This is a genomic window from Streptomyces sp. NRRL F-5122, from assembly GCF_001507435.1.
Taxonomy (GTDB): domain Bacteria; phylum Actinomycetota; class Actinomycetes; order Streptomycetales; family Streptomycetaceae; genus Streptomyces; species Streptomyces lannensis.
Map to the genome: position 1 here is coordinate 1 of NZ_LMWH01000037.1, position 224153 is coordinate 224153.

Here is a 224153-nt window from a genome sequence, read left to right on the forward strand (position 1 = left end):
CCTTTCAGCGCCGATGGTACTGCAGGGGGGACCCTGTGGGAGAGTAGGACACCGCCGAACAAATTGTGAGGGAAACCCCGTACCGTTGGTACGGGGTTTCCCGCATTTCCGGGCCCTTTTGGCGTCGGGTTCTGGGTTCACCGCGGTTTCCTCGGTTTCGCACCCCCTCCGCACCGCCCCGCGAACCCTGCGGGTAAGGTCGGGGGGCATCGTTGGCTCGTTTCCCGCAGGAGGCCCCCGGGTGGAGGTCCAGGAGACCCGTGTTCAGACGGACCGGGTCCTCACCATCCCGAACATCCTCAGCATGGCGCGCCTCGTCGGCGTGCCCATCTTCCTGTGGCTGATCCTGAGGCCGGAGTTCGGCGGGCCGAAGAGCGACGGCTGGGCGCTGCTCGTTCTCGTGCTGAGCGGCGTCAGCGACTATCTCGACGGCAAACTGGCCCGCCGCTGGAACCAGATCAGCAGCCTCGGCCGGCTGCTCGATCCAGCGGCCGACCGGCTCTACATCGCGTCCACTCTTGTAGGCCTCACCTGGCGGGAGATTCTGCCCCTGTGGTTGACCGCCGTCCTTGTCGCCCGTGAGCTGGTCCTGCTTGTGATGGTCGGTGTCCTCAGACGCCACGGCTATCCGCCGCCGCAGGTGAACTTCCTCGGGAAGGCAGCCACGTTCAACCTCATGTATGCGTTCCCGCTTCTGCTTCTCAGTGACGGAAGCGGATGGATCGCGTCACTCGCTGCCATTTTCGGATGGGCGTTCGCAGGGTGGGGTACAACCCTGTACTGGTGGGCAGGAGTCCTCTACGTGGTCCAGGTCCGCCGCCTTGTCAGGGCGGACGCCATGGTCGATTGAGCCCGCCGTTTGGCAGCCGTAGCGGCTCGATGGCCCGCGCGCGGAAACTGCGGGACAATCTAGACGGGTGAAGTCGGCTGGACCGTCGTCTCTTAGAGGAGGACGCTTCCGACATGAAGGCCGTCGTGATGGCCGGAGGCGAAGGCACGCGCCTTCGCCCGATGACCTCGAGCATGCCCAAGCCGCTCCTGCCGGTGGTGAACCGGCCGATTATGGAGCATGTGCTGCGGCTGCTCAAAAGGCATGGGCTCAACGAGACCGTTGTCACCGTGCAGTTCTTGGCCTCTCTGGTCAAGAACTACTTCGGAGACGGCGAAGAGCTCGGCATGGAGCTCACCTATGCCAACGAGGAGAAGCCACTCGGTACCGCCGGGAGCGTCAAGAACGCAGAGGAAGCACTGAAGGACGACGCGTTCCTTGTCATCTCCGGTGATGCCCTGACCGACTTCGACCTCACGGATCTGATCAGTTTCCACAAGGAAAAGGGTGCGCTGGTCACGGTCTGTCTGACCCGGGTCCCCAATCCGCTGGAATTCGGCATCACCATCGTCGACGACGAGGGAAAGGTCGAGCGCTTCCTGGAGAAGCCGACCTGGGGTCAGGTCTTCTCGGACACCGTGAACACCGGGATCTATGTGATGGAACCCGAGGTCTTCGACTACGTCGAACCTGATGTTCCGGTCGACTGGTCCGGAGATGTCTTCCCCCAGTTGATGAAGGAAGGCAAGCCGATCTACGGCTATGTCGCCGAGGGGTACTGGGAGGACGTCGGCACCCACGAGAGCTATGTGAAGGCTCAGGCCGATGTCCTGGAGGGCAAGGTCGACGTCGAGATCGACGGATTCGAACTCTCCCCTGGCGTATGGGTCGCCGAAGGCGCGGAGGTGCATCCGGATGCGGTCCTGCGCGGACCGCTCTACATCGGTGACTACGCCAAGGTCGAGGCCGGCTCGGAGATCCGCGAGCACACCGTCGTCGGTTCCAACGTCGTCGTGAAGAGCGGAGCCTTTCTGCACAAGGCCGTTGTCCACGACAACGTGTACATCGGCCAGCACAGCAATCTCCGGGGCTGTGTGGTCGGGAAGAACACCGACATCATGCGCGCGGCCCGGATCGAGGACGGCGCCGTCATCGGCGACGAATGTCTCATCGGCGAGGAATCGATCGTCCAGGGCAATGTGCGGGTCTACCCGTTCAAGACCATCGAGGCGGGCGCCTTCGTCAACACCTCGGTCATCTGGGAGTCCCGAGGGCAGGCGCATCTCTTCGGCGCCCGCGGTGTGTCCGGGATCCTGAACGTCGAGATCACCCCGGAGCTGGCCGTGCGACTCGCCGGCGCGTACGCCACCACGCTCAAGAAGGGGTCCACCGTCACCACCGCCCGGGACCACTCCCGGGGTGCGCGGGCCCTGAAGCGTGCGGTGATCTCGGCGCTCCAGGCGAGCGCCATCGACGTAAGGGACCTGGAGAACGTCCCGCTGCCCGTGGCGCGGCAGCAGACCGCGCGAGGCAGCGCCGGCGGCATCATGATCCGGACTTCCCCCGGTGTGCCGGACTCCGTCGACATCATGTTCTTCGACGGACAGGGCGCGGATCTGTCGCAGGGCGGTCAGCGGAAGCTGGACCGTGTGTTCGCGCGGCAGGAGTACCGGCGTGCCTTCCCCGGGGAGATCGGCGACCTGTACTTCCCGTCGAGCGTCTTCGACTCGTACACCGGATCGCTGCTGCGCAGCGTGGACACGTCGGGGATAGCCGAGTCGGGACTCAAGGTCGTCGTGGACGCCTCGAACGGCAGCGCGGGACTGGTTCTGCCGAGCCTGCTCGGCAAGCTCGGTGTGGACTCGCTGACGATCAACCCGGGTCTCGACGAGTCCCGCCCCACGGAGAGCGCCGACACGCGTCGTGCCGGGCTCGTGCGGCTGGGTGAGATCGTCGCATCGTCGCGAGCCGCTTTCGGTGTGCGGTTCGACCCGGTCGGCGAACGGTTGTCGCTCGTCGACGAGAAGGGGCGGATCGTCGAGGACGACCGTGCGCTGCTGGTGATGCTCGACCTGGTGGCCGCGGAGCGGCGCAGCGGGAAGGTGGCGCTGCCGGTGACGACGACCCGGATCGCCGAGCAGGTGGCGGCGTATCACGGGACGCAGGTCGAATGGACCACCACGTCGCCCGACGATCTCACGCGCGTCGGTGGCGAGGAGTCGACCATCTTCGGCGGCGACGGACGCGGTGGCTTCATCGTGCCGGAGTTCAGCAGCGTCTTCGACGGCACGGCGGCGTTCGTGCGGCTGATCGGGCTGGTGGCGAGGACACAGCTCACCCTCAGCCAGATCGACGCGCGGATTCCGCGGGCACACGTCCTCAAGCGTGATCTCGCGACGCCCTGGGCCGTCAAGGGCCTGGTCATGCGTCGTGTCGTGGAGGAGGCCGGGGAGCGGTTCGTGGACACGACCGACGGTGTGCGGGTCGTGGAGACCGACGGGCGGTGGGTGCTGGTGCTGCCCGACCCGGCCGAGGCCGTCACCCATCTGTGGGCCGAGGGCCCCGACGACGCCTCCGCGCAGGCCCTGCTCGACGAGTGGGCGGCGGTCGTGGACAGCGCCGGCCGATAAAGGAGCACGCGACACGCCCGCGTGCCGGACATGTACCCCCGAGGGGGTATGTCCGGCACGCGGGCGGGGCCATTCGGAGTATGCGCTCACGACATGCGACTATGTGCCCCATGCCGCAGCCGCCCCCCGTTCGGAGCACACCAGGGCGCTCCCCGCGTCCGGACGCTTCCATGTCGTTGCTCACCAACGTCATGGATCACAGCCTCGACGACGGATACGCCGAGGCTGCCGCCCGGAAGCACACCGAGGGTGAGGGCGGTCTGCCGAGGACGGTGCGTGCCAAGCTCGGCCTCGCGGCCGGTCTGGTGCTCGCCGGCCTTGTGGTGACCGTGGGCGCCGCACAGGCGCGGGTGGCCGCCCCGACGGTCGCGAAGGAGCGCCAGGAGCTCATCGACCGCATTCAGAGCGAGACCGCGGCCGCGGACAAGCTCGAGGGCACGGTGGACACGTTGCGCGACGACGTCAGCGCGCGGCAGAGGTCCGCCCTGGAGAGGGACGGCGGTTCGGACGCGGCCGATCTCGTCGGGGTCCTGTCGGGCGCGGTCGCCGTGCACGGTCCCGGCGTGAAGCTCGTGGTGAACGACGCCAAGGAGGCCACCTCGGGTGGCAACGGCGATCCCCGCGAGACCTCCGACTTCTCCGACACCGGCCGGGTCCGGGACCGCGACATGCAGCGGGTCGTCAACGGCCTGTGGGAGTCGGGCGCCGAAGCCATCTCCATCAACGGGCAGCGGCTGACGGCGCTGTCGGCGGTCCGGGCCGCGGGCGACGCGATACTGGTCGACAACAGGCCGCTGGTGCCGCCGTACACGGTGCTCGCGGTGGGGGACGGCGACCGGCTCAGCACCAGGTTCCAGAACAGCGCCGACGGGTTGTATCTGCACGCGCTGCAGGAGAACTACAGCATCAGGACCGGCATTTCAGCCGAGGGCGACGTCCGGCTGCCTGCCGCTCCGAGCGTGATCGTACGTACAGCACAGCCGACCACAGAGAAGGGCACATCGTGATCGCCGTACTGGGCCTCGTCGTCGGAGTCGTGGTCGGGTTGTTGGTCCGGCCGGAGATTCCGGCGGTCGTCGAGCCGTACCTGCCGATCGCCGTCGTGGCGGCACTCGACGCCGTGTTCGGTGGTCTGCGGGCCATGCTCGACGGGATCTTCGACGACAAGGTCTTCGTGGTGTCGTTCCTGTCGAACGTGGTGGTGGCGGCGCTGATCGTGTTCCTGGGCGACAAGTTGGGCGTAGGGGCCCAGCTGTCCACGGGTGTGGTGGTCGTCCTGGGCATCCGTATCTTCTCCAACGCCGCGGCGATCCGCCGGCATGTGTTCCGGGCGTGAGGAACGATGAACAACGAGGAAGAGACTCCCGAGACGCCGCGGGGCCCCGAGCACCGGTTGCGCAAGGAACTGCCCCAGGAGAGGCCGGCGGCCGCCGACGCGCCCGGGGCGGTGGAGGAGGCGGCGGAGCCGAAGGAACCCGAGGCGGGGCTCACCGGCCGTCAGCGCCTTGCCCAGGGACTGTGGCCGCCGCGCGTGTCGCGGGCCCAACTCATCGTCGCACTCCTGCTGTTCGGCCTGGGCTTCGGTCTGGCCGTCCAGGTCGCCTCCAACAGCGACAGCGGCAGCGCGCTGCGTGGCGCGCGCCAGGAGGATCTCGTACGCATCCTGGATGAACTCGACGACCGTACTCAGCGTCTTCAGGACGAGAAGCAGGGACTCGAGGACCAGCGGTCCGAGCTGGAGAACAGCTCGGACCGGGCCGAGGAGGCTCGCAAGCAGACCGCCGAGAAGGAGAAACAACTCGGCATCCTCGCGGGCACGGTGGCGGCACAGGGCCCCGGCATCACGATGACCATCCAGGACACGAAGGGAACGGTCCAGGCGGACATGCTGCTCGACGCGATCCAGGAACTGCGCGCGGCCGGCGCGGAGGCGATCCAGGTGAACGGGGTGAGGGTCGTCGCAAGCACCTACCTGTCGGACTCCGGGAAGAGTGTGAGCGTCGACGGGAACAAGATCACCCAGCCCTATCGTTTCCAGGTCATCGGCAAGCCCCAGGACCTCGAGCCCGCGCTCAACATCCCCGGAGGCGTGGTGCAGACACTGGAGAAGGAGCAGGCCACAGTCGCCGTGGAGCGTTCTACGAAGATCGTCGTGGATGCCTTGCGGGCGGCCGAGCAGCCTGACTACGCTCGATCGTCCTCCCAGTGAACCGGGGGTGCATGGAGGCCGTCGGGCAAGGGCATGAGGTTGCGGGGGGTCGGCGCACCGAATGGGGGGTGCGTGGTGGAAACTGTCTGGTGGATACGGACGTTGTGAGGATGTCCGGGTCGGTCGGTGTATGTAATCAGGGTTCGTCCTGCCCCACGGGCGGGTCTGTTTCGGTCAAGGGGAATCGCCCGTGAAGTTGTTTGCGAAGTTGTTCGGCAAGAGCACGCGAGAGGGCGGCGAGAACGCGACTGCCCGCCATCGTGCCCAGCCGGGAGAAGCAGAGGGGCACCGCCCCCTGTTCCGGGACCAGGTCGCTGGTCCGGGTGGTGGCATTTCGGGAGGTCAGGGCGCGGCGTCTGTTGACCCCGGTGCGTCCGGACCCATAGGTTTCGGGGACATGTCGGCCCTCGTGTGTACAAGGTGCGGTCACCGCAACGCGGACAACAGCCGCTTCTGCTCCAACTGCGGTGCGCCGCTGCGACCGGGTGCGGTCCCGGAGCGTGCGTCGGAGACGACCTCCACGATCTCGATCTCGGGTCTGGAGGCCTACGACGCGGAGGCCACCGGTCAGACGTCGGTGCCGACGCTGTCCCCCGAGGCGCAGGCGGCCGTCGACGCGCTGCCGGCCGGTTCGGCGCTGCTGGTAGTGCGCCGCGGTCCCAACTCGGGCAGCCGCTTCCTGCTGGACAGTGATCTGACCACGGCGGGGCGTCACCCCCAGAGCGACATCTTCCTGGATGATGTGACTGTCTCGCGCCGGCACGTGGAGTTCCGGCGCAGCCCGGACGGGTCGTTCACGGTGGCCGACGTCGGCAGCCTGAACGGTACGTACGTCAACCGTGAGCGCATCGACCAGGTCGCGCTCACCAACGGCGACGAGGTGCAGATCGGCAAGTACAGGCTGGTCTTCTACGCGAGTCCGCGGGGCATCTGACCCGCCAGGGAAGGGTCCATGCTTCACACACCGAGCGGCGGTGCCGACAACGGCACCGCCGCCACGGGCAACGGGCCGATGAGCATCGGCGCCGTGCTGAACGTGCTGCGCGAGGAATTCCCGGAAGTCACCATCTCCAAGATCCGCTTCCTGGAGTCCGAGGGGCTCATCGAGCCGCAGCGCACCCCTTCGGGATACCGCAAGTTCAGCAGGCGCGACGTCGAGCGGCTCGGTCATGTGCTGAGGATGCAACGGGACCACTATCTGCCGCTCAAGGTCATTCGCGAGCATCTGGACGCCCTGGAACGGGGCGAGGAGGTCCGTCTCCCGTCCCTGGGCCGTCCGCATGACCTGGGTGAGGGGGAGCCGCTCGGGGACCTCCTGGGCGAGACCGACACCGCCTCGGTCGCCAGGATCGCCCGTGACGAGCTGCTGACCGCCACCGGGATCAGCGTGGAGCAACTCGAGGAGTGGGAGTCGTACGGCCTGGTCGTACCGCTTCCGGAAGGTGTGTACGACGCGGAGAGCATCACGGTGGCCACTCTCGTGGCGGAACTGGGCCGCCATGGGATCGAGCCCCGTCACCTGCGGGTGATGAAGGCGGCGGCGGACCGTGAGGCGGGGCTCGTGGACCAGGTGGTGGCCCCGCTGCGACTCCACCGCAACCCCCAGACCAGGGCACATGCCGAGGCGCGCACCAAGGAGCTGGCCGGGCTGGCGGTGAAGCTGCACGCCGCTCTGATCCAGTCCGCGCTGGGTGTGCGGCTGCCCTGAGCCGGGCTGTTCGCCGTGGGCGGATCAATGGGCCGATCTGTGCCCGACTACCCAAACATCCCGGGCACGGCCTAGGGTTGCTGTGTGAACGAGCTCGATGTCGTAGGTGTCCGGGTCGAGATGCCCTCCAACCAGCCGATCGTGCTCCTGCGCGAAGTGGGAGGCGACCGCTACCTCCCCATCTGGATCGGCCCCGGGGAGGCGACGGCGATCGCGTTCGCCCAGCAGGGCATGGCCCCGGCGCGGCCGCTGACCCACGACCTGTTCAAGGACGTGCTGGAGGCCGTCGGCCAGGAGCTCACGGAGGTGCGCATCACGGATCTGCGTGAGGGCGTCTTCTATGCGGAGCTGGTCTTCGCCAGCGGTGTCGAGGTGAGTGCGCGCCCGTCCGACGCCATAGCGCTGGCGCTGCGCACCGGCACGCCGATCTACGGCAGTGACGGAGTGCTCGACGACGCGGGCATCGCGATCCCGGACGAGCAGGAGGACGAGGTCGAGAAGTTCCGCGAGTTCCTCGACCAGATCTCCCCCGAGGACTTCGGCACCAGCAGCCAGTGACGGTCTCCCCTCGTGAACGGGCCGGAGGGCGTGTGCCGGTCGGGGATCGTGTGATGTGAGTGCCTGGTGTGGCTAAGGCGATTCGTGCGTCCCATGTGGTGCCGGAGGTATGCCGTGGCCGTCGTGCTCAGTCGGGAGCCCTGATCCGGAAACGCCTGCCCAGAGCCGGCAGGACCGTGCAGGTGCCGTCGAGTCGCCGGAGTGCCGCGGAGAGGCGCCGGTCGGGAGGGCCGACGAGGATCGGCCGCCCCAAGATCGTCGAACGGGCGTGGCGGGGAGGCGCACGTGGGCGGGCATTGGAGCACATGCCGGGGGCTCGTGCCACATCTCGGAGGCCGCCGCCGAAGCATTCGGCTAGCCTTTCCCCGCGGAAGGGCGCGGGAAACCACTCCTGGGGTGATTATCACTCGGCGTGCCGAGTGTGGCGATCGTTGACGTGCCCTTGGTGACTGCCTACCGTCGAGAAGGCAGGTCAAGGACGGAGGTCGGCGTGAGAATCAGCGGCGGCGGTACGGCTGGGGGTGCCCCCGGACGGAGTCTGGGGGAGAGTGGCCCGCACCCGCTTCACGGCAGCGCGACCGGCTCCGCCCCTCAGCGGCCGACGGCCGTGCCGGGCGACGAGGGGGCGGCTTCCGAGCAGATGGGCTATCGAGGTCCGACGGCGTGCGCCGCCGCGGGCATCACCTACCGTCAACTGGACTACTGGGCCAGGACGGGGCTCGTCGAACCGAGCGTGCGACCCGCTTACGGATCGGGGACGCAGCGGCTCTACAGCTTCCGGGACGTGGTCGTCCTGAAGATCGTCAAGCGCTTCCTGGACACCGGTGTCTCCCTGCAGAACATCCGCACCACCGTGCAGCACCTCAGGGAGCGCGGTTTCCGCGACCTGGAGCGGATGACGCTGATGAGCGACGGCGCGACGGTGTACGAGTGCACGTCGCCGGACGAGGTCCACGCCCTGCTCCAGGGCGGTCAGGGCATCTTCGGAATCGCCGTCGGTGTGGTGTGGCGGGACGTGGAGAGCGCGCTCTCCCAGTTGCACGGCGAGCGCATCGACACGGGCGAGACCATCGTCGGCCACCACCCCGGGGACGAACTGGCACGGCGGCGCAACCGGGCCGTCTGAGCGGTGCCGGGACCCGGGCGAATTGTCAGTGGCGTAGGGCAGCATCGGAGATGTGAGAACCGCGCCCACGATCCTGCATCTCGACATGGATGCCTTCTACGCCTCGGCGGAGCAGGCATCCAAGCCGAGTCTGCGCGGCAAGGCGGTGATCGTGGGCGGGCTCGGTCCGCGCGGAGTGGTGGCCACGGCCTCGTACGAGGCGCGGGTCTTCGGAGTGCACTCGGCGATGCCGATGGCCCAGGCACGCCGCCTCGCGCCGCACGCCGCGTATCTGGTGCCGCGATTCGGCTTCTACCGGGAGATCAGCGAGCAGGTGATGGCGCTGCTGAGGGCGCTGTCGCCGCTGGTGGAGCCGTTGAGCCTGGACGAGGCGTTCGTGGATCTGGAGGCCGGGGGAGCGGCCTGGGACGAGGAGTCGGCTCGTCGCACGGGGATGAAGCTGCGCGCGGACATCCGTGACAGCACGGGCCTGACGGGCTCGGTGGGGCTCGCCGCCTCCAAGATGCTCGCGAAGATCGGCTCCGAGGAGGCCAAGCCGGACGGCCTGGTGCTGATCCGTCCGGGTACCGAGCGCGCGATGCTCGGCCCGATGCCGGTGCGCACGCTGCCGGGCGTCGGTCCCGCCACCGGGGACCATCTGCGCCGCGCCGGGATCACCACGGTCGAGGAGATCGCCGAGGCGGGCGAGGACGAACTCGTGCGGCTGCTGGGCAAGGCCCACGGGCACGCCCTGTACGCCATGGCTCTGGCTCAGGACGAACGGCCGGTGGTGGCCGAGCGGGAGACCAAATCGGTGTCGGTCGAGGACACCTACGACGTGGACATCCACGACCGGGTGCGCGTCGGGCTGGAGGTGCAGCGGCTCGCGGACCGGTGCGTCCGCAGGCTGCGGGAGGCGGGCCTGTCGGGTCGCACCATCGTGCTCAAGGTCCGCAGGTACGACTTCTCGACGCTGACCCGGTCCGAGACGCTGCGCGGACCCACGGACGATCCCGCGGTGGTGCGGGAGGCCGCCGGGCGGCTGCTGGAGTCCGTGGACACGACCGGCGGGGTGCGGCTGCTCGGCGTCGGGGTCAGCGGCCTCGCCGACTACACCCAGGAGGACCTGTTCGCCCAGGCCCACCTGGCCGCTGGGGACGCACGCAAGGAGCAGCACCCGGAAGTAGGGGAGGCGGCCGAGACGGCCGAGGAGGCGCCCGCTCAGGTCCCGGAGCACATCTGGCGCGCGGGTCAGGACGTCCGGCACGCCGAGTACGGTCACGGGTGGGTGCAGGGCAGTGGTCTCGGCCGGGTCACAGTGCGGTTCGAGACACCGCAGTCCGATCCGGGCCGCGTGCGTACGTTCCGCACCGACGACCCCCGTCTCGAGTCTGCGGATCCGCTGCCGCTGGTGCCCCGAAGACCCGAGCCCACGGAGCCGCGGACGGTGGCATCGGGGACCGTGGACTGACGACCACGGGACGGGCCGAAGCCGGCACAACCGCGATCGGAGCGGCCACGATTCGGGGCGGGCCGGTTGTCAGGGGCGCCGGGTGCGCATGACCTTCAGGTCTCGTCCGACCCCGCCAGATGCCCGAAATCGCGGTCCGGCGGTGGGGGAGAGGTCACATCGAGCCCGTAGTGGTGGTAGAGCTGCAGTTCCTGCTCGGGGGAGAGATGGCGTCCGACGCCGAAGTCGGGAGCGTCCTTGATCAGGGCCCGTTCGAAGGGGATCCACAGCGCGCCCTCCACGAGTTCGCTGGGTTCCAGGGGGACGAAGGCGTCCCTGCTGAACAGGCCCGTTCGTATGGCCGCCCACTCGGGCGCACCGGTCGCGTCGTCGAGATAGACCTCGTCGATCGTGCCGATCTTGTTTCCGTTGCGATCGAACGCCTTGCGGCCGATCAGACTCCGCGGATCGATTTCGGTCTTCACGGTCCCTCCAGCAGGTCGCAACGCATCCGTAAGCACTACGAAAGAGCACATTGGGGAAGGCGGCCACTCGAAGGTGCCTGTGTTGTCCCCGCTGGTAGTCTGGCTAGCGGCTGCTGACCCCGTGCGGGAGAGTCCTCCGGAGTGAACCGGAGGCGCCGAAGGAGCAAACCCTCCCCGGAATCTCTCAGGCACACGTACCGCACGGACGAGGTCACTCTGGAAAGCAGGGCGGGTGTCGACAGCTTCCGCTCTCACCGACGGTGAAAGCCGGTACGCCTTCGGGCGGACCGGTGAAGCTCTCAGGTTGAGATGACAGAGGGGGAGGCCGTCGGGGTACCCGTGCCGTGGTGCCCCTCGAAGGTCGCGTCAGACCAGGAGGCCTCCGCAATGACCGCCCACCGCATTCCCCTCGCCGAACTCGAACGAGGGACGCCCTTCGAGCAGCGCCACATCGGTCCCGACCTCGAGGCCCGCGCGAAGATGCTCGCGCAGGTCGGCTACGGCTCGCTCGACGAGCTCACGTCCGCAGCGGTCCCGGATGTGATCAAGAACACGGACGCCCTGGATCTGCCGTGTGCGCGCACCGAGCGCGAGGTGCTGGCCGAGCTGCGCTCGCTCGCCGATCGCAACCAGGTCCTCGACTCCATGATCGGCCTCGGCTACTACGGGACCTTCACGCCGCCGGTGATCCTGCGGAACGTGATGGAGAACCCGGCCTGGTACACCGCGTACACGCCCTACCAGCCGGAGATCTCCCAGGGCCGCCTCGAGGCCCTGCTGAACTTCCAGACCATGGTGGCCGACCTCACCGGACTGCCGACCTCCGGCGCCTCCCTCCTCGACGAGGGCACGGCCGCCGCCGAGGCGATGGCGCTGTCCCGCCGCATGGGCCGGAACAAGAAGGGCCTCTTCCTGATCGACGCGGACGCCCTTCCGCAGACGATCGCCGTGATCCAGACCCGTGCCGAGCCGACCGGCGTGGAGGTCGTCGTCGCCGACCTCGGCGAGGGCATCCCGGCCGAGATCGCGGAGCGCGAGATCAACGGCGTACTGATCCAGTACCCGGGCGCCTCCGGTGCCGTGCGCGACATAAGGCCGGTCGTCGAGCAGGCACACGAGCTGGGCGCGGTCGTCACCGTCGCGGCCGATCTGCTGGCGCTGACCCTGCTCACCTCGCCCGGTGAGCTGGGTGCGGACATCGCCGTGGGCACCACCCAGCGCTTCGGTGTGCCGATGGGCTTCGGCGGACCGCACGCCGGATACATGGCGGTGCGCGAGAAGTTCGCCCGCAGCCTGCCCGGCCGGCTCGTGGGCGTCTCCGTGGACGCCGACGGCCACAAGGCCTACCGGCTCGCCCTGCAGACCCGTGAGCAGCACATCCGTCGCGAGAAGGCGACGAGCAACATCTGCACCGCGCAGGTGCTGCTCGCCGTGATGGCCGGTATGTACGCCGTTTACCACGGGCCCGAGGGTCTGCGGACCATCGCGCGGCGCACCCACCGGTATGCGGCGATACTCGCCGCGGGTCTCACCGCCGGCGGGGTGGAGGTCGTCCACGGCGCCTACTTCGACACCTTGACCGTGCGGGTGCCCGGCCGCGCCGACGCGGTCGTCGCCACCGCACGCGAGCGCGGGGTGAACCTGCGCCTCGTCGACGCCGACCATGTGTCGGTCGCCTGCGACGAGACGACCGGACGGGCCCAGCTGGCCGCGGTGTGGACCGCGTGCGGGGTCGAGGGCGACATCGAGGCGCTGGACGCGAACACCGAGGACGCGCTTTCCGAGGGCCTGCTGCGCAGCGACGACTACCTCACCCACCCGGTCTTCCACCAGCACCGCTCCGAGACGGCGATGCTGCGCTATCTGCGCCGGCTGGCGGACCGGGACTACGCGCTCGACCGGGGCATGATCCCGCTGGGCTCCTGCACCATGAAGCTCAACGCGACCACGGAGATGGAGCCGGTCACCTGGCCCGAGTTCGGTCAGCTCCACCCGTTCGCGCCCGCCGAGCAGGCGCAGGGCTACCTCACGCTCATCCGTGAGCTGGAGGAGCGGCTCGCCGAGGTCACGGGCTACGACAAGGTCTCCCTGCAGCCCAACGCCGGTTCGCAGGGCGAGCTGGCCGGTCTGCTCGCCGTACGCGGCTACCACCGCGCCAACGGCGACCACCAGCGCACCGTCTGCCTCATCCCGTCCTCCGCGCACGGCACCAACGCCGCCAGCGCGGTGATGGCCGGCATGAAGGTGGTCGTGGTGAAGACGGCCGACGACGGCGAGGTCGACATCGAGGACCTGCGGGCCAAGATCGAGCAGTACCGCGACGAACTGTCCGTACTGATGATCACGTACCCGTCCACCCACGGTGTGTTCGAGGAGCACGTCGCCGACATCTGCGCGGCCGTGCACGAGGCCGGTGGCCAGGTGTACGTCGACGGCGCCAACCTCAACGCCCTGGTGGGCCTGGCCAAGCCCGGCCACTTCGGCGGCGACGTCTCGCACCTGAACCTGCACAAGACGTTCTGCATCCCGCACGGCGGCGGCGGTCCGGGTGTCGGCCCGGTCGGTGTGCGCGCGCACCTGGCGCCGCACCTGCCGAACCACCCGCTGCAGCCGGCGGCCGGTCCGGAGACGGGTGTCGGCCCGATCTCGGCCGCTCCGTGGGGATCCGCGGGCATCCTGCCGATCTCGTGGGCGTACGTCCGCCTCATGGGCGGCGAGGGTCTCAAGAGCGCCACACAGGTGGCCGTGCTGTCCGCCAACTACATCGCCAAGCGCCTCGAGCCGCACTACCCCGTGCTCTACACCGGTCCCGGCGGCCTGGTGGCGCACGAGTGCATCATCGACCTGCGCCCGCTGACCAAGGCGACCGGGGTGAGCGTCGACGACGTCGCCAAGCGGCTGATCGACTACGGCTTCCACGCGCCGACGATGTCGTTCCCGGTGGCCGGCACGCTGATGATCGAGCCGACCGAGTCCGAGGACCTCACCGAGATCGACCGGTTCTGCGACGCGATGATCGCCATTCGTGCCGAGATCGAGAAGGTCGGCTCGGGCGAGTGGCCCGCCGAGGACAACCCGCTGCGGAACGCCCCGCACACCGCCGCCGCACTCGGCGGCACGTGGGAGCACCCGTACACACTCGAGGAGGCCGTGTTCCCGGCCGGAGTCTCGGCTGCGGACAAGTACTGGCCGCCGGTGCGCCGCATCGACCAGGCCTTCGGTGACCGGAACCTGGTCTGCTCCTGCCCGCCGCTGGACGCCTACGAGGAGTAATCAGCCTTCGGCATGCGTCGGGGCCGGTTCGGAGCGTATGTCTCCGGGCTGGCCCCCTTGTATGTCAGGGCAGCGACTGCCCCTTGTGCGCCGCTCAGGCGGCGGTCATCACCTCGGTGCCCATGGGGCGGTGCGGGGCGATGATCTGACCGTCGGGCAGAAGCTCACCGGTGTCCTCGAAGAGCAGAACGCCGTTGCAGAGCAGGCTCCATCCCTGCTCCGGGTGGTGCGCCACGAGACGGGCGGATTCCCGGTCGGCGGATTCGGCTGTCGGGCACGGTGGCTGGTGCTGGCACATGGTGGATGGGATCTTTCGCTCTGTCGTGATGTCCGAGATGGCTGTCGTGTCTGTCCTGCGGCTCTTCCGGTCGTTCATGGCCGCCCCCCCGTCGCTGATGCTTCGGTCTGGAACCCAGTGTTGCCCCACGGGCGTCGATCCGCAGGGATTTCGCAGCACCGCTCCTCACAGGTTCATGACGCATCACCCTGGCGGACGGTTCATCCCGATTCGGCGGTCACTTCGGGTGGTTCGCGATGGCCGCAAGGGGCTAGTCCCTCTGGTCCGATCAGCGCTCTGTCCCTCGTACGAGCGTGAGGTGGCACGAACGAGCGACTCCGCCCGTCCTCGGCGCGGGACGCACCGTGCCCCGCGGCCGTTTCCGGCGGCGGGGCACGGTGGGGAGCGGTGGCTATGCGGGAGTCGGCGAGCCGAGCAGCGGAGCGCGGGTGATGCGGTGCGTGAGTACCGGCAGCAGGTCGGCGACGGTGTGCGGGAGGTGGGAAGCGATCCCGGGCGGCGCGGGCGCGAGCGGCACAAGAAGGTCGGTCGCTGCCGGCGAACCGGTCGCCCCGTCGGCGGTGCAGTCCCCGTGCAGCCAGAGCGTGAGCATGTACAGCTCCGGCACGGACAGCAGCCGTGCCTGGTAGGGCTGTGCCAGGGCCTCCGCCTGCCGCAGGGCACGCTCGGTGGAGGTGACGTACGGGCCCTCGAAGAAGTGCGAGAACGCCCAGCCGTCCGGAGTCAGCATGGTCTCGGCTGCGGCCACGGCGCGATCGCCACTGCGGATGAGGAAGCGCCATCCGGCCAGACGGGTGACGGGGGCACCCGCCGGGGTGATCCGGTCCAGCACATGGACCGGCAGCGGGAGTTCGGGTGTCGCGGGGCCCTGGGCGCTGCGCAGGGAGGGGGTGGGGGCCTCGCGGACCGCGGTGGGGGAACCGAGTGCCGTGAGGACGGAGCGGAGGGCGGGCGCGGGAGCCAGGGGGACATGCAGCAGCATCGTGGGTCGCCTCTCATTCGGCAGGCACGGTGACGCGAAGGCGTGGGTGGGGCGGGCGGACAGCGCTGTCAGCTCTCGGGGTCGCAGGGGCGGGGGAATTGTGCCCGGACGAATGGCGGCGCTTTGACGCCAGGGTTCAGGGGCCGCCAGTGCCAACTCTCTACCCCGTGCGGAAAGTTTATACGACTCGTGTTCATGCAGTGTTTCGTCTAGTCGTTCCGCAAACGACCGGCAAGGAGATATCCGGTCAATGAAAGGCGGGAATCGTCCCGATGTCCGACGGGTGCCGAGGCTCCGACCTCGGAATACTCGTCCGTAGCGGACGGCCGGTTCTCGTCGGCGTTTTTCACCACATGCCTTCGCAGTGAAACTGCGTCTTGCCCCATGCCTCGTGAATGTGCCGCAAGCCGCCGACTCCCAGCCTAGCGTGCGACAGTGCCGCTCGGGGACGTTATCGATCGCGTTGCCGGGGCATCATCCACCGAGACCCGATGGACAGCAGCGGCCGAATCGTCGGCCTACCCGTCTCAGGAGGGACGCTTCGATGGGAGAGAAGGTCGTGGCGGGGCCGTTCGACCTGTCCGATCGGCAGCGCCACCGCGGCAAGCTCAAGCAGTGTCTCGCGGGGCTGGCGCGACTGCTGGAGGAGAAGCGGTTCGATCGACCCAAGAACCTGATGGGCCTGGAGATCGAACTGAATCTCATCGGATCCGACGGCATGCCGAGAATGTTGAATGCCCAGGTCCTCGAAAGGATTGCGAGCCGCGATTTCCAAACAGAACTCGCCATGTTCAACCTGGAAGTCAACATAGCTCCACACCGACTGGGCGGCAGTGTATTCGATCGGCTCGTCGAGGAGCTGCGCACTTCTCTCGCATATGCCGACCGCAAGGCGCACGAGGTCGATGCGGGAATCGTGATGATCGGTATTCTGCCCACGCTCGACCGTGACGACCTGGTCTCGTCCAACCTTTCCGCGGTCGACCGCTACACCCTGCTCAACGACCAGATCGTGGCCGCGCGCGGCGAGGACTTCAGGCTCGACATCGAAGGGGTCGAGCGGCTGGAGTGCACCTCGGGCTCGATCGCGCCCGAAGCCGCCTGCACATCGGTCCAGCTGCATCTGCAGGTCACCCCGGGGCGGTTCGCGGACGTCTGGAACGCCGCCCAGGCCGTCGCGGCGGTCCAGGTGGCGCTGGGCGCCAACTCGCCGTTCCTGTTCGGGCGTGAGCTGTGGCGCGAGTCCCGGCCGCCGTTGTTCCAGCAGTCCACCGACACCCGGCCGCCCGAACTGCAGGCGCAGGGAGTGCGACCGCGTACGTGGTTCGGGGAGCGCTGGATCACCTCGGCGTACGAGTTGTTCGAGGAGAACCTGCGCTATTTCCCGGCGCTCCTGCCGATCTGCGACGACGAGGACCCACTGCGCGTCCTCGACGACGGCGGTACGCCCACGCTCGCCGAACTCGTCCTGCACAACGGCACCGTGTACCGCTGGAACCGGCCCGTGTACGGCATCGCCGACGGAGTTCCGCATCTGCGGGTCGAGAACCGGGTGCTGCCCGCCGGGCCCACCGTCATCGACGTCATCGCGAACACGGCCTTCTACTACGGTGTCGTCCGCGCCCTGGCCGAGGAGCCGCGACCGGTGTGGACACGGCTGCCGTTCGAGGCCGCCGCCGCCAACTTCGACACGGCGTGCCGGTACGGCATCGAGGCGCGCCTTCAGTGGCCCCGGCGTGGGCGCCACGGCGGGATCACAGAGGTGGACGCCGTGGACCTCGTACGCGACGAGTTGCTGCCGCTCGCCCATGCGGGGCTGGACGCGTGGGGCGTCGAGCCCGCGGACCGGGACCTCTACCTCGGGGTGATCGAGCAACGGTGCCGGCTGCGGGCCAACGGCGCGAGCTGGCAGGCCGCGACCTTCCATCGGGCCCTCGAACAGGGGCTCGACCGGCAGGCCGCACTGGCCGCGACGACGAGGCGGTATCGCGCGCTGATGCATGTCGGTGAGCCGGTGCACACCTGGCCCGTAGGGTTGCCGGAACCGGTGCCGCTGGGGTGAGCGAACCGTCGGCCGATGCGGGCGGGCCCGCCTCGCCGGCGTTCCGACGGCAGCCGTGCGGATCGGTGGTGGGACATCGCCGCGGTGTTCCCGGGCCGCCGCTCAAGGGACCGTCCGCGGCGCGAACCTTGCCCGCCGCTCCGGGCACCGCAGTGCCGCCGGGGCACCGTGTTCGCGTGCGCGGACGACGCGGAGCGACCCACGGACAGGCGGTATCCCGGGACGCGGGCCCGTGCTGAGTCCGGGCACCGCCGCGCCCGTATGGCAGAGCGAAGGATGGCGGACGCCGCGTTCGGCGTCCGTTCGCGCTCGACGCCCCCTCGCGCATGATCTTCACAGCTACCCGAGAGACCCTTGCCGGGTGAAGATGGGGCGAGGCGGGATCGCTCGACGGGAGGCGGGAGTGCAGGTGGAGGCAGGGGCAGTGGCCGATACTTCAAAGGTGGAGCGGCCGACGCGACGGATTCTCCGCGACGAGACGCTGCTGGTTCTCGCGCTCTCGCTGGGCGCGAGCGGGGTCTCCGCGCTGATCAGCTTTGTGGGATCGGTCACCAAACCGGGAGGGCTCAAGGAGCAGGCGGCCACTCTCAACGCCTCGGCGGCGCCGGGACGCCCATGGCTCGACCTGGCCTGGCAGCTGTTCGGGATCGCGACCGCGCTGGTGCCGGTCGTGCTCGTCGCCCACTTCCTGATGCGTGAGGGCGCCTCGCTGCGCACACTCGGCTTCGACCGGGCCCGTCCCTGGCCCGACCTGGGGAGAGGAGCGGCGATCGCGGCCGTGATCGGCTCCGCGGGTATCGCCTTCTATCTGGCGGCCCGCGGTTTCGGAGCCAATCTCACGGTGGTGCCGGAGGCGCTGCCGGACGTCTGGTGGAAGTACCCCGTGCTGGTGCTGTCGGCGGTGCAGAACGCGGTCCTCGAGGAGGTCATCGTCGTCGGCTACCTGCTGCGCCGGCTCGGGCAGTTGGGCTGGACGCCCGGCACGGCGCTCGTGGCCGGCTCGGTGCTGCGCGGCTCCTACCACCTCTACCAGGGGATCGGCGGGTTCTTCGGCAACCTGGTGATGGGTGTGGTCTTCGTCTTCCTGTACCGCCGCTGGGGCAGGGTCGGCCCTCTGGTCGTGGCCCACTCGCTGCTCGACATCGGGGCGTTCGTGGGATACGCGCTGCTCGCCGGCAAGGCGGGGTGGTTGCCGACGGCCTAGTGCCCGCAAGGGCGAGGGCAGGGGTGCGCAGGGCCGCCGTGACCGCCCCGCACCCCTGTCCCGCCGTCACACGAGCAGTTCGCCCTCGATGACGGTGACCGCGTGGCCGGTGAGCAGGGTCCGGTCGCCGCGCAGTCCGGTGCGGACGCGGCCGGAGCGCGGTGACGCCTGCAGTCCGGTGAGGTCCGGCCGGCCGAGGCGTTCGGACCAGAAGGGCGCCAGGGCGGTGTGTGCGCTGCCCGTCACCGGGTCCTCGTCGATGCCGACGTCGGGGAAGAAGCAGCGCGATACGAAGTCGTACCCACGGCCGGGATCCTCGGCGGCGGCGGTGGCGATGATTCCGCGCGCCGAGCGTCCGCGCAGCGCCCTGTGGTCGGGGGCGAGGTCCAGGACCGTCTTCTCGTCGGCGAGTTCGACGAGCAGGTCGCCGACGTTCTGACCGGTGTCGAAGGCTGTGAGGGGTTGCGCGCCGAGGGCCTCGGCGATGCCCTCCGGGACGTCGGCCCGGGTCAGCGGCGCGGTGGGGAAGTCCAGGGTGAGGGAGCCGTCCTCGTGCGGCGTGGCGATCAGCACGCCGCTGCGGGTGGCGAAGCGTACGGGGCCCTCGTGGGTGCCCGTGGTGCGCAGCACGTGGGCGGTGGCCAGGGTGGCGTGGCCGCACAGGGCGACCTCGGTGGCGGGCGTGAACCAGCGCAGGGCCCAGTCGGCCTCGCCGCCTTCCGGCAGGCGGTGGGCGAACGCGGTCTCCGCGTGGTTGACCTCGCGGGCCACGTTCTGGAGCCATGCGTCGTCCGGGAAGGAGTCGAGGAGCAGGACCCCCGCCGGGTTTCCGGCGAACGGGCGGTCGGTGAAGGCGTCGACGATTCGAATCCGCATGATCCGACGCTAGGTGCCCTGCGGTGGCGCGTGCCAAGGCCAATCCGGGGTGTCTGGCCCGTCTTCGCGTCGTCGACCGTGTGTCCGGGTGCGGATGCCGGTTGCCGCGGGCCGGCCGCCCGGAATTTTCGCGGACGCCCACCGGATGTCGTGTGCCGCGCCCGGTGGGGGTGAGGTCACTCGGCGTCGGGGTGGCGCGGCGGCTGGGGGCCTTCGATGGTGATCCACTGGAGTTCGGTGAACTCCTGAAGGCCGACGCGTCCGCCGGGTCTGCCGTAGCCGCTGTTCCTGGCGCCGCCGAAGGGCATCGGGGGCTCGGCGCCGAGGGTGGTGCCGTAGATGTGGCACCTGCCGGCGTTGATGCGCTGGGCGAGATCGATGGCGAGAGGGATGTTCCGGGTGAAGACGGCCGAGGCGAGCCAGTAGTCGTTGTCGTTGGCCACGCGCAGGGCTTCCTCGGGTCCGTCGACGGTGATGACGGTGACCAGGGGGCCGAAGGATTCCTCGCGGTAGATGCGCATGTCCTGGGTGACGCCGGTCAACACGGTGGGCGCGAAGCACGGGCCGTCGGGTGTTCCGCCGGCCAGGAGCCGTGCGCCTGCCGCGACGGCCTCCCGCACGAGATCCGACAGCCGCGAGATGGTGTCCGATCCGACGACGGGACCGAGCACGGCGTGCGGGTCGAGGGGGTCACCGAAAGGGACCGTGGTGGCGAGGAGGGCCAGGCGCCGGTTGAATTCGTCGGCGACGGCCCGGTCGACGATGATGCGTTCGGTCGAAAGGCAGCCCTGGCCGGAGTGGGTGAACGCGCCGAAGGCCGACGCGCTGACGGCCTGGTCCAGGTCGGCGTCGGCGAGAACCAGCACGGGTGCCTTGCCGCCGAGTTCGAGGATCGCCTTCTTCAGGTGCGCGGCGGTTCTCTCGGCGATGATCCGGCCCACCAGGGTGGAACCGGTGAAGTGCACCCGCCGTACGGCGGGATGGGCGATCAGCGCGTCCACCACTTCGGGGGCGTTCTCGGGTGCGTTGGTGACGAGGTTGTAGACCCCGGCGGGCAGTCCGGCCTCTGTGAGGCATTCGGCGATCAGGCCGTGGGTCCGGGGGGTCTGCTCCGAGGCCTTCATCACCACGGTGTTGCCGACGGCCAGTGCGTTGGGCACGGAGTTGCCGACGAGCAGCGCGGGGGCGTTCCACGGGATGACGCAGGCGACCACGCCGACCGGCTTTCGGATTGCGACGGAGGTGCGGCCCGGGGTTTCGGAGGGGATGACCTCCCCGGTGAGGGCCTCGTGGACCGCGCTCGCCGCATGGCGGAACCTCTCGGCGAGAACCGAGGCGTTGTGCCGGCCCCAGCCGGCGGGGCCGCCCGTCTCGGTGGTGATCGCCGCGGCCATCTCGTCGGCTCGTGCCTCGAGTCTCTCGCCCACCGTCCACAGGACACGCCGGCGCTCGTTGGCCGCCAGCGCAGCCCAGGTGGGGAAGGCGCGTTCGGCCGCTTCGACGGCGCGGACGACGTCCGCGGGGACGGCTGCGGCGGCGCGGGAGGCGACCTCGCCCGTGAACGGGTCGTGTGCCGCGTAGGTGTGTGCGTCGGCGGCCTGTTGCCAGGTGCCGTCGATCAGCAGTCGCTGGACAGTGTTTTCGCTGCTCAGGGTCACGGTCATTCTCCTGCCGTGAGGACGTCGTGCCTCGCGCGGACCCGGACGCCTGACGCGGTGGTGCGGAGTCGGGTCGAGGGGCGACGACGGCCGGGCGAGCATCCTGGATGCGGAGCCGCGTGGTGACGCGGCGAGCCGTGATGACGCGCGGCGTCCAGGTCGGCGCCGTACGCGTCGGCGATGTGTCGACGTTCCGGGGGGCTCGCGCCGCGATGGCGACGGGGCCGGTTGTCGTCCTCGGGGCTGAACGGTGGTCCGCCTCCACAAGCCCCCGGCCGGCATCACTGAATGCCCTTTTGTCCACTCTTGTTCTGGAACATCGGCAAAATCAGCGATACGCCGCGATCGTATCGCCGTTTCTCGGCTGTGGACAGGTTCCCCGTCCCCGCGCGGAGCTCCGCGTGTGGTGCTGCGGCACTGGTGGGGGTGGGTGGCGGCGGGGGGACGCCCGTCCGCGCCCCTTCGGACGGAGCGGAAGGGGTTGTCAGTCAACCCTTCTCCGATATATCGTTGACGCATCGCGACAGATCAACGAAAGAGTGGAGTGATTGCTATGCGATCCCGTGGACAGGACTTCGGATTCGAGCGGCACGGGCACCACGGCGGCCCCGGTCATCGCGCTCAGGGCGGCTTCGACGGCCGACGTGGGGCTTTCGGTCCCTTCGGACCGGGTGGGCCCGGCGGCCCGGGTTTCGGTGGCCCTGGATTCTTCGGTCCGGGTGGACCCTGGGGTGGGCGTGGCAGGGGCGGACCGAGGGGGAGGGCGCGGCGTGGCGACGTACGTGCGTCGATCCTGGCCCTGCTGAAGGACCGGCCCATGCACGGCTACGAGATGATCCAGGAGATCGGCGAGCGCAGTGGCGGGGCATGGAAGCCCAGCCCGGGGTCGGTCTACCCGACCCTGCAGCTCCTGGAGGACGAGGGGTTGATCGCCAGTGAGACGGAGGGCGGCAAGAAGCTGTTCTCGCTGACCGAGTCCGGCCGCGCCGCGGCCGACGAGGGGCCCGAGGCTCCCTGGGAAGAGGCCTCGCGCGGCATCGACTGGGATGCGCTGCAGGAGATCCGCCAGGCCGGCTTCGGTCTGATGGAGGCGTTCAGCCAGGTCTGGAAGACCGGCAACAAGGACCAGCGCGACAAGGCCCTGTCGGTCATCAACGACGCCCGCAAAAAGCTGTACCTGATCCTCGCCGACGAGGACTGACGACGGTCCCTGTTCCGATACGGCGCCCCGCGGCGGCACGGCCGCGGTGCGTCCGCTCGTCCGGACGCACCAAGGTCAGGACACCAGTGCCCCCAGCCTGCGGAGCGACTCGTCGAGTGCGGCTGTCGCCGAGTCCTTCAGCTTGCCCGCCATGAGGGAGACGGCCGCGCCGGTGAACTCGCCGTCGATGCGGACGGAGGTCGTCTCCCCGTCCGGTGTCAGGGTGTAGCGGGTGGCGACGTTCACGGCCATCGGGCCCTTGCCGCGGATGGCCAGAACGCGCCCGGGCTGCAATTCGTCGATGGTCCAGGTGACCTCGGCGGGGAAGCCTATGAGTTTCATGTTCTCCTCGAAGGTTCCGCCCACCTCCAGAACCTCGGGGCCGCCCTTCGGGAAGCTCGTGTGGGTCGCGTTCCACTCTCCGTACGCGGGCCAGTCGGTGAGCCGGGCCCACACCTTGTCGGCCGGTGCGTCGATGCGTGCCTCCGCGCTGACTTCGGCCATGCCACCACCCCTTCGTGTCGGGTGCTGCGCCGGGCGCAGCTACGGTGTCGCGGAACGTAGCGGCAGGGCCCGGAACATTCAATACTGATGAACCGTCAGAAGTGCCGGAGGGGCGTGGTCGAGGCGAGCGGTGCGGCGGTGGCGACCCTGGGAGGCGAACGGCGTGACGTCATCCGCAAGGAGGAGAACCCGCCCACTCGTGCCCACCCTGTGTCGGACGCGTAAATGCTGCCCACCGGGGATGTCCGGAGTCGACGGTGCTGATGAGGTGGTAGGCGTGTCACTGCCTCAGTCCCAGCACCCGGCCCCGGAGCGCGGCGCACACCACCCGGATCACGATCCACGGCTCGACGCCGAACTGGCCGCGGTGGTGACGGGCGCGCGCAGAAGGGCGCAGCGGGACGGCGACCGGCAGGTGGACACCGCCCATCTGCTGCACACGCTGCTGGAGTCCGATCCCGAGGTGCGCGCCGTCTTCGACGGTCCGCACGTGGCGCGGCTGCTCGGCTATCTCGTCCAGCGTGCCATCGGCTACGGCCTGCGCTGGCAGGCCTCCGTCGAGGACTCGGGGGCCGTACCGCTCCTGACCGAATCGGACGGCTGGTCACCCGCGGCGGCGGGTGCCCTGGACGCGGCGCACGGTCGCGCGATCCGGCTCGGCCGGCCGCTCGTGCGGGGCGTCGACCTGCTCGCGGCCGTCGTCGCCGAGCCCACGTCCAGGGCCGTGGAAGTCCTCGGCCGCGCGGGCGTCGACGCGGGGGCGGTGGCGGTGCGGCTGGAGGAGGCCGCGGTGCGCGAGCGTGCGGCCCGATGGGCGGAGGTAGGCGACGCCGGTCACCGGGCCGCAACCGGGTTCGACGGTCCCGGATGAGCGTGCGCGGGCGGACCGGGTCCAGTTTCTGAGACAGGTGCGTTCAGGGGTGACGCTCATGTCGCCGCCTGTCATCATGTGCCGGTGCATACGTCTCAGGGGACTCAGGGCAGCCGCGGCAGGGGAGTCGGGCTCGGACTCGCCGTCGTGTCGGCGATCGCCTTCGGTGGATCGGGTGTCGCGGCCAAACCGCTGATCGAGGCGGGGCTCGACCCGCTCCACGTGGTGTGGCTACGGGTCACGGGCGCCGCGCTCGTGATGCTGCCCCTCGCCCTGCGCCATCGCGCACTGGTGCGAACGCGGCCCGCGCTGCTCGCCGGGTTCGGTCTGCTCGCCGTGGCCGGTGTCCAGGCCTGCTACTTCGCCGCGCTCTCCCGCATACCCGTCGGTGTCGCCCTGCTCATCGAGTACCTCGCGCCCGCCCTCGTCCTCGGCTGGGTGCGCTTCGTGCAGCGGCGTCCGGTGACGCGTGCCGCGGCCGTCGGCGTGGTGCTCGCGGTCGGCGGACTCGCCTGCGTCGTGGAGGTGTGGTCGGGTCTCGGCTTCGACCTTCTCGGGCTGCTCCTCGCCCTGGGCGCCGCCTGCTGCCAGGTCGGCTACTTCGTCCTGTCCGACCCGGGCGCCGAGGGCGGTGAGGAGGCTCCCGACCCGCTCGGCGTGATCGCATACGGCCTGGTCGTCGGGGCCGCCCTGCTCACCGTCGTCGCCCGTCCCTGGAGCATGCGCTGGTCCGTCCTGACGGGCACGGCGGACATGAACGGCACCTCGGTGCCGGCCGCGCTGCTGCTGGTGTGGATCGTCCTGATCGCCACGGTCCTCGCGTATGTCACCGGGGTGGTGTCCGTGCGCCGGCTCTCGCCCCAGGTGGCCGGTGTGGTCGCCTGCCTCGAAGCGGTCATCGCGACCGTGCTGGCCTGGGTGCTGCTCGGCGAGCACCTCTCGGCACCGCAGATCATCGGCGGTGTGGTCGTCCTGGTCGGAGCGTTCACGGCCCAGTCGTCCGCGCCCGTGAAGGCATCGGCCGAGCACGTGACGGGCGCAGGCGGCGCCGAAAGGGAGTTGTCGGTGCGCGGAACGGCCGCATAGGGTGCCGGTCATGCATTCCGACGCACTCGTTCTTCCGCCTCCGGCCGCCTGAGGCGGGCTCTCCGGAATCGTGCCCGGCGGATCGCCCGGGCGGAACGGTGCTGCCCGCAGAAGAAGTCCACGGACCCCGACGCTCCGGGGTTCCTTCCCGAACTTCTGCACCTCTGCGGAGAGAACTCGTGTCGCATCCTGCCTCCGGCCTGCCCGTCGGGCGAGGCCTTGTGTATCTGATCGTCGCCGGTGCCGCCTGGGGCACCGCGGGCGCCGCCGCCTCGCTGGTCTACCGGACCAGTGACATGGGGCCGGTCGCCCTCTCCTTCTGGCGCTGCGCCACCGGGCTCGTCCTGCTGGCCGCCGTTCGCCTCGTACGTCCGCGCACCCGTGCGGCCGGGTTCGAACCGCTGCGCCGCAAGGCGCTGCGGGCCGTTGCCACCGGGGCCGGGCTCGCCGTCTTCCAGACCGCCTACTTCGGGGCCGTCTCGGCGACCGGTCTCGCCGTCGCGACCGTCGTCACCCTCGGCGCCGGTCCCGTGCTCATCGCCCTTGGCGCCCGGCTCACCATGGGGGAGCGGCTCGGCCGCGGCGGGACGACCGCCGTCGCCGGGGCGCTCGCCGGGCTCGGGGTGCTGGTGCTGGGCGGCGGGGGTACGACCGTACGTCCGTGGGGCGTGCTGCTCGCGCTCGTGTCGGCGGCCGGCTACTCCGCCATGACGCTGCTGACCCGCTGGTGGGGCCGGGACGGCGGAGCCGACGCCTTTGGCACGACCGTCTCGGCGTTCGCGGTCACCAGCCTGTGCCTGCTGCCGTTCGCCCTGATCGAGGGTCTGGTACCGCACACCGCGCAACCGGGCTCTCTCGTCTGCCTGGTGGGGTACATCGCGGCGGTGCCCACGGCACTCGCCTACGCCCTGTACTTCGCGGGCGCGTCCGTCGTACGGTCCGCGACCGTGTCCGTGATCATGCTCCTCGAGCCGGTCAGTGCGGCGGTCCTCGCCGTCGCCCTGCTGGGTGAGCGGCTCACTGCGGCCACCCTCGTCGGCACCGCGCTGATGCTCGGCTCGGTGGCGGGGCTCGCGACGGCGGAGGCCCGTCGGGCACGGGCGCCGGGTGAGGAACCCGCCTTCGTATGACGGGAGGGTGCGGGGTCCGGCGCGGACCCCGCACCCGGCTCACACCTCGCGCCTGCGCAGCAGATGCTCGCGCGCGACCCGGTCGCGTGGACCGTTGCGCGTCGCCAGCCCGTCCGCGATGCGGTCCTGGATCTCTTCGGGCTTCCGCCCGGCGTACTTGAACTTGGCCCGGACACCCGTCACTTCGAGCCGCAGGCCGCGGATGCCGGGCAGCATGCGGCCGTAGGGGGCCTCACCCACCGTCGCACGGGCGGACCCGCCTTCCGGCTGGAAGTGTTGCGTCTGGCGGTTCAGCAGTTCCGCCTTCTCTGCGGGATCGTCCACGACATGTGCGGTGCACCGCAGTTGGACCGCGGCGTAGAAGCTCGTGGGCACACCGTTCTCGGACGGGCCGTCCGGCGGGGCCTGCCAGGGGCCGGGCACGAACACATAGTCGTCGACCACGCTCAGCAGCACCTCCGGGTTCGCCTCGAGCGCGGCCCACAGCGGGTTGGGACGGGCGAGATGGCCCACCACCTCACCGCGGTCCGTGTCGTAGGCGAAATGCAGCGGCTGGACGTACGGCGGTTCGCCGGACGGGCCGTTCACGGCGAGCTGCCCGAAGTCGCGGCCGACGAGCCAGCGCTGCCACTCGCTGTCGTCCTGCGGCGCGTCCCAGGGATGGATCAGCATCACAGCACCGCCAGATAGTCCGGAAGTCCGGTGCCGGGTGCCAGACCCGGGTCGGGAACCGGTGCGCCGTACTCGGTGCGGACCGGGACGACGCCGGCCCAGTGGGGGAGCGCGAGGTCCTCGGGCTCGTCGTTGATGCCGCCGGTGCGCACCTTGGCGGAGACCTCGTCCAGGTCCAGGCGGATCACTGCGGTGGCGGCCAGTTCCTTCTTGTTGGCGGGCCGTGAGTCGTGCGAGCGGCCGGGCACGACGTGGTCCACGATCGCGTCCAGGGCGACCCGCTTCTCCTCGGGGTCGTCGACCTGGTGGGCGATGCCGTGCACCACCACGGACCGGTAGTTGATCGAGTGGTGGAACGCCGAGCGGGCCAGGACCAGCCCGTCGACATGCGTCACCGTCAGGCACACGGCGAGCCCCGGGTCGGCCTCGCCCGTCATCCGCAGGGGCCGCGAGCCGGTCGAGCCGTGGACGTAGAGGCGTTCGCCGAGGCGGCCGTACAGCGTGGGCAGGACCACCGGTGCATCCCCGCGTACGAAGCCGAGGTGGCACACATAGCCCTCGTCGAGTATCGCGTGCACCAGCTCCGTGTCGTACGACGCCCGGTCCGCGGAGCGCGTGGGGACGGTGCGATCTGTGGGTGCATAGGCGGTGGCGCGTGACGACGCCGGATCGTGGGTCCCGTGCATTTGCGTCCCCTCTTGCACTAGTGCAAAATATACTTTGTGCTAGGAGGATATCCGATCCAGGGGCGGCGTGCAGCCGAGATCGCGGCCAGCGTCGAGCATGCGGTGGGCACGGGGGAGTTGGAGCCGGGCAGGCTCCTGCCACCGCTGCGAGAGGTGGCCGTCGAACTCGGCGTGAACCCGAACACCGTCGCGGCCGCGTACCGCATCCTGCGCGAGCGGGGGGTCATCGAGACCGCCGGGCGCCGGGGCAGCCGGGTGCGGTCCGCCCCCGCCACGACGGGACGGGACCACATTCGTGTGGATGTGCCTGCGGGCGTGCGCGACGTGTCCAGCGGCAATCCGGATCCGGTGCTGCTGCCGCCGCTGGCGCCGGCGTTCGCGGCGGCCGCGGCTCGGGGGGACCGGGAGCCGGTCCTCTACGGTGACGTCGCCGTGGATCCGGAGCTGGCGCGCATCGCCCGGGCGGACCTGGACGCGGACGGGGTGCCGGACGGCCCGCCGGTCGTCGTCTCGGGATCGCTCGACGCCGTCGAGCGCGTGCTCACGGCCCATCTCAAGCCCGGGGACACCGTCGCCGTCGAGGACCCCGGTTGGGGCAGGACCCTCGACCTCGTCCCGGCACTGGGGCTGCGCACGGTTCCGGTCGGCGTCGACGACGAGGGGCCGCTCCCCGACGACGTGCGCGGTGTCCTGGAGGCCGGCGCGCGTGCCGTCATCGTCACGGACCGGGCGCAGAACCCGACGGGCGCCGCGGTGAGCGCGAGGCGGGCCCGTGCCCTGAAGTCCGTGCTGCGGGAGCATCCGCGGACCCTGCTCATCGAGGACGACCACGGTCATGGGATCGTCGACGTCCCCCTTCACCCCCTCGCCGGAGCCACCCGGCACTGGGCGTTCGTGCGCTCGGTCGCCAAGGCGTACGGGCCCGATCTCCGACTGGCCGTGCTCACCGGGGACGGCGTCACCGTCGACCGGGTCCGGGGAAGGCAGCGGCTGGGGCCGGGCTGGGTCAGCCTGCTGCTGCAACGGGCGGTCGCGCGGCTGTGGACCGACGGCTCGGTGGACCCGAGGGCCGTGGCGGCGGCGTACGGCGGACGGCGGGACGCACTGATCGACGCACTGGCGCGGCGCGGTGTCGCGGCCCACGGGCGCAGCGGGATGAATGTGTGGGTTCCCGTCCCTGACGAGACGGGTGCGGTCGCGCGGCTGCTGCACGCGGGCTGGGCCGTCGCCCCGGGTGCGCGCTTCCGGATGAATGCGGCGCCCGGTGTCAGGATCACCGTCTCGACGCTCACCGCGGAGGAGACCGGGCGCCTCGCGGACGCCGTCGCCGCCGCCCTCGGGCCCGCCCCCGTCCGGAGCTACGTGTAGTCGGCGGCGGCGCCGGAGTCCTTCCGGCGGCCGGGTGCCTTACGGAGTCGTCCGCTTCCTCGCAGCCGGCGGCCGGGCACGGTCCCGCGCGGCGGACTTCGGCCGGGCCTGGGTCAGCGCCGCGCCTGCCAGCACGACGATCGCCCCGACCGGGGTCGACCAGGTCAGCGACTCGTGGAGGATCGCGACACCTGCCGCGGCCGCGATGACGGGGATGAAGTACGTGACCATCTGCGCCGTCGTCGGGCCGACCTCGGCGACCAGGCCGTACTGGATGAGCACCGCGAGCCCTGTGCCGAGCGCGCCGAGCGCCGCGACCGCAAGCAGCGGCACGAACGGGAGGTGGCTCGGAAGTGTGGTGAACAGCGGGGTGACCACGGCGAGTTGGACGGTGGCCAGCAACAACTGCGCCCCGGTCAAGGACAGGTGGGAGTGGCCGGTGCCCGCCAGGGTCCGGCGGACGTAGATCCAGCCGACCGGGTAGCTGAGCGAGGCCAGCAGAGCCATCACCGTGCCGGTCACGTCCAGCCCCTGGAAGCCCTGCCAGGCGCCGAGCACCGTCAGCACGCCGAGGAAGCCGAGGCCGAGGCCGGCGACCCGGCGCCGCGTGGGCCGGTCCTCGGAGAGCGCGACCAGCGAAAGGACCATGCCCCACAGGGGCGAGGTCGCATTGCAGATGCCCGCGAGCGTCGACGGGATCGTCAGCTCCGCGTAGGCGAAGAGCGAGAACGGCAGCGCGTTCAGGAGGAACGCCGCCACGGTGAGGTGGCCCCAGGTCCGGGCGCCGCGTGGCAGTCGCTCGCGTTTGACGGCCATCGCCGCCGCGAGCACCGCCGTGCCGAACAGCAGTCGGCCGAACGTCACTTGGAAGGGGGCGTACCCCTGAGTGCCGACCTTGATGAACAGGAAGCTGAAGCCCCAGATCAGGGAGAGGACGGCGAAACGGATGCGCCAGTCGAGGGCCGCCCGGCGACCCGGGGGGACGGTGGTCGCGCTGTCGGCGGGTCGGGTCGCGGCGATGCTCATGACGTCACCTTGACGCACGGTACCTCGTAGCACAATCGAGAATTCGCTGTAGGCATCTCGTAGCATCACTTACATGTTGAACCTCGAGCGCCTGCGTACCCTCGACGCCCTCGCCCGGCACGGCTCGGTCAGCGGCGCGGCCGAAGGGCTGCACGTGACGACCTCGGCCGTCTCCCAGCAGCTCGCCAAGCTCGAGCGGGAGGTGGGACAGCAGCTCCTGGCGAAGAACGGGCGTGGGGTGCGGCTCACGGACGCGGGCCGACTGCTCGCCGATCACGCGGCGCGCATCCTCTCCCAGGTCGAACTCGCCCAGGCCGACCTGGAGGCACAGCGCGGTCAGGTGGCCGGCGAACTGCGCGTGTCGGCTTTTCCCACCGCCGCGCGCGGGCTGTTCCCGGCGGCGCTGGCCGCGCTGCGCGCCGGCCATCCGGCACTGCGACTGCGCTCGTGCGAGCTCGAGCCGGAGGCCGGGGTGGCCGGCGTGGTCCGGGGTGATCTCGACCTCGCGGTCGTCCTCGACTGGTACAACAAGCCGATGCCGGTCCCCGACGGACTGGTGAAGGCGGCGATCCTCGACGATCCGGCCGACGTGGCGATGCCCGTGGGCCATCGGCTCGCTGACCGGACCGAGGTGGACCTCGAGGATTTCGCCGACGACGAATGGATCACCTGGGGCGAGGGGGAGTTCTGTCACGAGTGGCTGATGTTCACCCTGCGCTCCAAGGGCGTCGAGCCGTGCATCGGACACCGTGCCGCCGAGACGCACACACAGCTCGGGCTGGTCGCCGCCGGTCTCGGTGTGTGCATCGCGCCGCTGCTCGGGCGCGATCCGATGCCGGCCGGGGTCGTCACCGTGCCGGTGCGGCAGCGGGTGCGGCGGCACGTCTACGTGGTGTGGCGGGCCGACGCCGACCGCCGCCCCTCGATTCGCGCGGCGGTGCAGGCGCTGCGGACCGCGGCGCAGGCCGTGTCGGCGGGCTGAGCGGCGCGGGAAGGCCCGGCGGGGCCGGCCGCCGAGGACCGCACCGGTCCGGCTACACGGGGCCAAGCTTGCGGAAGTCCCAGGAGACGATCTTCTGCGGCGTCAGCCGGATCCACGCGTGGCGGCCGTCGTACGGCATGTCCTCGATGCCGAAGTTCTTGCGCGCGAACAGGGTCTCCGGCACATCGAGCTCGGCACACAGCTCCCCGGTACGCGGGATCTCGCCCACGAACTCCGCGACGCCGGACAGCTCCGCGCCCCTGAGCTGCTCGTACTCCTCACCGGTGTCGATCACGACGGCGATCCGGGGGTCGCGGCGCAGTTCGGCCCAGCGCTTGCTGCGCACCACGGAGTACAGCCACAGCGAGGTGCCGTCCCAGGCGAACCACAGGGCGCTCACGTGCGGGGCGCCGTCGGCCGACACGGTCGCCACCCGGCAGGTGCGCTGGGCGCTGAGGAAGTCGTCCAGCTCACCGGGCGTCATCATGATCTTCCGGCCCCGGCGCTGAGTGTCGGCCATGCCGTCCCCCTCTTCTTCTCCCACGTCGTGCCAGAGACATCATCTGACATCACGTCAGAAAAGAATGGGGCGTACTCCACCCACCCGCAATGGTGCTTCTTCCCTCCGCACGCGGCGATCGCTACTCTCGCCGCTTCCGAGCGCCGACGACAAGGGGAGCCATGGCGTCCCGACAGCTCAGCCAGGTCCTCGACCCCCCGACCACCGTGCTGCTCACCGTGGAGTGCCAGCAGGGTGTCGTGGGCCCGGACAGCGCACTGCCCGAACTCGCCCAGCAGGCGTGCTCCTCCGGCGCGCTGGTCAACGTGGCCCGGCTGGTCGCCGCCGCGCACGAAGGCGGGGTGCAGGTGATCCACGCGATCGCCGAGCGGCGGCCCGACGGCCGGGGAGCGAATCACAACGCACGCCTCTTCCGCGCGGCGGAACGGCTTCCGGTCCAGCAGCTCTCCGGCAGCACTGCCGTGCGGGTGGCGGCGCCCATCGAGGTGCGGGAGGAGGACTTCGTCGTCCGCCGGCTGCACGCCTGTCGCCCATCGAGGGCACCGAGGTCGACTCGCTGCTGCGCAACCTGGGCTGCCGCACCCTGGTCGTCACCGGCGTGTCGGCCAACGTGGCGATCCCGAACGCCGTCTTCGACGCCGTCAACCGCGGCTACACGGCCGTCGTGCCCGCGGACGCCATCGCGGGGGTGCCCTCCGACTACACCTCCGCGATGGTCCGCAACACCCTCGCGTTGGTCGCCACGGTCGCGACCACCGACGAGGTCCTGGCCTGTCTCGGGCCGCGGCGGCGTGCGTCGCGGGCCGGAGAGGACGGCGGTGTCACGTGAGCTTGATCTCGTCCCCGGAAACGGAGATGTTCGCGGCGGCCAGCGGCTGGGTCGCCGGCCCCTTCTGCACACTTCCGTCGGTCGCCGAGAAGTGGCTGCCGTGACACGGGCAGACGATCACGCCGTTCGAGATGCCGCTCACCGCGCAGCCCTGGTGGGTGCACTTGGAGGAGAACGCCTTGAACGTGCCTGCCGCCGGCTGTGTCACCACCACTCCCTGGTCGGCGAACACCTTGCCGCCGCCCTCGGGGATGTCGGCGGTCTTCGCGAGGACGGTGCCGTCGGTGCCGGCCGCGGCGTTCTCGCCCCCGCCCGAGGTGCCGCTGCTCGCGGTGCTGTCACTCTGCGACGTGCTCGGGGCCGAGCTGTTGCCTGAGTCACCGCACGCGGTCAGCGCCGCGGCGAGCCCCGTCACACCGACCGCCGCCATGACGGTCCGGCGGGCGGGTGCCGAGCCGGGCTGAAGCGCTTCGCTGGTCATGCTGACGTTCCCTTCCACGGATGTTTCGTACCTCTGGACGGAGGTACGGCCTTTGAACAATGACCGTTCAGCCACCGTCCAGATCTTGACCGCTTCGAGATCAGGCGGGCGTGAGACACGGCTGGGGTACCGCTGTCAGAGGGACGGCGAGACCACGACCGGGGGCGGTTCACGGCTGTGCCCGGCGCGGCCGCGAGCGGTCGGGGTCATCCCGGGTCGTGAGGCCACCGCCCGGGCCGGGCCCGGACCGAGGTGAGTGCGGGCACCGGGCCGGTCGCGACGGACGGGTGCGCCCCGGCGCCTTCTCCGCACAGAAACGTCCACCCAGCTCGTCGGCGGGGTGGACGTTTCTGTGCGGGTGTCCTTCCTTCTTCGTCTGGCGGTGGCGCGACCGCCTCAGCCCGCGGGCCGCGTCACATAGCCGATCAGCTTGGCCATGTTGGCGACGTAGGCCGCCGAGCTGATGCCCAGCGGGGCCTCGCGCGGCCGGTACGGGGGCTCCGCGGGCGGATCCTGCGGGTTGTACGGCGAGGTGTCGCGGAGATCGCCGACGTTCTTGCTCATGTACGCCTTTCCGTCGTACGGCCTGCGGGTGCCCGGCCCTTCGTAGGGGTTGGTCACCGCGTCCAGCGGAGTCAGCCAGTGGTCGCGGTCGCCGAGTCCGGCGACCAGGGCGGCCGCCTCGGCGTCCGACACCACCGGCATCGGAAGAGGTGCGTCACGCAGCAGGTCCGAGAGCTGGATGTCCCGCAGGGAGAAGTACCGGGGCAGGGGGATCGGTGCACCGCCGGAGAGCGGGGACCGGGCGCGCATCGCGGCCACCTCGGCCGGTGACATGGACGCCAGCTGCTCGTATCCGGCACGCAGTCCCGCGAGGTCGATGGAGCGGCCCGCGGAGTAGTGGCTCAGGGTGTCGTGGTGGTCGTGGTCGTGGTAGTAGGCGCCGTTGCGGATGTTGGATCCGAAGCGATGCACGAAGCGTGCGCGGTTGGTGCCCAGTTCGACGAAGGTCGGGTGGGTGCGCCCGGTCAGCAGCGGGTTCTCGTCGATCTGGCGCTGCGTCAGCCGGCAGCTCTCCAGCCAGTCGAGCGCTTCCGGGACCCGGCCGAGGTATCTGTGGTCTCCGGTCAGCCGGAAGTAGTGGAACAACTGCTGGACGTTGGTCTGGGTGGTGTGCGTCGTGAGCGCGCGGGGTTCGTAGGAGCGTGCGCCCGCGGGTGCTCCTGCGGGCCTGTCGTGCTTGGACCGGGACAGATGCTGCAGTCCCCAGCCGGCCTGCGGACCGGGCTGCTGCATCCGGCGCAGGCACTCCATCGCCCTGTGGACGGGACCGATCAGATCGTGCCGGCCCAGCGCGGAGACGCACATCAGCAGGAACTTGATGTTCTCGCCGAGCACATCGTCGTTGAAGGTGACGTGCTGGGTGTACTCGCCGTCCTCCATCCCGTGCGTCACGTCGCCGGGGAGCCACGGGGGCCGCCGCTCGGGCCACGGCGTCCTGCTGACCGAGCCGTGGTGAGCGGGATAGCGCTGCGGCCAGCCGCCGTCGGCCGCACCCCCGCCGAACTGGGCGGCCAGCACGAAGCCGATCGCGCGGTCCAGGGCGCGCTCGAACCGCCGATCGCCGCGCTCCACGTAGAGCCGCAGGATCAGCTGGGCGGCGGCGGACGTGCCCGCGTCGTCGAAGGTGGCGTTGCCGTAGTAGTGCTGGAACTCCTCCAGGCGCCAGCCGTTCGCGCCGATGGTCGCGTACCAGTCCCTGAGGGACTTCTCGCCGGCGAAGTCATGGATGTAGTTCCAGCCGCCGACCGGCAGTTGGGCGTCCACGAGGGCGAGACCGGTGCGCTCCGCGGCCCGGTAGAACACCTCCTCGCCGGTGGCGTGGTAGGCGTCGAGCATGCTGTGCCCGACGGACGGGGTACCGGGCGGCTGGACCCAGCACATGGTGCGCTTGGCCTCCATCTCGCCCCAGGTCACCGACAGATCCGGCAGATAGTTCCAGACGTAACCGCCCCGGTAGGAGACGGTGCCGTCCATGTACGTGGCCGCTCTGCTCATCGCGCGGATCGTCCCGGTCCGCTGATCGGTACCGGTCGGGGCCGCGGCGGTCGACGCCGAGGCCGCTCCCGGGTGGGTCACGGCGGGCAGGGCGATCAGCGGGGTGACGGCGAGTCGGCTGAACGTGCGGCGGCTCAGGTTCTCCACGAAGTGCCTTCCTCACGTATGCGTAGTCCGGAAGGTGCGTGCGGCTTCGGAGGCACAGCGGCTGCACCCGCTGTCCTGCCGGCGTCGCGGGATCGCCCGGTCCACCGACATGAACTCGGGCGCTGTATTGCCTCGGTGGACGGTAATGAGTGTGTCAACGCCGGACAAGTATGTGGACGACATTTTGATAGAAGAACTCTTTGGCCGAGGTCGGTCCGTCCTGTGGAGAGCCCGGGGATCGGCGCTTCGGTGCTGCGGCAGGCAACCCGCCCGTGACGCACGGGGATTGACAGGGTGCGAGTTCCGGAAGGAAAGTTTCAGACCGCAGTGGTCGGAGTGAAAACTTCTTTCGGAGGTCCGATGGAGCAGGTGGAACGGCCCGGAGAGTCCGGCGGTCCCGGTCGGGGCCCACTCAGCCGGCGCCGGTTCGGGGCGGGGGTGCTGTCCTTCGGCGGTGCGCTGGTGGTCGCCCCGCTGGGAACCGGGTCCGCCGCGGCGGACGACAGCGGCCGTGCGGCGAACGCGCCGCTTCGGCCGGCCGGACACGGGACGACTCTGCGACACGGTTCCGCCGCACGGGCCGGACTGCTTGCGGAGCACGTCGACGAGGTCACCGCCGTGGCCGAGCGGTACCTCGGGCCGTCGCCCAGGCATCCGTACTGGGCCGGCGCCGTGGTGCTCGCCGGACGTGGGGGAACGGTCGCCCTGGAGAAGGCCGTCGGCAAGGCCGTGCGGTACCAGGACTACGACTCCGCGACCGACACCGCCGTCGAGTTCCCGCCCGACCAGCAGATCGACGCGACGCCCGACACGGTGTACGACCTGGCCTCGCTGTCGAAACTGTTCACCTCGCTCGTCGCCGTGCAGCTCATCGAGTGCGGCCGCATCGAGCTGGAGGCGCCCGTCGCGCGCTATGTGCCGGAGTACGCGGGGGGCGGCAAGCAGGACATCACCGTCCGGCAGTTGCTCACCCACACCTCGGGGCTCCAGGCCGACATCGCCTTCTACAAGTTCGGCAGCCGGCAGGAGATGCTTCAGGCGCTGTGGGACGAGAAGCCGGTCAACCCGCCCGGGACCGTCTATCTGTACTCCGACCTCAGCATGATCTCCCTCCAGCAGGTCCTCGAGCGGGTCACCGGCAAGCCGCTCGACAGACTGGTCGCCGAGGGGATCACCGGGCCGCTGGGCATGACCGCGACCCGGTACAACCCGCCCGCCTCCTGGAAGCCGCGCATCGCGGCCACCGAGGTGGCACGGCTGCCCTGGTCGGGTCTCGACCGGGGACTGGTGTGGGGCGAGGTGCACGACGAGAACGCCTACGCGTTCGACGGCGTCGCCGGTCACGCGGGCGTCTTCTCCCGGGCCTGGGACATGGCCGTGCTCGCGCGGACCCTGCTCAACGGCGGTGTGTACGGCGGTGTGCGCATCCTGAGCGAGAAGTCGGTGGACCTGATGTTCTCCGACTTCAACACCGCCTTCCCCGGTGACGACCACGGCCTGGGCTTCGAGCTCTATCAGCACTGGTACATGGGCGCGATGGCCACCCCGAGTACCGGGGGGCACACGGGCTTCACCGGGACCAGCATCGTCCTCGACCCCACGACGGACTCCTTCCTCGTCATCATGGGCAACTCCGTTCACCCGGTGCGCACCTGGCGGTCCGGCTCGGCGCCTCGCGTGGCCGCGGGCGACCGGTTCGCGAGGGCCGTTCCGGTGCGACCCGCCCACGGCGGCACGGCGTGGTTCGGCGGCATGGCGAGCGCGACCACCGCCACGCTGGCCCTGCCCGCGCTGGACACCTCGGCCGGGGCACGGCTCGCCTGCGATCTGTGGTGGGACACCGAGCCCGGCTCCGACGCGTTGCGCGCCGAGACGTCCACCGACGGCGGCGCGACCTGGCAGCCGCTGACCTTCACCACCCGGGCGCCCGGCGGCGCCGGGCCGGTGACCCACGACGACGGAGCCGTGACCGGCTACAACGGCCGGGTGTGGCACGCACTCGACGCCGTGCTCCCCGCCGATGCATCCCTGCTCGTGCGCTGGCGCTACACGACCGACTCGCTCTATGTGGGGCGCGGGGTGTACGTCGGGGCGCTGAAGGTCCGGTCCGCACGCGCGCTGCTGTACTCCGACGCCCGTCCCGGCGACAACTCCCGGGTGCAGTCGGTCGGCTGGACACGCGAGCAGGACTGAGCCGGGAACCGGTCCGCTTGCCGCGCCCGCGTCGGCGCGTCGGATCCCGGGGCCCGGCCCCGGGATCCGGGTCGCCGCTGCTCGGAACCGCGGCCCGGGCGACCGGATAGCCTGGGGAAATGCTCAAGGAAGTGACGGCGACCCGCTACATCACCCCTCTGCGTGAGGGCGGTTCGCTGCCGGGACTCGTCGAGGCCGACGACCTCGGGACGTACGTCATGAAGTTCAGCGGCGCCGGACAGGGCCGCAAGACCCTCGTCGCCGAGGTCGTCTGCGGTGAACTCGCCCGTCGGCTCGGCCTGCGGGTGCCCGGCCTCGTGACCATCGGCCTCGACCCGGTGCTGGGCCTCGGCGAGCCCGACCAGGAGGTGCAGGAACTGCTCAAGGCGAGCGGCGGACGCAACCTCGGCATGGACTTCCTCAGCCGCGCCATCGGCTTCGACCCGCTCGCCTTCGCCGTCGGCTCCGAGGAGGCCGGCCGCATCGTCTGGTTCGACGCGCTGGTCAACAACGTGGACCGCTCCTGGCGCAACCCCAATCTGCTGATGTGGCACGGCGAACTGTGGCTCATCGACCATGGCGCCACGATGATCTGGCAGCACAACTGGCGCGGCGCCGAGACCTCAGCGGCGCGGCCCTACGACGCCTCCGACCATGCGCTCGCTTCCTTCGCGCCGGACGTGGCGAGCGCCGCCGCCGCACTGGCGCCGCTGGTCACCGAGGATCTGCTCGCCGAGGTGACCGCCGGGATCCCGGACGAGTGGCTGTCCGGTGAACCCGGCTTCGACACCCCGGATGCACTGCGCCGGGCCTACGCACGGCCGCTGCTCGCCCGCGCCGCCGACGTCCATGAACGCATCCAGGGCATCGAGACCCACCGGGGGGCCGGCAAGTGAACGGGCGGGACGTCTTCGAGTACGCGCTGCTGCGGGTCGTGCCGCGGGTGGAGCGGGGCGAGTGCATCAACGCGGGGGTACTGGTCTACTGCCGCGCCAAGTCCTTCGTCGCCGCCCGAATGTACCTCGACGAGCGGAGGCTGCTGGCGCTGGATCCCGGCGCGGACGTGCCCGGCGTGCATGCCGCGCTGCGTGCGGTCGAGGGCGTGTGCGCGGGCGGGGCGGCGGCCGGGCAGGCGGCGCACGACGACCCGGGGCGGCGTTTTCGCTGGCTGATCGCGCCCCGGTCGACGGTTGTGCAGCCCGGGCCCGTGCATACGGGGCTGACCGCCGATCCGGCGGCCGAGGCGGAACGATTGCTGGACCTCCTGGTGAGGTAATGGATCACATGCGCCGGGTGGGCCGTTGACACCGGGTGCCAGGGCTTCTAGCGTCACGTCTGCTGAAGGTACTAAGCGGTCGCTCACCTGATGGGCGTGCCGCGGGAGCCGCAGAGTTTCCAAGGCGTTCCAGGCTTTCCAAGGGCGAGGAGAAGCAGCAATGTCCACCACTGAGCAGCGGGTCGCGGTCGTCACCGGCGCCGCGCGCGGCATCGGCGCCGCCACCGCAGTACGACTGGCGGCCGAGGGCCATGCCGTCGCGGTGATCGACCTCGACGAAGCGGCATGCAAGGACACCGTGGAGAAGATCACCTCCGCCGGTGGCAGGGCCATCGCCGTCGGCTGCGACGTCTCGGACGAGGCGCAGGTCGAGGCGGCCGTCGCGCGTATCGCCGAGGAGCTGGGCGGGCCGACGATCCTCGTCAACAACGCGGGTGTGCTCCGCGACAACCTGCTGTTCAAGATGAGCGTCGCGGACTGGGACACCGTCATGAACGTCCACCTGCGGGGCGCCTTCCTGATGTCGCGCACGGTGCAGAAGCACATGGTCGACGCGGGCTTCGGACGTATCGTCAACCTCTCCTCGTCCTCGGCGCTCGGCAACCGCGGTCAGGTGAACTACTCCGCGGCCAAGGCCGGTCTCCAGGGCTTCACCAAGACCCTGGCCAAGGAGCTCGGCAAGTTCGGCATCACCGCCAACGCCGTGGCCCCCGGCTTCATCGCCACCGAGATGACCAAGGCGACCGCCGACCGGGTCGGCATGGGCTTCGAGGACTTCAAGGCCGCGGCCGCCACCCAGATCCCCGTGCAGCGCGTCGGCGAGCCCGACGACATCGCCAACGCGATCGCCTTCTTCACGGGCGAGGCGGCCGGCTTCGTCTCCGGCCAGGTGCTGTACGTCGCCGGCGGACCGCTCGACTGAGGCCACAGGAGTACGGACACATGACTGAACTTCCCCCCCTCTCCGGCAAGGTCGCCCTGGTCACGGGCGCCAGCCGGGGCATCGGCCACGGCGTCGCCGAGGCCCTCGTCGCCCGCGGCGACCGGGTCTGCATCACGGGACGCAACGAGGACGCCCTCAAGGAGGCCGTCGAGAAGCTCGGCGCCGACCGCGTCATCGGCGTCGCAGGCAAGGCGCACGACGAGAACCACCAGGCCCTGGCCGTGGAACGCACCATGGAGGTCTTCGGCCGGGTCGACTTCCTGGTCAACAACGCCGGTACCAATCCGGTGTTCGGCCCGATCGCCGACCTCGACCTGAACGTGGCGCGCAAGGTGTTCGAGACGAACGTCGTCTCGGCGCTCGGCTTCGCCCAGCGGACCTGGCACGCCTGGCAGCGTGAGAACGGCGGCGCGATCGTCAACATCGCGTCGGTGGCGGGGCTCTCCGCCTCGCCGTTCATCGGCGCGTACGGCATCAGCAAGGCCGCCATGATCAACCTGACCGTGCAGCTGGCACACGAGTACGCGCCCCTGGTGAGGGTCAACGCGATCGCGCCTGCCGTGGTGAAGACCAAGTTCGCCCAGGCGCTGTACGAGGGCCGCGAGGCGGAGGCCGCCGCGGCCTATCCGCTCGGCCGGCTCGGGGTGCCCTCCGACATCGGCGGCGCCGCGGCGTTCCTCACCTCGGAGCAGTCCGACTGGATCACCGGCCAGACGCTTGTCGTGGACGGCGGCATCTTCCTGAACGCCGGGGTCGGATGAGTTGAGACGGGTCCCGCGCCCATGACGGGCGCGGGGCACCGGGCCGGCAGCCGAGGGGCCGGTCCGCGGCTCTCCGCGCGGAGGGCACGGGTGCCGCTTGGACGGAAGTGGCGCCCGTGCCGGCGATCACAAGACACACAGACGGATGACAACGTCGTCATGGACGCCCCGATTCAAGCGCCCCGTCGAAGCGGGTCCGGCCGCGCCGAGGCTGCGGTAGGGTCTGCCGCCCACCCTTGGTACGGCAGATCGAGGAGCGTGCGCGTGTTCAACCGCAACCGTTGTCGGCGTCGACTGGCGGCGATCGCGTCCCTGTCCCTGGTGGCCGGTTGCAGTGCGCTCTCGTCGGGGTCCTCCGACGACAGGAGACCGATCGTCGTGGGCACCACCAGCTCCCCGACCACCCTTGACCCGGCCGCATCCTGGGACAACTCCTGGGAGCTGTTCCGCAACGTCTACCAGACCCTCCTGAACTACCCGAACGGCGCGACCGAGCCGGGTCCCGACGCCGCTGAGCAGTGCCGCTTCACGGATGCGACGACTTTGGCGTACCGCTGTGTGGTGCGTGAGGGGCTGACGTTCTCCAACGGGCACAAGCTCGACGCCCGGGCCGTGAAGTACTCGTTCGACCGGATCAAGCGCATGAACGTGCCCGGCGGCCCGGCGGGTCTGCTGGGCAGCCTCGACCGGGTGGAGGTCAAGGGCGACCGCGAGGTGGTCTTCCACCTCGACAAGCCCGACGCCACCTTCCCGTTCGTCCTCGCCACGCCCGCCATGTCGATCGTCGACCCGGCCGACTACCCGGCCGCACAGGTGCGCCGGGACGGCGAGGTCACCGGTTCCGGTCCGTACAGGCTGGAGTCCTACCGGGACGGCAAGGAGGCGAGGCTCACCGGGAACACGCGCTACAAGGGCTACGCCCAGCGCCGGAACGACGCGGTCACCATCCGCTACTTTCAGGACTCGGCCGCCATGGTCCAGGCGCTCAGGGGCAGGAAGATCGACGTCACCTACCGCGGTCTCGGTGCCTCCGACATCGTCGCCCTGCAGGCACACTCGTCCGACGAGGACATCCAGCTCGTGGAGAACTCGGGGATCGAGATCAGCTATCTGGTGTTCAACCCGAAGGACCCCTGGGCCGGCAAGGCGGCCGTGCGCAAGGCGGTGGCCCAGGTCGTGGACCGGGCCGCGATCGCCCACAACGTCTACAAGGACACCGTCGACCCGCTCTACTCCATGATCCCGGCGGGGCTGACCGGCCACACCACGGCGTTCTTCGACGACTTCGGAGAGCCCAGCACCGCCAAGGCGCGCAAGATCCTCTCCCGGGCGGGCATCACCCGGCCCGTGCCGCTCACCCTCTGGTACACCACCGACCGCTACGGTTCGGAGACCGCTCCCGAGTTCAGGGAGCTCAAGCGGCAGCTTGAGGACTCGGGCCTCTTCCGGGTCACCCTCGAGTCCCGCCCCTGGAAGTCGTACGTGGAGGGCTACCAGAAGGGCGAGTACCCGGTCTTCGGGCGCGGCTGGTTCCCCGACTTCCCGGACCCCGACAACTACATAGCCCCCTTCGTCGGCGAGCAGAACGCCCTCGGCACGCCCTATCCCCAACCGCGGATCACCGGAGTCCTTCTGCCGTCGTCGCGGCGCGAGAGCGATCGTGCCAAGGTGGTGGACGCGTTCGAGAAGGCCCAGCAGATCCTCGTGGACGACACCAGGCTGCTGCCCCTGTGGCAGGGCAAGCAGTTCGTCGCGGCGAGCGAGGACATCTCCGGCGGGGAGCGGGCGCTGGACCCGTCGACGATCATGATGATGTGGGAGCTGCACCGCAAGACCAGCTGGTAGCCCCCGTCGGGCACCCGTGCCCTTTGTCAGTGGTCGCCTGTAGGTTCTGGGGCCTGGAAGTGACCGCACATCGGAGGAAGTTGACGTGACCGACATCGCCATGCTGCCGGAGTCCTGGCGGGGCGTACTGGGCGACGAACTGCAGCAGCCCTACTTCAAGGAGCTCGTGGAGTTCGTCGAGGAGGAGCGCGCCAAGGGTCCCGTCTACCCTCCGCGTGAGGAGGTCTTCGCCGCTCTCGACGCCACGCCGTACGACAAGGTGAAGGTCCTCGTCCTCGGCCAGGACCCGTACCACGGCGAGGGCCAGGGGCACGGTCTGTGCTTCTCCGTGCGGCCGGGTGTGAAGATCCCGCCGTCCCTGCGGAACATCTACAAGGAGATGCACGAGGAGCTGGGCACCCCGATCCCCGACAACGGCTATCTCATGCCGTGGGCCGAGCAGGGCGTCCTGCTGCTGAACGCGGTGCTCACGGTGCGCGCGGGCGAGGCGAACTCGCACAAGGGCAAGGGCTGGGAGCAGTTCACCGACGCGGTGATCCGCGCCGTCGCCGGCCGGCCCGACCCGGCGGTGTTCGTGCTGTGGGGCAATTACGCGCAGAAGAAGCTGCCGCTGATCGACGAGTCGCGGCATGTCGTCGTCAAGGGTGCGCACCCCTCGCCGCTGTCCGCGAAGAAGTTCTTCGGCTCGCGCCCGTTCACGCAGATCAACGAGGCGGTGGCCCGGCAGGGACACGAGCCGATCGAGTGGACCGTGCCGAATCGGGGATGAGGCCCGGGGCGGGGCCGTGCCCGGTCCGGCCCCGCCCGCCGGCCCACGGGCCCCGCATCGTCACCGTCCTGGCCCAGCGCCCGTACGGAGCTGCCTGACCGCGATTGCCGGCGGAGGCGGTTAGCGTCGTGGTGAGGGAGGGTGACGAGCGCGGAGGAAGCCGTGGTGAAGCGACAGGAGCAGGCGGCGGCGGACGCCGTCATGACCCGGATCGGGCAGGGCGTCATGCTGCACCACGGTGGCGACCGCGAAGAGGCCCGGGACCGTTTTCTGCGTCTGTGGGCGGAGATCGGTGAGGACGGCGATCCGCTCCACCGCTGCACGCTGGCGCACTACATGGCGGACACTCAGGACGATCCCGCGGACGAGCTCGCCTGGGACCTGCGGGCGCTGTCCGCCGCCGAGGAATTCACCGACGAGCGCCTCGCCGGCCACGACGGGGTGCTCGCGGTGCGCGTGTTCTACCCCTCGCTCCATCTGAACCTCGCGGCCGACTACATCAAGCTCGGCCGCTGCGAGGCCGCCCGGGTCCATCTGGGCCGGGCGCGCGGCGCGGTCGGCGCCCTGGACGACGACTCGTACGGCGAAGGGGTCAGGGCGGCGCTCGTACGTCTGGAGCTGGGGCTCGCCGAGCGGTGGCCGAGGGGTGGCACACCGGAGCCCGGCCCGCCGGACGGCCCGGGCGGGGACACCCTGGGACCGCAGAGACGGCGCCCTTGAAGCGACCGGCGCGACCGGTACGAAGGGGACGACGATCGGCCCACGCATCTCGGGTCGGCGAGCGCCCGCGGGACGACAGAACCTCGACATGGGGCCCGCCCGATCGGACGCTCTGCGTGGCTCAACGCCCGTAGGTGCCCCGGCAGATCCTCGCCTCGGGGCTGTCGGGCCGCCACCCTCCGTATCTGCGGCCGAGCGCGCACACGTCCGCGTTCCTCGGGAGCCCCCCGGAGACGGTCGGCGGCAACTGCACCGGACCCCTTTGACCGGTCCGCCGCGGTTGCGGGTCGGCGGGCGGGTGGGGCCGGGCGGCGGGCGGAGCGATGCCCGGTGCGGGCGGGGCAGCGCGGTTCGGGCCGGTCTTGAACGGTGAGGGAGGCTCGGAGGGCCGGACCATCTCCAGCGCCTCCCGGGCCGGGGCTTGGACGACGCGGGGGTCCGTGCTGCCGTCGGGGCGCGGTGCCGAGGGGAGCGTGGGGGAGGGGGGCGGTCCGGAAGCCGGCGGTCGCTGGACGGTCACACAGCCGGTGAGGGCCGAGACGGCCACGGTGACCAGGAGCGCGGCGGTCGTCGTCGTTCGATGCACCCGCGCAACTCTGCAAGGTCATGGCCGGTTTGGGGAGCTGACAGGCGCAGGATGCCCCGCATGGGTGATCTCCGGCCCCCTACGGAGGGTCCGCGTCCATCGCGGCTGACGCCGGTCCCTCGGTTGCCGCCGTCCGGTCCACTCAGTCGCCACCGGCCGGACCCGGGCGCCATCAGCCCTTCCCGCGGCGGCCGTCAGTCGCGGAGCATGCCGTCGAGCAGTTCGCGCAGGCCGGCGCGCACCTCGCCCGGGCCGGGCACATCGGCGGTGAAGGATCCCGCGACGCACGAGAACATCAGCCCGTCCAGCCAGGCCACGAGCGACAGTGCGTGGCGGTCCGGGTCGGCCGAACCCATGGCCGTGACCAGGGCGTTGAGCTGGTCGCGGAAGCGGGCGCCGGCCGCGTCGAAGTGTCTGCGCAGCTCCGGCCGGCGTGTGGCCTCAAGGGCGAGTTCGTACCGGGCGAGAGTCAGCGCGCGGTGGTGGGTCAGGGCACGGTGGGCGGCCAGGGCCAGCGCGTCCACCACTTGGTCCGGCCCGCTCGTGGGGGCGGGCATCTCGTGCGGCGCGAGTACCCGGGCCTCCCGGTCGGCGAGGCGCCGCACCGCCAGCTCCAGCAGCGCCAGCCGGGTCCGCGCCAGATTGGAGGTCGAGCCCTGGGGCAGCCCCGCCCCCTCGTCGACCGCCCGGTGCGTCAGCCCGCGCATGCCGCGCTCGGCGAGCAGGGAGAGCGCGGTGTCGGCGATGAGGTCGGCGCGGGAGGTGCCGTCGGTAAGTGCGGACATGAACGCCAACCTATCCGTAGCACTACGCCTGTAGTAGTGTCGCCACATCTGCTCACTACAGGTGTAGTCGCATCTGTGCGGCACGAGGAGGGGCCATGGCACCGGCGTCGCGGGTCGTCGTCATCGGAGGCGGTGTCGGAGGGCTGACCGCGGCGGCGGCTCTGCACCGATCCGGCCGTCAGGTCACCGTTCTGGAGCGGGCCGGCTCGCTGGATCCGGTGGGCTCCGGGATCTCGCTGGCCCCGAACGCCCTGCGCGCCCTCGACGTCATCGGGCTAGGGGACGAGCTCCGCGACCTCGCCGCCTGGCAGGGGAACGGCGGGCTGCGCACACCGTCCGGGCGCTGGGTCTCGCGCCTCACCGCCGCCGATGCGGCCGAGCGTCTCGGTGGCCCGATCGTGCTGCTGCACCGGGCCACCCTCGTGAACACCCTGGCGGCACAGCTCCCGCCGGGGACGATCCGTACGGCGTCCGCCGCGAGCCTCGTCGACCCGGGAGACGCCACCCGCCCGGCCCGCGTCGCGGTCTCCGACGGCGAGTTGGAGGCGGACCTGGTCGTGGCCGCCGACGGCATCCACTCGGCCGTACGCCGTGCGCTGTTCCCGGAGCACCCGGGGCCCCTCTACACCGGATTCACCACCTGGCGGCTCGTCTCGGCGCCCCCCGGCGTGGAGTTCGCACCCCACGAGACATGGGGCCCGGGCCGCTTCTGGGGCACACAGCCACTCAAGGACGGCAGGGTGTACGCCTACGCCGCGGCCGTCTCTCCCGCCGGCCTGCACGCACCGGACGACGAGCGGGCCGAACTCGTGCGCCGGTTCGGGGACTGGCACGAACCGATCCCCGTCCTCCTCGCCACGGTCCGCCCCGAGCAGATCCTGCGGCACGACGTGCACCACCTCGCCGAGCCGCTGCCCGCGTTCCACTCGGGCCGGGTCGCGCTGCTCGGGGACGCGGCCCACGCCATGCCGCCCCAGCTCGGCCAGGGCGGGAACCAGGCCGTCGAGGACGCCATCGTGCTCGCCCACCACGGCGAGGACCTCGCCGCCTACACCGCCGCCCGGCTGCCCCGCGCGACGGCGGTCGCCCGCAAGGCGGTGAGGGCCGCCGACGTGGGTCTGACCCGCAGCCGTTCGGGCATCGCCGTCCGCAACGCCGCGATCGCCGCGCTGTCCCGGGTCGCCCCCGGGCTCCTCCTGCGCGGCTTCGAGGACATCGCCGACTGGCGGCCGCCGCAGCAGCCGTATGCTTCCGGCAAGGCACCGGTCCGCAACCCCTAGGAGACACCCCGTGAAGGTCGGCTGCATCGGACTCGGTGACATCGCGCAGAAGGCGTATCTGCCGGTGCTCGGGATGCAGCCGGGGCTCGAACTGCATCTGCAGACCCGCACTCCGGCGACGCTCCGGCGAGTCGCCGACGGACTGCACCTACCGGCCGCCCAGCGGCATGCTGACCTCGACGGACTGCTCGCCCAGGGTCTCGACGCAGCGTTCGTGCACGCGCCCACCGGTGCACACGCCGAGATCGTCACGCGGCTGCTGGAGGCGGGCGTGCCGACGTACGTGGACAAGCCGCTCGCCTACGAACTCGCCGACTCCGAGCGGCTGGTGCGGCTCGCGGAGGAGCGCGACGTCGGCCTAGCGGTCGGCTTCAACCGACGCCACGCTCCCGGATATGTACAGTGCGCCGAACATCCGCGCGTGCTGATCCTGATGCAGAAGAACCGGGTCGGACTCCCCGAGGAACCGCGCACCATGATCCTCGACGACTTCATCCACGTCGTCGACACCCTTCGGTTCCTGGTCCCGGGCCCGGTCGACGATGTGACGGTGCGCGCCCGGGTCGAGGGCGGACTGCTGCACCATGTGGTGCTGCAGCTGGCGGGCGACGGCTTCACCGCGCTCGGTGTGATGAACCGGCTGAGCGGTTCGGCCGAGGAGGTACTGGAGGTCTCGGGCCAGGACTCCAAGCGGCAGGTCCTCAACCTCGCCGAGGTCGTGGACCACAAGGGTCAGCCGACCGTGCGCCGGCGCGGGGACTGGGTGCCGGTGGCCCGGCAGCGCGGCATCGAGCAGGCCACGCTCACCTTCCTCGACGCCGTCCGGGCGGGCAAGGTGCTCAGTGCCCGTGACGCACTGGCGACTCACGAACTGTGCGAGCGGGTGGTGGCTGCGGTGCAGGAGCGCCCCGTCGCACTCTGAGCGCACGCAGGCCCTCGGCCGCGCACATCCCGGCGAGGATCAGCAGGGCCCCGTGGACGGGCCAGTCGCCGAACCTGACGTACGGGGTGACGCCCCGGGCGAGTGGAACGTCGTAGACCTCAGAAGCGCTGCGGTCGGTCCCGAGCCAGGAGCCGACGCGTGCGCCGCTCGGACCGTAGACGGCGGAGACGCCGGTGAGTGTGGCGTGCACCATCGGCCGGCCGGTCTCGGCGGCCCGCAGCGCGGCCAGCGAGGCGTGCTGCTCCGGCGCCCAGCTGTGCTGGAACGTCGAGGTGGAGGACTGGGCGAGCAACACCTGCGCGCCGTCCTCGGCGAGATGGCGGCTCATGTCGGGGAACGCGGACTCGAAGCAGACCATCGGGCCGATGCGCAGCCCGTGCCCGACGTCCATCACCACCTGCTCGGTGCCGCGCCTGCGGTCCTCGCCGGCCGCCCTGCCCACCGAGGTGGCCCAGCCCAGGACGGAACGTGCCGGTATGTACTCGCCGAACGGGACGAGCCGCATCTTGTCGTAGCGCTGCCCGGTCGGGCCGTCCGGGCCGACCGGCACCGAACTCTTGTATATGCCCGGCTGATCGGAGCGCCGCGCGTCCACGTTGACCAGGATCTCGGCGTTCACCAGCCGGGAGAGCGCCGCGATCCGCTTCGCCAGATCGGGGCGCTGTGCGAGGTCGAACCCGACGCTGCTCTCGCCCCACACGACCAGGTCCAGCTGCTGTCCGGCAAGCGCGCGGGTCAGCTGCTCCTCCCGGTCGAAGCGTCGCATCCCGCTGTCCGCGCCGCTGACGATCCCCGGCTGCACGACCGCGATCCGCATACGCCCGTCGGGGTGCGGGTGCGGCGACCAGGCCCAGGCGGCCGTGGTCGCAACGGCCGTGGCCACCAGACCTGCCGCTGCGGGGACCCGTGACGCGCGTACCGACACCAGCACGGCGACGGCCACATTGACAAGCACCACCAGGAAGCTCAGCAGCCACACCCCGCCGATCGAGGCGAGCCGCAGCGCGGGCTGCACCTGCCACTGGCTCGAACCGAGCAGGCCCCAGGGGCCGCCGAGCCCCTGCCAGGAGCGGACGAGCTCCACCAGGAGCCAGCCGGACGGCAGTACGACGAGGGCGGCGCCGACCCGCCCGGCCGTCGGCACCCCGGCCAGGAAACGCCGTACCAGCCAGCCCCAGGGCGCCCAGAGCGCGCCGAGCAGCGCGGCTATGACGAACATGAACACGTTCAGGCTCGGGAACAGCCAGTGGTGCACGGCCACCATGAAGCCGAAGCCGCCGAGCCAGCCGTCGTACAGGGCGCGCCGTCCGGTCGGGGCCGTCCGGATCAGCAGGATCCAGGGGACCAGGCAGACGTGGGCGAACCACCACCAGGAGGGTGCAGGGAAGGCGAACATGGGCAGGGCGCCCGCGAGCGCGGCGGCGGCACCGCGCCCGAAGCGGGAGGAGAGCCAGTCGTCGGGCATCCTCATACGGCGCATCCCTCCCCGGTGCATGTCTCCAGTGTGCGCGCCGCGGAAGATCTACGACAGAGGGCATGGAGGGGCAAGGGACGGGCTCGGTCAGGTGCCGGACTCCTGGCCGCGTGGAAGCGGCATGCGACGCCACTTCTCCTCGACGACCACTTCGCGCAGCCGCCAGCCCTCGTCCGTGCGCAGGAACGCGAAGGCGTACCGGCCGCCGCAGACGAAGTCCGGCTCGGCCGGCTCGCCGTCCTTCGTCGCGAACCGCATGGGATTGACGTAGTCGGCCCGGATCCCGGCCGTGTCGCCGACGTCGTGCGCCAGGGCGCCGAACCGGACCCGCCGGTTCACGATCAGGTGCTGGCGCATCGGGAACAGGCGCAACGTCCCCTCCAGCCAGTCGGCGACCCGCCCCGCTTCCCCCTCGATGCCGCCGGCCGACCGGTAGTCGGCCCGCCCGTCCGCCGTGAACAGCCCTCGGTACGCCGTCCAGTCTCCGTCGTCCACGGCCACCGCGTACTCGGTGACGAGTCCGTCGAGGGCCAGCCGATCCATCACGGTCGCGAGTTCCACGCGCTGGGTCATCGGTTCAGTGTTGGGGACGGAGGACGCGCCGCCAAGAGGTGTGCTGAGGGTTCAGGACATGGCGGACCGCCTGACCCCGGACAGCGGGGCAGGCGGTCCGGCCGGCCCGGGGCGCCGTGATCGCCGGGCCCGATTCCGGCGGGCCGGTGATCCCTGCGCTCCCGGGGGCATGATCACCACTCGTAGTGGTGGCGGTCGATGACGCGAAAGCTCCCCGCGACGGCGCTGTCGAGGAGGGCGCCTGCGAAGCCGCTCCCGAAGCGGCTTCCGAAGCCTCCGTCGCCGGAGTAGTCGTTGTTGCCGGTCACGACGCCGTAGGTGCTGCCGTAGGGGCCCACGGTGGCGACCGGCGAGCCGTTGTCGCAGCTGAAGCCGCGGTAGACCTCGACGATCTTGTCGCTGTCGTTGTCGACGCTGAAGCTGGTGGAGCCCAGTCCGCTGGCCGCGGGGACACAGCCGTCGACGGCGGCGGAGAACGACCGCTCGTTGAAGTAGATCCTTCCGATCCTCTTCTGGTGGTTTCCACGGTCCCCACCGCCCCCACGGTCGCCGTTGTTGCCGCCGTTGCCGCCGTTGCCGCCGTTGCCGCCGTTGCCGCCGTTGCCGCCGTGGTTGTAGTTGTTCCCGCTGTTGTTCCCGCCGTTGTTCTCGCCGTTCCCGCCGTTCCCGCTGTTGTTCCCGTTGTTCCCGCCGCCCGAGGTGTCGCCACCTTGCGGTGCTGCGGCCGGGACGGCCTCCAGCGGAGCCATGGCCGTCCGGAGGGAGGGCGCCGCCTTGTGGGGCGCAGGGGCGGCCAGCTTTGCGGACGGGCCGGCCTTGGTGGATTCGGTGGTGGAGGCGTAGGTGATCCCGGCGGTGACAAGGACCGCAGCGCCCACTGCGGCGGTGGTCACGGCGATGGTACGCGTCGGCATGTCAGTTCCTTCTCTCGTTAGAGACGCCGGCCGGGCAGCCGATCTCTGACGAAAGTACTGATAGTAACTTTTAGCTGCCATATCGGATATGCCCTCGGAGTGATCCCGTGCGGCCGGTCGGGTGCAAACGCGGCGCTGACGGCGTGTCGCGACTGCGCCGTCCGCGCCTGGCGCTTTGTCAGGGGCGCCGTCCCGGGGTCGAACTCCGTGGTCGTGGGGTGCTGTTGCCGACGGGTTGTTCCTCGCTCGCCGACCGGGACGGACCCGCGGTTTGCGACCGTGGGATGATCCGTCCACGTGCGTTCGGCAGGAGGAGACATCCATGACGCGTCCCGTCACCGTGGTCACGGGCGGAAGCCGGGGGATCGGTGCCGCGACGTGTGTGCGACTCGCGTCCGACGGACACGACGTGGCGCTCTCGTACGTGCGGGACGATGCCGCGGCCGAGCGGACCGCGACCGCCGTGCGGGCCGCCGGCGGACGGTGTGTCACCGTGCGGGCCGACACCTCCGACGAGTCAGACGTGGACCGTCTCTTCGACACGGCAGCCCGGGAACTCGGAGCGGTGACGGGCCTTGTGAACAACGCGGGCGTGACGAGCCCGCACGGTCGGCTGGTGGACGCCGACACCGCCGATCTCCGCCGAGTCGTGGAGGTCAACCTCCTCGGCGTACTGCTGTGTTCACGTCGCGCGGCCCGGATGATGACCCGGCGCAAGAGCGGAGTCATCGTCAATGTGTCCTCGGCCGCGGCGACGCTGGGCAGCCCCGGCGAGTACGTGCACTACGCCGCGTCCAAGGCCGCGGTCGACGCCCTGACCGTGGGTCTCGCCAAGGAACTGGGTCCGGACGGCATCCGCGTCAACGCTGTGTCGCCGGGGATCGTCGAGACCGAGATCCATGCGGCGATGGGCGATCCCGGGCGTCCCAGCCGTCTGGCCCCCACCGTTCCGCTGGGCCGGCCCGGACGGGCCGAGGAGATCGCCGCGGCGATCTCCTGGCTGATGTCGCCGGAGTCCTCGTACGCCACAGGTGCCGTGCTGAGGGTGTCCGGAGGACGGTGACGGCCGGAGCGACGGCACGTCGGGCTACGGCATGCCGAGCCCTGGGGAAGAACTGATCAGGATCGCCTTCGAACGCCTGTCGGGCCGGAGCGGTTGACGCGTGCTCAGGCCGCCTCGATGATCTCGCCGCGCATCGCTTCCGCCCACTCCACGACCAACAGCTCGTACTCCGCGCGTTCCTGAGCCGACAGCGTGCCGCCGGCCCGCAGCCACAGCGCACGGATCCGCTCGTTCACGTCGTCGGCGGACCGTGCGGAACCAGGGCTCATGGAATCGGGGGACATGCGGACAAGCGTAGGGGCAAGGGCTGACAGCGCGCTACCGCGCGGCTACGCGTGCAGTATGTGGTTGGTCACGATCGCTTCTGTGGACGGGAGTTGGGGGATTCTGCGTCGTCGGGGGAACGAACCGTGACGTGATGACCGGATCGTCCCGGGCCCGGTGCGCGCGCCCGGGCCCGGCTGCTCACCTCGACCTCATGTCCCGTGTCCGGCCGGGGCGCGTCTTCCGTGCGCCCGGTGGGAGGGTTCGTTCGTAGATGGTTCCGCCGGGCACGAACCAGCCCGCCTTCTTCCGCACCGCGGGGTCCGGGTCACCGGTGCGGGACTCATGAAGTGCGGCGACAGCGCGTGCGTCGAAGTGGGCGAACTTGCCGACGAGCTCGGCGGCCCTCGCCCTGACGTGCGGGTCGGGGTCCGAGGCCAGGTGGCGCAGTGCCGGGTCGAGGACCCGGTCCGCGCCCGGAGCGCAGGTGTCGCCCTTGCACCGGTCGCACGCCAGGGCGTGGAACGCGGCGATCCTGACCCGCGAGTCGGGGTCGTCGACCATGGTGACGAGTGCGTCCATGGACTCCGTGTCGACCAGATGATCGAGAAGTCGGCAGCAGCCCTCACGGACGGCCGGATTCTCGTCGTACAGGCCGGCCCGAACGGCACTCACCGCGTTCGTCCCGCGCCGGAGCAGTTCGCGGTACGCCGCGACCGTGCGTTGGGGGTCACCCAGGCACGCGACGAGGGCGTTGTTGTCGGTTCTGACGAAGCCGAGCATGAGTTCAGTGTCGAACGCTCCACCGGCTACCGGCAAAGGGATTTCGGCCGCGTGGCAGGCGGCCGTGCCCTCGACGGACACATCCGCGAGGACGGGATGCCGAACGAGGCCGTGTCACAGCCGTCACAACCGAGCCGTCCTCACCCGTTCGGGATGGTGACAGGCGCGTCGGGTGGGGCGTAGCGTCCCTCGTGCGGCAGTCGAACGGCCCGGCCGTGAGGCCGGGCGGGGGCGCAGAACGCGACCCTGCCTCCCCCCGTACGGCTGCCGCTTCGTCATGCGGTGTGTCGCACGCGGCCGGCCGGCCGCAAGGGTCGCGAGGGGCCGAGGCGAAGGCCACCGGCCCACGTCACGCCGCTCACTCGGTGTTCCCCTCGTCCGGGTCCACCGGTTTGTCGCCGTAGAAGCCGTCCAGTTGCACGTTCAGTTCGGCGAGGTCCGGGTGTTCGGCCAGATCACGGATCTCCGCCTGTGTCAGCACGTCCACAAGGCGACGCATCGAGCGTGAGGCCAACATGGCCGCGGCGGTCCTGTCCAGTTCGGCGGCGCGCTTGCGGTGCAGCTTGGCCAGGATGCGGAGCTGGCGGGCCCTCAGCTCGTACGGGTCGACACTCTCGCTCATGCGGGCCGCTCCTCGGTGTGTTCGTGACCGTCGCGCCATGCTCCCACCCGAACGCCGAGGCCGCAGAGCCGAACTCGTCGTGGCGGCCTCGTCGCATGTATCGCACAGGGCCCCGCGCGCCCCGGCCGCCGCCCCCTCGCTAGCCCGCGGACTCCGCCGCGTGCGGGCTGAGGACGCCCGCGGTGACCAGGGCGATGATGGCCAGGCCCAGAGCGATCCGGTACCACACGAAGGGCATGAAGGACTTCGACGAGATGAACTTCATGAACCAGGCGATGACCGCGTAGCCCGAGGCGAACGCGATCACCGTCGCGAACAGGGTCGGTCCCCAGCTCACATGCCCCGACTCGGCGGCGTCCTTGAGCTCGAACGCACCGGAGGCGAGGACGGCCGGAACGGCCAGCAGGAAGGAGTATCGGGCCGCCGCCTCGCGCTGGTAGCCGAGGAACAGGCCGCCACTGATCGTGGCCCCGGAGCGGGAGACGCCGGGAATCAGCGCCATCGCCTGGCAGAGCCCGTAGACGAGACCGTCCTTGGTGTTGAGGTTCTCGAGCGTCTTGCGCTGCTTCGCCGCCCGGTGTCTGCCGCCGGTCTCGTCGCGCGCCGCGAGCCGGTCCGCGACACCGATGACCACGCCGATGACGATCAGCATGGTCGCCGTGATCCGCAGATCGCGGAAGGGACCCTCGATCTGGTCCTTCAGCGTCACGCCGAGAACCCCGATCGGTATCGAGCCGACGATCACCAGCCAGCCCATCTTCGCGTTGTGGTCCCGCCGCGTCTCCTTGTCGAACAACGAGCGGAACCAGGCGGAGACGATGCTCGCGATGTCCTTGCGGAAGTAGATCAGCACCGCGGCCTCCGTGCCGATCTGGGTGATCGCGGTGAAGGCCGCCCCGGGGTCCTCCCAGCCCGCGAAGGCCGCGGTCAGCCGCAGATGGGCGCTGGAGGAGACGGGGAGGAACTCGGTCAGCCCCTGGACGAGCCCGAGGATGAGGGATTCAAGCCAAGACATGAAGTGAAGGGGTCCAAGCGCTGATCGTGGATACGGCGGCGGGCGCACCGAACGCCGGCTGCCGTGCCGAAACCGTCGATCAAGTGCGCAGAGCCGCAGCGTAGCGCCCCGGGACGGCGGCGCCCGCACCGGGGCTTTACCAACGCTTGGGGCGCTCGGGCCGAACCGCGCGCGCCGGAGCCCTCCGCCCGGCCCGGGGCAGGGGCGGTACGCGGTGTTGACCGCCCCTTCGGACGGGTGCTTTCGTAACACCGGGGAGAAAGCGCTTGCCGCCCCGCAGTCCTCGGAACTCGACACGCGTTGGCCGACGTCTGACGTCATGTCCGATGGAGCGCTGATCACGTCCATGCCCACTGCTCGCCATGCGTCCCCAGCCGTCGAATCCACCGGTCCCGACACCACCCAGGACCCGAATCCCGACGAAGTTCCCGGCCCGGACCCGCGTCCGGGCCGGCCGACGTCCCCGTTCGCCGGCAGGCGCATCAGGGCCGCCGTCGTGGGCGCCGGTGGTATCGCGCGGAGTTCCCATCTGCCCGCGCTCGCCCGGCTCGGCGCCGAGGGCGAACTCGAGATCGTCGCCGCGGTCGACGTCGACGCGGACGCGCTCGGGCGGCTCTGCGCGCAGGGCGGGATCCCGCACGCGTACCGCGACCTCGGCCGCATGCTCGCGGAACGGCGGCCCGATCTGGTCGCCGTCTGCACGCCGCCCGTCCTGCACCGCGAGCAGACCGTCGCGGCGCTGCGGGCCGGTGCCTGGGTGTGGTGCGAGAAGCCGCCGGTACCCGCACTGGCCGACTTCGACGCCGTCGAGGCGGAGGAAGGCGCGAACGGCGGCCCGTACGCGGCGATCGTCTTCCAGCACCGCTTCGGCTCCGGCGCCCGGCACGTCAGGCGACTGCTCGCCGGGCGGGCGATGGGACGGCCGCTGGTGGCGCACTGCCAGACCACCTGGTACCGCGACGCGGCCTATTACGCCGTTCCCTGGCGCGGCCGGTGGCGGAGCGAGGGCGGGGGACCCGCCATGGGGCACGGGATCCACCAGATGGACCTCCTGCTGGACCTGCTCGGACCCTGGAGCGAGGTGCGGGCCATGGCCGGGCGGCTGGTGCACGAGGTGGAGACGGAGGACGTCTCCACGGCGCTGGTCCGCTTCCGGAGCGGCGCCCTCGCCACGATCGTGAACAGTGTGCTCAGCCCCGACGAGACCAGCCGTATCCGCATCGACTGCGAGCGGGCCACCGTCGAGCTGACCCATCTGTACGGGCACCGCAACGACGACTGGCGCATCACGGCCGCGCCCGGGGTGCCCGAGGAAGAGGCCGCCGGCTGGCGGGACTTCGGCGCCGACGTGCCGAGTTCCCACCTGGCGCAGCTGCGTGAGCTGGTCGCGAGCATGCGCGCCGGTGAACGGCCCCGCAGCAGCGGCGCGGACGGCCGGTCCAGCCTGGAGCTGATCACCGCCCTGTACAAGTCCGCGTTCACCGACACGACCGTGCGCGCCGGGGACATCGGTCCAGGTGACCCCTTCTACACGGCCCTGCACGGAGGCGCGCCCGGCTGGGCACCCGAAGGCACCGGCGCGTCCGCGGCGGCACCGGGTCGGGAGGTCTCCGCATGACCGTGAAACTGCGCATCGTGCACACGCACGGCGATCGCATCACGCTCACGGCACCCACGACCGGCGTCGAACTGTTCGCCTACGTCTACGCCCCCGAGGCGGCCTGGGAGGCGCCGAAGCCGTATCTGCACCCGATGCGGACGCTCGCCGGAGACATCGTCACCGACTACCGGCCCAACGATCACCGCTGGCACAAGGGGTTGCAGCTCACCGCCTCCCACCTGTCCGGGCAGAACCTGTGGGGCGGCAACACCTACGTCCACGGCGAGGGGTATCTCGCCCTGCCGGAGCTGGTCGGCTCGATGGCGCACGCCGGCTTCGACGAGATCACCGCGCACGACGGCGGTGCGGTCATCGCCGAACGGCTCACCTGGCACCCGCACGGCGGTGCACTGTGGGCCGAGGAGGAGCGCCGCATCGAGGTCCACGACGTCGACGCGACCTCCCGGTCCTGGGCGTTGACCTGGGCCTCCTCGATCACCAATCGCCGCGACGAGGCCCTGTGCTTCGGCAGCCCGACCACGGCGGGGCGGGAGCTGGCCGGCTACACCGGGCTGTTCTGGCGCGGGCCACGGGCCTTTCGCGGCGGCCGGGTCATCGGGCCCGATCCCGGCGGGCCCTGGCCGATGGGGCGGCAGGCGCCCTGGCTCGCGTACACGGGGGAACACGACGGTGCCGACGGGCAGGCCACACTCGTCTTCGTGCACGCCCCGGAGAACGATCACCTGGGGGAGCGGGGCACTCATCCCGCCCACTGGTTCGTCCGCAACGAGCCCTTCGCGGCCGTCGCCCCCTCCTGGGCCTTCCACGAGGAGCTGGAGCTGGCCCCGGGCGACACGCTGCGCCGACGGTACCGCGTGGTGGTGGCGGACGGCGCCTGGGAGCGCGAGCAGATCGCCGACTACCTCGAGGAGCACCCATGGTGAGCCCCGGCGGATTCACGGGACTGCCGGGCGCCGTGGCCGTCTCGCATCTGTCCGTGTACGACTGGCCCGCCGCCGACGGCCTGTGCGGTGGAACCCCCCATCTGCATCTGACCTGTTCGGAGGCGTACGTCGTGGTCGGGGGCCGTGGTGCGGTGCAGACGCTGACGACGTCCGGCTTCGAGGTCACGCCGCTGGAAGCGGGCACCGTGGCCTGGTTCACACCCGGCACCGTCCACCGGCTGGTCGACGACGACGAGCTGCGTATCACCGTGCTCATGCAGAACGGCGGGCTGCCGGAGGCGGGCGACGCGGTTCTCACCCTGCCCCCGGGGTACCTGGCCGATCCGCAGGCCTACGCGGCGGCGACGGTGATCCCGGTGGGCGCTCCCGAGGCGGAGCGTGAGCGGATCGCGCGTGCCCGCCGGGATCTGGCCCTGGAGGGCTTCCGGGCGTTGCGCGAGGCGAAGGGCCCGGAGCCGCTGGCCGCCTTCCACCGGGCCGCCGCCGCGCTGGTGCGCCCGCGGCTGGCCGAGTGGCGAGCGCGGTGGTCCACGGGCGCACGGGCCGCCGCGGCGGCGACGGGCGAACAACTCGACCGTCTGGAGCGCGGTGACGTCTCCCACCTCGCCGAGGCGGTCGTGCGGGCCCGCAGGCCGTCCGCCGTCGGGAAGTTCGGGATGTGCGGTCGGCTCGACGTGTACGAGGAGACGTCGTAGTCGGTCCTATGCCGCGGTCGGACCGGACACCGTCCAGCCCGGTGCCTGGGGGTGCGCCGTCTTGTCGCCGTGGCGGACCTCCTCGCCGCAGGCGGAGCAGGTGACGACCGGAAGCAGTTCGCTGCCGCACTTGTGCTCGATCACCATGGGGCGGTCGCCGTCCTCGCGCAGATGGCGGTCGCCCCACGCCATGAGCGTCATGAGGACCGGCTCCAGTTCGAGGCCCGCCGCCGTGGGCAGGTACTCGAAGCGCTGTGGGCGCTCGCTGTACATCCTCTTGGTCAGGATCCCCGCCTCCACCAGGCGCTTCAGCCGTGTGGCCAGGATGTCCCGGGGTGCGCCGATGTTGCGTACGAACTGGTCGAAGCGTCCGTTGCCGAGGCAGACCTCGCGCATGACGAGCAGCGAGTACTTCTCCCCGACGAGAGCCAGCGTGTCGGCGATCGAGCAGGGGCGTGGGTGTTTGGAGGCGGCCATGAGTCCAGTCTAGGCAAGGGTTTGTTTTTCCAACTCTCGGCGTTATGGTGGATCCAGATTTCCTACTCACCGGTAACCGTCACATCGGCACACGCCGGGCAAGGAGGCCCGCACCATGCGCGACGCCGTGATCGTCGAAGCCGTACGCACCCCGGTGGGCAAGGGCAAGCCGAACGGCGCCCTCGCCCATGTCCACCCCGTGGAACTCCTCGCGCACACGCTGCGCACCCTCGTCGAGCGGTCCGGGGTCGATCCGGCCCTCATCGACGACGTCATCGGGGGCACCGTCGACCAGGTCGGCGAGCAGGCCATGAACACCACCCGGTACGCCGTCCTGTCCGCGGGCTTCCCGGACACGGTGCCCGCGACCACCGTGGACCGCCAGTGCGGTTCGTCGCAGCAGGCGGTGCACTTCGCCGCGCAGGGCGTGATCTCGGGGGCCTACGACATCGTCGTGGCCTGCGGTGTGGAGTCCATGAGCCGGGTGCCGATGTGGTCCAACGTGCCTGCCGGCAAGGACCCCTTCGGACCGGGCGTCGCCGAGCGCTACCCGGACGGTCTGGTCCCGCAGGGCATCAGCGCCGAGCTGATCGCCGCCAAGTGGTCGATCGCCCGTGAGCAGATGGACGCCTTCGCCGTCTCCTCGCACCAGAGGGCGGCGGCCGCCTGGGAAGCGGGCCTGTTCGACGCCGAGACCGCACCCCTGGAGGGACTGGCCCGCGACGAGTGCATCCGGCCCTCCAGCAGCGCCGAGATCCTCGCCGGGCTCAAGCCCGCGTACTACGACCCCGGATTCGCCGAGCGGTTCCCGCAGATCGAGTGGAACGTCACCGCCGGCAACGCGAGCCCCGTCAACGACGGCGCGTCGGCCGTGCTCATCATGTCCGGCGAGACCGCGGCCCGTCTCGGCCTGCGCCCGCTGGCCCGCCTGCACAGCTTCGCCGTGACCGGATCCGACCCCCTGCTGATGCTCACCGGTGTCATCCCTGCCACCGAAAAGGTGCTGCGCAAGGCGGGGTTGACCCTCGACGACATCGACCTGTTCGAGGTGAACGAGGCCTTCTCCAGCGTCGTGCTGGCCTGGCAGCAGGAGACCGGGGCCGACCTCGCGAAGGTCAACGTGCACGGCGGGGCCATCGCCATCGGCCACCCGCTGGGCGCGAGCGGAACCCGTCTGACCACGACCCTGGTGCACGCACTGCGGGCACGGGGCGCCCGCTACGGGCTGCAGACGATGTGCGAGGCGGGCGGCCTCGCCAACGCCATGGTCCTCGAGGCGGTCTGAGCCCTCAGTGCCCGCGCAGGTGGTGGCGCTTGCGCCAGGCCACCACCACGCCGGCCAGCGCGGGCACCGCGATGAAGGCCATCGCGATCAGGAATACGGGCGAGGTCGGCGTGCTGGCACGGGCGCCGGCGACGACGTACGCGGCGGTGTTCGGGATCGAGCCGAGCGCCGTCGCGAGCAGGTAGGGCGTCCACCGCATCTGCGAGACGGCCGCGCAGTAGTTCACCCCCCAGAACGGAAGGCCGGGGAAGAGCCGTGCCGCCATCATCGAGCGGAAGGCGTGCCGGCTGAGCTGCCCGTCCGCCGCCTTGAGCCAGCGGCCCCGCAGCAACGGGCGCAGCGCGTCCTGTCCGAGCGCCCGCCCGAGCCCGAACGCGATCGCGGCCCCGAGCACCGTGCCGACGAGCGCCGTGCCCGTGCCCAGTTCCGAGCCGAACAGCGCACCTGCCGCGAGGTTGAGCAGTGGACGCGGCACGAACGCGACCGTGATCAGGCCGTAGGCCAGCGCGAAGACGGCGGCCGCCGCGGCGCCCCCGAACTGCGGCGGCCAGCCGTGCGTCACCAGGCGCTGCGGCTCGAACAGCAGCATGCAGGTCGCGGCGGAGGCGAGCAGCACCAGCAGCAGGGACAGCCGTGACCAGGGGGAGAGCAGCACCCGGGTGCACCGGGCGGCGAGTCCGGCCGGTGGGACGACCGCGGGCGCGGCGACAGGTGGCGCAGTGGCGGCCTGGGGAGAGGCCGTGGCGGTGCCCCCAGAGCGGGTGGTGGCATCGAGCATTCGTCGACCCTAACCGACCGATGTGTGTGATCGCCGTATGGTTCGTCTCCCCGGCACCACTGTTCGGGAAGCCTTCATCCGGCCGTCGACCCGTCGAACTCGACTGCCTGCGAAAACCATTCGACGCGGTTGCGGCTTTCGGCGATGATCTGCGACATGTTCCGGTTCGCCTTCGTCCTCACGGCATCCGCCGCCGCGGATGCTCCGAAGGCTGCCGTCCTGATCCTCGTGGCCGCCGTCGACGGCGCCCGAAGCTGACCCTCCCCGGATCGTCCGGCGGACCCCGGAGGGGGAGGGTCGGCAGGTTCTCGGGGTCCCCGTCCCGGCCGGTTCTCCCGCCGCCGGGGCCGTCACTCGGCACCACTCTGAGAAGGCTTCGAGGTACAGCCATGCCCAAGACGGCATACGTGCGCACCAAACCGCATCTGAACATCGGCACCATGGGCCATGTGGACCATGGCAAGACCACGTTGACCGCCGCCATCACGAAAGTGCTGGCCGACCGCGGCACCGGCACGTTCGTGCCGTTCGACCGCATCGACCGCGCCCCGGAGGAGGCGGCGCGGGGCATCACCATCAACATCGCCCATGTCGAGTACGAGACCGACACCCGGCACTACGCGCACGTGGACATGCCGGGCCACGCCGACTACGTGAAGAACATGGTCACCGGGGCCGCTCAGCTGGACGGAGCGATCCTCGTCGTCTCCGCGCTGGACGGGATCATGCCGCAGACCGCCGAACATGTGCTGCTCGCCCGCCAGGTGGGCGTCGACCACATCGTCGTGGCCCTCAACAAGGCCGACGCCGGCGACGAGGAGCTCACCGACCTCGTCGAGCTCGAGGTCCGCGAGCTGCTCTCCGCACAGGGATATCCCGGCGACTCCGTACCGGTGGTACGCGTCTCCGGGCTCAAGGCCCTGGAAGGGGACCCGCGTTGGACCAGTGCGATCGAGGCGCTGCTCGACGCCGTGGACACCTATGTGCCCATGCCCGAGCGGTACCTGGACGCGCCTTTCCTGCTGCCGGTGGAGAACGTGCTCACCATCACCGGCCGCGGCACGGTCGTCACGGGCGCCGTCGAGCGCGGCACGGTCCGCGTCGGCGACCGGGTCGACGTGCTCGGCGCCGGTCTGGAGACCGTCGTCACCGGCCTGGAAACCTTCGGCAAGCCGATGGACGAGGCGCAGGCCGGTGACAATGTGGCCCTGCTGCTGCGGGGAGTGCCGCGCGACGCGGTCCGACGCGGGCACATCGTCGCGGCGCCCGGCAGCGTCACGCCGAGCCGGCGGTTCACGGCGCGCGTGTACGTGCTGTCCGGGAGGGAGGGCGGCCGGACGACCCCGGTGTCGACCGGATACCGGCCGCAGTTCTACATCCGCACCGCGGACGTGGTCGGCGACATCGACCTCGGTGAGTCGGCCGTCGCCCGGCCCGGCGACACGGTGACCATGGCGGTGGAGCTCGGCCGGGACGTCCCGCTGGAGCCCGGCCTCGGCTTCGCGATCCGCGAGGGCGGCCGGACGGTCGGCGCGGGCACGGTGACAGCCGTGGAATGAGGGACTGCTCCCGCCGGGTGGGGAGCCGCGTGCCGTCGTGGGACGGTGGCGCGGTTCCCCGCTTCCCCCGAGGCCGTCGCGGTGCCCGACGGCCACGGGTCCCGGCACAATGGAGGGGTGAGCGAGACCGTACCCGTCACCCGCACCGTCGATCACGGCGTCGCCAAGCTGATGCCCGACGTCGACCGGGAGCAGGCCTGGCTGCTCACGGTGGACGGGGCGCCGCAGTCGTACGTCGACCTCGACGAGCCGACGCATCTGGAGTTCGAGTACGCACAACGGCTCGGGCATGTGCTCGACACGGTCACGCCGCCGGGGCGGCCCCTCGACGTGCTGCACCTGGGCGGGGGAGCGCTCACCCTGCCGAGGTATGTGGCGGCGACCCGGCCCGGCTCCCGGCAGGACGTCGTCGAGGCCGACCGGGCCCTGCTGGAACTCGTCGTGGAGCATCTGCCCCTGCTCGCGGGCTCCGGCATCACGCTGCACCCGGCCGATGCCCGAGCCTGGCTGGAAGCCGCTCCACCGGACTGCGCCGACATGGTGATCGCGGACGTCTTCGGCGGCTCCCGCGTGCCCGCCCATCTGACGACGGTGGCGTACGCGCGCGCCGCGGAACGGGTGCTGCGTCCGGACGGCGTCTATCTGGCGAACCTGGCCGACGCTGCGCCCTTCGGCTTCCTGCGCTCCCAACTCGCCACGTTCGCCGAGGTCTTCGAGGAACTCGCACTGATCGCCGAGCCGAGCGTGCTGCGGGGACGGCGCTTCGGCAACGCCGTGCTCATCGCCGCCCACCGGGCGCTCGACGTCGCGCCCCTGTCCCGCCGCACCGCTGCGGACGCCTTCCCGGCCCGTGTCGAACACGGCGACGCGCTGCGGGACTTCATGGGTGACGCCGGGCCCGTGCACGACGAGAACGCGGTCCCGTCGCCGGAACCGCCCGACGGGGCCTTCACCATCGGCTGACGGCGGCTCGACCACCACCGGGTGCCACGGCCGAGCGGCACCCGGTGCGCGGGCTCAGGACGCCGTCGGGTCGCCGTGCAGGCGTACCGTGCTCAGGATCTTCAAGATCGTCGCGTCCGGGACCTCGTCCTTCACGCCCGTGGCGCCGTACAGGCTCCATGCGACGAAGTCGCCGGCGGAGTTCTTGAACCCGAACGTGACGGCCTTGCCGTCGGAGGCGCACTTGCCCTTCTGGGGCGTGTTCTTGGACCGGGCCCAGGCGATGCTGCCCTGTATGCCCGCCGCGGTGGTGTAGGGCTTGGCCTTCTTGTCGAAGGTGATGCTCTTCTTGTCCGGCTGCGTGTAACCGCCGTACACCCACCAGGCCACCTGGTTCACCGCCACCTCATCGGTGGACTTGGCCCCGCTCGCGCCCTTGGTCCCGGTCCCGGCAAGCGCCTTGTCGTCGGTCTGCCCGTCCTTGTTGTCGTCGGACGTGCACCACTTCTCCTTGAGGAACGCCGGCGCGGACATGGTGATCAGCGGCTTTCCCTCGGCCTTGGGATTGTCGTCCTCGAACCCGATCAACAGCCCGGGCGACTTCACGTCCCACTCCGGCGGGACGTCGAAGGCCGTGCCCCACTTGGGGTTGACGACGACTTTCCAGCCCGGGACGGTCGGCTTCTCGCTCTCGCCGCCGCGCGGGTTGTCGGACGCGGACGTCGAAGGCGTCGCGCTCTGGGGGGCACTTGCCGACGGCTTGTCGTCGCCCCCGGCCTTGTCGTCCTTGTCGCCTCCGAGGACCAGGAAAGCCGTGACGCCCGCGGTGACGACGACGGCCGCCGCCGCCACGATCGCGACGACCTTGGTCCGGTTGCCGCCGCCCCCGCCGCCCGGCGGCTGCGGTGCGCCCACGGGCGTGGGCGGCCCCCATTGCGGCCCGCCGGGCTGCTGGTACGGGTTGGGCTGCTGATAACCCGGCTGCTGATACGGGTTCGGCTGCTGGTACCCCGGCTGCTGGTAGGGGTTCTGGTTCTGCGGGTTCTGCTCGCCCCCGGGCGGCTGCTGTCCTGGCCACATGGGCCATAACCCTAGTGCCGCCTGTGACACGTTTCGGTCACTGCCCATCGTCAGACCCGTACCGGAAAAGGGGAGTTGAGCGCATCGACGCACACCGGGAGCCGCGGGGCCCGGGCGGCGGTCCGCACGGTCGCGCCGGGCGTCCGCCCGCCGCGCCCCGACGGCCGCACGCCGATCCACTTCGAGGCCCGGTACGTGATCGGTCCGGCCCCTGGCCAGAGGTCGCTACCCATGGGTAACATCCAGCCATGAGCGCAGACCAGACGTCGATCGGCGACATGCTCGCCGCCACGGTGCCGATGGCCAGGACCCTCAACCTGGAGTTCCTGGAGACCACGCCGGAGAAGGCCGTGGTGGCCCTGCCGGACCAGGGCGAGTTCCACAACCACGTCGGTGGACCGCACGCCGGTGCGATGTTCACGCTGGGCGAGTCGGCGAGCGGCGCGATCGTGCTGGCCGCTTTCGGTGAGCAGCTGTCGCGTGCCGTGCCGCTGGCCGTGAGTGCCGAGATCGCCTACAAGAAGCTTGCGATGGGCCCCGTCACCGCGACCGCGACGCTCGGCCGCCCCGCCGCCGAGATCGTCGCCGAACTCGACGCCGGCCGGCGCCCCGAGTTCCCCGTCACCATCACGATCCGACGCGGGGACGGCGCCGTGACCGGCGAGATGACGGTCGTCTGGACCCTGCGCCCCAACAGCTGACACGACCGCACAGGACACCGAAGGGCCCCGACCGGGGGAGACGACTCCCGGACGGGGCCCTTCTGTGTGACGGCGCAGGACTCCATGACGGGCACCGGCCCGCGCATCCGCCGTCGTACGACCGCCCGTTTCTCTTGCGGGCCGGGGCATCCGACCCCGCCCCACCACCCGTTACAGCTTGGTCATGGGTTGAGCCAACCGCCATGACCTGTGGGCGCCATGGTGATCTCCGATGCGCCGGATTCCGTGCGTTGTCGACCGATCTCCTCGCGCTTGCGAAAGGCACGACATTGTTCGCTCTCGTCTTCGGAGGGCACCTCGTGTACGTCCTCCTCGTCGCCCTTGTCTCGGCGTCGGTGCTCGGGGTCGTCACGCTCCTTCTCCGTGACCGGACCGACCGGCCCTGGGCCTATGGGGCCTGGGCGGCCATGACGACGGCCACCCTGTTCCTGACGCTCTGGCTCAGGCCCGTGGGTACGGGAGCGGTGCGATGCACGATCAGCAAGGATCTGTGGGAGCCCTTCGGGACGGTCCAGGGCTGGATGAACGTCGCGCTCTTCGTGCCCATCGGCTTCTTCGGGGTGCGTGCGGCCCGGCGGCCGATGCCCCCGCTGCTGCTGTCCGTCCTGCTGGCCTGCGGGATCGAGACCGCCCAGGCCTGTCTTCCCGTGATCGGCCGCTACTGCGACACGAGCGACCTGGTCACCAATGTCGCGGGCGGCGCCGTGGGCGTGGGCCTCGGGGTCCTGTCCCTGCGCCTCGCCGGTTCGCCGCTGTCGCCCTGGCCCACTCGCAGCCGATGGTTGCCGGTCGCGACCGGGGCGGGATTCGCGGCCGTCGCCTGTGTGATGGCGACCGTCGTCGATGTACGGGTCGTTGATCACGCCGAGCCGAGCAGGGAGGCGTCCGCGGAACAGCGGACGGTGATCGGGGAGGCGGTCCGCACGGCACTCGGCGACGATTTCAGGGTCGTCAGTGTCTCGGACAACACGCCGTGCGGCGTGGACGGCGTGAACGAAGAGGTGTGGGCCGAGCTGAAACCCAGCGGTATCGCCTCGCTGAGCTGGCCCGACCGTGACCGGTTCCAGATCGATGTGTCGGTGGGTCCCGAGGCCTCGGACGCGACAACCGGGTATCCCATTCCGGGCTCCGCCGGATCCGTGCACGACGAGGCGGCCGCCGAGCAGGCCGCAGGCCGGTACGTGGCCGCGCACTACCCCACCGCCGACCGGAAGCGGCCGGTGGTGGAGCGCGCCGACGACGGCGGGGACGGGACCTGGACCGTCACCTACCCCTACCACGACGACCGGATGCCGTCCGTGACGTCGCTGCGGGCGACCGTCGACTCCGCCGGACGACTCCGCGGCGTCCGTCTGGCCGCTGCCGCCGACAGTGGCCCCGGTGACTGCCGCTGACGGCATCGCCGAACAGGCTCCACGGCGGGCGGCCCCGGTCCTCGGCATCGGCTGGGCCGACGACCGGGGGTGGTGCGGGGCGACGTCCGTCGCCGCGCCGCGGCGGTGGCCGGTCCCGGGAAGCGCGGTGATCAGGACACGGCGCCCGGCGGGGCCGCGCCGGGCGCGCCCGGGCTCACTGACCGGGGAAGGTGAGCCGCAGCACGATCTCGTCGTCGTCGAGCTCACCCGTGGGTACGAACCCGAACTTCTGATAGAAGGGCCATGGCTCGCCGTCGCCGGGCTCGTAGCTGGTCAGCAACTCGGTGGCGCCGTCCTCGCGCACCAGGGTGATGACCTGGGCGAGCGCTTCCCGGCCGATTCCCTGTCCCTGGTACCGCTTGTCGATGAGCAGACGCCACAGGAAGTGCCGCCCCGCGTACGGACCGGTCGGCGGCTTCCACGACAGCATCACGAAGCCGACCGGCTCGTCGCCGCGGTACACGGCGCGGTACCAGGGCCTGGCCTCCGGGTCCTTGGCCGCCTGTTTGAGCGACTTGGACACGGAGGCGACGAACTGCTTCTGGTCGTGCCGCACGTGAAGGTCGCGAACGGCTTCCCGGTTGTCGTCGGTGATCTCCCGTAGGTGCACGCCTGGGGAACTCATGCCACTCCTCTTCCGCAGCCGGCAGCTGCGCCGTCCGGGCCTGTGGGAGGAGCCGCCACCGGGCGGCAGTCCCGTCCGTCCGGGCTGCCGAGTACCCGATTCAGGAAGTTTTCGCAGCGTATGCGACCCAGGCGATCCGGAGCGTGACTGGCGCGCCGGGGCGTGATCGGGCGCCGGGCGCCGGCACCGACCGTGCGCCCCGGATCCCCGTGAGCGAGGGCGTGCGCAAAGGGGGCGAGCAGGTAGGCTTCCCGGGGTACGTCCGAGGGGGAAGCGCGCCGCCGTCACACACGACACGGATCGCGCAGAGTGGAACGGGAGGAGCCGGCGTTGCACGTCCAGGAATGGCTCGACACGGTGCCCGCGGTCGCGGTCTACGCCGTGGTGGCCCTGGTCATCGGCGTGGAGAGCCTCGGTATTCCGCTGCCCGGCGAGATCGTCCTGGTGTCGGCCGCGCTGCTGTCCTCCCAGCACTCCGGCATCAACCCCGTTGTTCTGGGCGCCTGCGCCAGCCTGGGCGCCGTGGTGGGCGACTCCATCGGCTACGCCATCGGGCGCAAGGGGGGCCGGCCGCTGCTCGCCTGGCTCGCCAAGCGGTTCCCCAAGCACTTCAGCGAGGGTCACGTCGCCACCGCCGAGCGCTCCTTCGAGAAGTGGGGCATGTGGGCGGTGTTCTTCGGCCGCTTCATCGCCCTGCTGCGGATCTTCGCCGGACCGCTCGCCGGTGTGCTGCGGATGCCGTACTGGAAGTTCCTGACCGCGAACCTGCTGGGCGGAGTGGTCTGGGCCGGCGGCACCACCGCGGTCATCTACTACGTCGGCGTCGTCGCCGAGTCCTGGCTGAAGAAGTTCTCCTGGCTGGGTCTTGTGGCGGCGGTGGTCATCGGGGTCGCCTCGATGCTCGTCGTGAGGCGCAAGGCGAAGAAGGCGACGCAGGAGAAGGAGGCGGCCGAGCGGGAGACCGTCCCGGCCGCCGAGTGAGTCAGGGCTTCTCGTGCACCTCTCGGTGTGCCCTCGCCAGGTCCGCGTACATCGTTCCGTTCAGGGTGATCACCTCGCGCTCCTCGGCGGTCAGCTCACGCTTGACCTTCGCGGGCACGCCCGCCACGAGTGAACCCGGGGGCACACGCATGCCCTGTGGCACCAGCGCCTGAGCGGCGACCAGGGATCCCGCGCCGATCACCGCGCCGTTGAGGACCGTCGCGCCCATGCCGATCAGGCAGTCGTCCTCGACGGTGGCGCCGTGCACCACGGCGTTGTGCCCGACGGAGACACGCTCGCCGACGGAGACCGGGAAACCGGGGTCGGCGTGGAGCGTGCAGTTGTCCTGCACATTGCTGTTCGCACCGACGGTGATCCCTTCGACGTCGCCGCGCAGGACCGCGCCGTACCAGACGCTCGCGCCCGCGCGCAGCGTCACGTCCCCGATCACCGAGGACGTGGGCGACACGAACGCCTCCCGGTCCACCTGGGGATCCCTGCCGCCGATGCCCGCTATCAGCGCCCTGTGCGTCATTGCCTCTCCTCCTGGTCGGTCCACCGGCACCGTACGCCATCGGTAGGGCGAAGATCACAGCCGTCCTGACGCATCGGCGTACCCGGCGCTGAGTACCGTGTGCGGGTGCCCAGGAGCAAGAACACGTTCTCGTCATGGCGTCACGGTCTCGTGCAGCGGGCCGTGCACGCGGGCTGGGCCTGGGTGCAGCGCACGGGCTCCGTGACCGCCGAGCGCCCGGGCCGCTTTCGCTTCGGCGCGATGGGAACGAGTACCAGGCTGGCCTTCCCGCTCGGTACCGTCTTCGGCGAACCCTGGATCCATCTCGGTTCCCACTGCATCATCGGCGAGCAGGTCACGCTGACCGCCGGGCTGATGCCGGACCTCGACCTCGGCCCCGAGCCGATCCTGCGCATCGGTGACGGCGTCGTCCTCGGCCGGGGCAGCCACGTCATCGCCGACACCTCGGTCACCATCGGCAGCGACTGCTACTTCGGGCCGTACGTCTACGTGACCTCCACGAACCACTCCTACGACGACCCGCATCAGCCCATCGGCAAGCAGTGGCCGCGCATGGAGCCGGTGGAGATCGGCCCGGGGTGCTGGATCGGCACGGGCGCCGTGATTCTTCCCGGCGCACGGATCGGGCGGAACGTGGTGGTGGCGGCCGGGGCGGTCGTACGTGGTGATGTGCCGGACCATGTCGTGGTGGCCGGGGCTCCGGCGCGGGTCGTGCGGCGCTGGACCCCGGACACCGGATGGCAGCCGCCGCTCAGGACACCCGCTCCGGTGCCGATCCCGGACGGTGTCACGCCGGAGCAGCTGCTGGCGCTCTCGGAGCTCGACGAGGGCGATGTCGCCCGGCTCGCGGAGCTGGACGCCGAGGCCTGACTCAGCCGGTGGCCAGCAGCACCGAGCCCACCAGGGCGAGGCCCGCGCCCGCCGCCTGTACCGGGCGCAATCGTTCGCTGAGGAAGCCCCGCGCGGCGAGCGCCGTGACGACGGGGTAGAGCGAGGCGAGCACGGCGGCCACCGTGACCGGACCGTGCTGGGCGGCGAGGGCGTACGTGCCGTTGGCGGCGACGTCGGCGAGTCCGACGAAGGCGAGGGCGGGGACGGAACGCCAGGGGAGGCCTTCGTCCGGGAGGGCCGCGGCGCCCCTGCGCATGCCGATGTACAGGGCGGCACCGCCTGTGACGACGTTCGCGAGGCGCTGCACGAACAGGGCCAGGAACAACCCGGTCACCGTGGTCGACGCCTCGGCGATCAGCGCGAACACCGTACCGAAGCCGAGCGCCGCGACCAGGGTGAGCAGGATGGCCTGCCGTTGCACCGGCGCGCCTCTGAGCTGCGGTCCGCCCGCGAGGACCACGCCGAGCACGGCGACGGCGATCCCGGCGGCCTGGAGCAGCCCGGGGCGTTCGCCGAGGACGAGCCCGACCCCGATGGGCACGGCCACGCTCAAGGTGGCGAGCGGTGAGACGACACCCATCGGGCCGAGGGCGAGCGCCTGGTAGAAGGAGAGCAGAGCGACGGGCCCGACCAGGCCGGCCGCGAGCGCGAACCACAGCCGCGGTCCCGCCTCGCTCCACCCGCCCGTGGCCACCACGAGCGCGCCGAGGACCGCCGCCGCGATGGTCTGCGACACCACCACCACCGTCAACGCGGGCATCCGCCGGGTCAGCAGCCCGCCGCCGAAGTCGGCCAGCCCCCACAGGAGGCTGGTGGCCAGGGCGAACAGTGCTGTCATGGGCCGCCTCGCAGTACAGTGCAGTGAACGATCAGGTGCACCACACCATAGTTCATTCTGATGGACTCTGTCATACACAATATTGGACGGAATGTGTCGGATCTCGACCTGCTGACCCAGTCCCTGGCGCGCAACGTCAAGCGCTGGCGGACCGAGCGGGGCTTCACCCTGGAGACGCTCGCCGCCCGCGCCGGAGTCAGCCGCGGCATGCTCATCCAGATCGAGCAGGCCCGCACCAACCCGAGCATCGGCACGGTGGTCAAGATCGCCGACGCGCTCGGCGTGAGCATCACCACCCTGCTCGACTACGAGCAGGGCCCCAAGGTCCGTATCGTGCCCGCCGACCAGGCCGTGCGGCTGTGGCGCACCGACGCGGGCAGCTACAACCGACTCCTCGCCGGGACAGAGGCCCCCGGACCGCTGGAGATGTGGGACTGGCGGCTGATGCCGGGCGACAGCAGCGCCTCCGATCCGCACCCCTCGGGGACGGTGGAACTCGTCCACGTCACCACCGGCGAACTGACCCTCACCGTGGACGGCGTCGCGCACCTCGTCCCGACCGGTGCGAGCGCCTCCTTCGAGGCGGACACCCCGCACACCTACGGCAACGACGGCGACGTGCCGATGGAGATGGTCATGTCGATCTCGGTGCCGCCCGTGCGCTGAGACGCCCCGCCGGTGGCCCGCCCGCGGCTGTTAGCGTGCGGTCATGCGCGCACCCATCGGAGACTTCGACCAGGCCACGCCAGCCCCCGACTGCCTCGACGAGCTGACCGCTCCGGTGGCGGACGCCGTACGGGCCTGGCGCGGCGCCGTGCCGGCCGACCGGATCGTCTACGTCGACACCGAGCCGGACTGGGCCGACACCGCGGTCTTCCTGGAGCACTACGGCAAGGACCTCCTCGACCGGTCCGCCAACTGCGTGGTCGTCGCGGCCAAGCGCGGTGGCGAGACGACGCTGGCCGCCTGTGTGGTCCTCTCCGCCACCCGGGTCGACGTGAACGGCGTGGTCCGCCGTCAACTGGGCGCCCGCAAGGCGTCCTTCGCGGCGATGGACGTGGCGACCGGGGAGACGGGGATGGAGTACGGCGGCATCACTCCGATCGGACTGCCCGCCGACTGGCCGGTGCTGGTGGACTCGGCGGTCGTCGACCTGCCGTATGTGCTGGTCGGCAGCGGCCGGCGCCGGGGCAAGCTGCTGGTGCCGGGGAAGGCGTTCGCGGAACTGCCGAACGCGGTGGTGCTTGAGGGCCTGGGGGCCTGACCGCCGCGCGGATCGGGGCGTGCGCAGGGACGGCCGAGCGGCCGGGCGCGGTCGGCGCCGGGAGCCGGCCCGTCAGGCGCCCGGATGACCGTGGTGGGCCAAGGCCAGATGGGGATCCGTCTCGCCCGGTGCCGGGGCCGGATCCGGGTGGATCAATGCCGCGGTGAGTTTCGGGACGGCGTGCAGCAGGGCGTGCTCGGCCGCGACCGCGATCTCGTGCGCCCGGCGTACGCTCACCTCGCCGTCCACCACCACCGCCACCTCGGCGCGCAGCCGGTGCCCGATCCAGCGCAGCCGCAGTTCGCCGACCTCGCGCACACCCGGCACCGCGCGCAGCGCCTGCTCGGCCCGGTCCACCAGCGACGGTTCCACGGCGTCCAGCACTCTGCGGAAGACCTCGCGCGCCGCGTCCCGCAGCACCAGGACGATCGCGGCCGTGATCGCCAACCCGACGAGCGGGTCGGCGAGTTGCCAGCCGAGCGCCGCTCCGCCCGCGCCCATCAGCACCGCGAGCGAGGTGAATCCGTCCGTGCGGGCGTGCAGCCCGTCGGCCACCAGTGCCGCCGAGCCGATCGCCCGGCCCACCCGGATGCGGTGCCGGGCGACCCACTCGTTGCCTGCGAAGCCGATGACGGCCGCGACGGCGACGGCGGGGATGTGCTGCACGGGACGTGGGTCGAGCAGCCGCTCGACCGCCGCCCAGGCGGCGAACGCGGCGGACGCGGTGATGGTCAGCACGATCACGATGCCCGCGAGATCCTCGGCGCGGCCGAATCCGTAGGTGAAACGGCGGGTGGCCGCCCTGCGGCCCAGGACGAAGGCGACGCCGAGCGGCACCGCGGTCAGGGCGTCGGCGGCGTTGTGCACGGTGTCGCCGAGCAGCGCGACCGACCCGGAGATCACGACCACGACCGCCTGCGCCAGGGCCGTCCCGCCGAGCACGGCCAGCGAGAGCCACAGTGCGCGCATGCCACGGGCGGAGGACTCCAGTGCGGAGTCGAGCTTGTCCGCGGTCTCGTGGGAGTGGGGAGTGAGGAGATGACGGAGACGGGGCAGGAGGCCGAGGCCGCGCGGACGAGGGTGCGGGTGCTCGTGTGCGGGGTGGCGGGAGTGGACGTGCGCGTGTCCGTGCCCCTCGTGCTCGTGACTCACCTGAGGACCCCTTTCGCCGCGATGTGGACGCGTTCCCCCTACGGAGCCATTATGTGCGTATGAGCGCACGCATGCACCTGTCACCTGCGAAACCGGCGCAGTCGCGCACGGACGGCACGGCCGCGGAGCACCCCCGGACCCCCGGCGAGGAACAGTTCGCGCTGGCCGCCGAGCTGCTCGCCCTGCTCGGTGACCGCACCCGCCTCGCCCTGCTGCACGCCCTGACCGGGGGTGAGGCCGACGTCTCCACGCTCACCGAGGCGTGCGGCGCTGCGCGCCCCGCCGTCAGCCAGCATCTGGCGCGGCTCCGGCTCGCGGGCCTGGTCGACACGCGCAAGGAGGGACGCCGGGTGGTCTACTCGCTGCGCGACGGCCATCTGCGCCGGGTCGTGGACGAGGCGCTCAGCCTGGCCGACCACCGGCTCAGCAACCGCCCCGCCCACGACTGACCCTCCGGTCCGCGCTCCGGCCGGTCCACCCTCGCGCGGCGGGTGAACGCCGTCATCGGGACGGCGAGGTCAGCGGCCCGCGCCGGGTCCGCACGGCCCGCGGGGACCGGCGGTCGACGGGAGGCACGACGAAGCGCCGGGTCCCGCGGGCGCGCGGGGCCGGGGCCGCCGCGCGCCGCCGGTCCCGGCGCTCGGGCAGAGCGGTCAGTGGGCGCTGTCGTCCTCGCCCGCCTCCAGCAGGTTCGCCGCGGCACCCACGATGCTGGGGTCGGGGCTGCCGACGATCTCCTCGTCCTTGTCGGCGTAGCCGAAGCGGGCGAGGACACTGCGCATCGCCTCCACGCGTGCCCGCTTCTTGTCGTTGCTCTTCACGACGGTCCACGGCGCGTACTCCGTGTCCGTCTCGCGGAACATCGAGACCTTGGCGGCGGTGTAGTCGTCCCAGCGGTCGAGGGAGGCCAGGTCCATCGGGCTCAGCTTCCACTGCCGCACGGGGTCGACCTGGCGGATCGTGAACCGGGTGCGCTGCTCGCTCTGCGAGACCGAGAACCAGAACTTCACCAGGTCCACGCCGTCGTCCACGAGCATCCGCTCGAACAGCGGGGCCTGCCGCATGAAGCGGCGGTACTCGTCGTCGGTGCAGAAGCCCATGACGCGCTCCACGCCGGCCCGGTTGTACCAGGACCGGTCGAACAGCACGATCTCGCCCTCGGTCGGCAGATGTTCGACGTACCGCTGGAAGTACCACTGCCCGCGCTCACGCTCGGTCGGCTTCTCCAACGCGACCACCCGGGCGCCGCGCGGGTTGAGGTGCTCGGTGAAGCGCTTGATCGTGCCGCCCTTGCCGGCCGCGTCCCGCCCTTCGAAGACGATCACGAGCCGCCGGCCGGTCGCCTTGATCCAGCTCTGCAGCTTCAGCAGTTCGATCTGCTGGAGCCGCTTGTGCCACTCGTACTCCTTGCGCTCCATCCGCTCGTCGTACGGGTAGTTCTCGCGCCAGGTGTCCACGGGGCTGCCGTCGGGGCGCAGCAACACCGGGTCGTCGTGGTCGGTGTAGTCGACGCGCAGGCCGTCGGTCACCAGAGGTGTCATCCGTCCTCCTCCCGCTCTCTCAGTGGAACTGCGGCACGATCAGATAGATTCCGTAACCCACGACCGCGGCGCAGGCCAGGAAGCAGAGCCCGGCCTGGGCCAGGCCGAGGGCGTGGGTACCGCCGTCCCGCTCACGGGCGCTCTCGACCTGGGCGATGCCGAGCACGCCGAGCGCGAAGACGACGACGGCGGCGACGGTGACTCCGATGCTGACCGCGGTGACCTCGCCGAGGGCGGTCCAGTCAAGGTGCATGGCTAGAACTCTCCCTGCCTCAGGCGGCGGTGCCGACGCTCGTGGGGGTGGTGCCACGGAGCGTGACCTCGTGGCTCTCGTTCACATTGTGGGCGTGAATCGGGTTGCGGCGCGAGACGACCACGATGAACGCGGCGACGGCGGCGGCGACCAGGGCGATCACCGCGGTGCCGATGTTTCCGCCGTGCTTGACGACGCTCGCGGAGACGCCGCCCACCAGGGCGGCCGCCGGAAGCGTCACCAGCCAGGCGATCACCATGCGGCCGGCGGTGCCCCAGCGGACCTCGGCGAGCCGTCGCCCGAGACCCGCTCCGAGGATGCCGCCGGAACAGACCTGGGTGGTGGACAGGGCGAAGCCGAGGTGGGCCGAGGTCAGGATGACGGTCGTGGACGCGGCCTCGGCGGCGAAGCCCTGTGGCGACTGGATGTCGGTCAGGCCCTTGCCCATCGTGCGGATGATGCGCCACCCGCCGAGATAGGTGCCGAGGCCGATGGCCAGACCGGCCGACGCGATCACCCATACGGGCGGCCCCGCGTCGTGACCGAGCGCGCCGGCCGAGATCAGGGTGAGGGTGATGACGCCCATCGTCTTCTGTGCGTCGTTGGTGCCGTGGGCCAGGGAGACCAGTGAGGCGGAGGCGATCTGGCCGAGGCGGAAGCCCCGGGTCACCGACTCTTTGCGGGCACGGGCGGTGATCCGGTAGGCGAGGTACGTGGCCAGCAGAGCGGCGATCCCTGCCACCACGGGGGAGGCGACCGCCGGGATGAGGACCTTCTCGACAACCTTGTCGAAGTGCACGCCGTCGCTGCCCGCACCCACCCAGACGGCGCCGACGAGGCCGCCGAAGAGCGCGTGCGACGAACTGGACGGCAGCCCGAGGAGCCAGGTGAGCAGATTCCACAGGATCGCGCCCACCAGCCCCGCGAAGATCATCCCCGGGGTCACCAGTGTGTCGTCCACGATGCCGCCCGAGATGGTCTTCGCGACCTCGGTCGACAGGAACGCACCGACGATGTTCAGCACCCCGCTGATCAGGACCGCGGTTCTCGGCTTGAGCGCGCCGGTGGCGATGGAGGTGGCCATCGCGTTCGCGGTGTCATGGAATCCGTTCGTGAAGTCGAAGGCCAGCGCCGTGACGATGACGACGGCCACTAGGAACGTGATGTGGTCCATGCCACGATGCAAGCAATCGAAGGCGACCTGCCGGAGAAGCACAGGCAAAGCCCGGGCATGCGTCTGATGGGCGATCAGACACCGAAACCGCAGCTGATCAGGGGTGTCGAAGCGGCCGCGAAGGGTATGTGAAGAGATTTCGCGGACCACGCGGACGAGGGAACAGGTGCGCGCGTACGGCGGTGTGCCGGGACCGGCGGCAGGGGTGAACGCCAGTGGGCCAGGACGCTGTGTCCTGGCCCACTGGCGATGTGGTGGATCGGTGCCGGGCCCGATGCCGGCCCCGGGGATCAGGCAGCGGCGGGCGTGGCCTGAGTGAGCTGCTGGATGACCTTGGTCAGCCCCTCGACGACCTCGGTGTCGTCGGCCGGGTGGGTCTCGGCGAAGCGGACCACGGAGCCGGGGATGGAGAGCTTGGCCTCCTCGACGACCGTGCCGCCGGCGATCGTCACGGCCTTGCGTGCCTCGTCCTGCGCCCACACGCCGCCGTACTGGCCGTAGGCGGTGCCGACGACTGCGACCGGCTTGCCGGACAGGGCGCCGGCGCCGTGCGGGCGGGACAGCCAGTCGATCGCGTTCTTCAGGACGGCCGGGATGGTGCCGTTGTACTCGGGCGAGAAGAGCAGCAGGGCATCGGCCTGGCCGGCGGCCGCACGCAGCGTGGCGGCGGCAGCGGGCACGTTGCCCTCGACGTCGATGTCCTCGTTGTAGAAGGGGACGTCGGCCAGCCCCTCCTGGAGCACCACCTCCACACCCTCGGGGGCGTGCTTCACCGCGGCCTCGGCGAGCTGACGATTGTGCGAACCGGCACGAAGGCTGCCGACGAGGGCGAGGATGCGAACGGACATGGCGACACTCCCAGAATCTGCAACAAATACCACCGGACCAGGACGGACCGGGAGGAACCGGTAGGCCCTTCGTTGAAGTTTGTAGCACTCCAACCGGACCGCGGTCCACTTCCCGTGGAGTCTAAACGGACCCAGGTCCGAATCTCTTCCCGCCGCTAGGCTGAGGTTCATGACCGAGCAGCCTCCGCCCGCTCCCGTGCCGCCGCAGGCGGACAGCGAGGACCTCGCGGACCGCACCCTCACGCCACTCAAACCCACCCAGCTGCGCGCCGACGCCGCCCGCAACCGCACGCGGCTGCTGGAAGTGGCCGAGCGTCTGGCCGCCGAACGCGGTATAGCGAACGTCACCATGGAGGACATCGCCTGCGGCGCCGGCGTCGGCAAGGGCACGGTCTTCCGGCGGTTCGGGGACCGCGCGGGCCTGCTGGTGGAGCTGCTGAGCCATCAGGAGGAGAAGCTGCAGGCCGCCCTGATCTCCGGCCCGCCGCCGCTCGGCCCCGGGACGCCTCCCGTGGAGCGGCTGCGCGCCTTCGGCATGGGCGTCATCCGTCACGAACACGCCCACCGGGACCTGTACATGGCCGCCCACGCGGACCCGCGGCGCCACCGGACGAACGCGCCTTACCAGTTCCGCTTGACCCATGTGGCCATGCTGCTGCGCGAGTCCCGGGTCGAGGGCGACCTCGAACTCGTCGCGCACACCCTGCTGGGCTATCTGGAGACGGTCTTCGTCGACCATCTGCTCACCCGTCGCGGGATGTCCGAGGAGCGGGTGGAGGCCGGCTGGTGCGATCTGGTCGACCGGTTCACACACCGATGCGGCGACTGACGCCGCCGCACGGCCCATGATGGTGCGCGTGACGTCCTTGACCAGAAGAGCCGAGATGTTCGTCCCCGCCGAGCGCGATCCCCGCACCCTCGGCCCCGCCACTGGCGGCGAACGCGCCCTTCTCGTCGACTTCCTGGCCGCTCAGCGCGCCACGCTGGAACTCAAGTGCGCCGGCCTCGAGGCCCGGCTGTCGCAGCGGTCGGTGGCACCGTCCACGCTCTCGCTGCTGGGTCTGGTACGCCATCTCGCCGACGTCGAGCGTCGCTGGTTCCGGCAGGTCCTGGCGGGGCGGGACGCACCGCCCCGGTTCTCCTCGTCCTCGGACCCCGACGGCGACTTCACCGGTGCCGTGCCCGATCCGGACGTCGTCTCCCGGGCCTGGGAGGCCTGGCGCGAGGAGATCGACTTCGCCGAGGCGTTCGTCGCCGACGCACCGCATCTCGACGTCGAGGGCCACGACTCCTGGCGCGGAACCGTCTCGCTCCGCTGGGTGCTCATCCACATGATCGAGGAGTACGCCCGGCACAACGGCCATGCCGACCTGCTGCGGGAGCGTATCGACGGGGCCATCGGCGTATAAGCGGCGCCGTACCCCGTGGTGCGGTGTTTACGCAGGTCAGCGGCGTACTATCGGACATGACAACGGTCACCGGTGCAGCCTTTGCCGCAGGGTGCCGTTATGCGTTTCACTGCCGTCCAGGGACCCGATACGAGGGGGAAGGCGGACCACATGAGCGGCCACGGTCACCAGCACGGCCCCGGAGGGCACTCCGGGCACTCCCACGGTGTGTCGGCGGACGCCGACCGCCGTTGGCTCGGCCTGGCACTCGCCCTGATCACCGTGTTCATGGCGGCCGAGGTGGTCGTCGGTGTCCTCGCGTCGTCCCTGGCCCTGCTCTCCGACGCGGCCCACATGCTCACCGACGCGGCGTCCATCGTGCTCGCTCTCGTCGCGATGCGGCTCGCCGCCCGCCCGGCCCGCGGCGGCTTCACCTACGGACTCAAGCGCGCGGAGATCCTCTCGGCCCAGGCCAACGGGCTCACCCTGCTCCTGCTGGGCGCCTGGCTCGCGTACGAGGCCGTGCGGCGGCTGATCGCCCCGCCTGCCGTGGCGGGCATCGCGATGCTGGTCACCGCGCTCGTGGGCATCGCCGTCAATGTGGCCGCCACCTGGTGCATCTCTCGTGCCAACCGCTCCTCGCTCAATGTCGAGGGCGCCTACCAGCACATCCTGAACGACCTGTTCGCCTTCGTCGGTACCGCGGTCGCCGCGCTCGTGGTCGTGACGACGGGCTTCGAGCGCGCCGACGCCATCGCCACGCTCGTGGTCGTCGCTCTGATGGTGAAGGCCGCGTACGGACTGCTGCGTGACTCGGGCCGCATCTTCCTGGAGGCGGCGCCCGCCGATGTCGACCCCGACGCGCTCGGCGACCGGCTCGTCGCCCGTGCGGACGTAGTCGAGGTGCACGACCTGCACGTCTGGCAGATCACCTCGGGCCAGTCGGCGCTGTCCGCCCATGTGCTGGTCGAACCGGGCGGCGACTGCCACGCCGTGCGCCGCGACCTCGAGGACGTGCTGCGCAGCGGCTACGGCATCACCCACACCACCCTTCAGGTCGACCACGCCGCCGAGGCGGTTCTTCAGCTGGCCCGGCCGGGGGAGCGGGATACGGCCGGCGATCCCGGGCACTGCGAGGCCCCGCACGGCCCCGTCCACCGGGACGAACCGCACCACCACTGACGAGGGCGATGGCGGTTCCTGCACTGTCTTGACCCTCTCTTTCCCCGAATATCTCTGACACAGAGCTAATGTCTGGGTGTGGAATCGGAAAGCCTTCCCGACGACCTGGCCGACGCACTTCTCGGGGTGCAGCGGCTCATCCGGCGGCATCTGCGCCGTGGGATGACCTCGCCACCGCTGCGCGGGGCGGAGGTCGAGCTGCTGCGTCTGGTGGCGGCACGGCCGGGGATGGGCGTGTCGGAGGCCGCCAGGGAGCTGCATCTGGCGGGCAACTCGGTCTCGACGCTCGTCAACCACCTGGTCCGGGACGGCTATCTGATCCGCGAGACCGACCCGGCCGACCGGAGGGCCGCGCGACTGCTGCCCACGGAGGCGGCGGAGGCACGGCTGCGTGACTGGCGTGAGCGGCGCACGGCCCTGGTGCGCCGCCAGGTGGGCCACCTGGACGAGATGGACCGCAAGGCGCTCGAGGCGGCCCTTCCGGCGCTGCGCAAGCTGGCGGAGAACCTGCACGAGGAGGCCGAGGAGACATGACGCGGAACGCGAAGGACGACGGGGGGCCGGCGGTCGACGCCGTCACCTGTGACGGACTGCGCTACTCCTTCGGGGAGACGCAGGCGGTGGACGGCCTCGACCTGTCCGTCCGCGACGGCGAGGTGTTCGGACTGCTCGGCCCCAACGGAGCCGGCAAGACCACGGCCATCCGCTGCATCACCACGCTGCTCCCGGTGCCGGCCGGCAGGATCCGTGTCTTCGGCCACGACGCGACCCGCGAACGCATGGCTGTACGGCGCCTGCTGGGCTATGTGCCGCAGCAGCTCTCGGCCGACGCCGGGCTCACCGGGCGGGAGAACGTCGCCCTGTTCGCCCGTGTCTTCGACGTCTCCCGGCGCGAGCGCGCCCGGCGGGTCGAGCAGGCGCTGGAAGCCGTCGATCTCACCGCCGCGGCCGACCGGCTGGCCAGGACGTACTCCGGCGGCATGGTCCGCAGGCTGGAACTCGCCCAGGCCCTGGTGAGCGCGCCCCGGCTGCTGATGCTCGACGAGCCGACCATCGGCCTCGACCCGATCGCCCGGACCAACGTGTGGGAACACATCAACGCCGTGCGTGCCGCCACCGGCATGACCGTCCTCGTCACGACCCACTACATGGACGAGGCCGACCAGTACTGCGACCGGCTCGCCCTGATGCACCGCGGCCGCGTCCGCGCCCTCGGCACCCCCGACGAGCTGAGGACCGGTCTCAGGGAACGGCTCGGCACCGAAGGCCCGCTGCCGACGCTGGAAGACGTCTTCCGTGACGTCGCCGGCAGCGGACTCGACGATCAGTCAGGAGACTTCCGCGATGTCCGAAGCACCCGCCGCACCGCGTCCCGTGTCGGCTGACCCCGTCCACCTGGCCGACCTCGACCTGCTGGTGGTCCCGCCGCGGGCCCGTACCGGCTGGAAGGTGCTGCCCGCGCGGGTCGCGGCGCTGTGCGCGGTCGAGCTGCAGAAGCTGCGCCACGACCGCACCGAGCTCTACACCCGTGCGATCCAGCCGGCGCTCTGGCTGCTCATCTTCGGTGAGACGTTCACCCGGATCAGGGCGATCCCGACGGGTGGCATCCCGTACCTCGACTACCTGGCCCCCGGCATCATCGCCCAGTCCGCGATGTTCATCGCCATCTTCTACGGCATCATGATCATCTGGGAGCGGGACGCCGGAATCCTGACCAAGCTGCTGGTCACACCGACCCCGCGTTCGGCGCTCATCACGGGCAAGGCCTTCGCGGCCGGGGTCAAGGCGCTGATCCAGGCGATCGTGGTCGTGCTGATCGCCGCGGTGCTCGGGGTCGCGATGACCTGGAACCCGCTGCGGCTGCTCGGCGTGGCGGGGGCCGTGGTGCTCGGCTCGGCCTTCTTCTCCTGCCTGTCGATGACGATCGCGGGCATCGTCCTGACCCGTGACCGGTTGATGGGCATCGGGCAGGCGATCACGATGCCGCTCTTCTTCGGCTCCAACGCCCTGTACCCGGTGTCCGTCATGCCCGGCTGGCTCCAGGCCATCAGCAAGGTCAACCCGCTGAGCTACCAGGTCGACGCCCTGCGCGGACTGCTGCTCGGGACGCCCTCGCATCTGCTGTCCGACTTCGCCGTCCTCCTGGTGGCCGCGGCTCTGGGCATCACCTCCGCCTCGTCGCTGCTGGCGCGGCTGGCCCGCTGACACGGCGGTCACCGCCTCTTCCAGAAGGAGGCCATCAGGTCCGCGAGGGCCCTGATGATCTCGGGACGATCCGCCGCCTCCGCCCGGCGCAGGCTGATGAGGAGCGACAGCAGGATCATGACGACAAAGAGGCCCACGACGTAGAGGAAGAGCTGCGGCGCGGTAGCGGCCACTTGCTCCAGCACGGTCCACACAGTGCCTCCCGGACGTTACCGGCCGCTGCTCCCGGGAGGCTTCGCCACGGTGCGAAGGCCTCGACGGAGGCAGGCGGACACCTGTCATCTCGCAGCGCCCGCCGGCTGCGGACCTGGCGGCACGGTCCCGGGAGGGAGGGCGGACCCCAGCGAGTAGGCCTTCCTCCACCCGGTCGGCATGGTGTGGCGCTCGTGGTCGAGCGGTTCGGCGCCACTGCCGTGTGTCCTGTCCCGCGAGTCCGGCGGGGACGGCGTCTTCGAGTCCGGCGAGTTCGGCGACCTGTACGGCCCCGTCTCGTCGACGCTGGCGGTGCCGGGGCAGACTCCTCGTCGCCGCCTGACCAGTAGCTTCGCGATATCGACCATAACCGCGCGAGCAACCCGAACACGCGTGACCCGCACATTCGTTCACCCGTTAGGTCGTGGGACGGCCTTCCACCCGTGCATGCCGCGCGGGTGCCGAACGGGCCGCACCGGCCGGTGGGGGCGGACCCGGCAGCCGAAGGGACCGGTTCTTAGACTGGGAACGGAGGCCCGGCTTCCGAAGCTCTGTCCGGTACGGGAAGGCGGTGGCGCCGATGCCCTACGTGAGTGTGAGCGCGCTGAGTCATCCGGGGCTGCTGCGCGAGCGGAACGAGGACAGTCTTGTCGTCGGACCGTGGACCCTGTGCGCCACGGTGACCGAGAATCCGCAGACCCTGCTCTTTCCGCCGGGGACGCCGCTCGTCGTCGCCGTCGCGGACGGGCTCGGCGGGCACCCCGGCGGCGATGTGGCCAGTGCCCTGGTGGCGCGCCGGCTCGCATCGGTCGGCGCCGGCCTTACGGACGAGGACGCCGTCCGCGACGCCCTGGACGCCTGCAACCGCGCCGTGTTCGAGGCGTCCGGCGGCGACGAGGCGACCGTGCTCGCCGCCATGGGGACGACCGTCGCCGGCATCGTCGTACAGCCCGACTCGCTCCTGGTCTTCAACGTGGGCGACAGCCGCGTCTTCCTCGCCTCCCACGAAGGGCTGCACCAGGTCAGCGTGGACGACAGCCCACCGGTCGAGCCCGGGCAGCGCACCACGTCCCTGGTCACCCAGTGCCTGGGCGGCAGCCTCACCCACCGCGCCGTCCGGCCTCATGTGGCCACCGCGACCCTGTCGCCCGGCGACCGCTACCTCATCTGCACCGACGGTGTGACCGACCCGCTGACCACGGAGGTCATCGAGGACGTGATGAGCGAGCAGGACGACTGCCGGGCGGCCTTCGAGCTGTGGAAGGCCGCCATCGCGGCGGGCGGCCCCGACAACATCACACTGGCGGTCGTACGCATGACGGAGGACTAGGGGGCTGCCGTTCGGATCAGGTCGGCCGGGAGAGACCGCGCCTCTCGGTCGGCACGGTCCAAACGGTCCTAGGCGAGATTGCCGATCTCGATCGCCGGGCAGTGGTCCATGACCATCTCCAGGCCGGCCGCCCGGGTGCGGTCGTACGCCTTCTCGTCGACGACGCCCAGCTGGTACCAGACGGCCTTGGCGCCGATCGCGACGGCCTCGTCGGCGACCGGCCCCGCCAGATCGCTGTTGACGAAGACGTCGACCACGTCGACCGGGAACGGGATGGCGTCCAGTGAGGGGTAGCCCTGCTCGCCGTGTACCGTCTCGGCCTTCGGGTGGACCGGCACGATGCGCTTGCCGAAGCGCTGGAGGACGGCGGCGACCCGGTAGGCGGGACGGTCCTGGTTCGTGGACAGGCCCACGACGGCCCAGGTGTCGCCCAGCTCGGTGAGGATCTTGCGGATCGTTGCTGAGTCGCCGTACACGGCCGGTCTCCTTCGACGTCCCCGGTGCGGCAGTTCCGCCCCGGCTGCTGTGGGGGCAACAGCGAGCCGGACACCGGGATTCCCCCGGAACCGCGGGACATCGGCTCGTGATCCGAGGGCTGTGTGTGTCCGGAAAGCCGCCCGCTTCCCCGCGCCGGGACGCTCGCGCGCCTACGCTCGCTGCGTGCTCCGAATCTTCGACGCCCGCAGCGGCGAGCCCATCGACGTCCGTCCGGGTCTCGTGCGCGTCCACGCGCATGTCACCGCCGCCGACACCTCGGCCCTGCGGGTCCTGCTGACGGCCGACGTGCTGGCCCGGGCCCTGGAGATGGGCGGAACACCCGTCGTCACGGTCGCCGCCCCGACGCCCGCGCTCCGGGCACGCGCCGACGAACTCGGTATCCGGCCCGCGGAGCCGGACGCCCCGGGGGTCGGACGGGTGCTGCACGTCGTCGGGGAGCAGGACACCGCACCCGACGGGGTGCGTGTCGAGGTCGCCCCGGTGACCGGCCCCGCCGGTACCGCCGCCCCCGCGTCGGCCGTACGCCTCGCCCTGCTCGCTCAGGGGCGCCGGCAGCCCGTCGACCTCGGCGCGGCGGCGCTGTCCGAGGCACGGGACACACTCGACCGCTGGCGCGCGGCCGTCGCCAGCTGGGCGACGCGCCCCTCAAGGCCCGTCCCTGAAGAGGTGCGGGAGGGGCTGCGCACCGCCTGGGAGGACGATCTCGACGTGCCGGCCGTGCTGGCGACGCTGCGCCGTGTGGAGGCCGCCGACGACATGCCGGACGGGGCACGCTTCGAGGCCTACGCCTACGCCGACCGATTGCTCGGTCTGGAACTGACCCGGGAGATCGGGGCCTCGGCATGATCACCCGGTCCCCGGCCGGCCCGCTGCACCGACTCGTGGTGCTCCGGCACGCCAAGTCCGCCTGGCCCGCCGGGGTACCCGACCACGAGCGGCCGCTCGCCCCGCGCGGCCGCCGCGACGCGCCGGCGGCCGGACGCGCGCTCGCCGAGTCCGACTGGCTGCCCGATCTCGTCCTGTGCTCGACGGCCGTCCGCGCCCGCCAGACCTGGGAGCTGGCCTCGGCCCAGTGGGGCACCCCGCCACCCGTGCGGCTCGGCCCGCAGCTGTACGCCGCCGACGTGCCCGAGTTGCTGGAAAGCGTGCACCACGCGCCCACCGGGGTGCGGACACTGCTGCTGATCGGCCACAACCCGGGTCTCACGGACCTGATCCTCGAACTGGCCGGGGACGGCCTCGGTGACACCGTGGACCGGGTCAGGGCCAAGTTCCCCACCTCGGGGATCGCGGTCCTCGCCTGGCACGGAGACACCTGGGACTCCCTGGCCGCCGGCACGGCACTCCTGACGGACGTGATCGTGCCGCGAGGCAGGAAGGAGTAGGGGCACTGCGAGCGGCACGGGTGACGCCACTCCTCCGGGCTACCTCTGAAGGCCGTCAGCCACTCGAATCACATATCGTCACGAAAGAGTGACATTCCGAGCATGCAGGCCTGGAGGTGGAGTATGCGACGCGATCCGTCCCGCGAACCCCCCGCCCAGCGAATAGGCCCCGGCGTACGAATCGCCCTGGCGGCCGCCACCGGCATGGCAGTGGCGGCAGGCGCCATGACCCTGATGCCGAGCTCCTCGACCGTCGCCAACAGCCCGGCACCCCTGGCGTCATCGGCCGTGGAGCCCCCCGGTCATCCGGACTCGCCGTCGCAGGGGTACGCCGACGCGCCGCCGGGGGACAACGACCGGTCACAGGAGAAGTCGTCGATGCCCACGGCCTATGCGCAGCCGCCCGGCTATCCGGTCGTCCCGCCACCCGCGTATGCGCTGCCGCCGGGGTATCCGAGCGCCCCCGCAACGGCCTACGCCCTGCCGCCGGGGTACGCGGCCGTCCCGCCGCCGGTCTATGTGGTGCCGCCCGGGTATCCGGTCGTCGTGGCACCGGGTTACGCGCTGCCGCCCGGATATCCGAACGTCTCCGCACCGACCGGTGCGGCGCCCCAGGAACACCCGCCCACCCGCGACGGCACCGGGTCGGCTCCTTCGTTGGCCCAGGAGTCGATGGCGTCCGCGCCGCTCACGGCGAGCGGTCCGGTGGCCCCGACGGCGTCGGGGGCGCCCGCGGTGCCCTCGCCGGGCCCGCAGGACGGCAGCGCACCGCCGTCGCCGCATCCCGCCACGAGCGCGCCGAGCGCGTTCCCCAGCGGTCCGCCGGCCTCGTCGCCCTCCTCGGTTCCTCCCTCGCAGTCCCCTTCGCTTCCCGCTCCGTCCACCATGGCGCAGACCGGGCGGCCCACGACCACGCACAGGGTCGCGAGCGGAGAGACGCTGTGGAGCCTCGCCGCCCGGTACCTCGGCGATCCGGGGAAATGGGAGGAGATCCATGAGGCGAACCGATCGGTGCTCGAGAACTCCGTGAAGGCCCGTCCCGGTACCTCCGTGTCCGGGGCGTACCTCCTCCCGGACACCGGCCTCACCCTCCCCGCGACCTCCTGATCGCGCCGCATACGCTGGTCCGATGCAGGACGAGTACCACACGGTCGCCCGCGTGGGCGTACACGAGACCGAGATCAACCGCTCCCGGTTCCTGTGTGCCCTGGCCCCGGCCGCCAGTGAGCAGGAGGCCCAGGACTTCATCGCCGCCGTCCGCAGGGAACACGCCGACGCCAGCCACAACTGCTACGCGTACGTCATCGGCGCCGACGCCGCGGTGCAGAAGTCGAGCGACGATGGTGAACCCGGCGGCACCGCAGGCGTGCCCATGCTCCAGATGCTGCTGCGCCGCGACATGCGCTACGTCGTCGCCGTCGTCACCCGGTACTACGGCGGCGTGAAACTGGGCGCCGGTGGACTCATCAGGGCGTACGGGGGTGCCGTGGGGGAGGCCCTGGACACGGTCGGGACGATCACCCGCCGCCGCTTCCGGCTCGCCACGGTGACGGTCGACCACCAGCGGGCGGGCAAGGTGGAGAACGACCTGCGGTCGACCGGACGTGCGGTGCGGGACGTGCGGTACGGGGAGGCCGTCACGATCGAGATCGGTCTGCCGGACTCCGAGGTGGAGGGCTTCCGCGCGTGGCTGGCCGACGTCACCGCGGGCACGGCCGGGTTCGAAACGGGCGGAGAGGCCTACGGGGACGCATGACGGACGGACGGGGACGTCCGAGGGCAGTCGGCCCCGAGGGGCTGAAACGGGAGTAACCGCCCGTGGTGTCGGACCCGCCCGTTAGTCTCGGGGATCATGAGACTGCTGCACACTTCCGACTGGCATCTGGGCCGGGCGTTCCATCGGGTGAACATGCTCGACGCTCAGGCCGAGTTCGTCCGCCACGTCGTCACCACCGTGCGCGAACGCGGTGTGGACGCGGTGGTCGTGTCGGGAGACGTGTACGACCGTGCGGTGCCGCCGCTCGCCGCCGTCGAGCTGTTCGACGACGCCCTGCACCGGCTCGCCGACCTCGGCGTGCCCACGATGATGATCTCCGGCAACCACGACTCGGCGCGCCGACTCGGCGTCGGCGCGGGACTCATCGGGCGTGCGGGCATCCATCTGCGGACGGATCCCGCGGCCTGCGGGACGCCGGTCGTGCTGTCCGACGCCCACGGGGACGTGGCCTTCTACGGCCTTCCCTACCTCGAACCGGCCCTGGTCAAGGACGAGTTCATGGTGGAGCAGGCGGGCCACGAAGCGGTGCTGACGGCCGCGATGGACCGGGTGCGGGCCGATCTCGCCACGCGCGCGCCGGGCACTCGCTCCGTCGTCCTCGCCCATGTGTTCGTCACCGGCGGAGAGCCCAGCGACAGCGAGCGGGACATCACGGTCGGCGGTGTCGCGGCGGTCCCCGCCGGTGTCTTCGACGGCGTGGACTACGTGGCGCTCGGACATCTCCACGGCAGCCAGACCATCGCTGAGCGGATCCGCTACTCCGGCTCCCCCTTGGCGTACTCCTTCTCGGAGGTCGGTCACCGCAAGAGCATGTGGCTCGTCGACCTCGGAGCCGACGGCTCGGTCACGGCGGAGCGCCTCGACTGCCCGGTGCCGCGCCCCCTCGCGCGGATCCGGGGCCGTCTGGAGGGCCTGCTCGAGGATCCGGAGCTGGCGCGCCACGAACAGGCGTGGGTGGAGGCCACCCTCACCGATCCGGTCCGGCCAGCCGAGCCCATGGCCCGGCTGGCCGAGCGCTTCCCGCACACGCTCAGCCTCGTCTTCGAACCGGAGCGCGCCCCCGAGGAGCTTGGGGTGTCCTACGCCCGCCGGCTCGAGGGCCGCTCCGACCAGGAGATCGCGGAGGACTTCGTCGCGCATGTACGCGGCTCGGCGCCCGACGAGCGGGAACGGCTCGTGCTCCAGGACGCGTTCGACGCGGCGCGCGCCGACGCAGCGGTCCGGGAGGTCGCCCGGTGACCGTGCGCCCGCCCGACACGAAGGGAGCCCAGTGAGGCTGCACCGGCTCGACATCACCGCCTTCGGACCCTTCGCCGGGACCCAGCGAGTCGACTTCGACGAGCTCTCCGCCGCCGGTCTGTTCCTGCTCCACGGACCGACGGGCGCCGGCAAGACGTCCGTCCTGGACGCCGTGTGCTACGCCCTGTACGGGGCCGTGCCCGGCGCCCGGCAGAGCGGCCAGGGCGTGACCCTGCGCAGCGACCATGCGGCCCCGGAGACGCGCACCGGGATCAGGCTCGAACTCACTGTCGCCGGACGCCGGTTGGAGGTCACCCGGCAACCGCCGTGGGAGCGCCCCAAGAAGCGCGGCACCGGTACGACGACCGACAAGGCCCAGACCTGGCTGCGCGAGTACGACACGGCGGCCGGTGCCTGGAAGGACCTCAGCCGCTCCCACCAGGAGATCGGTGAGGAGATCACCCAGCTGCTCGGCATGAGCCGGGAGCAGTTCTGCCAGGTCGTACTGTTGCCGCAGGGCGACTTCGCCCGTTTTCTGCGCGCCGACGCCGAGGCCCGCGGCAAACTGCTCGGGCGTCTCTTCGACACCCACCGCTTCGCCGAGGTCGAAAAGCGCCTCGCCGAGCGGCGCAGGGCGACCGAGTCCGAGGTGCGGGACGGTGACGCCGTACTGCTGGCGGACGCCCACCGGATGCAGCAGGCGGCCGGTGACGCCCTGCCCCTGCCGGAGCTCGCCCCGGGCGAGCCCGGGCTCGCCGACGCCGTTCTCGGCTGGGCCGCGGTCGCCCGCAGCACCGCCCGCGAGCGGCTCACCCATGCACACTGCGCCCGCACCGCCGCAGAGTCGCTGCGGGCCGAGGCCGAGGGACTGCTCGGCGGCACACGCGAACGGGCCCGGCTCCAGCGCATGTTCGCCGAGGCCCGGGAGCGGGCCGCACTGCTCGAGGAGCGGTCCGGCCTGCGCAGCGAGGCACAGGCGCGCCTCGAGCGCTCCCGCAAGGCCGAGAGGGTGGCGCCCGCCCTCGACCTGCGCGAGACCGCGGAGGCGGAGCACCGGCAGGCCGCCATCGACGAGGCACGCGCGCGTACGCGGCTGCCCGGGACGTTCGCCCAGGACGGGGCGGCGGGTCTCGCCGCCGCGGCCCGCCGGGTCGCCGAGGAGCTCGGCGGACTCGAGTCGGCCCGCCGTGCCGAACAGCGTCTGGCCGGACTCGCCGCGGAGCGTGCGGATCTGGAGCGTGAGGAGCGTGCCGACGAGACGGTCCTGCAGGATGCCGAGGAGTGGCTGGCGGGGTGGGAGGAGACCCGGGCGGATCTGCAGGCCCGGATCGACGCGGCACAGCAGGACGCCGCCCGGGCCGAGCAGTTCGCGGTGCAGCGCGAGCCCGCGCAGCGCCGGCTGAGGGCGGCACGTCAGCGCGACGAGTTGGCCCGGGACACCGACGCGGCCCAGGCCCGTACCCTCGCCTCCCGCGAACGTGCGCTGAAGAGCCGCGAACACTGGCTCGACCTGAAGGAACAGCGGCTCAAGGGCATCGCCGCCGAACTCGCGGCGGGGCTCGTCGACGGCGAGCCCTGCACGGTGTGCGGGGCCGTCGAACACCCCGCGCCCGCGCAGAGGGTGGCCAGACACGTCGACCGTGATGCGGAGGAGCGGGCCCTCGCCGCTCACCGTGACGCCGACGAACAGCGCGCCGAGGACGAGCGGCGGCTCGGCCTCGTCCGGGAGGCGCTCGCCGCGGCGACGGCCGAGGCCGGGGATGCCCCCACGTCCCTGCTGGCCGAGGAGTGGGAGGAACTGGAGCGGCTCTACGGCACCGCGCGCGCCGGCGCCGCACGACTCCACTCCGCGCGGGAGGAGTCGAGGCGGAACGAGCACGAGTGGGAGCGGCGCACGGCGGACCGGCAGCAGGCCGCGCTGCGCGGGGCGGCCCGTATCTCCCGCAGGGACGCCCTGGACCGCGAACAGGCTTCGCTGGAGGAGGAGTTGCTGCGCGCCCGGGGTGACGCGGCCAGTGTCTCGGCGCGCTCTGCGCAACTGGAGCGCAGGGCCGCGCTTCTTGCCGACGCCGCCGACGCCGCCCGCGCCGCGGAGGACGCCGCTCAGCGGCTGAAGGACGCCGACGCGCGCCTCGCCGACGCGGCGTTCCGCGCCGGGTTCGACACCCCCCGGGCGGCGGCCGAGGCGCTCCTCGGCGACGAGGCGCATCGCGAGCTGCAGCGGCGGCTCGACGCCTGGCAGCAGGAAGAGGCCGCCGTGCGCGCGGTGCTCACCGACGCCGACACCGTGGCGGCCGCGCAGCAGCCGCCCGCGGACCTCGAAGCCGTCGAACGGGCCGCCGAAGCGGCTGTCCGGCGGCTCCAGGAGGCGGTCTCCGCCCAGGACGCCGCGGCCCGCCGCTGCACCGAACTCGACCGGCTGTCCGTGCGTGCGGGCGTGGCCGTCCGCCGGCTGGCGCCCCTGCGCGAGGAGTACGACCGGGTGGCCGGGCTGGCCTCGCTGGCGTCGGGCACCTCCGCCGACAACGAACGGAAGATGCGCCTGGAGTCGTATGTGCTCGCCGCCCGTCTCGAACAGGTGGCGGCCGCCGCGACCGTGCGACTGCAGCGCATGTCCTCGGGCCGCTACACGCTGGTGCACTCGGACGACCGCTCGGGCCGCGGCCGCAGTGGCCTCGGCCTGCACGTCGTCGACGCATGGACCGGGCGGGAGCGGGACACGGCGACCCTCTCCGGCGGGGAGACGTTCTTCGCGTCCCTGGCGCTCGCCCTCGGGCTCGCGGACGTCGTCACCGACGAGGCCGGTGGTGTCCGCCTCGACACACTGTTCATCGACGAGGGATTCGGCAGCCTCGACGACCAGACCCTGGACGAGGTCCTCGACGTCCTCGACTCGCTTCGGGAACGGGACCGCAGCGTGGGCATCGTCAGCCATGTCGCGGACCTGCGGCGCCGTGTCCACGCCCAGTTGGAGGTCGTCAAGGGCAGGACGGGTTCGGTCCTGCGGCAGCGGGGCGCCGGCTGAGACGGCTCAGCGGCCGAGGGGACGACGGGGGAGGGGCGACGAGTAGACGACGCTCGTCGTCACGGATCCCAGTGTGCCGATCCTGCCGGACACCTCCTCCAGATGCCTCATCGAGCGCGCCGCGACCTTGATGACGAAGCAGTCGTCGCCCGTGACGTGGTGTGCCTCCAGGATCTCGGGCGTCGCGCCGACCAGGTCGTGGAACGGCTTGTAGTTGCCGTTCGGGTACCGCAGCCGTACGAAGGCCATGATCGGCAGTCCGAGCCGCTCGGGGTCGACGACCGCCGCGTACCCCTGGATGACTCCGGCCTCCTCCAGCCTGCGGACCCGCTCGGTCACCGCGCTCGGGGACATGGCCACGGCGCGGGCCAACTCGGCGTAGCTGACGCGCCCTTCGCGCTGAAGGACGTCGAGAATCCGCCAGTCGGTGGCGTCCGGTGAATACGCGGTCATTTTCGAGAGATAACAGAGAGATCCCCGGCCGATCAAGAGGTGTGCCGTGGATCGCACCTTCAGGACGCCGAAGGGCGACCGTAGATTTCGGGTCATCGAGACACCTCTCTGAAAGGGCCCGACGTGAGCGACACCTCGACCCTCGCCGACCCCGTCCTGCGCATCCCGCCCGCCGCCCCTGCGGTGGCCGCCGCCCACTTCCGGGCGAGCCTCGCCTTCCACACCGACGTGTCCGACGTCGCCTCCGCGCTGGCGACCGGGGACCCGGGATTCGTCCTCCTCGACTCGCGGTCCACCGCGGCCTGGGACCAGGGCCACATCCCGGGTGCGCTCCACCTGCCCACGGCCCTTGTTCCGGAGCAGGCCGAGCGGCTGCTCGACAAGTCCGTCCCGGTCGTCACCTATTGCTGGGGTCCCGGCTGCAACGGTGCGGCCCGTGCGGCCCTTGCGCTCGCCGAGCTCGGGTTCTCGGTCAAGGAGATGCTCGGCGGCTTCGAGTACTGGGCGCGCGAGGGCCTGGAGTTCGAGACCCGGGAGGGCCGAGGGCGTCGCTCCGCCGACTCTCTCTCGGGCTTGACCGGTGCTCGTGCGGCAGACCAACCTCCCACGCCTGCACAGCAGTTGGACTGCGGCTGCTGACGTTCCGCGGCCGATATTCCCACCCTGCGGAAGCGGTGCCTCCGCTGCGCCGGGTGCGTGTAGCTTCTGAGCATGGTCAGTCATACGGATCAAGGTGCGGTCGCGTGGGTCGAGTCGGGCGGCGGGCCGCTCATCGCGATACCGGAGGTGGTGCTGCCGTTCTGGGCGGGCGCCGACGGCGACGAGACGTCCTCCGACTACGACCGGGCCTGTGAGATCGAGGGATACATCGGGCTGGTGCCGGTCGGGGACACCCGCGCCCTGGTCCTGGGCGACGAGCCCGCCTCCACCGCCTTTCTGGCGGAGTTCGGCACATTCGTACGCTGGTGCGCCGCGGACTCCGAGGCCGCGCTGCTCGACCGCGTCCCCGAGGCGCTGCGTACCGCGCAGTGGGAGCCGGAGGTGCAGTGGGACGTCCCGGGCGACGTGGTGCTGTTCGACGCGGCCTGGCCGGGTCACGAGTCCACACGCACGGAACATCTTCGGGTGGCGCTCGAACCGGGGCGGTACACGGTGCGGGCGGCGTACGTGGAGCCGGGCCCCGAGATCTGGATGGGTCTCGTCCAGGTCCGCCGGACGGGCGGCTGACGTGCCACGGCTCCCGTCCCCCACAGTCGAGGAACTCCGCCGCGACCCCCTGCCCCTGCGCGGCAGGACCGCCCTCGTGACCGGCGCCGGCCGGCGCGGAGGCATCGGTTACGCGGTGGCCCGGCGGCTGGCCGCCTACGGCGCCGGCGTCTATCTGCACCACCATGTGCCGCACGACGCGGCGATGCCCTGGGGCGCCGACCGTCCCGAGGAGGTGGTCGCCGCAGTGCGCGCGGCCCTCGGTGACCCGGACGCCCCGGTCGTCGACGGACCGGCCGACCTGTCCGACCCCTCCGCCCCCGCCGAACTGATCGCGACGGCCGCCGGGGCGCTGGGCGGACGACTGGACATCCTCGTCGCCAACCACGCGCTCAGCGGCAGCGACGGGACACTCGACACCGTCGACGCCGCCATGCTGGACGCCCACTGGGCGGTGGACACCCGCTCCGTCCTGTTCCTGGTCCAGGCGTACGCCCGACTGCGCGCGGCGACCCCCGCGGGGGGAGCGGGCGGTCGGGTGGTGATGATGACCTCCGGGCAGGACATCGCGGGCGGTATGCCCGAGGAGATCGCCTATGCCCTGCAGAAGGGTGCCCTCGCCTCGATCACGCGCTCGCTCGCGACCGCCCTCGCAGAGCGGGGCGTCACCGTCAACACGGTCAACCCCGGCCCCGTGGACACGGACTATCTGACCGGCGATGCGTACGAGACCGTCGCCGCCCGGTTCCCGGCCGGACACTGGGGCATGCCGGACGACCCCGCCCGCCTCATCGCCTGGCTCGCCACGGACGAGGCCGCCTGGATCACCGGGCAGGTCATCGACTCGGAGGGCGGTTTCCGCCGGTGACGGCCGGACCCGGAGGCGACGCCCCGGGACCGGCCGCCCGTCCGGCTCAGAGCCGCGACAGTTCGTCCACCAGGTCGTCCAGGCCCAGCGAACCCTGCGAGAGCGCCGCCATGTGCCAGGCCTTCGCGTCGAACGCGTCGCCGTGGCGCTTCCGGGCGTTCTCCCGGCCCAGCAGCCAGGCCCGCTCGCCCAGCTTGTAGCCGATCGCCTGGCCTGGCATCGACAGATAGCGGACCAGCTCGCTCTCCACGAAGTCCGCGGGACGGCTGGAGTGGGAGCCGAAGAACTCCTGCGCCAGCGCGGCCGTCCAGCGCTCACCCGGGTGGAACGGCGAGTCGCCCGGGATCTCCAGCTCCAGATGCATGCCGATGTCGATGATGACGCGGACCGCACGCATCATCTGGGCGTCGAGATAGCCGAGCCGCTGCTCCGGGTCGGTGAGGAAGCCGAGCTCGTCCATGAGGCGCTCCGCGTACAGGGCCCAGCCCTCGGCGTTGGCGCTGACACCGCCCACGGTCGCCTGGTAGCGGGAGAGGTCCTGCGACACGTGTGCCCACTGGGCCAGTTGCAGATGGTGGCCGGGGACGCCCTCGTGGTACCAGGTCGAGACCAGGTCGTACACCGGGAACCGGGTCTGGCCCATCGTCGGCAGCCAGGTCCGCCCGGGGCGGGAGAAGTCGGCGGAGGGCGCCGTGTAGTACGGCGCCGCCGCGCTGCCGGGGGGCGCGATGCAGGACTCCACCCTCCGGACCCGCTCGGCGAGTTCGAAGTGCGTTCCGTCGAGGGCCTCGATCGCCTCGTCCATCAGGCCCTGCAGCCAGTCGCGGACCTCGTCGACGCCCTCGATGTGGGTGCCGTGCTCGTCGAGGTGCGCCAGCGCGACCCAGGGTGTCGCGGCACCGGGGAGGACCTTCTCGGCCTCCTTCTTCATCTCGCCCAGGAGCCGGTGGTACTCGGACCAGCCGTATGCGTACGCCTCGTCGAGGTCAAGGTCCGTGCCGTTGAAGTAGCGCGCCCAGCGGGCGTAGCGCTCGCGGCCGACCGTGTTCGGCGCGCCCTCGACCGTCGGTGCGTAGACGTCGCGCATCCAGTCCCGCAGCTCCACGACGGCCGCGGTCGCCGCACGGGCCGCGTCGTCGAGCTGCGAGCGCAGCGGCTCGGGCCCCTCGGAGGCGAAATCCTCGAACCAGCCGCGGCCCCGGCCGTCCGTGTCGGACCACTCGGTGAGCTGCTCGACGAAGGTCGCGGTCGGGCGCGGTCCGGCGTGCAGCTTGCGCTCGAGCCCCAGGGCGAGGGACTCGCGGTAGCCCGCCAGTGCGGTGGGAACGGCGCGCAGCCGCTCCACGATCGCCGCCCAGTCCTCGTCCGTCGCGGTGGGGGTGATCGTGAAGACGTCACGCACGGAGTGCACGGGACTGTGCAGGTTGCTCACCGTCCTGAGACCCTCGTCGGCCTCGTGCACGGCGAGTTCCGCGGTGAGCCGCTCGCGCAGCAGTCGCGCGCACCGTCGTTCGATGTCGCTGTCCGCGCCCGGGCGGCGCTCCGCCTCGTCGAGCCGGGCGAGGGTCGCCCGTGCCAGCTCGGCGAGCGCCTCCTGGCCCGCGGGCGAGGTGTCGGGCAGCTTGCTCGAACTCTCCTTCACACCGAGGTAGGTACCGGTGACGGGGTCGAGGGCGACGAGGGCGTCGACGTAGGCGTCGGCGACCTCCCGGGGCAGAGGGCTCCTGGTGGTGTCTGACATGCGGACCATCCTGATACGACACCGTGGGGCGCGTCACGGGGATTCCGCGCTCGGCTTAGGGCCTGAAGTTCGGATCAGGTCGGCCGGGAGGGACCGAAGCGTTCGCGTGATGCCGACGTGATCCATGCAGCTAGGGCTGTTCAGTGGGTTTCGGCGGGCTCTGGCCCGGTGGCAGCAGGGGACCGCAGTCCCATTGCTGGAAGATCAGCCGCGTCTCCACCCGGGCCACCTCCCGCCGGGCCGTGAACTCGTCCAGGACCAGCCGCTGGAGATCCGCCATGTCCGCGACCGCGACATGCACGAGGTAGTCGTCGGGGCCGGTGAGGTGGAAGACGGTCCGCGACTCGGGCAACGCCCGGATGCGTTCCACGAAGGGGCCGACAAGCTCCCGCCGATGCGGTCTGACCTGCACCGATAGCAGCGCTTCCAGTCCGCGCCCCAGCTTCGCCGGGTCGAGCCGCAGTTGATGGCCGAGAATGACGCCCGAGCGGCGCAGCCTCGTCACGCGGTCCAGGCAGGTCGAGGGCGCGACGCCGACCTGCGCCGCGAGGTCGCGGTACGTCGTCCGGGCGTCGTTCTGCAACAGCCGCAGAAGATGGAGATCCACCGGGTCCAGTACGACGGATTCGGCCATGTGGCGAACGTAGCACGGGTTTCGGCGCCGTGACCCCGGCCGGTGTTCAGTCTGCCATCCATGGACTCCCGTACTCATGGCACCCACGACGCGCAGGACGGATTCGCGGTGGATTTCCCCGCCCGCCGGGCACTGGCCACCGAGGCCGTGCACGCCGGGCGTGAGGACCTCGCCGAGTTGGGGCTGCACGCCCCGCCCCTCGACTTCTCCACGACCTATCCCTCGCACGACAGCCGTGACGAGGCAGCCCGCATCGACGCGTTCGCGGCCGACGGCGCGGAACCCGACGGGCCGCCCGTGTACGGGCGGCTCGGCAACCCCACCGTCGCCCGCTTCGAGACCGCGGTCGCGCGGCTCGAGGGCACCGGGGGCGCGGTCGCCTTCGCGAGCGGCATGGCCGCGCTCAGTGCCGTCCTGCTCGCCAGGAACACACTGGGGCTGCGCCATGTCGTCGCCGTACGACCGTTGTACGGCTGCAGCGACCATCTGCTGACCGCCGGGCTGCTGGGCAACGAGGTGACCTGGACCGACCCGGCGGGCATCGCCGACTCCCTGCGCCCGGACACCGGCCTCGTCATGGTCGAGTCGCCGGCCAATCCGACGCTCGCGGAGGTCGATCTGCGCGCGATCGCCCACGCCTGCGGCTCGGTTCCGTTGCTGGCGGACAACACCTTCGCGACGCCCGTTCTGCAACGGCCCGCCGCGCTGGGAGCGCGGCTGGTGCTGCACAGCGCCACGAAGTACCTCGGCGGGCACGGTGATGTGATGGGCGGGGTGGTGGCCTGCGACGAGGAGATGGCGAGCCGGCTCCGCCAGATGCGCTTCGCGACGGGTGCGGTGCTCCACCCGCTCGCCGGTTACCTGCTGCTGCGCGGTCTGTCGACGTTGCCGGTGCGGGTCAGGGCCGCGTCGGCGACCGCCGAGGAACTCACCCGCCGGCTCGCCGCCGACCCGCGGGTGGCCCGGGTCCACTACCCGCGCATCGGCGGCGCGATGATCGCCTTCGAGGTGCACGGCGATCCGCACGCGGTGATCGGACGGGTCCGCCTGATCACGCCCGCCGTCAGCCTGGGTAGCGTCGACACCCTCATCCAGCACCCGGCGTCCATCAGCCACCGCATCGTCGACGCGACGGACCGCCGGGACGCCGGGGTGAGCGACCGGCTGCTGCGGTTGTCGGTGGGCCTGGAGGACGTCGAGGACCTGTGGGCCGATCTGGACACGGCGTTGGGGGCGGAGCGGGGTCCGGCCCCGGCGCGGTGGCAGGAGGCCGTGGGCCGGTAGCCGGCTGCGGCGTACGGGTGCCGTCCGCGGCCGCCCGGACCCCGCACGGCGAACGGCCCGGCGGATCGCGCCGGGCCGTTCGGTGGGTCGTGTGCGCCGGGGGCGCGGGACGGTCAGTCGCGTGCGCCCCGCGCACCGTGCGACCCGCCCGCCTCTCCGTACGGCAGACGCGAGGCCACGGGGGTCGCGTCCAGCCGGGCGGTGATGACGAGGGTGCCCTCATCGATCTGGTAGTCGAGGGGCAGTCCGAGACCGCGCATCGCGGCGACCATGCCGGTGTTGGACGCCTGGGTGACCGCGTAGACGTTCTCGCAGCCCGCCTCGACCGCCATCGTCACCAGCCGGCCGAGGAGTTCGGTGCCGATGCCGCGCCGCTGCCAGGCGTCCTCGACGAGCAGCGCGACCTCCGTCTCGTCGCCGTCCCACAGCAGGTGTCCGAGGCCCACGATGCGGCCCGACGTCGTCTGCACCGCGAGGGTCCGGCCGAACCGCGGGCTGAGCAGGTGCCTGAGGTAGCGGTCCGCGTCCCCGACCGGCCCGTGGTAGCGCATGCCGAGCGTGCGCGCCGAGCACCGCTCGTGCATCTCCTTCGCCGCCTGGAGGTCCGAGGCGTCGGCCCGCCGTACGGTGATGGACTTGCCCTCGGGCAGCGTGAGCACGTCCTGGCTGCGGGGGATGCGCGGTCCGAGCCGGGCGTCCAGCTCGACCAGCGCCCGCGCCCGCGCGAACTCCGTGGGCGTGAACGGCAGATACGGCCGCTCCACCGTGATCACCCCTCCCTCCGGCGCGCGCAGCCGCATCACCGTGTCCTCGAGGATTCCCTCGACGGGGACGTCGTCCTCCGCGCGGCCGGAGGCGGGGGAAACGGCAGGCAGCGAGCGGATGGTGCAGCGTCCGAGCAACTGCCGCAACGCCAGTGGGAGTTCGGCCGCGTCCAGCGCGGTGCGTGTGGCCAGTCCCAGTACCCGGGTCGGGGCGTCGACCAGGTCGTGCGCGTCGGCCCGCTCGATCCAGGTGCCGGTACCGCCCGCCGACGCGACGACCCGCGTGATGCCGGTCGCTTCCAGCTCCGCCGGGGCCCGCAGCAGGAACTCGTCGACCGTGCCCTGTGCCAGCGGGTGCGTCTGCAGACTGAGGATGTCGATCCGGAGGGAGGCCAGCGCCGTGCACAGGCTGGCCAGCGAGCCCGGTTCGTCGCGCACCGTCGTCCGCATCCGCCACAGCGCGGTGGAGGTTGCGGCCGTGTCGGTCCCGGACGGCCCGGCCTGCCGCTCCATGGCGGGGGGCCGGGCGCCGGTATCGCTCACGGGCGGTGCATGACCGTGGCGGCGTGCCCACCATGTGTGGAATCCGGCCGTCGCGACCAGGGCCGCCGCGGACAGGCCGAGGAGAGCGGGTCCGTCGGGTCCGTGCCCGACGAGGTTGGCTACCGCGTCGGCGACCGCGACCGCGGTGAACAGGGCGGCGAGCTCGATGACGTCCCGTCGCCAGTGGTGCACGGGGCGGCCGTGCCTGGCTCGCCTCACATCAGACATGTCTGGAGTCATGCAATCACTGTGAAGGAAGGGTGTTGCGTGATCACGAACGTTGTGTGTCTGATGGGTAAAGTATGCTTCTGTCCTTTTTGTTGTTCTCTTGGTCATGGCATGGAACACAGGTCCCCGCGGCAGTGTGTCCGCCCGCAAGCCGCGCACCGGGGGATGACTCCGGTGCGCGGCGCGGTGACCGAGGGTACGCGAGCCGGCGGCCGAACGTGGAACCGGCAGCCGCGGTGCGGCGTCTCCGCCGCTCCGCGGCTCGCTCCCTCAAGTCGCCTTCGACAGGGGAGAGTTACTGACCCACGCGGCCCGGCTGCAACACCTGGGTGAACAGCACGGTGCCGTCCTGCTCACGCAGCCGGACGGTCAGTTCCCCGCTGCCCCCGTCGATGTCGACCTCGCCGAAGAACTGGAAGCCGCCTGCCGGGGAGACGTTCGAGTCCGTGGGTGCCTTCACGAACACCCGCTCGGGGCCGAATGTGCCGTCGAGTGCGCTCGCCGGGAAGGCACCGGCGTTGAGCGGCCCGGACACGAACTCCCAGAAGGGCTCGAAGTCGGTGAACGCGGCACGCGAGGGGTGGTAGTGCTGCGCCGAGGTGTGGTGGACGTCCGCGGTCAGCCACACCGTGCCGGTGATCCGCCGGTGCTTGATGAAGCGAAGCAGTTCGGCGATCTGCAGTTCGCGGCCGAGCGGCGCGCCCGGGTCGCCCTGCGCCACCGCCTCGATGTTCGGCAGGCCCTCCGTGGTGTCCGGCACGACGAGCCCGATGGGCATGTCCGCGGCGATCACCTTCCACACCGCGCGGGACCGGGACAGCTCCCGCTTGAGCCACTCCAACTGCTCGGTCCCGAGGATGCCCTGCGGGTCGACGGCCTGGTCGTCGGGCGAGTTGGCGTTGCGGTAGGTGCGCATGTCCAGGACGAAGACATCGAGCAGCGGACCGTGCCGCATGACCCGGTACACGCGGCCGTGGCGGTCCTGCGGCTGGAGCGTCGAGAGGGGGAAGTACTCGCTGAACGCGCGCCGGGCGCGGGCCGCGAGCACGTCGATGCTCTTCTCGGTGTAGCGGGGGTCCGCGGAGGTGATGACCTCGCCCGGGTACCAGTTGTTTCGGACCTCGTGGTCGTCCCACTGGATGATCGACGGCACCTGGGCGTTGAACCGCCTGAGGTTCTCGTCCAGCAGGTTGTAGCGGAAGTTGCCGCGGTACTCGGCCAGGGTCTCGGCCACCTTGGACTTCTCCTCGGTGGTGATGTTCCGCCAGGCGCTGCCGTCGGGCAGGGCCTGGGTGGCGGAGAGAGGGCCGTCGGCGTAGATGTTGTCGCCGCTGCACAGGAAGAAGTCGGGTTCGAGCTTCGCCATCGCCTTGTAGATGGTGTAGCCGCCGAGGTCGGGGTTGATGCCCCAGCCCTGGCCCGCCAGGTCGCCCGACCACAGGAAGCGCACTCCTTGGCGGCGCCCGAGCGGCGTCGTGCGGAAGGTGCCCCTGACGGGTTCGCCGGTGCGGCGCGGGTCGTCCGGATCCGCCAGCAGCACGCGGTAGTGGATCTGTTCACCCGCGGGCAGCCCGTGCAGCCGTGTGGTGCCCGTGAAGTCGGTGCCGGCGCCCAGCAGCGGGCCGTGCCATCTGCGCGGATTGCGGAACGACTCGGTCGCGGCGGTCTCGACGATCATCCGGGCCGGGCGGTCGGAGCGCACCCAGACGAGACCGGAGTCCGCGGTCACGTCACCGGTCTGGACACCCCATCCTGCCTTCGGGCGTCCCGACAGGGCGAACGCCGGTGCCGCGCCGAGCGCGGCGGGCAGGGTCAGGGCCGCCGAGGCGGCCAGGGAGCCGCGCAGCACGCTGCGGCGACCGGGCGTGGGACGGTGTGACATGAAGCGCCTCCAGGTTCGGTTCCGGGCGATGGGCACTGCCACAACTACTCGTGTGCCGCAGCGCACATGGAAACCGCACATGAACAACTGACCGCCGTGACACGGGGACCACAGAGTGCGTGAGGCGTCCCGAGCAGGTGAAGGACGGCGGTGCGCACGGCGCTCGTCAGGGGTCCGCACAGGTGTCCCCGAGGGCGCCCGCGGCAGCCCGAGTCGCCTTGGGAGCAGGCGTGTCGGGGGCGGCGCACCAGTCGCGCGACCGTGCGGCACGCGGACCGGTACGGTCAGCGGCTGCCGTCCAGGATGACCCGCGCCACCAGTGCCGGATCGTCGTTCATCGGCACGTGCCCGCAGCCGGGCAGTCGCACGAGCCGGGCCCTGGGGATGATCTGCTTGGCGCGGACACCCTGACGGCGCACCAGGAGACGGTCCTTGGTGCCCCACGCCACGGTGACGGGCAGACCGGGCAGGTCCTGGGTGAACCGGACGGAGGCGCCCGCCCGGAGCGTGGCGGCAAAACCCTCGGCGCCGGCCAGCGCCAGCGTCTCGGCTACCACGGCCTCGGGTGAACGGCGGCCGGGGCGGGCGTAGATGGAACTGGTGAGCACGGTGCGGCCGGCCGCCGTGCGCGACAGCCGCTCCACGACCGGCAGCGGGATCCGCTGCGCCGTGTGGCGCATGGCGAGCAGAACCGCGAACGCGTACCGCCGCTCCGCCGGGGTCCAGAACCCGGCCGGGGAGAAGGCGGTGACGGACCGTGCGAGCTTCTCGCGACCCAGTTCCAGGGCCAGCAGACCCCCCAGGGAATTGCCCGCAACGTGCGGACGGTCGACGTCGAGCGCCCGGCACAGCGAACCGAGCGCGGGCACCACGGTCGAGAGGTCGTACGCGAGTCCGTCCGGCAGGGCCGGGGACGCACCGAAGCCGGGGAGGTCGACGGCGATCACGTCGCGTTCGGTCGCCAGGATGTCCACCACCGGGTCCCAGGCCTGACGGTGATGGCCGATCCCGTGCAGCAGGAGCAAGGGTTCGCCGGATCCCACGCGTGCATAGGAGACGGTCACGGTCCGCGGGCCGTGCGGAGAGGTGACGCTGAAGGAGACCGTGGCGGGCATACTGCTGCTCCTCGTCCGATACACGCCGGAGAACGTTGACCTAGACAGCCTGTCAGCAACTGCTACCGGCGGGTAGCCCCCGATCGGGGTGAACCCCTGCCGCGCGGCGGCCCGTTGACTGTGTCGTGTCCGACAGTTGCGTCACCTGGACAGGGCGGAGCGGGTCGGATGGGATGGAGCGGTGACCACCGACGCCGCGACCGAGGTTTTCGAAGAGCATCGCCCCGTACTGATGGGTGTCGCCTATCGCATGCTCGGCCGGGTGAGTGACGCCGAGGACGTGGTCCAGGAGGCGTGGCTGCGCTGGTCCCGCGCCGACCGCGACGCCGTGCGCGCGCCGCGCGGCTACCTGGTGCGCATCACGACCCGGCTGGCGGTCGACCGGTTGCGTCAGGCCCAGGCACGCAAGGAGTCCTACGTCGGTCCCTGGCTGCCCGAGCCGTATGCCACCGACTTCGGCGACGCCGTGCCGGACACGGCGGAGCGGGCCGTACTCACCGACTCCGTCTCGCTCGCCGTCCTGGTCGTCCTGGAGTCCCTGTCACCGCTGGAGCGTGCGGTGTTCGTGCTCAGGGAGGCCTTCGGCTACCCCTTCGCGGACATCGCCGCCACCCTGGACCGCAGTGAGGCCGCGGTGCGCCAACTCGCCATCCGGGCCCGCAGGCACGTCGACGAGCGGCGGCCGCGCTACGAAGTCGACCAGGCCGAACGGCGCGATCTGACCGAGCGGTTCCTCGCCGCGTCGGTCGAGGGCGATCTGGACGGGCTGCTGCGGCTGCTGGCCCCGGACGTCCGTCTGGTCGGGGACAGCGGGGGCCGCACCAAGGCGCCGCTGCGGGTCCTGGAGAGCGCCGACAAGGTCGCCAGGTTCATGGCCGGTGTGGCCGCCAAGGGCATCGAGGACGTGTCGTTCCGATTCCCGGAGCTCAACGGTGGCACGGCCCTGCTCGTCCTTTCGGGCGGCAAGCCGGACACCGTCCTCCAGGTGGACGTCGTGGACGGGCTCATCCAGTGCATCTACATCATGCGCAACCCGGACAAGCTGGGATCCCTGTCCGTCGGCTAGCCGTGGTACGGACGGACCCGTAGCCCCGCTTCATGAACGTCTTCCGAACCGGGGTCGCGCTGTCATGTCACCGGCGGCGTCCATCGCGAACGCCGTGTGAACGCTCTGCGGTGCGGACCCTATGCGGTGCGTAAGGGATCGAGGATTGGTCTTGACCAAGGGTGGGGGCCGCCCTATGGTCGCAGAGAAGTGCAACAACCTTTAATAAACAAGGGCGCTTAAACGCCGGCGCGCCACGGCGATTGCGGAGGACAGGGTGGGGACCACGCAGCTGGAAACGGTGCCGGAGCCTAAGTACTGGCACCTCAAGACCGTACTCACCGAAGCGCTCGACTCCGAGTTCTCCGTGGGCGAGATCCTGCCCAACGAGCGGGACCTCGCGGCCCGCTTCGGAGTCGCCCGCGCCACCCTCCGCCAGGCGCTCGAACAGCTCGAACTGGAGGGCCGGCTGCAGCGCCGCCGCGGTGTGGGCACCACCGTCGCACCGCCCCGCATGGGCGTGGCCGTGGGCTCCGAGCAGCACACCTGGCCGGGTGCGGCGGACGACGCCTGGAAGCCCACCGACTGCACCCTGGCGGTCGCGCCCCCCGCCGTGGCGGACCTCCTGGAGACCGACCGTGACGAGGACGTGCACACGGTGCGCCGTTCCCGGGTCAGCCACGGGCAGCCCGTCGCGGCCGAGCTGATCTACGTCCCCGAGTCCTCGGTGCCCGACCTCTCCGCGATAGACGCACCTTCGGGCCCGGCGCGGGCGCGTGCGCTGCTCCGGGAGCTGCAGCACCTCGAGTTCGAGGGCCAGGAGCAGTCCGTGGAGCTGGGTTCGGTCAGTGCCGAGGACGCGAGGGAGCTCGACCGGCTGCCCGGTGCCCCCGTCCTCGTCGTCACCACCCGCTTCTACGCGGACGCACGCACCGCGGCGGTCTCCGTCGCCACCTACCGTGCGGACACCTGCCGCCTGACCTTCGGAGCCACCGGCGGTGTGGAGATCCACCACGACCCGGAGCGCCGCGCCTCCTGACCGCCCCGCCCGGTGCCCGTGACCCCACCACGGTCCACCGGCCCTCCCAGGGCCTGCGTACGACGTCGCGCCCCGGACCCATCGGTCCGGGGCGCGACGTCGTAAGCGCGCCGTGCGGCCACGCGGCCTGGCTCAGCGCCGTGCCGTCACGGTGCCCTCCACCGCGAACAACTGCTCCTCCACGTGGTCGAGCGCCAGCCGTAGTGCTCCGGTCGCCACGGCGGCCTCGCCCAGCTGCGAAAGGGTGACCTTCGGGGGGCGCAGGCAGTAGCGGGCCAGCTCGTTCCGCAGCGGGGCGAGCACGCCGTCCAGACCCGCCGCCCAGCCGCCGATGACGACCAGTTCGGGGTCGAGTGCCAGGACGAGCGCCGCCACGTCGTGCACGAGCCGCTGTATGAAGCGGTCCACGGCGGCGCGGGCGCGCTGGTCGCCCTCCCTGGCGAGCGCGAAGACGTCCGCGACCTGTTGCTCGTCCAGCGGATGCAGCGGCTGGTCCGTGGTCGACAGCAGTGTCTCCGGAGTCGCCTCGCGGCCCAGCAGGTGCAGCGCCCCGATCTCGCCGGCCGCCCCGCCGAAGCCGCGGTGCAGCCGGCCGCCGATGAGCGCACCGGCGCCCGGACTCAGCCCGGCCAGCACGAACACGATGTCGTCGGACTCGGTGGCCGCACCCTTCCAATGCTCCGCGACGGTCGCCGCGTTGGCGTCGTTCTCGACCAGCACCGGGCACTTGAATGAACGGCTGAGCCGATCGCCGAGCTTCAACCCGGTCCACCCGGGCAGCGCCGTGCCGAGCCGGACGGTCCCGTCGGCCTCCACGATCCCGGGACTGCCCACGCCGACCGCGCGCAGCGAGTCGCGCGCCACGCCCGCCCGGCGCAGCAGCTCGGCCACCGTGCTCCGCAGCCGCTCCAGGCGTTCGTCAGCCGGCGCCGTCTCGGAGATCTCCTTGGACAGGGTGCCGAGCTCCCGGCCGTCGAGATCGGCGAGGACCGAGGTCACCCGGTGCGCGCCCACGTCGATGCCCAGCAGATGGCCTGCCTCCGCCCGGAAGCGGAAGGTCCGCGCGGGCCGTCCCTGACGCCGGGCGGCGCCCTCCTCGGCCGCCTGTTCCACCACCAGCCCGCCCTCGATCAGACCCTCGACGACGCCCTCCACGGTCGGCCGGGAGAGCCCCGTCACCCGTGTGATCTCGGTGAGGGTCGCGCGGTCCGTGGCGCGCAGCGCATGCAGCACCACCGCCGAGTTGATCCTTCTCAGCAGAGAGGGGTCCCCGCCGGTCAGCCGCCCCAACGTCCGTCCTCCCAGCTCGTGCGCGTGTTGGGCGGATCGTACTCGGCGTCGCGCACACCCGCGAGGGCCAGGCACCAAACGAGCGGAGCGACCTTCCGGGCACGCCGCACATCACGGGCGAGCCGGGCCCGCGGCCACGGTCGTATCAGCCCGGTACGACGAAGGCGGACCCGTGGACCGAGATCACGGCCTGCGTGCGGTCGCGGGCCACCGACGGCGTTTTCACGCGCCTGCTACGGCTTCACCGGCTCCGTGCCGACAACCGGATGTGCGGCCGTCTGCGGGTCCGGCAGGCCGCGTGCCAACGGCCGCGCCTCCGCCTCCCGATCGGCCGGTGCCACGCCCGACGCACCGCCTCCGGGGCCCGCGCCTTGCCCGTGCCGCCGTACGCCGCGGCCGCCAGGACGCCCGACCCATCGGGGAGCCGAACGAACGGAACCCGCAAGGTGGCTGACTCCCCGCCAATTGTCAGTGACGACTGCTGTACTGGACGTATGACCATCGACCAGCACCTGGCCACGATCGACCTGCTGCGCGCGCGGGAGTTCCCGGCGCGGAGCGGTGCGTCGGACGTGGGCTTCGGGGGCCCGGGGTTCCACATCGCCCCGTTGGCGGTGAGCGCCGGTGTCGGTACGGGTGACGGCGCGGAGCGGGAGCGCTGGGCGGAGGACCTCGACGCCTGGAAGGAGGCCATCGCCCAGCGGCTGGACGACCGTTGGGGGGAGGGACTGCGCTGGTGGTCACTGACCGTCGGCGTCCGCAAGGCACGCGGCGAGGAGATACCGGAGCCCTGGGCGACACTCGGCGACCTCGTGGACGAGCTGTATCTGTGGCGGCCGGACGGCACCGGCCGATGGGTGGCCCTCGGCGTGGCCGAGCGCGACGGGGCGGACGAGATAAGGCTGCTGGCCGCCGTCACGGACCGGGACCCGCCCTGATCCGCTAGCGCCCAGCGGCCTCGCGCAGCCGCCCGTACTCCTGCGCCATCGTCGCTGCCGTCCAATGCGCGTTGAGGCCACTGGGGTTGGGCAGGACCCAGATCCGGCTCGACCCGATCGTGCGCTCCTGCGGACCGACGACGGCCCTGCGGTCGTCGAAGGCCGCCCGATACGCGGTCACTCCGACGACCGCGAGCCACTGCGGACGCAGCCGCTCCACCTTCGCGCCGAGGACGCGCCCGCCCTCGCGGAACTCCTCGGCGTCCAGCTCGTCCGCCCGTGCGGTCGCCCGCGCCACCACATTGGTGATGCCGAGCCCGTACGTCAGCAACTCCGCCTGTTCCGACGGCTTGAACAGCCGCGGGGTGAAACCGGACAGGTGCAGTACGGGCCAGAAGCGGTTGCCGGGGCGGGCGAAGTGATGGCCCGTCGCCGCCGTCATGAGACCGGGGTTGATGCCGCAGAACAGAACGGCGAGGCCGTCCGCGACCACGTCCGGTACCAGCCGGTCGCGGGCGGCCTCCAGTTCCGCCGGGGTGAACCGGGTCAGAGGATCGCCCCCGGGGTGTAACCGGCGGCCTCCGGGTGCTGCTTCACGATCTCGTCGACACGGCCGACGAGCGCACCGACCTGGTCGGCCGCGGCGCCCGTGAAGGACAGCTTGTCGGCCATGAGCGCGTCCAACGCGTCGCGGTCGAGCGGGATGCGCTTGTCGGCGGCCAGCCTGTCCAGCAGTTCGTTGCGCTCGGCGCCCTGCTCCCGCATGGCCAGGGCGCAGGCGACGGCGTTCTCCTTGATGGCCTCGTGCGCGACCTCCCGGCCGACGCCAGCGCGTACCGAGGCCATCAGCACCTTGGTCGTGGCGAGGAACGGCAGATAGCGGTCCAGCTCACGTGCGACGACCGCGGGGAAGGCACCGAACTCGTCGAGCACCGTCAAGAACGTCTCGAGCAGTCCGTCCAGCGCGAAGAACGCGTCGGGCAGCGCCACGCGGCGCACCACCGAGCAGGAGACGTCGCCCTCGTTCCACTGGTCGCCCGCCAGCTCACCGGTCATCGACGCGTAGCCGCGCAGGACGACCATCAGGCCGTTGACACGCTCGCAGGAGCGGGTGTTCATCTTGTGCGGCATCGCGGAGGAGCCGACCTGCCCCGGCTTGAAGCCCTCGGTGACCAGCTCGTGCCCGGCCATCAGCCGGATCGTCTTCGCCAGCGACGACGGGGCCGCCGCCAGCTGGACCAGCGCGGTGACAACCTCGTAGTCCAGCGAGCGCGGGTAGACCTGCCCGACCGAGGTGAAGGCCTGCGAGAAGCCCAGGTGGTGCGCGATCCGGCGCTCCAGTTCGGCGAGCTTGGCCGCGTCGCCGCCGAGCAGGTCGAGCATGTCCTGCGCGGTGCCCACGGGTCCCTTGACGCCGCGCAGCGGGTAGCGGCCGAGCAGTTCCTCGACCCGGCCGAAGGCCACCAGCAGCTCGTCCGCCGCCGTGGCGAAGCGCTTGCCGAGGGTGGTGGCCTGCGCGGCGACGTTGTGGGAGCGACCGGCCATGACCAGCTCGCCGTATTCACCCGCCAGCTTGCCGAGGCGGGCCAGTACCGCCACCGTGCGATCGCGCATCAGCTCCAGCGACAGCCTGATCTGCAGCTGCTCGACGTTCTCAGTCAGATCGCGCGAGGTCATGCCCTTGTGCACGTGCTCGTGACCGGCCAGCGCGTTGAACTCCTCGATCCGCGCCTTCACGTCGTGCCGCGTGACCCGCTCACGCTCGGCGATCGAGGCGAGGTCCACCTGGTCGAGAGCGCGCTCGTAGTCGGCGATCGCCGCGTCGGGGACCTCGATCCCCAGGTCCTTCTGGGCCCGCAGCACGGCGAGCCAGAGCTGCCGCTCCAGCTTCACCTTCTGCTCGGGGGACCAGAGCGTGGCGAGCTCGGCGGAGGCGTAGCGTCCGGCGAGGACGTTCGGGATTCGGGGCTTTGCGGGCGCAGCAGTCACGTGCACCGATTCTACTGGCGATTCGTGCAGGCCAGCGCCATAGGCCGATTCGGCGGAAACTACGAGACCCGCGTCACCGCGGACGGCTCCGCCGCCGCGGAGTCGGGTGGCGCCCGCGGGGCGGTTCCTACGACCCGTGCCCGAGGCCCCCGGTGCGGTCCGCGATCTCCACCAGGATGTCACCGTGGCACGCCTCGGGCGCGCACCAGCAGGCCAGAGTCCTGCCGCGCAGTGCGGGCACCAGCTCCAGCAGATCGGGGCGGGACTTCAGATGCTCCCGGTACTTGTCCATCACCTCGGCCCGTGTCCCGTCGCGCTTCTTCTGCGGGGTGTCGAGCTGGAACGGGTTGTACAGCGGGTGCCCGGGGAGGTTCCAGCCGCCCCTGACCATGCGTCGGCCGATGTAGACGACGTCCTCCGGGCCGTCCGCCAGAGCGGGGCCGAACTCCTGAAGGCGGCCCTTGAGGTTGATCACCGTCGTGGTCATGCACGACCCCCTTCGAAGCGTTCCGTTCCTATGCGGCGGGTCCCTCGTACGGCAGCAGGTCCGGGCGCTTGGCCGGGAGGCCGTCGCCGGACGAGCGGCCGGTCAGCCTGCGGCCTATCCAGGGCAGCAGATGCTGCCGGGTGAAGTGCACGTCCGCGGTCCGGCGGGCGAGCCAGTTCGGCGGGGCGGACGGGGGCAGCGGCGTGCGCCACTCCGCGTCCGCGCCCTCGTACCCGAGGGTCTGCCATACGGCCTCCGCCACCCGGCGGTGCCCCTCGTCCGTCAGGTGCAGCCGGTCCACGTCCCACATCCGGGGATCGGAGAGCGATGCCGCCCCGTACAGGTCGACCACGACGGCACCGTGCCGTTCCGCGAGCTCGTCCACGCAGGCGAACAGCTCCTCCATGCGGGGCCGGAAGCGCTCGAGGACCGGGCCCTGCCGGCCGGGGCTGCGCATCAGGACCAGCTGCTTGCACGACGGGGCCAGCCGCTCCACGGCCTCGGTGAGCAGACCTCGGACCCGGCCCATGTCGCACCTGGGCCGCAGCGTGTCGTTCAGCCCGCCGACCAGGGTGATCACATCGGCCTGCATCGCGGCCGCCACATCCACCTGCTCGTCGACGATCTGCTTGATCAGCTTGCCGCGGACGGCGAGGTTGGCATACCGGAAACCGGGCGACCGCGCGGCCATCCGGCCCGCGAGGACATCGGCCCAGCCGCGGTAGTTGCCGTCGGGCAGCAGGTCCGACATGCCCTCGGTGAAGGAGTCGCCGACGGCGACCAGGCTGGTGTACATGGGGTTCGTCTGCATGGCGCCGTTGATGGTATCCCGCGCGCATACCCGCCGGTCGGTCGCCCCGCACCCCCCGACGGCTCAGGCCCGGCCCGTCGGGGGGAGGGGGTGTCAGCCGACCGTGCCAGGCTCCCGCGGCTGTCCGAACAGCTCCCGCAGTACGTCCTCCATCGTCACCAGCCCGGCCAGCCGGCCGTCCTCGCCGTTGACCGCCGCGAGGTGCGTGCGGTTGCGGCGCATGGCGGTGAGCACGTCGTCGAGCGGTGTGTCCTCCCGCACCCGCGGGACGGCACGGATGTCCCGCAGCCGGAACGGCTCGTCGGGCGCGGTCGCGTCCAGCGCGTCCTTGACGTGCAGATAGCCGATGATCCGCCGGTTCTCGTCCACGACGGGGAAGCGTGAGAACCCGGACTCGGCGGAGAGCCGCTCCAGCTGATCCGGGGTGACGCCCACATGCGTGTAGACGACGCGTTCCAGCGGGACGACCACGTCCCGCACGGGCCGGCGGCCCAGTTCCAGGGCGTCGTGCAGTCGCTCCTGGGCGCGGTCGTCGATGAGCCCGGCGGCTGTGGAGGCCTTGACCAGCCGTGCCAGCTCGTCGTCCGAGAAGGTGGCGGTGACCTCGTCCTTGGTCTCCACGCGCAGCAGTGTGAGCAGGGTGTTCGCGAAGGTGTTCACGGTGAAGATCACCGGGCGCAGGGCCCGGGACAGTGCCACGAGCGGCGGGCCCAGCAGCAGCGCAAGGCGCACCGGCTCAGCGAGCGCGATGTTCTTCGGCACCATCTCGCCGAAGAGCATGTGCAGATAGGTCGCCAGGGTCAGCGCGATCACGAACGACACCACACGGCCCGCTCCCGGTGGGATGCCCACCGCGTGGAAGACGGGTTCCAGCAGGTGCTCGATCGCGGGTTCGGCGACCACACCGAGGACCAGGGTGCACAGGGTGATGCCGAGCTGCGCGGCCGCCAGGAGCACCGACACATGCTCCAGGCCCCACAGCACACTGCGGGCGCGCCGGTCGCCGGCCTCGACATGGGGCTCGATCTGGCTGCGGCGCACGGAGATCAGCGCGAACTCGGCGCCCACGAAGAACGCGTTCGCGACGAGGGTCAGCAGACCGATCAGCAACTGGACGACGGTCACGGCTCCCCCTCCCGCTCCACGACCGGTGCGTGCATGAGCACGCGCGCGGCCCGGCGCCCGGAGGCGTCCACCACGTCCAGGCGCCAGCCGGAGACGTCCACATGGTCGTCCTTTGCGGGTATGCGGCCGAGCTCCGCGGCGACGAGTCCGGCGAGGGTCTCGTACGGGCCTTCGGGCACCCGCAGCCCCACACGGGCGAGCTGGTCGGTGCGGGCCGAACCGTCGGCCAGGTACAGCGTGCGGCCGGTGTCGTCTGTGCCGGCCGGGGCAAGGTCGGGCGCCTCCTGGGGGTCGTGCTCGTCGTGGACCTCGCCGACGACCTCCTCGACGATGTCCTCCAGCGTGACGACCCCGGCGGTGCCGCCGTACTCGTCGATGACGACGGCCATGGTGTTCTTTCCGGAGAGCCGGTCGAGCAACCTGTCGACGGTGAGGGACTCCGGGACGAAGAGCGGTTCCCGCATCACCCGGGCGACCGAGCAGTGCTGCCGCTTCTCGGCGGGTACGGCCACGACGTCCCTGATGTGTGCGATGCCGACGACCGAGTCGAGGTTCCCGCGGTAGACGGGGAAGCGCGACAGACCGCTCGCGCGGGTCGCGTTCGCCACGTCCTCGCACCTCGCCTGCGCCTCGAGGGCCATGACCTGGACGCGTGGCGTCATCACGTTCTCGGCGGTGAGGTCGGCGAGGTTGAGGGTGCGGACGAACAGCTCGGCGGTGTCCGCCTCGAGCGCGCCCTCCTTGGCGGAGTGTCGCGCGAGCGCCACCAGTTCCTGGGGGCCGCGCGCGGAGGCGAGCTCCTCGGCAGGCTCGAGGCCGAAGCGGCGTACGACGTGGTTCGCGGTGTTGTTGAGATGGGTGATGAAGGGGCGGAAGGCGGCGCTGAACCAGCGCTGGGGCGTACCGACGCGCCGGGCCACGGCCAGCGGCGAGGAGATCGCCCAGTTCTTGGGCACCAGCTCGCCGACCACCATCAGGAACACGGTCGACAGGCCCGTGCCGATCACGAGGGCGAAGGACGTGGCCGCGGAGCGCGACAGTCCGAGGGCTCCGAGCGGGCCGGCGAGCAGCTTGGCGATCGACGGTTCCGCGAGCATGCCGACCACGAGGTTGGTGACCGTGATTCCGAGCTGGGCGCCGGAGAGCTGGAACGTCAGGCTCCGCACGGCCTTGAGGGCACCGGTGGCGCCACGCTCGCCGCGCCTGACCGCATGCTCCAGGGCGCTGCGTTCGACCGTGGTGAGCGAGAACTCCGCCGCGACGAACCCACCGCAGGCGAGTGAGAGCAGTACCGCCACCAGCAGGAGGAGCACTTCGGTCATCGGGTCACCTCCGTCCCATGATCGGCCAGGGACGCGGAGACCGCGCGAGGTCGGATACTGGGAGGCTCGCCCATCGGCGGACGCTCACACCTTTCCATGCTGGGACGAGTTGACCCGTCCGGGGGAGGGCTCGACGCATCCATGGTAAAGGATCGGCAAAGTCATTCAGTCCGTGAGGGGCTTCACCCAGCGACGCCAGTGTTCCTCGGGCGAGTACCCCGCCGACCGCCATGCCTGATGGGCGGTGGTGTTGCGCTGCAGGACCATCGCGTCGCCCCGGCGCCCGCCGAGCCGGACGAACCGTTCCTCCGCGGCGGCCAGCAGTGCGGAGGCGATGCCCGAGCGTCGCCGCTCGGGATGCACGGCGAGCCGGTACAGATGGCAGCGCCAGCCGTCGAAGCCCGCGATCACGGTGCCGACCAGTGCGCCGGCGTGCTCGGCCAGGAGCAGCGCCTCGGGATCGCGGGCGACAAGGCCCTCCACGCCGTGCCGGTCGTCGCTGATGCTCGTGCCCTCCGCGGCCGTCTTCCAGAAGGCGAGCACGGCGTCCAGGTCCTCGGGGCGCGCGGGGCGTATCCGCAGATCGGTCATGCGGAGATCCCATCACGGAGGGATCCGGCGGACGCGATATTTCCGGCATGCGGACGGCTACTTTCCGCGCAGGGACTCGATCACCGGCGCGAACGCCTCCATGCAGGGCTCCAGAACCGTGAAATACGAGAACCCGAAGCGTTCGCGCTGGGCCCGCACCCGCTCGACGATCTCCTCCAGGGGGCCGGCCAGGACGACGGGCAGCGCCAGAGCCCCCTCGAGGGTCAGGTCGGGGTTGCGCTCCAGCAGCGGACGGACCGTGCCCGCGGGGTCGTCGGTGACGGCCACCAGCTGGATGAGCAGATTGAGTTCGGCGGGCTCCTCGCGACCGGCCGCCAGCCGCCGGTACACGGCGACGCGCGCGTCGAGCTCCTCGGCCGAGAGCGGTGCCAGGCGTCCCGTCGTGCTCGCCGCGACGGGGCGCGCCCCGGTGAACGCGGCGATGTCGGCGTGCTCCGCGGTGATCCGCAGCATCCGGTCTCCGTTGGCACCGATCAGCAGTGGCACGCGCGGCTTCTGCACCGGCCGCGGCAGATGCGTCTCCGCGCCGAGCAGTTCGTCCAGCTCGCGCACCGTCCGGTGCAGGTGATCCACACGCTCGCCGGGCGAACCGTAGGGCAGTGCGGCCTCCTCGTGCTCCGACTGCACGTAACCGGTGCCGAGGCCCAGCTCGAGGCGGCCGCCCGTCAGTGCGTCCGTCGTCGCCACCTCCCGGGCGAGCAGCGCCGGATTCCAGAACCCCGTGTTGAGCACGAACGTGCCGACCCTGGGGCGCTCGGTGGCATCCGCGGCCGCCACCAGGGCGGGGAACGGCGCCGGCAGGCCGAGATGGTCCGGGACCAGGATCACGTCGTAGCCCAGCTGCTCGGCCCGGCGGCACTTGGCGCGCCACTCACCCGCCGGTGCGGGCTCGAGCAGATTGACGCCGAAGCGGAACGGACGCGGCATGAACTCTCCTCAGCGGGACGCGACTTGAGTGCGTGCCGAGTACATCATTCGTGTGCGATCGCCGCCAGCACATTCATGCGCGACGCGCGCAGGGCGGGCAGCAGCGCCGCGACCACACCCACGACCGCCGATCCCACGACCACGGCGACGATCGTGCCCCACGGGATCTCCAGGGCCCTCATCCCCTGCAACGCGAGCACCTGCTGGGTGCACACACCCCACACGAGCCCCAGTGCCAGTCCGAGCACGGCACCGAACACGGCGATCACCACCGACTCCAGCCGGATCATCCGCCGCAGCTGCCTGCGGGATAGCCCGATCGCGCGCAGCAGTCCGATCTCGCGGGTGCGCTCGACGACCGACAGGGCAAGGGTGTTGACGACCCCGAGCACCGCGATGACGATCGCCAGGCCGAGCAGGGCGTAGACGAGGTAGAGCAGCACGGCGATCTGGTCGTGCACCAGCTTCTTGTAGTCGGCCTGGTCGCGGACCTGGACCTGGGGGTACGGGTCGAGGGTCTTCTCCAGCCGGGAGCGCAACTCGTCCTTGGGGGTGCCGGGTGCGGCATTGACGTACAGGCCCGAGTCCTGCCCGTCCGGAACGTACTTCTGGAGCGTCGCCATCCCGAGGTAGAGCCCGCCCTGGGTGCCGAAGCCGCCGGACCCGCCCTGGTCGGTGAGCGCACCGACCATGAGATCGGCGTGCCGCCCTGCCGGGAACGTGACGGGGATCGTGCTGCCGACACGGACACCGTGACTCGACGCGAACTTCCCGTCCATCGCGAGCGACCCGTCCGCGAGCGCGGCGGCGGTGTCGCCCCGGGTGTAGGTGATGTGGGCGACGTCGTCGAGCCGCGGGTCGTAGCCGGCGGCCGTCGACTCGACGAGCTTGCCGTCCGGCAGCCGCACCGCGACGGGCGTGAATCGCTGGCGCACCACGAGTCCCACGCCCTCCGTGGCGCGGACCCGTGCGGTGATCTCCTGCGGGAAGGGCTGGAAGTTGCTGTTCTGCACCACGAAGTCGGCGCCCAGCGTCTTGTCGATCTGCTGGTCGAACGACGTGGACATGGATGCGCTGGCCACCGACATCCCGCCCACCAGCGCGAGTCCCACCATCAGTGCCGACGCGGTGGCGCCGGTGCGCCGCGGGTTGCGCAGGGCGTTGCGCTGGCTCATCCGCCCGACCGAACCGAACAGGGCCGGGAAGGCGCCGCCCAGCACACGGATCACCGGTCGCACGAGCAGCGGTCCCGCGATGACGGTCGCGACGAGGGTGAGGACCACCCCCAGTCCAAGCAGGGAGGCCGCGGGCGCGGTCTTCGTCGCCCGGGCGCACCCCGCCAGCGCGGCCACACCGAGCGCGCCGACGATCGCTCCCGCCACCGCGCGCAGTTTGAGCGGCCGACCGACACCGGCGACCTCGGCGTCGGCGAGGGCCGCCATGGGGGACACGCCCGCCGCGCGCCGCGCGGGGAGGTAGGCGGCCACGAAGGTCACCCCGACCCCGACCACATATGCGGCGACCGGGGTCGTCCAGCCGATCACCATCTCGGTGGACTTCAGATTCATGCCGAAGGCGCTCATCAGCCGGATCAGCGCGGCGGCGAGCCCGATGCCCGCGGCCAGCCCCAGCGTCGAGCCGACCACGCCGAGCAGCAGCGCCTCCGTGAGCACCGACCGGCGCACCTGCCGCCGGTCGGCACCCAGGGCGCGCAGCAGTCCCAGTTCGCGGGTGCGCTGGGCGATGAGCATGGAGAACGTGTTGACGATGAGGAACACGCCCACGAGCACCGCGATGCCGGCGAACCCCAGCATCACGTACTTGATCACGTCCAGGAACGCGCCGAGTTGGTCGGTGTCGGACTTGGCCTGTTCGCTCGCGGTCTTCAGGTCGTAGGCGGGGGAGCCGAGTCGGGTCGCGATCCGCTGCTTGAGCCGGGCGTCGCCGACGCCGGGCGCCGCGTCGACCGCGATGCTCGTGGCCGCATCGGGACTGCCCAGCAGCCTGGTCTGGGCGGTCGGGGTGTCAAGGAAGACCAGGGCGGCGCCGGGGTTGGTGGTCGTGAAGGTGGCGATGCCGACGACCCGCACCCTGAACGAGCCGGGCCGGGCCAGGATCGTGAGCGTGTCGCCGATCGCCACGTGCTTGTGCCGGGCGGTGTCGGCGTCCAGGAGTGCCTCGCCGGGGCCCTGCGGCGCATGTCCGGAGGTGAGTTCGACCGGGCTGCGCTCGGTGACGTACCAGTCCTTGGCGATGGTGGGGGCGCCGGTCGTGGGTCCCACCGGGTCGTTCCTGCTGTCGACGACCGTGAGGTTGGTGACCGAGGCGTCCACATGGGCGGCGGCGACGCCGTCGACCCCGGCGATCCGCGCGGCGAGCGAGGCGGGAAGCGTCGGCGTCACCCCGGACGGGATCTGCGAGGTCAGATCCTCCTTGGGACTCACCGTCACGTCGGCCGCCGTGGAGGCGAACAACCGGTCGAAGGTCCGGGTGACCGTGTCCGAGAAGATCAGGCTGCCGGCGACGAACGCCACGGACAGGACGATGGCGAGCGCCGAGAGCGCGAGCCGTCCCTTGTGCGCGAGGAAGCTGCGCAGAGTCGCCTTGAGCACGGCGGACTCAGTCCCCGGGGCCGGACGCGTCGCCGAAGGCCGCCCGGATCGTGTCGAACCGCTTCATCCGTTCGAGCACCGCCTCCGCCGTGGGCCGCTCCATCTCGTCCACGATCCGCCCGTCCGCCAGGAAGAGCACGAGGTCGGAGTGGGCGGCCGCACCGGGGTCGTGCGTGACCATGACGACGGTCTGCCCCAGTGCGTCCACCGCCTCCCGAAGAAAGCCGAGCACCTCCAGCCCGGCTCGGGAGTCGAGGTTGCCCGTCGGCTCGTCCGCGAAGATCAGTTCGGGGCGTGAGGCGAGTGCCCTTGCGCAGGCGACACGCTGCTGCTGCCCGCCCGACAGCTGTGCCGGGCGGTGTTTCAGTCGGTCCCGCAGCCCCAGTGTGTCGATCACCTGGTCCAGCCACTTCGCGTCGGGCTTCTGACCCGCGATGTCCATGGGGAGCGTGATGTTCTCGGCCGCGTTCAGGGTCGGGATCAGATTGAACGACTGGAACATGAATCCGATCCGGTCCCGGCGCAGCCGTGTCAGCTCGCGGTCCTTGAGCCCGGTGATCTCGGTGTCGCCCAGCCACACCTGTCCGGCCGAGACGGTGTCGAGCCCGGCCAGGCAGTGCATCAGCGTGGACTTCCCCGATCCCGAGGGCCCCATGACGGCGGTGAAGCGGCCGCGTGCGATGTCCACGTCGACCGCGTCGAGGGCGAGCACCGTCGTCTCGCCCGAACCGTACGCCTTCGTCAGGCCCCGGGCGCGAGCGGCGGTGCCGTCCGCCTCCGAGCGGCCCCGGGCGTGCTCGGCAGCAGCAGTGGACAAGACCGCCTCCTCGTTGGTGGACGTCCCCACGTTCCGGTCTCCCTATCCGCAGAGCGTAGTGTGATGCGGCGCACACCCGGTATCCCCCCGAAGTCCAGACGCCTCTCCACCGAAGGTCGTGCCCCTGAGGCCGGTGTAAGGGACACCTTCCACCCTGCGGTGGAGACCCGCCGCCCCCTTGCCGGTGCTAGCACAGTCGCGCTAGCGTCGAGGTATGGCGAAGACCCAGCTGAACGTGCGGGTGGACGAGGACACCGCCCGAGCCGCCCGTGAGCGTGCCCTGGAGCGCGGCATGAGCGTCAACCGGTACATAGAAGAGCTGGTCCGGCAGGACACCGGAGAAGCCGGTCATACGTTCGTCGAGGCCGCCGCCGACTTCATGAAGCAGTACGAGTCGGTCTTCGCGGAGGAGTTCGGCGCCGCGCAGGGCGAGAGTTCGGGCGCGCACCGGAGCGAAGGTCGTCACTGAACCGTTGAACGACCTCTCCATCGACCTCGCCTGGCTGCTGATGGTCGCAGAACAGAAGACACCCGGCGACCCGCAGGTCACCGACTGGGGCGCGCTGGTCGCCGCGGTGAGCCGGCACGACGCGGAGATATTCGGCGTCCCGGTCTACGACAGCCCCTACGCGCGTGCCGCCGCCCTCCTCCAACTCCTGCTGCATGTCCCGGCGCTGGAGCGGTCCAACGCACTGTTCGCCTCCGCCGTCGCCTATGGCTATCTGGCGGCCAGCGGCGTCAAGGTCGTCACCTCTGCGGAACAGGTGCGCGACCTCGCCCGGCTGGTCAAGGGCGGTGAGGCGTCGGTGCACGACATCGCGCGGGAACTGCGCCAGTGGAGCCTTTGACTACTCCTCGGCGCCGGGCCGCCGTGCCGTGCCCAGGACGCAGTACGAGGAAGGCAGCCGGAGCCCCTTCTCCGGAACCAGCACCCAGCGGTAGGGGCCCGGTTCGAAGCCGGCCGACCTGATCGCGGCGATCGGGTCCCGGCCGACGTGGCAGTTGCCGAAGAGCCGCGGCCACACGGTGCGGTCCAGCGTCCGCTGGACCACCGTCATCATGCGCCCGCCGCCCCGGCCGTGTTCGAAGAACCGCAGCTCCCCACCCGGACGAAGCACCCGTCGTATCTCGGTCAGCGCACGCGCGAGGTCCCGCACGCTGCACAGCACCAGCGAGGCGACGGCGGCGTCGAAGGCCTCGCTCTTGACCGGCAGGGCTTCCGCGGCGCCGGGCACCACGTCCACCGGCACGTCGGCGCGCAGGGCGGCGGTGGTCGCCAACTGCCTCAGCGCACGCTCCGGTTCGATGGCGACCACCTCGGCCACGGTGCGCGGGTAGTGCGCGAAGTTCAGACCGTTGCCCGCGCCGATCTCGATCACCCGCCCCGACAGACCGGCGAGGAGTTCGTCCCGGTGCGGGCCGACGGTGCGTTCGGCGGCCACGCTGCAGCGGGCGTAGAAGCGTGCGAACAGCGGGTGGTGAACGATGTCCTGGGCTGGGCGAGGCGGCATGACGGGCCTCCCGGAGGGCGGGCGATACCGGGATTCTCCCCCGGACACACGGGGCACACGCCCGCCCGTTCCAGCGGCGAAGGGCGAACCGGTGCCGCATCGCGCCCGCCACCTGGTGGCGCGACATGAACGCCGGCCCCGCTATGACGCGAACTCCGAGGTGAACGCGCCCGCGTCCCATGTCCCGCCCAGCCGAGGTGCCAGCCACCCCGGTGCCTCGGCGCGGAAACCGGCCGGCGGATGCGCCCCCGCTCCGGCGGGCAGCGCACCGAGCAGGGGTGACTCCGTGACCACCGGCAGGTCCGCGAGATTGCACCGTGAGGCGAGATCGGCCGCGACGGGCCAGCTGCCGATGACCACGCCCGCCAGCTCGAGGCCCCGCTGACGCAGTTCACGTGCCGTCAGCTCGGTGGAGTTCAGTGTGCCGAGGCCCGCCGCAGCGACCACGAGCACCGGTGCGGCCAGCAGCCGGGCCGCGTCCGCCAGGGTTCCGCCCTCGTCGTCGAACCGCACCAGCAGTCCGCCGGCCCCCTCGACGAGCACGAGGTCGTGTCCGGCGGCCAGTTCGGAGGCCGCCTCGGCCACGTCGTGCGGCCGCACGGCCCGCATGCCCGCCCGTCGTGCCGCGGTGGCCGGGGCCAACGGCTCCGGATAGCGCGCCAGTTCCCGGGTCGTCACGGCGCCGGCGAGCCGGGCCACCTCGTCGGCGTCTCCGCGTTCGTCGGGTCGTACCCCCGTCTGTGCGGGCTTGAGGACGGCCACCGACCGTCCCGCGGCGACGGCTGCCGCGGCCACGGCAGCCGTCGTCACGGTCTTGCCGACCTCGGTGCCGGTCCCCGTGATCACCAGAACCGACATCTCAGCCCTCCCGTGCCGCCGCGCACATCCCGCGCGCGATCCGTGCCACGTCCGCGTCCCCCGTGACATAGGGCGGCATCGTGTAGACGAGGTCGCGGAACGGGCGCAGCCAGACGCCCTCCCGCACCGCCGCCCGGGTGGCGGCCGCCATGTCCACCTCGTGGTCGAGCTGTACGACCCCGATGGCGCCGAGGATCCGCACGTCACGCACGCCCGGCACCGCCGCGGCCTCCGCGAGCCCCTCCGTGAGACCCGTCTCGATCCGTTTGACCTCCGCGTGCCAGTCCTGGCCGAGCAGCAGTTCGATCGAGGCACAGGCCACCGCGGCCGCCAACGGGTTTCCCATGAAGGTGGGCCCGTGCGCGAGCACCGGCACCTCTCCCCGGGAGATCCCGTCGGCCACCCGCGGGGTGCACAGCGTCGCCGCCAGGGTCAGGTAGCCGCCGGTCAGGGCCTTGCCCACGCACATCACGTCCGGGGTCACCGCCGCGTGGTCCGCGGCGAACAGCGCGCCCGTACGGCCGAACCCGGTGGCGATCTCGTCGAACACCAGCAGGACGTCGTGCGCGTCGCACGCCTCGCGCAGCACCCGCAGATAGGCGGGGGAGTGGAACCGCATGCCGCCGGCGCCCTGCACCACGGGCTCGACGATCACCGCGGCCAGTTCGTCGGCGTGACGGGCGATCGTGTCGCGCAACAGGTCGGCGTAGGACTCGTCGTAGGCGGCCGGCGGTGCCTCGGTGAAGACCTGCCGTGGCAGGACGCCCCGCCACAGCTCGTGCATCCCGCCCTCGGGGTCGCACACGGACATCGGGTGCCAGGTGTCGCCGTGGTAGCCGCCCCGCCAGGTCATCAACCGCTGTTTGGCGGGGCGGCCGAGCGAACGCCAGTACTGCAGGCACATCTTGACCGCGACCTCGACCGAGACGGATCCGGAGTCCGCGAGGAAGACGTGCTCGAGACCATCGGGCGACATGTCGACAAGGAGCTTCGCCAGCCGGACGGCGGGCTCATGGGTGAGCCCGCCGAACATCACATGGCTCATCCGCGTCAGCTGTTCGCGCACGGCCTCGTTCAGCACCGGGTGGCTGTAGCCGTGGATGGCCGACCACCACGACGACATGCCGTCGACCAGTTCGCCGGAGCCGTCGGCCAGACGCAGGCGCACTCCGCTCGCCGACTCCACGACGAGCGGCTCCTGCCGGCCGGGCATGGGACCGTACGGGTGCCAGACGTGCTGCCGGTCGATCGCCAGCAGCTCGTCCACGGACAGGTCAGGCATTGGGCGCGAGATCCGTTCCGGCGCCGCGGCGGCGGACGGCGACGAGATCGGTGCGGGGCTCACCGGCCTGCGGCGCGGAGTCGGAAGCACCGGCGACACCGTCCTCGTGGGCTTCGCACCCCGCGCCTTCGTGGGCTCCGCATCCGGCGCCGTGGTGGGACCCGCAGCCACCGGGCAGACGATGCTCGGGCAGCGTCAGCCGGTCCGTGCCCTCCACCTCGAACCCGGCGTCCGCGATCATCTCCAGATCGGCCCGGCCCGCCTGGCCCTCGCTGGTCAGGTAGTCGCCCAGGAAGACGGAGTTGGCCAGGTGCAGGGCGAGCGGCTGGAGTGTACGGAGATGGACCTCGCGCCCGCCCGCGATACGCACCTCCACATCGGGGCACACGAACCGCACCATCGCGAGGATCCGCAGACACCGCTGCGGGGTGAGGTTCCACTCGTTGGCGAGCGGGGTGCCCTCGAAGGGGATCAGGAAGTTCACCGGAACGGAGTCGGGGTCCAGTTCCCGCAGCGCGAAAACCACGTCGACCAGGTCCTCGTCGCTCTCGCCCATACCGGCGATCAGCCCCGAGCAGGCCGACAGGCCGGCGGAGTGCGCCTTGTTGACCGTGTCGACACGGTCGGCGTAGGTGTGGGTGGTGGTGATGTCCCCGTACGTCGCCTCGGACGTGTTGAGGTTGTGGTTGTAGGCGTCGGCGCCGGCCGAGCGCAGCCGTTCGGCCTGGCCGTCGGAGAGCAGGCCGAGGCAGGCGCACACCTCGACGCCCTCGTTCTGCTCCTTGATGGTCCTGATGGTGTCGGAGACCCGGTCCACGTCCCGGTCGGTGGGCCCGCGGCCGCTCGCCACCAGGCACACCCGTTTGGCCCCGCCCGCGACACCGGCCGCCGCGGCCCGGGAGGCCTCGTCCGGCTTGAGCCAGGTGTACTTGAGGATCCCGGCCTGCGATCCGAGCCGCTGGGAACAGTAGGAGCAGTCCTCGGGGCACAGGCCGGACTTGAGGTTGACGAGATAGTTGAGTTTCACCCGCCGGCCGAACCAGTGACGGCGCACCTTGCCGGCCGCGGCCACCACATCGAGCACGTCGTCGTCGGAAGTGGCGAGGACGGCCAGAGCCTCCTCGCGGGTCGGCGTCTCGCGCCGCAACCCCTTGTCCACCAGCGTGTTCAGCAGGTCCATGGAAGCCGATCCTGTCCTACCCGAGGGGTCCGGGCCAAGGAGACTTCGCACAACAGACTCCGTTCGACGTGTGGGTATTGCCACACCCTGGGCGGCTGGTCGTCCCGCTAGTGTCTGTGCACTGCCTACAAAAGACCCGGAGGACCCATGGCGTTCGGCTGGATCGACGAGCAGGCCCGGGCACGCCGTCGGGCGGGACTCGTGCGCACGCTGCGCCCCCGCGCCGCCGACTCCCCGCTCCTCGACCTGGCGAGCAACGACTATCTGGGTCTGGCACGCCACTCGGAGACCACCGGGGCGGCGGCGGAGGCGGCCCGGGTGTGGGGCGGCGGCTCGACCGGCTCCCGGCTCGTCACCGGAACCACCGAGCTGCACGGCGATCTGGAGCGCGAGCTCGCGGAGTTCTGCGGTTTCGAGTCGGCCCTTGTCTTCTCCTCCGGATATGCCGCCAACCTCGCGGCGGTCACCGCACTCGCGCCGCACGGTTCCCTGATCGTCTCCGACGCGGGCAACCATGCCTCGCTCATCGACGGGTGCCGGCTCGCGCGGGGCACCACCCAGGTCGTCGCGCACGCCGATCCCCAGGCGACCCGCAAGGCACTCGACACCCACCGCGGTCCCGCCGTCGCGGTCTCCGACACCGTTTTCTCGGTCGACGGCGACGCGGCTCCCCTGGCCGAACTGGCGTCTGTCTGCCGTGAGTTCGATGCCGGTTTGATCCTCGACGACGCGCATGGACTCGGGGTGCTCGGTGCCGGCGGGCGGGGTGCCGCGCACGCGGCGGGCCTCGCGGGCGCACCCGACGTGGTGGTGACCGTGACCCTGTCGAAGTCGCTGGGCAGCCAGGGCGGCGCCGTCCTGGGGCCCGCGCGGGTGATCGACCATCTGGTCAACGTGGCCCGGACGTTCATCTTCGACACCGGACTCGCCCCGGCCGCGGCGGGCGCGGCGCTCGCGGCGCTGCGCCTGCTGCGCCGCGAGCCCGAGCGTGCACAACGGGCCCGCGCGGTGGCGGCGGCGCTGTACGCACGCCTCACGGCCGAGGGCCATGAGGCGGTGCGGCCGGACGCCGCCGTGGTCTCCGTGCGGGCGCCCTCGCCCGAACTGGCCCTACGGTGGGCGGCGGACTGCCGCTCGGCGGGGCTCGCCGTCGGTTGTTTCCGCCCACCGTCGGTGCCCGACGGGATTTCACGGCTGCGACTGACCGCTCGCGCCGACCTCACCGATGAGCAGGTCGGACGCGCCGTACGTGTGATCGGCGAGACGCGGCCGTGAGTCGGCGAAACGGCCGTGCGTCGCGTGTCGTACGGGTGGTGCGCCGGGAGTCGTACGCAGTCGTGAGGGAGTAGTCGCTACGGAAGTGACTCGGAAATCAGCGGAAAGTTGGCTGATATATGACCGAGTTGCTTCGAAGGTGATCAGCTCAGTCCGGTCAGAAACTCCTCCCAGGCGTCGGGGGTGAACAGCAGGGCGGGGCCGGTCACGTTCTTCGAGTCGCGCACGGCCACAAGTCCGGTCCAGCGCCCGGCGGTCGGCCGCGCGGTCTCCACGCAGTTGTTCATTCCCGTACTCCGGCTGCTGCGCAGCCATCGCACGCCGTGCAGGGAGGTACTGGCGTCGATGTGCCGAGGCAGTGCTGACATGGTGCCTCCTTATGCTTCGCCGGCCAACGCGGCGATGTAATCCAACGATTCCTCGGGTGAAAGGGCGTGGATCTGAAGGGCGTCGAAGGCCTCGCTGTAGGCCTGGAGGTCTTCTTTCCGCTCGAGGTAGAGGCTACTCGTCAAGTGGTCGAGAACGACGACATCCAGATCAGATCTGCTCGGAAATGAGAAGATTACGAAAGGACCGGTGACGCCGATGTGTGCGCCGGCGGCGAACGGCAGGACCTGCAGCCGCACCTGCGGCAGTCGGGCCGCGTCCCGGAGCCGCCGCAACTGGTGCGCCATCACCTGCGGCCCCCCGACCACCCGGCGCAGCACCGCCTCGTCCAGCACGGCGGACAGCTCGAGCGGGGGATCCGCGCGCAGTACGTCCTGGCGGGCCAGCCGCACCTCCACCAGGGTGTCCAGTTCGGCATCCTGAAGCGCGCCCACGGCGGCCCGGGTGACGGCGCGCGCGTACTCGGGCGTCTGCAGCAGCCCCGGCACCACGGAGGTCTCCAGCGTGCGCATCCCGCTCGCCTGCGACTCCAGGCTGATGAAGTCGCGGTAGGTCGGCGGCAGCACTCCGCGGTACGCGTGCCACCAGTTCTGCCGCCCGCCGCCGTCCTCGGAGCCGGCCAGTACGAGCAGCAGTTCGCGCAGCTCGGGGTCCTCGGCGCCGTACGCGTCCAGCAGCAGACGCACGTCGGTCGGTTTCACACCGCTGGAACCGGTCTCGATCCGGCTCACCTTCGACTGGTGCCAGCCGACGAGAGACGCGGCCTCACCACTCGTGAGCCCCGCCCCGGTCCGCAGGGCCCGTAATTCGGTACCGAGTTTGCGACGACGCACCGCTGGTCCGTACTGCATGGGCCGACTCCCTCCGCATGGCGCGCGGTTTTCACGGCGACGGTAGAGGATGCGCCCGACACACACCCAAATACGGTCGGTCGTCGGAGAGTTCACCGCTTCGGGCGACAGATATATGCATATCTCGAGGGATCGCACCCGATGGGGCCCTGGTGATGGCAGTGTGGCGCGCAGCACCAAGTCCGGGACCGTTACTGAACCAACCGCTCCGTGTCGGACTCCGGTCCCGAGGGAAAGGGACGACGTCGCCATGGCAGACCGTCAGGAAGCATCCGTCACTCTGCCGAGCGATCCCGCCTCGGTCTCCGCCGCCCGACAATATGTTTCGAACGTCCTCGCCGAATGGGGATTGCCGAGCGACACCGAAGTCGCCGACACCGTACGCCTGATCGTCTCCGAACTCGCCACCAACGCGGTGCAGCACACCCTCGGTCAGTCCCCCACGTTCACGGTCGACATCATGCTCGACCGGGACGAATTACTGCGCATCGGGGTCACCGACAGCCATCCGCGCTTCCCCAAGCGACTGCCCGCGGCCGTGCAGCAGGACAACGGCCGCGGCATGGTGATCATCCGCTGGCTGACCGCGGAGCACGGCGGCAGACTGACCGTGCGGCCCACCCGCGAGGGAGGCAAGACGGTGGCGATCGAACTGCCGTGGGCCGCACCGGTGCAGTCGGTCACGGCCGTCGGCCAGCAGGAACCTTGAAGCGGCGGTGGGCCTTGCCCGGACCGGACCGCAGGGCCCGGCGCGGCGCCTCCTCAGACATGCCGGGCCGCGCGGCCGAAGGCGCCGCGCATAAGCGCCCGGAAGGCGTCGGCCACGGGTGCCGCCTCCTCGGTGCGGTAGGCGACCGAGATCGTACGGCGCAGGGAGCCCGGTTCCAGGTGACGCGACCCCACCGGTGTCGCCGCGGTCCTGGCCGCCATCTCCGGCACCACCGCCACCCCGAGTCCCGCACTGACCAGGGCGCACACCACGGCGTATCCCGGTGTCTCCACCACCACCGAGGGCGTGGCCCCGGCAGCGGCGAGGGCGGCCTCCACGCCCCGCCTGGCCGGGTGCCGCGGCGCCATGCTGATCACTGGTCGACGGGCTCGGCAGGTGGCTGCGCAGCCCGCGCACGGCACGAGTGTCGGAGGCGGTCACCGGGAGTGCTCTGGCCGCTCTGGGTCTGCTGCTCGTTCTGGAGCCGTTGCTGATCTGACGACGGCCCGCTGGACCAGCCGGGGCAGGATCCGCCACAGCCCGGCGCAGACCACGAAGGTGCCCGCGGCGGCCGCGACACCGGCGGCGCGGCCGAGGGACACATCCACCACCAGCAGCACCGACCCGGTGAACGCGAGCGTGAGGACCACCAGTCCCGCTGCGGCCAGACGGGACGAGATCCGCACGATGGCCTGCTTGGCGTGCTGCTGGAACAGTGTGCGGTGCAGCGCGGCGGGTGCCATGAACAGCGCCGCGGCCAGCATGGACAGCAGGAGGGTGCAGACGTATGTGGTGCGCTGGGCGGTGTCGAGGGACGGGAAGCGCTGGGTGAAGGCCAGGGTGAGCAGGAAGGCGAAGAGGATCTGCACGCCCGTCTGGATGACGCGCAGTTCCTGCAGCAGCTCGGCGAAGTTCCGATCGGCGCGCTCCAGCGGCGTCTCGTTCCGTTCGTCGTGAGGGGATCGGTCGGCCATGGTCAACGAGTAACCGCTCCGGACCGTCTCACGCGCGGGTGGGGTGGCGGCGTGTCGCGCCGCCACCCCACCGGACGGGTCAGCCGACCCGGCCGTACCAGACGCGCTTCGTCCAGAGCTTCTGGAGCCTCACGACGTCACCGGTCTTCGGTGAATGCCAGATCCTTCCCTTCCCGGCGTAGATGCCGACGTGGTAGACGTTCCGACCCGAGTGGAAGAACACCAGGTCTCCGGCCCTGCGCCGGGAGGCGGAGATGTGGTGCGTCCTGTTGTACTGTGCCGCGGCCGTGCGGGGCAGCTTCTTGCCCGCCTTCTTGAACGCGTACAGCGTGAGCCCCGAGCAGTCGAAGCGACGTGGCCCGGTGGCGCCGTACTGGTACGGGGCGCCCCTCTTCGCCGCCGCGACCTGGAGAGCCTTCGTCGCCAGGGAAGCGGCGGCCGCGTCGGTGCTGAGACCGGGGACGGTGATGCTGCCGCCGACGGCGGCGAGGGTGAGGGCCGAGGCGGTGCCGGCCCGGGTCAACAGCGACGGGACACGATTGAGCGCAGTCATGCGCAACCCTTCGTCAGCCGCCTGTGAAGGATGACCTGTCGGATTCGGGCTGGCGAAGTAGCCCGGCCGCTCACGCGGCTTCACCCCAAGGACCGTCCGGATCTCTCTCGGACGGCCCGCCTTGCCGGGTCCTCCACTCCTGCCGATCCACTCCTGTCGACCGGTCGTCCGGGCGGCGGCAGGACTCGGCGTCCGCCCGGACCGCCCCGCCGCGGGTGGCGGGGGCTTGTCGTCAGGAAGGGATCTTCACGTACAGGCGTCGGAAAATCACAACGAAATCGGGGGTTTGTGGGTTTACTCACCACTCACTCGTTCGGCTGGACAGCCGCGCGACCGGCAGCCGTTGGGGGGACGAGTGAGGCCCCGACCTGCACCGGAGCGTCTCATGCCGCCCTGAGGTCACGCGCGTTGCCCATCTTCACGGGCTCTCCGAAGGAGGCGCTCCTACTCCAACCAGGGGTACACCATTTGGTTCGTTTGAACCGCGCTTGGACGGTCGGTGTCCCCCAGAGCGCCGCGCGGCGGCCCCCACCGCCGCAACTCACCCTCGACTGCGCGACGGTCACGTTCCGTCAGTCCGCGCCGGGCGGCACCGCGATGCGGGCGGCGCGGCGTTCACCGTCCAGAACCCGCAGCGCCCGGGTGAGAGTGGGGCCGTGCAACTCGTTCTCCCCTCTCTGGTGCATGAGTGCCAGTGCCTCCCGCAGTGCCGACGCCTTGCTCACCAGGGCCTGGGCGGCCCGCAGACCGCGGTAGGTGTCACCGGAGTGCACCGGGTTGATGCGGCCGAGGAGATCGACCACATCGAGGTAACGGTCGATCAACTCGGCTTCGGCACGGGTGAGTGCGGGCAATGGGGGAATTTCGGGGGGCAGCATCGGCCGCTCACCTCGCGCCGGGCGCGGTGCGGGACGCCTTGCGGCTCGCGATGATGCCGTCGACCAGTCCGTACTCCACGGCCGCCGGCGCGTCGAAGATCTTGTCCCGCTCGATGTCCGCCGCGATGCGCTCGGGGCTTTGGCCGGTGTGCCGTACGAGCATGTCCTCCAGTTGATTGCGGGTACGCGTCAACTCTGCGGCCTGGATGGCCAGATCGGTGGCCTGACCCTGGACAGGCTCGGGCAGGGACGGCTGGTGGATCAGGATCCGCGCACCCGGCAGTGCGAACCGCTTGCCGGGCGTGCCTCCCGCGAGCAGAACCGCCGCCGCGGACGCGGCCTGGCCGAGGCAGACGGTCTCCACGTCACAACTGACGTACTGCATCGTGTCGTAGACGGCGGTCATCGCACTGAACGAGCCGCCGGGCGAGTTGATGTACAGCGAGATGTCCCGGTCCGGGTCCAGGTACTCGAGGTGCATGAACTGCGCCATCACGTCGCTGGCCGAGATGTCGTCGACCGGCGCCCCCAGGAACACGATCCGCTCGTCCAGCAGCTTTGCGTACGGATCGAGGGTCCGCTGCCCATAGCCGGTGCGTTCGGTGAACTCGGGCAGGACTGAGCGGGCGGTCGGTCGGTTCATGGCACGCGCCTCCTCGGGATCGCTTCTGTAAAAAATGTACAGGACGTACGTGGCCGAGGGAGGAAAGCATGCTGAGAGCGAAACGGCGCCGCCGCGGGATCCGGGGGCGGGCCGCCGGGCTTTTCATGCCTGCAGCCGGACGGGGCTCCGGGCAGGTGTCCCCCTCGGGGCAGAACGGGATCTTCCGTCGGGAGGGGCCGGTCAGCGCCTCCGTCTAAGCTGGACCACATGGCCTACGAGATTTCGGTGACGCAAGCCAGGGCTGAACTCGCCGATCTGATCAACCGTGTGGTGTACGGCGGCGAGCGTGTCGTCGTGACGCGGCACGGCAAGCCTCTCGTCGCCCTGGTCTCCGCCGCCGACCTGGAGCGGCTCGCCGCACTGGACGCCGAGGAGGAGCAGGTGATCACCTCGGTCTCCAGCGTCCGTGAGGTCTCCTCGGCCCCGCGCGAGCGGCATCGCTTCGGTATCGCCGCCGAGCACCGGGGGCACAGCGCGTCCTGACGGCGTACCGGTGAGGGCGCCAGGGTGCCGGCATCCGGTGCCCGCGCAAGCCGCCGGGGCGGGGTGGGTGCGGTCGGCGGTGCGGCCCCATGTCGCGCCGACGGCCGTCGTGCGGTATACGGTCCGTCTCTCGCACCCCCGTTCGATGTGAGTGCGGCTCCCGGGACGGCCGGGATCGGCTCCAGGACCCGACGGCCGCAAAGACGCCGGAGCGCCCTCCACGGGCGTGGACGGCCGTACGGGGACGGGTGCCCGTGGGCCGGGCGGGATCGCAGCTCGGTTAACGTCGTGGAAACCCGATCCAACTAACGTGCCCCTCCACACCGTCAGGGGCCCTGCCCCATGGCCGCGGCAGCCGGGCCCCGCCGGGTCCGAAGCGAGGACTGTGAGGTGGGACATTGCAACTGACCCCGCACGAGCAAGAGAGGCTGCTGATCCATGTGGCCGCCGACGTGGCCGAGAAACGCCGGGCCCGGGGGCTGAAGCTCAACCACCCCGAGGCCGTCGCGCTCATTACGTCGCACATCCTGGAAGGCGCCCGTGACGGCCGAACGGTCGCCGAGCTCATGGCATCCGGACGCAAGCTGCTCACCCGTGACGACGTGATGGCGGGCATCCCGGAGATGGTCCACGACGTCCAGGTGGAGGCCACGTTCCCCGACGGCACCAAACTCGTCACCGTCCACGACCCGATCGTGTGAGCAGGGAGCGGCCATGATTCCCGGAGAGATCCTGTTCGCCGACGAGCCCGTGCTCTGCAACGAGGGCCTCGACGTCACCCGGCTCACCGTCCTCAACGCCGCCGACCGGCCCGTCCAGGTCGGATCCCACTACCACTTCGCCGAGGCCAACCCCGGCCTGGAGTTCGACCGCGCCGCCGCGCACGGAAGACGGCTGAACATCGCGGCCGGGACCGCGGTGCGCTTCGAGCCCGGAATCCCCGTCGACGTGGAACTCGTCCCGATCAGGGGCGCCCGTGTGGTGCCCGGCCTGCGCGGAGAGACCGGAGGTGCCCTCGATGCCTGAGATCTCGCGTGCCGCGTACGCCGATCTGTTCGGGCCGACCACGGGGGACCGCATCCGGCTCGCCGACACCGATCTGATCGTCGAGATCGAGGAGGACCGCTCGGGCGGGCCCGGACTCGCCGGGGACGAGGCCGTGTTCGGCGGCGGCAAGGTCATCCGTGAGTCCATGGGGCAGTCGCGCGCCACGCGTGCGGACGGGACCCCGGACACCGTGGTCACGGGTGCCGTCGTCATTGATCACTGGGGGATCGTCAAGGCCGACATCGGCATCCGCGACGGCCGGATCAGCGCCATCGGCAAGGCCGGTAATCCGGACACGATGGACGGAGTGCACCCGGACCTGGTGATCGGCCCCGAGACGGAGATCATCGCGGGCAACGGGCGGATCGTCACGGCGGGCGCCGTCGACGCCCATGTCCATTTCATCTGCCCGCAGGTGGCGGAAGAGGCGCTGGCTTCGGGTGTCACCACACTCGTCGGCGGCGGCACGGGACCCGCCGAGGGCTCGAAGGCGACCACGGTCACTCCCGGTCCCTGGCACTTGGCCCGGATGATGGAGGCGATGGAGCAGTACCCGGTCAACCTCGGTCTCCTCGGTAAGGGCAACACCGTCTCGCACGAGGCGATGCTCTCCCAGATCCGCGGCGGCGCGCTCGGGCTGAAACTGCACGAGGACTGGGGCTCCACGCCGGCCGTCATCGATGCCGCCCTGACCGTCGCCGAGCGCACCGGCGTCCAGGTGGCCATCCACACCGACACGCTCAACGAGGCCGGATTCGTGGGCGACACCCTCGCGGCCGTCAACGGGCGCGGCATACACGCGTACCACACGGAGGGGGCGGGCGGCGGCCACGCTCCGGACATCATGACCGTGGTGTCCGAGCCGCACGTGCTCCCCAGTTCGACGAACCCGACCCGTCCGTTCACCGTCAACACGGCCGAGGAGCACCTCGACATGCTGATGGTGTGCCACCACCTCAACCCTGCGGTGCCGGAGGACCTGGCGTTCGCCGAATCCAGGATCCGGCCGTCCACGATCGGCGCGGAGGACATCCTTCATGATCTGGGCGCGATCTCGATCATCTCCTCCGACTCCCAGGCCATGGGCCGGGTCGGTGAGGTGATCATGCGGACCTGGCAGACGGCTCATGTGATGAAGCGACGGCGCGGCGCGCTCCCGGGTGACGACCGCGCGGACAATCACCGGGTGCGTCGCTATGTCGCCAAATACACCATCAACCCGGCACTCGCGCAGGGCCTCGCCCATCAGATCGGTTCCGTCGAGACCGGCAAGCTCGCCGACCTCGTCCTGTGGGAGCCGGCGTTCTTCGGCGTGAAGCCCCACCTCGTCATCAAGGGCGGCCAGATCGCCTACGCCCAGATGGGCGACGCCAACGCGTCCATCCCCACGCCGCAGCCGATCCTGCCGCGGCCGATGTACGGGGCGATCGGGCGGGCTCCGGCGTCGAACTCGGTCAACTTCGTGGCACCGTCGGCGATCGAGGACGGACTGCCCGAACGGCTCACGCTGGGCAAGAAGTTCGTGGCCATCGAGTCGACACGGCGGGTCACCAAGGCGGACATGCGCGAGAACGACGCACGTCCGCACGTGCGGGTCGACCCGGACAGCTTCGCCGTACACATCGACGGGGAGCTGGTCCAGGCGGTGCCGGCCGCCGAACTTCCCATGGCCCAGCGGTACTTCCTCTTCTGATGTCCAGGGCAGCGCTTCTGGTCCTGGCCGACGGCCGCTTCCCCGCCGGCGGGCACGCGCACTCCGGCGGGGCGGAGGCGGCCGTGCGCGCCGGGCGGGTCACCGGGGCCGCGAGTCTGGAGGAGTTCTGCAGAGGGCGTCTGCACACGACCGGGCTGGTGTCGGCCGCGCTGGCCGCGGCGGCCGCACTCGGCGCGGACCCCGTCGTCCTGGACGCGGCCGCGGACGCCCGGTCCCCGTCGCCCGCCCTGCGTGCCGCCGCCCGCAGGCTGGGACGGCAGCTGCTGCGGGCCGCCCGGCCGGCCTGGCCCGCCACGGAACTGGACGCGCTGGCACGGGAGTTCCCCAAGGGGGCGCACCAACCCGTCGTGCTGGGGCTGGTGGCACGTGCCGCCGGGCTCGGGGCGGCCGACGCGGCGCACTGTGCGGCGTACGAGTGCGTCGGCGGACCGGCAACTGCGACGGTGCGGTTGCTCAGCCTGGATCCCTTCGAGGCCACAGCTGTGCTGGCGCGGCTTGCGTCCGAGGTGGACCGGGTCGCCGACCAGGCGGTCCGAGCCGCGCACCGGGTGCTGGACCAGGGGGCCGACGCCCTGCCTGCGGCATCCGCCCCGCTCCTCGAGATCGGCGCCGAAGCGCATGCCGCCTGGCCTGTACGTCTGTTCGCGTCCTGACCCGGGCTCTGCCCCCGACCTTCACCGATCTTGCCGTTCCGCCTCCGGGCGCCGGACGGCCGATGCCGGCCGACCCCGGCTGAACAGGAGCAGCAACCATGCACCTCGACCATCTGCACGACGGCCCGTCGGCCGTCGGCGCCGACGCCCGACGGCCGGACGGCACCCGTCGTGCCCTGCGGATCGGGCTCGGCGGCCCGGTGGGTTCGGGCAAGACGGCGACCGTGGCCGCACTGTGCCGCGCCCTGCGCGACGAAGTGGCGCTCGGTGTCGTCACCAACGACATCTACACCCGGGAGGACGCCGCGTTCCTACTGCGTGAGGCCGTACTGCCGCCCGAGCGCATCGCCGCCGTCGAGACGGGGGCCTGCCCGCACACCGCCATCCGGGACGACATCTCCGCCAACCTCGAGGCCGTCGAGGACCTTGAGGACGACACCGGCCCGCTCGATCTCGTCCTGGTCGAGTCCGGCGGCGACAACCTCACGGCCACGTTCTCCAAGGGGCTCGTCGATGCCCAGATCTTCGTCATCGACGTCGCGGGCGGGGACGACATTCCACGCAAGGGCGGTCCCGGGGTCACCACGGCCGATCTGCTCGTCGTCAACAAGACCGACCTCGCACCCTACGTCGGCTCCGACCTCGCCCGGATGGCCGCCGACGCGAAGGCGCAGCGGGCGCAGCTGCCGGTCGTGTTCCAGTCGCTGCGCACCGAGGCGGGCGTCACCGCCGTCGCCGACTGGGTGCGGGCGCGGCTGGCGGCATGGACGGCGTGAGTACGGGGGTCCGGGCCGCCGCGCGGATCGTGGCCCGGGGGGACGGGCGGGGCGGCACATCCCTGCCGGTGCTCGAAGGCGAGGGTCCGCTCGCAGTGCGCCGTACCCGGGCGAGCGGGGACGAGGCGCGCGTCCTGCTCGTCGGTGCGATGAGCGGACCGCTCGGCGGCGACCGCTTCACGGTCGAGGCGAAGGCGGCGGACGGCGCCCGGCTGCGCCTCGGCTCGTCAGCCGCCACCATCGCCCTGCCCGGGCAGACCAAGGAGGAGGCCCGCTACGAGGTCCGTCTGGACGTGGCCGCGGGGGCAGAGCTGCACTGGCTGCCGGAGCAGCTGATCTCGGCGCGGGGCAGTGAGCTGACCGTCACCACACGTATTCGGCTCGCCTCGGGCGCTCGTCTCGTGTACCGCGAGGAACAGGTCCTCGGCCGCTTCGGCGAGGAACCGGGGCGGCTCACCAGCCGGCTCGCCGTACGTCTGGACGGGCGGCCGCTGCTCGACCAGGAGCTGTCCTGCGGGCCCGGCGCCCCGGGCGGATGGGACGGGCCGGCCGTGCTGGCCGGCCATCGGGCTCTCGGTCAACTCCTCGTGGTCCGCCCGGAGTTCGTCGACGCACCGGTCGCGGCGAGACCGCTCGGCGAGTGCGCCGCGCTGTGCCCGCTCGCCGGTCCCGCCGTGCTCGTCACCGCGGTCGCGCCCGACGCGCTGCGCCTGAGACACGTCCTGGACGGTGCGTTGCGCGACCTGAGTTGAGTCCTCTTCTCCGCTCAACGGAGAGTGACATACCGCTTATCGGATTGGCAAAGAAAGTCAAGTGACCCCTGTTCTCAGGGACCTCACAGACGGAAGGATCCACATACCCATAGGAAACCTTGGAGGGGGAGGTCCCACTTGAGGGGATTCAGACCGACGCGACGGGTCACCGCGCTCGCTTCCGCGGGGGCGCTCGTCACGGCGACGCTGATAGCCGGGGCCGTGGCGGCACCGTCGGCCACCGCCGACACGCGCCACGGCCAGGACCGGGAGGCACGCGGCGCCGCGATCGCCGCGGCGCGTGCGGCCAGGGCCGGGATCGACTGGAAGGACTGTCCGGCCGACTGGGGTCTGGTGAAGCCCATCCAGTGTGGTTGGGTCACCGTTCCACTCGACTACGCCCACCCGGACGGCAAGCAGATCAAGCTCGCGGTCGACCGTATCGGGAACACGGGCACCAAGCAGGAGCGCCAGGGCGCCCTCGTCTACAACCCGGGCGGGCCCGGCGGCTCGGGGCTGCGCTTCCCCACCCGGGTGACCGGCAAGAACCCGATCTGGGCCAACGTGGCGAAGGCCTACGACTTCGTCGGCTTCGACCCGCGCGGTGTCGGCCACTCGGCGCCCATCTCGTGTGCGGACCCGCAGGAGTTCGTCAAGGCGCCCAAGGCCGACCCGGTCCCCGACACCGAGGCGGACAAGTCGGCACAGCGCAAGCTCGCCCGTGAGTACGCGCAGGGATGCCTCGAGCGCACCGGCCGCGCGATGCTGCAGCAGATGACCACGCCCAACACCGTGCGCGACCTGGATGTCATCCGCGCCGGGCTGGGCGAGAAGAAGCTCAACTACCTGGGCGTCTCCTACGGGACGTACATCGGCGCCGTCTACGGCACGATGTTCCCGGGCCACGTCCGCCGCATGATCGTCGACAGCGTGGTGAACCCGTCGCGCGAGAAGATCTGGTACGAGGCCAACCTCGACCAGGACGTCGCGTTCGAGGGCCGCTGGAAGGACTGGGAGGACTGGGTCGCGACGAACGACGCCTCCTTCCACCTGGGCACCACCCGTGCCGCGGTGCAGGCGAAGTGGCTTCAGCTGCGTGCCACGGCGAAGAAGCACCCGATCGGCGGCGTCGTCGGCCCGGCCGAGCTGATCTCCTTCTTCCAGAGCGCCCCGTACTACGACTCCTCCTGGGTGCCGGTCGCGACCGTCTTCAGCCAGTACGTCGCCGGTGACACCCAGGCGCTCGTCGACGCGGCCGCGCCCGACCTGTCGGACACGGCGGGCAACATCTCCTCGGAGAACGGCAACGCGGTCTACACGGCCGTCGAGTGCACCGACGCCAAGTGGCCCACGAGCTGGCAGAAGTGGGACCGGGACAACAGCCGGCTGCACAAGGACTACCCGTTCATGACGTGGGCCAACGCATGGCTGAACCTGCCGTGCGCCACCTGGCCGGTCAAGCAGCAGACCCCGGTGAACGTGAAGACCGGCAAGGGGCTGCCGACCGTACTGATCGTGCAGTCCACGCGTGACGCCGCGACGCCGTTCGACGGCGCGGTCGAACTGCACCAGCGCTTCAAGGGTTCCCGCCTGATCATCGAGAAGGGCGCGGGCTCCCACGGCGTGACCGGTCTGGTCAACCCGTGCATCAACAACCGGGTGGACACCTACCTGCTCACCGGAAGGACGGACGGCTCCGACGTGACGTGCACGCCGCACGCCACCCCGAAGCCGTAACGGGGCAAAAACGCGAGGGGGCGGCCGGGATCCCGGCCGCCCCCTCGTCGTACCCCGAGCGATGCCGTCAGGGGCACCGCGGGGAGTGTCAGTAGGGACCGTTGACGTTGTCGATCGAGCCGTAGCGGTGGTACGCGTAGTTGCACGCGGCGGTGATGTTGGCGACCGGGTCGTAGATGTCCCACGAGGTTCCGGCCACGTGGTACGCGTTGAACGTGGGCTGGATCGTCTGCAGCAGGCCCTTGGAGGGGATGCCGGCGGCGGCGTTGGAGTCCCACAGGTTGATGGCCCTGGGGTTGCCGGAGGACTCACGCATGACGTTGCGGTAGATGCCGTTGTAGGACCCCGGGATGCCGTGCTGGGCCATGATGGCCAGCGACTCACGGATCCAGCCGTCCAGGTTGTTGGCGTAGGTCTTGGCCGGGGTGGCGGCCTTCACGGGGGTGGCGGTCTTCGCCGGGGTGGCGGTCTTCGCGGGGGTGGCGGTCTTCGCGGGGGTGGAGGTCGCGCTGTCGCCGGAGTCGGGCGAGGTCGAGCCGTCGGGAAGGGTCAGGACCTGACCGACCGCGAGATGGCGGGGGGACCAGATGTCATTGGCCTCGGCGAGGGCCTCCCAGCCACCCGGCACCTGGTAGGTGCGGGCGATCCGGTACAGCGTGTCGCCCGGCTGGACGGTGTAGGTGGTCGAGGAGGCCTCAGCGGACGAGCCGGAGTCGCCGCCGGACGAGGACAGGTTCAGGACCTGGCCGGGCACGAGGGTGTAGGGGCTGGAGATCTTGTTGGCCTCGGCGAGGGCCTGCCAGCCACCCGCCACGTGCGCGGAGCGGGCGATCCGGTAGAGGGTGTCGCCGTACTGGACGGTGTGGGTGGGCACGGAGTTCCCGGCCACAGCCTTGGCGGCGGGTGCGGCGTTGGCCTGGACGGTGCTCAGCACGGCCGTGCAGCACAGGGCGAACATGCCGACAACGGTGGTTCGACCCCCGAGTCGCCGGACCCGGGCCTTTCGGTGAGAAGCAGGAATAGGCATGGTGCGGACCTCGTTCTAGCGATTGCCTGTCCGCAGCTGCCGATTCCCGTCGACAAACAGCCCCGCATTTCGGTTAGCGGCGCGCTGCGGCGGAGTCATTCTTAGCCGCCGCAAATTACTAAGCAATTACCCTCCTTACTAAGCAGGCTAGTGGGGACCGAGCAGTGCAGGGTCCCCTTTGCCCCGGGAAATCTGGGCAGTAAGGACCGGATAAAGCACTAGCGAGCTTCGTAAGTGAAGTGCATCACGTTCTGTGCAAAGCGGGAATGGACGTGATTCAGGGAACAGTAATGCCGCTTTCTTGATGTACTTAAGCGGCAGTTCAGCTCAAGAGGCCCCAATGACTTAAATAGCCATTAGTGTCGCAATAAGAATTAAATGCCCAAAACGGACACGCAAACGCCCCTGTTCGCCGTGGGGGCGCGGTGTCCCGGGGTGCGGGCCGCGGTCAGCTCAGCGGCATCCGGGGGAACCTGCCGGCCTTCTGCGCCGTGTCCTCGGCCTCTTCCGCCTTGACCGCGGCTGCGTAGCGGTCGACGTACTCCTGCTCGGAGAGCGACAGGATGGCGTACATGATCTCGTCGGTGACGGCGCGCAGGATGGCCTTCTCGTTCTCCATGCCGGCGTACCGGGAGAAGTCCAGCGGCTTGCCGAAACGGATCACCACCGGGTGGATGTTGGGGATGACCTGTCCGGGCGGCTGGGCCTCGAACGTGCCGATCATCGCGCAGGGGACCACGGGGACCCCGGCCTTGAGGGCCATCACCGCGACGCCCACCTTGCCCTTGTAGAGGCGGCCGTCGTGGGAGCGGGTGCCCTCCGGGTAGATGCCCAGCAGCTCGCCCTTGTGCAGCACACCGAGGCCCTCGCGGATGGCGGCCTGCCCGGCGTCCTTCCCGGAGCGGTCCACCGGGATCTGCCCGGCGCTGCGGAAGAAGGCGGCGGTGAGGCGGCCCTTGATGCCCGGCCCGGTGAAGTACTCGGCCTTCGCGAGGAAGGTGATGCGACGCTTCAGGATCGCGGGCATGAGGAAGTGGTCGGCGAAGGAGAGGTGGTTGCCGGCCACGATGGCCGCACCGTCCGCCGGTACGTGCTCCAGGCCTTCGATGCGCGGCCGGAAGGCCAGCCTCAGCAGGGGTCCCAGAACCACGTACTTGAGCAGGTAGTAGAACAAGGGGTGCTCCTCACTCCAGCGGATCGGCTCCACCGCCGCGTTCTAGCAGCTCAACCGGACTGTCGTGGGGAGTCTAGGGTCAGGTGCGGTCCGCCGGAACCGCGTCGGACCGGACTCGCCCCGTTGGCGATGTTTCTGACGGTCCGACAGTGAGATCGGCGGGCCGCACACGCTTCGTGCGGCCCGCCGGGGCGGGCCGCACGAAGCGTGTGGATGTCGCGGAGCGGGAGGTCACCGGTATTCGTCGTCCCCCTGCTCGAGGGAGAACGTCCTCTCCTCCGTCCGGCGGCCGTCCTGCCGTCGCGCGTCCTGCCGGTGCTGACGTTCCTGGCGCTCCTGCTCCTGGGCGCCGAGGGTCTCCTCTGTCATGTCCTTGAGGTGGCCCGATTCATCCGCGTACCGGTCATGTTCCCGATCGGTCATGTCGGCTCACTCCTCGACGAGGTGAGACAGGGGCGCAACTCCGCCCCCGTTCAGCCTGGCACGAGTCGGATTCCCCTGCATATCGGCGGAGTCCCGGGCGCACGGGCCGCCTTATGTCTCCTCCTCCATGCGGATCGACTTCCTGAGCTGTTCCATGGCGGGGCTGTCTTTGCCATCGTTCATTTCCAGAAGCGCTCGCGCGATGGCATCGAGCTTGCGCTGAACGGCGTGCTCGGCCCGCATCTCCGAGTTCTTGAGCAGCGCGAGGAGGAGCAGCGTGACCGCCGTCATGGACTCCCCGGCGAGCAGGAGCCACTCCAGCGGCAGCTTCGCCACATGGGCCGAGACGAAGAAGCCGACCAGGGCCAGGCAGATCAGGAAGAAGAGCGGGGAGCTCGTCAAATTGGAGACTTTCTCCGCGAGTTCCTCGAATCTGCCTCGCCGCGGACCGCCGCGCTCGGCGGGACTCTGAAAGGTCATGGTGGAAGAATCACCCGGCTTTCCTCGTGGCCGGGGGAGGCCTCACCGCCGAGCGGTCCTCACACACGCGGCCATGCACCCGCGCGGGGGACCTTCGGCGACCCCGGCACCTTGCGGGACCGGGGCCCCGGTGAGGCTGTGGGCCGTGGCGGTCCGCCGGGCGTAACGTGCCCGCGGGAGGTGGGCCGGCATGGCGGTGCAGGTGGCGGTGTGCGGGCCGGCGCGGTGCGGCGAGCGGGAGTGGGACCTCGCGCACGAGCTCGGCCGGCTGCTCGCCGAGCGCGGAGCGGTGGTGATCTGCGGTGGGCACGGCGGGGTGATGGCGGCCGTCGCGGCGGGCGCACGGTCCCGCGACGGTCTGGTGGTCGGAGTGCTGCCGGGCGCCGATCGCACGGGTGCGGGGCCCGATCTGAGTGTCGCGATCGCCACCGGTATGGGGCAGGCGCGCAACGCGGTCATCGTCCACAGCGGGGACGCCGTCGTCGTGGTCGGCGGATCCTGGGGGACCTTCTCGGAGCTGGCGCTCGCGATGCGCCGGGGCGGTGTGCCGGTGGTGCAGCTCGGCGACGGCTGGCGTCCGGTGGACGCCGACGGCCGGGATCTGCCCGGCGTCGCTTGTGCGCGGACGCCCGCCGAGGCCCTCGACCTCACCGGGCTGTGGCCCTGACCGGCAGTTCGACCTGCCAGGTGTGCACGGCGTAGTGCAGGGTCATGCCGTGGCGCATATACAGCCGCAGCGCCTCGGAGGTGTTCTGCGTGTCGACGCCTAGGCCCACCGTGTCCCGTCCACGGGCCGCGAAGGCGCCGAAGGCGTGCCGTAGCAGGTGGCTGCCGATCCCGCGGCCCCGGGCCGCCTCCAGGACGCCGAGATGGCGGATCCAGCCCATGCTCGTGTCGTCGTTCCTCGCCATGAGGACGCCCGCGTCGCCGAGGCCGGCCAAGGAGGCGATCCACACCAGTGACCAGTCGGTCCGGTCGCTGCCGAGACTCGCCAGCCACTCTTCGTAGGGGCGCGGGTGGTACTCGAAGTGGTCGGCGAAGGCGGCGTCCAGCAGTTCGTGCACACGCCGGCGGTCGGCGTCCGTGCGGCACTCGCGCAGCGTCACGCCCGTCACCGGGTCGGGCACGGGCAGCGGGTCCCCGTCCGCCGACAAGGGGCGGTGAGCACGTTGAACCGCCGTATCACCCGCCAGCCGCGGGCGTCGAGCAGCGTCGTGTCCAGGGTGGGGGAGGAGTTGAGGTACAGGTGCACCACGGCGCTCGGGACACCGTTCTCCGCGGCCTTCTGCGCCGCCCGGTCCTCCATCAGCTCCAGCAGCCGCCGGCCCGCCGCGTCCTCGTCGGGAAGCGTGTACAGGTCGACGTCGATCCGCTCTCCTCGGGCCACGTCCCACAGCAGTCCGTAGGCCACGAACCGGCCGTCCCCGTCGACCCCGACCCATGAGTCCCGCGCGAGGTCGACCCCCGGACGCCGCAGATCGGACTCGACGGTGTGCGGATCGGTCTCCGGCCGCCCGATCTCGGCCAGATCGACGGCGTTCAGGAGTTCGCACAGGCCGGTGACGTCGTCGAGGGCGGCCGGGCGCACGGTGAGAGTCATCCGCTCACTGTCGGGGAACCGTCCCGGGCGCCGCAACGGGATATGGGCGCGCCCGGGGCCAGTACGCGGGCACGGCGCCCGGGACGGTCGGGTACCGCCCGGGGCGCCGCGTCGGGTCAGGCGGCCAGCGCCTTCTCCAGCGTCTCCAGGGCCGACCGCAGCTCCGCGTCGGTGATCGTCAGCGGCGGGGCCAGGCGGATCGTGGAACCGTGGGTGTCCTTGACCAGGATTCCCTCCCGCATGAGCCGCTCGCTGATCTCGCGGCCCGTGCCGATCGCGGGGTCGACGTCGACACCGGCCCACAGCCCGCGGGCGCGGAAGCCGACGACGCCCTTGCCGACGAGCGCGGCGAGCCCGTCCCGCAGCACCACGCCGAGCTCGGCCGCCCGCCGCTGGAACTCGCCCGCCTCGAGCAGGCCCACCACCGCGGAGCCCACCGCCGCCGCCAGCGGGTTCCCGCCGAACGTCGAGCCGTGCTCCCCGGGCCGCAGCACGCCGAGGACGTCCCGGCGCGCCACCACCGCGGACACCGGCACGATGCCGCCGCCGAGCGCCTTGCCGAGCAGCACGACGTCCGGTACGACCCCTTCGTGGTCCACGGCCAGCGTGCGGCCGGTGCGGCCGAGGCCCGACTGGATCTCGTCGGCGATGAACAGGCACCCCGCCCGGCTGGTGAGGGCACGCACCCCCGCGAGGTATCCCTCGTCGGGGATGACCACGCCCGCCTCGCCCTGGATGGGCTCGATCAGCACGGCCGCCGTCGTGTCGTCGACCGCCGCCTCCAGCGCGGGCAGGTCGTTGTACGGAACGATCCGGAAGCCCGGTGTGAAGGGGCCGAAGCCCGAGCGTGCCGTCTCGTCCGTGGAGAAGCTGACGATCGTCGTCGTGCGGCCGTGGAAGTTGCCGGACGCCACGACGATCGTCGCCCGGTCGGCCGGGACGCCCTTGACCTCGTACGCCCACTTGCGGGCCACCTTGACCGCGCTCTCCACCGCCTCCGCGCCCGTGTTCATCGGCAGCACCATGTCCTGGCCGGTGAGCGCGGCCAGGGACTCGGCGAACTCGGCGAGCTGATCGTTGTGGAAGGCGCGCGAGGTGAGGGTCAGCCGGTCCAGCTGGCGGTGAGCCGCCTCGATCAGCACCGGATTGCGGTGCCCGAAGTTGAGGGCGGAGTAGCCGGCGAGCATGTCGAGGTAACGGCGGCCCTCGACGTCCTCGACCCAGGCGCCCTCGGCGCGGGCGACGACCACCGGAAGCGGGTGGTAGTTGTGCGCGAGGACCGGCTCCTCGGCACGGATCAGCTCGGCGGACGAGCGGGTACGGGCGGGTGCGGTCATGGACGGATCTCCTGAGTGCAGCACTTGATGCCGCCGCCGGCCTTCTGGAACTCCGACAGGTCGACGGGGACGGGGTCGTAGCCGTGCTCGGTGAGCCGGGCGGCCAGCGCCTCGGCCTTCGGGGCGATGAAGACATGGCGTCCGTCGGAGACGGAGTTGAGGCCGAAGGCCATGGCGTCGTCGTGGGTGGCGAGCACCGCGTCCGGGTACAGCCGGGCGAGGACCTCGCGGCTGCCGGGGGAGAACGCCTCGGGGTAGTACGCGATGTTGTCGTCGTCGAGGACGAACAGCGCCGTGTCCAGGTGGTAGAAGTACGGGTCGACCAGGGTCAGGCTGATCACCGGGTGCCCGAAGAACTCCTGGACCTCGCGATGCGCCTCGCGGGTCGTACGGAATCCGGTGCCGGCGAGCACATAGCGGCCCGTCCACACCAGGTCGCCCTCGCCCTCGCAGACGGACTCGGGGCGATGGACGCTGTAGCCGGCCGCCTTGAACCACGTCTCGTAGTGAAGGGACTCGGGACGCCGCTCGGGCGCGTGGAACAGGGAGCCGAAGACGCGGCCGTCGACGACGACCGCGGAGTTGGCGGCGAACACCATGTCCGGGAGACCGGGCACCGGCTCCAAGGTGTCCACGGTGTGGCCGTGGTCGCGATAGACGTGGATCAGCGACTGCCACTGGTCCCGGGCCAGATCCACGTCCACCTGCAGGTCGGGATGCATCCAGGGATTGATCGCGTACTGCACGGCGAAGTGTCTGGGTTCGCAGACGAGGAAGCGCCGTCGCCGCGGCACACGGATGTCGGGCACAGAGGGGTTCCTCCGCTTCCTGGGGCGTTGACTGGGTGAGACCAAGGTAGGAAGCGGCGGGGATGGCCGACAAGCAAGGATGGCTGCGCGTCGACGCATGAATGATGCGTCTTCGGGCTGGTCAGCGCACGTCTGCTGCGCTGTCGGGGGCGACGTTGCTCGCGCCCGCCTCAGGGCTCTCCGGGAGCAGATGGGACAGTACCATCACGCTGATCGTCTTCCGGATGAACGGCTCCGTGCGGATGCGTTCCAGCACCTCCTCGAAGTGCTCCACGTCCCGCGCCCGCACGTGCAGCAAGGCGTCCGCGCCGCCCGTCACAGTCATGGCGGCCGTGATCTCCGGATGGTTGCGCACGACCTCCGCCAGCCTGCGGGGCGGCGCCGCGCCCTCGCAGTACACCTCGACGTACGCCTCCGTGCGCCAGCCCAGCGCCGACGGCTTGACCGTGGCCGTGAACCCGGTGATCACATCCGTCTCGCGCAGCCGGTCGACCCGGCGCTTGACCGCTGTGGACGACAGGCCGACGGCAGCGCCGATCTCGGCGAAACTGGTCCTGGCATTCGCCATCAGAGCGGTGACGATCTTCCGGTCGAGCTCGTCGAACGGCGCTGGCCTGCTGTTCATGCGGGCACTGTATCCAGCGAGAACGTCCATGCTGCGCACATGTCCACACGTGCGGAATGCTCCTACACTCCACGTTCATGCTGCGCGCCCTCGCCGTCGACGACGAACGCCCCTCTCTCGAGGAGTTGTTGTATCTGCTGCACGCGGATCCGCGGATCGGGAGCGTGGAGGGCGCGAGCGACGCGACGGAGGCGCTGCGCCGTATCAACCGTGCCCTGGAAACAGGGCCTGCCGGCCCCGACGCGATCGACGTGGTCTTCCTCGACATCCACATGCCGGGACTCGACGGCCTCGAGATGGCCCGGCTGCTGACCGGGTTCGCCCGGCCGCCACTGGTGGTGTTCGTCACCGCCCACGAGGGATTCGCCGTACAGGCCTTCGACCTCAAGGCGGTCGACTACGTCCTCAAGCCGGTGCGCCGCGAACGGCTCGCCGAGGCCGTGCGCCGGGCCGCGGAACTGAGGGAGGCCACGCCGCTGATACCCGTGCACGAACCCGACCCGGACCACATATCCGTGGAGCTCGGCGGTGTGATGCGGTTCGTGCCGGTCGAGGACATCACCCACGTGGAGGCGCACGGGGACTACGCCCGCCTGCACACCGCCCACGGCAGCCATCTCGTCCGCATCCCGCTGTCCACCCTGGAGGAGCGCTGGCGTACGCGCGGGTTCGTCCGCATCCACCGCCGCCACCTCGTCGCCCTGCGTCATGTCGACGAACTCCGCCTGGACGCGGGCACGGTGAGCGTCCTCGTCGCCTCGCTCGAACTCCAGGTCAGCCGGCGTCACGCCCGTGAGCTGCGGGACCTGCTCATGCGCCGGACCACCGGCCGGTGAGGGGCAACGGCGTGCCCCAGGACCCCACCGAACGGCGTGTCGTCGTCACGGGTCCGCCCCGGCGTACCCGCAGGACCTCCGGGTACTACCGGCCGCGTACCGAGATCGACGAGCAGACCACGCTCGGCCACACCTATGTCCGCTCCCTGATGCGCAGTCAGCTGAGGGTGGCCGTCGTCGTGTTCACCGTGCTGGTCCTCCTGGTGGGGCCACTTCCCCTGGTGTTCGCCACCACTCGGAACGCGGGCTTCGAATGGGTGGTGCTGGGATTCTGCCTCTACCCGGCGCTCGTCCTGCTCGCCCGCTGGTACGTGCGCCGCGCCGAGCGCAACGAAAGAGACTTCGTCCGGCTCGTCGAGGACCGCTGAGGGACCGTCGTGAACCAGAACTACGTCGTTCCCGCGGTCGCCCTGGTCGTGCTCGCCACGGTCCTCGTCGGCGCCTTCGGGCTGCGGATCTCCCGCACCACGTCCGACTTCTACGTCGCCTCCCGCACGGTCGGGCCCCGTCTGAACGCCGCAGCGATCAGTGGTGAGTACCTCTCCGCCGCCTCCTTCCTCGGCATCGCGGGTCTTGTCCTCGTCCAGGGCCCCGACATGCTCTGGTACCCGGTGGGCTACACCGCGGGCTATCTCGTCCTGCTCCTGTTCGTGGCCGCCCCGCTGCGCCGCTCCGGTGCCTACACGCTGCCGGACTTCGCCGAGGCCCGGCTGGCCTCGCATCCCGTGCGCAGACTCGCCGGGGCCTTCGTCGTGGGCGTCGGCTGGCTGTACCTCCTGCCCCAGCTCCAGGGCGCGGGTCTCACCTTGACGGTGCTCACGGGTGCGCCCGACCCGCTCGGCGGGATCATCGTGGCGGTCGTGGTCGTCGCGACCGTCGCCGCCGGCGGTATGCGCAGCATCACCTTCGTCCAGGCGTTCCAGTACTGGCTCAAACTCACCGCTCTGCTGGTGCCCGCGCTCTTCCTGGTGCTGGCCTGGCAGGGGGACGGCGCACCGCGCGGCGCCTTCGCCGAACCGCCGGCCTTCCGTGACCACCGCGTGGTGCGGATCGACGAGAGCCTCGATCTGAAGCTGTCCCGCCGGCTGGACGTCACGGCGACGGGCGCGGTCGACGGCCGGCGGTACACGGAGCAGCGCGTGGACCTGGCCCCGGGCGTCCACCACGTCGAACGCGGTACCCGGCTCGCCTTCGGCAAGGGCGACCGCGTCCCCGTCGCCGACGGCGGTGACAACAGCGACATGTCGACATCCCCGGAATCCGGCAGCGAGGAACGCCCGCTGTACGCCACGTACGGACTGATTCTCGCCACGTTCCTGGGCACCATGGGGCTGCCGCACGTGGTGGTCCGCTTCTACACCAGCCCCCACGGTGTCGCAGCCCGGCGCACCACGGTCGCCGTGCTCGCCCTGATCGGCGCCTTCTACCTCCTGCCGCCCGTCTACGGGGCTCTCGGGCGGCTCTACGCCCCCGAACTCACCCTCACCGGGGACGCGGACGCCGCGGTGCTGCTGCTGCCCGACCGGATGATCGGCGGAATCGGCGGGGACCTGCTGGGCGCACTGGTGGCGGGCGGGGCGTTCGCGGCCTTCCTGTCCACGGCGTCGGGACTGACCATGGCGGTGGCGGGAGTGCTCACCCAGGACGTACTGCCGTCGCGGGGCGTACGCCACTTCCGGCTCGGCACGCTGCTGGCCATGGCGGTGCCGCTGGCGGCGAGCGTCCTCGTCGGAGGGCTCCCCGTCGCCGACGCGGTGGGGCTCGCGTTCGCCGTGTCCGCGTCGTCGTTCTGCCCGCTGCTCGTCCTCGGCATCTGGTGGCGCCGGTTGACCCCGCCCGGGGCCGCTGCGGGCATGCTGGTCGGGGGCGGTTCCGCGTTCGTCGCCGTCACGGCGACGATGGCCGCCTATCCGGGCACCGGGACCCTGCACGCCCTGCTCGCCTGGCCCGCGCTCTGGTCGGTGCCGCTCGGATTCCTGACCATGGTGCTCGTGTCACTGGCGACGCCGGGGCGGGTGCCGGCCGAGACGGACGCGATCCTGGCCCGGTTCCATCTGCCCGAGGAACTGCGGGCGGAGGTGAAGGCGTGAGCGGATTCCTCGCGGGCCTGTGCGTGGCCGTGCTCCCACTGCTCGCCGCCGGGTTCTGGCTGGGGCGGCGCACCGCGCGCCCGGAGAGCCTCGGCGGGCTCGGCACACCCGTCGAGCACGCCACCTTCCAGACCCTGCACACGGCTTCCCTGGCGGCTCCGCCGCTGCGTGCGGGGCTCACCGAGGAGACGGCCCGCAAGTCCGCACGCCGGCTGCGCACACTGCTCGGCACGGACGCGCTGTGCCTCACCGACAGGGAGGCGGTGCTGGCCTGGGACGGTGCCGGGGAACACCATCGCGACGAGGTGCTGGGCCGGCTCGTCGGCCCGCTGGAGATCGGCCGCGGTGAGGCCTTCCGCCTGCGGTGCGACGAGCCGGACTGCCCACTGCGCTGGGCCGTCGTCGCCCCGCTCACGGTCGACGACCGGGTGCACGGCGCGCTGGTGGCCTGCGCGCCCCGGGAGTCCGCCGTGCTGGTCCGGGCGGCCGCCGAGGTCGCGCGCTGGGTCTCCGTGCAGCTGGAGCTGGCGGACCTCGACCAGTCCCGAACGCGGCTGATCGAGGCCGAGATCAAGGCCCTGCGCGCGCAGATCTCCCCGCACTTCATCTTCAACTCGCTGGCCGTGATCGCCTCGTTCGTACGCACGGATCCCGAGCGGGCCCGAGAGCTGCTGCTGGAATTCGCCGACTTCATCCGCTACTCCTTCAGAAGCCGCGGCGACTTCACCACGCTCGCCGACGAACTGCACGCCATCGACCACTACTTGGCGCTGGTGCGGGCCCGCTTCGGCGACCGTCTCTCGGTCACCCTTCAGATCGCCCCCGAAGTGCTGCCGGTCGCGCTGCCCTTCCTGTGTCTTCAGCCGCTGGTGGAGAACGCCGTCAAGCACGGCCTGGAGGGGACGGCCGACAAACGGCACATCAGCATCACCGCGCAGGACACGGGCGCCGAGGCTCTGGTCGTCATCGAGGACGACGGCGCGGGCATGGACCCCGAACTGCTGCGCCGGATCCTCGCCGGAGAGATCAGCCCGTCGGGCGGCATCGGCCTGTCCAACGTGGACGACCGGCTGCGCCAGGTGTACGGCGACGACCACGGGCTCGTCATCGAGACCGCGGTGGGTGCAGGCATGAAGATCACCGCCCGGCTGCCCAAGTACCAGCCGGGGGTGCACTCGGCGGGTCGGTTCCCCCGGCAGTGACCCTCAGGAATTGCGGGTGGCGACCATGCCGAGGGTGATCAGGCCGAGCACGATCCAGCCGAACCACAGCCAGCCGTTGCCGCCGAGCGCCACCGTGTAGGCCGTCACCACCACGAGCCCACCTACGGTGAGCACCCCCATCGCCTTTGTGGAACCGGGCATCGCAACACCCTCCTCATGGTTCGTCGCCTTCCATGGTGCCTCCCGTTCTGCCTGCGCACGGTGCAGACGACCAGATGAGTTCCGGACTTCCAGGCAGCTCCGCCCGTCCACGGGGCCGATTCGTGGCGGGACGGGTCATAGCCGCTGGTCGTGGTTCCCCCGCAGGACACCAGCCGCGCCACCCGCAGCGCCGGGAGGTCCAGGCAGTCCCGCTACTGCATGTGGCCCTGTCGACGAACGGCTGCGCTGCGGATCTCCGCGAGCCTTTCCCGGATCTCCTGCGTCCGCCGCGCGCACTCGGCGCGCCCCCGGAGTCGTGCCTCCTCGGCGGACGTGTGGGACACCAGGATTCAGTTGCCGCGTGCGTTGAGTGAGGCGAGATAGGCGTTGTACGCCTCGAGTTCCTTGTCGCCGTCGCGGTCCGCGGCCCGGTCCATCCGCTTGGCCTGCCGCTGTTCGGAGCCGTACCACTGGAAGAGGAGGGCCAGGAGGACGAGCACCGAGGGGACCTCGCTGAACGCCCAGGCGATGCCGCCCGCCGAGGTCTGGTCGGCGAGCGCGTCGATGCCGAGGGAGGCGGGCGGGTGTTCGTAGGTGGTGACCATCGGCGTGGAGGCCATCATCAGCGCGATTCCGAAGAACGCGTGGAACGGCATGCCCGCGAACAGCTCCAGCATACGCATCAGATGGCCGGGGCGGTGCGGCCCCGGGTCGATGCCCATGATCGGCCAGAAGAACACCAGGCCGACGGCGAGGAAGTGCACCATCATCGCGATGTGCCCGGCCTTGGACTCCATCAGGAAGTCGAACAGGGGGCTGAAGTACAGGCCGTACAGGCTGGCGATGAACAGCGGGATCGTGAAGGCCGGGTGGGTGATGATCCGCATGTAGCGGCTGTGCAGCAGCATCAGCAGCAGTTCGCGCGGACCCGTGCGGTCGCGGCCCGCGGTCGGCAGCGCGCGCAGCGCCAGGGTGATCGGCGCGCCCAGCAGGATCAGGATCGGGGCGAGCATGCTGATCACCATGTGCTGCACCATGTGCACGCTGAACATGACCATGCCGTAGTCGTTCAGCTTCGTGCACATGGACAGCATCACCATCAGCACGCCGACGGTGTAGGCGATCGTGCGGCCCACGGGCCACTTGTCGCCACGCCGGACCAGCCGTGCGACACCCCAGCCGTACAGTGCGAGCCCGGCCAGGCAGGCGACGAGGAAGAAAGGGTCCGTGGACCACTCCAGACCCCGTCCCAGCGTGAACGGCGGCAGATCCGTGGTCATGCCGTGCCCGCTGTGATCCATCCGCCGGCTCCTGATTCGTGGGGGTGTGCGCTGTCTGTCCGCACCAGAGTAGAACCGCCCCCGGTCGCGCTCGCGACCGGGGGCGGCTGGGACCGCGGTGTCTACAGGACGGTCTCGGCCTCGGTGTAGCGCTCGGACGGCACCGTCTTCAGCGTCTCCACGGCCTCGGCGAGCGACACCATCAGGATGTCTGTGCCGCGCAGCGCGGTCATCTTTCCGAACTCGCCGCGGTGCACCGCCTCGACGGCGTGCCAGCCGAATCGGGTGGCGAGCACGCGGTCGTAGGCCGTCGGGGTGCCGCCGCGCTGGACGTGCCCGAGGATGACGGGACGGGCCTCCTTGCCGAGCCGCTCCTCCAGCTCCACGGAGAGCTGGCGCGCGATACCGGCGAAGCGCTCGTGGCCGTAGACGTCCTTGCCGCCCTCGTCGAAGACCATGGTGCCCGGCTTCGGCTTGGCGCCCTCGGCGGCCACCACGATCGCGAACCGCTTGCCCGCGTCGAACCGCTCACCCACCCGGGCGGCCAACTCCTCGATGTCGAAGGGGCGTTCCGGAACGACGATCGCGTGGGCGCCGGCCGCCATGCCCGAGTGGAGCGCGATCCAGCCGGTGTGCCGGCCCATGACCTCGACGATCAGTACCCGCTGGTGGGACTCGGCGGTGGTCTTCAGCCGGTCGAGGGCGTCGGTCGCCACGCCCACGGCCGTGTCGAAGCCGAAGGTGACGTCCGTGACGGCGATGTCGTTGTCGATGGTCTTGGGCACGCCGACGATCGGCAGACCGTTGTCCGACAGCAGCCGGGCCGCCTTGAGCGTGCCCTCACCGCCGATCGGGATGATGGCGTCGAGACCGAGCTCCTCGACATGGCCCCTGGCCCGCTCCACACCGTCCCGCAGATGCTCGGGGCGGACCCGGGAGGAGCCGAGGATGGTGCCGCCGCGAGCCAGGATGCCGCTCACCGCGTCGAGGTCGAGCTTGAGGTAGTCGCACTCCAGGAGGCCCTTCCAGCCGTCGCGGAAGCCGATGACCTCGTCGCCGTGGTCGACGACGGCGCGGTGCACGACGGACCGGATGACGGCGTTCAGGCCGGGGCAGTCACCGCCGGAGGTGAGGACACCAATGCGCATAGCCCGAAATACCTTCTCCACGTGGGCCGGGGACCGGACCACGCTGTCCGGTTCGATCCCTGCCAGCCTACCGGCGGAGGGGTGTGGGGCCGCACCGTGCGTCCGCCTGCTGGACGCACCCGCTCAGCTGTGCGGACAGACCGTCAGACGGGCCGGTCCCGCCCGTCGGCCCGGCCGGCGCGCACGCCCTCGGGCCGTTTCCGGGCCGGCGGGACAGGGCCTAGGCGCGGCCTAGGCGGGCTGCTCGGCCGACGCGATGCGCTCGGTGCGCAGGGCCTCGTACCAGCGGTCGTCGACCGGCGGCAGCGCGTTCACGTCGAGCGCCAGTTTCAGCAGCATGTCCGCGATCAGCGGGTTGCGGGCGAGGACGGGCCCGTGCATGTACGTGCCGAAGACCGTGTCGTTGTACGCGCCCTCCGTGCCGTCGCCCGTGCCGTTGCCCCGGCCGAGCCGTACCTGTGCCAGGGGGCGGGCGGTGGGACCGAGGTGGGTGACGCCCTGGTGGTTCTCGAAGCCGGTGAGCTGGGGCAGGCCGAGGCGCGGGTCGATGTCCGCGAGCACGTCGCCGACGCACCGCTCGCCCTCGCCGCGCACCGACACCACGTCGAGCAGGCCGAGACCCGGTTCACGCTGTCCGAGATCGTTGACGAACTCGTGGCCGAGGATCTGGTAGCCCGCACAGACCGAGAAGACGATCGCACCGTTCTCGACGGCCCGGTACAGGCCGCCGTCGCGGCGCAGCCGCTCCGCCGCGAGCCGCTGCGGACGGTCCTCACCGCCACCGATCAGGTAGATGTCGCCGGAGGTGGGGATGGGCTGGTCGCTGCGTACGTCCAGGCGTGCCACGTCGAGTCGGCGCTGACGGGCCCGGCGCTCCACGACGAGGGCGTTGCCCTGGTCGCCGTAGGTGCTGAGCAGGTCCGGGTAGATCCACACCAGACGCAGGCTGTTGTCACTCATCGAAGATCGTCCTTAGTCGTCAGTTGCCGACGCGGCGGCGCAGGTCCTGGAAGGCCGTGTAGTTCGCGATGACCTCGATCCGGCCGGGCGGTGCCTGCTGGACGGCCTGGTCGAGGTTCTCGCAGACCTGGAAGGACTGGTTCGCGACCTCCAGGCGCACGGCGAGGTCCAGCTTGCGGTCGCCGATGACGAAGATCGGGTGGCCGGTCAGCCGCGTGTAGTCGACGTCCCACAGCCAGGAGGTGTCGGTGCCGTCCGCGCCGCGGGCGTTCACCGAGAGGATCACCGGGGTCGGCGGCGGGTCGATGAGCGAGAAGGTCTCCAGCCAGCCGGCCGGGTTCTTCGCGAGCAGCAGGCGCAGGTCGCGGCCCTGGAACTGGACGACGTCGTAGCGCCCGGCCACCGCCTGGACCTGGTACATGCGCTCCAGGGCGACCTGCGGGGGCACGCCGAAGACGGCGGCCACCGCGGCCGAGCTTGCGGCGTTGGCCTTGTTGGCCCGGCCCGGCAGCTGGAGGTGGATCGGCCAGGCGGAACCGTGCGGGTCGAGGACGTGGTCGCCGGACAGCGCCCAGGACGGGGTCGGCCGGCGGAAGCCGCACTCGCCGCAGTACCAGTCGTCGCCGGGGCGCTGCATCACACCGCCGCAGGAGGGGCAGGACCAGGCGTCGTCCTTCCACATCTGCCCGGCGGCGACCCAGACCACGTTGGGCGAGGAGGAGGCGGCCCAGACGACCAACGGGTCGTCCGCGTTGGCGACCACGACGGCCTTGGAACCGGCAAGGCCCTCGCGCCAGTTCTCGGCGAGCATGCGGGTCTCCGCGGCGCGGTCGAGCTGGTCGCGGGAGAGGTTGAGCAGCGCGATGCACTTCGGGTCGGTGTCCCGGGCGACGCCGGCGAGGTACTTCTCGTCGACCTCGATGACGCCGAACTTGGCGTCCGAGCCGCCGGCCAGCGCCGAGGTGATGCCCGCGGGCATGTTGGCGCCGAGCGCGTTGGACACGACCGGGCCCGCGGCGCGCAGCGCCTCGGCGATCAGCCGGGTGGTCGTGGTCTTGCCGTTGGTGGCCGAGACCAGGATCACGTCCAGGTTCTGGGCCAGCCGGGCGAGCAGGTCGGGGTCGAGCTTGAGTGCGACTCGGCCGCCGATCACCGATCCGCTTCCGCGTCCGGCGGCGCGAGATGCCGCAGCGACCGCCCTGCCCGCGGTCACGGCGAGCTTGGCCCGCGGCGTCAGCGGGTCCGAGTTGTCTGCCATCAGTTCTCGATCCTCCTTGCATACGGCGCCGCGCCCTGTCCCGGCAACGTGTGGACCTCAGCCTATCGAGATCCGTTCACGCACCCGAATCGTGGCACCACGCCGACGTTCGCGCCGCCTTGAGGACCGTACCCTTGCCGCCATGCGACATGGCTCGATCCCGGGCGCCCGAGGGCGCGTGAGGCCCGTCACCCTGCTCGGTGAACCGGTGCTGCGCAACCCCTGCGAGCCGGTCACCGGCTTCGGCCCCGAACTGGCCCGGCTCGTCGAGGACATGTTCGCCACGATGTACGCCGCGCAGGGGGTGGGGCTGGCGGCGAACCAGATCGGCGAGCCGCTGCGGGTGTTCGTGTACGACTGCCCCGACGACGAGGACGTCCGCCATCTGGGGCACGTGGTGAACCCGCGGCTGGTCGAGGCCGACGGAGTGGTGCTGCGCGGCCCCGAGGGATGTCTTTCGCTGCCGGGCCTCGAAGCGGGTACGGAGCGGTACGACCATGCGGTCGTCGAGGGGTTCACGGTGGACGGCGAGCCGCTCACGGTGCACGGCACGGGGTGGTTCGCCCGGTGCCTGCAGCACGAGTGCGACCACCTGGACGGAGGCCTGTACGTCGACCGGCTCGACGGCCGCCGGCAGCGCCGGGTGATGCGGCAGGCGGCCAGGGCGTCCTGGGGCGGCCGGGCCGCCGCCGGGCCCCGTTAGCGGCGCCGGTCCGTGCCGATCGTCCTCGCGCGGGTGCGCCCGGCCCCGGCAGAGCCGTCGCCGGGCGCTCGCTCAGAACCCCGGGCCGCCCACGCGGTCCCCGGCGGCGGCCAGCCGGCCCCACAGCAGGTCCGCCAGGCTACGCACCAACTCGGCGCGGGAGCAGGGCCGCTCGCCGAGCCACCAGTCGCCGGCCGCGTGCATCATCCCGACGATGCCGTGTCCCCAGACCCGAGCGAGCTGGTGGCTGCCCGGCCCGAGGTCCAGCCGTTCCTCGATGAACACGGCCAGCTCCTCACCCATCCGGCGCAGTACCGGGATGGAGTGCCGGCTCGTGTCGAAGCCCTGGTCGCTCGGCGTACCGCCCTCCGCCGGATGCATCAGGAAGCGATAGACCTGCGGACGGGCCTCGATCGCCGCGAGATAGGTGTCCAGCGTGGCCTCGACCCGCTCCCTTCGCTCGGCCGGGGCGTCCAGTGCCGCCCGCAGCGAGTCGAGGAGCGCGTCGGTGTGGCGTTTGGCGAGAGCGGCGTACAGGCCGCCCTTGTCGCCGAAATGGCGGTAGAGGATCGGCTTGGTGATGCCTGCTTCGGCGGCGATGGCGTTCATCGAGGCCCCTGGGCCGTCGCGCAGCACCACCCGGTCGGCGGCCTCCAGCAGCTCGCGCCGTCGGCGGTCGGCGGACCGCTGCTGATCGGCCCGCTGCGTGGTCTCCATGATCTCTCCCCACCCGTGCTGTATCGGTGACGCCTGCGCAAACTAACACTGAAAGGCAGGTCGGTATCGAACGAGCTGCCGACCACCCGCCGAAGACCCTCGGCTCCGGCCGGGGAGTTGACTTTCCTACTGGTGAGTAACAGACTGCGGTTACCGCAAGTAACAGCTTAGCGCAGCGCTGGAGGGGACATGGCCGAGTTCACCATGGAGCTCAACGACGAACAGAAGGAGGTCCGGGACTGGCTGCACGGCTTCGCGGCCGATGTGATCCGCCCCGCGGCCGCCGAATGGGACGAGCGTGAGGAGACTCCCTGGCCGGTCATCCAGGAAGCCTCGAAGGTCGGCATCTACTCCCTCGACTTCTATGCCCAGCAGTACTTCGACCCCACCGGCCTCGGCATCCCCGTGGCGATGGAGGAGCTGTTCTGGGGTGACGCGGGCATCGCCCTGTCCATCGTCGGCACCGGCCTCGCCGCCGTCGGCGTCCTCGCCAACGGCACCGAGGAGCAGATCGGCACCTGGATCCCCCAGATGTACGGCGACCCGAACGACGTCAAGGTGGCAGCCTTCTGCTCCTCGGAGCCCGATGCCGGCTCCGACGTCGGGTCCATGCGTACACGCGCCGTGTACGACGAGGCCAAGGACGAGTGGGTGATCAACGGCACAAAGACCTGGGCGACCAACGGCGGGATCGCCAATGTCCACGTCGTCGTCGCGGTCGTCGACCCCGAGCTGGGCTCCAAGGGCCACGCGTCCTTCATCGTCCCGCCGAACACGGCGGGCCTCGCCCAGGGCCAGAAGTTCAAGAAGCACGGCATTCGTGCCTCGCACACCGCCGAGGTGATCCTCGACAACGTGCGTGTCCCCGGCTCCTGCCTGCTCGGTGGCAAGGAGAAGCTGGACGAGCGGCTCGCCAGGGCCCGGGAGAAGGCGAAGGCGGGCGGCGAGCGGGTGAAGAACGCCGCCATGGCCACGTTCGAGGCGTCCCGTCCCGCCGTGGGCGCGATGGCCGTGGGCACCGCCCGTGCGGCCTACGAGGTGGCGCTGGACTACGCGAAGACACGCGAGCAGTTCGGGCGGCCGATCATCGACAACCAGGGCGTGGCCTTCCAGCTCGCCGACATGCGCACGCAGATCGACGCGGCGCGGCTGCTGGTGTGGCGGGCCTCGTGGATGGCGATCAACGGCAGGCCGTTCACGGCGGCCGAGGGCTCCATGTCGAAGCTGTTCGCGAGTGAGACGGCCAAGAAGGTCACCGCCCAGGCGATCCAGATCCTCGGCGGCAACGGCTACACGCGCGAGTACCCGGTCGAGCGGATGCACCGCGACGCCGGCATCTACACCATTTTCGAAGGCACGAGCGAGATCCAGCGGCTGGTGATCGCGCGCACCCTCTCGGGGCTGCCGATCCGCTAGTCAACGGTGTCTGAGCGGCGTCAGCTGCTCGATGTCGTACCGCCTGCGCAGCTCCTCGATCGCCTCGTGGTCCGGTGGTCCTTCCTGCCCCAGGATCTCCAGCAGCTCCTCGAAGTACCGTTCGTGATCGGGCGGCGGGGAGGCCTGGAAGAACATCTTCGCCGGGGTCTCCGTGGGGTTCGCGAAGGCGTGCGGGCACCCCGGCGGGACGACGATGATCGTGCCCGGGGTCGCCCGCACCACCCGGGTGCCCGAGCGGGACTCCCACTTCTGCCAGTGGTCGGGGGTCCGCACGCGCGGTTCGAAGGCGAGCACGTCCAGCTCGCCTTCGAGGACGTAGAACAGCTCCTCGCTGCGTGTGTGCACATGTGCGCCGACGTCGAACCCCGGCGGCACGATCACCTCGAACGTGGACGCCGTGCGCGAGTGCGAGCCCGTCACCTTGAACGTCACGTGCTGGGCCGGTGTGCGCACCACGCGTCCGTGGCCCGGCGGCACGAGCAGCCCTTCGCTCGCCCTGGCCTCGTCGCCGGCACCCGTGCCCTCGGTCGCCGCCATTCCTTCGGTCGTTGTCATGAGCGGCTCACCACACGACGGCGCCGGGCCGCGGCGCGAAGTGGGCGGGGGAACCCGGTGGATTGCCGGGCCGCCACCGGCTCGCGGCTGAAGCGGGGGTCGTTCGCGACCGTACGTACGTCGTCGTAGCCCGTCATGAGCCAGTTCCAGCCCTCATCCTGGGACAGTTCGAACGGGGCGACCGGGCCCTTGTGCATCAGCTCGGCCGGCGCCGGGTCGAAGTCCACACCGGTCAGTTCGGCGGCGGGCCAGGAGCGGACCGGCGGCAGGGTGCCGTTGATCGTCCCTTCGGTCATCTCGCGCCGCCTCACTGTCCGTGTCGGTGGTCGTCTCACTTGGATCCGTTGGACCCGTTGGCCGAGATGTGCCAGCGGCCCAACGCCATCTCCGCGGTGATGCCCGGTCCGAAGCCGGCCAGCAGACCGCGGGCCGAGTGCTCGGCGCCGCCCGCCTCGAACAGCCGGCGCAGGGCGTCCAGGACGACCGCGCTCGCGATGTTGCCGTACTCGGTGAGCGTGGCCCTGCTGAACCGGAAGGCATGGGGCGGCACCTGCAGAAACCTGCACAGGTCGTCCAGGATGCGCGGGCCGCCCGCATGGACGATGTAGAAGTCCAGGTCGGAGGCGTCCCAGCCGTGCTGTCGCGCCAGTTCCTTAAGGGCCGGGGCGAGCGGTTCCATCGTGGTGGGAACCCGTTTGTCCAGCAGGAAGTGGAATCCGGTGGCCCGGACGTCGTACGCGATCCACTCCTCCGTCTTGGGGATCAGGTACGAGCCGTTGCGCTCCAGTTTGATGCCGGTGCCGCCCTTGCCGCGTACGACCGCCGCCGCGATGCCGTCACCGAACAGGCCGTTGGACAGCAGTGAGCCGACGCCCAGGTCGGTGGGCTGGTAGCACAGCGAGCAGAACTCGCAGGCCACGATCAGCGCGTTGGCGTCGGGGTACGCCGTGCAGAAGTCGTGCGCCCGGTTGATGGCCGCGCCGCCGGCGGCACAGCCCAACTGGGCTATGGGTATCTGCCGGGTGTCGGTCTCGAAGTCCATCGAGTTGATCAACCACGCGGTCAGCGAGGGCATCATGAAGCCGGTGCACGACACGTAGATGATCACGTCGATGTCCCGGGTGAGCAGTTCGGCGTCGTCCAGGGCCTGCTGGACGACCGCGGGCACACGTGCTTTCGCCTCGGCCTCGTAAAGGTTGTTGCGCTCCTCGAACCCGGGGTGCTTCAGCGTCTCCTCGATGGGCTGCACGATGTGCCGGGTGCGGACCCCGGTGTTCTCGATCAGTCGCAGTGCCAGCGGGAGTTGGGGGTGGTCGGGGTGGCGGGTACGCGCGAGTTCGAGCGTCTCCTCCATCGTGATCACATATTCCGGAACGGAGACCGCAGGTCTGCACAGAGTCGCCATGGAGCGCGCCTTCTTTCGCCTTGGCGGGGGACTTGGCTCCCCCGGCGGAAGGGGTGTTCACCCGTCTGCGGGTGCCCACCCACGATCACCCGGTGGCCCGGGGATATCTCGTCGGCCTACTCCACTTCAGCGACAAACGCAGAGTGAACGAATAATCACTTTGTGTGATGATGGCAGGTGAGGGCTGGTCTCCGGACGAAGTGCGGGACCGTGCGGGCAAGCGGCGCCACGGCCGCCGCTCTCCTGTGTTCCTAGCGGCGTGAACTGTGCGCGATGCAAGCCACGTCGATCCGGTCCGCCAACTTCGCGAGTTCGATGGTCAGCGTCGCCACCGTGTCCTCGTCCAGCCCCTCCTCGCCGGCCTCGACCAGGCGCACCCACCGGCCGCCGAGCGTACGCAGCAGCTTGCTGACGTCGGCGGCGGCCACCTGCAACGTGCCGTGGTCGTCGACGATCAGAGGGAGGGTCACTTCGCGGTTCACAGAGGGGATCGTAACCGCGGAACCCTCACGCTCCGTGCCATACCGTGGTGATGTTGCAGAACTCGCGGATTCCGTGCTCGGACAGCTCCCTGCCGTACCCGGAGCGCTTGACCCCGCCGAACGGGAAGGCGGGATGGGATGCCGTCATCCCGTTGACGTACACGCCGCCCGCCTCGAGATCCTGTACAAAACGGTCGAGTTCGACGCCGTTGTGCGTCCAGACGTTGGAACTCAGTCCGAACGGCGTGTCGTTCGCCACCGCCACGGCCTCGTCGAGGTCCGCGACCCGGTACAGCGTGGCGACCGGGCCGAACGCCTCCTCCTGGTGGATGCGCATCCGGGGGGTGATGCCGGCGAGGACCGTCGGCGGGTAGAACCAGCCCGGCCGGTCCGGGCGCTCACCGCCGCACAACACCTGCGCGCCCGCCCCGACCGCGTCCTCGACGAGTTCCTCCAGGTCCGCGCGGCCCTGCTCGGTGGACAGCGGCCCGACGTCCGTCTCCTCCTCCATCGGGTCGCCGACCTTCAGCGCCGCCATGCCGGCCGCGAACCGCTCGGCGAATGCGTCGAACACGTCCGTGTGCACGATGAACCGTTTGGCCGCGATGCACGACTGCCCGTTGTTCTGCACCCGTGCCGTCACCGCGACCTCGGCGGCGCGGTCGAGCTCCGCCGAGGGCATGACGATGAACGGGTCGCTGCCGCCCAGCTCAAGGACCGTCTTCTTGACCTCGTCCCCGGCGATCGCGGCGACGGAGCGGCCCGCCGGCTCGCTGCCGGTGAGGGTCGCGGCCTTGACCCGCGGGTCGCGCAGCACCCGTTCGACGGCGCCTGAGCCGATGAGCAGGGTCTGGAAACAGCCTTCGGCGAAGCCCGCCCGGCGCAGCAGGTCCTCGAGGTAGAGCGCGGTCTGCGGGACGTTCGAGGCGTGCTTGAGCAGCCCGACGTTGCCCGCCATCAGTGCGGGCGCCGCGAACCGGATCACCTGCCACATGGGGAAGTTCCACGGCATCACGGCGAGCACCGGGCCCAGCGGCCGGTAGCGCACGAGCGCCCAGGAGGCACCCGAGTCCTTCACGTCCCGCTCCGCCGGTTCCTCGTCGGCGAGCAGTCCCTCCGCGTGCTCGGCGTACCAGCGCATCGCCTTGGCGCACTTGGCGGCCTCGGCACGGGCCTGCTTGATCGGCTTGCCCATCTCGGTGGTCATCACCCGCGCGATGTCCTGCTGGTCCTCGTCGAGCAGGTCGGCCGCCCTGTTCATGCGCAGCGCGCGTTCGGCGAACGTCGTCGTACGGTGACTGCGGTATGCGGCATCGGCGGTGGCGAGCCGTCGCTCGATCTCCTCCTCGCCGAGGGCGTCGTACGTCTTGAGCGTCTCGCCGGTCGCCGGGTTCACGGTGGCGATGGGCATGGCTGACCTCCTGAGAACAGGCTTTGTTCCGACCTTCCCGCGCGACGGCGGCCACCGCAACGCGTACTGTGCACTCAGCCCGAGTGCTCCACGAGCCGGTCGAGAAACGCCGCCTGGGCCTTCACGATCAGATCCCGGGCCCGGTCGAGGCCGAACCACTCCACGCGGTCCAGTTCGGGGAACTCCTTGAGCTGCCCCGACCTCGGCGGCCACTCCATGGTGAAGGTGCCCGGCACGACCGTCGCCGGGTCGAGGTCCGCCTCGAGAGCCCATGCCGTGACGGTCTTGCCGCCCGCCTGCCGCACCTCACCGAGCGGAAGGGCCTGCCCGTCGGGCGGCGGCAGTCCCAGTTCCTCCTGGAACTCGCGACGGGCGGCGTCCCACGAGGGTTCGCCGGGCTCGTACTCGCCCTTGGGCAGGGTCCACGCCCCCGCGTCACGGCGGGCGAAGAACGGGCCGCCCATATGGCCGAGCAGTACCTCCGGGCCGTGCTCGGTGCGCCGGAAGAGCAGGAGGCCGGCGCTGTGTCCCGCCCGGGCGCTCACGGGGCCGCCTCCGGGTGGGCGGCCAGCACGGTCTCGACCGTGTCGGCCTCCTCGGGCCGCTTGTCCTCGCGATAGCGCACCACCCGGGCGAACCGCAGGGTCACGCCTGCGGGATAGCGCGTCGAGCGCTGCAGTCCGTCGTAGGCGATCTCGACGACCAGTTCGGGGCGTACGGTCACCACCCAGCCGTTGTCGTCCACGGCCAGTTCCCGCAGCCGCCCGGTCTGCCAGGCGAGCATCTTGTCCGTCATGCCCTTGAACGTCTTGCCCAGCATGGCGAAGGAGCCGTCCGGGTTGCGTGCACCGAGGTGGAGGTTGGAGAGCTTTCCGGTACGGCGGCCGTGGCCCCACTCGGCGGCCAGTACCACCAGGTCGAGGGTGTGGACGGGTTTGACCTTCAGCCAGGAGGCGCCGCGTCGGCCCGCGCTGTAGGGCGCATCGAGTGCCTTGACCACCACTCCCTCGTGGCCCCGGCCCAGCGTCCGGGCGAGGAAGTCCTCCGCGGCGGCGACGTCCTCCGGCCCGTCCACCAGCGTGCGCCGCACCCGCATCGGCTCCGGGACGAGCCGGGCCAGCTCGGCGTGGCGTCGGGTGAAGGGCAGGTCCAGCAGATCCCGGTCGTCCACGGACAGGACGTCGAAGAACACAGGGGAGACGGGCACGGCGGCCGCGGCCGCCGCCACGTCCACCCGCGACCCCACGCGTCCGGCGGTCTGCTGGAACGAGCGCGGGCGCCCCTTCTCGTCCAGGGCGATGACCTCGCCGTCGAGGACGAACCGTTCGCCCGCCAGCTCCAGGGCGGCCGAGGTCACCTCGGGGAGCCGGTCGGTGATGTCGTCGAGCGTGCGGGTGTGGACGCGTACCTCGTCGCCGTCGCGGTGGACCTGGACGCGGATGCCGTCGAGTTTCTCCTCGACCGCGCAGGCGCCCAGCTTCGCGACCGCTTCCGCGACCGACGACGCCGTCCGTGCGAGCATCGGCAGCACCGGGCGGCCCACCGTGAGCCGGAACCGGTCGAGAGCCGCCGGGCCGTCGGCGAGCAGGGCCTGCGCCACCGTCTGCAGCGATCCGGCCAGCATGACCGCCCTGCGCACGTCCGCCGGGACGGCCCCGGTCGCCTCGGCCAGGCCCTCGGCGGCGAGGGCGTCCAGGGCGCCCTGGCGCACCTCGCCGGTGAGCAGTCCGACGAGGAACCGCTGCTCGTCCTCGGTGGCCGCCGCCAGCAGCTCACCCACCAGCCGCCTGCGCGCGGCCTGCGACCCTGCGCCGGTCGCCGCCCCGATCCCGGTCAGCCGTTCGTCGACGTCACGCACGGTGAGCGTCGGCCCGGCGGCGGGCGGAACGGGCTGAGCGAGCAGTTTCCACCCGATGCCGAGCCGGCCCTGCGGCAGACGCCCGGCCAGATACGGAATGACGATCGGCACGTCGTCCGCGTCGGCGGCCCGGAACAGCTCGCCGAGCAGCGCGATCTTCCGTGATCGCGCCGATGCGGCGGCGACCTCCCTGGACACCTGTGCGAGCCGGCTCAGCAGCATGCAGTCATGGTGCACCGCGGGCGCCGGGTCTACACCCGCGCGATCGCGTCCAGGTCGGTCATCAGCAGCTCGCCGTTGATGGCGGCACCGGCCCGGTAGCCGCGGCTGGCCGCGTTCACGACCTGCTCCGCGAAACCGCCGGCGTTGCCCGCCGCCCACAGGCCGGGCACGGTGGTCTGCCCCCGCTCGTCGACCACCGGGTAGCTGCCGAACGGGGTCTCGTTCAGCTCGGCACCGAGGCGCTCGAACAGGCCGATCTGCGGGACGGGGCGGGGCGCCACGAACAGCACCGAGCGGTCGTGGGCCGTGCCGTCCGCGAGCCGGACGCCGGTCAGCCGGTCGTCGTCCACCACCAGCTCCGCAACCTCGCCCGGAACCACCGCGACCCCGGCCGCCGCAAGCCGGCGCAGGTCCTCGGTGGCGAGCTCGTCCTCGGCGACGGTGTGCAGGAACAGGGTCACGTCCTTCGACCACTGGGAGACCATCAGGGCCTGGTGAACGCTCATCGGTGTCGAGGCGAGCACCCCGAAGGCACGGTCGCGCACCTCCCAGCCGTGGCAGTACGGGCAGTGCAGCACATCGTGCCCGAAGCGCTCGGCGACGCCGGGAACCGTGGGCAGCTCGTCCTTGAGGCCGGTCGCCACCACCAGCCGCCGGGCATGCAGGGCCGCGCCTTCGGCGAGCGTCACCTCGAACTCCCCGTGCGCGTCCCGGACGGCGTCCACCACCCGGCCGCGCCGGAGCTCCACGCCGTAGCGGGCGATCTCCTCGCGGCCCACGGCGAGGAACTCGGCGGGCGGCATGCCGTCGCGCGAGAGATATCCGTGCATATGCGCCGCGGGCGCGTTGCGCGGCTCGCACGCGTCGACGACGAGCGTGCGGCGCCGCGCCCGCCCCAGGACCAGGGCCGCGGAAAGTCCGGCCGTACCGCCGCCGACGACGATCACTTCGTACTTCTCGGTCATGGTGACCACCTCCGCCGAGACGGTCGCCCGGACGGCGCAGGATTGACAAACAAGTTTGCCGGAACTGCAATGTCTGTCATGAGTACGGACGAGGTTCTCGCGGAGGTGGGTCCCCGGCTGCGGCGGATCCGGAAGGAGCGGGAGGTGACGCTCGCGGGGCTGTCCGAGGCGACCGGCATCTCCGTGAGCACTCTCTCGCGGCTGGAGTCGGGGCTGCGCAAACCCAGCCTCGAACTGCTGCTGCCGATCGCGCAGGCCCACCAGGTGCCGTTGGACGAGCTGGTCGGCGCCCCGCCGGTGGGGGACCCGAGGGTGCGGTCCGAGCCGATCGTGCGCCACGGCCGCACCCACTGGCCCCTCACCCGCCAGCCCGGCGGCCTGCAGGCCTTCAAGGTGCTCGAGCCCAGGCGGCGTCCCGAACCGGATCCGCGGACGCACGAGGGCTACGAGTGGCTCTACGTGCTGTCGGGGCGGCTGCGGCTGGTCCTGGGGGAGCACGACGTCGTGCTCACCGCAGGGGAGGCGGCCGAGTTCGACACGCGGGTCCCGCACTGGTTCGGCTCGACGGGGGAGGGTCCGGTGGAGTTCCTGAGCCTGTTCGGTCCGCAGGGGGAGCGGATGCACGTACGGGCACGGCCCCGCCGCCCTTGACGTCCGGCGCCCGCCGTCCGTGACGCACCCGATGGTTCCCCGATCGGCAAGCGACCGCTTAGTATGCGATCGGCCCCGATCGGTCCCTTCACCGGCCGAGGCCCTCCGGAGGCGGACAAGACAAGCTGGAGGCCCCGCATGCAGGCATGGCAGGTGCACGAGAACGGCGAGCCGAGCGAGGTGATGCGGCTCCAGGAGGTGGACCGGCCCACGCCTGGCGACGGCCAGATCCTGCTCACGGTGCGCGCCGCGAACATCAACTTCCCGGACGCGCTGCTGTGCCGGGGCCAGTACCAGGTCAGGCCGCCGCTGCCGTTCACTCCCGGCGTGGAGATCTGCGGCGAGACCGAGGACGGCCGGCGGGTGATCGCCAACCCCGTACTGCCGTTCGGCGGTTTCGCCGAGTACGCCGTCGCCGACGCCGCGGCCGTGCTGCCCGCACCCGACGCGCTCGACGACGCCGAGGCCGCGGCCCTGCACATCGGCTATCAGACGGGCTGGTTCGGCCTGCACCGGCGCGCCGGTCTGGAAGCCGGCGAGGCGCTGCTCGTGCACGCTGCGGCGGGAGGGGTCGGCAGCGCGGCCGTACAGCTCGGGAAGGCGGCCGGTGCCACCGTCATCGGTGTCGTCGGCGGAGCCGGGAAGGCCGCCGTCGCCCGGGAACTGGGCTGCGACGTGGTCATCGACCGGCACGCGCAGGACGTCGTCGCGGCCGTCAAGGAGGCCACCGGGGGGCGGGGCGTGGACGTCGTCTACGACCCGGTGGGGGGCGACGCGTACACGCAGTCCACCAAGGTCGTCGCCTTCGAGGGGCGGATCGTCGTCGTGGGTTTCGCCGGCGGGTCCATCCCCAGCCCGGCGCTCAACCACGCCCTGGTCAAGAACTACTCGATCCTCGGGCTGCACTGGGGCCTGTACAACACCAAGAACCCCAAGCTGGTGCAGCACTGCCACGAGCAGCTCACCGCACTGGCCGCTCGTGGTGCCATCAAGCCCCTCGTCAGCGAGCGGGTGCCGTTGAGGGGGGCGGCGGCCGCCGTCCAGCGCGTCGCCGACGGCGTGACCACCGGCCGGGTCGCGGTCGTACCGGGGAACGGAGCCTCCGCATGAACGACGCAGCCGAACTGCGGGACCGTACCCGGGAGTTGCTGGCGTCGCACCCGCCCGCCCACACGGGCCGCCTGGACTTCCTCAGGGCCCGCTTCGACGCGGGGCTCGCCTGGGTGCACTACCCGGAAGGGCTCGGCGGCCTCGGCGCGCCGCGCTCGCTCCAGGCCGTGGTGGACTCCGGTCTGGAGGCCGCGGGCGCGCCCGACAACGACCCCCGTCGCATCGGTATCGGTCTGGGCATGGCCGCGCCGACGATCCTCCGCTACGGCACCGAGGAGCAGAAGCGGCAGTACCTCAGGCCGCTGTGGACGGGCGAGGAGGTGTGGTGCCAGCTGTTCAGCGAACCCGGCGCCGGATCCGACCTCGCGGCGCTCGGCACCCGGGCCGTCCGGGACGGCGAGGGGTGGCGGGTCAACGGGCAGAAGGTGTGGACCTCCAGCGCCCATCTCGCCCGCTGGGCCATCCTCATCGCCCGCACCGACCCGGACGTGCCCAAGCACCAGGGCATCACCTACTTCATCTGCGACATGACCGACCCCGGTGTCGAGGTCCGGCCGTTGCGGCAGATCACCGGCGAGGCCGAGTTCAACGAGGTCTTCCTCACCGACGTCCGCATCCCCGACTCCCGGCGCCTCGGGGACGTCGGAGACGGCTGGCGTGTCGCACAGACCACGCTGATGAACGAGCGCGTGTCCATCGGCGGCATGCGCATTCCGCGCGAGGGAGGCATGATCGGCCCGGTCGCGAAGACCTGGCGCGAGCGCCCCGAACTGCGCACCCACGACCTGCACCAGCGGTTGCTGCGGCTCTGGGTGGAGGCCGAGGTCGCCCGGCTCACCGGAGAGCGGCTGCGGCAGCAGCTCGTCGCGGGCCAGCCCGGCCCCGAGGGCTCCGGGATGAAGCTCGCCTTCGCCCGTCTCAACCAGGAGATCAGCGGTCTGGAAGTGGAACTCCTCGGCGAGGAGGGTCTTTTGTACGACGACTGGACCATGCGCCGGCCCGAACTCGTGGACTTCACCGGCCGTGAGGCCGGGTACCGCTACCTCCGCTCCAAGGGCAACAGCATCGAGGGCGGGACCAGCGAGGTCCTGCTGAACATCGTCGCCGAGCGTGTGCTCGGACTGCCCCCCGAGCCGCGCACCGACAAGGACGTCGCCTGGAAGGACCTCGCCCGATGACCGATCTGCTGTACTCGGACGAGGAAGAGGCGCTGCGTTCGGCCGTCCGCGACCTGCTGGCCGACCACTGCGACGCGGCGGCGGTGCTCGCGCGCATCGAGTCGGACACTCCGCACGACCGCTCGCTGTGGAAGCTGCTCACGGAGAGCATGGGCCTAGCCGGGCTCCTCGTGCCGGAGTCCCTGGGCGGCCAGGGGGCCACGCACCGGGAAGCCGCCGTCGTGCTGGAGGAACTGGGGCGCGCGGTGGCTCCGGTGCCCTACCTGACGAGCGCGGTGGTGGCCACCGAGGCCCTGCTCGCCTGTGAGGGGGCGGAGGCCGAGAAGCTGCTGACGGAGCTGGCGTCCGGGCGGACCGTGGCCGCGCTCGCCGTCGGGCTCGCCGCACGGCCGGAGGGCGACCTCGGTGTCGTACGGCAGGAGGGCGGTGCCCTGTCCGGGCAGGTCACCGCGGTCGCGGACGCGGCCGTCGCGGATGTGCTGCTGGTACCGGCCGACGACGGGGGCCTGTACGCGGTGGCCGCGAACGCCGTGACCGTCACCCCGCAGGTCTCCCTCGACCTCACCCGGCCGGTCGCGACCCTCACGTTCGACGGGGCGCGCGCGCACAGGCTCACCAACGACGCGCCGACGGCCGTACGACGAGCGCTGCGGGCCGGCGCCGGACTGCTCGCCTCCGAGCAACTCGGCGTCGCCGACTGGTGCCTGAGCGAGACCCTGCGCCATCTCAAGGAGCGCAAGCAGTTCAACCGGGTCGTGGGCGGGTTCCAGGCGCTCAAGCACCGCCTCGCCCAGCTGTGGCTTGAGATCGTGAGCCTGCGGGCCACCGCCAGGAACGCCGCCGACGCGCTCGCCGGGAGCGGTGAGGACACGGACGTCGCCGTCGCAGTCGCCGCGGCCTACGCGGCACCCGTCGCGGTCCACGCGGCCGAGGAGGCCCTCCAGTTGCACGGCGGGATCGGGATGACCTGGGAGCACCCGGTGCATCTCCACCTCAAGCGCGCCAAGGCGGATTCGATCGCGTACGGAACGGCCGGTGCCCATCGCGAGGCACTGGCCCGACTGGCCGACCTGCGGCCGCCGTTGTAGGCCCTTTACGGCGCAGGCCCGCGCGCCCCGGGGGACGCGGGCCTGCTCCCGGACCTTCGCCCGGACGAAGTGAACGAGCGGCGGCGGTCCGGCCAACTCCTGCCGGGGCGGCGGCAGGTGACCGCGGAAGGGCCGCATACTCCCTGAGGTCCGGTAAGGCCCTACAAGGGAGGCAGAGCATGGCCCTCACCACCCGTCGCAGAGCCCTCACCACCCTCGGCGCCGCCCTCGCGGGCTCGCTCGTCCTGCCCGCCGCGCATGCGTCGGCGGAGGCGGGCAAGCACGGCCCCCGTCCGCTGTGGCGGGCCCACGCGCACAACGACTACGACCACCCGCGTCCCCTCTTCGACGCCCTCGACCACCGCTTCGGCAGCGTCGAGGCCGACATCTACCTGGTCGGCGACCAGCTTCTGGTCGCCCACGACCCCGTCGACCTCGACCCGAAGCGGACCCTGGAGTCGCTCTACCTCGACCCGCTGGCCGCCCTGGTGAAGTCCAACCACGGCTCCGTCCACCGGGGATGGCGGACACCGCTGCAGCTCCTGATAGACATCAAGACGGAGGGTGCCTCGACGTATCTCGAACTCGACCGTCACCTCAGGCGCTATCGGAACCTGTTCACGACCTGTGCGCACGGTCGTGTGCACCCGGGCCCGGTCACCGCGGTCGTCTCCGGTGACCGGGCGGCCCGCGCCCCGATGGAGGCGCAGACCGTACGGCGCGCCTTCTACGACGGACGTCTCAGCGACCTCGGCACCTCCGCGCCCGCCTCCTTCATTCCGCTGATCAGTGACAACTGGACGCTCAACTTCAGCTGGACGGGCGACGGTCCGTTCCCCGCCGACGAGCGGCAGAAGCTGCGCGACATCCTCGCCGGGGCGCACGGCCGCGGACAGAAGGTGCGCTTCTGGGCGACACCCGACGCCGCGGGACCGGCCCGGGACGCGCTGTGGAGCGTGCTCTTCGACGCCGGGGCCGACTACTTCAACACGGACGACCTCGCCGGCCTCGAGTCGTTCCTCGACTCTCACCGACGGCCGTAGAACCACACGATCGGGGGACACGTCAGCCGCCCGAAGGGACCCTCCGCTACGCCACACTTGCGGCCGAAAGCCGCGTAGTGACGTGGCGGAGGAGGCTGAGGGTGGCTATTTCCATCTCTGTGGTGCTGTTGCTCCTGATCATCATGGTGATCTACATGCGCAACGGCGCGCTGAAGATCACACACGCCATCGTCTGTCTGCTACTGGGCTTCTTCCTGGCGAGCTCGAGCATGGCTCCGACCATCCACCAGGGGCTGGCGGCGACGGCGCAGATCGTCGGCAGCCTGCGCCCCTGACGCTCACGAGCCGGAGAAGACCCCGACCCCGTCAGCGACCGGCCGCTCGACGCCCCCGCTCGGGTGGTTGCGCACCGTCACCGTGCGCGCGCCCGGTGTCCGGGCGACCAGCGTCGTGGAGCCTCCACCATCCAGGTTGAAGCCGTCCGTCGCGCCCGATGCCCGCAGGACCGCGGCGATTTCGGCGACGGTGAGGCCGCTGCGGTAGGCGGCCCCGCCGTCCGTGGCGAGCAGCAGCAGTTGGCGGCCGCCGTCCGCGATGCCCACCGCGGTACGCACCGCGGACGTCTCGTCGTCGAGTCCGGGCAGCGGTGTGCCGTGCCGCAGCACGGGGAACCCGCCGATCGCGAAGCGAAAGGGGACGCCGGACGAAGCGGCCACCAGGCGGTGCTGCACCTGGACCGGCTCACCCTCGAACAGCTTGCGCAGGTGCTGGGCCCCCGCCTCACGGCCGACCAGCACCGTGGTCCCGCGTGGAATGGAACCTCTGCCGGGCGCGTCGGCCGCGGCGACGACCCGTCCGTTCCTGATCGTCACCTCGTAGGTGTCGTCGCTGCACGGTGCGCCGCGGTTCGTGTCGGTGCCGCAGGTGGCCCGCACCCGGGACGCGCTGCCCCAGTCCGAGGTGTACGCCCCGATCGAACCCTGGGGCAGCGCGTACTGGTTGAGCCCGCGCAGGGGCAGCCGCTCTTCGGGGGTGGTCACGGAACCGGTGAGGGACAGCCGGTCCAGGCGGGCCCTGCGGTCGGTGCCCACCCCCAGCACGTCCTCTGTCGTCGTACCGGCAGGCAGGCCCGGACCGAAGCGCTGACCGCGCGGCACGGCGGCCTTCAGCGCACGTCCGTCCGCGACGGCGGGGCCCACGGCCGAGCCCGTGGCCTCGACCCCCGGGTGCTGGGTCTCGGAGATGTTGAAGAAGTCGCCGTTGATCCCCGCCACGGCCCGCTGGGCGTCGGCGAGGTGGGACACGACGTCCCGCGCCGCGACGACGCCGGGGTGCAACAGGCCCACGCGCACATGGGGGTTGCCCAGGTCGACGGTGACGAGGTGTGCGTGGGTCACCCCGTGCGAGGCGGAGATGTCGAACTGGCTGTACCGGACCCCCGGTGCGACCGTCCGGACCTGGGCCGCGGCACCGGCCGGACCGGCCGCGACAAGAGCCGCGCCGGTCAGCGCGGTCCATGCCACGAGTACCGTCAGTGCTGTTCTGAACCGTCCGACGCGACGCGTCACAACTCCCCCTGATGTCTCGTCACCTCTCGGGATTCAGGGGAAGTGCACCAGACCGGGGGGTCCCGCGCGATGTTCAGGCGTCGACGACGCGGGAACGGATGAGAAAACGCACTCCTTCGGGTGCTTCCAGGGAGAAGCCGCTGCCGCGGCCCGAGACGACGTCGACGATCAGCCGGGTGTGGCTCCAGACCTCGTACTGGCTGCGGGACATCCAGAAGCCCACCGGTTCGCCGACACCGTCGACGTCCAGCTCCGCGAGCAGCACGTCCGCTCCACCGGTGCGGAACTCGCCGCGGGGATAACACATGGGGGCGCTGCCGTCGCAGCAGCCGCCGGACTGGTGGAACATCAGCGGTCCGTGGACCTCCCGCAGCTGCCGCACCAGCTCGGCGGCCGCGGGGGTGAGCTCCACGCGCGGAGTCATGTCCGTCGTCACGCGCCCCATTCCAGCGCGGAACACGTTGCAACGACGTTGCACCCGCGGGACGTCCACGGTCCTCGCTCAGCCTCGGTAACCCCGCAGCTTCCGATAGAGCGTCGCCCGGCCGATCCCCAACGCCGCCGCCGTCCGTGCCTTGTTGCCGCCGTGGCGGCGCAACGCCTCAAGGATCGTGGTGCGTTCGGCGTGCTCCATCGGGCTGAGGGGCCGGGCTGCGGGGCCCTCGCGCACGGGGTCGGGCAGCTCGGCCCGGTGGACCGGTCCCGACGCCCGTCGGTCCTCGGCCAAGGCCCGTACGACATGGGCGAGTTCCGTGACGTTGCCGGGCCAGGGATACCGCTCCAGCGCCCGCAGGGCGTCCAGCGTCCAGGTCAGCGGAGGCTGCCCCGGGGCCGGCCGCGGGGCCAGGACGGGCAGCAGGTCCCGTATGTCCTCGGGGCGTTCCCTCAGCGCGGGGAGGGTGACCGACCGGGCGGCGAGCGTGTCGAGGAGCCGCTGGAGACAGGGGCCGGCCGGCGCTCCGGGGGTGTAGGTCACGAGCAGCCGCGCGTCGGGGTGCCTGTCGAGCAGGGAGTTGAGGGCGGCGACGCCGGACTGGGCCAGCCGCTCGGCGTGGCGGAGCAGGAGAGGGCGGCCGGCCGCCAATTCGGCCAGGGCGGGCCCGAGTTCGCTGTCCTGCGCGGCATCGGCCACCCGGGCGGACCGCTCACCGAGCAGTTCCCGGGCCAGCGCCGTCTTGCCCGTCCCACGCTCACCGGTCACCAGCAGCGGCTCGGGAACGCGGGCCAGGGCGACGGCTTGCCGGGTGGCATGCCGCCACGGGACCGAGGAGCCGATCAGCGCGACGGACCGCCGCGGCGGGGACGCCACGGCGCCGCCCAGTGGCTCCAGTACCGCCACGACGCCGACGGCCGCTCCCTCATGGCGTACCGGGGTGATCCGGGCGGTGCACCCCGCCCCCGCGGGCAGGTCCGGGTCGACGGGAACGCCCTTCCGTCGTACGGCGATCGCCGTACGCTCCAGAGCATCCAGGGCCTGCGGCGACAGCATCCGCTCGGCCGCCGCGCTGACCAGGCGGTTGCGTCCGTCCAGCACGGCCACCGCAACTCCCTGACCCTGCGCGGCCCGCAGATAGGCGTCGAGCAGCACCCGTTCGGTCCGCCGCGCCCGGGCGAGGAGTTCGGCCTCCACCGCCGCCGCGGCGGCCTCGGCGAGCGCCGCGCCCGGATGCGGTCCCGCTCCGGACCACAACGGGGACACGACGGTCACCGTGCCGAGCGCCTGCCCCGTCTCCGGCGCCGTCACCGGAACGCTGACGGCCGACACGTCCTGCCAGCGGTCGAGGAAGTGCTCGGGACCGTGTACTTCTGCCCGGCGCCGGCTGCGCAGCGCGAGGGCCGCGCTGTTGGGACCCACCGTCCGTTCCGACAGGTCGGCCCACTGCTCGGGTCCCGCTGCGCTGCCCGCGCTCCACAGCACCCGGGGCCGCTCGTCGGTGAGGAGGAGGACGCAGCGACCGGTGCCGAGGGCGGGCGCGATCCGCTCCAGCGCGGGGCGGGCGGTGCCGAGCAGGGCCGCCCCGGTCGCCCGCGAGGGGCCGGCGGTGCCCTTCTGGAGGTCGTGCGGCACTCCGAAGAACCGCGCGCGCCGCCATGAGGCGACAACTTCCTCCGGTACGTCCTCGGGCAGTGGGCGCCCGGACAGGAACCGTTCGCGGGCCCGGCGCAGCGGAGTGAGGGAGGTGCCGGCGGGGGAGTGCTCAGTGGTGGTCACGACACTCCCACCGTATCGCCCTCAGTTGAAGGGACAACAATCGCGGGTCCCGTGGCCGCCGTCGCCGGCCGTGCGGAGCTGTCTCGTATTGAGACACCCACGACCCCGTGGGCCGCTCCATGATCTTGAATGCCTGGTGTCCGTTCCCACCGTCAGGAGCGTCCCGTGTCCACCGTCGTCGAGACCGACGTCCTCATCGTCGGCAGCGGCCCGGCCGGTGCCTCGGCCGCGCTCGCCCTCAGCACCTACGGTGTGCCCAACATCGTCGTGACCCGCTACGCGAGCCTGGCGGACACGCCCCGCGCGCACATCACCAACCAGCGCACCATGGAGGTGCTGCGCGACCTCGGCGTCGAACAGGACGTCATCGCGCATGCCACCCCGCAGCACCTGATGGGCGACACGACCTTCTGCACCAGCCTGGCCGGTGAGGAACTGGGCCGGGTGCGCTCCTGGGGCAACGACCCGCTCGTCCAGGCGGGACACGAACTCGCCAGTCCCACCCGCATGTGCGACATGCCGCAGCACCTGATGGAGCCGGTCCTCGTGAACGCGGCCGTCGCCCGCGGCACCCGCCTGCGCTTCCAGACCGAGTACCTCTCCCACACCCAGGACGCCGACGGGGTGACCGCCACCGTCCGGGACCGGCTGCGCGGGGACACCTACGAGATCCGCGCCCGGTACCTGATCGGGGCGGACGGAGGCCGTTCGAAGGTCGCCGAGGACGCGGGGCTGCCCATGGGCGGTCAAATGGGGGTCGCCGGCAGCATCAACATCGTCTTCGACGCGGATCTGAGCAGGTACACGGCGCACCGCCCGTCCACCCTCTACTGGGTCCTCGCGCCCGGCGCGACCGTCGGCGGTATCGGCGCGGGGCTGGTGCGCTGTGTGCGGCCGTGGAACCAGTGGCTCATCGTCTGGGGGTACGACGTCGAGGCCGGCGCCCCCGATCTGACCACCGAGTACGCCGAGTCGATCGTCCGGCAGCTGATCGGTGACGACGAGATCCCGGTGACCGTCAGGTCGTCCTCGGCCTGGACGGTCAACGAGATGTACGCGGAGACCTACTCCACCGGCCGGGTCTTCTGCGCCGGTGACGCCGTGCACCGGCATCCGCCGTCCAACGGCCTCGGCTCCAACACCTCGATCCAGGACTCGTACAACCTGGCCTGGAAGCTGAAGCTGGTGCTCGACGGCGTCGCGGATCCGAAGCTGCTGGAGACCTACACCGCCGAGCGCGCGCCGGTCGGCCGGCAGATCGTCACCCGCGCCAACCAGTCGATCCGCGAGACAGCCCCCATATTCGAGGCCCTCGACGGGCTCTCCCCGCAGACCCCCGAGCAGCTGTGGGCCAACATCGCGGCACGCAAGGACGCGACGGACGCCGCCGAGACCCAGCGGACCGCACTGCGCGAGGCGATCGCCTTCAAGGTCTACGAGTTCAACGCCCACGGCGTCGACCTCAACCAGCGGTACGTCTCGGACGGGATCGTGCCGGACGGCACCCCCGACCCCGGCTTCACGCGCGACCCCGAACTGCACCACCAGCCCTCCTCGCGTCCGGGCGCCCGGCTTCCGCACGCCTGGATCACCTCGGGCACCCGCACCCTGTCCACACTCGACACGGTGGGCAAGGGGCGCTTCACCCTGCTGACCGGCATCGGCGGCGAGCGCTGGGTGCGGGCGGCCGAGGCGCAGGCGGTCGAGATCGCCACCGTGGTCGTCGGGCCCGGCCGTGAGTACGAGGACCCCTACGGCGACTGGGCCCGGCTGCGAGAGGTGTCCGACGCGGGAGCGCTGCTGGTGCGACCCGACGGGTTCGTCGCCTTCCGGTACGCGTCGGCCGCCGAGGACGCGGCCGCACTGCTCACGGACGCGCTGGAGCGGATCCTGGGCCGCGTCTGAGCGCGCGACCATGGAGTGAGCGGGACTCGCAGAGGAACAAGGAGCCGGGATGACCGCGGACGCCACCGAGACCACCGTCACCGAGGAGGTCGTCGCAGCCCTGCGCGCGACCGCGGACCCGCGGCTGCGCGAGCTGATCGAAGGCCTCGTCCGCCATTTGCACGACTTCGTGCGCGAGACCCGGCTCACCCGCGAGGAGTGGGAGAAGGCCGTCGGTTTCCTCACGGAGACCGGGCAGACCTGTACGGACATCCGGCAGGAGTTCATCCTGCTGTCGGACGTGCTCGGCGTCTCCATGCTGGTCGAGACCGTCAACGGCCACCACACGGCGGGTGTCACCCAGTCCACCGTCCTCGGCCCCTTCCACATGAGCGCGTCCCCGGAACGTGAACTCGGGGACTCCATCGACCTGGTGGGCGACGGCGAGCCCTGCGTGGTCAGCGGCCGGGTCCTGGACGAGGACGGAACGCCGCTGCCCGGCGCGGTCCTCGACGTCTGGCAGGCGGACGCCGAGGGGTACTACGACGTGCAGCGGCCGGACCTGCAGCCCGCGGGCAACGGGCGCGGACTGTTCACGGCCGACTCCGAAGGCCGCTTCCGGTTCCGCACCTGCGTACCGGCGCCGTATCCGATCCCCACCGACGGCCCGGTCGGTGAACTCCTGCGCGCCACCGGCCGGCATCCCTACCGCCCCGCCCACATCCACTTCATCGCGACGACCGACGGCCACGAGCCCGTCACCACGCACATCTTCGTGGGCGGCAGCGACCATCTCGACTCGGACGCCGTGTTCGCGGTGAAGCGGAGCCTGGTGAAGGACTTCGCACCGACCGACGATCCGTCCCTGGCCTGTGAGTTCGGCGTTCCGAACCCGTTCCGGCACGCCCGCTTCGATCTCGTGCTGGAGCGTTCGGCATGACCGTCCCCGCCGACTTCTCCTACGAGACCCGGCCCGTGCGGGTCGTCTTCCGGCCGGGTGCCGTCGTGACCGCGACCCCGGACGAGGCCGGGCGTCTCGGTCTGCGGCGGTTGCTGGTCGTCTGCGGCGGCAGGGGCGAGCCCACCGCGCGCACGGTCGCGCAGGCACTGGGCGACGCCTGTGTGGGAGTGCACGCCGAGGCCCGTATGCACGTACCCGCCGACGTCGCCGACCGGGCCGTGGACGTGGCGCGGGCCGCGGGCGCCGACGGATGCGTCGCGGTCGGCGGCGGTTCGGCGATCGGGCTGGGCAAGGCGATCGCGCTACGCACCCGGCTGCCGCTGATCGCCGTGCCGTCGACCTACTCGGGTTCGGAGATGACCCCGGTGTGGGGCCTGACCGACCACGGCGTCAAGCGCACCGGCCGCGACCCGGTCGTCCAGCCCCGCAGCGTCGTCTACGACCCTGAACTCACCCTGTCCCTCCCGGTGCCGCTCACGGTGACCAGCGGCATCAACGCCGTCGCCCACGCGGTGGAGGCGCTGTACGCACCGGACGCCTCCCCGTTGATCTCGCTCATGGCGCAGGAGGGCGTACGGGCGATGGCCGGGGCGCTCCCGTCGGTGGCCGCCGATCCGGGGGACCTCGACGCGCGCGGCCGGGCCCTTTACGGGGCGTGGCTGTGCGGCGCGTGCCTCGGCGCGACCACCATGGGGCTGCACCACAAGCTGTGCCACGTGCTGGGCGGCACGTTCGGACTGCCGCACGCGCCGACGCACACGGTGGTGCTCCCCTACGTCCTCGCCCACAACGCGCCCGCGGCGCCCGCGGCGGTGGCCGCACTGAGCGGGGCCCTCGGCGCGCAGGACGTACCGCGCGCCCTGTGGGAACTGGCGGGTCGCCTCGGTGCGCCGCGCTCGCTCGCCGAACTCGGCCTCGAGCGCGAGGATCTGGCGGTCGCCGCCGCCCAGGTCGCGGGTCTGCCGTACGCCAACCCCCGTCCCGTGACGGCGGACGGGGTGCTGGGTGTGCTGACGGCCGCCTACGAGGGGCGGGAGCCGGACTCCGCCGGGGCGCCGGGATAGGACGCCGGGTGTCTCGTAATGAGACACCCGCCGCAGGGCGGTGTGCCACAAGATCGAGAAGGGGGGATCGTATGCAGGCGCGGCTGCTTCGGCGTGCCCACGTCCGCCGCTCGCGCGGCTGCGCCCCGAAGAAAGGTGAACATCATGGCCCTCGCACTGCTCCGGCGCCGGCGGCCCAAGGGCGCCTCTGCCGCGGCGGCGGGCCTTTCGCTCCCCCTCCCGCAGGGCGCGGGCGCCGTCGCCCGTGAGGTCGTCGACCCCATGGGCTCGCCGATGGCGGCCGCCGACGTCACGGTCACCGCGCTCGATACGCACCGTGTCGCCGCCCGCGGGACGACCGACCCGTACGGATTCTTCCTCGCGGCGCTGCCGCCCGGCCGCTACAGCCTCCTGGTCGCCGCAGAAGGGCTGCAGCCCCACCGCGAGACGCTGGAGATCGCGGCGGGCACGACGCTGGCCGGCGAGCGGATCTGGCTGCAGCCGGCCGAGAGCCAGCAGCTCCCGGTGCCCGGCACCTGGCTCTTCGACCCCCCGCACACGGCGATCCGGTTCATCGCCAAGCACGTCGGCATGGCGCACGTCCACGGCCGCTTCGAACGCTTCGACGGCGGCATCCAGGTCGCCCAGGACATGACGCAGTCCCGTGTCCACGTGCGTATCCACGCGTCGAGCATCACCACCGGCAACAACACCCGCGACAGCCATCTGCGCTCGGCCGACTTCCTGGACGTCGAACGGTTCCCGTACATCGACTTCGCGAGCACGCGGTTCGTCTACCGGGGCGGCAGCAAGTGGGGCCTGCAGGGTTCCCTGACGATGCACGGAGTGAGCCGGTCGGTGTCCCTGGACACGACGTACCTCGGCACCGTGAACGGCGGCTACGGCGAGGAACTGCGCTGTGCGGCCCTGGCCAAGGCGGAACTGCACCGCGAGGACTACACGCTCAACTGGCGTTCGATGTTGGCCCGCGGGATCGCGGTGGTGGGACCGACGGTGCAGCTGGAGCTGGACGTCCAGGCCATGTACCGCACTCACGACACGCCGACGCCGCCGGAATAGGCCTCCGGAAGGCCGGGCCGTACCCCCAGCTCGGAGGGGGCACGGCCCGGCCTCCGGTCGTTTGCGCCCGTGGCCATGACCTCTCCCGCCCGGGTGCGCCGGACGGCGCCGGCGCGGGGCGGGCGCACCGAGGCGGGGCCGCCGAGGGCGGAGCGCCCTTCCGTTGCGGCTTCGTGGGCATGGGGCGAAGCTCAAAGGGGACTGTCCGGCTACACGAGCTGGGGTGTTGCGGTGGGTGCCATGACTCCTTCGACGTCCGGCGGCCACCGGGAGCCTTCCCCTGGGCCCTTCGCCCCGAACGGGGACCCCGTCCTCGCCGCGCGGTTCAGTGTGCCCCTGACCCCGGACACCTTTGTGCGCCGGCCCCGTCTGACGGAGCAGCTCAGCCAGGGTGTCCAGGGCCCGCTGACCCTGGTCATCGGGCCCGCCGGAGCCGGCAAGACCCTGCTCGTCGCCGACTGGATCGCCGCCGAAGGGGCACGGGACCGGACGGCCTGGCTGACGGTGGCGCCCGAGGACAACGGTCCCGGCGTCTTCTGGACCTATGTGCTGGAGGCCCTGCGACGGCACGGGCTCGCGGCCGGGGACGGCATCGGCAGCCCCGCACGCCCCGGCGAGGTGGACCACTCCCTGCTGACCAGGCTCGCCGCGCAGCTGAGCCGACACGAGGGACCGCTGCTCCTGGTCCTCGACGAGTTCGACCGGGTGGGCCAGTCGGCGGAGGTCGCCGACGAACTGCAGTTCGTGCTCAGGCACGCCGGTGACGGACTGCGTCTGCTGATCATCACCCGTACCGAGCCGCTGCTGCCGCTGCACCGGTACCGCGCAGCAGGCGAGATCACCGACATCCGCGCCGCCGATCTGGCCTTCCGCCCGGAGGAGACGGCCGAGTTGCTGCGCCGGCACGGCATGCACCTGTCGGACGACGCCGTCACGGCACTGACCGACCGCACCGGCGGCTGGGCGGCGGGACTGCGGCTGTGCACTCTGGCGGCACAGGGAGCCGAGGACCCGGAGACCTTCCTGAAGGACTTCGAGGCCGGCCGGAGCACGCTCGCCGACTTCCTGCTGGCCGAAGTGCTGGACGCCCAGCCCGTCGAGACGCAGGACCTGCTGCTGCGCACCAGCGTTCTGGAACAGATCCACCCGGACCTCGCCAACGCGCTCACCGGGCGGGACGACGCGGAGGCGATCCTCGCCGGACTGCAACGAGCGAACGCCTTCGTCGAGGTCATCGGGCACGCGTGGTACCGGCTCCACCCCCTGTTCGCCGAGATCCTCCGGGTGCATCTGCGGGTACGGCACCCGGGGCTCGAGTGCGAACTCCATCGCAGGGCGGCGCACTGGCTGAGCGAGGCCGGCCTGCTCACCGAGGCCCTGCCGCACGCGGCGGACGCGGGCGACTGGGAACTGGCCGCCACCCGTTTCGTCGACGAGCTGTCGATCGGCCGGCTGCTGACCGGGCTGGACTCCGACCAACTGGACGCGCTCTTCTCCCGGATGCCCCCCGACGCCACGGGCCCGGCGGCGGACCTGGTGCGCGCCGCCCGCGAACTCGCTCACCACGACATCGACCGCGGTGTCGAACATCTCCACCGCGCCGAACAGCACCTCCCCGCCGACGGGGACCCCGGCTCACCGGCCCTGCGCCTCAGCTGCGCCCTGCTGCGCGTCCTCGCCGCCAGGATGACCGGCTCGGCCGATCGTGCCGAGGCCGCCGCCGCCGACGTGGAGACGGCGGAGCGAGCCGTCCCCGCCGAGTCCCTGGCCCGGCACCCGGAGGTTCCCGCCCTGATGCTCACGGACCTGGGCTCGGCCCAGCTGTGGGCGGGACGGTTCGAGGCGGCCCAGGCCTCGCTGTCCGCGGCCGCCGAGGTGGACACGGGACCGGAGACCGCGTTGCCGCGGCACGAGTGCCTCGGCCGGCTGGCCCTGATCGACTTCCTGAACGGCTGGCCGGGCCGCGCGGAGGCGCACGCCCGTGAAGCGGTGGCCGAGGCCGAGCGGTCGGGGCTGCCGCCCGAGGCATGCACCGGCATCGCCCAGCTGGTGCTGGGCGCCGTCGCCATCGACCGCGACGACCTCGACACGGCACGGACCCACCTGGACCACGCCGCCTCCTCCACGCTTCCGCGCGACCCTCTCGTCAGCGCGGGGCTGGCGCTGCTGCGGTCCCGCCTGCTGCTCGCCAAGGGCCATCCGCAGGCGGCACTGCGCCTGCTGGAGGAGCACCGGCGGCCGGCGGACCTCCTCGAGCCCTCGCCATGGGTGAAGGACCGAACCGCCCTGACGATCGCGGGTGCCTACCTCGCCGAGGGCCGTCCGCAGGCTGCACAGGAGGTGCTCGAGGAGGAGGGAGCCGAGGGACCGGAGAGCGTGGTCGCCGCGGCCCGTGCCCGGCTCGCCACCGGAGACGGCACGGCGGCACACGATCTGCTCGAGGCACTTCCCACGGGGAACGGGGAGGGGCCGGCCATCACGGTACGAGCGCTGCTGGCACGAGCCCAGGCGGCGGACGCGGCGGGCGACGGGAGCGAGGCCCAGCGCCTGGTCGCACGCGCTCTGAGCATGGCCAGGCCGGAACGCCTGCGACGGCCGTTCCTGGAGGCCGGACCCTGGCTGCGGCGGCTGGCGCGCCGCCGGCCGGACCTCGCGCAGGGCCACGAATGGCTGTCGGCCTCACTCGTCGGGCACGTCCCGGCGGCGGACGCGCCCGACCCCGGACCGGCACCGGTGACCGAGCCGCTCAGCGAGCGCGAGCACGAGGTGCTGGAGCGGCTGGCGCAGATGATGTCGACGGAGGAGATCGCCGCCGACCTGTATCTGTCGGTGAACACCGTCAAGACGCATCTGAAGAGCCTCTACCGCAAACTCGCCGCGACCAGGCGGGGCGAGGCCGTGCGCCGGGCCCGGGAGCTGCACCTGCTGTGAGCGCGCTGCCCGGCCCGCGGTGCGGCAGACGCACGGAACCACCCGGGACGGGCCCGTGTCACTCGGGAAGGCGCCGCATCTCCACGACGTGCAGTCCGAGCGACTGACAGCGGGCGAGCAGGCCGTAGAGGTGCTCCTCGTCGACGACGCGGCCGAAGAGCATGGTCTGGTCCGGACCGACGACGCTCTCCAGCTCCGGGAACGCCTTGGTCAGCACGTCCGACATCTGGCCGTCGACGCGGAACTCGTATCGCATGACAACGCTTTCCGCGGCCGCTCAGCGGACGAGCACCTTGGCCTTGGCCGCCTCGTACTCGGCGTCGGTGAGGTGACCGTGGTCGCGCAGGCCGGCCAGTTCGGCCAACTCGTCGGCACTGCTCGTACCGGTCTCGGGGGCGGACGCGGCCGCCTCGCGCACGTAGGCGCGGAAGGCCTGTTCCCGGGCCTTCGCACGCCGCACGGCACGCTCGCCCATGGACCTCCCTCTCGCGATCAGGTACACGAGGACACCGGCGAACGGCAGCACGCACACGAACAGCATCCAGCCGGCCTTGCCCCATCCGCTCAGGCCGTCGTCGTCGAAGACGTCCCTGACGACCCGGAACAGCAACATGAACCACATGACCCACAGGAAGAACCACAACATGGTGAGGAACGCGCTGAGCAGGGGGTAATCGCTCACGATGACCTCCGGTGCCGGCCCGCCCCTCGGCGCGCGCGGCGGGCTGTGACTCCTGACGCAGTCCACGGTGGGCGCTGGTGCGGGTCCCCGGGATCACCCGGAGCGGGTGGCGTCGCAGGGAGACCGGGAACCGTACGCGGGCGCAGGCGACCACCGCGTGACCCGCGGGCTCACGCGGTGAGCGGCCGTACGGGCCGACCCGGCGGCGCCTACCGCTCGGGGACGTCCTTCGGCGCCACGCACAGGGCCCAGATGATGAACCCGTACAGAGCGATCAGCGTGAGCGACCAGACGGGGTAGTACGGAATCGACAGGAAGTTGGTGATGATCAGCAACGACGCGATCGCCACCCCGAGGACCCTCGCCCAGGTGGCCATCATGAAAAGGCCGATGCTCACGATCATGGCGAGCGCCCCCAGGACCAGGTGGACCCAGCCCCAGCCCATCAGGTCGAACCGGAAGACGTATTGGGGGGTGGAGACGAAGACCGCGTCCTGGGCGATCGCCATGATGCCCCGGAAGACATCGAGGACGCCGGAGACGAGAAGCATCACGGCGGCGAAGAGCGTCAGACCTGTCGCGGCCGCCAGGGTGCCGGCCGAGCGCTGGTGCGACGGGGTGGTGGCCATGTGGGGACCTCCGTTCGTTGCCCGGCTGCTGCTCACAGCCTCATCTGTGAGCGTGCGCCCGGCGCGCGTCCTGTTCCTCACCCGGAATGGGTGAGGACTCAAGCACTCGCACATGTGATCGACCACGGTTCCCGCCGGGGGCGACGGTGCCGCTGCCGTTGCGCTGGCGGGGCGAACCCGGCCCGGCGCCGGTGTGAAACGCCCTCAGGGGCGTGCGGTAGGGTTTACCTGCGTGATCACGCGGAATGCCGCGGAGGACGCACCGGGACGTGGCGCAGCTTGGTAGCGCACTTGACTGGGGGTCAAGGGGTCGCAGGTTCAAATCCTGTCGTCCCGACTGGAGACAGTCGCAGGTCGGGGCCGGTTTCGGAGGTATACGAAACCGGCCCCTGATCATTCTTGGGGACCAGCTTCCTTGACCGGCGCTAGGCGTATTGATCACGAGCGTTGTTAACGCCGCCGGGCTTGATCACGGCGAAGGCCTCCGTATGTGGTGGAGGTGTCGAATCTTCACCGCGCGGAGGCCTTCGTGCCCCTCCGTAATGCCCGGCTGACCGGTCATGGCAGGCGACTGTTGGTTGAGCGTGTCCGCTCTGGCCGTCCCGTCGCCCACGTCGCCGCAGAGATGGGCATCTCCCGCCCCACAGCCCAAGAGCGGACTCATCGACCGTTCCAGCCGTCCTCGCAGGACACCGCACCGGACGGCAGCCGCCACCGAGGCGCATGTCTGCAGGCTGCGGCAGGACCGAAAGCTGGGCCCGGCACGTATCGGACCGATCCTGGGCCTGCCCGCCTCCACCGTGCACCGCATCCTCACCCGGCACGGCCTGAACCTTCTGGCCTTCCTGGACCGGCCCACTGGTCAGCCCATCCGCCGCTACGAGCGCGACCGGCCCGGCGAACTGGTCCACGTGGACATCAAGAAACTCGGCCGGATCCCCGACGGCGGCGGCCACAAAGTCCTGGGCCGACAGGCCGGCCGGGCCGGGCGAAGCAGTGTGGGCTTCGACTACGTCCACTCCGCCGTCGACGACCACAGCCGCCTCGCCTACAGCGAGATCCACCCGGACGAGAAGGCCGCCACGTGCGCCGCATTCCTCCGCCGGGCCGCGGCCTTCTTCCACACCTGCGGCATCGAGCGCGTCGAGCGGGTCCTGACCGACAACGCCTGGCCGTACCGCAAGAGCTTCGCCTGGCACCAGGCACTTGCCGACCTTGGCGCGGCCGGCAAGCTCACCCGCGTCTACCGGCCGAAGATCCACGGCAAGGTCGAACGCTTCAACCGCTCCCTGCTCGACGAGTGGGCCTATGTCCGCCCCTACACCAGCAACCAGGAGCTGACAGACTTCCTCCACACCTACAACCACCACCGCTGCCACACCGCAGTACATTTCGTCGCAGTTCAGAGGCCGTCTTCGGACGGCCTCCGCTGTGTCCGGCCCGCTCACAGCCAATCGCGACGTGCCGCGTGCCAGGCGAGTTGCATACGGGTGGCAGCGCCGGCGAGTTCCATCATGTGCTGGATACGGCGCTGCACGGTACGCCGGCTGAGGGCCATCTGGGTCGCGATCGCCTTGTCGGTCACTCCGGCCACCAGCAGGGCGAGCAGCCGCCGGTCGGTGGCGGAGAGCGGGTCCGGTCCGTTCGTGCCGTCGGCACCCGACAGGGCTCCGGTGTCGTCGGCGCCCAGTGGTACCGCGTCCTCCCAGTAGCGTTCGAAGAGGGCGATCAGGGCGGCCAGCAGATTGCTGTCGCGCACCAGCGCGGTGGTGGGTTCGTCCGGGCTGCCGTTGGGGCCTCCGGGTACGAGCGGGAAGATCGCGATCGAGCGGTCGGCTATCGCGAGGCGCAGCGGCAGATGCGGCACGGCGCGGGCGATCTCCCCGGCGCGTACGCCCGCCACCACGTTGTCCACGGCGCCCTCGTCGTCGAAGAAGGCCTTCTCGTACAGCACGCGGTACTGCACTCCGCGCTCCAGGGCCTCGAACTCCGCCGTGTTGCTGCCCGAGGGCATGGCCACGTACTGGGCCTTGCAGAACCAGAGCATCTCGTCGTGCGCACTCGCCTGGATCTGCCGCAGATGCTGGCGCAGCGCCTCCGCGCCGGTGATGACCTCGATCAACTGGCCGGCGTCCTGCCTGCGCACGGTGTCCCGGTAGACCTCGAGCAGGCTGGTGGCCTCCGCCCGGGCCAGGTCCAGCGCGTCGGCGCTGCGCTTGAGCAGGGGCAGCAGCGCCACGTCGGGGGGAGTCGCCCGGAAGTACCGGGGGATGCCGTCCGTGTGGTTCGCCATGCCCTTGGAAGTGAGCATGTACAGGATGCGGGCGCACTCGGCCTCGTTCAGCCCGGTCCTGCGCGCGACGTCGACGGCGGTCGCCCGGCCCGTGTTCACCAGCACCCGGTACACGGACTCCTCGACATCCGAGACCCCAGCCGCCTCCAGCGTCACGGCGCCCTCCCCGAGACCTCCGGTCTTCAACGGTTGGACACCGTACTGCATGGAGCGCGTAAAGCGGAGGCCGATCATGCCGGATCGGTGTCCCGTACAGTTACGCAGGGCTCTCTTCGTATCATCGATACGATATTGGTGCAGTCGCTGATTACATGAGCTGTTATCGTCGACCACATGGACACGAAACAGGCGATAATCGAGGCCGCGGCCGAGCTGCTGGCGCGGTCACCGAGCGGTGACGTGTCCACCCGCGGGGTGTGCGACGCGGCCGGGGTGCAGCAGCCGGTGCTCTATCGCCTGTTCGGCGACAAGGAAGGGCTGCTCGCGGCCACGGTCGACCACGTCTGGGACCAGTACCTGGGTGCCAAGCGCGTGGCCGAGAAGTCCGCCGACCCGTTGGAGGACCTGCGCGCGGGGTGGGACAGCCACACCGCGTTCGCACTGGCCCACCCCAACGCCTACAAACTGATGTTCGCCCCGACCCTCCGCTCCGCGCCCGAGGCGGCCCGGGAGGCGATGCGCATCCTGCGGGAGGTCCTCGAACGGCTCGCCGCGCAGGGCCGTCTCCGGGTCCCGGCCGATGACGCGGCCCGCATGGTCATGTCGGCCAACACCGGGGTCGCCCTGTCCCTGATCACCCGGCCCGCCCTGTATCCGGACGCCGGCCCGTCGACGCTCGTCCGTGACGCGATCCACCACGCCATTCTGGTCGAAGGGGGTGCGGACACCTCGGCCCGGGACGCCAGGGCGGCCGCCGCCTCCACCCTGCTCGCCTCGCTGGACGGGCTCACCCCCGCCCCCTTCACCCCCGCCGAGTCGGGCCTTCTCGAGGAGTGGCTCGAACGAATCCCTGCCGCCGGTCGGTCCGACTGAGGGCCGCGGTCGGATGTGGAAGCCGGCTCTACGGCATCCGCTGAGGTCGAAGACGGCGCCGTTTCAGCGCAGTGTGGCGACCGCGGTGCGCAGCAGGAGCGTCTCGGCGCGGTCCCACGAGGAGCCGTTCTCGACCACGAGCGTCCGCCAGCCCGACGGGCCGAACCAGAACCACAGCAGGTCCGCGGTCTCCCCTACGGAGTACGGGGGTGCCGGGGTGAGCGTGTGCAGATGGCGGGCGGCGGCGCGGAGCGCGTCCCGGTAGGCCGTGGTGTAGCGCTCCCACAGTGCCTCGCCGTGCTCGTGCACGGGCAGCGCCTTGCGGATGGCCTCGTGCACCAGGAACTGGCTCTCGTTGCCGAACCGCGTGCCGCGGGCCAGCGCCTCGAGGACCGACTCCGGTGTCCGCAGGTCGAGCAGCGCGGCCAGGGCCTGCTCGTAGTCGGACTCCCGCACTCCCTGCTCCACGATCCGGTCCAGGATGTCGCCCTTGCTCCCGACACTCGCGAAGACCGTCTTGGAGGCGACCCCGGCAGCGGAGGCGATGTCCGCGACGGTCACCCGGGCGTAGCCGCGGTCGGCGAACAGTTCCGTGGCCCGCTGCAGGATCAGCGAACGCGTGCGTGCGGCGGCCTGCTCGCGCAACGGCGAGACATACGGGCGAGGAGTGGGCATGAGACCATCCTAGTGAACATCATCACATGGTTGTCCTATTCATTAGGCTGGCTATAACCTCAATTTGCGCAGGCCGCTGGGCCCGGCGTGTTCAGGGCTGCCGTGGCCGTCGCATCGTCGTGCGGTACGGAGTCGCACGACTGCTGAGAGGCATGAACGTCATGGGTATGGACGCCACGGACCTGGCCGAGGGGCTCTTCCGGGTCCTCGCCACGGGGGATCCGGCTTTGGCCGTCGACGTGGTGCACGAGGACTTCCACAACCGGGAGGCGGCCGTGGCACCCGCGGCGTGCGCCCTGCCGGGACCGGCGGGGACCCCGCCTTCAGCGACCTGCGCTTCCCCGTCCTCGCCGCCGCCCGCAACGACGAACAGATCTGGGTGCGGCTGCGTATGCAGGGCCGCCACACCGGCGCGTTCGTCCGCTACCGGGACGGCGCACTCGACCAGGCGATCCCGCCGACCGGCCGTGAGATCGACTTCGAGCAGATCCATGTGCTCGAGCTGCGCGACGGCAAGGTGATCGGACACGAAGCGGTCCGGGACGACATCACGATGCTCGGTCAGCTCGGGGTCTTTCCCCCGGCCCCGCCCACCGCTCTGCGCATGGTCGCCTGGCGGGTCACCGGACGGGCCTCCCGCGCGGCGGCCCAGGTCACGGCCGAGGCGGCCAGGGCGGCCGCCTCGCTGGGCGCCTGACGCGCGGTTGGCCCCGACGGTGGGCGGCGCGCGACACGGCTCGCGGGCGGGCCCCGTGCGCTGCGCCGCGCCCCCAGGCCCGTGCCGTGCCGGGACGGGGCGGCGCCGTACGCCTCCGGTGATCCCCGCGTGCGCGCCGTGGCGCCACGTCCCCGGACGGGGACCGCGCCCCCCGCCGAAGGCTCAGTCCTTGGCCGCCCACATGCCTCGCACATGGCCGAGGTGGCGGGTCATCACCTTCCGTACAGCCTCCTCGTCCCGCTCCAGCAGAGCGTCCAGAAGCTCCAGGTGCTCCTGGGCGGAGGCGAGAAGCCGCCCGGCCTCGACCAGCGCGGTCAGCCCGTACAGACGGGACCGCTTGCGCAGGTCGCCGACGACCTCGACCAGATGCGCGTTCCCGGCGAGAGCGAGCAGTCCGAGGTGGAAGCGGGTGTCGGCCTCGACGTAGGCGATCAGATCGCCGGCCGCCGCCGCGGCGACGATCTCCCGTGCCGCCGGTCGCAGGGCCTCGAGAGAGACCCGGTCCGCGGTCCCGGCCAGATGAACGGTGGTGGGAATCTCGATGAGTGAGCGCAGATGGCCGTATTCGTCGAGCTGCTTCTCCGACACGTCCGTGACCCGGAAGCCCTTGTTCGGGACGGCGGCGACGAGACCCTCCTTGGCCAGGTCGAGCATGGCCTCCCGCACCGGCGTGGCCGATACGCCGAAGCGCGCGGCGAGCGCCGGTGCGGAGTACACCTCACCGGGACGCAGCTCGCCCGCGATCAACGCCGCCCGCAGGGCGTCGGCGACCTTCTCGCGGTAGCTGCTCTTCTTGCCGCCCAGCGTGGGCAGCGAGGGAGCGGCGGGGGGCGAGCTGGGGCGCGGGGCGGCCATGGGGTCTCCTCGAACGGGCATGTGCGGTGTGGCGGGCCTGACATCACACAGTCCCCACCATGTGAGGGTGCAATGTCACGCACCACCAGTATCCCGTGTACGGGCGCGGCGGTGTGCCGCTACAGGACGAAGCCCGCGGGGAACGGGTCCTCCGGGTCCAGAAGGTACTGAGCGGTTCCGGTCACCCAGGCCCGCCCGGTGAAGCTGGGCAGTACCGCGGGGACGCCGGCGACCTGCGTCGTGTCGAGCAGCCGGCCGGTGAAGCGCGTACCGATGAAGGACTCGTTCACGAATTCGGTGTGCAGGGGGAGTTCGCCGCGGGCGTGCAGCTGGGCCATGCGGGCGCTGGTGCCGGTGCCGCACGGGGAGCGGTCGAACCAGCCGGGATGGATGGCCATCGCGTGCCGGGACAGCCGCGGGGTGGACCCGGGCGCGTACAGGTGGACGTGGTGACAGCCGCGGATGGTCGGGTCCTCGGGGTGAACCGGCGCCTCCTCGGCGTTGATGGCGTCCATCAGCGACAGCCCCGCGGCGAGGATGTCGTCCTTGCGCGCACGGTCGAAGGGCAGCCCGAACTCCTCCAGCGGCAGGATCGCGTAGAAGTTGCCGCCGTACGCCAGGTCGTACGTCACCGTCCGCCCGTCCGGCAGGGTGGCCTTGCGGTCGAGGCCGACCGAGAAGGACGGCACGTTCTTGAGGGTGACCGCCTTCGCGGCCCCGCCCTCGACGGCGACCTCGGCGACGACGAGTCCCGCCGGGGTGTCCAGGCGAATCGTGGTGACCGGTTCGACGACCTCCACCATGCCCGTCTCCACGAGCACGGTCGCCACCCCGATCGTGCCGTGCCCGCACATCGGCAGATAGCCCGAGACCTCGATGTAGACGACCCCCCAGTCGCAGTCGGGACGGGTGGGCGGCTGAAGGATCGCGCCGCTCATCGCCGCGTGCCCGCGGGGTTCGTTCATGAGCAACTGCTTGACGTCGTCGCGGTGTTCACGGAACCACAGGCGACGCTCGTTCATGGTGCTGCCGGGGATCGTGCCGATCCCGCCGGTGATCACGCGGGTCGGCATGCCCTCGGTGTGGGAGTCGACGGCGTGCAGGACGAGTTTGCTGCGCATGGCCCTCCAATCATGACGCCCGGTCCGCCTCCGCGGGGCCCGGCCTGAGTCGGGAGACCCACCGTGGTCGGCGTCGCGCGGGCACGGGACCCCGTGCCCGCGCGACGCGTGCGCGAACCGGCGGGTTCACGCACGGTGGTCTGTTTCACGCGAGGCCGGCGGCCACGGCCTTCTCCGTCGCGGCGCGGACCGCGGCCTCCTGCTCCGGCAGCAGCGGGACGCGCGGCGGCCGCACGGGACCGCCGTGCCGGCCGACGATGTCCATCGACAGCTTGATCGCCTGCACGAACTCCACCTGCGAGTCCCAGCGCAGCAGCTGATGAAGCTGACGGTACAGCGGCAGCGCGGTGTCGAGGTCGCCGGCGACCGCGGCACGGTACAACTGCACCGACGCCCGGGGCAGGGCGTTGGGGTAACCGGCCACCCAGCCCTTGGCGCCCGCGACCGCGAGTTCCAGCAGGACGTCGTCGGCACCGATCAGCAGGTCCAGTTCCGGGGCGAGCTCGGCGAGCCGGTAGGCGCGCCGCGGGTCTCCGGAGAACTCCTTGACCGCCTGGACGAAGCCCTCGCGGTGCAGCTTGGCGAGCAGTTCGGGGACGAGGTCGACCTTGGTGTCGATGGGATTGTTGTACGCCACGACCGGCAGGCCCGCCTTCGCAACCTCCTCGAAGTGGGCCAGAACGGACCGCTCGTCGGCGCGGTAGGCGTTCGGCGGCAGCAGCATCACCGAGGCGCAGCCGGCATCACGTGCCTGTTCGGCCCAGCGGCGGGCCTCGGCGGCCCCGTACGCGGAGACCCCGGGCATCACCCGCTCGCCGCCGAGCGCGGACACGGCGGTCTCCACGACCTTGGCGCGCTCCTCGGGAGTGAGCACCTGGTACTCGCCGAGCGAGCCGTTCGGCACGACGCCGTCGCAGCCGTTCTCCACCAGCCAGGTGCAGTGGTCGGCGAACCGGGCGTGGTCGACGGCCAGCTCGTCGGTGAGCGGGAGTGCGGTGGCGACGAGAACGCCGCGCCAGGGGCGGTGCTGCGGGACGGTCATGGGCGATCCCCCATCTCGATGATGTGTGACATGGTACTGACGTAGGCATGGGTCGGCCGGTGGCTCAGCATGCGTCCGGCCCTTCTTGGAGCGGCTCGCGGGCCAGCACGTCCAGCGGTACCGGACGTGCGAACGGGCTGCGCGCCGCCGTCGGCGCACACCCGGCGACCCCGGCGACCCCAGGAGTGCAGATCCGGCCCTGGCACCAGCCCATTCCCGCGCGGGTGAGCAGCTTGACGGTGCGCAGGTCCCCGGCGCCCAACCGACCGACTGCCTCCCGTACCGTCCCGGCGCGCACTTCCTCGCAGCGGCACACCACGGTGGCGTCGTCGACCTGGTCGGCCCAGTGGGCGGGTGGTGCGTAGACGCCGTCGAGCGTGGTGGAGAACCTTCGCAGGGCGGCGCGGCTGCGGGCAACACGTTCCCACTGCCGGGGATCGGGTGCGGTGCCGGAGAGCCGGGCGGCGATCGAACGACCGGCGATGTGGCCCTCGGCGAGGGCGAGTGCCGCACCACCGATTCCGGTGGCCTCGCCCGCGGCCCACACCCCGGGGACATCGGTGCGCTGTTCGTCGTCGACGGCCACGCCCGCCACCCCGTCGATCCGGCAGCCGAGCGTGTCCGCGAGTTCGGTGTGCGGCAGCATGCCGTGCCCGACGGCCAGTGTGTCGCAGGGGATCCGGCGGGCGGTACCGGGCCGCGGACGTCCAGCGGGGTCCAGAGCGGCCACGGTCACCGCCTCGAGCCGGTCGTCCCCGTGGGCCTCCAGCACCGTGTGCCGGGGGAGGATCCGTACCCTGTGCCGCAGCAGCCTGGCGGTGTACAGCGCCCCCTCGACGGCCTTCCCGGGCTGGGCGGCGAGGGCTCCCGCATGCCGGGCGAAGTCCTCGGGGCCGGCGGACTCCACGAGCGCGGCGACGGCGACCCCCGCCGCCGCGAGCCCGGTCGCCACCGGCAGCAGCAGAGGTCCCGTCCCGGCCACGACCACCCTGCCACCCGGCACCACGAGCGTGCCTTTGAGCATGGCCTGCGCCCCGCCGGCGGTGAGGACACCGGGCAGGGTCCAGCCGGGGAAGGGAAGCACACGCTCGTAGCCGCCGGTGGCCAGGAGCACGGCGTCGGCGCGGACGGCGACCGGCGTCTCCTGCTCGGGCCCGGACAGCGCATGCACGGTCAGGCCGGTGCTCGTCCGTTCCACGTTCCAGACATGGTGGTCCGTCAGGTGCGTGACGCGGCCGGCCGCGATGTGCCGGTCGAGTCCTTCACGCAGCCTGGTCCAGGTGCGCCACTGATGATGCAGGGCCTGTGCGCGCCGGGCGCCGAGTCCGGTCGCGGGCTGCCGGTAGAACTGCCCGCCCGCCGAGGGCGCGGCGTCGACGAGGGTGACACGAACGCCCCGGGCCGCCGCCGCGATCGACGCGGCGAGCCCGGCCGGACCGGCACCGATCACAGCCAGGTCAGTCGGCATGCCCCGTTCCCTCCTGTGTGCGGATCACATCGCCGGGCCGTACCGCTACGAGGCAGGCACGCTGGTTCGGCCGGTCGTTGACGGTCACGAGGCAGTCGAAGCAGACGCCGATGCCGCAGAAGATCCCGCGCGGCCGGCCGTCCCGCCGGGTGGTGCGCCAGGAGGTGATGCCCGCGGCCCACAGTGCCGCGGCGACCGTCCAGCCGGGCAGTGCCTGAAGCTCGCGGTCGTCGAAGGTGACCGTGAAGGCGGGCTCGGGCCTGGCGCCGGCCAGCTCCAGGGGGTTCACACGGCCTCCTGTTCGAATCGTTCCGGCCGGAAGGGGGTGAGATCGAGCTCCGGGCGGCCCCCGCCGAGTATCTGCGCGATCAGGTGGCCCGTTCCGGTGGAGAGCCCGATCCCGGCCCCTTCGTGGCCGCAGGCGTGGTAGAGCCCCGGTGCCCGCGGGTCGGGGCCGACGGCGGGCAGGTGGTCCGGCATGTAGGGCCGGAAACCCAGGTAGGTGCGCATCGCCCGCACCTGTTCGAGGAACGGGAACAGCCGGGTCGCGCCCGCTGCCAGCGCCCGTGCCACCGGCAGCGAGAACGAGCGGTCGAACCCGACCCGTTCACGGCTGGCGCCGATGAGGACCGGGCCGGCGGCCGTGCCCTCCACGACCGGGGAGGTCTGGAGGGCCGCCGAGTCGCTGGCCACATCGGCGACATAGTCGGCGGCGTAGACCTTGTGCCGCACCCGCGGTGGCAGCGGCTCGGTGACGAGGACGAATCCACGGCGGGGGAGCACGGGCAGCGTGACCCCGGCGAGCGCGGCGACTTCGCCGCTCCAGGTCCCGGCCGCGTTCACGACGGCGGGCGCATGTACGTCGCCGCGGTCGGTGCGCACACCGCGCACGGCCCCCTGACGTGTGCGCAGTACGCCGGTCACCGTCCGCCCGGTCAGCAGCCGGGCCCGCGAGGCCCGCACCAGATGAGCGGCGGCGAGGGCCGGCATCACCTGGCGGTCCTGCGGGTACAGCACACCGCCCGTGAGTCCGGGAGCCAGGTGCGGTTCGAGGTCGCGCAGTCGGTTCGCGGGGACGTCCACCGCCTCGACTCCGGCGGCCCGCTGTTCGGCCGCAAGTCCTTCGAGGGCCGCGAGTCCTTCGGGCGCCGATGCGACGACGACTCCGCCCTTGGGTTCGTACTCGACGGCCGGGCCCAGCTCGTCGGCCAGTTCGTCCCACAACCTCAAGGAGAGCAGGGCCAGTTCGAGTTCCGGACCGGGCTCCTTGTCGGAGACGAGCAGATTCCCCTCACCCGCGCCCGTCGTGCCTCCGGCCACGGGGCCGCGGTCGACGAGCGCCACGTCCAGACCGGCGCGGGCGGCGTAGAGGGCGCATGCCGCGCCCACCATCCCGGCTCCCACGACCACGACGTCGCAGGTCAGTTGCTCGCTCACATCAGTACTATGTCACATGGTTCTTGGGGTGAGGCAAGACCTTCCTTGCATCGTTCGACAACTCGCCCGGCCGGGTCGGCATTTGAAGGGCGTCGACCGCCGACGGCAAAACCTCGGAAGCCTCCTGCTTCTTTTATTGACAGCGGAAAAGAACCCACTTAGGTTCCGGGGCCATGCCCTCGAGTCCTCCCACGGAGGCGTTCCCGGCGCACACGCCGGCCGCCTCCCAGGTCTTCGTCACCGTGCTCTGTCACGGCCCTCTCACCCGCTCGGACATCGGCGGGCGGGCGGGCCTGTCGGCTGCCGCGGTGACCAAGGCGGTGCGGCCCCTGATCGAGGCCGGCTACCTGGTCGAGGACGTGGGGGAGGAGACCCGCCCGTCCCTGGGCCGGCCCGCCAACCCCGTGCGGGTGGACGGCGGACGTGCGCTGTTCATCGGGGTCAAGATCACCGGCGACGAGATCATCGCCGTGCTGACCGACCTGTGCTGCCGGATCCGTGTGGCCCGGCACCTTCCGCTGACCGCCCGCGATCCCGGGGCGGTGCTGACCCTGGCGTCCGAGCTGGTGCGCGAACTGCTCGCGGAGGCCGACGGGTTCGGCGCCCCGGTGCACGGTCTGGGCGTCGCCGTCTCCGGCGACGTGGACCGCGCTGCCGGTGTCGTGCGCTACTCACCCTTCCTGGAGTGGCACGACGTCCCGCTCGCCGAACTCCTCGGGATGACGACGGGCCTGAAGGTCACCGTCGACAACGACGTGCGCGCGCTGACCGTCGCCGAGCAGTGGTTCGGCGCGGGCGTGGGGCTTTCGGACTTCGCGCTGGTGACCGTCGGCGCCGGTATCGGCTGCGGTCTCGTGGTGCACGGCCGGGTCGTGTCCGGTGCCCACGGCGTGGCCGGGGAGATCGGCCATGTCGTCATCGATCCCGCGGGCCCGCCCTGCCACTGCGGCAACCGCGGCTGCGTCGAGGCCATCGCCGCGGACCCCGCGATCGTCGCCGCGGTGCGCGAGAGGACAGGCGTGGCCGTGACCGATGCCGCCGCAGCCCTGGAGCTGGCCCACCGGGGGGACCAGGGTGCCCGCGACGTCTACACCCGGGCCGGGGACGCCATCGGGCGGGCCATCGGCACCGTCGCCAATCTGTTCGGACCCGAACGCGTGATCATCTCCGGCGAGGGCCTCGCGGCCTACGACCTGTTCGCCGAGCAGATCCGCGACGCCTTCGCCGCGGCGGCCTTCGGCACGGCCGCGCAGTGCGACCTCAAGACCCGCCCGCTGCCCTTCGACGAGTGGGCGCGCGGTGCCGCGGCCACCGCCATCCAGTCCTTCATCCGATCCGAAGCCCGCCACTGACACCCACGGGTGCCCCCAGAACCCGGTCGCGGCCCCACCCCGAGGGCCGTGATCCCCACCCATGCAGAGCCGCCCCCGAATCCACAGGAGGTAGGACCCATGCGGTCATCCTCGTCCTTTGTCCTGCCCGTCCGCACCCTCAGAGCCGCGGCCGTGCTGGCCGTCGCCGTGGGGTTCGCGACGGTCGCCCCGATCGCCCACGCGGGCCCGACGGCCGGCACCCCGGCCGGGCAGGTCCACCGGGCCGTTGCCGCGGCGGACGCCGCCGGCGGCCAGGAGCAGGCCGCCAAGCCGTACATGGGCTGGTCGAGCTGGAGCATGCAGTCGTCGAAGTACCCGGGCCTCAACCCGGACGGCGACTACAGCTACCTCACCGAGGCCAACGTCCTGAAGCAGACCGACGCCCTCGCCGCCAAGCTCAAGCAGTTCGGCTACGAGTACGTCAACATCGACGCCGGATGGTGGCGCGACAACGCGTGGAAGCCCGAATTCGATGCGTACGCCCGGCAGACGCCCGACCCGGTCCGCTTCCCGAACGGGATGAAGTCGGTCGCCGACCACATCCACGCACGGGGCCTGAAGGCCGGTATCTATCTGCCCGTCGGCCTGGAGAAGGAGGCCTACGGCGACGGCAAGACCCCCATCAAGGACGCTCCGGGGTGCACCACGGCCGACATCGTCTACGGCGACCTGCGTACCACCAACGGCTGGGACAGCGCGTACAAGCTGGACTTCTCCCGTCCCTGCGCGGAGAAGTACATCGACTCGCAGGCCCGGATGCTCGCCGACTGGGGCTATGACTTCCTCAAGCTCGACGGTGTCGGGCCCGGCTCCGGCAAGAGCGGCGACCAGTACGACAACGTGGCCGACGTGGCCGCCTGGCAGAAGGCGATCGCGGCGACCGGACGCCCGATCCACTTCGAGCTGTCCTGGTCCCTGGACCGGGGCCACGCGGCGGACTGGAAGAAGTACTCCAACGGCTGGCGCATCGACACCGACGTCGAGTGCTACTGCAACACCCTGGTCAGCTGGGAGAACTCGGTCGACGACCGCTTCGACGACGCTCCCGCCTGGAGCCGCCTGGCAGGTCCCGGCGGCTGGAACGACCTCGACTCCCTCGATGTCGGCAACGGCGCCATGGACGGTCTCACCAAGGCCGAGCGGCAGACCTACGCGACGCTCTGGGCGATCTCCAAGTCCCCGCTCTACACCGGTGACGACCTCACCCGGCTCGACTCCTACGGCCTCTCCCTGCTGACCAACCGCGAGGTCATCGCGGTCGACCAGAACGCCACGCCGGCCGCTCGTCCCGTCACTCCGGCCGACGCCCAGCAGGTGTGGGCGGCTGAGAACGCCGACGGCAGCTACACCGTCGCCCTGTTCAACCTGGCCGACGCGCCCGCCGCCGTCACCGCCGACTGGGCAGCCCTCGGCTTCACCGGCAAGGCCTCGGTCCGCGACCTGTGGAACCATGAGAATCTCGGGACATACAAGAACAAGGTGACCGAGGCGCTTCCCGCCCACGGTTCCCGGCTGTTCACGGTCACCCCGCGTGGCGGTGCGCTCACCGCGACCGCATACGAGGCCGAGGCACCGGCGAACACGCTGGGCGGCAACGCCTCCATAGCCGACTGCTCCGCCTGCTCGGGCGCCCACAAGGTCGGCAACCTCTACCTCGGCGGCACGTTGCGCTTCAACGACATCGTGGTCCCCAAGGCGGGCATGTACACGGTGAAGATCGCCTACGTCAGCGGTGACGCCCGCTCGGCCGCGGTCTCCGTCAACGGCGGCGGTGCGACCAGCCACAAGTTCCCCTCCACCGGTGACTGGGGAACCGCCGAGACGGTCAGCGTGCCCCTCACTCTCAAGGCGGGTGCCAACACGATCACCATCGACAGCGGCGAGTCCGGCTACGCCCCGGACATCGACCGGATCGACGTACCGAAGACGTCTTCCTGACCGAGCCCCCACGGAGCCCGACATGTCATTTGATCCGTTCGACCGGCCGTCCAGACGCAGCCTGCTCGCTCTCGCCGCCGCCACCGGGGCGCTCGCGTCCCTTCCCGCCTTCACCGCCACCGCGGCGCCCCGCCGCCCCGACTCCGCGCCCACGATCGACGGAGGTTCGCGCCAGGAGCTCTGGTGGCAGGCCCCCGCCGACGACCACTCGATGATCGAGCAGGGTCTGCCCGTCGGCAACGGCAGGATCGGAGCTCTCGCGAGCAACGACCCCGGCCGTGAACTCCTGCTGATCACCGACGCCACCATGTGGACCGGCGGCCTCAACGACTCCCTCGACGGAGACGGTCAGTTCCCCTACGACCGTGAGCACTTCGGTTCGCTGACCCTTCTCGCCCGGCTCGCGGTCGACATCCCCGACCACGACCTGTCCGCCGTCTCCCGCTACCGGCGCGCACTGGACCTCGCCCGGGGCGTGGTGACCTCGTCGTACGTCCGCTCGGGCGTGACATACGAGCGACAGGTCTTCGCCAGCCGCCCGGACGACGCCATCGTGGTGCACTTCACCCAGAGCGGAGGCGGGCGCTACACCGGCACCGTCACCCTGGAGGGCACCCACGGGGAAACCACCGCAGGCGCCTCCTCGTTCGGGGGAGCCTTCCCCGGCGGTCTGCGCTACGGAGCGGCGGTCGCGGCGTACGGCAGCGGCGGCCGGGTGAGCGTCAGCGGCTCGCGCATATCGTTCACCGACTGCAAGGACCTCACCGTGGTGGTGAGCGGCGGCACCAACTACGCCCCCGACGCCTCCCACCACTACCGCGACCCCTCCCTCGACCCCGAGCAACTGGCCCGCACCAAGGTGCGGGCCGCGGCATCCCACTCGGCGGACACGCTGCTGCGCAGCCATGTCGCCGACTACCGCTCGCTGTTCGGGAAGCTGGACGTATCGCTCGGCACCTCGTCCGAGACGCAGCGCTCGCTGGACACCTGGGAGCGGGTCAGGGCCCGCGCCTTGGACAGCGCTCCGGACCCCGAACTCGAGGCCGCCTACCTTCAGTTCGGTCGCTACCTGATGATCTCCGGGTCGCGCGGGAGCCTGCCGATGGGGCTCCAGGGGCTGTGGCTGGACGGCAACGACCCCGACTGGATGGGCGACTACCACACCGACATCAACATCCAGATGAACTACTGGATGGCGGATCGGGCCGGACTGTCGCAGTGCTTCGACGCACTCACCGACTACTGTGTCGCCCAGCTGCCCTCGTGGACCGAGCTGACCCGCACCCTGTTCAACGACTCCCGCAACCGCTACCGCAACTCCTCCGGGAAGATCGCCGGCTGGACCGTCGCCATCTCGACCAACCCCCACGGGGGAGGCGGCTGGTGGTGGCATCCGGCGGGCAACGCGTGGCTCTGCAACACCCTGTGGGAGCACTACGAGTACACGCTCTCCCGCTCCCACCTCGAGAAGATCTATCCGCTCCTCAAGGGCGCCTGCGCGTTCTGGGAGGCCCGGCTCCTGCCGTACACGCTTGCGGACAGCGGGCGCGAGGTGCTCATCGCCGACAGCGACTGGTCGCCCGAACAGGGCCCGCTCGACGCGAAGGGCATCACCTACGCGCAGGAGCTGGTGTGGGCGCTGTTCGCCAACTTCCGCACGGCGTCGGCGGAGCTGGGCAAGGACACCGGGTACGCGAAGACGATCGCCGGGCTCCAGGAGCGGCTGTATCTTCCCCAGGTGAGCCCGAAGACGGGCTGGCTGGAGGAGTGGATGTCACCCGACAACCTCGGTGAGACCACACATAGGCATCTGTCGCCGCTGATCGGGCTCTTCCCCGGGGACCGGATCCGGCCCGACGGCTCGACTCCGTCCGACATCGTCGACGGCGCCACCGCGCTGCTCACCGCCCGCGGCATGAACAGCTTCGGCTGGGCGAACGCCTGGCGCAGCCTGTGCTGGTCACGCCTGAAGAACGCGGAGAAGGCGTACCAACTGGTCGCGACGAACCTCCACCCGTCCACGGACGGCAGCAACGGCACGGCCTTCAACCTCTTCGACATCTACGAGGTGGAACAGGGCCGCGGCATCTTCCAGATCGACGCCAACTTCGGCACTCCGGCGGCGATGATCGAGATGCTGCTCTACTCGCGTCCGGGGCATCTGGAACTGCTCCCCGCGCTCCCCGACGCCTGGGCCGAGTCCGGCTCGATCACCGGAGTCGGTGTGCGCGGCGGGTTCGTCGTCGACCTGAGCTGGCGGGACGGAAAGCCCACCGAGGCCCGTGTCCGCAGTGTCGGCGGACGGACCACGACGGTGGAGTTCGCGGGTTCGTCCCGCACGGTGAGCCTGAAGCCCGGAGGGTCGGTCACGCTGAGGGACTTCGCCCGGTGAGGCCCCGGTACGCACACGCGCGCCGTCTGTGCGCGGTGGTGCTGATCACCGCGTGTCTGCAGGCGGCGCCCGCGGCGGCGCAGGCGTCCGGTGGCCGGCACGACGTGATCACCTGGGGAGCGAGCGCCGATCGCCTCGGTGACGCCGTCGCCGACCGGAGCTACCGGCTGGTCGTGCACACCAGCGCGGCCGGGGACGATCTGCGCATCCGGTTGTCCAATGCCTTCGGCGACCGGCCGGTGACGTTCGACAGCGTCTACGCCGGTCTGCGCCGCCAGGGCGCCGAGCTGGCGCCCGGCAGCAACCGGCGACTGACGTTCGGCGGTGCGCGGTCCGTGACCGCGCCCGCCGGCGCCACCGTGTACAGCGACCCGCTCCCCGGCAGGCTGGCCGCCGGAACCGACCTGGTCATCAGCCTGCACGTGGCGGAAGCGGCGGGTCCGGCGACCGGGCACGGGATGGCGATGCAGACGTCGTACATCGCCCAGGGCGACCACACCGCCGAGGAGAACGCGGCCGGCTGGACGGGCACGACGGGGTCCTGGTTCTACCTCGACTCCGTCACCGTGCGGACCGGCGCGGCCACGGGAGCGGTGGTCGCGCTCGGTGACTCCATCACGGACGGCTGGGCGTCCTCGTCCGACGCCAACCGGCGCTGGCCCGACTACCTCGCCCGCCGGCTCCAGAAGGCGGACACCGCGGTCAAGGGCGTGGCGGACGAGGGGATCTCGGGCAACAAGGTCCTCGCGGACGGGGCGGGACAGAGCGCTCTGAACCGGCTGGACCGGGACGTCCTCTCCCACCCCGGTGTGCGCACGGTCTTCCTCTTCGAGGGGGTCAACGACATCAAGGCCCACACCGGTGTCACGGCCGAGGACATGATCGACGGCTACCGGCAGATCATCGACCGTGCCCACGCGGCCGGGAAGTGCGTCGTCGGAGCCACCGTCGCGCCCTTCAAGGGCTGGTCGGAGTGGGACCCGGCGGCGGAGGCCGTACGACAGGAGGTCAACACGTTCATCAGGGACAGCGGCGAGTTCGACGGGGTCACCGACTTCGACCGGATCCTGCGCAGCCCCTACGACCCCGAACGGGTCATGCCGTTCTTCGACGGCGGCGACCATCTGCACCCCAATGACAAGGGCATGCAGGCGATGGCCGACGCGGTCGACCTCACGAGTCTCGACTGCCGCTCCTGACGCCGGAGCGGCGGGATCGGCCGGACGCCGTGCAGCGCAGGCACTTGGGCCGCCCGGGTGCCTGCGCTCGAGGCCCGGCGGACAGCCGCGACCGTGAAGGAGCTCGGCTCATGACGGCGTTCCCCGTCGGACCGCCCACCGAGCGCTCGCTGCGGACCACCCCCGAGGGGCTGCTCCGGGAAGCGGGCGAGCGGTGGGTGCGCGGCCGCAAGGGCGACATCACGGAGCGGCCGGAGAGCGTGTTCAGCGCGTTGTCGTCGTCGGCCCGGCGCCGCGGAGATCGAGGCACCGGGCCGGACACGACGTTCAGGACAGGCAGCCGACGTGCGCGAGGGCCTGCTTGAGCAGGACCCCCTGGCCGCCCGGCATGTCGTTCTGGACCACGGCCGAAGCCGCCTCCTGCGGGCTGAACCACACGAGGTCGAGCGCGTCCTGGCGCGGGCGGCAGTCGCCGGTCACCGGGACGATGTAGGCGAGGGCCACCGCGTGCTGACGGGGGTCGTGGAACGGGGTGATCCCCTGGGTCGGGAAGTACTCGGCGACGGTGAAGGGCTGCAACGAGGGCGGGACGCGGGGCAGCGCCACCGGCCCGAGGTCCTTCTCCAGGTGGCGCAGGAGTGCGTCACGGACCCGCTCGTGGTGCAGGACCCGTCCGGCGACGAGCGTGCGGCTGACGGTCCCGTCGGGCCCGATCCGCAGCAGGAGTCCGATGCTGGTGACTTCACCGCTGTCGTCGACGCGCACGGGCACGGCTTCCACGTACAGGATCGGCATGCGGGCACGTGCCGACTCGAGGTCGTCGGCACTCAGCCAGCCGGGCGTGGTTTCGGTCGTGTCAGGCATTGCCCGATCGTACGGTCCACAACTCGCCTTGTCCGCGTGTCACTCCAGGTCAGACGCAAGTCACACGGACCGTGCTCCTCCCGGCCCACAGCCACAAGCCGAGGGGGGGATCCGGTCGGCCGGCATCAACCGGGCGTCGGACGGCGCCGACAGCCCGCCGTGGTCGCGCTGTCCGGGCCCTGCTGCGGCTTGCGAGGGCCGGCCGTCGCACCGGTCAGTTCCCCGCCGGCGCCTGGTCGCGCAGCCTGTCGCGCAGCCGGCGCAGGTCGTCCGCCGGCCGGCCCAGACCGTTCAGGCCGAGCCGGGCAGCCTCGGTGCGGGGGTCCGGGTGCATGGTGAACGCGAGGTTCAGGGCCTGGCGCACCATCCACTGCTGGCAGACGAGCAGCCGGCCCGCCCGGTGCTGGGCCGCGACGAGGTCGGGGTCCGTGAGGGGCAGACTGCGCAGGCGTCCGAGCAGCCGGTGCAGGGCGACGCTCTGCCGGTGGCAGTCCCGGGCGGTCTGGCCGGGCACGGGACCGGGCTCACCGCAGGCGGCCACGGCGCGGTCCGTCATGATCTGGAGCGCCACCGCCTCGTCGAGAATGCAGGTGAGGCCTTTCAACTGGGCGGTGCGCGGGACGAGCTCCACACTGGTGGGGTACCCACTGGGCCCGGGGCTGATCCCCCCCGGGACGGCTTTCGTCCGGACCCACGGCCGTCGCGCACGGCAGCACGCAGGGGGGACGTACACCCGGACCGTGACTCCGGTGGTCGGGGGCACCCCCGCCCGGCACCGGGTCCTGGATGGTCGGTCGCGAGGCCGGCCCGCACAACGGCTGAGGAGACGATGCTGTGAACTCCCTGTCACCCGGTTTCCGCGGGCGCCGCCGTTCCCTGGCCGAGCGGTTGCCACCCGGGCAGTACCCGACCGAGTCCTTCCCCGTGCTGTCCGCGGGGCCCACTCCGCGGGTGTCCACCGAGGACTGGACCTTCACCGTGACCACGGAACGAGGTGACACGCGCACCTGGACGTGGGAGCAGATGACGGCCCTGCCGCAGCAGGGGATCGTGCAGGACATCCACTGCGTGACGCGCTGGTCCAAGTTCGACACCCGGTGGCGCGGGGTTCCCCTCGACGCCTTCCTCGAGGACGTGGCGACGGAGGCCGGCTTCGCCGTGGTCAGCAGCTACGGCGGCTACACCAGCAACATGCCGCTGGAGGACCTGCTGGACGGCAGGGCGTGGATCGTCCACACCTACGAGGGGTATCCGTTGTCGCCCGAGCACGGCGGGCCCGCCCGGCTGCTGGTCCCGCATCTGTACCTGTGGAAGTCGGCCAAGTGGGTGCGCGGGCTTCGGCTCGTCATCGAGGACGAGCCCGGGTTCTGGGAGTCGATCGGCTACCACGACTATGGTGACCCGTGGCGCGAGCAGCGCACCTGGGGCGACTGAGGATGGCCGTGCCCTGGCGCAGGGTCCGGCTGGTCGAGCGCCGTTCCCAGACTCCCAGCGCCCGTTCCCTGGTCTTCGCCGCGCCCGGCTGGCCCGGCCATCTGCCCGGCCAGCACGTCGATGTGCGGCTCACCGCAGACGACGGCTACCGGGCGGTGCGCAGCTACTCGCTGGCCGCACCCGCCGACGGCGAGAGCATCGAGCTGGGAGTGCAGACCGTGCCCGGCGGGGAGGTCTCGCCCTATCTCGCCGACGATCTGCCACTCGGTGCGGACGTAGAGGTGCGCGGGCCGCTCGGCAACTGGTTCGTGTGGCGCACCGAGCAGCCGGCGCCGGTGCTGCTTGTCGCCGGGGGCTCGGGTGTAGTCCCCCTGGCGGCCATGATCCGCGCCCATCACCGCACGCAGTCGCGCAGCACCTTCCAGTTGCTGTACTCGGTGCGCACCCCCGACGACGTCTGGTACCGCGACCACCTGGCCGACGGGGACCCCCGCCACGACGTCCGCATCCTCTACACGCGGCAGGGCCCGCCGGCCGGCACGCGCGCACCGGGCCGGGTCGGACGGTCCGACCTCGACGGACCCGCGTCCCGTCTGCAGCCGGCCAGTCCTGTCTACGTCTGCGGTCCCACCGGCTTCGTCGAGGCCGTCGGCGATCTGCTGACCGACATGGGACGAGATCCCGCCACCATCCGCACCGAGCGCTTCGGGTGACCGGGCGCTTTCGCACCTCGGGAGGTTCCCATGGCAGACGGCACCGTCCGCCTCGACGGCAACTGCCTTGCCGGCCCGCTGTCCGAGATCCTGGCCGTGGAGCCCACCACGGCCTGGTGGCGTTGCCCGGAGTGCACCCGGTCGGGGCCACTGGCCGGGCTGCATGTCTACGGGCCCGAGCCCGGTCTGACCGTCCGCTGCCCGGGGTGTTCGTACATCGCTCTGCGGCTGGTCAGGGAGGGGGAGCACATCTGGCTGACGGTGGGCGGCGGCTCCGGCGCGTTCCGGTTCAGCACGGCCTGAGGGGCTCCCGCGGGCCGGCCGCGGGACGGACCGGCGGCATGGGAGGCGGTTCGCTCAGCCGCCGGCCGTGGCGCCGGCAGCACCCTTTCCCGAGCCGCCGGAGCGGTACTCGGTGGTCCAGTACAGGAGCGCGAGGGCCGGAAGGGCGGTGCCGAGGACGCCGACCGCGCCCCAGCCGCCGTCGCGGTAGGCGATCGAGCCGATCTGGGATCCGAGTGCGCCGCCGACGAAGAAGGTGGCGATGAACGCCGCGTTGAGCCGTGCCCGGGCGTGGGGGTCGAGCCGGTAGATGGTGTGCTGGCCGAGGATCATCGTGGTCTGCACGGCCATGTCCAGCACGACGGCGGCCAGGGCGATCAGCACGATGCTGTGCCCGGCCAGGCCCGCGACGGCGAAGGCCAGTGCGGCGGCGCCGAACGCGATGCCGGTCATGGTGCGGGTGAGCCCCCGGTCCGCCCAGCGTCCGGCGAGCGGGGCCACGGCCGCACCGGCCGCCCCGACGAGGGCGAAGAGGCCCACGCCGACCTGCGAGTAGTGGAAGTGCGGGCCGGTGAGGAGGTAGGAGACGGTGGTCCAGAAGGCGCTGAAGGCGGCGAACATCGCCGCCTGGTACAGGCCGCGGCGCACCAGTGCGGGATGGGTGCGCATCAGCGCGAACGTGGAGCGCAACACCTGGGCGTAGGGCACGGCCGTCGTCGGGGCGTGCCGGGGCAGTGCGGCTCGCAGGGTCAGGGCCAGCAGGGCCATCAGGACGGCCGAGCCGAGGTAGACGACACGCCAGCCGGCGATGTCGGAGACCAGGCTGCTGACCGTCCGGGACAGCAGGATGCCGGTGAGCAGGCCGCTCATCACCCGGCCCACGATCCGGCCGCGCGCATGGTCCGGGGCGAGGCCCGCGGCGAAGGGGACCAGGATCTGGGCGACGACCGAGGTGGCACCGCTGATCAGCGAGGCGGCCAGCAGCATGGGGAACCCGGTCGCGAGGCCGGCCGCCACCAGGGCGAGCGTCGTGACGGCGAGCAGGGTGGTGATGAGGGTGCGCTTCTCGAGCCGGTCGCCCAGCGGGACCAGGAAGAGCATGCCGACGACGTACCCGACCTGGGTGAGCGTGATCAGCAGGCCCGCGGTGGCCGAGCTGACATGGAAGACATCGCGCAGCGAGGAGAGCAGGGGCTGCGCGTAGTACAGGTTGGCGACCGTCATGCCGCAGGCGACGGCGAACAGCGCGATCAGCCAGCCGGGTATGCCATGGGCGGGTTCTGCGTCGGTCCTGTTCCGGCGTGCGGCTCGCAGAGCGGATGACTGAGGCACGAAGACACTTTTCTCGAGAGGCCGGAAATCCGGCGGGGCAGGGACTGCCTGTGGTGGCCGTGCGGCTTCGTCGCTGCACCCACGGGGAGATAAGCGTCCGGCGCCTTGTTGTACTTCCTCACCCGCGCTGATGATTCTTGATGGGGCCCATCTCTCACATTGATGGAGCACAGGCCCGGGACTCCGGGCCCCGGGCGGGGCGACGGGTCACTGCACGCCGGCTGCCCGTACCGGGTGCCTGCTCAGGATCGAGACCCGGTTGAACGCGTTGATGGTGATCGCCACCCAGATCACGGCGGAGACCTGGTCGTCGGTGAGCACCTCGCGGGCCGCGGCGTAGGCGGACTCCTGAGCGGCGGCGTCGGACGGATCGGTGACCGCCTCCGCGAGGGCGAGCGCCGCGCGTTCCTGCGGGGTGAACACCTCGGTGTCGCGCCAGGCGGCCAGCACGCCCAGCCGCTGGGTGGTCTCGCCCGCGCGCAGGGCCGCCCTGGTGTGGATGTCGAGGCAGTAGGCGCAGTGGTTGAGCTGCGACACCCGAAGGTTGATCAGTTCCACGAGGGTGCGGTCGAGCCCTGCGTCGGCCGCGGTCGCCCGGACCGTCTCGGACGTCTGGAGCAGCGCGTGGTAGGCCTTGGGGCTCTGCTTGTCGATGAAGATCCGCCGGCCGGGGGGCTGGGTCGTGTCCGTGCTCAACCTGGGACTCCTTCGGGGTCGCCGCTCCGGTCCGCTGGTGTGGGGTGCTCCGGTCGGGTTGTCGTCCTATGATCACGATATACTTGTTGAAAGTAGAACCATCATAGGGGTGGAGGGCGGTGTCCCATGAGTAACGTCGAGGCGGAGTCCGTCGAACTGCGCTGCGGAGCGTCAGTGGACGACCGGCGGGAGTCGAAGGTGCCGGAGATCGAGGTGCTCACCCCGCGCGACGTGCCACTGGGCGGCCCGCGGGCCATGACCGTGCGGCGTACGCTGCCGCAGCGCGCCCGCACCCTGATCGGCGCCTGGTGCTTCGCCGATCACTACGGTCCCGATGATGTCGCCGAGACGGGCGGCATGGACGTCGCGCCGCATCCGCACACCGGTCTGCAGACCGTGAGCTGGCTCTTCAGCGGCGAGATCGAGCATCGCGACAGCCTGGGCAGCCACGCCCTCGTACGCCCCGGCGAGCTGAACCTCATGACGGGCGGTCACGGCATCAGCCACTCGGAGGTCTCGACGCCGGGGACCACGGTGCTGCGCGGGGTGCAGCTGTGGGTGGCGCTCCCCGCGGAACACCGCCTCACCGAGCGGGACTTCCAGCACTACGTACCCGAGCCGGTGCGGCTCGACGGGGCCGAAGTCCGGGTCTTCCTCGGCTCCCTCGCCGGACACGACTCGCCGGTGCGGACGTTCACGCCCCTGCTGGGCGCCGAGATCGTCCTCGAGCCGGGAGCCACGCTCAGGCTCGGCGTCGATCCCGCCTTCGAGCACGGTCTCCTCGTCGACCACGGCCGGGTCGGCATGGCCGGCACTCTGCTCGACGCGGCGGAGCTGGGCTACGCGCCCACCGGCAGCGACTCGTTGACGCTCGTGAACGAGTCGCAGGAAAGGGCGCGGACGGTACTCCTCGGCGGAACCCCGTTCGATGAGGAGATCGTCATGTGGTGGAATTTCATCGGCCGCAGCCATGAAGACATCGTCCGTGCCCGTGAGGACTGGGAGAACTCCTCCGACCGCTTCGGCGCGGTGGAGGGATACCCGGGCGACCGCCTTCCCGCTCCCGCCCTGCCCAACGCCGTCATCATGCCCCGCAGGAACCCACCGCGACGCTGAACCGCAGCTGAAAGGCACTGACATGAGCCAGCCGTCCGCCGAACCGACCGTCGAGCGTGTCGACGCCAAGCACCGTTACGAAATCCTGGTCGACGGCGAGCGCGCCGGTCTGACCGCCTACCGCGACCACGGCGACCAGCGCGTCTTCTACCACACCGAGGTCGACGACGCCTTCGCCGGACAGGGCCTGGCGTCGCGGCTCGTCCAGGAGGCGCTGACCGATGTGCGGGCCTCCGGCAAGCGTGCCGTGCCCGTCTGCCCCTACGTCGCCAAGTTCCTCGGCCGGCACGAGGAGTTCGCCGACATCGCCGACCCGGTCACCCCCGATGTCCTGGAGTGGCTGGACACGCAGCTGGGCTGACCGCGCAAAGGGCGGAGCCGGGGCCGGGGGCCCGGCGGCCGACCCGCGGACCGCCGTGCGGAGGGGGAGCGGCGGCCCCGGGCGACGCACTCGGTTCCGCCCGGACGTGCCCCTCACCCGCAGGGTCGCCGGGCGACCGGGGTGGCCGTACCCCTAGTCCGCCGGCCCCGGCAGCAGCCCGCGCAGGGTTTCGCACTGCCGGTGGTCGATCATGTGCCGGACGGCCTCGGTGACCGTCTCGGCCAGCGTCGGCGACACCTCGCGCAGCAGCCGGCGCCCCTTCTCGGTGAGGGCCACCTCGATGCCGCGCTTGTCGCCGCACACCGAGCGCCGAGTGACCAGATCGGCGTGGTGCAGACAGGCGATCTGATAGGTGAGGCGTGTCTTGGGCCGGCCCAGCATCTCGGCGATCCGCGACATGCGCAGGGCCGCGCCCGGCTGGTCGGCCAGCAGGCACAGCACGAGGAACTCGTCGTGCGAGACGCCGAGGGTGTCCTTGACCTGGGAGCGCAGTCGCTGCTCGATGGCCCCGGCCGCGGCCAGCAACTGCATCCAGGCCCGCAGTTCGGCCGGCAGCAGCCCGCTCTCGTCCGTCCCGTCGCATGCGGGCTGGTCGGCGGGCACGGGTGAATGGGCCATGGTCCCTGAGTTTACCGGTTGTCCAGAATTGGATGAGAGGTGGAGTTCGTCTCCGGGACGAACCACACCCCGGGCTCCTTCGCCCCCTTGCTTCTCACAGTGCGGACGCCCCTCTTGACGCAGGCCGGAGCCGGATCGACACTCGGAGTGAATTTCCTAGTGGATCGGTAGGGAAGCATGGGGTGCCTGGAGCCGGCCATCGGCAGTGTGAGCCGCACGCGCCGGCAGTCCCTCCTTCTGACCTCCCGCCGTCACATCGATCTGCTGCGTGTCTGCAGCGCGGCCGGCCCCCTGCGCTGAACCGGCCCGTGCCGGGCCCCGCCGCTCACCCCCGCGCCGCCCGGGCGTCCCGTCCGCCCCGTGGCCGCCGCCCTCTGCACCTTCGCGCACCAGCACCCGGGGAGACACATGTCCGCTCATGACCTGACCGCCCTCCCGACGCCCCGGCCCGTCCCGGTCTTCCGGGGCCGTATCGGCCGCGACGCGCGCAGCGGCCACTACGCCGTACCGCGCCGCTACCACCTCCATTTGTGCCTGTCCTGTCCGCCCTGTCTGCGGACAGCCGTCGTGCACAGCCTGCTCGGCCTGGAGGCCGACTGCCCCGTGACGTTGTTGCCCGCGGTCCCCGACGGGCCGGGCGGCGAGCACTCAGCGCTGCGGCCGCTCTACGAGGCGAGCGCCCACCACTACCCCGGGGCCGCCGTCGCACCGGTGCTCAGCGACGACTGGTCGGGCCGGATCGTCAGCACACACGCCCCGGACATCATGCGCGATCTGGCCCTGCACTTCGGCACGGGCGCGACGGCGCTGTATCCGCCGGGCGCCGAAGCCGAGATCGAGGGCGTCCGGCGGCTGTGCGAGCTGGGTGTCGACGCGGCCGCACAGCGCGCCGGACGGGTCGACGCCGACGCGGAGGAACGGGCCGCGGCGCTCGGCTCGCTGCTGCGCACACTCAGTGCGCTGGAGGGCCGGCTGACCGACGCGGACTATCTGCTCGGTGGGCAACTCACCGCGGCCGACGTCGAGTTGTGGGTGAGTCTGGTGCAACTGGACACCGTGCACCGCTGGCACCTCGATGCTGCCGCGGTACACCGCATCGCCGACCATCCGCGTCTGTGGGCCTACGCTCGCGCGCTGGCCGCCCACCCCGCCTTCGGCGGCCTTCTCGACCTCGACGGCATCGCCCGCAGGCACCACGCGCACTGCCGGGGACTCGAGGCCGCGGGGGCGGCGGTGCAGATCGTGGACTGGTGCGGGCACTTGCCCGAAGCGGCGCGAGCGGTCGCGGACACCCGCCGGTGACAGGGCGGGTGGTCCCGGGTCGTCCTTCTGTCCACCGGTGACGGCCTCGGCCGCCTCCGTCCCCGTCACGCCGAGCGGTGACATGCGACCGCCCCGGCCGGATCCGATCCGGCCGGGGCGGCTGTCACGCTGAAGGCCGCTGCCTACGCGAGGGTCGTCAGCGCCTCGTTCCAGGTCGCCGACGGGCGCATGACCGCGGCGGCCTTGGCCGGGTCGGGCTGGTAGTAGCCGCCGATGTCGGCCGGCTTGCCCTGGACGGCGGCCAGCTCCTCGACGATCTTCTGCTCGCTCGCGGCGAGCGTCTCGGCGAGCGGGGCGAACGCCTTGGCCAGCTCCGCGTCGTCGGTCTGCTTGGCCAGCTCCTGCGCCCAGTACAGGGACAGGAAGAAGTGGCTGCCGCGGTTGTCGATGCCGCCGATGCGACGGGTCGGCGACTTGTCCTCGTTGAGGAACGTCGCCGTGGCGCGGTCGAGGGTGTCCGCCAGGACCTGCGCACGCTGGTTGCCGGTGGCCTTCGCGTACTGCTCGAAGGACGGCACGAGCGCGAAGAACTCACCGAGCGAGTCCCAGCGCAGGTAGTTCTCCTTGACCAGCTGCTGGACGTGCTTCGGGGCGGAGCCGCCGGCGCCCGTCTCGAAGAGGCCGCCGCCCGCCATCAGCGGGACGACGGACAGCATCTTGGCGCTGGTGCCCAGCTCCAGGATCGGGAACAGGTCGGTGAGGTAGTCACGCAGCACGTTGCCGGTGACGGAGATGGTGTTCTCACCGCGGCGGATGCGTTCCACGGACAGCTTGGTGGCCTCGACGGGGGCCAGGATGCGGATGTCCAGGCCCTCGGTGTCGTGCTCCGACAGGTACTGCTCGACCTTGGCGATCAGGTTGGCGTCGTGGGCGCGGGTCGCGTCCAGCCAGAACACGGCCGGGTCGCCGGTGGCACGGGCCCGGGTGACGGCGAGCTTCACCCAGTCCTTGATCGGGGCGTCCTTGGTCTGGCAGGCGCGGTAGATGTCACCCGCGGAGACGGTCTGCTCCAGGACGACGTTCCCGGCCTGGTCGACCAGGCGGACCGTGCCGGTGGTCGGGATCTCGAAGGTCTTGTCGTGGCTGCCGTACTCCTCGGCCTTCTGCGCCATGAGGCCGACGTTCGGGACGGAGCCCATGGTCGCCGGGTCGTAGGCGCCGTTGGCGCGGCAGTCGTCGAGCACGGCCTGGTAGACACCCGAGTAGCTGGAGTCCGGCAGCACCGCGAGGGTGTCGTGCTCCTGGCCGTCCGGGCCCCACATGTGGCCGGAGGTGCGGATCATGGCCGGCATGGAGGCGTCGACGATGACGTCGGAGGGGACGTGCAGGTTGGTGATGCCCTTGTCGGAGTCGACCATCGCCAGCTGCGGGCCCTCGGCGAGCTCGGCGTCGAAGGAGGCCTTGATCTCGTCGCCGTTGGGCAGGGCCTCAAGGCCCTTGAAGATGCCGCCGAGACCGTCGTTCGGGGTCAGCCCCGCCGCGGCGAACGTCTCGCCGTACTTCGCGAACGTCTTCGGGAAGAAGGCGCGCACCACGTGACCGAAGACGATCGGGTCGGAGACCTTCATCATCGTGGCCTTGAGGTGCACGGAGAACAGGACGCCCTCCCGCTTGGCGCGGGCGACCTGCGCGGTCAGGAACTCGCGCAGCGCGGCGACACGCATCACGGAGGCGTCCACGACCTCGCCCGCGAGGACCGGCACGGACTCGCGCAGCACGGTGGTGGAGCCGTCGTCGCCCTTCAGCTCGATGCGCAGCGAACCCGCCTCGGAGATCACCGCGGACTTCTCGGTCGAGCGGAAGTCGTCCACGCCCATGGTCGCGACGTTCGTCCTGGACTCGGAGGTCCAGGCGCCCATGCGGTGCGGGTGGGTCTTGGCGTAGTTCTTCACCGAGGCGGGGGCACGGCGGTCGGAGTTGCCCTCGCGCAGGACCGGGTTCACGGCGGAGCCCTTGATCTTGTCGTAACGGGCGCGGATCTCCCGCTCCTCGTCACTCTTCGGCTCGTCCGGGTATTCCGGCAGCGCGTAGCCCTGGCCCTGCAGCTCGGCGACCGCGGCCTTCAGCTGCGGGACGGAGGCCGAGATGTTCGGCAGCTTGATGATGTTGGCTGCGGGGGTCTTGGCCAGCTCACCGAGTTCCGCCAGGTGGTCGCCGATCCGCTGGTCCTCGGTCAGGTACTCGGGGAAGACCGCGAGGAGGCGCCCGGCCAGGGAGATGTCACGCGTCTCCACAGTGACACCCGCCTGCGAGGCGTACGCCTGGACCACCGGCAGGAAGGAATATGTCGCCAGGGCCGGGGCCTCGTCAGTGTGTGTGTAGATGATGGTCGAGTCAGTCACCGGGTGCTCCGCTCCACGTCTGCAACATTGCTCGACATCAAGATATCTCGTGAGCGCGCCGGGCTCGACAGGGGTCCGCGCCGGAGGCTCCCCGTCCGCGGCGCTGGACCGGCGGGCTTCGGGCCGGTCTGCGCCGCACGGCCCCCGACCCGCCCGCGGGGCCGGCGAACCGGCCCCCGGACGAGCCGCCACCCGCCCCGGTGGTCTCCCGCACGGCCCGGCCCGGCACCCGGGCCGGGCGCCCCGGACGCCGTCACAGGGGGTCGATGCCGCCTTGGTGGGCCACCATGTCGTCGCCACTGCGAGGGTGCGGTATGACGGCCGAACCCTGCTGGAGCGCCACCGTCCGGGTGGGTGCCGGGATGCGGATGCCCTCGGTCCGGTACCGCTGGTGCAGACGCTTGATGAACTCGTGCTTGATCCGGTACTGATCGCTGAACTCGCCGACGCCCAGGATGACCGTGAAGCCGATCCGCGAGTCGCCGAACGTGTGGAAGCGGACGGCCGGTTCATGGTCGGGGACCGCACCGGTGATCTCCGCCATCACCTCGGCCACGACCTCGGTGGTGACCTTCTCCACGTGCTCCAGGTCGCTGTCGTAGCCGACGCCCACCTGCACCAGGACGGTCAGCTGCTGCTCGGGGCGGGTGTAGTTGATCATGTTCGTCTTCGCCAGCTGCCCGTTGGGGATGACGACCAGGTTGTTGGAGAGCTGGCGCACGGTGGTCTGGCGCCAGTTGATGTCGACGACATAGCCCTCCTCCCCGCTGCTCAGCCGGATGTAGTCGCCCGGCTGGACGGTCTTGGAGGCGAGGATGTGGATGCCCGCGAAGAGGTTCGCGAGAGTGTCCTGAAGGGCGAGCGCGACGGCCAGACCTCCCACACCCAGGGCGGTGAGCAGGGGTGCGATCGAGATGCCCAGCGTCTGCAGCATCACCAGGAACCCCATGGCGAGGACCACGACCCGGGTGATGTTGACGAAGATCGTGGCCGACGCGGCGACCCCGGAGCGGGACTGGGTGACCGTCCGCACCAGGCCGGCGATCACCCGGGCGGCCGTCCCCGTCGCCACGAAGATGAGGAGCACGCTCAGCGTCTGGTCGACGTGATGCTGCACCGTCGGTGTGAGCGGCAGCAGCGCCGCCGCCGAGGCCGCGCCGCCGGCGATCGCCGCCCAGGGCACCAGCGCGCGCAGGGCGTCCACGATCACGTCGTCGCCGCTCCACCTGGTGCGCCGCGCGTGCCCGCCCAGCCAGCGCATCACGATGCGCAGCAGGAACGCGGCGACCAGACCCGCGACGAGGGCGATTCCGGCGAGTACGAGGTCGTCGAGGGTGAGCGCGCGGTTCACCGCCCACCTCCCGGGGCCAGGAGGTCGCCCGAGGGCCGGATGTGAGGAGTCGTCACCTTGCCACCTGCTCGAATACGGACCGCACGGCCGGGCGCCCACGGAGGCACGACGGAGTGCGGAGGGGATGCACGATCACGCCCGGATCGGGTGTACGCCGTCCGGAGCGAAGGTTCATCCTGCCGTATTCGGGTGTGCGGCCGTCACCGGGCCGATCCGAAACGGCCACTGACGTGCGCTCAGCCACATCCGCCCCGCCGGCCGGGTACCGGCCGCGGTCATCGGTTCTCCGGCGTGGACGGGGAGTTCGTCGCTCCGCGGGCCGCGGTCACAGGTCAGAGAACGACCCGTGCCGCCCGGCCCCCGAGGAGAAGCGGGCCGCGCCCTCCAGACCCTCCGCCAGCACGTCCATGCCGTACCGCAGTTCACCGCGCATGGCCGCGGCCTCCTCCAGGCCCTCCTGGTCGAGCACGGAGGCGCGGTCGCCGCGCAGGCAGGCCTGCGGGAACCGGGCGATGGAGGCGGCCAGTTCCTCGGCTTCGGCGCGCGAGCGACCCGTCGGGACGACGCGGTTGGCGAGCCCCGTCTCCGCTGCCTCCTGGGCCGTCACGGGACGGCCGGTGAGAATCATGTCCATCGCCCGGCTGGTACCGATCAGCCGCGGCAGCCGCACCGTCCCGCCGTCGACGAGCGGTACGCCCCAGCGGCGGCAGAAGACCCCGAACACCGCGTCCTGTTCGGCGACCCGCAGATCGCACCAGAGCGCCAGCTCCAGACCGCCCGCCACTGCATGCCCCGCGACCGCAGCGATCACCGGCTTGGACAGCCTGAGCCGGGTCGGCCCCATCGGGCCGTCGCCGTCCTGGGCCACCCGGTTGCCGCGCCGGGTCCCGACCGCCTTGAGATCGGCGCCCGCGCAGAACGTGCCGCCCTCGCCCCACAGCACCGCGACCCGTGCGGAGGCATCCGCCTCGAACTCCCGGAAGGCGGCGGCGAGTGCGGCGGCGGTGGGGCCGTCCACCGCGTTCCGGGCCTCGGGGCGGGAGAGCACGACGGTGGTGACGTACCCCTGACGTTCGATCCGGACCGGCATCGGGCTGCCCCTTTCACACGGACGGGAGGGCTGGCCCCGCCGAGGTTACCCGGGAGTACGGTCGTTGTCCGGTCTCAGATCACCTTCAGCCGAACCAACGCGCCCAGGGTCAGCGCGCCGGGCAGCAGGGGCACCCACACCGTGATGATGCGGTACGCGAGGACGACCGCGGTCGCCAGGGCCACCGGGGCGCCCGCCGCCACCAGGGCGACGATCAGCGCCGCTTCCACCGAGCCGATGCCGCCGGGGGTGGGTACGGCGGCGACCGCGATGGTCGCGGCCAGGTAGGCCACGGCCATGTGCGCGGGAGGCACCGGGAGCTCCAGCGCCCGACCGACCGCGGCGAGCCCCGCGGCCTGCAGCGCGGGGAAGGCCAGCGATCCACCCCACAGGGCGAGCGCGCGGGCGGGACGAGTGTGCACCGTCCGTGCCTCGCCGAGCGCCGAGCGCAGGAAGGTGAACACGGCGGTACGCAGCTTCCGGACGGCGAGGACCACCACAGCCGCCACGCACACCACCCCGGCCACGGCGAGCAGCACCGGACCCACCGCCGGGGCGGGCACGAGGCTGTTGAGGCGGAGGGCGTTCGGGAAGGCGATCAGCAGCGCCAGCAGCAGACCGGTCCGGGCGATCGACTCGGCGAGCAGATACAGCGCGACCGCGGCGGAGGAACTGGCCAGCGGCACCCCGCACACCGCCATGAAGCGCAGATTGACGGCGCTCGCGCCGAGCCCGGTCGGCAGGAGGTGGTTGGCCGCGCCCGCCGCGAACTGGGTGGCGAGCAGCCGGCGCACGGGCAGCCGCTGGACCACGGCGCCCTGACGGGTGAAGGCGGCCGCGACCCAGGTCAGACAGGTCGCACCGGCGGCGGCCACCAGCCATGGCCACTCGGCCGAGGCCAGCTGGCCGAATCCCGCCGCGAGCACGGCCCGGTGCTGCACCGCGACCACCAGTACGAGCACGAGCGGGAGCAGGCACAGGATCTGGCGGACCGGAACACGTCTGGGGAATCCCTGGGGGAGACGTACGGCACTCACATCGGCAGAGGTTTTCCGCGCCGCACCAACGTGAGGTTGCGGGCGCGGAGACAGCGGTTGACGTGCTGGGCAAGGCACGGATGCGCCGAGGTGTGCAGCCGCCGTCCGCCCCGGCGCGGCGGCACTTCCGCCGGGGTCCATGGCCCGCGCACGTCGTGCATTGACCTCAATATCGCTCGAGGTTCTAACGTCGGTCACATGAGCATGGAGACCACCGCCTGGCAGCAACTGCACAGTGTCATGACCGCGCAACGGGAGCGCCGCCCGTTCGACCGCGCCACGCTGCGCCGCATCGGCGCGTTCGCCCGTCCGCACCGCCGCCGCATCGCGCAGTTCGTCGTGGTCAGCGTGGTGACCGCGCTGCTCGCCGTCGCGACGCCCGTTCTCGCCGGACGTGTCGTCGACGCGATCGTGTCGCACGGCGACGGGGGGAGGGTCGTACGGCTGTCGCTGCTCATCGCCGTCATCGCGCTCGCCGAGGCGGCGCTCGGACTCCTCGCGCGCCGGCTGTCGGCCTCGCTCGGGGAGGGGCTGATCCTCGATCTGCGCACGGCTGTGTTCGATCATGTGCAGCGCATGCCGGTCGCGTTCTTCACACGTACGCGTACGGGTGCGCTCGTCAGTCGACTCAACAACGACGTCATCGGTGCGCAGCGCGCCTTCAGCAACACGCTCTCGGGAGTCGTCGGCAACTTCGTCACGCTGCTGCTCACACTCGCCGTGATGCTGACGCTGTCCTGGCAGATCACCCTGCTCGCACTGCTGCTGCTGCCGGTCTTCGTGGTCCCCGCCAGACGGACGGGCAGCCGCATGGCACGGCTGCAGCGCGAGGCCGCCGACCTGAACGCGGCGATGGGCACCCGGATGACCGAACGCTTCTCCGCGCCCGGTGCCACGCTCGTGAAGCTCTTCGGACGGCCGGAGGAGGAGTCCGCCGAGTTCGCGGCGCGGGCCCGGCGGGTGCGGGACATCGGGGTGCGCACGGCCATGGCGCAGTCCGCGTTCATCACCGCGCTCACCCTGGTCTCCGCCCTCGCGCTCGCCCTGGTCTACGGACTCGGCGGCTGGTACGCCCTGCGCGGCACCCTGGAGGCGGGATCCGTCGTCTCGCTCGCACTCCTGCTCACCCGGCTCTACGCACCGCTCACCTCGCTCGCGGGTGCGCGGGTCGAGGTCATGAGCGCGCTCGTCAGCTTCGAGCGTGTCTTCGAGGTGCTGGACCTGAAGCCGCTGATCGAGGAGCGGCCCGATGCGCGCGAGATCCCCGGGGGGCCGGTGGCGGTGGAGTTCGACAACGTACGGTTCGCCTATCCCAGCGCCGACAAGGTCTCGCTCGCCTCGCTGGAGGAGGTGGCGGCCCTGGACACGCGGGGCGGCACGGAGATCCTGCACGGGGTGTCCTTCCGTGCCGAACCCGGGCAGACGGTCGCGCTGGTGGGATCCTCCGGCGCCGGCAAGTCCACCATCGCCGCGCTCCTGCCTAGGCTGTACGACGTCGACGAGGGCGCCGTGCGCGTGGGCGGCGCCGATGTCCGCGACCTGAGCGCGCGCTCACTGCGCGAGACCCTCGGCATGGTGACCCAGGACGGGCACCTGTTCCATGACACCGTGCGGGCCAATCTGCTCCTGGCCCGCGCGGACGCGACCGAGGACGACCTGTGGAACGCGCTGTGCCGGGCCCGGCTCGAGGATCTCGTACGGTCCCTGCCCGACGGTCTCGACACGGTCGTCGGCGAGCGCGGCTACCGCCTGTCCGGCGGCGAGCGCCAGCGGCTGACCATCGCCCGTCTGCTGCTGGCTCGGCAGCGCGTGGTCATCCTGGACGAGGCCACCGCGCATCTCGACAACACCTCGGAGGCCGCCGTCCAGGAGGCACTGACGGAGGCGCTGGAGGGCCGCACCGCCGTGGTCATCGCCCACCGGCTGTCCACCGTGCGGTCCGCCGACCTGATCCTCGTCGTCGAGGAGGGGCGCATCGTGGAGCGGGGCACGCACAAGGAGCTGCTGGCCGCGGGCGGGCGGTACGCGGAGCTGTACCGGACACAGTTCGACAGGGCGGCGGACCGGGGGACCGGCGCCGAGGCGGTGGCCTAGTCGCAGTGGGCGTCCGAGCAGGCCGGACCTTAGCGTGATGGTGGGGAGGGGCGCTGCCCAGGGAGACGGTGACGATGTCAGGGATGGACTACGCGGCACTGTTCGCCGCCACGCCGAGCCCCTACCTCGTACTGGCTCCCGACCTGACGATCGTCGAGGTCAACCAGGCCTATCTGGACGCGACCAGACGGACCCGGGACAACCTCATCGGCCTGCACGTCTTCGAGGCCTTCCCCGACAACCCGGACGACCCCGAGGCCGACGGTGTGCGGAACCTGAGCGCCTCGCTGCACCGGGTCCTGATCTCCCGGCGCCCCGACACGATGGCGCTGCAGAAGTACGACATCCCGATCATCGACCGTCCCGGCGTGTTCGAGGAGCGCTGGTGGTCCCCGATCAACACACCGATCCTCGGTCCGGACGGCAGCGTGACCTGCATCATCCACCGGGCCGAGGACGTGACCTCCTACATCCAGACCCACCTCCGGGGCGGCTGGCCGCAGTCCGAGCGGCCCAGCGCCCGCGAGGCCCTGGAGGCCGAGCTGTACTCCAGGGCGCGCGAGTTGCAGCGGCTCAACGAGGAGCTGCGGCTCGCTCACACCCGGGAGCGGCGGGTGGCCGTGGCGTTGCAGGAGGCCATGCTCCAGTCGCCCGACCTGGCCCGGCACGAGAACGTCGCGGTGCGCTATCTGCCCGCCACCGGCTCCCTGAACGTGTGCGGCGACTGGTACGACTTCATCGACCTGTCCGACACGCGCTTCGCGGTGGCCGTCGGCGATGTCGTGGGGCACGGACTGGAGGCCGCCGCCGTCATGGGGATGCTCCGCAGCGCGCTGAGCGCGGCCATCCGCGCGCTGGAGCGGCCCGCCCAGGCGCTGGAGGTGCTGGGCCTGTACGCGCGGTCGGTTGAGGGTGCGCTGAACACCACCGCCGTCAAGGCCATGGTCGACACCCGCAGCCAGCTGATCATCTACAGCAGCGCCGGTCACCCGCCCCCGATCCTCGTCCACGCGGACGGGTCGCACGAGCTGCTCGACCAGGCGACGGACCCGCCGCTCGCGGCCCGGCCGCAGCATCTGCCCCGCCCGCAGGCCGGCCAGACCTACACCCCTGGTGACACTCTCGTGCTCTACACCGACGGGCTGATCGAACGCCGCGGCGAGCACATCGAAGCCGGCCTGGCCCGGCTCGCCGAGGCGCTCCGCCGGCACTGCGCGCTCAGCCCGGAACACCTTGCCGACGTTCTGCTGGCGCAGCTGGGAGTGGAGGGCGGCGCCCGCGACGACATCGCCCTGGTTGTCGTCCGGCTGTGACGGCACACCGCCTCCGGCGGACGGGTGATCCGGCGGGGTCAGCGGCCGATGGTGTCGAGCTCGGCGACGGCGTCGGCGGGCAGGACCAGGTCGGCCGCGGCGATGTTCTCCCGGAGATGGGCGGGCGAGGACGTGCCGGGGATGACGACGACGGCGGGTGAGCGCTGCAGCAGCCAGGCGAGAGCGACCTGCTGGGGGGAGGCCTCCAGGCGGGCCGCGACCTTGTGCAGGGTGTCGGACTGCAGCGGGCTGAATCCGCCCAGCGGGAAGAAGGGGGCGAAGGCGATGTCCTCGGCCGCGCACCGGTCCACCAGGGCGTCGGCCTGCCGGTTGACGAGGTTGTAGAGGTTCTGCACGGTGACGACGGGCGCGATGGACTGGGCCTCGGTGAGCTGCGTGGCGGAGACGCCGCTGAGTCCGAGGTGACGGACGAGGCCCTGCTGCTGGAGCTCGGCGAGGGCACCGAACTGCTCCGCCAGGGATTCCTCCTCCGGGGCGTCGTGGCCGCCGACGCGCAGGTTGACCACGTCCAGGGTGTCCAGTCCCAGGTGTGTGAGGTTCTCCCGCACCTGCGCCTTGAGGTCCGCCGGGTCCAGTGACGGGACCCAGCTCCCGTCGGCGGCCCGGCGGGCGCCGACCTTGGTGACGATGTGCAGGCCGGCGGGGTACGGGAAGAGCGCTTCCTTGATCAGTTCGTTGACCACGGCGGGGCCGTAGAAGTCGGCGGTGTCGATGTGCGTGATGCCCGCATCGACGGCCGCGCGCAGGACCGCGACGGCCTGGTTGCGGTCCCGGGGCGGTCCGAACACGTTCGGGCCCGCGAGCTGCATGGCGCCGTAGCCCATACGCGAGACGGTCATGCCGTCCGCGAGGTCGAACGTGCCGCCGGCAAGGGTGGTGGTCATCGGGGGGTTCCTCTCGTTTCATGTCCCGCAGCGGGCCGGTGCCCCTGGGAGACCCGGATGCCGTCGCCGGGTGATCGTCCCGGCGTTGTCCATCCTCGAAGCGTGTCGAGGGCGACGGCAGTTCCCCGGTGTTCCTGGGGCCGACAGGACCAGCCACGGACGTGCACGGGCGGCTGGTCCCAGGCTGCGCCCAGGAGAGCTCGCCTCCGCGTGACCAGGATCTCGTGGCCGGACTGTTCGAAATTCGGGCAAACCCTGCTAGGAATGTGTAATAGTCATCTATTTCCTTCAGGAAAGCCCGCTCATGGCCCACGAGAGCACCCCCGACCATCACATATTCGAGATGGACCTCACCGCGGACGAGGCGCGTCGGCGTACGGAGTTCTTCGCGGCGATGGAGCCCGGCTGGGACCCGGTGGCGGCGATGGCGGCCGAGGACGAGGCGTACCGGATGCTGTACTCCGGCCTCGACGAGCATCAGCAGCGGATCTACGAGCGCCTGGTGGCCGCCGGAGTGCTGCCCCCCGATCTCGGGCAGGGCCGTGCTGCCGATTGATCCCCACGCCGACAGGGCACGCCGTGCCTGGCTCCCGTGCCCGAACTGCCGGGACCACGAGAACTGCGAGAACTGCCTGGCCGGCCGCACCTGCCACGTCCACTGGCGCTATCTGCTGTCCAACTCCGGGCCCGTGGTCCATCTGCAATGCCCGAACTGCACGCATGTGTGGTTCGAGGACACGGCTGCCTGACCGCTTCGACCGGCTCCCGCGTATTCGGTGCGGCGACGGTCCTTTTCGGCACGCACACCTCAGCCCCCTGGGCGGGCTACCGGCGACCACGCCGTGTCGCGGCTCGTGGACAGCTCCGAGCGGATGTGTTGGCCTGCCCCGTGCTACGGCGAGGTGGGCGGGTGTGGGGAGCGGAGGACGAGCAGGGTGATCTCGCTGGGGGCGAAGACGCGGAACGGCGGGCCCCAGAAGCCGGTGCCGCGGCTGGTGTAGAGGAGGGTGCGGGTGCCGTGGTGGCTGAGGCCGGCGAGGGCGGGCTGGTCGATGCGGACCAGGTGGTGGAAGGGCCAGATCTGGCCGCCGTGGGTGTGGCCGGAAAGCTGGAGGTCGATGCCGTCGGCCGCCGCCCGTTCGACGAACTTGGGCTGGTGTGCCAGGAGCAGGACGGGCAGGTCGGGGTCGGCGCCGTTCAAGGCTTCGGCGAGGTCGGCGCGGTGACCTGCCAGGCCGGAGGACTCGGCGGTGACGTCATCCACGCCGGCGACCACGAGGGTGTCGCCCCCGCGTTCGAGCAGCAGATGGCGGTTGCGCAGCGGCTCCCAGCCCAGCTCGTCCATCAGGTCGACCCAGCCCTGGGCCTCGCTGTAGTACTCGTGGTTGCCGGTGACGTACACACGGGCCCGGGTCGCCCGCACGGTACCGAGTGGGGTGGCCTGGGCGCGGCGGCGTTCGGCCGTGCCGTCCGCGATGTCCCCGGTGTGGCAGACCAGGTCGGCTTCCAGATCGTTCACTGTCTCGCACACCCGTACCGACCAGCGAGCGCGATCGAGTGGGCCGTAGTGGGTGTCGGTGACGAGGACGACCCGGAGGCCGTCCAACCCGGCACCCAGTCGCGGGAGTTGCACGTCGAGACGGCGCACCCGTGGCACGCGGCGGGCCTCGGCATACCCCCAGCCGAGCAGTACGACGGCTACGCCGAGGACGGCCCAGGTGACGATTCGGGCCCGGTCCTGGCTCTCGCCGGCGCCGGCCACGGTCAGGGCGAGCCGCAAGAGGATGCCGAGCAGAACGGACCAGGTGAACAGAATCCAGCTGGTGCCCAGCAGGGTGTCACCGATGATCGCCGCCCGGTCCTGCTGGCGCCGGCCGTGGCCGCGCACCATCGCGAGCGGCATACCGATGAGACCGAGGGCGAACAGGGCGGTGCCGACCAGCGTGACGGGCAGCGGCCAGTGCTGGCCGCCGTACAGGAGCACCCAGCAGGGCACGGCCCACAGCAGGACGGGGGCGATCAGGGGGATGTAGCGCATCAGGCGGTGCAGTCGGCTCCTGCGCGGAGCTTGTGCCTCGCTGTCGGCGGGCCGGGTGTCGCTGGTGTCGGTCACGCTTCCCTCCCTGACCAGGCTGCAGTCTCGCGTACTGTATCCGGTCGCCCTCGGGCCGGCCGGACCGGCGTTCATGGGTGCGGCCCCTTGGGACGGAGGGTTCTCCGCGGGACGGCAGGGCTGGGCCGCGGACACCTCCATTTGCATGAGCCGCGATCAGGGCGCTGCCCGCGCGGGTGTGCTGTTCATGTGGGCGGAGAGCGGCTGTCACGCACCAACTCGACAGGCGCTCCCGGGAAGTGACGACGTTCCTGATACTCGTCGAGTGCGACGCCTGCCGGTGTAGGGTGAAGAACGCCCTTGACCTGCAGAAAGCGGGCAGGGAGCCGTCTTTCAGGAGTCCAGAATGCTGCGCACCATGTTCAAGTCCAAGATCCACCGTGCCACCGTCACCCAGGCCGACCTGCACTACGTGGGATCCGTGACCGTCGACGCGGACCTGCTCGACGCGGCCGATCTGCTGCCCGGTGAACTGGTCCACATCGTCGACGTCACCAACGGCGCCCGGCTGGAGACCTATGTCATCGAGGGCGAGCGCGGTTCCGGCGTCATCGGGATCAACGGTGCCGCGGCCCATCTTGTGCACCCCGGCGACCTGGTGATCGTCATCAGCTACGCCCAGGTCTCCGACGCCGAGGCGCGGGCCCTGCGGCCGAGGGTCGTGCACGTGGACCGCGACAACCGGATCGTGGCCCAGGGGGCGGACCCGTCCGCCCCGGTACCCGGCTCGGACCAGGAGCGCAGCCCGCAGGCCGTCACGGCCTGACCGAGGGGGAGAACGTGTCCACAGGCGACGGCGGGGGGCGCGGCGCGCTCGCCCTGCTGCACACCTCATCCGCCCATGTCCCCGTCTTCGACGCCCTGCGGGACCGGTTCCATCCCGGGCTCGAACTCAGGCATCTCGTGGCCGAGGAACTGCTCGAACGTGCCCGCGTCCACGGCCCGGACGCCGTGGCCGACGCCGTCCGGCATCTCCTCGACGCGGCGGTCGCGGCGGGCGCCCGCGCCGTGCTCTGCACCTGCTCGACCATCGGTGCGGTCGCCGAGCGCACGGAGGTGGACGTGCCCGTGCTCCGGGTGGACCGGCCGATGGCCGCCGCAGCGGTGGCGACAGGTCCCCGCATCGTTGTGATCGCCACGGTGGAGAGCACCCTGGCGCCCACGGTCGCGTTGATCCGGGAGGAGGCGGCCGGCAGCGACGTCGAGGTGCGCACCGTACTCGTCGAGGGGGCGTGGGAGCGGTTCGAGGCGGGCGACACCGACGGATACGTGCGGGCGGTCGTGGGCAGCGCCGACACGGTCACCGATGCCGACGCGATCGTCCTGGCCCAGGCGTCCATGGCCCCCGCGGGGTACCTGACCTCGACCGACGTCCCGGTCCTCGCCAGCCCCGAGCCGGGGCTGGCGGCGGCCGCGGCGGCGCTCCGCGGCGCCGCACGGCCGACCGGGTAGTTTCCGGGCGGTCCGTGGCCCACCCGGTCCTGCCGACGTCCCGCGACGGGGTGAGTGCCGATCGGTGCCCCGGGTACCCGGGGCACAAGTCCAGGGCCGACGCAGCGAATGGCTGGAGGACACGATGACGCATCCGTTCCCCGATCCCGCACGGCCGGGACCGCCGCCCGGACCGGGACCGACCCCGGGACCGGATCCGACCCCAGGACCGGATCCGACTCCGGGGCCGGGGCCCGCGCCGGGCCCGGAACCCGTCCCACCCGAACCCGTACCGCCCGGCCCGGCGCCGGTGCCGCCCGCACCCGGCCCCGTTCCGCCCGGTCCGGGACCCGACCGTCCGCGTCCCGGACCGGAACCCGTGCCCGACCCGGAACCCCGGCCCACCCCCCAGCCGCCTCCGTCCCCGATCCCGGAGCCACCAGGTCCCGACCCGGTGCCGGAGCCCGAGCCGGGGCCGCCCCTGAAGTAGGCCGGAACCGCGCGGTGGCCCGGTGCCTGGAGGTTTCCTCCGGGCACCGGGCCACCGTCATGCGGTCAGTGGGGCGCGCTACGCCCCGACCTCCGTCCGGTCCCCGCCCCACAGCGTGTGGAACGAGCCCTCGCGGTCCGTGCGCCGGTAGGTGTGCGCCCCGAAGAAGTCCCGCTGCCCCTGGGTGAGCGCGGCAGGCAGCCGTTCGGCGCGCAGCGCGTCGTAGTAGGCGAGCGCCGCGGAGAACCCGGGTGCCGGGACACCCTGGCGGGTCGCCGCGACGAGGACCTCGCGCCAGTCGTCCTGCGCCTGCGCGATCTCACGGGCGAAGGTCTCGTCGGAGAGCAGGCTCGGCAGATCGGGGCGGGCGTCGTAGGCGGCGCGGATGCGGTCGAGGAAGGCCGCGCGGATGATGCAGCCGCCACGCCAGATGGAGGCGATGCCGCCGAGGTCGATGTTCCAGTCGTACTCCTCGCTGCCCGAGGCGATCTCGTGGAAGCCCTGGGTGTACGACACGATCTTCGACGCGTACAGCGCCTGCTCCACCCGGTCGGCGAAGGCCCGGGCCTCGTCCTCTGCCAGCGGTGCGGGCTTCGGGCCGGCCAGGCCGCGCGAGGCCTCGCGCAGCGCCGAGTGCCCGGACAGCGAGCGCGCGAACACCGCCTCGGCGATACCCGACACCGGCACCCCGAGATCGAGGGCGATCTGCACGGTCCAGCGTCCGGTTCCCTTCTGCTCCGCCTGGTCCTGGACCACGTCCACGAACGGCTTGCCCGTCGCCGCGTCCACGTGCGAGAGCACCTCCGCGGTGATCTCGATCAGGTACGAGTCGAGCCGCCCGGTGTTCCAGGTGCGGAAGATCTCGGCGATCTGCGCGGGGGAGTAGCCGGCGACGTCGCGCAGCAGCTGGTACGCCTCGCCGATCAGCTGCATGTCGGCGTACTCGATGCCGTTGTGCACCATCTTCACGAAATGGCCGGCGCCGTCGGGCCCGACGTGGGTCACGCAGGGCGCGCCGTCCTTCGCCTTCGCGGAGATCTTCTCCAGCATCGGGCCGAGGGAGGCGTAGGACTCGGCCGATCCTCCGGGCATGATGCTCGGGCCGTGCAGCGCGCCCTCCTCACCGCCCGAGATACCGGTGCCGACGAAGTGGATGCCCTGTTCGCGGAGCTCCTTCTCACGTCGGCGGGTGTCCGCGAAATGCGCGTTGCCGCCGTCGATGATCATGTCGCCGGGCTCCAGGAGCGGGGCGAATTCCCGGATCACCGCATCGGTCGGCGCCCCGGCTTTCACCATGATCATCAGACGCCGGGGCCGCTCGAGCGCCGCAACGAAGTCCTTCGCGGTCTCGGTCGCCACGAAGTCGCCCTCGTGGCCGAACTCCTTCACAAGGTCGTGGGTTCGCGCCGTGGTCCGGTTGTGCAGGGCGACCGTATAGCCGTTGCGCGCGAAATTGCGGGCGAGGTTGCGGCCCATGACCGCGAGACCCGTGACGCCGATCTGGGCTGAAGTGCTCATAACGGTTGGCTCCTAGAGGTCCTGGAATCGGCGGTGCCGGTTCGGTCCTGAGGACATCCTCAGGGGGTGGTGCCGGTCGTGTTCGTCAGTATTGCCCGGTGACCATCCTGACGTGCCGGTACGCCCACCGCACATCCGCGTGTCGCGGCGAGGGGCGCGCAGGTGGCAGCCGCACCGGCAGGTCGTCCGGGCCCGTCCGGAAACGGGGGCGGAACCAGGTCGGTTGGCCCGCCGAAGAGGCCGATTGCCGTCTTGTCATGGCCTGTTCGCAACGCTTACTTTTGCCCCTCCTGACGCATGTCGAGGGGGTCCCCATGGCCGTACGCGGCCGGCACCGCCGGTATCAGCCGACAAGGATCAACCGCGCCTCGCTCACCGTCACGGCGGGCAGCGCGGGCATGGCCATCCCGCTGATCGGCGCCGGGGTCACGCACGCCGCGGACATGGACACCTGGAACAAGGTCGCCGCCTGCGAGTCGACCGGCAACTGGAGCATCAACACGGGCAACGGCTACTACGGCGGACTGCAGTTCACCCAGTCCACCTGGGAGGCCTACGGCGGTACGGCCTACGCCCGCCGCGCGGATCTCGCCACCAGGGACCAGCAGATCGCGGTGGCCGAGAAGGTCCTCAAGGGGCAGGGCCCGGGCGCCTGGCCGGTCTGCTCCGTACGCGCGGGCCTCACCCTCGCCGACTCCGGGGCCCGTACGAGCGGGCCCACCGGCGACACCCCCGGCACCGCCACGCGTTCCGTACGGGATGTGAAACCGCAGACCACACCCCAGTCGCAGGCGGGCACCGCCGAGATGTACACCGTGGTGCGCGGGGACACGCTCTCCGGGATCGCCGACACCCATCATGTCCAGGGCGGTTGGCAGCGGTTGTACGCGGCCAACCGCGAGGCCGTCGGGGCCGACCCGGATCTGATCCTGCCCGGTCAGCGGCTGCAACTGCGCGCCAAGGCTTCGGCGCGCACGGAACCCGCACCCTCCCGGACCCACAAGTCGTCCACCCGCAGGCAAACTTCGGAGCGCACCACCACCCACTCCATGGTCGCCCCGGTGACCGCGGCCACGGGCACGCCCTACCACGCCGCGGGCGGGGCATGGTCGAAGGGCTACCACACGGGCGTCGACTTCCCCGTGCCCACCGGAACCTCCGTGAAGGCGGTGGCCTCGGGGCACGTCGTCGCCGCGGGCTGGGGCGGCTCCTTCGGCTACCAGGTGGTCATCCGGCACGCCGACGGCCGCTACACGCAGTACGCCCATCTGTCGGCGATCTCCGTGCAGGACGGGCAGAGTGTGGTGGGCGGCCAGCGCATCGGCCGCTCCGGCTCGACCGGCAACAGCACCGGCCCGCATCTGCACTTCGAGGTGCGTACGGGGCCCGCGTTCGGCAGCGACATCGATCCGCTCGCCTATCTCCGCGCGGGCGGCGTCAGGCTCTGACGCCCGTCGGAAGCGGTCAGGATTTCACGCGGGCCCGGTTCCGGTCCGGGGCGGGCACGGGCACGAAGGGCCCGCCGTAGAAGGGAGCGTACAGAGGGGCCGGCTCCCAGTCGCCGTAGGTGTCCTCCTTGGCCGGCGCCTCCGCGGGCACGTCCTCCTCGGCAGGGGCCGGCGCCTGCGTGGGCACCGGGGCGATCACCGTCTGGAGCGGCTCCGGCTGGCAGACGGGTTCCGGGGCGGCCGACGGATCCGCGGCCGTCCGCTGCTCGCCACCGATCCGCTCCGTCGTGAGCAGGATGAGACCGCCCGCGGCCACGACACCGCAACCGAGGGCGAGCGCGGTGCCCGTGGTGCCGTAGCGGAAGGTCTCGCCGAACAGGGTGATGCCGACCGCCGCCGCGGCCACCGGGTTCACGACCGTGAGCGTGGCGAGCGGGGCCGCGAGGCCCGCACCCCGGTAGGAGGCCTGTGACAGCAGCAGACCGGCCGTCGCGAAGACGCCTATCACCGCGAGGCTCGGCACATCGGCGAGCGCGACCCCGCTCTTCCAGTCCACCGCGACCGTCTTCGTGAACACCGACGACATGCCGAACGCGACACCGGACCCGGTCGCCAGCAGCACGCTGCGTACCGCCGGATGCCGGTGTGCCGCGCGGGCCGCCACCATGAGCGCCAGTACGCCGCCCGCGGTGACCAGGGCCACCGTCACACGCTGGGCGCCGCTCAGGGTCTGGGCGTCGGAGGCGCCCACCAGGGACAGCAGACCCGCCAGGCCGACGGTCGCCATGACCGCGCCCCGCCAGGCCGTCGCCCCGGCCCTGCGGCCCACGAACAGGGCGGCCATGGGCAGGGCGAAGACGATGGTCAGCGCACCGAGCGGCTGGACCAGGCTCAGGGGACCGTAGGCGAGCGCCGCGACGTGCAGCAACCCGCCGAGACCGTTCAGCACGACCGACGCCCACCAGGCCGGCCGGCGCAGCGGCGCGCAGGACTCGTCCGGCGAGGACACGGCGACCCGCTCCTGCACGATCGCTCCGCCGGCGTAGGCGACGGCGGAGAACAGCGAAAGGAGCACGGACAACGCGAGGGCGCTCATGAGCGGCTCCTCTGCGGGGGGCCGGAGCGTGATGCCCGGCGCGGCTGACGGTCGGCTTCCACAATCAACACGATGCCGTGCGGAACCCTTCCCGTCGTCGTACCTGAGCACGCATTGGGTCATACTGCCGATGGAGTACGAACACGTTCACGTCCTCCCCCGGAGGGGTGACCACGGATGGCTCCCCCCTGCTGAGAGGCCGTGCGGGCCCTGGTACTACTGGCCTTCGTGGACCTCGACCCCGAACTCGCGGCGCTCGGCTCCCTGGGCGGCTTCTTCGTACTACGCACCGGAGTACCCCGGCGCCGGACTCTGCCGCACCTCGCGCACGCGTACACGGCCGCCCCGTCCGACGGCCCCGAGGATGTTTACCGGGATCCGCTGACTTTCCGCGTCCGCAAGGTCGCACGGAGTCTCCACGCCCCCGAGGCCCGGGTCGCCGCCTCCATCGCCCACCAGGGCCTGGCGGCCCGGCTCTGGTCCGTCGCGCTCGGGTGCGCCGCGCTGTACGGGAGGGCTCCCGACCTCGACCCGGGGCGGCTGTCCTGGGACCCGGACGGCAGCGCGCCCGAGGACCTGTGGCTGGACGAGGTGCGCGCGCTGCCCGTCGACGCGCTCGACGCGGTCGTGCGGGAGGCCCACCTCGTCCCCCTGACCACCGCCCTGGCCTCTCGCCACGGAGTCTCCGAACGGCTGCTGTGGGGCAACGCCGGCTCCGCCCTCGCGGGCGCCGTGCGCATGATCGGCCACTGGGCCCGGACGGAGGGCCGCGCGGACGTCGCCGAGCGGGCCCGCGGGCTGGCCGCCGGGTTGTTCACGCATCCCGACCTGTCCGGCACCCTCGATCCCACGACCGGCCGGCGCCGCAGTTGCTGCCTCTACTACCGGCTGCCAGGCGGCGGTGTGTGCGGCGACTGCTGTTTCGACCGCCCGGCGGGCCGGGACTGACACCCGTGTGGTCTTCCGCAACCGCGGTATCTGGGTGACCATGTGGGAACCAGCCGCTGAGACAGGGGGTTCCGGGTGCGTGTGGGCCTGCTGACCCGGGAGTACCCGCCGGACGTGTACGGCGGCGCGGGTGTTCATGTCGAGTTCCTCGCACGGGAGTTGCGCTCCCTCACCGACCTCGACGTGCACTGCTGGGGCGAGGGCGGTGCCGGGGGCGTCGTACGCCATCGGTCGTGGCCGGCCCTGGACACCGCCAACGACGCGCTGCGCACCTTCTCCGTGGACCTCTCCATCGCCGCCGTCCTCCAGGACCGCGAACTGGTCCACTCCCACACCTGGTACGCCAACCTCGCAGGGCACCTGGCCAAACTGCTGTACGGCATCCCGCATGTGATGACCGCCCACTCGCTCGAGCCGCTGCGCCCCTGGAAGGCCGAGCAGCTCGGCGGCGGGTACGCCCTCTCCAGCTGGGCCGAACGGACCGCCGTCGAGGCGGCGGACGCCGTGATCGCCGTCTCCGGCGCCATGCGCGACGACATCCTCGGCTGCTACCCGGACCTCGATCCCGCCCGGGTCCACGTCGTGCACAACGGCATCGACACCTCGCTCTACCGGCCCGACCCCGGCACGGACGTCCTCGCCCGCCTCGGCCTCGACCCGGGCCGCCCGTACGTCCTGTTCGTCGGCCGCATCACCCGCCAGAAGGGCGTGCCGCATCTGCTGCGCGCGGTCCGGCACATCGACCCCGACACCCAGGTCGTGCTGTGCGCCGGCGCCCCCGACACTCCGGAGATCGACCGCGAGTTCCGGGACCTGTTCGAGGAGTTGAGCAGAAGTCGCGAGGGCGTCCACTGGATCCCCAAGATGCTGCCGCGTCCGGACGTGATCCAGCTCCTCACGCACGCGGCCGTGTTCGTCTGCCCGTCGGTGTACGAGCCGCTCGGCATCGTCAAC

The 224153-nt window shown here is 71.3% G+C and carries 226 protein-coding genes, 1 tRNA gene, 4 pseudogenes and 2 riboswitches (1 of these 233 running past the window's edge); of the genes and pseudogenes, 119 read left to right on the plus strand and 112 right to left on the minus strand.

What is annotated here, in order from left to right; genetic code table 11:
• Positions 1-241 precede the first annotated feature (241 nt).
• The 10 genes from ADL25_RS06065 to ADL25_RS06110 all read left to right on the plus strand — a co-directional run bounded on the left by ADL25_RS06065 (position 242) and on the right by ADL25_RS06110 (position 10510).
• The gene (locus tag ADL25_RS06065; protein WP_059126589.1) at positions 242-850 is read left to right on the plus strand and encodes a CDP-alcohol phosphatidyltransferase family protein; all 609 of its coding nucleotides are present in this window, start codon (positions 242-244) and stop codon (positions 848-850) included.
• 113 nt (positions 851-963) lie between these two features.
• The gene (locus ADL25_RS06070; RefSeq protein ID WP_059126590.1) at positions 964-3459 is read left to right on the plus strand and encodes a mannose-1-phosphate guanyltransferase; all 2496 of its coding nucleotides are present in this window, start codon (positions 964-966) and stop codon (positions 3457-3459) included.
• A 170-nt stretch (positions 3460-3629) separates the two neighbouring features.
• Positions 3630-4466: a DUF881 domain-containing protein gene (locus tag ADL25_RS06075; protein ID WP_059126591.1), complete on the plus strand. Its 837-nt coding sequence runs from the start codon at positions 3630-3632 to the stop codon at positions 4464-4466.
• Positions 4463-4795, plus strand: a complete 333-nt coding sequence (locus ADL25_RS06080) for a small basic family protein (protein WP_059126592.1) — start codon at positions 4463-4465, stop codon at positions 4793-4795. Before ADL25_RS06075 ends, ADL25_RS06080 begins: the two co-directional genes overlap by 4 nt.
• Before the next feature lie 6 nt (positions 4796-4801).
• Positions 4802-5668: a DUF881 domain-containing protein gene (locus ADL25_RS06085; RefSeq protein WP_059126593.1), complete on the plus strand. Its 867-nt coding sequence runs from the start codon at positions 4802-4804 to the stop codon at positions 5666-5668.
• Between the two features lie 148 nt (positions 5669-5816).
• Complete coding sequence (locus ADL25_RS06090) at positions 5817-6602, plus strand: FHA domain-containing protein (RefSeq protein WP_079050207.1); 786 nt, start codon at positions 5817-5819, stop codon at positions 6600-6602.
• A gap of 18 nt (positions 6603-6620) precedes the next feature.
• Positions 6621-7376: a MerR family transcriptional regulator gene (locus ADL25_RS06095; protein WP_059126595.1), complete on the plus strand. Its 756-nt coding sequence runs from the start codon at positions 6621-6623 to the stop codon at positions 7374-7376.
• Positions 7377-7460: 84 nt separating this feature from the next.
• Complete coding sequence (locus ADL25_RS06100) at positions 7461-7934, plus strand: bifunctional nuclease family protein (protein ID WP_004002801.1); 474 nt, start codon at positions 7461-7463, stop codon at positions 7932-7934.
• Positions 7935-8424: 490 nt separating this feature from the next.
• Positions 8425-9060 carry a MerR family transcriptional regulator gene (locus ADL25_RS06105; protein ID WP_079050208.1) on the plus strand — a complete coding sequence of 212 codons (636 nt, stop codon included), beginning with the start codon at positions 8425-8427 and terminating at the stop codon, positions 9058-9060.
• Between the two features lie 52 nt (positions 9061-9112).
• Positions 9113-10510 (plus strand): DNA polymerase IV, encoded by a 1398-nt coding sequence (locus ADL25_RS06110; protein ID WP_059126597.1) that lies wholly within the window; start codon positions 9113-9115, stop codon positions 10508-10510.
• Positions 10511-10605: 95 nt separating this feature from the next.
• Here ADL25_RS06110 and ADL25_RS06115 read toward each other — a convergent pair whose 3' ends face one another.
• Entirely contained in the window at positions 10606-10974 is a 369-nt protein-coding gene (locus ADL25_RS06115; RefSeq protein ID WP_059126598.1) for a PRC-barrel domain-containing protein, read from the minus strand.
• A gap of 114 nt (positions 10975-11088) precedes the next feature.
• Positions 11089-11184: riboswitch (glycine riboswitch) on the plus strand.
• 177 nt (positions 11185-11361) lie between these two features.
• Here ADL25_RS06115 and gcvP point away from each other — a divergent pair.
• Complete coding sequence (gcvP, locus tag ADL25_RS06120; RefSeq protein WP_059126599.1) at positions 11362-14247, plus strand: aminomethyl-transferring glycine dehydrogenase; 2886 nt, start codon at positions 11362-11364, stop codon at positions 14245-14247.
• Positions 14248-14341: 94 nt separating this feature from the next.
• Here gcvP and ADL25_RS06125 read toward each other — a convergent pair whose 3' ends face one another.
• Together ADL25_RS06125 and ADL25_RS06130 are read right to left on the minus strand one after the other, a co-directional pair.
• Positions 14342-14545: a DUF5999 family protein gene (locus tag ADL25_RS06125; RefSeq protein ID WP_059126858.1), complete on the minus strand. Its 204-nt coding sequence runs from the start codon at positions 14543-14545 to the stop codon at positions 14342-14344.
• Between the two features lie 391 nt (positions 14546-14936).
• Positions 14937-15527 carry a hypothetical protein gene (locus tag ADL25_RS06130; protein WP_059126600.1) on the minus strand — a complete coding sequence of 197 codons (591 nt, stop codon included), beginning with the start codon at positions 15525-15527 and terminating at the stop codon, positions 14937-14939.
• Positions 15528-16071: 544 nt separating this feature from the next.
• Between ADL25_RS06130 and ADL25_RS06135 the strand changes: the two genes are divergently transcribed.
• Both ADL25_RS06135 and ADL25_RS06140 read left to right on the plus strand, forming a co-directional pair.
• Complete coding sequence (locus ADL25_RS06135) at positions 16072-17589, plus strand: glutamate-cysteine ligase family protein (RefSeq protein WP_059126601.1); 1518 nt, start codon at positions 16072-16074, stop codon at positions 17587-17589.
• A gap of 403 nt (positions 17590-17992) precedes the next feature.
• Complete coding sequence (locus tag ADL25_RS06140; protein WP_059126602.1) at positions 17993-18793, plus strand: CPBP family intramembrane glutamic endopeptidase; 801 nt, start codon at positions 17993-17995, stop codon at positions 18791-18793.
• Positions 18794-18859: 66 nt separating this feature from the next.
• On the opposite strand, the gene ADL25_RS06145 is transcribed toward ADL25_RS06140, so the two are convergent.
• Positions 18860-19669 carry a PhzF family phenazine biosynthesis protein gene (locus ADL25_RS06145; protein ID WP_059126603.1) on the minus strand — a complete coding sequence of 270 codons (810 nt, stop codon included), beginning with the start codon at positions 19667-19669 and terminating at the stop codon, positions 18860-18862.
• A 176-nt stretch (positions 19670-19845) separates the two neighbouring features.
• Entirely contained in the window at positions 19846-21327 is a 1482-nt protein-coding gene (locus tag ADL25_RS06150) for an aldehyde dehydrogenase family protein (protein ID WP_079050226.1), read from the minus strand.
• A 553-nt stretch (positions 21328-21880) separates the two neighbouring features.
• On the opposite strand from ADL25_RS06150, the gene ADL25_RS45750 reads away from it, so the two are divergent.
• Positions 21881-22528 carry a PadR family transcriptional regulator gene (locus ADL25_RS45750; RefSeq protein ID WP_079050210.1) on the plus strand — a complete coding sequence of 216 codons (648 nt, stop codon included), beginning with the start codon at positions 21881-21883 and terminating at the stop codon, positions 22526-22528.
• A 75-nt stretch (positions 22529-22603) separates the two neighbouring features.
• Here the strand turns inward: ADL25_RS45750 and ADL25_RS06160 are convergent, their stop codons facing one another.
• Positions 22604-23032, minus strand: a complete 429-nt coding sequence (locus tag ADL25_RS06160) for an SRPBCC family protein (RefSeq protein WP_059126606.1) — start codon at positions 23030-23032, stop codon at positions 22604-22606.
• A gap of 87 nt (positions 23033-23119) precedes the next feature.
• On the opposite strand from ADL25_RS06160, the gene ADL25_RS48895 reads away from it, so the two are divergent.
• The 4 genes from ADL25_RS48895 to ADL25_RS06175 all read left to right on the plus strand — a co-directional run bounded on the left by ADL25_RS48895 (position 23120) and on the right by ADL25_RS06175 (position 26119).
• Positions 23120-23257, plus strand: a complete 138-nt coding sequence (locus ADL25_RS48895) for a hypothetical protein (RefSeq protein ID WP_159044893.1) — start codon at positions 23120-23122, stop codon at positions 23255-23257.
• A gap of 16 nt (positions 23258-23273) precedes the next feature.
• Positions 23274-23903, plus strand: coding sequence for a Clp protease N-terminal domain-containing protein (locus tag ADL25_RS06165; protein WP_059126607.1), 630 nt, complete (start codon positions 23274-23276; stop codon positions 23901-23903).
• A gap of 78 nt (positions 23904-23981) precedes the next feature.
• A complete protein-coding gene (locus ADL25_RS06170) occupies positions 23982-24989 on the plus strand; it encodes an EamA family transporter (protein WP_059126608.1) in 1008 nt (335 codons plus the stop codon).
• A gap of 179 nt (positions 24990-25168) precedes the next feature.
• On the plus strand, positions 25169-26119 hold the full coding sequence (locus ADL25_RS06175; protein WP_059126609.1) for a DMT family transporter: 951 nt from the start codon (positions 25169-25171) through the stop codon (positions 26117-26119).
• A gap of 39 nt (positions 26120-26158) precedes the next feature.
• Here ADL25_RS06175 and ADL25_RS06180 read toward each other — a convergent pair whose 3' ends face one another.
• On the minus strand, positions 26159-26791 hold the full coding sequence (locus ADL25_RS06180; protein WP_059126610.1) for an FMN-binding negative transcriptional regulator: 633 nt from the start codon (positions 26789-26791) through the stop codon (positions 26159-26161).
• Positions 26791-27477 (minus strand): pyridoxamine 5'-phosphate oxidase family protein, encoded by a 687-nt coding sequence (locus ADL25_RS06185; RefSeq protein ID WP_059126611.1) that lies wholly within the window; start codon positions 27475-27477, stop codon positions 26791-26793. Before ADL25_RS06185 ends, ADL25_RS06180 begins: the two co-directional genes overlap by 1 nt.
• Before the next feature lie 36 nt (positions 27478-27513).
• Here ADL25_RS06185 and ADL25_RS06190 point away from each other — a divergent pair, with 36 nt between their 5' ends.
• Positions 27514-28845: an aminotransferase class I/II-fold pyridoxal phosphate-dependent enzyme gene (locus ADL25_RS06190; protein WP_059126612.1), complete on the plus strand. Its 1332-nt coding sequence runs from the start codon at positions 27514-27516 to the stop codon at positions 28843-28845.
• Between the two features lie 39 nt (positions 28846-28884).
• Here ADL25_RS06190 and ADL25_RS06195 read toward each other — a convergent pair whose 3' ends face one another.
• Entirely contained in the window at positions 28885-29871 is a 987-nt protein-coding gene (locus ADL25_RS06195) for a DMT family transporter (protein WP_059126613.1), read from the minus strand.
• 73 nt (positions 29872-29944) lie between these two features.
• Here ADL25_RS06195 and ADL25_RS06200 point away from each other — a divergent pair, with 73 nt between their 5' ends.
• Positions 29945-30853 (plus strand): LysR family transcriptional regulator, encoded by a 909-nt coding sequence (locus ADL25_RS06200; RefSeq protein WP_059126614.1) that lies wholly within the window; start codon positions 29945-29947, stop codon positions 30851-30853.
• A gap of 52 nt (positions 30854-30905) precedes the next feature.
• Here the strand turns inward: ADL25_RS06200 and ADL25_RS06205 are convergent, their stop codons facing one another.
• Entirely contained in the window at positions 30906-31373 is a 468-nt protein-coding gene (locus tag ADL25_RS06205; RefSeq protein WP_059126615.1) for a pyridoxamine 5'-phosphate oxidase family protein, read from the minus strand.
• A gap of 161 nt (positions 31374-31534) precedes the next feature.
• Between ADL25_RS06205 and ADL25_RS06210 the strand changes: the two are divergent.
• Positions 31535-32202: pseudogene (locus ADL25_RS06210) on the plus strand (cysteine hydrolase).
• Here ADL25_RS06210 and ADL25_RS06215 read toward each other — a convergent pair.
• The gene (locus ADL25_RS06215; protein WP_059126616.1) at positions 32195-32683 is read right to left on the minus strand and encodes a Rieske (2Fe-2S) protein; all 489 of its coding nucleotides are present in this window, start codon (positions 32681-32683) and stop codon (positions 32195-32197) included. The pseudogene ADL25_RS06210 and the gene ADL25_RS06215 sit on opposite strands and share 8 nt — an antisense overlap.
• Positions 32684-33079: 396 nt before the next feature.
• Entirely contained in the window at positions 33080-34888 is a 1809-nt protein-coding gene (locus ADL25_RS06220; protein ID WP_059126617.1) for a pectate lyase, read from the minus strand.
• 360 nt (positions 34889-35248) lie between these two features.
• Between ADL25_RS06220 and ADL25_RS06225 the strand changes: the two genes are divergently transcribed.
• The 8 genes from ADL25_RS06225 to ADL25_RS06260 all read left to right on the plus strand — a co-directional run bounded on the left by ADL25_RS06225 (position 35249) and on the right by ADL25_RS06260 (position 43395).
• A complete protein-coding gene (locus tag ADL25_RS06225) occupies positions 35249-37081 on the plus strand; it encodes a serine hydrolase domain-containing protein (protein WP_059126618.1) in 1833 nt (610 codons plus the stop codon).
• A gap of 119 nt (positions 37082-37200) precedes the next feature.
• Positions 37201-37977, plus strand: a complete 777-nt coding sequence (locus ADL25_RS06230; RefSeq protein WP_059126619.1) for a HipA family kinase — start codon at positions 37201-37203, stop codon at positions 37975-37977.
• Positions 37974-38357 (plus strand): DUF3037 domain-containing protein, encoded by a 384-nt coding sequence (locus ADL25_RS06235; protein ID WP_059126620.1) that lies wholly within the window; start codon positions 37974-37976, stop codon positions 38355-38357. Before ADL25_RS06230 ends, ADL25_RS06235 begins: the two co-directional genes overlap by 4 nt.
• Before the next feature lie 160 nt (positions 38358-38517).
• Positions 38518-39279, plus strand: a complete 762-nt coding sequence (gene fabG / locus ADL25_RS06240; RefSeq protein ID WP_059126621.1) for a 3-oxoacyl-ACP reductase FabG — start codon at positions 38518-38520, stop codon at positions 39277-39279.
• Between the two features lie 20 nt (positions 39280-39299).
• Positions 39300-40061: an SDR family oxidoreductase gene (locus ADL25_RS06245; protein WP_059126622.1), complete on the plus strand. Its 762-nt coding sequence runs from the start codon at positions 39300-39302 to the stop codon at positions 40059-40061.
• A 264-nt stretch (positions 40062-40325) separates the two neighbouring features.
• Entirely contained in the window at positions 40326-41906 is a 1581-nt protein-coding gene (locus ADL25_RS06250; protein ID WP_059126623.1) for an ABC transporter substrate-binding protein, read from the plus strand.
• A gap of 85 nt (positions 41907-41991) precedes the next feature.
• Positions 41992-42675 carry a uracil-DNA glycosylase gene (gene ung, locus ADL25_RS06255; RefSeq protein WP_059126624.1) on the plus strand — a complete coding sequence of 228 codons (684 nt, stop codon included), beginning with the start codon at positions 41992-41994 and terminating at the stop codon, positions 42673-42675.
• A 162-nt stretch (positions 42676-42837) separates the two neighbouring features.
• Positions 42838-43395, plus strand: coding sequence for a hypothetical protein (locus ADL25_RS06260; RefSeq protein WP_059126625.1), 558 nt, complete (start codon positions 42838-42840; stop codon positions 43393-43395).
• Between the two features lie 121 nt (positions 43396-43516).
• On the opposite strand, the gene ADL25_RS45755 is transcribed toward ADL25_RS06260, so the two are convergent.
• The gene (locus ADL25_RS45755; RefSeq protein WP_079050211.1) at positions 43517-43981 is read right to left on the minus strand and encodes a hypothetical protein; all 465 of its coding nucleotides are present in this window, start codon (positions 43979-43981) and stop codon (positions 43517-43519) included.
• A gap of 194 nt (positions 43982-44175) precedes the next feature.
• Positions 44176-44766, minus strand: coding sequence for a TetR/AcrR family transcriptional regulator (locus tag ADL25_RS06265; protein WP_059126626.1), 591 nt, complete (start codon positions 44764-44766; stop codon positions 44176-44178).
• 95 nt (positions 44767-44861) lie between these two features.
• On the opposite strand from ADL25_RS06265, the gene ADL25_RS06270 reads away from it, so the two are divergent.
• Together ADL25_RS06270 and ADL25_RS06275 are read left to right on the plus strand one after the other, a co-directional pair.
• Positions 44862-46046, plus strand: coding sequence for an FAD-dependent monooxygenase (locus tag ADL25_RS06270; protein ID WP_059126627.1), 1185 nt, complete (start codon positions 44862-44864; stop codon positions 46044-46046).
• Positions 46047-46056: 10 nt separating this feature from the next.
• The gene (locus tag ADL25_RS06275; RefSeq protein ID WP_059126628.1) at positions 46057-46968 is read left to right on the plus strand and encodes a Gfo/Idh/MocA family protein; all 912 of its coding nucleotides are present in this window, start codon (positions 46057-46059) and stop codon (positions 46966-46968) included.
• On the opposite strand, the gene lnt is transcribed toward ADL25_RS06275, so the two are convergent.
• From lnt to ADL25_RS06290, 3 genes are all read right to left on the minus strand, one after another.
• A complete protein-coding gene (lnt, locus tag ADL25_RS06280; protein WP_059126629.1) occupies positions 46886-48460 on the minus strand; it encodes an apolipoprotein N-acyltransferase in 1575 nt (524 codons plus the stop codon). The genes ADL25_RS06275 and lnt overlap by 83 nt on opposite strands.
• Before the next feature lie 90 nt (positions 48461-48550).
• The gene (locus ADL25_RS06285; protein ID WP_059126630.1) at positions 48551-49036 is read right to left on the minus strand and encodes a nuclear transport factor 2 family protein; all 486 of its coding nucleotides are present in this window, start codon (positions 49034-49036) and stop codon (positions 48551-48553) included.
• A 173-nt stretch (positions 49037-49209) separates the two neighbouring features.
• Positions 49210-49950: a hypothetical protein gene (locus ADL25_RS06290; RefSeq protein WP_059126631.1), complete on the minus strand. Its 741-nt coding sequence runs from the start codon at positions 49948-49950 to the stop codon at positions 49210-49212.
• Positions 49951-50272: 322 nt separating this feature from the next.
• On the opposite strand from ADL25_RS06290, the gene ADL25_RS06295 reads away from it, so the two are divergent.
• Positions 50273-51013 (plus strand): glucose 1-dehydrogenase, encoded by a 741-nt coding sequence (locus ADL25_RS06295; RefSeq protein WP_059126632.1) that lies wholly within the window; start codon positions 50273-50275, stop codon positions 51011-51013.
• 104 nt (positions 51014-51117) lie between these two features.
• On the opposite strand, the gene ADL25_RS06300 is transcribed toward ADL25_RS06295, so the two are convergent.
• From ADL25_RS06300 to ADL25_RS06315, 4 genes are all read right to left on the minus strand, one after another.
• Positions 51118-51297 (minus strand): hypothetical protein, encoded by a 180-nt coding sequence (locus ADL25_RS06300; protein ID WP_059126633.1) that lies wholly within the window; start codon positions 51295-51297, stop codon positions 51118-51120.
• A gap of 181 nt (positions 51298-51478) precedes the next feature.
• Positions 51479-52060, minus strand: a complete 582-nt coding sequence (locus ADL25_RS06305; RefSeq protein ID WP_059126634.1) for a HEAT repeat domain-containing protein — start codon at positions 52058-52060, stop codon at positions 51479-51481.
• A gap of 358 nt (positions 52061-52418) precedes the next feature.
• Complete coding sequence (locus ADL25_RS06310; protein ID WP_059126635.1) at positions 52419-52682, minus strand: hypothetical protein; 264 nt, start codon at positions 52680-52682, stop codon at positions 52419-52421.
• A gap of 139 nt (positions 52683-52821) precedes the next feature.
• A complete protein-coding gene (locus ADL25_RS06315; protein ID WP_059126636.1) occupies positions 52822-53697 on the minus strand; it encodes an undecaprenyl-diphosphate phosphatase in 876 nt (291 codons plus the stop codon).
• Between the two features lie 319 nt (positions 53698-54016).
• On the opposite strand from ADL25_RS06315, the gene ADL25_RS06320 reads away from it, so the two are divergent.
• The 3 genes from ADL25_RS06320 to ADL25_RS06330 are packed head-to-tail and all read left to right on the plus strand — an operon-like array spanning position 54017 to position 56957.
• Complete coding sequence (locus tag ADL25_RS06320; protein ID WP_234380665.1) at positions 54017-55315, plus strand: Gfo/Idh/MocA family protein; 1299 nt, start codon at positions 54017-54019, stop codon at positions 55313-55315.
• Positions 55312-56241 carry a PmoA family protein gene (locus ADL25_RS06325; RefSeq protein ID WP_059126637.1) on the plus strand — a complete coding sequence of 310 codons (930 nt, stop codon included), beginning with the start codon at positions 55312-55314 and terminating at the stop codon, positions 56239-56241. Before ADL25_RS06320 ends, ADL25_RS06325 begins: the two co-directional genes overlap by 4 nt.
• On the plus strand, positions 56235-56957 hold the full coding sequence (locus tag ADL25_RS06330) for a cupin domain-containing protein (RefSeq protein WP_059126638.1): 723 nt from the start codon (positions 56235-56237) through the stop codon (positions 56955-56957). The genes ADL25_RS06325 and ADL25_RS06330 overlap by 7 nt, the downstream gene beginning before the upstream one ends.
• A gap of 6 nt (positions 56958-56963) precedes the next feature.
• Here ADL25_RS06330 and ADL25_RS06335 read toward each other — a convergent pair whose 3' ends face one another.
• A complete protein-coding gene (locus tag ADL25_RS06335; RefSeq protein WP_059126639.1) occupies positions 56964-57434 on the minus strand; it encodes a winged helix-turn-helix transcriptional regulator in 471 nt (156 codons plus the stop codon).
• Positions 57435-57549: 115 nt separating this feature from the next.
• On the opposite strand from ADL25_RS06335, the gene ADL25_RS06340 reads away from it, so the two are divergent.
• The gene (locus ADL25_RS06340) at positions 57550-58719 is read left to right on the plus strand and encodes a thiolase family protein (RefSeq protein ID WP_059126640.1); all 1170 of its coding nucleotides are present in this window, start codon (positions 57550-57552) and stop codon (positions 58717-58719) included.
• Between the two features lie 4 nt (positions 58720-58723).
• Here the strand turns inward: ADL25_RS06340 and ADL25_RS06345 are convergent, their stop codons facing one another.
• Positions 58724-59497 carry a TVP38/TMEM64 family protein gene (locus ADL25_RS06345; protein WP_079050212.1) on the minus strand — a complete coding sequence of 258 codons (774 nt, stop codon included), beginning with the start codon at positions 59495-59497 and terminating at the stop codon, positions 58724-58726.
• A 389-nt stretch (positions 59498-59886) separates the two neighbouring features.
• On the opposite strand from ADL25_RS06345, the gene tuf reads away from it, so the two are divergent.
• Positions 59887-61056 (plus strand): elongation factor Tu, encoded by a 1170-nt coding sequence (gene tuf, locus ADL25_RS06350; RefSeq protein ID WP_059126642.1) that lies wholly within the window; start codon positions 59887-59889, stop codon positions 61054-61056.
• A 117-nt stretch (positions 61057-61173) separates the two neighbouring features.
• Positions 61174-62019, plus strand: a complete 846-nt coding sequence (locus ADL25_RS06355) for a spermidine synthase (RefSeq protein WP_107116530.1) — start codon at positions 61174-61176, stop codon at positions 62017-62019.
• Between the two features lie 54 nt (positions 62020-62073).
• On the opposite strand, the gene ADL25_RS06360 is transcribed toward ADL25_RS06355, so the two are convergent.
• The gene (locus tag ADL25_RS06360; RefSeq protein WP_059126643.1) at positions 62074-63078 is read right to left on the minus strand and encodes a hypothetical protein; all 1005 of its coding nucleotides are present in this window, start codon (positions 63076-63078) and stop codon (positions 62074-62076) included.
• 248 nt (positions 63079-63326) lie between these two features.
• On the opposite strand from ADL25_RS06360, the gene ADL25_RS06365 reads away from it, so the two are divergent.
• Positions 63327-63779 (plus strand): DUF4442 domain-containing protein, encoded by a 453-nt coding sequence (locus ADL25_RS06365; RefSeq protein WP_059126644.1) that lies wholly within the window; start codon positions 63327-63329, stop codon positions 63777-63779.
• Between the two features lie 290 nt (positions 63780-64069).
• Positions 64070-65194 carry a VanZ family protein gene (locus ADL25_RS06370; RefSeq protein WP_159044894.1) on the plus strand — a complete coding sequence of 375 codons (1125 nt, stop codon included), beginning with the start codon at positions 64070-64072 and terminating at the stop codon, positions 65192-65194.
• Positions 65195-65369: 175 nt separating this feature from the next.
• Here ADL25_RS06370 and ADL25_RS06375 read toward each other — a convergent pair whose 3' ends face one another.
• The gene (locus ADL25_RS06375) at positions 65370-65840 is read right to left on the minus strand and encodes a GNAT family N-acetyltransferase (protein ID WP_234380668.1); all 471 of its coding nucleotides are present in this window, start codon (positions 65838-65840) and stop codon (positions 65370-65372) included.
• Positions 65841-66170: 330 nt separating this feature from the next.
• On the opposite strand from ADL25_RS06375, the gene ADL25_RS06380 reads away from it, so the two are divergent.
• The gene (locus tag ADL25_RS06380; protein WP_059126861.1) at positions 66171-66821 is read left to right on the plus strand and encodes a DedA family protein; all 651 of its coding nucleotides are present in this window, start codon (positions 66171-66173) and stop codon (positions 66819-66821) included.
• 1 nt (position 66822) lies between these two features.
• Here the strand turns inward: ADL25_RS06380 and ADL25_RS06385 are convergent, their stop codons facing one another.
• Positions 66823-67356, minus strand: coding sequence for a gamma carbonic anhydrase family protein (locus ADL25_RS06385; protein WP_059126647.1), 534 nt, complete (start codon positions 67354-67356; stop codon positions 66823-66825).
• A gap of 105 nt (positions 67357-67461) precedes the next feature.
• On the opposite strand from ADL25_RS06385, the gene ADL25_RS06390 reads away from it, so the two are divergent.
• Positions 67462-68226, plus strand: coding sequence for an acyltransferase (locus ADL25_RS06390; RefSeq protein WP_059126862.1), 765 nt, complete (start codon positions 67462-67464; stop codon positions 68224-68226).
• Between the two features lies 1 nt (position 68227).
• Here the strand turns inward: ADL25_RS06390 and ADL25_RS06395 are convergent, their stop codons facing one another.
• Positions 68228-69085: a DMT family transporter gene (locus ADL25_RS06395; protein ID WP_059126648.1), complete on the minus strand. Its 858-nt coding sequence runs from the start codon at positions 69083-69085 to the stop codon at positions 68228-68230.
• Between the two features lie 93 nt (positions 69086-69178).
• Between ADL25_RS06395 and ADL25_RS06400 the strand changes: the two genes are divergently transcribed.
• Positions 69179-69751 carry a helix-turn-helix domain-containing protein gene (locus ADL25_RS06400; protein WP_059126649.1) on the plus strand — a complete coding sequence of 191 codons (573 nt, stop codon included), beginning with the start codon at positions 69179-69181 and terminating at the stop codon, positions 69749-69751.
• 43 nt (positions 69752-69794) lie between these two features.
• The gene (locus tag ADL25_RS06405) at positions 69795-70349 is read left to right on the plus strand and encodes a YbaK/EbsC family protein (protein ID WP_059126650.1); all 555 of its coding nucleotides are present in this window, start codon (positions 69795-69797) and stop codon (positions 70347-70349) included.
• A 72-nt stretch (positions 70350-70421) separates the two neighbouring features.
• Here the strand turns inward: ADL25_RS06405 and ADL25_RS06410 are convergent, their stop codons facing one another.
• Positions 70422-71501: a cation diffusion facilitator family transporter gene (locus tag ADL25_RS06410; RefSeq protein WP_079050214.1), complete on the minus strand. Its 1080-nt coding sequence runs from the start codon at positions 71499-71501 to the stop codon at positions 70422-70424.
• Between the two features lie 59 nt (positions 71502-71560).
• Here ADL25_RS06410 and ADL25_RS06415 point away from each other — a divergent pair, with 59 nt between their 5' ends.
• On the plus strand, positions 71561-71950 hold the full coding sequence (locus tag ADL25_RS06415; RefSeq protein WP_059126652.1) for an ArsR/SmtB family transcription factor: 390 nt from the start codon (positions 71561-71563) through the stop codon (positions 71948-71950).
• A gap of 204 nt (positions 71951-72154) precedes the next feature.
• Here ADL25_RS06415 and ppk2 read toward each other — a convergent pair whose 3' ends face one another.
• The 4 genes from ppk2 to ADL25_RS06435 all read right to left on the minus strand — a co-directional run bounded on the left by ppk2 (position 72155) and on the right by ADL25_RS06435 (position 75317).
• Positions 72155-73042, minus strand: a complete 888-nt coding sequence (gene ppk2, locus ADL25_RS06420; protein ID WP_059126653.1) for a polyphosphate kinase 2 — start codon at positions 73040-73042, stop codon at positions 72155-72157.
• 19 nt (positions 73043-73061) lie between these two features.
• Positions 73062-73295 (minus strand): hypothetical protein, encoded by a 234-nt coding sequence (locus ADL25_RS06425; protein ID WP_059126654.1) that lies wholly within the window; start codon positions 73293-73295, stop codon positions 73062-73064.
• A gap of 19 nt (positions 73296-73314) precedes the next feature.
• The gene (locus ADL25_RS06430) at positions 73315-74469 is read right to left on the minus strand and encodes an inorganic phosphate transporter (RefSeq protein WP_059126655.1); all 1155 of its coding nucleotides are present in this window, start codon (positions 74467-74469) and stop codon (positions 73315-73317) included.
• 290 nt (positions 74470-74759) lie between these two features.
• Entirely contained in the window at positions 74760-75317 is a 558-nt protein-coding gene (locus ADL25_RS06435; protein WP_059126656.1) for an NAD(P)H-dependent oxidoreductase, read from the minus strand.
• Positions 75318-75486: 169 nt separating this feature from the next.
• Between ADL25_RS06435 and ADL25_RS06440 the strand changes: the two genes are divergently transcribed.
• The 6 genes from ADL25_RS06440 to ADL25_RS06465 all read left to right on the plus strand — a co-directional run bounded on the left by ADL25_RS06440 (position 75487) and on the right by ADL25_RS06465 (position 80092).
• The gene (locus ADL25_RS06440; RefSeq protein ID WP_059126657.1) at positions 75487-76146 is read left to right on the plus strand and encodes a TetR/AcrR family transcriptional regulator; all 660 of its coding nucleotides are present in this window, start codon (positions 75487-75489) and stop codon (positions 76144-76146) included.
• 19 nt (positions 76147-76165) lie between these two features.
• Positions 76166-76726, plus strand: a complete 561-nt coding sequence (locus ADL25_RS06445; RefSeq protein WP_079050229.1) for a DinB family protein — start codon at positions 76166-76168, stop codon at positions 76724-76726.
• A 150-nt stretch (positions 76727-76876) separates the two neighbouring features.
• The gene (locus ADL25_RS06450) at positions 76877-77887 is read left to right on the plus strand and encodes a cation diffusion facilitator family transporter (RefSeq protein WP_059126659.1); all 1011 of its coding nucleotides are present in this window, start codon (positions 76877-76879) and stop codon (positions 77885-77887) included.
• A 78-nt stretch (positions 77888-77965) separates the two neighbouring features.
• Positions 77966-78421, plus strand: coding sequence for a MarR family winged helix-turn-helix transcriptional regulator (locus ADL25_RS06455; RefSeq protein ID WP_059126660.1), 456 nt, complete (start codon positions 77966-77968; stop codon positions 78419-78421).
• Positions 78418-79272 carry an ABC transporter ATP-binding protein gene (locus tag ADL25_RS06460; protein WP_059126661.1) on the plus strand — a complete coding sequence of 285 codons (855 nt, stop codon included), beginning with the start codon at positions 78418-78420 and terminating at the stop codon, positions 79270-79272. Before ADL25_RS06455 ends, ADL25_RS06460 begins: the two co-directional genes overlap by 4 nt.
• Positions 79232-80092 carry an ABC transporter permease gene (locus ADL25_RS06465; protein ID WP_059126662.1) on the plus strand — a complete coding sequence of 287 codons (861 nt, stop codon included), beginning with the start codon at positions 79232-79234 and terminating at the stop codon, positions 80090-80092. Before ADL25_RS06460 ends, ADL25_RS06465 begins: the two co-directional genes overlap by 41 nt.
• Positions 80093-80100: 8 nt before the next feature.
• Here ADL25_RS06465 and ADL25_RS06470 read toward each other — a convergent pair whose 3' ends face one another.
• Entirely contained in the window at positions 80101-80277 is a 177-nt protein-coding gene (locus ADL25_RS06470; RefSeq protein ID WP_234380670.1) for a hypothetical protein, read from the minus strand.
• Between the two features lie 587 nt (positions 80278-80864).
• Here ADL25_RS06470 and ADL25_RS06475 point away from each other — a divergent pair.
• Positions 80865-81614, plus strand: a complete 750-nt coding sequence (locus ADL25_RS06475; protein WP_059126664.1) for a PP2C family protein-serine/threonine phosphatase — start codon at positions 80865-80867, stop codon at positions 81612-81614.
• Between the two features lie 68 nt (positions 81615-81682).
• On the opposite strand, the gene ADL25_RS06480 is transcribed toward ADL25_RS06475, so the two are convergent.
• Positions 81683-82090 (minus strand): CoA-binding protein, encoded by a 408-nt coding sequence (locus tag ADL25_RS06480; protein ID WP_059126665.1) that lies wholly within the window; start codon positions 82088-82090, stop codon positions 81683-81685.
• 184 nt (positions 82091-82274) lie between these two features.
• On the opposite strand from ADL25_RS06480, the gene ADL25_RS06485 reads away from it, so the two are divergent.
• The 6 genes from ADL25_RS06485 to ADL25_RS06515 all read left to right on the plus strand — a co-directional run bounded on the left by ADL25_RS06485 (position 82275) and on the right by ADL25_RS06515 (position 89538).
• Positions 82275-82958, plus strand: coding sequence for a hypothetical protein (locus ADL25_RS06485; RefSeq protein ID WP_059126666.1), 684 nt, complete (start codon positions 82275-82277; stop codon positions 82956-82958).
• Entirely contained in the window at positions 82955-83497 is a 543-nt protein-coding gene (locus ADL25_RS06490; RefSeq protein ID WP_059126667.1) for a SixA phosphatase family protein, read from the plus strand. The genes ADL25_RS06485 and ADL25_RS06490 overlap by 4 nt, the downstream gene beginning before the upstream one ends.
• 123 nt (positions 83498-83620) lie before the next feature.
• Positions 83621-84604 (plus strand): LysM peptidoglycan-binding domain-containing protein, encoded by a 984-nt coding sequence (locus tag ADL25_RS48900; protein WP_159044895.1) that lies wholly within the window; start codon positions 83621-83623, stop codon positions 84602-84604.
• Between the two features lie 22 nt (positions 84605-84626).
• On the plus strand, positions 84627-85253 hold the full coding sequence (locus tag ADL25_RS06505) for a YigZ family protein (RefSeq protein ID WP_059126670.1): 627 nt from the start codon (positions 84627-84629) through the stop codon (positions 85251-85253).
• A 96-nt stretch (positions 85254-85349) separates the two neighbouring features.
• Positions 85350-86513 carry an exonuclease SbcCD subunit D gene (locus ADL25_RS06510; RefSeq protein ID WP_059126671.1) on the plus strand — a complete coding sequence of 388 codons (1164 nt, stop codon included), beginning with the start codon at positions 85350-85352 and terminating at the stop codon, positions 86511-86513.
• 31 nt (positions 86514-86544) lie between these two features.
• Positions 86545-89538, plus strand: coding sequence for an AAA family ATPase (locus ADL25_RS06515; protein WP_059126672.1), 2994 nt, complete (start codon positions 86545-86547; stop codon positions 89536-89538).
• A 6-nt stretch (positions 89539-89544) separates the two neighbouring features.
• On the opposite strand, the gene ADL25_RS06520 is transcribed toward ADL25_RS06515, so the two are convergent.
• Complete coding sequence (locus ADL25_RS06520) at positions 89545-89991, minus strand: Lrp/AsnC family transcriptional regulator (protein WP_059126673.1); 447 nt, start codon at positions 89989-89991, stop codon at positions 89545-89547.
• 123 nt (positions 89992-90114) lie between these two features.
• On the opposite strand from ADL25_RS06520, the gene ADL25_RS06525 reads away from it, so the two are divergent.
• The 3 genes from ADL25_RS06525 (at position 90115) to ADL25_RS06535 (ending at position 92065) form a co-directional block, all read left to right on the plus strand.
• A complete protein-coding gene (locus ADL25_RS06525; protein WP_059126674.1) occupies positions 90115-90630 on the plus strand; it encodes a rhodanese-like domain-containing protein in 516 nt (171 codons plus the stop codon).
• Positions 90631-90702: 72 nt separating this feature from the next.
• Complete coding sequence (locus ADL25_RS06530) at positions 90703-91218, plus strand: immunity 21 family protein (protein ID WP_059126675.1); 516 nt, start codon at positions 90703-90705, stop codon at positions 91216-91218.
• Position 91219: 1 nt separating this feature from the next.
• Positions 91220-92065 carry an SDR family oxidoreductase gene (locus ADL25_RS06535; RefSeq protein ID WP_059126676.1) on the plus strand — a complete coding sequence of 282 codons (846 nt, stop codon included), beginning with the start codon at positions 91220-91222 and terminating at the stop codon, positions 92063-92065.
• A 46-nt stretch (positions 92066-92111) separates the two neighbouring features.
• Here ADL25_RS06535 and ADL25_RS06540 read toward each other — a convergent pair whose 3' ends face one another.
• Together ADL25_RS06540 and ADL25_RS06545 are read right to left on the minus strand one after the other, a co-directional pair.
• Positions 92112-93806, minus strand: coding sequence for a DUF885 domain-containing protein (locus ADL25_RS06540; protein WP_059126677.1), 1695 nt, complete (start codon positions 93804-93806; stop codon positions 92112-92114).
• A gap of 130 nt (positions 93807-93936) precedes the next feature.
• Positions 93937-94440: an Lrp/AsnC family transcriptional regulator gene (locus tag ADL25_RS06545; protein ID WP_059126678.1), complete on the minus strand. Its 504-nt coding sequence runs from the start codon at positions 94438-94440 to the stop codon at positions 93937-93939.
• A gap of 60 nt (positions 94441-94500) precedes the next feature.
• Here ADL25_RS06545 and ADL25_RS06550 point away from each other — a divergent pair, with 60 nt between their 5' ends.
• Positions 94501-95724, plus strand: a complete 1224-nt coding sequence (locus ADL25_RS06550) for a trans-sulfuration enzyme family protein (RefSeq protein WP_059126679.1) — start codon at positions 94501-94503, stop codon at positions 95722-95724.
• A gap of 113 nt (positions 95725-95837) precedes the next feature.
• Here ADL25_RS06550 and ADL25_RS06555 read toward each other — a convergent pair whose 3' ends face one another.
• From ADL25_RS06555 to ADL25_RS06565, 3 genes are all read right to left on the minus strand, one after another.
• Complete coding sequence (locus tag ADL25_RS06555) at positions 95838-97259, minus strand: GNAT family N-acetyltransferase (RefSeq protein ID WP_234380680.1); 1422 nt, start codon at positions 97257-97259, stop codon at positions 95838-95840.
• Between the two features lie 295 nt (positions 97260-97554).
• A complete protein-coding gene (locus ADL25_RS06560; RefSeq protein ID WP_059126681.1) occupies positions 97555-99141 on the minus strand; it encodes an alkaline phosphatase D family protein in 1587 nt (528 codons plus the stop codon).
• A gap of 284 nt (positions 99142-99425) precedes the next feature.
• Positions 99426-100256, minus strand: a complete 831-nt coding sequence (locus tag ADL25_RS06565) for an alpha/beta fold hydrolase (protein ID WP_059126682.1) — start codon at positions 100254-100256, stop codon at positions 99426-99428.
• A 181-nt stretch (positions 100257-100437) separates the two neighbouring features.
• Between ADL25_RS06565 and ADL25_RS06570 the strand changes: the two genes are divergently transcribed.
• Together ADL25_RS06570 and ADL25_RS06575 are read left to right on the plus strand one after the other, a co-directional pair.
• A complete protein-coding gene (locus ADL25_RS06570) occupies positions 100438-101322 on the plus strand; it encodes an RNA polymerase sigma-70 factor (protein WP_059126683.1) in 885 nt (294 codons plus the stop codon).
• Between the two features lie 256 nt (positions 101323-101578).
• Positions 101579-102340, plus strand: a complete 762-nt coding sequence (locus ADL25_RS06575) for a GntR family transcriptional regulator (RefSeq protein ID WP_059126684.1) — start codon at positions 101579-101581, stop codon at positions 102338-102340.
• Between the two features lie 132 nt (positions 102341-102472).
• Here ADL25_RS06575 and ADL25_RS06580 read toward each other — a convergent pair whose 3' ends face one another.
• Positions 102473-103630, minus strand: a complete 1158-nt coding sequence (locus tag ADL25_RS06580) for an ROK family transcriptional regulator (RefSeq protein WP_079050216.1) — start codon at positions 103628-103630, stop codon at positions 102473-102475.
• A gap of 494 nt (positions 103631-104124) precedes the next feature.
• On the opposite strand from ADL25_RS06580, the gene ADL25_RS06585 reads away from it, so the two are divergent.
• On the plus strand, positions 104125-104568 hold the full coding sequence (locus ADL25_RS06585; RefSeq protein ID WP_059126686.1) for a hypothetical protein: 444 nt from the start codon (positions 104125-104127) through the stop codon (positions 104566-104568).
• A gap of 4 nt (positions 104569-104572) precedes the next feature.
• On the opposite strand, the gene mug is transcribed toward ADL25_RS06585, so the two are convergent.
• The 10 genes from mug to ADL25_RS06635 form a co-directional block, all read right to left on the minus strand.
• Positions 104573-105118: a G/U mismatch-specific DNA glycosylase gene (gene mug / locus ADL25_RS06590; RefSeq protein ID WP_079050217.1), complete on the minus strand. Its 546-nt coding sequence runs from the start codon at positions 105116-105118 to the stop codon at positions 104573-104575.
• Positions 105115-106557, minus strand: a complete 1443-nt coding sequence (purB, locus tag ADL25_RS06595) for an adenylosuccinate lyase (RefSeq protein WP_059126863.1) — start codon at positions 106555-106557, stop codon at positions 105115-105117. The genes mug and purB overlap by 4 nt, the downstream gene beginning before the upstream one ends.
• Before the next feature lie 127 nt (positions 106558-106684).
• Positions 106685-107044, minus strand: a complete 360-nt coding sequence (locus tag ADL25_RS06600) for a DUF4326 domain-containing protein (RefSeq protein ID WP_059126688.1) — start codon at positions 107042-107044, stop codon at positions 106685-106687.
• A gap of 28 nt (positions 107045-107072) precedes the next feature.
• Positions 107073-107855: an SGNH/GDSL hydrolase family protein gene (locus ADL25_RS06605; protein WP_059126689.1), complete on the minus strand. Its 783-nt coding sequence runs from the start codon at positions 107853-107855 to the stop codon at positions 107073-107075.
• Between the two features lie 93 nt (positions 107856-107948).
• A complete protein-coding gene (locus ADL25_RS06610; RefSeq protein ID WP_059126690.1) occupies positions 107949-108980 on the minus strand; it encodes a hemolysin family protein in 1032 nt (343 codons plus the stop codon).
• Positions 108977-110302, minus strand: a complete 1326-nt coding sequence (locus tag ADL25_RS06615) for a hemolysin family protein (protein ID WP_059126691.1) — start codon at positions 110300-110302, stop codon at positions 108977-108979. Before ADL25_RS06615 ends, ADL25_RS06610 begins: the two co-directional genes overlap by 4 nt.
• Positions 110303-110467: 165 nt before the next feature.
• On the minus strand, positions 110468-110893 hold the full coding sequence (locus tag ADL25_RS06620; RefSeq protein ID WP_059126692.1) for a GNAT family N-acetyltransferase: 426 nt from the start codon (positions 110891-110893) through the stop codon (positions 110468-110470).
• Between the two features lie 57 nt (positions 110894-110950).
• Complete coding sequence (locus ADL25_RS06625) at positions 110951-111841, minus strand: LLM class F420-dependent oxidoreductase (protein WP_059126693.1); 891 nt, start codon at positions 111839-111841, stop codon at positions 110951-110953.
• A gap of 44 nt (positions 111842-111885) precedes the next feature.
• Positions 111886-114453, minus strand: a complete 2568-nt coding sequence (locus ADL25_RS06630) for an ABC transporter permease (RefSeq protein WP_059126694.1) — start codon at positions 114451-114453, stop codon at positions 111886-111888.
• Positions 114454-114460: 7 nt separating this feature from the next.
• The gene (locus ADL25_RS06635; RefSeq protein WP_059126864.1) at positions 114461-115270 is read right to left on the minus strand and encodes an ABC transporter ATP-binding protein; all 810 of its coding nucleotides are present in this window, start codon (positions 115268-115270) and stop codon (positions 114461-114463) included.
• A 214-nt stretch (positions 115271-115484) separates the two neighbouring features.
• On the opposite strand from ADL25_RS06635, the gene ADL25_RS06640 reads away from it, so the two are divergent.
• Together ADL25_RS06640 and ADL25_RS06645 are read left to right on the plus strand one after the other, a co-directional pair.
• Complete coding sequence (locus ADL25_RS06640; RefSeq protein ID WP_059126695.1) at positions 115485-115739, plus strand: toxin-antitoxin system HicB family antitoxin; 255 nt, start codon at positions 115485-115487, stop codon at positions 115737-115739.
• A gap of 4 nt (positions 115740-115743) precedes the next feature.
• A complete protein-coding gene (locus tag ADL25_RS06645; RefSeq protein WP_059126696.1) occupies positions 115744-116118 on the plus strand; it encodes a hypothetical protein in 375 nt (124 codons plus the stop codon).
• Here ADL25_RS06645 and ADL25_RS06650 read toward each other — a convergent pair whose 3' ends face one another.
• The 4 genes from ADL25_RS06650 to bioB all read right to left on the minus strand — a co-directional run bounded on the left by ADL25_RS06650 (position 116119) and on the right by bioB (position 120101).
• Positions 116119-116781: a class I SAM-dependent methyltransferase gene (locus ADL25_RS06650; RefSeq protein WP_059126697.1), complete on the minus strand. Its 663-nt coding sequence runs from the start codon at positions 116779-116781 to the stop codon at positions 116119-116121.
• Between the two features lie 141 nt (positions 116782-116922).
• Positions 116923-117639 carry a dethiobiotin synthase gene (gene bioD, locus ADL25_RS06655; RefSeq protein ID WP_059126698.1) on the minus strand — a complete coding sequence of 239 codons (717 nt, stop codon included), beginning with the start codon at positions 117637-117639 and terminating at the stop codon, positions 116923-116925.
• Position 117640: 1 nt separating this feature from the next.
• Positions 117641-118921 carry an adenosylmethionine--8-amino-7-oxononanoate transaminase gene (locus tag ADL25_RS06660; protein ID WP_059126699.1) on the minus strand — a complete coding sequence of 427 codons (1281 nt, stop codon included), beginning with the start codon at positions 118919-118921 and terminating at the stop codon, positions 117641-117643.
• Positions 118914-120101 carry a biotin synthase BioB gene (gene bioB / locus ADL25_RS06665; protein WP_059126700.1) on the minus strand — a complete coding sequence of 396 codons (1188 nt, stop codon included), beginning with the start codon at positions 120099-120101 and terminating at the stop codon, positions 118914-118916. The genes ADL25_RS06660 and bioB overlap by 8 nt, the downstream gene beginning before the upstream one ends.
• A 147-nt stretch (positions 120102-120248) precedes the next feature.
• On the opposite strand from bioB, the gene ADL25_RS06670 reads away from it, so the two are divergent.
• The gene (locus ADL25_RS06670; protein WP_059126701.1) at positions 120249-121376 is read left to right on the plus strand and encodes an 8-amino-7-oxononanoate synthase; all 1128 of its coding nucleotides are present in this window, start codon (positions 120249-120251) and stop codon (positions 121374-121376) included.
• 143 nt (positions 121377-121519) lie between these two features.
• Here the strand turns inward: ADL25_RS06670 and ADL25_RS06675 are convergent, their stop codons facing one another.
• Positions 121520-121744, minus strand: a complete 225-nt coding sequence (locus tag ADL25_RS06675; protein WP_059126702.1) for a DUF397 domain-containing protein — start codon at positions 121742-121744, stop codon at positions 121520-121522.
• A gap of 9 nt (positions 121745-121753) precedes the next feature.
• The gene (locus ADL25_RS06680) at positions 121754-122614 is read right to left on the minus strand and encodes a helix-turn-helix domain-containing protein (RefSeq protein ID WP_059126703.1); all 861 of its coding nucleotides are present in this window, start codon (positions 122612-122614) and stop codon (positions 121754-121756) included.
• A gap of 250 nt (positions 122615-122864) precedes the next feature.
• Here ADL25_RS06680 and ADL25_RS06685 point away from each other — a divergent pair, with 250 nt between their 5' ends.
• Positions 122865-123323 (plus strand): ATP-binding protein, encoded by a 459-nt coding sequence (locus tag ADL25_RS06685; RefSeq protein WP_059126704.1) that lies wholly within the window; start codon positions 122865-122867, stop codon positions 123321-123323.
• A gap of 53 nt (positions 123324-123376) precedes the next feature.
• Here ADL25_RS06685 and ADL25_RS06690 read toward each other — a convergent pair.
• The 5 genes and pseudogenes from ADL25_RS06690 to ADL25_RS06710 all read right to left on the minus strand — a co-directional run.
• Positions 123377-123712 (minus strand): annotated as a pseudogene (locus ADL25_RS06690) (LysR family transcriptional regulator substrate-binding protein); the annotation flags it as partial.
• A 48-nt stretch (positions 123713-123760) separates the two neighbouring features.
• A complete protein-coding gene (locus tag ADL25_RS06695) occupies positions 123761-124297 on the minus strand; it encodes a DUF6328 family protein (protein WP_059126705.1) in 537 nt (178 codons plus the stop codon).
• A 79-nt stretch (positions 124298-124376) separates the two neighbouring features.
• On the minus strand, positions 124377-124850 hold the full coding sequence (locus tag ADL25_RS06700) for a C40 family peptidase (protein ID WP_059126706.1): 474 nt from the start codon (positions 124848-124850) through the stop codon (positions 124377-124379).
• Between the two features lie 3 nt (positions 124851-124853).
• A riboswitch (cyclic di-AMP (ydaO/yuaA leader) is annotated at positions 124854-125051 on the minus strand.
• Between the two features lie 371 nt (positions 125052-125422).
• Positions 125423-125728: a hypothetical protein gene (locus tag ADL25_RS06705; protein WP_059126707.1), complete on the minus strand. Its 306-nt coding sequence runs from the start codon at positions 125726-125728 to the stop codon at positions 125423-125425.
• Between the two features lie 7 nt (positions 125729-125735).
• Positions 125736-126371, minus strand: a complete 636-nt coding sequence (locus ADL25_RS06710; protein ID WP_059126708.1) for an ATP-dependent Clp protease proteolytic subunit — start codon at positions 126369-126371, stop codon at positions 125736-125738.
• A 228-nt stretch (positions 126372-126599) separates the two neighbouring features.
• Here ADL25_RS06710 and ADL25_RS06715 point away from each other — a divergent pair, with 228 nt between their 5' ends.
• From ADL25_RS06715 to ADL25_RS06750, 8 genes are all read left to right on the plus strand, one after another.
• Entirely contained in the window at positions 126600-126875 is a 276-nt protein-coding gene (locus ADL25_RS06715) for a type II toxin-antitoxin system Phd/YefM family antitoxin (RefSeq protein ID WP_059126709.1), read from the plus strand.
• Positions 126876-127273: 398 nt separating this feature from the next.
• The gene (locus ADL25_RS06720) at positions 127274-127576 is read left to right on the plus strand and encodes an urease subunit gamma (protein WP_059126710.1); all 303 of its coding nucleotides are present in this window, start codon (positions 127274-127276) and stop codon (positions 127574-127576) included.
• 13 nt (positions 127577-127589) lie between these two features.
• Positions 127590-127901 (plus strand): urease subunit beta, encoded by a 312-nt coding sequence (locus tag ADL25_RS06725; protein ID WP_059126711.1) that lies wholly within the window; start codon positions 127590-127592, stop codon positions 127899-127901.
• Complete coding sequence (locus ADL25_RS06730; RefSeq protein ID WP_059126712.1) at positions 127894-129615, plus strand: urease subunit alpha; 1722 nt, start codon at positions 127894-127896, stop codon at positions 129613-129615. Before ADL25_RS06725 ends, ADL25_RS06730 begins: the two co-directional genes overlap by 8 nt.
• Positions 129615-130289 (plus strand): urease accessory protein UreF, encoded by a 675-nt coding sequence (locus ADL25_RS06735; RefSeq protein ID WP_059126713.1) that lies wholly within the window; start codon positions 129615-129617, stop codon positions 130287-130289. Before ADL25_RS06730 ends, ADL25_RS06735 begins: the two co-directional genes overlap by 1 nt.
• 98 nt (positions 130290-130387) lie before the next feature.
• Positions 130388-131065, plus strand: coding sequence for an urease accessory protein UreG (gene ureG, locus ADL25_RS06740; RefSeq protein ID WP_059126714.1), 678 nt, complete (start codon positions 130388-130390; stop codon positions 131063-131065).
• Positions 131053-131817 (plus strand): urease accessory protein UreD, encoded by a 765-nt coding sequence (locus ADL25_RS06745; protein ID WP_059126715.1) that lies wholly within the window; start codon positions 131053-131055, stop codon positions 131815-131817. The genes ureG and ADL25_RS06745 overlap by 13 nt, the downstream gene beginning before the upstream one ends.
• Positions 131818-131955: 138 nt before the next feature.
• Positions 131956-133554, plus strand: a complete 1599-nt coding sequence (locus ADL25_RS06750; protein ID WP_059126716.1) for an alpha/beta hydrolase — start codon at positions 131956-131958, stop codon at positions 133552-133554.
• Positions 133555-133642: 88 nt separating this feature from the next.
• Here ADL25_RS06750 and ADL25_RS06755 read toward each other — a convergent pair whose 3' ends face one another.
• The 4 genes from ADL25_RS06755 to ADL25_RS06770 all read right to left on the minus strand — a co-directional run bounded on the left by ADL25_RS06755 (position 133643) and on the right by ADL25_RS06770 (position 136658).
• On the minus strand, positions 133643-134512 hold the full coding sequence (locus ADL25_RS06755; RefSeq protein WP_059126717.1) for a LysM peptidoglycan-binding domain-containing protein: 870 nt from the start codon (positions 134510-134512) through the stop codon (positions 133643-133645).
• Between the two features lie 517 nt (positions 134513-135029).
• Positions 135030-135755, minus strand: a complete 726-nt coding sequence (locus tag ADL25_RS06760; RefSeq protein WP_059126718.1) for a lysophospholipid acyltransferase family protein — start codon at positions 135753-135755, stop codon at positions 135030-135032.
• Between the two features lie 231 nt (positions 135756-135986).
• Positions 135987-136178: a hypothetical protein gene (locus ADL25_RS06765; protein WP_059126719.1), complete on the minus strand. Its 192-nt coding sequence runs from the start codon at positions 136176-136178 to the stop codon at positions 135987-135989.
• A 111-nt stretch (positions 136179-136289) separates the two neighbouring features.
• Positions 136290-136658: a low affinity iron permease family protein gene (locus tag ADL25_RS06770; protein ID WP_059126720.1), complete on the minus strand. Its 369-nt coding sequence runs from the start codon at positions 136656-136658 to the stop codon at positions 136290-136292.
• A 190-nt stretch (positions 136659-136848) separates the two neighbouring features.
• Here ADL25_RS06770 and ADL25_RS06775 point away from each other — a divergent pair, with 190 nt between their 5' ends.
• Complete coding sequence (locus ADL25_RS06775) at positions 136849-137325, plus strand: TIGR00725 family protein (RefSeq protein ID WP_059126721.1); 477 nt, start codon at positions 136849-136851, stop codon at positions 137323-137325.
• Here ADL25_RS06775 and ADL25_RS51790 read toward each other — a convergent pair.
• From ADL25_RS51790 to ADL25_RS06795, 5 genes are all read right to left on the minus strand, one after another.
• Positions 137306-137785 carry an N-acetyltransferase gene (locus ADL25_RS51790; RefSeq protein WP_324614038.1) on the minus strand — a complete coding sequence of 160 codons (480 nt, stop codon included), beginning with the start codon at positions 137783-137785 and terminating at the stop codon, positions 137306-137308. The two genes, ADL25_RS06775 and ADL25_RS51790, sit on opposite strands and share 20 nt — an antisense overlap.
• A complete protein-coding gene (locus ADL25_RS51795) occupies positions 137770-138258 on the minus strand; it encodes a hypothetical protein (RefSeq protein ID WP_319114254.1) in 489 nt (162 codons plus the stop codon). The genes ADL25_RS51790 and ADL25_RS51795 overlap by 16 nt, the downstream gene beginning before the upstream one ends.
• A 116-nt stretch (positions 138259-138374) precedes the next feature.
• Positions 138375-139595: an ornithine--oxo-acid transaminase gene (rocD, locus tag ADL25_RS06785; protein WP_059126722.1), complete on the minus strand. Its 1221-nt coding sequence runs from the start codon at positions 139593-139595 to the stop codon at positions 138375-138377.
• Entirely contained in the window at positions 139592-140404 is an 813-nt protein-coding gene (gene ddaH, locus ADL25_RS06790) for a dimethylargininase (protein WP_059126723.1), read from the minus strand. The genes rocD and ddaH overlap by 4 nt, the downstream gene beginning before the upstream one ends.
• A gap of 121 nt (positions 140405-140525) precedes the next feature.
• Entirely contained in the window at positions 140526-141029 is a 504-nt protein-coding gene (locus ADL25_RS06795; protein ID WP_059126724.1) for an Lrp/AsnC family transcriptional regulator, read from the minus strand.
• Positions 141030-141106: 77 nt separating this feature from the next.
• On the opposite strand from ADL25_RS06795, the gene ADL25_RS06800 reads away from it, so the two are divergent.
• Genes ADL25_RS06800 through ADL25_RS06815 form a run of 4 tightly spaced genes read left to right on the plus strand, consistent with a single transcriptional unit; the run spans position 141107 to position 145157 of the window.
• Positions 141107-141865, plus strand: a complete 759-nt coding sequence (locus ADL25_RS06800) for a LytR/AlgR family response regulator transcription factor (protein WP_059126865.1) — start codon at positions 141107-141109, stop codon at positions 141863-141865.
• Positions 141866-141876: 11 nt separating this feature from the next.
• Positions 141877-142233, plus strand: coding sequence for a hypothetical protein (locus ADL25_RS06805; protein ID WP_059126866.1), 357 nt, complete (start codon positions 141877-141879; stop codon positions 142231-142233).
• Positions 142234-142242: 9 nt separating this feature from the next.
• Positions 142243-143955, plus strand: coding sequence for a cation acetate symporter (locus ADL25_RS06810; protein ID WP_059126725.1), 1713 nt, complete (start codon positions 142243-142245; stop codon positions 143953-143955).
• A complete protein-coding gene (locus tag ADL25_RS06815) occupies positions 143952-145157 on the plus strand; it encodes a sensor histidine kinase (RefSeq protein ID WP_059126726.1) in 1206 nt (401 codons plus the stop codon). The genes ADL25_RS06810 and ADL25_RS06815 overlap by 4 nt, the downstream gene beginning before the upstream one ends.
• A 3-nt stretch (positions 145158-145160) precedes the next feature.
• On the opposite strand, the gene ADL25_RS47935 is transcribed toward ADL25_RS06815, so the two are convergent.
• The 5 genes from ADL25_RS47935 to ADL25_RS06835 all read right to left on the minus strand — a co-directional run bounded on the left by ADL25_RS47935 (position 145161) and on the right by ADL25_RS06835 (position 149965).
• A complete protein-coding gene (locus tag ADL25_RS47935; protein ID WP_107116531.1) occupies positions 145161-145319 on the minus strand; it encodes a hypothetical protein in 159 nt (52 codons plus the stop codon).
• 350 nt (positions 145320-145669) lie between these two features.
• The gene (locus ADL25_RS06820) at positions 145670-146620 is read right to left on the minus strand and encodes a cytochrome c oxidase assembly protein (RefSeq protein ID WP_059126727.1); all 951 of its coding nucleotides are present in this window, start codon (positions 146618-146620) and stop codon (positions 145670-145672) included.
• Positions 146621-146721: 101 nt separating this feature from the next.
• Entirely contained in the window at positions 146722-147747 is a 1026-nt protein-coding gene (locus ADL25_RS06825) for a 6-phosphofructokinase (protein WP_059126728.1), read from the minus strand.
• Positions 147748-147978: 231 nt separating this feature from the next.
• Positions 147979-148707 (minus strand): type 1 glutamine amidotransferase, encoded by a 729-nt coding sequence (locus ADL25_RS06830; protein ID WP_059126729.1) that lies wholly within the window; start codon positions 148705-148707, stop codon positions 147979-147981.
• Positions 148708-148726: 19 nt separating this feature from the next.
• Positions 148727-149965, minus strand: a complete 1239-nt coding sequence (locus ADL25_RS06835) for a MurT ligase domain-containing protein (RefSeq protein ID WP_059126730.1) — start codon at positions 149963-149965, stop codon at positions 148727-148729.
• A gap of 142 nt (positions 149966-150107) precedes the next feature.
• Here ADL25_RS06835 and def point away from each other — a divergent pair, with 142 nt between their 5' ends.
• On the plus strand, positions 150108-150668 hold the full coding sequence (gene def / locus ADL25_RS06840; protein WP_059126731.1) for a peptide deformylase: 561 nt from the start codon (positions 150108-150110) through the stop codon (positions 150666-150668).
• 72 nt (positions 150669-150740) lie between these two features.
• Here def and ADL25_RS06845 read toward each other — a convergent pair whose 3' ends face one another.
• The gene (locus ADL25_RS06845) at positions 150741-151385 is read right to left on the minus strand and encodes a TetR family transcriptional regulator (RefSeq protein ID WP_059126732.1); all 645 of its coding nucleotides are present in this window, start codon (positions 151383-151385) and stop codon (positions 150741-150743) included.
• A 189-nt stretch (positions 151386-151574) separates the two neighbouring features.
• Between ADL25_RS06845 and ADL25_RS06850 the strand changes: the two genes are divergently transcribed.
• Positions 151575-152801: an acyl-CoA dehydrogenase family protein gene (locus ADL25_RS06850; RefSeq protein WP_059126733.1), complete on the plus strand. Its 1227-nt coding sequence runs from the start codon at positions 151575-151577 to the stop codon at positions 152799-152801.
• Here ADL25_RS06850 and ADL25_RS06855 read toward each other — a convergent pair whose 3' ends face one another.
• From ADL25_RS06855 to ADL25_RS06890, 8 genes and pseudogenes are all read right to left on the minus strand, one after another.
• The gene (locus ADL25_RS06855) at positions 152802-153359 is read right to left on the minus strand and encodes a cupin domain-containing protein (RefSeq protein WP_107116532.1); all 558 of its coding nucleotides are present in this window, start codon (positions 153357-153359) and stop codon (positions 152802-152804) included.
• A gap of 14 nt (positions 153360-153373) precedes the next feature.
• Complete coding sequence (locus tag ADL25_RS06860) at positions 153374-153673, minus strand: hypothetical protein (protein WP_059126735.1); 300 nt, start codon at positions 153671-153673, stop codon at positions 153374-153376.
• A gap of 35 nt (positions 153674-153708) precedes the next feature.
• Positions 153709-154788 (minus strand): annotated as a pseudogene (locus tag ADL25_RS06865) (type III polyketide synthase); the annotation flags it as partial.
• Positions 154789-155033: 245 nt separating this feature from the next.
• Complete coding sequence (locus tag ADL25_RS06870; RefSeq protein WP_059126737.1) at positions 155034-155264, minus strand: DUF6213 family protein; 231 nt, start codon at positions 155262-155264, stop codon at positions 155034-155036.
• Between the two features lie 25 nt (positions 155265-155289).
• A complete protein-coding gene (locus ADL25_RS06875; protein ID WP_059126738.1) occupies positions 155290-156675 on the minus strand; it encodes an NADP-dependent succinic semialdehyde dehydrogenase in 1386 nt (461 codons plus the stop codon).
• Between the two features lie 74 nt (positions 156676-156749).
• The gene (locus tag ADL25_RS06880) at positions 156750-157220 is read right to left on the minus strand and encodes an NUDIX domain-containing protein (protein ID WP_059126739.1); all 471 of its coding nucleotides are present in this window, start codon (positions 157218-157220) and stop codon (positions 156750-156752) included.
• Entirely contained in the window at positions 157217-158755 is a 1539-nt protein-coding gene (locus tag ADL25_RS06885; RefSeq protein ID WP_059126740.1) for an ATP-dependent DNA ligase, read from the minus strand. The genes ADL25_RS06880 and ADL25_RS06885 overlap by 4 nt, the downstream gene beginning before the upstream one ends.
• A gap of 29 nt (positions 158756-158784) precedes the next feature.
• The gene (locus ADL25_RS06890) at positions 158785-159720 is read right to left on the minus strand and encodes an NAD(P)/FAD-dependent oxidoreductase (RefSeq protein WP_059126741.1); all 936 of its coding nucleotides are present in this window, start codon (positions 159718-159720) and stop codon (positions 158785-158787) included.
• A 78-nt stretch (positions 159721-159798) separates the two neighbouring features.
• Here ADL25_RS06890 and ADL25_RS06895 point away from each other — a divergent pair, with 78 nt between their 5' ends.
• The 6 genes from ADL25_RS06895 (at position 159799) to ADL25_RS06920 (ending at position 165086) form a co-directional block, all read left to right on the plus strand.
• A complete protein-coding gene (locus ADL25_RS06895; protein ID WP_059126742.1) occupies positions 159799-160371 on the plus strand; it encodes a helix-turn-helix domain-containing protein in 573 nt (190 codons plus the stop codon).
• A 138-nt stretch (positions 160372-160509) separates the two neighbouring features.
• The gene (locus ADL25_RS06900; RefSeq protein WP_059126743.1) at positions 160510-161481 is read left to right on the plus strand and encodes an NADPH:quinone oxidoreductase family protein; all 972 of its coding nucleotides are present in this window, start codon (positions 160510-160512) and stop codon (positions 161479-161481) included.
• Entirely contained in the window at positions 161478-162659 is a 1182-nt protein-coding gene (locus ADL25_RS06905; RefSeq protein ID WP_059126744.1) for an acyl-CoA dehydrogenase family protein, read from the plus strand. The genes ADL25_RS06900 and ADL25_RS06905 overlap by 4 nt, the downstream gene beginning before the upstream one ends.
• On the plus strand, positions 162656-163747 hold the full coding sequence (locus ADL25_RS06910) for an acyl-CoA dehydrogenase family protein (protein ID WP_059126745.1): 1092 nt from the start codon (positions 162656-162658) through the stop codon (positions 163745-163747). Before ADL25_RS06905 ends, ADL25_RS06910 begins: the two co-directional genes overlap by 4 nt.
• Before the next feature lie 179 nt (positions 163748-163926).
• Positions 163927-164790 carry a phosphatidylinositol-specific phospholipase C/glycerophosphodiester phosphodiesterase family protein gene (locus tag ADL25_RS06915; protein WP_059126746.1) on the plus strand — a complete coding sequence of 288 codons (864 nt, stop codon included), beginning with the start codon at positions 163927-163929 and terminating at the stop codon, positions 164788-164790.
• A 101-nt stretch (positions 164791-164891) separates the two neighbouring features.
• Entirely contained in the window at positions 164892-165086 is a 195-nt protein-coding gene (locus ADL25_RS06920) for a hypothetical protein (RefSeq protein ID WP_059126747.1), read from the plus strand.
• A 3-nt stretch (positions 165087-165089) separates the two neighbouring features.
• Here the strand turns inward: ADL25_RS06920 and ADL25_RS06925 are convergent, their stop codons facing one another.
• The 3 genes from ADL25_RS06925 to ADL25_RS06935 all read right to left on the minus strand — a co-directional run bounded on the left by ADL25_RS06925 (position 165090) and on the right by ADL25_RS06935 (position 168531).
• On the minus strand, positions 165090-166319 hold the full coding sequence (locus ADL25_RS06925; RefSeq protein ID WP_079050218.1) for a phosphodiester glycosidase family protein: 1230 nt from the start codon (positions 166317-166319) through the stop codon (positions 165090-165092).
• A 73-nt stretch (positions 166320-166392) separates the two neighbouring features.
• Entirely contained in the window at positions 166393-166764 is a 372-nt protein-coding gene (locus ADL25_RS06930) for a DUF779 domain-containing protein (RefSeq protein WP_059126748.1), read from the minus strand.
• A 57-nt stretch (positions 166765-166821) separates the two neighbouring features.
• Complete coding sequence (locus tag ADL25_RS06935; protein ID WP_059126749.1) at positions 166822-168531, minus strand: sigma-54-dependent Fis family transcriptional regulator; 1710 nt, start codon at positions 168529-168531, stop codon at positions 166822-166824.
• 129 nt (positions 168532-168660) lie between these two features.
• Here ADL25_RS06935 and ADL25_RS06940 point away from each other — a divergent pair, with 129 nt between their 5' ends.
• From ADL25_RS06940 to ADL25_RS06960, 5 genes are all read left to right on the plus strand, one after another.
• Positions 168661-170436, plus strand: coding sequence for an FAD-dependent oxidoreductase (locus tag ADL25_RS06940; protein ID WP_059126750.1), 1776 nt, complete (start codon positions 168661-168663; stop codon positions 170434-170436).
• 49 nt (positions 170437-170485) lie between these two features.
• A complete protein-coding gene (locus ADL25_RS06945; protein WP_059126751.1) occupies positions 170486-171355 on the plus strand; it encodes a dioxygenase in 870 nt (289 codons plus the stop codon).
• A complete protein-coding gene (locus ADL25_RS06950; RefSeq protein WP_059126752.1) occupies positions 171352-172440 on the plus strand; it encodes a maleylacetate reductase in 1089 nt (362 codons plus the stop codon). Before ADL25_RS06945 ends, ADL25_RS06950 begins: the two co-directional genes overlap by 4 nt.
• Positions 172441-172584: 144 nt before the next feature.
• Positions 172585-173499: a YceI family protein gene (locus tag ADL25_RS06955; RefSeq protein ID WP_059126753.1), complete on the plus strand. Its 915-nt coding sequence runs from the start codon at positions 172585-172587 to the stop codon at positions 173497-173499.
• Between the two features lie 240 nt (positions 173500-173739).
• Positions 173740-176430: a LuxR C-terminal-related transcriptional regulator gene (locus ADL25_RS06960; protein WP_059126754.1), complete on the plus strand. Its 2691-nt coding sequence runs from the start codon at positions 173740-173742 to the stop codon at positions 176428-176430.
• Between the two features lie 58 nt (positions 176431-176488).
• Here ADL25_RS06960 and ADL25_RS06965 read toward each other — a convergent pair whose 3' ends face one another.
• From ADL25_RS06965 to ADL25_RS06975, 3 genes are all read right to left on the minus strand, one after another.
• Entirely contained in the window at positions 176489-176686 is a 198-nt protein-coding gene (locus tag ADL25_RS06965) for a hypothetical protein (RefSeq protein ID WP_059126755.1), read from the minus strand.
• 21 nt (positions 176687-176707) lie between these two features.
• Entirely contained in the window at positions 176708-177112 is a 405-nt protein-coding gene (locus ADL25_RS06970) for an SHOCT domain-containing protein (protein WP_059126756.1), read from the minus strand.
• 209 nt (positions 177113-177321) lie between these two features.
• Positions 177322-177741 carry a DUF7144 family membrane protein gene (locus tag ADL25_RS06975; protein WP_059126757.1) on the minus strand — a complete coding sequence of 140 codons (420 nt, stop codon included), beginning with the start codon at positions 177739-177741 and terminating at the stop codon, positions 177322-177324.
• Positions 177742-178004: 263 nt separating this feature from the next.
• Here ADL25_RS06975 and ADL25_RS06980 point away from each other — a divergent pair.
• Both ADL25_RS06980 and ADL25_RS45765 read left to right on the plus strand, forming a co-directional pair.
• Positions 178005-178078, plus strand: a tRNA-Pro gene (locus ADL25_RS06980).
• Positions 178079-178270: 192 nt separating this feature from the next.
• Positions 178271-179129: pseudogene (locus ADL25_RS45765) on the plus strand (IS481 family transposase); the annotation flags it as partial.
• A 56-nt stretch (positions 179130-179185) separates the two neighbouring features.
• Here ADL25_RS45765 and ADL25_RS06990 read toward each other — a convergent pair.
• Positions 179186-180190 carry a helix-turn-helix transcriptional regulator gene (locus tag ADL25_RS06990; RefSeq protein WP_059126868.1) on the minus strand — a complete coding sequence of 335 codons (1005 nt, stop codon included), beginning with the start codon at positions 180188-180190 and terminating at the stop codon, positions 179186-179188.
• A gap of 177 nt (positions 180191-180367) precedes the next feature.
• Between ADL25_RS06990 and ADL25_RS06995 the strand changes: the two genes are divergently transcribed.
• A complete protein-coding gene (locus ADL25_RS06995) occupies positions 180368-181066 on the plus strand; it encodes a TetR/AcrR family transcriptional regulator (protein WP_059126759.1) in 699 nt (232 codons plus the stop codon).
• Positions 181067-181129: 63 nt separating this feature from the next.
• Here ADL25_RS06995 and ADL25_RS07000 read toward each other — a convergent pair whose 3' ends face one another.
• The gene (locus ADL25_RS07000; protein WP_059126760.1) at positions 181130-181741 is read right to left on the minus strand and encodes a TetR/AcrR family transcriptional regulator; all 612 of its coding nucleotides are present in this window, start codon (positions 181739-181741) and stop codon (positions 181130-181132) included.
• 289 nt (positions 181742-182030) lie between these two features.
• Between ADL25_RS07000 and ADL25_RS07005 the strand changes: the two genes are divergently transcribed.
• Positions 182031-182438 carry an ester cyclase gene (locus tag ADL25_RS07005; protein ID WP_234380682.1) on the plus strand — a complete coding sequence of 136 codons (408 nt, stop codon included), beginning with the start codon at positions 182031-182033 and terminating at the stop codon, positions 182436-182438.
• A gap of 183 nt (positions 182439-182621) precedes the next feature.
• On the opposite strand, the gene ADL25_RS07010 is transcribed toward ADL25_RS07005, so the two are convergent.
• The 6 genes from ADL25_RS07010 to ADL25_RS07035 all read right to left on the minus strand — a co-directional run bounded on the left by ADL25_RS07010 (position 182622) and on the right by ADL25_RS07035 (position 188382).
• Positions 182622-183314, minus strand: a complete 693-nt coding sequence (locus ADL25_RS07010) for a GntR family transcriptional regulator (protein WP_059126761.1) — start codon at positions 183312-183314, stop codon at positions 182622-182624.
• A gap of 119 nt (positions 183315-183433) precedes the next feature.
• Entirely contained in the window at positions 183434-184435 is a 1002-nt protein-coding gene (locus ADL25_RS07015) for a proline racemase family protein (RefSeq protein WP_059126762.1), read from the minus strand.
• A 145-nt stretch (positions 184436-184580) separates the two neighbouring features.
• Entirely contained in the window at positions 184581-185477 is an 897-nt protein-coding gene (locus ADL25_RS07020; RefSeq protein ID WP_059126763.1) for a dihydrodipicolinate synthase family protein, read from the minus strand.
• 64 nt (positions 185478-185541) lie between these two features.
• On the minus strand, positions 185542-186945 hold the full coding sequence (locus ADL25_RS07025; RefSeq protein ID WP_059126764.1) for an NAD(P)/FAD-dependent oxidoreductase: 1404 nt from the start codon (positions 186943-186945) through the stop codon (positions 185542-185544).
• Positions 186935-187234, minus strand: coding sequence for a (2Fe-2S)-binding protein (locus ADL25_RS07030; RefSeq protein WP_059126765.1), 300 nt, complete (start codon positions 187232-187234; stop codon positions 186935-186937). Before ADL25_RS07030 ends, ADL25_RS07025 begins: the two co-directional genes overlap by 11 nt.
• Positions 187231-188382 (minus strand): NAD(P)/FAD-dependent oxidoreductase, encoded by a 1152-nt coding sequence (locus ADL25_RS07035; protein WP_059126766.1) that lies wholly within the window; start codon positions 188380-188382, stop codon positions 187231-187233. Before ADL25_RS07035 ends, ADL25_RS07030 begins: the two co-directional genes overlap by 4 nt.
• Positions 188383-188555: 173 nt before the next feature.
• Here ADL25_RS07035 and ADL25_RS07040 point away from each other — a divergent pair, with 173 nt between their 5' ends.
• From ADL25_RS07040 to ADL25_RS45770, 5 genes are all read left to right on the plus strand, one after another.
• A complete protein-coding gene (locus ADL25_RS07040; RefSeq protein WP_059126767.1) occupies positions 188556-189734 on the plus strand; it encodes an ROK family transcriptional regulator in 1179 nt (392 codons plus the stop codon).
• A gap of 99 nt (positions 189735-189833) precedes the next feature.
• On the plus strand, positions 189834-191693 hold the full coding sequence (locus tag ADL25_RS07045; RefSeq protein WP_059126768.1) for an alpha-galactosidase D: 1860 nt from the start codon (positions 189834-189836) through the stop codon (positions 191691-191693).
• Between the two features lie 22 nt (positions 191694-191715).
• Entirely contained in the window at positions 191716-194085 is a 2370-nt protein-coding gene (locus ADL25_RS07050) for a glycosyl hydrolase family 95 catalytic domain-containing protein (protein WP_059126769.1), read from the plus strand.
• Positions 194082-195284, plus strand: coding sequence for an SGNH/GDSL hydrolase family protein (locus tag ADL25_RS07055; protein WP_059126770.1), 1203 nt, complete (start codon positions 194082-194084; stop codon positions 195282-195284). The genes ADL25_RS07050 and ADL25_RS07055 overlap by 4 nt, the downstream gene beginning before the upstream one ends.
• Before the next feature lie 110 nt (positions 195285-195394).
• The gene (locus ADL25_RS45770; protein ID WP_079050219.1) at positions 195395-195628 is read left to right on the plus strand and encodes a hypothetical protein; all 234 of its coding nucleotides are present in this window, start codon (positions 195395-195397) and stop codon (positions 195626-195628) included.
• On the opposite strand, the gene ADL25_RS07060 is transcribed toward ADL25_RS45770, so the two are convergent.
• Both ADL25_RS07060 and ADL25_RS07065 read right to left on the minus strand, forming a co-directional pair.
• On the minus strand, positions 195591-196127 hold the full coding sequence (locus tag ADL25_RS07060) for an NUDIX hydrolase family protein (protein WP_059126771.1): 537 nt from the start codon (positions 196125-196127) through the stop codon (positions 195591-195593). The genes ADL25_RS45770 and ADL25_RS07060 overlap by 38 nt on opposite strands.
• A 214-nt stretch (positions 196128-196341) precedes the next feature.
• Positions 196342-196758, minus strand: coding sequence for a hypothetical protein (locus tag ADL25_RS07065; protein ID WP_059126772.1), 417 nt, complete (start codon positions 196756-196758; stop codon positions 196342-196344).
• Between the two features lie 203 nt (positions 196759-196961).
• Between ADL25_RS07065 and ADL25_RS07070 the strand changes: the two genes are divergently transcribed.
• The 3 genes from ADL25_RS07070 to ADL25_RS07080 are packed head-to-tail and all read left to right on the plus strand — an operon-like array spanning position 196962 to position 198577.
• Positions 196962-197561: a molybdopterin-dependent oxidoreductase gene (locus ADL25_RS07070; protein WP_059126773.1), complete on the plus strand. Its 600-nt coding sequence runs from the start codon at positions 196962-196964 to the stop codon at positions 197559-197561.
• 2 nt (positions 197562-197563) lie between these two features.
• Positions 197564-198274: an FAD-binding oxidoreductase gene (locus ADL25_RS07075; RefSeq protein WP_059126774.1), complete on the plus strand. Its 711-nt coding sequence runs from the start codon at positions 197564-197566 to the stop codon at positions 198272-198274.
• A 30-nt stretch (positions 198275-198304) separates the two neighbouring features.
• Positions 198305-198577 (plus strand): DUF6510 family protein, encoded by a 273-nt coding sequence (locus tag ADL25_RS07080; RefSeq protein WP_059126775.1) that lies wholly within the window; start codon positions 198305-198307, stop codon positions 198575-198577.
• Between the two features lie 54 nt (positions 198578-198631).
• Here the strand turns inward: ADL25_RS07080 and ADL25_RS07085 are convergent, their stop codons facing one another.
• Positions 198632-199822: an MFS transporter gene (locus ADL25_RS07085; protein ID WP_199839122.1), complete on the minus strand. Its 1191-nt coding sequence runs from the start codon at positions 199820-199822 to the stop codon at positions 198632-198634.
• Between the two features lie 273 nt (positions 199823-200095).
• On the minus strand, positions 200096-200584 hold the full coding sequence (locus tag ADL25_RS07090) for a carboxymuconolactone decarboxylase family protein (RefSeq protein WP_059126776.1): 489 nt from the start codon (positions 200582-200584) through the stop codon (positions 200096-200098).
• 126 nt (positions 200585-200710) lie between these two features.
• Here ADL25_RS07090 and ADL25_RS07095 point away from each other — a divergent pair, with 126 nt between their 5' ends.
• Together ADL25_RS07095 and ADL25_RS07100 are read left to right on the plus strand one after the other, a co-directional pair.
• Complete coding sequence (locus ADL25_RS07095; protein WP_059126777.1) at positions 200711-201700, plus strand: pirin family protein; 990 nt, start codon at positions 200711-200713, stop codon at positions 201698-201700.
• A 22-nt stretch (positions 201701-201722) separates the two neighbouring features.
• Entirely contained in the window at positions 201723-202061 is a 339-nt protein-coding gene (locus ADL25_RS07100) for a GNAT family N-acetyltransferase (protein ID WP_059126778.1), read from the plus strand.
• Between the two features lie 153 nt (positions 202062-202214).
• Here the strand turns inward: ADL25_RS07100 and ADL25_RS07105 are convergent, their stop codons facing one another.
• On the minus strand, positions 202215-202700 hold the full coding sequence (locus ADL25_RS07105) for a MarR family winged helix-turn-helix transcriptional regulator (RefSeq protein WP_059126779.1): 486 nt from the start codon (positions 202698-202700) through the stop codon (positions 202215-202217).
• Between the two features lie 408 nt (positions 202701-203108).
• On the opposite strand from ADL25_RS07105, the gene ADL25_RS07110 reads away from it, so the two are divergent.
• Positions 203109-204002 carry a glutathione S-transferase C-terminal domain-containing protein gene (locus ADL25_RS07110; protein WP_059126780.1) on the plus strand — a complete coding sequence of 298 codons (894 nt, stop codon included), beginning with the start codon at positions 203109-203111 and terminating at the stop codon, positions 204000-204002.
• A gap of 143 nt (positions 204003-204145) precedes the next feature.
• Here the strand turns inward: ADL25_RS07110 and ADL25_RS07115 are convergent, their stop codons facing one another.
• From ADL25_RS07115 to ADL25_RS07130, 4 genes are all read right to left on the minus strand, one after another.
• Positions 204146-206365: an NADP-dependent isocitrate dehydrogenase gene (locus ADL25_RS07115; protein ID WP_059126781.1), complete on the minus strand. Its 2220-nt coding sequence runs from the start codon at positions 206363-206365 to the stop codon at positions 204146-204148.
• A 253-nt stretch (positions 206366-206618) separates the two neighbouring features.
• Positions 206619-207716 (minus strand): mechanosensitive ion channel family protein, encoded by a 1098-nt coding sequence (locus tag ADL25_RS07120; protein ID WP_059126782.1) that lies wholly within the window; start codon positions 207714-207716, stop codon positions 206619-206621.
• 325 nt (positions 207717-208041) lie between these two features.
• Positions 208042-208806 carry a crotonase/enoyl-CoA hydratase family protein gene (locus tag ADL25_RS07125; protein ID WP_059126783.1) on the minus strand — a complete coding sequence of 255 codons (765 nt, stop codon included), beginning with the start codon at positions 208804-208806 and terminating at the stop codon, positions 208042-208044.
• Positions 208807-208880: 74 nt separating this feature from the next.
• Entirely contained in the window at positions 208881-209843 is a 963-nt protein-coding gene (locus tag ADL25_RS07130; protein WP_059126784.1) for a lysylphosphatidylglycerol synthase transmembrane domain-containing protein, read from the minus strand.
• Between the two features lie 204 nt (positions 209844-210047).
• Here ADL25_RS07130 and ADL25_RS07135 point away from each other — a divergent pair, with 204 nt between their 5' ends.
• Positions 210048-211937, plus strand: a complete 1890-nt coding sequence (locus tag ADL25_RS07135) for an ABC transporter ATP-binding protein (protein WP_181923329.1) — start codon at positions 210048-210050, stop codon at positions 211935-211937.
• Between the two features lie 74 nt (positions 211938-212011).
• Positions 212012-213250 carry a PP2C family protein-serine/threonine phosphatase gene (locus ADL25_RS07140; RefSeq protein WP_059126786.1) on the plus strand — a complete coding sequence of 413 codons (1239 nt, stop codon included), beginning with the start codon at positions 212012-212014 and terminating at the stop codon, positions 213248-213250.
• Positions 213251-213288: 38 nt separating this feature from the next.
• On the opposite strand, the gene ADL25_RS07145 is transcribed toward ADL25_RS07140, so the two are convergent.
• Complete coding sequence (locus ADL25_RS07145) at positions 213289-214155, minus strand: oxidoreductase (protein ID WP_059126787.1); 867 nt, start codon at positions 214153-214155, stop codon at positions 213289-213291.
• A 304-nt stretch (positions 214156-214459) separates the two neighbouring features.
• On the opposite strand from ADL25_RS07145, the gene ADL25_RS07150 reads away from it, so the two are divergent.
• Complete coding sequence (locus tag ADL25_RS07150) at positions 214460-214711, plus strand: DUF6400 family protein (RefSeq protein WP_059126788.1); 252 nt, start codon at positions 214460-214462, stop codon at positions 214709-214711.
• Positions 214698-214904, plus strand: coding sequence for a hypothetical protein (locus tag ADL25_RS07155; protein WP_059126789.1), 207 nt, complete (start codon positions 214698-214700; stop codon positions 214902-214904). The genes ADL25_RS07150 and ADL25_RS07155 overlap by 14 nt, the downstream gene beginning before the upstream one ends.
• 143 nt (positions 214905-215047) lie before the next feature.
• Here the strand turns inward: ADL25_RS07155 and ADL25_RS07160 are convergent, their stop codons facing one another.
• Positions 215048-216268, minus strand: coding sequence for a metallophosphoesterase (locus ADL25_RS07160; protein ID WP_059126790.1), 1221 nt, complete (start codon positions 216266-216268; stop codon positions 215048-215050).
• Between the two features lie 346 nt (positions 216269-216614).
• On the opposite strand from ADL25_RS07160, the gene panD reads away from it, so the two are divergent.
• Positions 216615-217034: an aspartate 1-decarboxylase gene (gene panD, locus ADL25_RS07165; protein WP_059126791.1), complete on the plus strand. Its 420-nt coding sequence runs from the start codon at positions 216615-216617 to the stop codon at positions 217032-217034.
• Between the two features lie 14 nt (positions 217035-217048).
• Complete coding sequence (locus ADL25_RS07170) at positions 217049-217720, plus strand: aspartate/glutamate racemase family protein (RefSeq protein ID WP_059126792.1); 672 nt, start codon at positions 217049-217051, stop codon at positions 217718-217720.
• A gap of 547 nt (positions 217721-218267) precedes the next feature.
• Here the strand turns inward: ADL25_RS07170 and gndA are convergent.
• A complete protein-coding gene (gndA, locus tag ADL25_RS07175) occupies positions 218268-219707 on the minus strand; it encodes an NADP-dependent phosphogluconate dehydrogenase (RefSeq protein WP_059126793.1) in 1440 nt (479 codons plus the stop codon).
• A gap of 314 nt (positions 219708-220021) precedes the next feature.
• Between gndA and ADL25_RS07180 the strand changes: the two genes are divergently transcribed.
• Entirely contained in the window at positions 220022-221155 is a 1134-nt protein-coding gene (locus tag ADL25_RS07180; protein WP_059126794.1) for a transglycosylase family protein, read from the plus strand.
• A gap of 16 nt (positions 221156-221171) precedes the next feature.
• Here the strand turns inward: ADL25_RS07180 and ADL25_RS07185 are convergent, their stop codons facing one another.
• Positions 221172-222251: a DMT family transporter gene (locus ADL25_RS07185; protein WP_059126795.1), complete on the minus strand. Its 1080-nt coding sequence runs from the start codon at positions 222249-222251 to the stop codon at positions 221172-221174.
• A 210-nt stretch (positions 222252-222461) separates the two neighbouring features.
• Between ADL25_RS07185 and ADL25_RS07190 the strand changes: the two genes are divergently transcribed.
• On the plus strand, positions 222462-223199 hold the full coding sequence (locus ADL25_RS07190) for a (2Fe-2S)-binding protein (protein WP_199839123.1): 738 nt from the start codon (positions 222462-222464) through the stop codon (positions 223197-223199).
• A gap of 75 nt (positions 223200-223274) precedes the next feature.
• Positions 223275-224153 carry the 5' portion of a glycogen synthase gene (gene glgA / locus ADL25_RS07195; protein ID WP_059126796.1) on the plus strand. It continues 273 nt past the right edge of the window, so only the first 879 of its 1152 coding nucleotides appear in the window; its start codon is at positions 223275-223277; its stop codon lies off the right edge, out of view.

Excerpts from the sequence above, each read along its gene's own strand:
- ADL25_RS06070 (WP_059126590.1), top strand. The coding sequence starts at position 964 with ATGAAGGCCGTCGTGATGGCCGGAGGCGAAGGCACGCGCCTTCGCCCG.
- ADL25_RS06075 (WP_059126591.1), top strand. The coding sequence starts at position 3,630 with ATGTCGTTGCTCACCAACGTCATGGATCACAGCCTCGACGACGGATAC.
- ADL25_RS06085 (WP_059126593.1), top strand. The coding sequence starts at position 4,802 with ATGAACAACGAGGAAGAGACTCCCGAGACGCCGCGGGGCCCCGAGCAC.
- ADL25_RS06095 (WP_059126595.1), top strand. The coding sequence starts at position 6,621 with ATGCTTCACACACCGAGCGGCGGTGCCGACAACGGCACCGCCGCCACG.
- gcvP (WP_059126599.1), top strand. The coding sequence starts at position 11,362 with ATGACCGCCCACCGCATTCCCCTCGCCGAACTCGAACGAGGGACGCCC.
- ADL25_RS06125 (WP_059126858.1), bottom strand. The coding sequence starts at position 14,545 with ATGTGCCAGCACCAGCCACCGTGCCCGACAGCCGAATCCGCCGACCGG.
- ADL25_RS06130 (WP_059126600.1), bottom strand. The coding sequence starts at position 15,527 with ATGCTGCTGCATGTCCCCCTGGCTCCCGCGCCCGCCCTCCGCTCCGTC.
- ADL25_RS06135 (WP_059126601.1), top strand. The coding sequence starts at position 16,072 with ATGGGAGAGAAGGTCGTGGCGGGGCCGTTCGACCTGTCCGATCGGCAG.
- ADL25_RS06145 (WP_059126603.1), bottom strand. The coding sequence starts at position 19,669 with ATGCGGATTCGAATCGTCGACGCCTTCACCGACCGCCCGTTCGCCGGA.
- ADL25_RS45750 (WP_079050210.1), top strand. The coding sequence starts at position 21,881 with ATGCGATCCCGTGGACAGGACTTCGGATTCGAGCGGCACGGGCACCAC.
- ADL25_RS06160 (WP_059126606.1), bottom strand. The coding sequence starts at position 23,032 with ATGGCCGAAGTCAGCGCGGAGGCACGCATCGACGCACCGGCCGACAAG.
- ADL25_RS48895 (WP_159044893.1), top strand. The coding sequence starts at position 23,120 with ATGAACCGTCAGAAGTGCCGGAGGGGCGTGGTCGAGGCGAGCGGTGCG.
- ADL25_RS06165 (WP_059126607.1), top strand. The coding sequence starts at position 23,274 with ATGTCCGGAGTCGACGGTGCTGATGAGGTGGTAGGCGTGTCACTGCCT.
- ADL25_RS06180 (WP_059126610.1), bottom strand. The coding sequence starts at position 26,791 with ATGCTGATCCATCCCTGGGACGCGCCGCAGGACGACAGCGAGTGGCAG.
- ADL25_RS06185 (WP_059126611.1), bottom strand. The coding sequence starts at position 27,477 with ATGCACGGGACCCACGATCCGGCGTCGTCACGCGCCACCGCCTATGCA.
- ADL25_RS06195 (WP_059126613.1), bottom strand. The coding sequence starts at position 29,871 with ATGAGCATCGCCGCGACCCGACCCGCCGACAGCGCGACCACCGTCCCC.
- ADL25_RS06200 (WP_059126614.1), top strand. The coding sequence starts at position 29,945 with ATGTTGAACCTCGAGCGCCTGCGTACCCTCGACGCCCTCGCCCGGCAC.
- ADL25_RS06205 (WP_059126615.1), bottom strand. The coding sequence starts at position 31,373 with ATGGCCGACACTCAGCGCCGGGGCCGGAAGATCATGATGACGCCCGGT.
- ADL25_RS06215 (WP_059126616.1), bottom strand. The coding sequence starts at position 32,683 with ATGACCAGCGAAGCGCTTCAGCCCGGCTCGGCACCCGCCCGCCGGACC.
- ADL25_RS06225 (WP_059126618.1), top strand. The coding sequence starts at position 35,249 with ATGGAGCAGGTGGAACGGCCCGGAGAGTCCGGCGGTCCCGGTCGGGGC.
- ADL25_RS06230 (WP_059126619.1), top strand. The coding sequence starts at position 37,201 with ATGCTCAAGGAAGTGACGGCGACCCGCTACATCACCCCTCTGCGTGAG.
- fabG (WP_059126621.1), top strand. The coding sequence starts at position 38,518 with ATGTCCACCACTGAGCAGCGGGTCGCGGTCGTCACCGGCGCCGCGCGC.
- ADL25_RS06245 (WP_059126622.1), top strand. The coding sequence starts at position 39,300 with ATGACTGAACTTCCCCCCCTCTCCGGCAAGGTCGCCCTGGTCACGGGC.
- ADL25_RS06265 (WP_059126626.1), bottom strand. The coding sequence starts at position 44,766 with ATGTCCGCACTTACCGACGGCACCTCCCGCGCCGACCTCATCGCCGAC.
- ADL25_RS06270 (WP_059126627.1), top strand. The coding sequence starts at position 44,862 with ATGGCACCGGCGTCGCGGGTCGTCGTCATCGGAGGCGGTGTCGGAGGG.
- lnt (WP_059126629.1), bottom strand. The coding sequence starts at position 48,460 with ATGAGGATGCCCGACGACTGGCTCTCCTCCCGCTTCGGGCGCGGTGCC.
- ADL25_RS06285 (WP_059126630.1), bottom strand. The coding sequence starts at position 49,036 with ATGACCCAGCGCGTGGAACTCGCGACCGTGATGGATCGGCTGGCCCTC.
- ADL25_RS06290 (WP_059126631.1), bottom strand. The coding sequence starts at position 49,950 with ATGCCGACGCGTACCATCGCCGTGACCACCGCCGCAGTGGGCGCTGCG.
- ADL25_RS06295 (WP_059126632.1), top strand. The coding sequence starts at position 50,273 with ATGACGCGTCCCGTCACCGTGGTCACGGGCGGAAGCCGGGGGATCGGT.
- ADL25_RS06300 (WP_059126633.1), bottom strand. The coding sequence starts at position 51,297 with ATGTCCCCCGATTCCATGAGCCCTGGTTCCGCACGGTCCGCCGACGAC.
- ADL25_RS06305 (WP_059126634.1), bottom strand. The coding sequence starts at position 52,060 with ATGCTCGGCTTCGTCAGAACCGACAACAACGCCCTCGTCGCGTGCCTG.
- ADL25_RS06310 (WP_059126635.1), bottom strand. The coding sequence starts at position 52,682 with ATGAGCGAGAGTGTCGACCCGTACGAGCTGAGGGCCCGCCAGCTCCGC.
- ADL25_RS06315 (WP_059126636.1), bottom strand. The coding sequence starts at position 53,697 with ATGTCTTGGCTTGAATCCCTCATCCTCGGGCTCGTCCAGGGGCTGACC.
- ADL25_RS06320 (WP_234380665.1), top strand. The coding sequence starts at position 54,017 with ATGTCCGATGGAGCGCTGATCACGTCCATGCCCACTGCTCGCCATGCG.
- ADL25_RS06325 (WP_059126637.1), top strand. The coding sequence starts at position 55,312 with ATGACCGTGAAACTGCGCATCGTGCACACGCACGGCGATCGCATCACG.
- ADL25_RS06330 (WP_059126638.1), top strand. The coding sequence starts at position 56,235 with ATGGTGAGCCCCGGCGGATTCACGGGACTGCCGGGCGCCGTGGCCGTC.
- ADL25_RS06335 (WP_059126639.1), bottom strand. The coding sequence starts at position 57,434 with ATGGCCGCCTCCAAACACCCACGCCCCTGCTCGATCGCCGACACGCTG.
- ADL25_RS06340 (WP_059126640.1), top strand. The coding sequence starts at position 57,550 with ATGCGCGACGCCGTGATCGTCGAAGCCGTACGCACCCCGGTGGGCAAG.
- ADL25_RS06345 (WP_079050212.1), bottom strand. The coding sequence starts at position 59,497 with ATGCTCGATGCCACCACCCGCTCTGGGGGCACCGCCACGGCCTCTCCC.
- tuf (WP_059126642.1), top strand. The coding sequence starts at position 59,887 with ATGCCCAAGACGGCATACGTGCGCACCAAACCGCATCTGAACATCGGC.
- ADL25_RS06360 (WP_059126643.1), bottom strand. The coding sequence starts at position 63,078 with ATGTGGCCAGGACAGCAGCCGCCCGGGGGCGAGCAGAACCCGCAGAAC.
- ADL25_RS06365 (WP_059126644.1), top strand. The coding sequence starts at position 63,327 with ATGAGCGCAGACCAGACGTCGATCGGCGACATGCTCGCCGCCACGGTG.
- ADL25_RS06375 (WP_234380668.1), bottom strand. The coding sequence starts at position 65,840 with ATGAGTTCCCCAGGCGTGCACCTACGGGAGATCACCGACGACAACCGG.
- ADL25_RS06385 (WP_059126647.1), bottom strand. The coding sequence starts at position 67,356 with ATGACGCACAGGGCGCTGATAGCGGGCATCGGCGGCAGGGATCCCCAG.
- ADL25_RS06395 (WP_059126648.1), bottom strand. The coding sequence starts at position 69,085 with ATGACAGCACTGTTCGCCCTGGCCACCAGCCTCCTGTGGGGGCTGGCC.
- ADL25_RS06405 (WP_059126650.1), top strand. The coding sequence starts at position 69,795 with ATGCGCGCACCCATCGGAGACTTCGACCAGGCCACGCCAGCCCCCGAC.
- ADL25_RS06415 (WP_059126652.1), top strand. The coding sequence starts at position 71,561 with ATGAGCGCACGCATGCACCTGTCACCTGCGAAACCGGCGCAGTCGCGC.
- ppk2 (WP_059126653.1), bottom strand. The coding sequence starts at position 73,042 with ATGACACCTCTGGTGACCGACGGCCTGCGCGTCGACTACACCGACCAC.
- ADL25_RS06425 (WP_059126654.1), bottom strand. The coding sequence starts at position 73,295 with ATGCACCTTGACTGGACCGCCCTCGGCGAGGTCACCGCGGTCAGCATC.
- ADL25_RS06430 (WP_059126655.1), bottom strand. The coding sequence starts at position 74,469 with ATGGACCACATCACGTTCCTAGTGGCCGTCGTCATCGTCACGGCGCTG.
- ADL25_RS06435 (WP_059126656.1), bottom strand. The coding sequence starts at position 75,317 with ATGTCCGTTCGCATCCTCGCCCTCGTCGGCAGCCTTCGTGCCGGTTCG.
- ADL25_RS06440 (WP_059126657.1), top strand. The coding sequence starts at position 75,487 with ATGACCGAGCAGCCTCCGCCCGCTCCCGTGCCGCCGCAGGCGGACAGC.
- ADL25_RS06445 (WP_079050229.1), top strand. The coding sequence starts at position 76,166 with ATGGTGCGCGTGACGTCCTTGACCAGAAGAGCCGAGATGTTCGTCCCC.
- ADL25_RS06450 (WP_059126659.1), top strand. The coding sequence starts at position 76,877 with ATGAGCGGCCACGGTCACCAGCACGGCCCCGGAGGGCACTCCGGGCAC.
- ADL25_RS06460 (WP_059126661.1), top strand. The coding sequence starts at position 78,418 with ATGACGCGGAACGCGAAGGACGACGGGGGGCCGGCGGTCGACGCCGTC.
- ADL25_RS06465 (WP_059126662.1), top strand. The coding sequence starts at position 79,232 with ATGTCCGAAGCACCCGCCGCACCGCGTCCCGTGTCGGCTGACCCCGTC.
- ADL25_RS06475 (WP_059126664.1), top strand. The coding sequence starts at position 80,865 with ATGCCCTACGTGAGTGTGAGCGCGCTGAGTCATCCGGGGCTGCTGCGC.
- ADL25_RS06490 (WP_059126667.1), top strand. The coding sequence starts at position 82,955 with ATGATCACCCGGTCCCCGGCCGGCCCGCTGCACCGACTCGTGGTGCTC.
- ADL25_RS48900 (WP_159044895.1), top strand. The coding sequence starts at position 83,621 with ATGCGACGCGATCCGTCCCGCGAACCCCCCGCCCAGCGAATAGGCCCC.
- ADL25_RS06505 (WP_059126670.1), top strand. The coding sequence starts at position 84,627 with ATGCAGGACGAGTACCACACGGTCGCCCGCGTGGGCGTACACGAGACC.
- ADL25_RS06510 (WP_059126671.1), top strand. The coding sequence starts at position 85,350 with ATGAGACTGCTGCACACTTCCGACTGGCATCTGGGCCGGGCGTTCCAT.
- ADL25_RS06520 (WP_059126673.1), bottom strand. The coding sequence starts at position 89,991 with ATGACCGCGTATTCACCGGACGCCACCGACTGGCGGATTCTCGACGTC.
- ADL25_RS06530 (WP_059126675.1), top strand. The coding sequence starts at position 90,703 with ATGGTCAGTCATACGGATCAAGGTGCGGTCGCGTGGGTCGAGTCGGGC.
- ADL25_RS06540 (WP_059126677.1), bottom strand. The coding sequence starts at position 93,806 with ATGTCAGACACCACCAGGAGCCCTCTGCCCCGGGAGGTCGCCGACGCC.
- ADL25_RS06545 (WP_059126678.1), bottom strand. The coding sequence starts at position 94,440 with ATGGCCGAATCCGTCGTACTGGACCCGGTGGATCTCCATCTTCTGCGG.
- ADL25_RS06550 (WP_059126679.1), top strand. The coding sequence starts at position 94,501 with ATGGACTCCCGTACTCATGGCACCCACGACGCGCAGGACGGATTCGCG.
- ADL25_RS06555 (WP_234380680.1), bottom strand. The coding sequence starts at position 97,259 with ATGTCTGATGTGAGGCGAGCCAGGCACGGCCGCCCCGTGCACCACTGG.
- ADL25_RS06560 (WP_059126681.1), bottom strand. The coding sequence starts at position 99,141 with ATGTCACACCGTCCCACGCCCGGTCGCCGCAGCGTGCTGCGCGGCTCC.
- ADL25_RS06565 (WP_059126682.1), bottom strand. The coding sequence starts at position 100,256 with ATGCCCGCCACGGTCTCCTTCAGCGTCACCTCTCCGCACGGCCCGCGG.
- ADL25_RS06585 (WP_059126686.1), top strand. The coding sequence starts at position 104,125 with ATGACCATCGACCAGCACCTGGCCACGATCGACCTGCTGCGCGCGCGG.
- ADL25_RS06600 (WP_059126688.1), bottom strand. The coding sequence starts at position 107,044 with ATGACCACGACGGTGATCAACCTCAAGGGCCGCCTTCAGGAGTTCGGC.
- ADL25_RS06605 (WP_059126689.1), bottom strand. The coding sequence starts at position 107,855 with ATGCAGACGAACCCCATGTACACCAGCCTGGTCGCCGTCGGCGACTCC.
- ADL25_RS06615 (WP_059126691.1), bottom strand. The coding sequence starts at position 110,302 with ATGACCGAAGTGCTCCTCCTGCTGGTGGCGGTACTGCTCTCACTCGCC.
- ADL25_RS06620 (WP_059126692.1), bottom strand. The coding sequence starts at position 110,893 with ATGACCGATCTGCGGATACGCCCCGCGCGCCCCGAGGACCTGGACGCC.
- ADL25_RS06625 (WP_059126693.1), bottom strand. The coding sequence starts at position 111,841 with ATGCCGCGTCCGTTCCGCTTCGGCGTCAATCTGCTCGAGCCCGCACCG.
- ADL25_RS06640 (WP_059126695.1), top strand. The coding sequence starts at position 115,485 with ATGGCGAAGACCCAGCTGAACGTGCGGGTGGACGAGGACACCGCCCGA.
- ADL25_RS06650 (WP_059126697.1), bottom strand. The coding sequence starts at position 116,781 with ATGCCGCCTCGCCCAGCCCAGGACATCGTTCACCACCCGCTGTTCGCA.
- bioD (WP_059126698.1), bottom strand. The coding sequence starts at position 117,639 with ATGTCGGTTCTGGTGATCACGGGGACCGGCACCGAGGTCGGCAAGACC.
- ADL25_RS06660 (WP_059126699.1), bottom strand. The coding sequence starts at position 118,921 with ATGCCTGACCTGTCCGTGGACGAGCTGCTGGCGATCGACCGGCAGCAC.
- bioB (WP_059126700.1), bottom strand. The coding sequence starts at position 120,101 with ATGGACCTGCTGAACACGCTGGTGGACAAGGGGTTGCGGCGCGAGACG.
- ADL25_RS06670 (WP_059126701.1), top strand. The coding sequence starts at position 120,249 with ATGGCGTTCGGCTGGATCGACGAGCAGGCCCGGGCACGCCGTCGGGCG.
- ADL25_RS06675 (WP_059126702.1), bottom strand. The coding sequence starts at position 121,744 with ATGTCAGCACTGCCTCGGCACATCGACGCCAGTACCTCCCTGCACGGC.
- ADL25_RS06680 (WP_059126703.1), bottom strand. The coding sequence starts at position 122,614 with ATGCAGTACGGACCAGCGGTGCGTCGTCGCAAACTCGGTACCGAATTA.
- ADL25_RS06685 (WP_059126704.1), top strand. The coding sequence starts at position 122,865 with ATGGCAGACCGTCAGGAAGCATCCGTCACTCTGCCGAGCGATCCCGCC.
- ADL25_RS06695 (WP_059126705.1), bottom strand. The coding sequence starts at position 124,297 with ATGGCCGACCGATCCCCTCACGACGAACGGAACGAGACGCCGCTGGAG.
- ADL25_RS06700 (WP_059126706.1), bottom strand. The coding sequence starts at position 124,850 with ATGACTGCGCTCAATCGTGTCCCGTCGCTGTTGACCCGGGCCGGCACC.
- ADL25_RS06705 (WP_059126707.1), bottom strand. The coding sequence starts at position 125,728 with ATGCTGCCCCCCGAAATTCCCCCATTGCCCGCACTCACCCGTGCCGAA.
- ADL25_RS06710 (WP_059126708.1), bottom strand. The coding sequence starts at position 126,371 with ATGAACCGACCGACCGCCCGCTCAGTCCTGCCCGAGTTCACCGAACGC.
- ADL25_RS06715 (WP_059126709.1), top strand. The coding sequence starts at position 126,600 with ATGGCCTACGAGATTTCGGTGACGCAAGCCAGGGCTGAACTCGCCGAT.
- ADL25_RS06725 (WP_059126711.1), top strand. The coding sequence starts at position 127,590 with ATGATTCCCGGAGAGATCCTGTTCGCCGACGAGCCCGTGCTCTGCAAC.
- ADL25_RS06730 (WP_059126712.1), top strand. The coding sequence starts at position 127,894 with ATGCCTGAGATCTCGCGTGCCGCGTACGCCGATCTGTTCGGGCCGACC.
- ADL25_RS06735 (WP_059126713.1), top strand. The coding sequence starts at position 129,615 with ATGTCCAGGGCAGCGCTTCTGGTCCTGGCCGACGGCCGCTTCCCCGCC.
- ureG (WP_059126714.1), top strand. The coding sequence starts at position 130,388 with ATGCACCTCGACCATCTGCACGACGGCCCGTCGGCCGTCGGCGCCGAC.
- ADL25_RS06745 (WP_059126715.1), top strand. The coding sequence starts at position 131,053 with ATGGACGGCGTGAGTACGGGGGTCCGGGCCGCCGCGCGGATCGTGGCC.
- ADL25_RS06755 (WP_059126717.1), bottom strand. The coding sequence starts at position 134,512 with ATGTTCGCCCTGTGCTGCACGGCCGTGCTGAGCACCGTCCAGGCCAAC.
- ADL25_RS06765 (WP_059126719.1), bottom strand. The coding sequence starts at position 136,178 with ATGACCGATCGGGAACATGACCGGTACGCGGATGAATCGGGCCACCTC.
- ADL25_RS06770 (WP_059126720.1), bottom strand. The coding sequence starts at position 136,658 with ATGACCTTTCAGAGTCCCGCCGAGCGCGGCGGTCCGCGGCGAGGCAGA.
- ADL25_RS06775 (WP_059126721.1), top strand. The coding sequence starts at position 136,849 with ATGGCGGTGCAGGTGGCGGTGTGCGGGCCGGCGCGGTGCGGCGAGCGG.
- ADL25_RS51795 (WP_319114254.1), bottom strand. The coding sequence starts at position 138,258 with ATGACTCTCACCGTGCGCCCGGCCGCCCTCGACGACGTCACCGGCCTG.
- rocD (WP_059126722.1), bottom strand. The coding sequence starts at position 139,595 with ATGACCGCACCCGCCCGTACCCGCTCGTCCGCCGAGCTGATCCGTGCC.
- ADL25_RS06795 (WP_059126724.1), bottom strand. The coding sequence starts at position 141,029 with ATGAACAGCAGGCCAGCGCCGTTCGACGAGCTCGACCGGAAGATCGTC.
- ADL25_RS06800 (WP_059126865.1), top strand. The coding sequence starts at position 141,107 with ATGCTGCGCGCCCTCGCCGTCGACGACGAACGCCCCTCTCTCGAGGAG.
- ADL25_RS47935 (WP_107116531.1), bottom strand. The coding sequence starts at position 145,319 with ATGCCCGGTTCCACAAAGGCGATGGGGGTGCTCACCGTAGGTGGGCTC.
- ADL25_RS06820 (WP_059126727.1), bottom strand. The coding sequence starts at position 146,620 with ATGGATCACAGCGGGCACGGCATGACCACGGATCTGCCGCCGTTCACG.
- ADL25_RS06825 (WP_059126728.1), bottom strand. The coding sequence starts at position 147,747 with ATGCGCATTGGTGTCCTCACCTCCGGCGGTGACTGCCCCGGCCTGAAC.
- ADL25_RS06830 (WP_059126729.1), bottom strand. The coding sequence starts at position 148,707 with ATGAGTGACAACAGCCTGCGTCTGGTGTGGATCTACCCGGACCTGCTC.
- ADL25_RS06835 (WP_059126730.1), bottom strand. The coding sequence starts at position 149,965 with ATGGCAGACAACTCGGACCCGCTGACGCCGCGGGCCAAGCTCGCCGTG.
- def (WP_059126731.1), top strand. The coding sequence starts at position 150,108 with ATGCGACATGGCTCGATCCCGGGCGCCCGAGGGCGCGTGAGGCCCGTC.
- ADL25_RS06845 (WP_059126732.1), bottom strand. The coding sequence starts at position 151,385 with ATGGAGACCACGCAGCGGGCCGATCAGCAGCGGTCCGCCGACCGCCGA.
- ADL25_RS06850 (WP_059126733.1), top strand. The coding sequence starts at position 151,575 with ATGGCCGAGTTCACCATGGAGCTCAACGACGAACAGAAGGAGGTCCGG.
- ADL25_RS06855 (WP_107116532.1), bottom strand. The coding sequence starts at position 153,359 with ATGGCGGCGACCGAGGGCACGGGTGCCGGCGACGAGGCCAGGGCGAGC.
- ADL25_RS06860 (WP_059126735.1), bottom strand. The coding sequence starts at position 153,673 with ATGACCGAAGGGACGATCAACGGCACCCTGCCGCCGGTCCGCTCCTGG.
- ADL25_RS06875 (WP_059126738.1), bottom strand. The coding sequence starts at position 156,675 with ATGCCCATCGCCACCGTGAACCCGGCGACCGGCGAGACGCTCAAGACG.
- ADL25_RS06885 (WP_059126740.1), bottom strand. The coding sequence starts at position 158,755 with ATGCTGCTGAGCCGGCTCGCACAGGTGTCCAGGGAGGTCGCCGCCGCA.
- ADL25_RS06890 (WP_059126741.1), bottom strand. The coding sequence starts at position 159,720 with ATGACCGAGAAGTACGAAGTGATCGTCGTCGGCGGCGGTACGGCCGGA.
- ADL25_RS06895 (WP_059126742.1), top strand. The coding sequence starts at position 159,799 with ATGAGTACGGACGAGGTTCTCGCGGAGGTGGGTCCCCGGCTGCGGCGG.
- ADL25_RS06900 (WP_059126743.1), top strand. The coding sequence starts at position 160,510 with ATGCAGGCATGGCAGGTGCACGAGAACGGCGAGCCGAGCGAGGTGATG.
- ADL25_RS06905 (WP_059126744.1), top strand. The coding sequence starts at position 161,478 with ATGAACGACGCAGCCGAACTGCGGGACCGTACCCGGGAGTTGCTGGCG.
- ADL25_RS06910 (WP_059126745.1), top strand. The coding sequence starts at position 162,656 with ATGACCGATCTGCTGTACTCGGACGAGGAAGAGGCGCTGCGTTCGGCC.
- ADL25_RS06915 (WP_059126746.1), top strand. The coding sequence starts at position 163,927 with ATGGCCCTCACCACCCGTCGCAGAGCCCTCACCACCCTCGGCGCCGCC.
- ADL25_RS06930 (WP_059126748.1), bottom strand. The coding sequence starts at position 166,764 with ATGGGGCGCGTGACGACGGACATGACTCCGCGCGTGGAGCTCACCCCC.
- ADL25_RS06940 (WP_059126750.1), top strand. The coding sequence starts at position 168,661 with ATGCCTGGTGTCCGTTCCCACCGTCAGGAGCGTCCCGTGTCCACCGTC.
- ADL25_RS06945 (WP_059126751.1), top strand. The coding sequence starts at position 170,486 with ATGACCGCGGACGCCACCGAGACCACCGTCACCGAGGAGGTCGTCGCA.
- ADL25_RS06950 (WP_059126752.1), top strand. The coding sequence starts at position 171,352 with ATGACCGTCCCCGCCGACTTCTCCTACGAGACCCGGCCCGTGCGGGTC.
- ADL25_RS06955 (WP_059126753.1), top strand. The coding sequence starts at position 172,585 with ATGGCCCTCGCACTGCTCCGGCGCCGGCGGCCCAAGGGCGCCTCTGCC.
- ADL25_RS06960 (WP_059126754.1), top strand. The coding sequence starts at position 173,740 with ATGACTCCTTCGACGTCCGGCGGCCACCGGGAGCCTTCCCCTGGGCCC.
- ADL25_RS06965 (WP_059126755.1), bottom strand. The coding sequence starts at position 176,686 with ATGCGATACGAGTTCCGCGTCGACGGCCAGATGTCGGACGTGCTGACC.
- ADL25_RS06975 (WP_059126757.1), bottom strand. The coding sequence starts at position 177,741 with ATGGCCACCACCCCGTCGCACCAGCGCTCGGCCGGCACCCTGGCGGCC.
- ADL25_RS06995 (WP_059126759.1), top strand. The coding sequence starts at position 180,368 with ATGGACACGAAACAGGCGATAATCGAGGCCGCGGCCGAGCTGCTGGCG.
- ADL25_RS07000 (WP_059126760.1), bottom strand. The coding sequence starts at position 181,741 with ATGCCCACTCCTCGCCCGTATGTCTCGCCGTTGCGCGAGCAGGCCGCC.
- ADL25_RS07010 (WP_059126761.1), bottom strand. The coding sequence starts at position 183,314 with ATGGCCGCCCCGCGCCCCAGCTCGCCCCCCGCCGCTCCCTCGCTGCCC.
- ADL25_RS07015 (WP_059126762.1), bottom strand. The coding sequence starts at position 184,435 with ATGCGCAGCAAACTCGTCCTGCACGCCGTCGACTCCCACACCGAGGGC.
- ADL25_RS07020 (WP_059126763.1), bottom strand. The coding sequence starts at position 185,477 with ATGACCGTCCCGCAGCACCGCCCCTGGCGCGGCGTTCTCGTCGCCACC.
- ADL25_RS07025 (WP_059126764.1), bottom strand. The coding sequence starts at position 186,945 with ATGCCGACTGACCTGGCTGTGATCGGTGCCGGTCCGGCCGGGCTCGCC.
- ADL25_RS07040 (WP_059126767.1), top strand. The coding sequence starts at position 188,556 with ATGCCCTCGAGTCCTCCCACGGAGGCGTTCCCGGCGCACACGCCGGCC.
- ADL25_RS07045 (WP_059126768.1), top strand. The coding sequence starts at position 189,834 with ATGCGGTCATCCTCGTCCTTTGTCCTGCCCGTCCGCACCCTCAGAGCC.
- ADL25_RS07050 (WP_059126769.1), top strand. The coding sequence starts at position 191,716 with ATGTCATTTGATCCGTTCGACCGGCCGTCCAGACGCAGCCTGCTCGCT.
- ADL25_RS45770 (WP_079050219.1), top strand. The coding sequence starts at position 195,395 with ATGACGGCGTTCCCCGTCGGACCGCCCACCGAGCGCTCGCTGCGGACC.
- ADL25_RS07060 (WP_059126771.1), bottom strand. The coding sequence starts at position 196,127 with ATGCCTGACACGACCGAAACCACGCCCGGCTGGCTGAGTGCCGACGAC.
- ADL25_RS07075 (WP_059126774.1), top strand. The coding sequence starts at position 197,564 with ATGGCCGTGCCCTGGCGCAGGGTCCGGCTGGTCGAGCGCCGTTCCCAG.
- ADL25_RS07080 (WP_059126775.1), top strand. The coding sequence starts at position 198,305 with ATGGCAGACGGCACCGTCCGCCTCGACGGCAACTGCCTTGCCGGCCCG.
- ADL25_RS07095 (WP_059126777.1), top strand. The coding sequence starts at position 200,711 with ATGAGTAACGTCGAGGCGGAGTCCGTCGAACTGCGCTGCGGAGCGTCA.
- ADL25_RS07100 (WP_059126778.1), top strand. The coding sequence starts at position 201,723 with ATGAGCCAGCCGTCCGCCGAACCGACCGTCGAGCGTGTCGACGCCAAG.
- ADL25_RS07105 (WP_059126779.1), bottom strand. The coding sequence starts at position 202,700 with ATGGCCCATTCACCCGTGCCCGCCGACCAGCCCGCATGCGACGGGACG.
- ADL25_RS07110 (WP_059126780.1), top strand. The coding sequence starts at position 203,109 with ATGTCCGCTCATGACCTGACCGCCCTCCCGACGCCCCGGCCCGTCCCG.
- ADL25_RS07125 (WP_059126783.1), bottom strand. The coding sequence starts at position 208,806 with ATGCCGGTCCGGATCGAACGTCAGGGGTACGTCACCACCGTCGTGCTC.
- ADL25_RS07135 (WP_181923329.1), top strand. The coding sequence starts at position 210,048 with ATGGAGACCACCGCCTGGCAGCAACTGCACAGTGTCATGACCGCGCAA.
- ADL25_RS07140 (WP_059126786.1), top strand. The coding sequence starts at position 212,012 with ATGTCAGGGATGGACTACGCGGCACTGTTCGCCGCCACGCCGAGCCCC.
- ADL25_RS07145 (WP_059126787.1), bottom strand. The coding sequence starts at position 214,155 with ATGACCACCACCCTTGCCGGCGGCACGTTCGACCTCGCGGACGGCATG.
- ADL25_RS07150 (WP_059126788.1), top strand. The coding sequence starts at position 214,460 with ATGGCCCACGAGAGCACCCCCGACCATCACATATTCGAGATGGACCTC.
- panD (WP_059126791.1), top strand. The coding sequence starts at position 216,615 with ATGCTGCGCACCATGTTCAAGTCCAAGATCCACCGTGCCACCGTCACC.
- gndA (WP_059126793.1), bottom strand. The coding sequence starts at position 219,707 with ATGAGCACTTCAGCCCAGATCGGCGTCACGGGTCTCGCGGTCATGGGC.
- ADL25_RS07180 (WP_059126794.1), top strand. The coding sequence starts at position 220,022 with ATGGCCGTACGCGGCCGGCACCGCCGGTATCAGCCGACAAGGATCAAC.
- ADL25_RS07185 (WP_059126795.1), bottom strand. The coding sequence starts at position 222,251 with ATGAGCGCCCTCGCGTTGTCCGTGCTCCTTTCGCTGTTCTCCGCCGTC.